This is a genomic window from Streptomyces sp. NPDC002144 (genome assembly GCF_053593695.1).
The window spans coordinates 112,198-337,256 of the sequence record NZ_JBSFDB010000007.1; the positions used below are offsets into that span (position 1 = coordinate 112,198).

Annotated in this window: 209 protein-coding genes, 1 tRNA gene, 6 pseudogenes and 1 riboswitch (2 of these 217 only partly in view); of the genes and pseudogenes, 108 read left to right on the forward strand and 108 right to left on the reverse strand. The window is 71.0% G+C overall.

The features are described 5' to 3' along the window. On the reverse strand, positions 1-755 hold the 5' portion of the coding sequence (locus tag ACWCQ1_RS12855) for an endonuclease/exonuclease/phosphatase family protein (protein WP_358592539.1). 34 nt of this gene lie to the left of the window's left edge; 755 of the gene's 789 nt are visible here — the first part of the coding sequence; its start codon is at positions 753-755; its stop codon lies beyond the left edge, outside the window. A gap of 112 nt (positions 756-867) precedes the next feature. Between ACWCQ1_RS12855 and ACWCQ1_RS12860 the strand changes: the two genes are divergently transcribed. From ACWCQ1_RS12860 to ACWCQ1_RS12870, 3 genes and pseudogenes are all read left to right on the forward strand, one after another. Beyond that, positions 868-1,263: a nitroreductase/quinone reductase family protein gene (locus tag ACWCQ1_RS12860; protein WP_358592538.1), complete on the forward strand. Its 396-nt coding sequence runs from the start codon at positions 868-870 to the stop codon at positions 1,261-1,263. Continuing rightward, on the forward strand, positions 1,260-1,472 hold the full coding sequence (locus ACWCQ1_RS12865) for a hypothetical protein (RefSeq protein WP_358592536.1): 213 nt from the start codon (positions 1,260-1,262) through the stop codon (positions 1,470-1,472). Before ACWCQ1_RS12860 ends, ACWCQ1_RS12865 begins: the two co-directional genes overlap by 4 nt. A 24-nt stretch (positions 1,473-1,496) precedes the next feature. Next, positions 1,497-1,694, forward strand: a pseudogene (locus ACWCQ1_RS12870) (hypothetical protein); the annotation flags it as partial. A 12-nt stretch (positions 1,695-1,706) separates the two neighbouring features. Here ACWCQ1_RS12870 and ACWCQ1_RS12875 read toward each other — a convergent pair. The 6 genes from ACWCQ1_RS12875 to ACWCQ1_RS12900 form a co-directional block, all read right to left on the reverse strand. Further along, positions 1,707-3,161 carry an aldehyde dehydrogenase family protein gene (locus tag ACWCQ1_RS12875; protein WP_451026460.1) on the reverse strand — a complete coding sequence of 485 codons (1,455 nt, stop codon included), beginning with the start codon at positions 3,159-3,161 and terminating at the stop codon, positions 1,707-1,709. Further along, the gene (locus ACWCQ1_RS12880; RefSeq protein WP_358592532.1) at positions 3,158-4,888 is read right to left on the reverse strand and encodes an N-acyl-D-amino-acid deacylase family protein; all 1,731 of its coding nucleotides are present in this window, start codon (positions 4,886-4,888) and stop codon (positions 3,158-3,160) included. Before ACWCQ1_RS12880 ends, ACWCQ1_RS12875 begins: the two co-directional genes overlap by 4 nt. A gap of 121 nt (positions 4,889-5,009) precedes the next feature. Next, positions 5,010-6,128 (reverse strand): LLM class flavin-dependent oxidoreductase, encoded by a 1,119-nt coding sequence (locus ACWCQ1_RS12885; protein ID WP_133049551.1) that lies wholly within the window; start codon positions 6,126-6,128, stop codon positions 5,010-5,012. An 87-nt stretch (positions 6,129-6,215) separates the two neighbouring features. Further along, the gene (locus ACWCQ1_RS12890; protein ID WP_358592529.1) at positions 6,216-6,986 is read right to left on the reverse strand and encodes an SDR family NAD(P)-dependent oxidoreductase; all 771 of its coding nucleotides are present in this window, start codon (positions 6,984-6,986) and stop codon (positions 6,216-6,218) included. Between the two features lie 11 nt (positions 6,987-6,997). Then, positions 6,998-7,921, reverse strand: a complete 924-nt coding sequence (locus tag ACWCQ1_RS12895; RefSeq protein WP_358592527.1) for an LLM class F420-dependent oxidoreductase — start codon at positions 7,919-7,921, stop codon at positions 6,998-7,000. Next, positions 7,918-9,144, reverse strand: a complete 1,227-nt coding sequence (locus ACWCQ1_RS12900) for an amidohydrolase family protein (RefSeq protein WP_451026461.1) — start codon at positions 9,142-9,144, stop codon at positions 7,918-7,920. Before ACWCQ1_RS12900 ends, ACWCQ1_RS12895 begins: the two co-directional genes overlap by 4 nt. 191 nt (positions 9,145-9,335) lie before the next feature. Between ACWCQ1_RS12900 and ACWCQ1_RS12905 the strand changes: the two genes are divergently transcribed. Next, positions 9,336-12,287 (forward strand): BTAD domain-containing putative transcriptional regulator, encoded by a 2,952-nt coding sequence (locus ACWCQ1_RS12905; protein ID WP_451026462.1) that lies wholly within the window; start codon positions 9,336-9,338, stop codon positions 12,285-12,287. 338 nt (positions 12,288-12,625) lie between these two features. Continuing rightward, entirely contained in the window at positions 12,626-12,796 is a 171-nt protein-coding gene (locus ACWCQ1_RS12910) for a hypothetical protein (protein WP_165955182.1), read from the forward strand. Positions 12,797-12,868: 72 nt separating this feature from the next. Here the strand turns inward: ACWCQ1_RS12910 and ACWCQ1_RS12915 are convergent, their stop codons facing one another. Genes ACWCQ1_RS12915 through ACWCQ1_RS12925 form a run of 3 tightly spaced genes read right to left on the reverse strand, consistent with a single transcriptional unit; the run spans position 12,869 to position 15,080 of the window. Continuing rightward, positions 12,869-13,240 (reverse strand): fic family toxin-antitoxin system, toxin component, encoded by a 372-nt coding sequence (locus tag ACWCQ1_RS12915; protein ID WP_358592520.1) that lies wholly within the window; start codon positions 13,238-13,240, stop codon positions 12,869-12,871. After that, the gene (locus ACWCQ1_RS12920; RefSeq protein WP_208781740.1) at positions 13,237-13,455 is read right to left on the reverse strand and encodes a hypothetical protein; all 219 of its coding nucleotides are present in this window, start codon (positions 13,453-13,455) and stop codon (positions 13,237-13,239) included. The genes ACWCQ1_RS12915 and ACWCQ1_RS12920 overlap by 4 nt, the downstream gene beginning before the upstream one ends. A 32-nt stretch (positions 13,456-13,487) precedes the next feature. Then, complete coding sequence (locus ACWCQ1_RS12925) at positions 13,488-15,080, reverse strand: FadD3 family acyl-CoA ligase (RefSeq protein WP_358592518.1); 1,593 nt, start codon at positions 15,078-15,080, stop codon at positions 13,488-13,490. A 92-nt stretch (positions 15,081-15,172) separates the two neighbouring features. Here ACWCQ1_RS12925 and ACWCQ1_RS12930 point away from each other — a divergent pair, with 92 nt between their 5' ends. The 3 genes from ACWCQ1_RS12930 to ACWCQ1_RS12940 are packed head-to-tail and all read left to right on the forward strand — an operon-like array spanning position 15,173 to position 17,518. After that, entirely contained in the window at positions 15,173-16,321 is a 1,149-nt protein-coding gene (locus tag ACWCQ1_RS12930) for a lipid-transfer protein (RefSeq protein WP_133049558.1), read from the forward strand. Position 16,322: 1 nt separating this feature from the next. Then, positions 16,323-16,739 (forward strand): Zn-ribbon domain-containing OB-fold protein, encoded by a 417-nt coding sequence (locus ACWCQ1_RS12935; RefSeq protein WP_358592516.1) that lies wholly within the window; start codon positions 16,323-16,325, stop codon positions 16,737-16,739. Beyond that, a complete protein-coding gene (locus ACWCQ1_RS12940) occupies positions 16,736-17,518 on the forward strand; it encodes an enoyl-CoA hydratase/isomerase family protein (RefSeq protein ID WP_358592514.1) in 783 nt (260 codons plus the stop codon). Before ACWCQ1_RS12935 ends, ACWCQ1_RS12940 begins: the two co-directional genes overlap by 4 nt. Before the next feature lie 114 nt (positions 17,519-17,632). Here the strand turns inward: ACWCQ1_RS12940 and ACWCQ1_RS12945 are convergent, their stop codons facing one another. Beyond that, positions 17,633-19,978 (reverse strand): outer membrane protein assembly factor BamB family protein, encoded by a 2,346-nt coding sequence (locus ACWCQ1_RS12945; RefSeq protein ID WP_451026463.1) that lies wholly within the window; start codon positions 19,976-19,978, stop codon positions 17,633-17,635. A gap of 182 nt (positions 19,979-20,160) precedes the next feature. After that, positions 20,161-20,892: a VOC family protein gene (locus tag ACWCQ1_RS12950; protein ID WP_133049562.1), complete on the reverse strand. Its 732-nt coding sequence runs from the start codon at positions 20,890-20,892 to the stop codon at positions 20,161-20,163. 123 nt (positions 20,893-21,015) lie between these two features. Here ACWCQ1_RS12950 and ACWCQ1_RS12955 point away from each other — a divergent pair, with 123 nt between their 5' ends. Together ACWCQ1_RS12955 and ACWCQ1_RS12960 are read left to right on the forward strand one after the other, a co-directional pair. Beyond that, entirely contained in the window at positions 21,016-21,663 is a 648-nt protein-coding gene (locus ACWCQ1_RS12955; protein ID WP_165955184.1) for a TetR family transcriptional regulator, read from the forward strand. Between the two features lie 184 nt (positions 21,664-21,847). Further along, positions 21,848-22,135 carry a hypothetical protein gene (locus tag ACWCQ1_RS12960; RefSeq protein ID WP_451026464.1) on the forward strand — a complete coding sequence of 96 codons (288 nt, stop codon included), beginning with the start codon at positions 21,848-21,850 and terminating at the stop codon, positions 22,133-22,135. Here ACWCQ1_RS12960 and ACWCQ1_RS12965 read toward each other — a convergent pair. Next, complete coding sequence (locus ACWCQ1_RS12965; RefSeq protein ID WP_358592510.1) at positions 22,129-22,605, reverse strand: nitroreductase/quinone reductase family protein; 477 nt, start codon at positions 22,603-22,605, stop codon at positions 22,129-22,131. The two genes, ACWCQ1_RS12960 and ACWCQ1_RS12965, sit on opposite strands and share 7 nt — an antisense overlap. Continuing rightward, entirely contained in the window at positions 22,602-23,786 is a 1,185-nt protein-coding gene (locus ACWCQ1_RS12970) for an acyl-CoA dehydrogenase family protein (protein WP_451026465.1), read from the reverse strand. Before ACWCQ1_RS12970 ends, ACWCQ1_RS12965 begins: the two co-directional genes overlap by 4 nt. Positions 23,787-23,862: 76 nt before the next feature. Here ACWCQ1_RS12970 and ACWCQ1_RS12975 point away from each other — a divergent pair, with 76 nt between their 5' ends. From ACWCQ1_RS12975 to ACWCQ1_RS12985, 3 genes are all read left to right on the forward strand, one after another. Next, on the forward strand, positions 23,863-25,035 hold the full coding sequence (locus tag ACWCQ1_RS12975) for a thiolase C-terminal domain-containing protein (RefSeq protein WP_358592506.1): 1,173 nt from the start codon (positions 23,863-23,865) through the stop codon (positions 25,033-25,035). Positions 25,036-25,126: 91 nt separating this feature from the next. Further along, entirely contained in the window at positions 25,127-25,555 is a 429-nt protein-coding gene (locus ACWCQ1_RS12980) for a pyridoxamine 5'-phosphate oxidase family protein (RefSeq protein WP_133049566.1), read from the forward strand. 3 nt (positions 25,556-25,558) lie between these two features. Next, the gene (locus tag ACWCQ1_RS12985) at positions 25,559-26,224 is read left to right on the forward strand and encodes a pyridoxine/pyridoxamine 5'-phosphate oxidase (RefSeq protein WP_133049567.1); all 666 of its coding nucleotides are present in this window, start codon (positions 25,559-25,561) and stop codon (positions 26,222-26,224) included. 31 nt (positions 26,225-26,255) lie between these two features. On the opposite strand, the gene ACWCQ1_RS12990 is transcribed toward ACWCQ1_RS12985, so the two are convergent. From ACWCQ1_RS12990 to ACWCQ1_RS13010, 5 genes are read right to left on the reverse strand one after another with little or no spacing between them, the layout of a single operon-like run. Continuing rightward, complete coding sequence (locus ACWCQ1_RS12990) at positions 26,256-27,131, reverse strand: GNAT family N-acetyltransferase (RefSeq protein ID WP_451026466.1); 876 nt, start codon at positions 27,129-27,131, stop codon at positions 26,256-26,258. 56 nt (positions 27,132-27,187) lie between these two features. Next, the gene (locus ACWCQ1_RS12995) at positions 27,188-27,592 is read right to left on the reverse strand and encodes a type II toxin-antitoxin system VapC family toxin (RefSeq protein WP_358592501.1); all 405 of its coding nucleotides are present in this window, start codon (positions 27,590-27,592) and stop codon (positions 27,188-27,190) included. Further along, positions 27,585-27,860 carry a type II toxin-antitoxin system Phd/YefM family antitoxin gene (locus ACWCQ1_RS13000; RefSeq protein ID WP_133049570.1) on the reverse strand — a complete coding sequence of 92 codons (276 nt, stop codon included), beginning with the start codon at positions 27,858-27,860 and terminating at the stop codon, positions 27,585-27,587. The genes ACWCQ1_RS12995 and ACWCQ1_RS13000 overlap by 8 nt, the downstream gene beginning before the upstream one ends. A gap of 49 nt (positions 27,861-27,909) precedes the next feature. Beyond that, on the reverse strand, positions 27,910-28,515 hold the full coding sequence (locus ACWCQ1_RS13005; protein ID WP_451026467.1) for a GNAT family N-acetyltransferase: 606 nt from the start codon (positions 28,513-28,515) through the stop codon (positions 27,910-27,912). A 23-nt stretch (positions 28,516-28,538) separates the two neighbouring features. Then, positions 28,539-28,928, reverse strand: coding sequence for a Zn-ribbon domain-containing OB-fold protein (locus ACWCQ1_RS13010; protein ID WP_358592496.1), 390 nt, complete (start codon positions 28,926-28,928; stop codon positions 28,539-28,541). A 206-nt stretch (positions 28,929-29,134) separates the two neighbouring features. Here ACWCQ1_RS13010 and ACWCQ1_RS13015 point away from each other — a divergent pair, with 206 nt between their 5' ends. From ACWCQ1_RS13015 to ACWCQ1_RS13035, 5 genes are all read left to right on the forward strand, one after another. Beyond that, the gene (locus ACWCQ1_RS13015) at positions 29,135-30,322 is read left to right on the forward strand and encodes a flavin-containing monooxygenase (protein WP_451026468.1); all 1,188 of its coding nucleotides are present in this window, start codon (positions 29,135-29,137) and stop codon (positions 30,320-30,322) included. Between the two features lie 164 nt (positions 30,323-30,486). After that, positions 30,487-31,998, forward strand: a complete 1,512-nt coding sequence (locus tag ACWCQ1_RS13020; protein WP_451026469.1) for a flavin monoamine oxidase family protein — start codon at positions 30,487-30,489, stop codon at positions 31,996-31,998. Between the two features lie 145 nt (positions 31,999-32,143). Beyond that, complete coding sequence (locus ACWCQ1_RS13025; protein ID WP_358592489.1) at positions 32,144-34,369, forward strand: acetate--CoA ligase family protein; 2,226 nt, start codon at positions 32,144-32,146, stop codon at positions 34,367-34,369. Then, the gene (locus tag ACWCQ1_RS13030; RefSeq protein ID WP_451026470.1) at positions 34,360-35,151 is read left to right on the forward strand and encodes an enoyl-CoA hydratase/isomerase family protein; all 792 of its coding nucleotides are present in this window, start codon (positions 34,360-34,362) and stop codon (positions 35,149-35,151) included. The genes ACWCQ1_RS13025 and ACWCQ1_RS13030 overlap by 10 nt, the downstream gene beginning before the upstream one ends. A gap of 40 nt (positions 35,152-35,191) precedes the next feature. Beyond that, positions 35,192-35,782 (forward strand): flavin reductase family protein, encoded by a 591-nt coding sequence (locus ACWCQ1_RS13035; RefSeq protein ID WP_451026471.1) that lies wholly within the window; start codon positions 35,192-35,194, stop codon positions 35,780-35,782. A gap of 6 nt (positions 35,783-35,788) precedes the next feature. Here the strand turns inward: ACWCQ1_RS13035 and ACWCQ1_RS13040 are convergent, their stop codons facing one another. Continuing rightward, a complete protein-coding gene (locus ACWCQ1_RS13040) occupies positions 35,789-37,111 on the reverse strand; it encodes an MFS transporter (RefSeq protein WP_451026472.1) in 1,323 nt (440 codons plus the stop codon). A gap of 71 nt (positions 37,112-37,182) precedes the next feature. Here ACWCQ1_RS13040 and ACWCQ1_RS13045 point away from each other — a divergent pair, with 71 nt between their 5' ends. Next, positions 37,183-38,166: a GlxA family transcriptional regulator gene (locus ACWCQ1_RS13045; protein WP_358592484.1), complete on the forward strand. Its 984-nt coding sequence runs from the start codon at positions 37,183-37,185 to the stop codon at positions 38,164-38,166. 13 nt (positions 38,167-38,179) lie between these two features. On the opposite strand, the gene ACWCQ1_RS13050 is transcribed toward ACWCQ1_RS13045, so the two are convergent. The 3 genes from ACWCQ1_RS13050 to ACWCQ1_RS13060 all read right to left on the reverse strand — a co-directional run bounded on the left by ACWCQ1_RS13050 (position 38,180) and on the right by ACWCQ1_RS13060 (position 41,396). Next, positions 38,180-39,229 (reverse strand): Zn-dependent alcohol dehydrogenase, encoded by a 1,050-nt coding sequence (locus tag ACWCQ1_RS13050; protein WP_358592482.1) that lies wholly within the window; start codon positions 39,227-39,229, stop codon positions 38,180-38,182. Then, positions 39,229-40,377: an acyl-CoA dehydrogenase family protein gene (locus ACWCQ1_RS13055; protein ID WP_133045571.1), complete on the reverse strand. Its 1,149-nt coding sequence runs from the start codon at positions 40,375-40,377 to the stop codon at positions 39,229-39,231. The genes ACWCQ1_RS13050 and ACWCQ1_RS13055 overlap by 1 nt, the downstream gene beginning before the upstream one ends. Positions 40,378-40,484: 107 nt before the next feature. Continuing rightward, positions 40,485-41,396 (reverse strand): SDR family NAD(P)-dependent oxidoreductase, encoded by a 912-nt coding sequence (locus ACWCQ1_RS13060; protein WP_133045572.1) that lies wholly within the window; start codon positions 41,394-41,396, stop codon positions 40,485-40,487. A gap of 84 nt (positions 41,397-41,480) precedes the next feature. Here ACWCQ1_RS13060 and ACWCQ1_RS13065 point away from each other — a divergent pair, with 84 nt between their 5' ends. Next, positions 41,481-42,407: a cyclase family protein gene (locus ACWCQ1_RS13065; protein WP_451026473.1), complete on the forward strand. Its 927-nt coding sequence runs from the start codon at positions 41,481-41,483 to the stop codon at positions 42,405-42,407. A gap of 342 nt (positions 42,408-42,749) precedes the next feature. On the opposite strand, the gene ACWCQ1_RS13070 is transcribed toward ACWCQ1_RS13065, so the two are convergent. From ACWCQ1_RS13070 to ACWCQ1_RS13085, 4 genes are all read right to left on the reverse strand, one after another. Continuing rightward, positions 42,750-43,211: an ATP-binding protein gene (locus ACWCQ1_RS13070; RefSeq protein WP_133045574.1), complete on the reverse strand. Its 462-nt coding sequence runs from the start codon at positions 43,209-43,211 to the stop codon at positions 42,750-42,752. Between the two features lie 496 nt (positions 43,212-43,707). Next, positions 43,708-44,637, reverse strand: a complete 930-nt coding sequence (locus tag ACWCQ1_RS13075; protein WP_451026474.1) for an acyl-CoA dehydrogenase family protein — start codon at positions 44,635-44,637, stop codon at positions 43,708-43,710. Positions 44,638-44,640: 3 nt separating this feature from the next. Beyond that, positions 44,641-45,774 carry an acyl-CoA dehydrogenase family protein gene (locus tag ACWCQ1_RS13080; protein ID WP_133045576.1) on the reverse strand — a complete coding sequence of 378 codons (1,134 nt, stop codon included), beginning with the start codon at positions 45,772-45,774 and terminating at the stop codon, positions 44,641-44,643. Continuing rightward, complete coding sequence (locus tag ACWCQ1_RS13085; protein WP_133045577.1) at positions 45,774-46,967, reverse strand: amidohydrolase family protein; 1,194 nt, start codon at positions 46,965-46,967, stop codon at positions 45,774-45,776. The genes ACWCQ1_RS13080 and ACWCQ1_RS13085 overlap by 1 nt, the downstream gene beginning before the upstream one ends. 87 nt (positions 46,968-47,054) lie before the next feature. On the opposite strand from ACWCQ1_RS13085, the gene ACWCQ1_RS13090 reads away from it, so the two are divergent. Next, positions 47,055-48,587: a class I adenylate-forming enzyme family protein gene (locus ACWCQ1_RS13090; RefSeq protein WP_451026475.1), complete on the forward strand. Its 1,533-nt coding sequence runs from the start codon at positions 47,055-47,057 to the stop codon at positions 48,585-48,587. On the opposite strand, the gene ACWCQ1_RS13095 is transcribed toward ACWCQ1_RS13090, so the two are convergent. Further along, positions 48,571-49,083 carry an EF-hand domain-containing protein gene (locus tag ACWCQ1_RS13095; RefSeq protein WP_451026476.1) on the reverse strand — a complete coding sequence of 171 codons (513 nt, stop codon included), beginning with the start codon at positions 49,081-49,083 and terminating at the stop codon, positions 48,571-48,573. The two genes, ACWCQ1_RS13090 and ACWCQ1_RS13095, sit on opposite strands and share 17 nt — an antisense overlap. Positions 49,084-49,278: 195 nt before the next feature. Further along, entirely contained in the window at positions 49,279-49,659 is a 381-nt protein-coding gene (locus tag ACWCQ1_RS13100; RefSeq protein ID WP_208782330.1) for an STAS domain-containing protein, read from the reverse strand. A gap of 309 nt (positions 49,660-49,968) precedes the next feature. Here ACWCQ1_RS13100 and ACWCQ1_RS13105 point away from each other — a divergent pair, with 309 nt between their 5' ends. Both ACWCQ1_RS13105 and ACWCQ1_RS13110 read left to right on the forward strand, forming a co-directional pair. Beyond that, positions 49,969-50,541: a sigma-70 family RNA polymerase sigma factor gene (locus ACWCQ1_RS13105; RefSeq protein WP_451026477.1), complete on the forward strand. Its 573-nt coding sequence runs from the start codon at positions 49,969-49,971 to the stop codon at positions 50,539-50,541. Next, positions 50,538-51,887: a zf-HC2 domain-containing protein gene (locus ACWCQ1_RS13110; protein ID WP_451026478.1), complete on the forward strand. Its 1,350-nt coding sequence runs from the start codon at positions 50,538-50,540 to the stop codon at positions 51,885-51,887. Before ACWCQ1_RS13105 ends, ACWCQ1_RS13110 begins: the two co-directional genes overlap by 4 nt. Positions 51,888-52,008: 121 nt before the next feature. On the opposite strand, the gene purU is transcribed toward ACWCQ1_RS13110, so the two are convergent. Both purU and ACWCQ1_RS13120 read right to left on the reverse strand, forming a co-directional pair. Beyond that, on the reverse strand, positions 52,009-52,893 hold the full coding sequence (purU, locus tag ACWCQ1_RS13115) for a formyltetrahydrofolate deformylase (RefSeq protein ID WP_133045582.1): 885 nt from the start codon (positions 52,891-52,893) through the stop codon (positions 52,009-52,011). Between the two features lie 46 nt (positions 52,894-52,939). After that, positions 52,940-53,440 carry an SCO4402 family protein gene (locus ACWCQ1_RS13120; protein ID WP_133045583.1) on the reverse strand — a complete coding sequence of 167 codons (501 nt, stop codon included), beginning with the start codon at positions 53,438-53,440 and terminating at the stop codon, positions 52,940-52,942. 117 nt (positions 53,441-53,557) lie between these two features. On the opposite strand from ACWCQ1_RS13120, the gene ACWCQ1_RS13125 reads away from it, so the two are divergent. Further along, positions 53,558-54,865 (forward strand): ABC transporter substrate-binding protein, encoded by a 1,308-nt coding sequence (locus tag ACWCQ1_RS13125; RefSeq protein ID WP_451026479.1) that lies wholly within the window; start codon positions 53,558-53,560, stop codon positions 54,863-54,865. Between the two features lie 16 nt (positions 54,866-54,881). On the opposite strand, the gene ACWCQ1_RS13130 is transcribed toward ACWCQ1_RS13125, so the two are convergent. Together ACWCQ1_RS13130 and ACWCQ1_RS13135 are read right to left on the reverse strand one after the other, a co-directional pair. Next, on the reverse strand, positions 54,882-56,642 hold the full coding sequence (locus ACWCQ1_RS13130) for a hypothetical protein (RefSeq protein WP_451026480.1): 1,761 nt from the start codon (positions 56,640-56,642) through the stop codon (positions 54,882-54,884). A gap of 221 nt (positions 56,643-56,863) precedes the next feature. Next, positions 56,864-58,249 (reverse strand): transcriptional regulator, encoded by a 1,386-nt coding sequence (locus tag ACWCQ1_RS13135; protein WP_133045586.1) that lies wholly within the window; start codon positions 58,247-58,249, stop codon positions 56,864-56,866. A 309-nt stretch (positions 58,250-58,558) separates the two neighbouring features. Between ACWCQ1_RS13135 and ACWCQ1_RS13140 the strand changes: the two genes are divergently transcribed. Genes ACWCQ1_RS13140 through ACWCQ1_RS13150 form a run of 3 tightly spaced genes read left to right on the forward strand, consistent with a single transcriptional unit; the run spans position 58,559 to position 61,604 of the window. Continuing rightward, positions 58,559-59,221 (forward strand): bifunctional DNA primase/polymerase, encoded by a 663-nt coding sequence (locus ACWCQ1_RS13140; protein ID WP_358592895.1) that lies wholly within the window; start codon positions 58,559-58,561, stop codon positions 59,219-59,221. A gap of 20 nt (positions 59,222-59,241) precedes the next feature. After that, positions 59,242-60,015: an ABC transporter ATP-binding protein gene (locus tag ACWCQ1_RS13145; protein ID WP_133045588.1), complete on the forward strand. Its 774-nt coding sequence runs from the start codon at positions 59,242-59,244 to the stop codon at positions 60,013-60,015. Further along, positions 60,012-61,604, forward strand: coding sequence for a transporter (locus ACWCQ1_RS13150; protein WP_358592459.1), 1,593 nt, complete (start codon positions 60,012-60,014; stop codon positions 61,602-61,604). Before ACWCQ1_RS13145 ends, ACWCQ1_RS13150 begins: the two co-directional genes overlap by 4 nt. A 33-nt stretch (positions 61,605-61,637) precedes the next feature. On the opposite strand, the gene ACWCQ1_RS13155 is transcribed toward ACWCQ1_RS13150, so the two are convergent. Beyond that, positions 61,638-62,573 carry an alpha/beta fold hydrolase gene (locus tag ACWCQ1_RS13155; RefSeq protein WP_358592456.1) on the reverse strand — a complete coding sequence of 312 codons (936 nt, stop codon included), beginning with the start codon at positions 62,571-62,573 and terminating at the stop codon, positions 61,638-61,640. Between the two features lie 564 nt (positions 62,574-63,137). Beyond that, positions 63,138-63,830, reverse strand: coding sequence for a metal-dependent transcriptional regulator (locus ACWCQ1_RS13160; protein WP_054216870.1), 693 nt, complete (start codon positions 63,828-63,830; stop codon positions 63,138-63,140). Positions 63,831-64,058: 228 nt separating this feature from the next. On the opposite strand from ACWCQ1_RS13160, the gene ACWCQ1_RS13165 reads away from it, so the two are divergent. Next, a complete protein-coding gene (locus ACWCQ1_RS13165) occupies positions 64,059-64,814 on the forward strand; it encodes an SIS domain-containing protein (RefSeq protein ID WP_133045591.1) in 756 nt (251 codons plus the stop codon). A 72-nt stretch (positions 64,815-64,886) separates the two neighbouring features. On the opposite strand, the gene ACWCQ1_RS13170 is transcribed toward ACWCQ1_RS13165, so the two are convergent. From ACWCQ1_RS13170 to pdxH, 3 genes are all read right to left on the reverse strand, one after another. Further along, positions 64,887-66,293, reverse strand: a complete 1,407-nt coding sequence (locus ACWCQ1_RS13170; RefSeq protein WP_133045592.1) for a PAS domain-containing protein — start codon at positions 66,291-66,293, stop codon at positions 64,887-64,889. 137 nt (positions 66,294-66,430) lie between these two features. Then, positions 66,431-67,264, reverse strand: a complete 834-nt coding sequence (locus ACWCQ1_RS13175; protein ID WP_358592449.1) for a GNAT family N-acetyltransferase — start codon at positions 67,262-67,264, stop codon at positions 66,431-66,433. Positions 67,265-67,592: 328 nt separating this feature from the next. After that, a complete protein-coding gene (pdxH, locus tag ACWCQ1_RS13180; RefSeq protein ID WP_451026481.1) occupies positions 67,593-68,261 on the reverse strand; it encodes a pyridoxamine 5'-phosphate oxidase in 669 nt (222 codons plus the stop codon). A 300-nt stretch (positions 68,262-68,561) separates the two neighbouring features. Here pdxH and ACWCQ1_RS13185 point away from each other — a divergent pair, with 300 nt between their 5' ends. After that, the gene (locus ACWCQ1_RS13185) at positions 68,562-69,662 is read left to right on the forward strand and encodes a citrate synthase 2 (RefSeq protein ID WP_358592446.1); all 1,101 of its coding nucleotides are present in this window, start codon (positions 68,562-68,564) and stop codon (positions 69,660-69,662) included. A 28-nt stretch (positions 69,663-69,690) separates the two neighbouring features. Here ACWCQ1_RS13185 and ACWCQ1_RS13190 read toward each other — a convergent pair whose 3' ends face one another. From ACWCQ1_RS13190 to ACWCQ1_RS13225, 8 genes are read right to left on the reverse strand one after another with little or no spacing between them, the layout of a single operon-like run. Further along, positions 69,691-70,308, reverse strand: coding sequence for a TetR/AcrR family transcriptional regulator (locus ACWCQ1_RS13190; RefSeq protein ID WP_451026482.1), 618 nt, complete (start codon positions 70,306-70,308; stop codon positions 69,691-69,693). After that, positions 70,296-71,030: an enoyl-CoA hydratase family protein gene (locus tag ACWCQ1_RS13195; RefSeq protein WP_451026483.1), complete on the reverse strand. Its 735-nt coding sequence runs from the start codon at positions 71,028-71,030 to the stop codon at positions 70,296-70,298. Before ACWCQ1_RS13195 ends, ACWCQ1_RS13190 begins: the two co-directional genes overlap by 13 nt. After that, entirely contained in the window at positions 71,027-72,604 is a 1,578-nt protein-coding gene (locus tag ACWCQ1_RS13200) for a 4-coumarate--CoA ligase family protein (RefSeq protein WP_451026484.1), read from the reverse strand. The genes ACWCQ1_RS13195 and ACWCQ1_RS13200 overlap by 4 nt, the downstream gene beginning before the upstream one ends. Before the next feature lie 8 nt (positions 72,605-72,612). After that, positions 72,613-73,743: an acyl-CoA dehydrogenase family protein gene (locus ACWCQ1_RS13205; RefSeq protein WP_358592437.1), complete on the reverse strand. Its 1,131-nt coding sequence runs from the start codon at positions 73,741-73,743 to the stop codon at positions 72,613-72,615. 5 nt (positions 73,744-73,748) lie between these two features. Continuing rightward, the gene (locus tag ACWCQ1_RS13210) at positions 73,749-75,596 is read right to left on the reverse strand and encodes an acetyl/propionyl/methylcrotonyl-CoA carboxylase subunit alpha (RefSeq protein WP_451026485.1); all 1,848 of its coding nucleotides are present in this window, start codon (positions 75,594-75,596) and stop codon (positions 73,749-73,751) included. 16 nt (positions 75,597-75,612) lie between these two features. Then, positions 75,613-77,253: an acyl-CoA carboxylase subunit beta gene (locus tag ACWCQ1_RS13215; protein ID WP_451026486.1), complete on the reverse strand. Its 1,641-nt coding sequence runs from the start codon at positions 77,251-77,253 to the stop codon at positions 75,613-75,615. After that, positions 77,208-78,887 carry an acyclic terpene utilization AtuA family protein gene (locus ACWCQ1_RS13220; RefSeq protein WP_358592429.1) on the reverse strand — a complete coding sequence of 560 codons (1,680 nt, stop codon included), beginning with the start codon at positions 78,885-78,887 and terminating at the stop codon, positions 77,208-77,210. Before ACWCQ1_RS13220 ends, ACWCQ1_RS13215 begins: the two co-directional genes overlap by 46 nt. After that, a complete protein-coding gene (locus ACWCQ1_RS13225; protein ID WP_358592427.1) occupies positions 78,884-79,678 on the reverse strand; it encodes a TIGR03084 family metal-binding protein in 795 nt (264 codons plus the stop codon). The genes ACWCQ1_RS13220 and ACWCQ1_RS13225 overlap by 4 nt, the downstream gene beginning before the upstream one ends. A gap of 127 nt (positions 79,679-79,805) precedes the next feature. On the opposite strand from ACWCQ1_RS13225, the gene ACWCQ1_RS13230 reads away from it, so the two are divergent. The 3 genes from ACWCQ1_RS13230 to ACWCQ1_RS13240 are packed head-to-tail and all read left to right on the forward strand — an operon-like array spanning position 79,806 to position 81,606. After that, positions 79,806-80,651: a helix-turn-helix domain-containing protein gene (locus tag ACWCQ1_RS13230; RefSeq protein ID WP_358592425.1), complete on the forward strand. Its 846-nt coding sequence runs from the start codon at positions 79,806-79,808 to the stop codon at positions 80,649-80,651. Then, positions 80,611-80,817, forward strand: coding sequence for a DUF397 domain-containing protein (locus ACWCQ1_RS13235; RefSeq protein WP_358592422.1), 207 nt, complete (start codon positions 80,611-80,613; stop codon positions 80,815-80,817). Before ACWCQ1_RS13230 ends, ACWCQ1_RS13235 begins: the two co-directional genes overlap by 41 nt. A 48-nt stretch (positions 80,818-80,865) precedes the next feature. Continuing rightward, a complete protein-coding gene (locus tag ACWCQ1_RS13240) occupies positions 80,866-81,606 on the forward strand; it encodes a class I SAM-dependent methyltransferase (protein WP_358592419.1) in 741 nt (246 codons plus the stop codon). Positions 81,607-81,609: 3 nt separating this feature from the next. On the opposite strand, the gene ACWCQ1_RS13245 is transcribed toward ACWCQ1_RS13240, so the two are convergent. Further along, positions 81,610-81,954 (reverse strand): hypothetical protein, encoded by a 345-nt coding sequence (locus ACWCQ1_RS13245; protein WP_358592417.1) that lies wholly within the window; start codon positions 81,952-81,954, stop codon positions 81,610-81,612. A 117-nt stretch (positions 81,955-82,071) separates the two neighbouring features. On the opposite strand from ACWCQ1_RS13245, the gene ACWCQ1_RS13250 reads away from it, so the two are divergent. Further along, positions 82,072-82,245: a hypothetical protein gene (locus ACWCQ1_RS13250; RefSeq protein WP_358592415.1), complete on the forward strand. Its 174-nt coding sequence runs from the start codon at positions 82,072-82,074 to the stop codon at positions 82,243-82,245. Positions 82,246-82,276: 31 nt separating this feature from the next. Here ACWCQ1_RS13250 and ACWCQ1_RS13255 read toward each other — a convergent pair whose 3' ends face one another. The 4 genes from ACWCQ1_RS13255 to ACWCQ1_RS13270 form a co-directional block, all read right to left on the reverse strand. Further along, entirely contained in the window at positions 82,277-83,209 is a 933-nt protein-coding gene (locus ACWCQ1_RS13255; protein ID WP_358592413.1) for an EamA family transporter, read from the reverse strand. Positions 83,210-83,322: 113 nt separating this feature from the next. After that, positions 83,323-85,275 carry an ABC transporter ATP-binding protein gene (locus ACWCQ1_RS13260; RefSeq protein WP_451026487.1) on the reverse strand — a complete coding sequence of 651 codons (1,953 nt, stop codon included), beginning with the start codon at positions 85,273-85,275 and terminating at the stop codon, positions 83,323-83,325. Between the two features lie 102 nt (positions 85,276-85,377). Continuing rightward, positions 85,378-85,512 carry a hypothetical protein gene (locus ACWCQ1_RS13265; RefSeq protein WP_451026488.1) on the reverse strand — a complete coding sequence of 45 codons (135 nt, stop codon included), beginning with the start codon at positions 85,510-85,512 and terminating at the stop codon, positions 85,378-85,380. Positions 85,513-85,725: 213 nt separating this feature from the next. Then, on the reverse strand, positions 85,726-88,647 hold the full coding sequence (locus ACWCQ1_RS13270) for an FAD-binding and (Fe-S)-binding domain-containing protein (RefSeq protein WP_451026489.1): 2,922 nt from the start codon (positions 88,645-88,647) through the stop codon (positions 85,726-85,728). 226 nt (positions 88,648-88,873) lie between these two features. Between ACWCQ1_RS13270 and ACWCQ1_RS13275 the strand changes: the two genes are divergently transcribed. The 7 genes from ACWCQ1_RS13275 to ACWCQ1_RS13305 all read left to right on the forward strand — a co-directional run bounded on the left by ACWCQ1_RS13275 (position 88,874) and on the right by ACWCQ1_RS13305 (position 95,731). Further along, positions 88,874-90,589, forward strand: a complete 1,716-nt coding sequence (locus ACWCQ1_RS13275; RefSeq protein ID WP_451026490.1) for an ATP-binding protein — start codon at positions 88,874-88,876, stop codon at positions 90,587-90,589. Further along, the gene (locus ACWCQ1_RS13280; RefSeq protein WP_356763129.1) at positions 90,586-90,993 is read left to right on the forward strand and encodes a roadblock/LC7 domain-containing protein; all 408 of its coding nucleotides are present in this window, start codon (positions 90,586-90,588) and stop codon (positions 90,991-90,993) included. The genes ACWCQ1_RS13275 and ACWCQ1_RS13280 overlap by 4 nt, the downstream gene beginning before the upstream one ends. After that, complete coding sequence (locus ACWCQ1_RS13285; protein ID WP_133045610.1) at positions 90,990-91,337, forward strand: DUF742 domain-containing protein; 348 nt, start codon at positions 90,990-90,992, stop codon at positions 91,335-91,337. The genes ACWCQ1_RS13280 and ACWCQ1_RS13285 overlap by 4 nt, the downstream gene beginning before the upstream one ends. Continuing rightward, positions 91,318-92,568, forward strand: a complete 1,251-nt coding sequence (locus ACWCQ1_RS13290) for a cytochrome P450 (protein WP_451026491.1) — start codon at positions 91,318-91,320, stop codon at positions 92,566-92,568. The genes ACWCQ1_RS13285 and ACWCQ1_RS13290 overlap by 20 nt, the downstream gene beginning before the upstream one ends. A gap of 92 nt (positions 92,569-92,660) precedes the next feature. After that, complete coding sequence (locus tag ACWCQ1_RS13295; protein WP_358592405.1) at positions 92,661-93,911, forward strand: cytochrome P450 family protein; 1,251 nt, start codon at positions 92,661-92,663, stop codon at positions 93,909-93,911. Between the two features lie 106 nt (positions 93,912-94,017). Beyond that, entirely contained in the window at positions 94,018-95,136 is a 1,119-nt protein-coding gene (gene serC / locus ACWCQ1_RS13300) for a phosphoserine transaminase (RefSeq protein WP_358592403.1), read from the forward strand. A gap of 112 nt (positions 95,137-95,248) precedes the next feature. Continuing rightward, a complete protein-coding gene (locus ACWCQ1_RS13305; protein WP_358592400.1) occupies positions 95,249-95,731 on the forward strand; it encodes a hypothetical protein in 483 nt (160 codons plus the stop codon). Between the two features lie 52 nt (positions 95,732-95,783). Here the strand turns inward: ACWCQ1_RS13305 and ACWCQ1_RS13310 are convergent, their stop codons facing one another. Further along, positions 95,784-97,286: a cellulase family glycosylhydrolase gene (locus ACWCQ1_RS13310; protein WP_451026492.1), complete on the reverse strand. Its 1,503-nt coding sequence runs from the start codon at positions 97,284-97,286 to the stop codon at positions 95,784-95,786. A 161-nt stretch (positions 97,287-97,447) separates the two neighbouring features. After that, the gene (locus ACWCQ1_RS13315; protein ID WP_358592396.1) at positions 97,448-98,422 is read right to left on the reverse strand and encodes a WD40 repeat domain-containing protein; all 975 of its coding nucleotides are present in this window, start codon (positions 98,420-98,422) and stop codon (positions 97,448-97,450) included. A 118-nt stretch (positions 98,423-98,540) separates the two neighbouring features. On the opposite strand from ACWCQ1_RS13315, the gene ACWCQ1_RS13320 reads away from it, so the two are divergent. The 4 genes from ACWCQ1_RS13320 to ACWCQ1_RS13335 all read left to right on the forward strand — a co-directional run bounded on the left by ACWCQ1_RS13320 (position 98,541) and on the right by ACWCQ1_RS13335 (position 101,527). After that, positions 98,541-99,215 carry a GDSL-type esterase/lipase family protein gene (locus ACWCQ1_RS13320; protein ID WP_358592394.1) on the forward strand — a complete coding sequence of 225 codons (675 nt, stop codon included), beginning with the start codon at positions 98,541-98,543 and terminating at the stop codon, positions 99,213-99,215. A gap of 88 nt (positions 99,216-99,303) precedes the next feature. Then, positions 99,304-99,834: a Uma2 family endonuclease gene (locus ACWCQ1_RS13325; RefSeq protein WP_358592392.1), complete on the forward strand. Its 531-nt coding sequence runs from the start codon at positions 99,304-99,306 to the stop codon at positions 99,832-99,834. 17 nt (positions 99,835-99,851) lie between these two features. After that, positions 99,852-100,490, forward strand: a complete 639-nt coding sequence (locus tag ACWCQ1_RS13330) for a maltokinase N-terminal cap-like domain-containing protein (RefSeq protein ID WP_358592389.1) — start codon at positions 99,852-99,854, stop codon at positions 100,488-100,490. Positions 100,491-100,534: 44 nt separating this feature from the next. Beyond that, the gene (locus tag ACWCQ1_RS13335; protein WP_358592387.1) at positions 100,535-101,527 is read left to right on the forward strand and encodes an aldo/keto reductase; all 993 of its coding nucleotides are present in this window, start codon (positions 100,535-100,537) and stop codon (positions 101,525-101,527) included. 135 nt (positions 101,528-101,662) lie between these two features. Here ACWCQ1_RS13335 and thpR read toward each other — a convergent pair whose 3' ends face one another. Continuing rightward, the gene (gene thpR, locus ACWCQ1_RS13340) at positions 101,663-102,235 is read right to left on the reverse strand and encodes an RNA 2',3'-cyclic phosphodiesterase (protein WP_451026493.1); all 573 of its coding nucleotides are present in this window, start codon (positions 102,233-102,235) and stop codon (positions 101,663-101,665) included. Positions 102,236-102,339: 104 nt separating this feature from the next. On the opposite strand from thpR, the gene ACWCQ1_RS13345 reads away from it, so the two are divergent. Beyond that, positions 102,340-102,927, forward strand: coding sequence for a Uma2 family endonuclease (locus tag ACWCQ1_RS13345; RefSeq protein WP_451026494.1), 588 nt, complete (start codon positions 102,340-102,342; stop codon positions 102,925-102,927). Between the two features lie 9 nt (positions 102,928-102,936). Here ACWCQ1_RS13345 and ACWCQ1_RS13350 read toward each other — a convergent pair whose 3' ends face one another. Beyond that, a complete protein-coding gene (locus ACWCQ1_RS13350; RefSeq protein ID WP_133045622.1) occupies positions 102,937-104,292 on the reverse strand; it encodes an MFS transporter in 1,356 nt (451 codons plus the stop codon). A gap of 88 nt (positions 104,293-104,380) precedes the next feature. Next, positions 104,381-104,818: a MarR family winged helix-turn-helix transcriptional regulator gene (locus ACWCQ1_RS13355; protein ID WP_133045623.1), complete on the reverse strand. Its 438-nt coding sequence runs from the start codon at positions 104,816-104,818 to the stop codon at positions 104,381-104,383. Between the two features lie 151 nt (positions 104,819-104,969). On the opposite strand from ACWCQ1_RS13355, the gene ACWCQ1_RS13360 reads away from it, so the two are divergent. Then, positions 104,970-105,152 (forward strand): CopG family antitoxin, encoded by a 183-nt coding sequence (locus ACWCQ1_RS13360; protein WP_133045624.1) that lies wholly within the window; start codon positions 104,970-104,972, stop codon positions 105,150-105,152. Here ACWCQ1_RS13360 and ACWCQ1_RS13365 read toward each other — a convergent pair. Then, the gene (locus ACWCQ1_RS13365; RefSeq protein WP_358592379.1) at positions 105,145-106,599 is read right to left on the reverse strand and encodes an NCS2 family permease; all 1,455 of its coding nucleotides are present in this window, start codon (positions 106,597-106,599) and stop codon (positions 105,145-105,147) included. The genes ACWCQ1_RS13360 and ACWCQ1_RS13365 overlap by 8 nt on opposite strands. 112 nt (positions 106,600-106,711) lie before the next feature. Between ACWCQ1_RS13365 and ACWCQ1_RS13370 the strand changes: the two genes are divergently transcribed. Both ACWCQ1_RS13370 and ACWCQ1_RS13375 read left to right on the forward strand, forming a co-directional pair. Beyond that, a complete protein-coding gene (locus ACWCQ1_RS13370) occupies positions 106,712-106,978 on the forward strand; it encodes a DUF2530 domain-containing protein (protein ID WP_133045626.1) in 267 nt (88 codons plus the stop codon). A 121-nt stretch (positions 106,979-107,099) separates the two neighbouring features. Continuing rightward, complete coding sequence (locus tag ACWCQ1_RS13375) at positions 107,100-109,493, forward strand: HAD-IC family P-type ATPase (protein WP_451026495.1); 2,394 nt, start codon at positions 107,100-107,102, stop codon at positions 109,491-109,493. Between the two features lie 12 nt (positions 109,494-109,505). On the opposite strand, the gene ACWCQ1_RS13380 is transcribed toward ACWCQ1_RS13375, so the two are convergent. From ACWCQ1_RS13380 to ACWCQ1_RS13400, 5 genes are all read right to left on the reverse strand, one after another. Next, positions 109,506-110,438, reverse strand: a complete 933-nt coding sequence (locus ACWCQ1_RS13380; RefSeq protein WP_358592375.1) for a hypothetical protein — start codon at positions 110,436-110,438, stop codon at positions 109,506-109,508. A 182-nt stretch (positions 110,439-110,620) separates the two neighbouring features. Continuing rightward, on the reverse strand, positions 110,621-111,541 hold the full coding sequence (locus tag ACWCQ1_RS13385; RefSeq protein ID WP_451026496.1) for a hypothetical protein: 921 nt from the start codon (positions 111,539-111,541) through the stop codon (positions 110,621-110,623). 196 nt (positions 111,542-111,737) lie between these two features. Next, positions 111,738-114,920 (reverse strand): sacsin N-terminal ATP-binding-like domain-containing protein, encoded by a 3,183-nt coding sequence (locus ACWCQ1_RS13390; protein WP_451026497.1) that lies wholly within the window; start codon positions 114,918-114,920, stop codon positions 111,738-111,740. 106 nt (positions 114,921-115,026) lie between these two features. Continuing rightward, positions 115,027-115,566 (reverse strand): hypothetical protein, encoded by a 540-nt coding sequence (locus tag ACWCQ1_RS13395; protein WP_358592367.1) that lies wholly within the window; start codon positions 115,564-115,566, stop codon positions 115,027-115,029. A gap of 21 nt (positions 115,567-115,587) precedes the next feature. Beyond that, positions 115,588-116,514 carry a DUF3027 domain-containing protein gene (locus ACWCQ1_RS13400; RefSeq protein WP_451026498.1) on the reverse strand — a complete coding sequence of 309 codons (927 nt, stop codon included), beginning with the start codon at positions 116,512-116,514 and terminating at the stop codon, positions 115,588-115,590. 279 nt (positions 116,515-116,793) lie between these two features. On the opposite strand from ACWCQ1_RS13400, the gene ACWCQ1_RS13405 reads away from it, so the two are divergent. From ACWCQ1_RS13405 to ACWCQ1_RS13420, 4 genes are all read left to right on the forward strand, one after another. Further along, complete coding sequence (locus ACWCQ1_RS13405) at positions 116,794-118,218, forward strand: MFS transporter (RefSeq protein ID WP_358592365.1); 1,425 nt, start codon at positions 116,794-116,796, stop codon at positions 118,216-118,218. Between the two features lie 61 nt (positions 118,219-118,279). Continuing rightward, positions 118,280-118,792: a DUF2771 domain-containing protein gene (locus ACWCQ1_RS13410; RefSeq protein WP_133045634.1), complete on the forward strand. Its 513-nt coding sequence runs from the start codon at positions 118,280-118,282 to the stop codon at positions 118,790-118,792. After that, positions 118,762-119,463 (forward strand): futalosine hydrolase, encoded by a 702-nt coding sequence (locus ACWCQ1_RS13415; RefSeq protein ID WP_133045635.1) that lies wholly within the window; start codon positions 118,762-118,764, stop codon positions 119,461-119,463. The genes ACWCQ1_RS13410 and ACWCQ1_RS13415 overlap by 31 nt, the downstream gene beginning before the upstream one ends. Next, a complete protein-coding gene (locus ACWCQ1_RS13420) occupies positions 119,453-120,310 on the forward strand; it encodes a 1,4-dihydroxy-6-naphthoate synthase (RefSeq protein ID WP_451026499.1) in 858 nt (285 codons plus the stop codon). The genes ACWCQ1_RS13415 and ACWCQ1_RS13420 overlap by 11 nt, the downstream gene beginning before the upstream one ends. Positions 120,311-120,323: 13 nt before the next feature. Here the strand turns inward: ACWCQ1_RS13420 and ACWCQ1_RS13425 are convergent, their stop codons facing one another. Then, the gene (locus tag ACWCQ1_RS13425) at positions 120,324-120,833 is read right to left on the reverse strand and encodes a hypothetical protein (protein WP_358592361.1); all 510 of its coding nucleotides are present in this window, start codon (positions 120,831-120,833) and stop codon (positions 120,324-120,326) included. Positions 120,834-120,851: 18 nt separating this feature from the next. Then, positions 120,852-121,235: a cold-shock protein gene (locus ACWCQ1_RS13430; RefSeq protein WP_133045637.1), complete on the reverse strand. Its 384-nt coding sequence runs from the start codon at positions 121,233-121,235 to the stop codon at positions 120,852-120,854. A 164-nt stretch (positions 121,236-121,399) separates the two neighbouring features. On the opposite strand from ACWCQ1_RS13430, the gene ACWCQ1_RS13435 reads away from it, so the two are divergent. Next, positions 121,400-121,648: a hypothetical protein gene (locus tag ACWCQ1_RS13435; RefSeq protein WP_133045638.1), complete on the forward strand. Its 249-nt coding sequence runs from the start codon at positions 121,400-121,402 to the stop codon at positions 121,646-121,648. Here ACWCQ1_RS13435 and ACWCQ1_RS13440 read toward each other — a convergent pair. Together ACWCQ1_RS13440 and ACWCQ1_RS13445 are read right to left on the reverse strand one after the other, a co-directional pair. Continuing rightward, positions 121,627-122,268, reverse strand: a complete 642-nt coding sequence (locus tag ACWCQ1_RS13440) for an HAD family hydrolase (protein ID WP_451026500.1) — start codon at positions 122,266-122,268, stop codon at positions 121,627-121,629. The two genes, ACWCQ1_RS13435 and ACWCQ1_RS13440, sit on opposite strands and share 22 nt — an antisense overlap. 69 nt (positions 122,269-122,337) lie before the next feature. Further along, a complete protein-coding gene (locus ACWCQ1_RS13445) occupies positions 122,338-123,324 on the reverse strand; it encodes a hypothetical protein (protein WP_451026501.1) in 987 nt (328 codons plus the stop codon). 164 nt (positions 123,325-123,488) lie between these two features. Between ACWCQ1_RS13445 and ACWCQ1_RS13450 the strand changes: the two genes are divergently transcribed. Both ACWCQ1_RS13450 and ACWCQ1_RS13455 read left to right on the forward strand, forming a co-directional pair. Further along, positions 123,489-126,026, forward strand: coding sequence for a helicase-associated domain-containing protein (locus ACWCQ1_RS13450; protein WP_451026502.1), 2,538 nt, complete (start codon positions 123,489-123,491; stop codon positions 126,024-126,026). Positions 126,027-126,177: 151 nt separating this feature from the next. Beyond that, positions 126,178-127,077 carry a UTP--glucose-1-phosphate uridylyltransferase gene (locus ACWCQ1_RS13455; RefSeq protein ID WP_133045642.1) on the forward strand — a complete coding sequence of 300 codons (900 nt, stop codon included), beginning with the start codon at positions 126,178-126,180 and terminating at the stop codon, positions 127,075-127,077. A 7-nt stretch (positions 127,078-127,084) separates the two neighbouring features. Here the strand turns inward: ACWCQ1_RS13455 and ACWCQ1_RS13460 are convergent, their stop codons facing one another. The 5 genes from ACWCQ1_RS13460 to fxsA form a co-directional block, all read right to left on the reverse strand. Continuing rightward, positions 127,085-128,149 carry an aKG-HExxH-type peptide beta-hydroxylase gene (locus ACWCQ1_RS13460; protein ID WP_451026503.1) on the reverse strand — a complete coding sequence of 355 codons (1,065 nt, stop codon included), beginning with the start codon at positions 128,147-128,149 and terminating at the stop codon, positions 127,085-127,087. Between the two features lie 324 nt (positions 128,150-128,473). After that, positions 128,474-129,682 carry an FxsB family cyclophane-forming radical SAM/SPASM peptide maturase gene (locus ACWCQ1_RS13465; RefSeq protein ID WP_451026504.1) on the reverse strand — a complete coding sequence of 403 codons (1,209 nt, stop codon included), beginning with the start codon at positions 129,680-129,682 and terminating at the stop codon, positions 128,474-128,476. Positions 129,683-129,829: 147 nt separating this feature from the next. After that, the gene (fxsT, locus tag ACWCQ1_RS13470) at positions 129,830-133,840 is read right to left on the reverse strand and encodes an FxSxx-COOH system tetratricopeptide repeat protein (RefSeq protein WP_451026505.1); all 4,011 of its coding nucleotides are present in this window, start codon (positions 133,838-133,840) and stop codon (positions 129,830-129,832) included. Positions 133,841-133,864: 24 nt separating this feature from the next. Further along, positions 133,865-135,100 (reverse strand): FxsC protein, encoded by a 1,236-nt coding sequence (gene fsxC / locus ACWCQ1_RS13475; protein ID WP_451026506.1) that lies wholly within the window; start codon positions 135,098-135,100, stop codon positions 133,865-133,867. 126 nt (positions 135,101-135,226) lie between these two features. Then, positions 135,227-135,409 (reverse strand): FxSxx-COOH cyclophane-containing RiPP peptide, encoded by a 183-nt coding sequence (fxsA, locus tag ACWCQ1_RS13480; protein ID WP_451026507.1) that lies wholly within the window; start codon positions 135,407-135,409, stop codon positions 135,227-135,229. A 193-nt stretch (positions 135,410-135,602) separates the two neighbouring features. Between fxsA and ACWCQ1_RS13485 the strand changes: the two genes are divergently transcribed. Continuing rightward, entirely contained in the window at positions 135,603-137,252 is a 1,650-nt protein-coding gene (locus ACWCQ1_RS13485) for a DNA repair helicase XPB (protein ID WP_133045647.1), read from the forward strand. 20 nt (positions 137,253-137,272) lie between these two features. On the opposite strand, the gene ACWCQ1_RS13490 is transcribed toward ACWCQ1_RS13485, so the two are convergent. Continuing rightward, entirely contained in the window at positions 137,273-137,455 is a 183-nt protein-coding gene (locus ACWCQ1_RS13490; protein WP_207929857.1) for a hypothetical protein, read from the reverse strand. A 308-nt stretch (positions 137,456-137,763) separates the two neighbouring features. On the opposite strand from ACWCQ1_RS13490, the gene ACWCQ1_RS13495 reads away from it, so the two are divergent. Further along, positions 137,764-139,806, forward strand: a complete 2,043-nt coding sequence (locus tag ACWCQ1_RS13495) for a HelD family protein (RefSeq protein ID WP_358592344.1) — start codon at positions 137,764-137,766, stop codon at positions 139,804-139,806. A gap of 16 nt (positions 139,807-139,822) precedes the next feature. Here the strand turns inward: ACWCQ1_RS13495 and ACWCQ1_RS13500 are convergent, their stop codons facing one another. From ACWCQ1_RS13500 to ACWCQ1_RS13510, 3 genes are all read right to left on the reverse strand, one after another. Continuing rightward, a complete protein-coding gene (locus ACWCQ1_RS13500) occupies positions 139,823-140,254 on the reverse strand; it encodes a VOC family protein (protein WP_133045650.1) in 432 nt (143 codons plus the stop codon). A 34-nt stretch (positions 140,255-140,288) separates the two neighbouring features. Next, entirely contained in the window at positions 140,289-141,005 is a 717-nt protein-coding gene (locus ACWCQ1_RS13505; RefSeq protein WP_451026508.1) for a copper homeostasis protein CutC, read from the reverse strand. Positions 141,006-141,104: 99 nt separating this feature from the next. Further along, positions 141,105-141,761, reverse strand: a complete 657-nt coding sequence (locus tag ACWCQ1_RS13510; RefSeq protein ID WP_451026509.1) for a maleylpyruvate isomerase family mycothiol-dependent enzyme — start codon at positions 141,759-141,761, stop codon at positions 141,105-141,107. A 47-nt stretch (positions 141,762-141,808) separates the two neighbouring features. Between ACWCQ1_RS13510 and ACWCQ1_RS13515 the strand changes: the two genes are divergently transcribed. After that, complete coding sequence (locus ACWCQ1_RS13515; RefSeq protein ID WP_451026510.1) at positions 141,809-142,471, forward strand: HD domain-containing protein; 663 nt, start codon at positions 141,809-141,811, stop codon at positions 142,469-142,471. Between the two features lie 9 nt (positions 142,472-142,480). Next, on the forward strand, positions 142,481-143,551 hold the full coding sequence (locus ACWCQ1_RS13520; protein WP_358592334.1) for a GNAT family N-acetyltransferase: 1,071 nt from the start codon (positions 142,481-142,483) through the stop codon (positions 143,549-143,551). Here the strand turns inward: ACWCQ1_RS13520 and ACWCQ1_RS13525 are convergent. Then, a complete protein-coding gene (locus ACWCQ1_RS13525; RefSeq protein ID WP_358592331.1) occupies positions 143,533-143,811 on the reverse strand; it encodes a DUF4031 domain-containing protein in 279 nt (92 codons plus the stop codon). The two genes, ACWCQ1_RS13520 and ACWCQ1_RS13525, sit on opposite strands and share 19 nt — an antisense overlap. After that, positions 143,808-144,206 (reverse strand): hypothetical protein, encoded by a 399-nt coding sequence (locus ACWCQ1_RS13530; RefSeq protein ID WP_133045656.1) that lies wholly within the window; start codon positions 144,204-144,206, stop codon positions 143,808-143,810. Before ACWCQ1_RS13530 ends, ACWCQ1_RS13525 begins: the two co-directional genes overlap by 4 nt. A 55-nt stretch (positions 144,207-144,261) precedes the next feature. Here ACWCQ1_RS13530 and ACWCQ1_RS13535 point away from each other — a divergent pair, with 55 nt between their 5' ends. The 3 genes and pseudogenes from ACWCQ1_RS13535 to ACWCQ1_RS13545 form a co-directional block, all read left to right on the forward strand. Next, a complete protein-coding gene (locus ACWCQ1_RS13535) occupies positions 144,262-145,185 on the forward strand; it encodes a MurR/RpiR family transcriptional regulator (RefSeq protein WP_451026511.1) in 924 nt (307 codons plus the stop codon). 51 nt (positions 145,186-145,236) lie between these two features. After that, complete coding sequence (gene murQ, locus ACWCQ1_RS13540; protein WP_451026512.1) at positions 145,237-146,172, forward strand: N-acetylmuramic acid 6-phosphate etherase; 936 nt, start codon at positions 145,237-145,239, stop codon at positions 146,170-146,172. A 16-nt stretch (positions 146,173-146,188) separates the two neighbouring features. Continuing rightward, positions 146,189-146,347, forward strand: a pseudogene (locus ACWCQ1_RS13545) (PTS transporter subunit EIIB); the annotation flags it as partial. Positions 146,348-146,374: 27 nt separating this feature from the next. On the opposite strand, the gene ACWCQ1_RS13550 reads toward ACWCQ1_RS13545, so the two are convergent. Continuing rightward, positions 146,375-146,977: a class I SAM-dependent methyltransferase gene (locus ACWCQ1_RS13550; RefSeq protein ID WP_451026569.1), complete on the reverse strand. Its 603-nt coding sequence runs from the start codon at positions 146,975-146,977 to the stop codon at positions 146,375-146,377. 106 nt (positions 146,978-147,083) lie between these two features. On the opposite strand from ACWCQ1_RS13550, the gene ACWCQ1_RS13555 reads away from it, so the two are divergent. Continuing rightward, a complete protein-coding gene (locus tag ACWCQ1_RS13555) occupies positions 147,084-147,653 on the forward strand; it encodes a hypothetical protein (RefSeq protein WP_358592324.1) in 570 nt (189 codons plus the stop codon). Here the strand turns inward: ACWCQ1_RS13555 and ACWCQ1_RS13560 are convergent. The 7 genes from ACWCQ1_RS13560 to thrC form a co-directional block, all read right to left on the reverse strand. Then, a complete protein-coding gene (locus ACWCQ1_RS13560; RefSeq protein ID WP_358592321.1) occupies positions 147,650-149,179 on the reverse strand; it encodes a carboxylesterase/lipase family protein in 1,530 nt (509 codons plus the stop codon). The two genes, ACWCQ1_RS13555 and ACWCQ1_RS13560, sit on opposite strands and share 4 nt — an antisense overlap. 88 nt (positions 149,180-149,267) lie before the next feature. Next, positions 149,268-149,861 carry a GNAT family N-acetyltransferase gene (locus tag ACWCQ1_RS13565; protein ID WP_133045661.1) on the reverse strand — a complete coding sequence of 198 codons (594 nt, stop codon included), beginning with the start codon at positions 149,859-149,861 and terminating at the stop codon, positions 149,268-149,270. Between the two features lie 116 nt (positions 149,862-149,977). Continuing rightward, on the reverse strand, positions 149,978-151,096 hold the full coding sequence (locus ACWCQ1_RS13570) for an NADH:flavin oxidoreductase (protein WP_451026513.1): 1,119 nt from the start codon (positions 151,094-151,096) through the stop codon (positions 149,978-149,980). Between the two features lie 186 nt (positions 151,097-151,282). After that, positions 151,283-152,905, reverse strand: a complete 1,623-nt coding sequence (gene groL / locus ACWCQ1_RS13575; protein WP_358592314.1) for a chaperonin GroEL — start codon at positions 152,903-152,905, stop codon at positions 151,283-151,285. A 338-nt stretch (positions 152,906-153,243) separates the two neighbouring features. After that, positions 153,244-153,450, reverse strand: a complete 207-nt coding sequence (locus ACWCQ1_RS13580; protein WP_019057200.1) for a cold-shock protein — start codon at positions 153,448-153,450, stop codon at positions 153,244-153,246. A 442-nt stretch (positions 153,451-153,892) separates the two neighbouring features. Next, positions 153,893-154,168, reverse strand: a complete 276-nt coding sequence (locus ACWCQ1_RS13585; RefSeq protein WP_058924632.1) for a MoaD/ThiS family protein — start codon at positions 154,166-154,168, stop codon at positions 153,893-153,895. A 49-nt stretch (positions 154,169-154,217) separates the two neighbouring features. Further along, complete coding sequence (gene thrC / locus ACWCQ1_RS13590) at positions 154,218-155,504, reverse strand: threonine synthase (protein ID WP_358592309.1); 1,287 nt, start codon at positions 155,502-155,504, stop codon at positions 154,218-154,220. Positions 155,505-155,522: 18 nt separating this feature from the next. Next, positions 155,523-155,677, reverse strand: a riboswitch (SAM riboswitch). A 126-nt stretch (positions 155,678-155,803) separates the two neighbouring features. Between thrC and ACWCQ1_RS13595 the strand changes: the two genes are divergently transcribed. Both ACWCQ1_RS13595 and ACWCQ1_RS13600 read left to right on the forward strand, forming a co-directional pair. Then, entirely contained in the window at positions 155,804-156,748 is a 945-nt protein-coding gene (locus ACWCQ1_RS13595) for a glucosyl-3-phosphoglycerate synthase (protein ID WP_451026514.1), read from the forward strand. Positions 156,749-156,832: 84 nt separating this feature from the next. Continuing rightward, positions 156,833-158,230, forward strand: coding sequence for an alpha,alpha-trehalose-phosphate synthase (UDP-forming) (locus ACWCQ1_RS13600; RefSeq protein WP_451026515.1), 1,398 nt, complete (start codon positions 156,833-156,835; stop codon positions 158,228-158,230). Here ACWCQ1_RS13600 and otsB read toward each other — a convergent pair. From otsB to ACWCQ1_RS13615, 3 genes are all read right to left on the reverse strand, one after another. Then, entirely contained in the window at positions 158,218-159,075 is an 858-nt protein-coding gene (gene otsB / locus ACWCQ1_RS13605; RefSeq protein WP_451026516.1) for a trehalose-phosphatase, read from the reverse strand. The two genes, ACWCQ1_RS13600 and otsB, sit on opposite strands and share 13 nt — an antisense overlap. A gap of 90 nt (positions 159,076-159,165) precedes the next feature. Next, positions 159,166-159,402, reverse strand: a complete 237-nt coding sequence (locus ACWCQ1_RS13610) for a DUF3263 domain-containing protein (protein WP_133045667.1) — start codon at positions 159,400-159,402, stop codon at positions 159,166-159,168. A 50-nt stretch (positions 159,403-159,452) separates the two neighbouring features. Further along, positions 159,453-160,718, reverse strand: a complete 1,266-nt coding sequence (locus ACWCQ1_RS13615; RefSeq protein WP_358592302.1) for an ABC transporter substrate-binding protein — start codon at positions 160,716-160,718, stop codon at positions 159,453-159,455. 110 nt (positions 160,719-160,828) lie between these two features. On the opposite strand from ACWCQ1_RS13615, the gene ACWCQ1_RS13620 reads away from it, so the two are divergent. From ACWCQ1_RS13620 to ACWCQ1_RS13630, 3 genes are all read left to right on the forward strand, one after another. After that, the gene (locus ACWCQ1_RS13620; protein ID WP_451026517.1) at positions 160,829-161,785 is read left to right on the forward strand and encodes an ROK family protein; all 957 of its coding nucleotides are present in this window, start codon (positions 160,829-160,831) and stop codon (positions 161,783-161,785) included. Beyond that, complete coding sequence (gene nagA, locus ACWCQ1_RS13625) at positions 161,785-162,930, forward strand: N-acetylglucosamine-6-phosphate deacetylase (RefSeq protein ID WP_451026518.1); 1,146 nt, start codon at positions 161,785-161,787, stop codon at positions 162,928-162,930. Before ACWCQ1_RS13620 ends, nagA begins: the two co-directional genes overlap by 1 nt. An 87-nt stretch (positions 162,931-163,017) precedes the next feature. Beyond that, the gene (locus ACWCQ1_RS13630) at positions 163,018-163,947 is read left to right on the forward strand and encodes a 1-phosphofructokinase family hexose kinase (RefSeq protein ID WP_358592294.1); all 930 of its coding nucleotides are present in this window, start codon (positions 163,018-163,020) and stop codon (positions 163,945-163,947) included. A gap of 9 nt (positions 163,948-163,956) precedes the next feature. On the opposite strand, the gene ACWCQ1_RS13635 is transcribed toward ACWCQ1_RS13630, so the two are convergent. Together ACWCQ1_RS13635 and cdgB are read right to left on the reverse strand one after the other, a co-directional pair. Beyond that, on the reverse strand, positions 163,957-164,916 hold the full coding sequence (locus ACWCQ1_RS13635; protein WP_133045671.1) for a carbohydrate-binding protein: 960 nt from the start codon (positions 164,914-164,916) through the stop codon (positions 163,957-163,959). A 131-nt stretch (positions 164,917-165,047) separates the two neighbouring features. Continuing rightward, positions 165,048-166,703 carry a diguanylate cyclase CdgB gene (gene cdgB, locus ACWCQ1_RS13640; protein WP_133045672.1) on the reverse strand — a complete coding sequence of 552 codons (1,656 nt, stop codon included), beginning with the start codon at positions 166,701-166,703 and terminating at the stop codon, positions 165,048-165,050. 302 nt (positions 166,704-167,005) lie between these two features. Here cdgB and ACWCQ1_RS13645 point away from each other — a divergent pair, with 302 nt between their 5' ends. Beyond that, on the forward strand, positions 167,006-167,590 hold the full coding sequence (locus tag ACWCQ1_RS13645) for a flavin reductase family protein (RefSeq protein ID WP_133045673.1): 585 nt from the start codon (positions 167,006-167,008) through the stop codon (positions 167,588-167,590). 56 nt (positions 167,591-167,646) lie between these two features. Then, complete coding sequence (locus tag ACWCQ1_RS13650) at positions 167,647-168,117, forward strand: GNAT family N-acetyltransferase (RefSeq protein ID WP_358592288.1); 471 nt, start codon at positions 167,647-167,649, stop codon at positions 168,115-168,117. On the opposite strand, the gene ACWCQ1_RS13655 is transcribed toward ACWCQ1_RS13650, so the two are convergent. After that, complete coding sequence (locus ACWCQ1_RS13655; protein WP_358592285.1) at positions 168,110-169,021, reverse strand: sigma-70 family RNA polymerase sigma factor; 912 nt, start codon at positions 169,019-169,021, stop codon at positions 168,110-168,112. The genes ACWCQ1_RS13650 and ACWCQ1_RS13655 overlap by 8 nt on opposite strands. 122 nt (positions 169,022-169,143) lie before the next feature. After that, positions 169,144-169,575, reverse strand: coding sequence for an alternative ribosome rescue aminoacyl-tRNA hydrolase ArfB (gene arfB, locus ACWCQ1_RS13660; protein WP_133045676.1), 432 nt, complete (start codon positions 169,573-169,575; stop codon positions 169,144-169,146). Between the two features lie 183 nt (positions 169,576-169,758). Between arfB and ACWCQ1_RS13665 the strand changes: the two genes are divergently transcribed. After that, entirely contained in the window at positions 169,759-170,334 is a 576-nt protein-coding gene (locus ACWCQ1_RS13665; RefSeq protein ID WP_133045677.1) for a TerD family protein, read from the forward strand. Positions 170,335-170,395: 61 nt separating this feature from the next. Here the strand turns inward: ACWCQ1_RS13665 and ACWCQ1_RS13670 are convergent, their stop codons facing one another. Beyond that, positions 170,396-170,599 (reverse strand): DUF397 domain-containing protein, encoded by a 204-nt coding sequence (locus ACWCQ1_RS13670; RefSeq protein ID WP_358592282.1) that lies wholly within the window; start codon positions 170,597-170,599, stop codon positions 170,396-170,398. Beyond that, positions 170,596-171,465, reverse strand: a complete 870-nt coding sequence (locus ACWCQ1_RS13675; RefSeq protein ID WP_451026519.1) for a helix-turn-helix domain-containing protein — start codon at positions 171,463-171,465, stop codon at positions 170,596-170,598. Before ACWCQ1_RS13675 ends, ACWCQ1_RS13670 begins: the two co-directional genes overlap by 4 nt. 144 nt (positions 171,466-171,609) lie before the next feature. Here ACWCQ1_RS13675 and ACWCQ1_RS13680 point away from each other — a divergent pair. Beyond that, positions 171,610-172,028 (forward strand): annotated as a pseudogene (locus ACWCQ1_RS13680) (ATP-binding protein). A 175-nt stretch (positions 172,029-172,203) separates the two neighbouring features. Here the strand turns inward: ACWCQ1_RS13680 and ACWCQ1_RS13685 are convergent. Then, positions 172,204-172,338, reverse strand: a complete 135-nt coding sequence (locus tag ACWCQ1_RS13685) for a hypothetical protein (protein ID WP_451026520.1) — start codon at positions 172,336-172,338, stop codon at positions 172,204-172,206. A gap of 504 nt (positions 172,339-172,842) precedes the next feature. Between ACWCQ1_RS13685 and ACWCQ1_RS13690 the strand changes: the two genes are divergently transcribed. The 4 genes from ACWCQ1_RS13690 (at position 172,843) to ACWCQ1_RS13705 (ending at position 175,442) form a co-directional block, all read left to right on the forward strand. Next, positions 172,843-173,721: a helix-turn-helix domain-containing protein gene (locus ACWCQ1_RS13690; RefSeq protein ID WP_451026521.1), complete on the forward strand. Its 879-nt coding sequence runs from the start codon at positions 172,843-172,845 to the stop codon at positions 173,719-173,721. A 62-nt stretch (positions 173,722-173,783) separates the two neighbouring features. Next, positions 173,784-174,131: a hypothetical protein gene (locus ACWCQ1_RS13695; protein ID WP_451026522.1), complete on the forward strand. Its 348-nt coding sequence runs from the start codon at positions 173,784-173,786 to the stop codon at positions 174,129-174,131. Further along, a complete protein-coding gene (locus ACWCQ1_RS13700; RefSeq protein ID WP_451026523.1) occupies positions 174,128-174,385 on the forward strand; it encodes a hypothetical protein in 258 nt (85 codons plus the stop codon). The genes ACWCQ1_RS13695 and ACWCQ1_RS13700 overlap by 4 nt, the downstream gene beginning before the upstream one ends. 85 nt (positions 174,386-174,470) lie before the next feature. After that, entirely contained in the window at positions 174,471-175,442 is a 972-nt protein-coding gene (locus ACWCQ1_RS13705) for a GNAT family N-acetyltransferase (protein ID WP_451026524.1), read from the forward strand. Between the two features lie 23 nt (positions 175,443-175,465). On the opposite strand, the gene ACWCQ1_RS13710 is transcribed toward ACWCQ1_RS13705, so the two are convergent. Continuing rightward, the gene (locus ACWCQ1_RS13710; protein WP_451026525.1) at positions 175,466-176,866 is read right to left on the reverse strand and encodes a M1 family metallopeptidase; all 1,401 of its coding nucleotides are present in this window, start codon (positions 176,864-176,866) and stop codon (positions 175,466-175,468) included. A 37-nt stretch (positions 176,867-176,903) separates the two neighbouring features. Here ACWCQ1_RS13710 and ACWCQ1_RS13715 point away from each other — a divergent pair, with 37 nt between their 5' ends. Next, on the forward strand, positions 176,904-177,404 hold the full coding sequence (locus tag ACWCQ1_RS13715) for a hypothetical protein (protein ID WP_133045684.1): 501 nt from the start codon (positions 176,904-176,906) through the stop codon (positions 177,402-177,404). On the opposite strand, the gene ACWCQ1_RS13720 is transcribed toward ACWCQ1_RS13715, so the two are convergent. Then, entirely contained in the window at positions 177,401-178,039 is a 639-nt protein-coding gene (locus ACWCQ1_RS13720; RefSeq protein ID WP_133045685.1) for a hypothetical protein, read from the reverse strand. The two genes, ACWCQ1_RS13715 and ACWCQ1_RS13720, sit on opposite strands and share 4 nt — an antisense overlap. A 2-nt stretch (positions 178,040-178,041) precedes the next feature. Continuing rightward, the gene (locus ACWCQ1_RS13725; protein ID WP_133045686.1) at positions 178,042-178,737 is read right to left on the reverse strand and encodes a pentapeptide repeat-containing protein; all 696 of its coding nucleotides are present in this window, start codon (positions 178,735-178,737) and stop codon (positions 178,042-178,044) included. A gap of 187 nt (positions 178,738-178,924) precedes the next feature. Between ACWCQ1_RS13725 and ACWCQ1_RS13730 the strand changes: the two genes are divergently transcribed. The 3 genes from ACWCQ1_RS13730 (at position 178,925) to ACWCQ1_RS13740 (ending at position 182,737) form a co-directional block, all read left to right on the forward strand. Beyond that, a complete protein-coding gene (locus ACWCQ1_RS13730) occupies positions 178,925-180,103 on the forward strand; it encodes an NAD(P)-binding protein (RefSeq protein WP_358592268.1) in 1,179 nt (392 codons plus the stop codon). A 115-nt stretch (positions 180,104-180,218) separates the two neighbouring features. Continuing rightward, the gene (locus ACWCQ1_RS13735) at positions 180,219-181,187 is read left to right on the forward strand and encodes a zinc-binding dehydrogenase (RefSeq protein ID WP_451026526.1); all 969 of its coding nucleotides are present in this window, start codon (positions 180,219-180,221) and stop codon (positions 181,185-181,187) included. A gap of 56 nt (positions 181,188-181,243) precedes the next feature. Then, positions 181,244-182,737, forward strand: coding sequence for an MFS transporter (locus ACWCQ1_RS13740; protein WP_358592264.1), 1,494 nt, complete (start codon positions 181,244-181,246; stop codon positions 182,735-182,737). 90 nt (positions 182,738-182,827) lie between these two features. On the opposite strand, the gene ACWCQ1_RS13745 is transcribed toward ACWCQ1_RS13740, so the two are convergent. From ACWCQ1_RS13745 to ACWCQ1_RS13755, 3 genes are all read right to left on the reverse strand, one after another. Next, complete coding sequence (locus ACWCQ1_RS13745; RefSeq protein ID WP_451026527.1) at positions 182,828-185,497, reverse strand: glycosyl hydrolase; 2,670 nt, start codon at positions 185,495-185,497, stop codon at positions 182,828-182,830. Positions 185,498-185,612: 115 nt separating this feature from the next. Then, complete coding sequence (locus ACWCQ1_RS13750) at positions 185,613-187,019, reverse strand: NAD(P)/FAD-dependent oxidoreductase (protein ID WP_451026528.1); 1,407 nt, start codon at positions 187,017-187,019, stop codon at positions 185,613-185,615. A 10-nt stretch (positions 187,020-187,029) separates the two neighbouring features. Next, complete coding sequence (locus tag ACWCQ1_RS13755) at positions 187,030-187,686, reverse strand: rhomboid-like protein (RefSeq protein ID WP_207929859.1); 657 nt, start codon at positions 187,684-187,686, stop codon at positions 187,030-187,032. Here ACWCQ1_RS13755 and ACWCQ1_RS13760 point away from each other — a divergent pair. Together ACWCQ1_RS13760 and ACWCQ1_RS13765 are read left to right on the forward strand one after the other, a co-directional pair. Further along, a complete protein-coding gene (locus ACWCQ1_RS13760) occupies positions 187,685-188,608 on the forward strand; it encodes an aminoglycoside phosphotransferase family protein (protein WP_451026529.1) in 924 nt (307 codons plus the stop codon). The genes ACWCQ1_RS13755 and ACWCQ1_RS13760 overlap by 2 nt on opposite strands. Positions 188,609-188,652: 44 nt before the next feature. Continuing rightward, positions 188,653-189,156 carry an N-acetyltransferase family protein gene (locus ACWCQ1_RS13765; RefSeq protein ID WP_451026530.1) on the forward strand — a complete coding sequence of 168 codons (504 nt, stop codon included), beginning with the start codon at positions 188,653-188,655 and terminating at the stop codon, positions 189,154-189,156. Between the two features lie 21 nt (positions 189,157-189,177). Here the strand turns inward: ACWCQ1_RS13765 and ACWCQ1_RS13770 are convergent. From ACWCQ1_RS13770 to ACWCQ1_RS13780, 3 genes are all read right to left on the reverse strand, one after another. Further along, positions 189,178-189,242 (reverse strand) — tRNA-Thr (locus ACWCQ1_RS13770). Positions 189,243-189,331: 89 nt separating this feature from the next. Next, the gene (locus tag ACWCQ1_RS13775; protein ID WP_451026531.1) at positions 189,332-189,676 is read right to left on the reverse strand and encodes a transposase family protein; all 345 of its coding nucleotides are present in this window, start codon (positions 189,674-189,676) and stop codon (positions 189,332-189,334) included. Between the two features lie 264 nt (positions 189,677-189,940). Further along, complete coding sequence (locus tag ACWCQ1_RS13780) at positions 189,941-193,339, reverse strand: DNRLRE domain-containing protein (RefSeq protein WP_451026532.1); 3,399 nt, start codon at positions 193,337-193,339, stop codon at positions 189,941-189,943. A gap of 507 nt (positions 193,340-193,846) precedes the next feature. On the opposite strand from ACWCQ1_RS13780, the gene ACWCQ1_RS13785 reads away from it, so the two are divergent. Continuing rightward, the gene (locus tag ACWCQ1_RS13785; protein WP_451026533.1) at positions 193,847-200,599 is read left to right on the forward strand and encodes an RHS repeat domain-containing protein; all 6,753 of its coding nucleotides are present in this window, start codon (positions 193,847-193,849) and stop codon (positions 200,597-200,599) included. A 23-nt stretch (positions 200,600-200,622) separates the two neighbouring features. Further along, positions 200,623-201,444 carry a hypothetical protein gene (locus ACWCQ1_RS13790; RefSeq protein ID WP_451026534.1) on the forward strand — a complete coding sequence of 274 codons (822 nt, stop codon included), beginning with the start codon at positions 200,623-200,625 and terminating at the stop codon, positions 201,442-201,444. Between the two features lie 99 nt (positions 201,445-201,543). Here the strand turns inward: ACWCQ1_RS13790 and ACWCQ1_RS13795 are convergent. After that, positions 201,544-201,729: pseudogene (locus ACWCQ1_RS13795) on the reverse strand (transposase); the annotation flags it as partial. Between the two features lies 1 nt (position 201,730). Between ACWCQ1_RS13795 and ACWCQ1_RS13800 the strand changes: the two are divergent. From ACWCQ1_RS13800 to ACWCQ1_RS13810, 3 genes and pseudogenes are all read left to right on the forward strand, one after another. Beyond that, positions 201,731-201,930: pseudogene (locus tag ACWCQ1_RS13800) on the forward strand (DUF3631 domain-containing protein); the annotation flags it as partial. A 134-nt stretch (positions 201,931-202,064) separates the two neighbouring features. Beyond that, the gene (locus ACWCQ1_RS13805; RefSeq protein ID WP_451026535.1) at positions 202,065-202,265 is read left to right on the forward strand and encodes a helix-turn-helix domain-containing protein; all 201 of its coding nucleotides are present in this window, start codon (positions 202,065-202,067) and stop codon (positions 202,263-202,265) included. A 68-nt stretch (positions 202,266-202,333) separates the two neighbouring features. Next, positions 202,334-203,715 (forward strand): annotated as a pseudogene (locus ACWCQ1_RS13810) (tyrosine-type recombinase/integrase). A gap of 417 nt (positions 203,716-204,132) precedes the next feature. Here ACWCQ1_RS13810 and ACWCQ1_RS13815 read toward each other — a convergent pair. Beyond that, positions 204,133-204,369, reverse strand: a complete 237-nt coding sequence (locus ACWCQ1_RS13815; protein WP_451026536.1) for a hypothetical protein — start codon at positions 204,367-204,369, stop codon at positions 204,133-204,135. Positions 204,370-204,488: 119 nt separating this feature from the next. Here ACWCQ1_RS13815 and ACWCQ1_RS13820 point away from each other — a divergent pair, with 119 nt between their 5' ends. The 3 genes from ACWCQ1_RS13820 to ACWCQ1_RS13830 all read left to right on the forward strand — a co-directional run bounded on the left by ACWCQ1_RS13820 (position 204,489) and on the right by ACWCQ1_RS13830 (position 209,211). Further along, positions 204,489-208,070: an NACHT domain-containing protein gene (locus ACWCQ1_RS13820; RefSeq protein WP_451026537.1), complete on the forward strand. Its 3,582-nt coding sequence runs from the start codon at positions 204,489-204,491 to the stop codon at positions 208,068-208,070. Between the two features lie 111 nt (positions 208,071-208,181). Continuing rightward, positions 208,182-208,643: a GntR family transcriptional regulator gene (locus ACWCQ1_RS13825; protein ID WP_451026538.1), complete on the forward strand. Its 462-nt coding sequence runs from the start codon at positions 208,182-208,184 to the stop codon at positions 208,641-208,643. A gap of 1 nt (position 208,644) precedes the next feature. Then, positions 208,645-209,211 (forward strand): HD domain-containing protein, encoded by a 567-nt coding sequence (locus tag ACWCQ1_RS13830; RefSeq protein ID WP_451026539.1) that lies wholly within the window; start codon positions 208,645-208,647, stop codon positions 209,209-209,211. Here ACWCQ1_RS13830 and ACWCQ1_RS13835 read toward each other — a convergent pair. Then, complete coding sequence (locus ACWCQ1_RS13835; protein ID WP_451026540.1) at positions 209,199-209,672, reverse strand: NUDIX domain-containing protein; 474 nt, start codon at positions 209,670-209,672, stop codon at positions 209,199-209,201. The genes ACWCQ1_RS13830 and ACWCQ1_RS13835 overlap by 13 nt on opposite strands. Positions 209,673-209,674: 2 nt before the next feature. Further along, a complete protein-coding gene (locus ACWCQ1_RS13840; RefSeq protein ID WP_451026541.1) occupies positions 209,675-210,391 on the reverse strand; it encodes an XRE family transcriptional regulator in 717 nt (238 codons plus the stop codon). A gap of 859 nt (positions 210,392-211,250) precedes the next feature. On the opposite strand from ACWCQ1_RS13840, the gene ACWCQ1_RS13845 reads away from it, so the two are divergent. The 18 genes from ACWCQ1_RS13845 to ACWCQ1_RS13930 form a co-directional block, all read left to right on the forward strand. After that, the gene (locus tag ACWCQ1_RS13845; protein WP_451026542.1) at positions 211,251-211,433 is read left to right on the forward strand and encodes a hypothetical protein; all 183 of its coding nucleotides are present in this window, start codon (positions 211,251-211,253) and stop codon (positions 211,431-211,433) included. 389 nt (positions 211,434-211,822) lie between these two features. After that, the gene (locus ACWCQ1_RS13850; RefSeq protein ID WP_451026543.1) at positions 211,823-212,014 is read left to right on the forward strand and encodes a hypothetical protein; all 192 of its coding nucleotides are present in this window, start codon (positions 211,823-211,825) and stop codon (positions 212,012-212,014) included. A gap of 179 nt (positions 212,015-212,193) precedes the next feature. Beyond that, positions 212,194-212,484 carry a hypothetical protein gene (locus ACWCQ1_RS13855; protein WP_451026544.1) on the forward strand — a complete coding sequence of 97 codons (291 nt, stop codon included), beginning with the start codon at positions 212,194-212,196 and terminating at the stop codon, positions 212,482-212,484. Further along, complete coding sequence (locus tag ACWCQ1_RS13860) at positions 212,481-213,104, forward strand: hypothetical protein (protein WP_451026545.1); 624 nt, start codon at positions 212,481-212,483, stop codon at positions 213,102-213,104. Before ACWCQ1_RS13855 ends, ACWCQ1_RS13860 begins: the two co-directional genes overlap by 4 nt. Continuing rightward, positions 213,101-213,430, forward strand: a complete 330-nt coding sequence (locus ACWCQ1_RS13865) for a hypothetical protein (RefSeq protein WP_451026546.1) — start codon at positions 213,101-213,103, stop codon at positions 213,428-213,430. The genes ACWCQ1_RS13860 and ACWCQ1_RS13865 overlap by 4 nt, the downstream gene beginning before the upstream one ends. Continuing rightward, complete coding sequence (locus tag ACWCQ1_RS13870; RefSeq protein WP_451026547.1) at positions 213,430-213,813, forward strand: RRQRL motif-containing zinc-binding protein; 384 nt, start codon at positions 213,430-213,432, stop codon at positions 213,811-213,813. The genes ACWCQ1_RS13865 and ACWCQ1_RS13870 overlap by 1 nt, the downstream gene beginning before the upstream one ends. A 4-nt stretch (positions 213,814-213,817) precedes the next feature. Further along, positions 213,818-214,834: a hypothetical protein gene (locus ACWCQ1_RS13875; protein ID WP_451026548.1), complete on the forward strand. Its 1,017-nt coding sequence runs from the start codon at positions 213,818-213,820 to the stop codon at positions 214,832-214,834. A gap of 196 nt (positions 214,835-215,030) precedes the next feature. Beyond that, complete coding sequence (locus tag ACWCQ1_RS13880) at positions 215,031-216,707, forward strand: FtsK/SpoIIIE domain-containing protein (RefSeq protein ID WP_451026549.1); 1,677 nt, start codon at positions 215,031-215,033, stop codon at positions 216,705-216,707. Positions 216,708-216,897: 190 nt separating this feature from the next. Continuing rightward, positions 216,898-217,890: a C40 family peptidase gene (locus ACWCQ1_RS13885; RefSeq protein ID WP_451026550.1), complete on the forward strand. Its 993-nt coding sequence runs from the start codon at positions 216,898-216,900 to the stop codon at positions 217,888-217,890. Positions 217,891-217,893: 3 nt separating this feature from the next. Further along, positions 217,894-218,169 (forward strand): hypothetical protein, encoded by a 276-nt coding sequence (locus tag ACWCQ1_RS13890; protein WP_451026551.1) that lies wholly within the window; start codon positions 217,894-217,896, stop codon positions 218,167-218,169. Between the two features lie 6 nt (positions 218,170-218,175). After that, positions 218,176-219,423 (forward strand): hypothetical protein, encoded by a 1,248-nt coding sequence (locus tag ACWCQ1_RS13895; RefSeq protein ID WP_451026552.1) that lies wholly within the window; start codon positions 218,176-218,178, stop codon positions 219,421-219,423. Between the two features lie 101 nt (positions 219,424-219,524). Further along, the gene (locus tag ACWCQ1_RS13900; protein ID WP_451026553.1) at positions 219,525-220,598 is read left to right on the forward strand and encodes a hypothetical protein; all 1,074 of its coding nucleotides are present in this window, start codon (positions 219,525-219,527) and stop codon (positions 220,596-220,598) included. Beyond that, the gene (locus ACWCQ1_RS13905; protein ID WP_451026554.1) at positions 220,595-222,757 is read left to right on the forward strand and encodes a hypothetical protein; all 2,163 of its coding nucleotides are present in this window, start codon (positions 220,595-220,597) and stop codon (positions 222,755-222,757) included. The genes ACWCQ1_RS13900 and ACWCQ1_RS13905 overlap by 4 nt, the downstream gene beginning before the upstream one ends. Positions 222,758-222,925: 168 nt before the next feature. Beyond that, positions 222,926-223,147, forward strand: coding sequence for a hypothetical protein (locus tag ACWCQ1_RS13910; RefSeq protein ID WP_451026555.1), 222 nt, complete (start codon positions 222,926-222,928; stop codon positions 223,145-223,147). A gap of 18 nt (positions 223,148-223,165) precedes the next feature. Further along, a complete protein-coding gene (locus ACWCQ1_RS13915; protein ID WP_451026556.1) occupies positions 223,166-223,339 on the forward strand; it encodes a hypothetical protein in 174 nt (57 codons plus the stop codon). Further along, the gene (locus ACWCQ1_RS13920) at positions 223,336-224,265 is read left to right on the forward strand and encodes a hypothetical protein (protein WP_451026557.1); all 930 of its coding nucleotides are present in this window, start codon (positions 223,336-223,338) and stop codon (positions 224,263-224,265) included. The genes ACWCQ1_RS13915 and ACWCQ1_RS13920 overlap by 4 nt, the downstream gene beginning before the upstream one ends. Positions 224,266-224,267: 2 nt before the next feature. Further along, positions 224,268-224,714, forward strand: coding sequence for a single-stranded DNA-binding protein (ssb, locus tag ACWCQ1_RS13925; protein ID WP_451026558.1), 447 nt, complete (start codon positions 224,268-224,270; stop codon positions 224,712-224,714). A gap of 85 nt (positions 224,715-224,799) precedes the next feature. Continuing rightward, on the forward strand, positions 224,800-225,059 hold the 5' portion of the coding sequence (locus tag ACWCQ1_RS13930; protein ID WP_451026559.1) for a DNA cytosine methyltransferase. 1,180 nt of this gene lie beyond the right edge of the window; the window shows 260 of its 1,440 coding nt (coding positions 1-260); its start codon is at positions 224,800-224,802; the stop codon falls past the right edge of the window.

Sequence of the window (225,059 nt, forward strand, 5' to 3'; positions counted from 1 at the left end):
ACCACCGCCGCGTGATCGGAAGGCCACACCCCGTCGACCGGGCCGTCGCCCGCCCGCCACGCCCTTCTCACCGTGCCGAGGCCGGCCGGGTCCGCCGGGGCGCCGACGTGGATGTAGTCGATGCGGGCGCCGGGGCCGCGGTCCGGGTGCAGGGTCGTTGCGGGGGCGGACGCGTCGGCGTGGTCCCAGGCGTCGGCGAAGGCATCCGCGCCGCGGAACAGGCGGATCTCGTCGGAGTCGGGGCCGGCGTTGAAGTCGCCCGTGACGACGGGCGGGTGGTCGGTGCCGCCCCGGTGCGCGGCGACGAACCCGGTGAGGGCGGTGACCTGGCGGCAGCGGATCGCCGAGGCGCTCGGACGGGAGGTCAAGTGAGCCGTGAAGAAGGGGAGGTGCGGGCCGGGGGTGGCTATGCGCGCATAGAGGGCGACGCGGCCGTCGTCCACGTCCTCGGGGGCCGGCATACGGAGCGCGTCCCGCTCCACCACCGGCCAGCGGCTCAGCACGGCGTTGCCGATCTCGACGCCCGGCTCGCCGATGCGCCGCTGCCAGCGGTCGGAGGCGGGTGAGGGGGCCCAGGTCCAGTGCATGCCGAGTTCGTCGGCGAGCCATCCGGCGAGGTTGTCGTCACCGACGGCCCACACCTCCTGCAGGCCCACGACGTCGGGGCACAGGTCGCGCAGGACGGTCAGGATGGCCTTCTGCCGCTCGGCCCAGGGTCCGAAGCGCCACCACAGGTTCCAGGTCACGATGCGCATGGGGGGCCACCGTCTCTCGTAGCGGACCTGTTCGGGGGTCCGGCGGCTGTTCGAGTTCGAGTGAGAGACATTGAAGAGCATCGGCAGCACGACGAGACGGAGATCCGCGCACATGACCCGTGACCACGAGACCAAGTACCGGCGTGCCACCGCGTTCCAGCGCCGCCTCAATCCGATCATGCGCCGTCTGCCGCTCCAGACGCTACTCGAGACGACCGGTCGCACCTCCGGTCTCCCCCGCCGCACCCCCGTGGGCGGCCGGCGGGTCGGGGACGCGTTCTGGATCGTGTCGGAGTTCGGGGAGCGCGCTCAGTACATCCGCAACATCAAGGCCGATCCGAGGGTGCGCGTCCGCATCCGGGGCCGCTGGCACACCGGCACGGCCCACCTCCTCCCCGACGACGACCCCGTAGCCCGCCTGCGCACCCTCCGCTCCCTGAACAGCGTGGCGGTACGGGCGATCGGGGCGGGGTTGCTGACGGTGCGGGTTGATCTGGACCGGGAATGACCGCATCGCCCTGGAGGGCCACCTACGTGAACTCGAAGAACAACACTCGAGCCGACGCGGCTCGCATCGTGCGCCGACAGCATCTCGCCCAGGAACTGAAGCGGTCAGCGCGACTGCGCGAAGAAGCCGGGATCACGACAACGGCCGGCGACGCGGACGAGAGCGAGGAGAAGGTTCTGGAGCGCTGGAGCCGAGTGGCGCGCCGGTGAAGCACCGGGACCGCTCCCTGGCGCAAGGAGGTCGCCGCCGTCGTGGCGATCGACGTCCTGCGGAAGTACCAGCAGTGGGATGAGCGCGAGATCAATCGCATGATCGAGGAGCGCATGGCGAATGCCTCGCCCGGCATCCCGATCGAGGACGTCCTGCGGGAGACGTTGGCACGGGATGACGGAGCACGGTTGAGTGAGCACCAAACCGTCTGTGACACCTGAGCCGAGCTCGGCTCACCCCGGCCAGACGATCGACTGCACCTCCCCGTACGCGTGCAGGGCGTACGAGCCCACGTCGCGGCCGACCCCGCTTCTCTTGAAGCCGCCGAACGGGGCCTCCATGTTGCGGCCGACCGTGTTGACGCCCACTCCCCCCGCCCGCAGCCGCCGAGCCACCCGGAACGCCCTCGCCACGTCTCCCGACCAGACGTAGTCGATGAGCCCGTAGTCGCTGTCGTTGGCCAGGGCGACGCCCTCGTCCTCCTCGTCGAAGGGGATGACGACGACCACCGGGCCGAAGACCTCCTCCCGGGCCACCCGCATGTCGTTCGTGCAGTCGGCGAGGAGGGTCGGGGAGACGTGGAAACCGCGGTCCAGCGGCGGGCGTTCGCCTCCCGCCACCACCACCGCGCCCTCCTTGCGGCCCAGTTCGACGTACGACTCCACCCGGTCCCGGTGGGCCGCGGTGATCACAGGGCCGACCACCGTGTCCGGCTCCCTCGGGTCGCCCACCTTCAACCGGCCCGCGTAAGTCGCCAGTTGGTCCACGAGACGGTCGTACACCCCGCGCTGCGCCAGCACCCGCGTCGGTGCCGTGCAGATCTGGCCGCTGTAGAAGGAGAAGGTCGTGCCGATCCCGGCGACCGCCGAGGCGACGTCCGCGTCGTCGAAGACGACCGCCGCGCCCTTCCCGCCCAGCTCCATCAGCTGCCGTTTCATGTCCCGCCCGCACACCTCCGCGATGCGCTGCCCGACGGCCGTGGACCCGGTGAAGCTCACCATGTCCACGTCGGGGGAGGCGACGGCCTCCTCACCGACGGACGCCGACCGCCCGGAGACGACGTTGACCACACCCGCCGGCGCGCCCGCCGCCTCCAGCGCCTCCGCCATCCGGTACACCGACAGGGGGTCCTGCGGGGCGGGCTTCACCACCACCGTGTTGCCCATGGCCAGGGCGGGCGCGACCTTCCCGGCCGGGTTGGCCCACGGGTTGTTGTACGACGTGATGCAGGTGACCACCCCCACCGGCTGCCGCACGGCCAGCGCACCGAACACACCCGCGCGCCCCATCGGCCCGGCCTCGTTGATCTGCGGCGGGATCGCCCACTCGGCCGGCTCCACGCGCGCGTACCGCCGGAACCGGGCCATGCCCACCCCGACCTGCATCGCCCGGGCCGTCCCGGTGGTCGCCCCGGTCTCCGCCTGCGCCAGTTCGGCGTACGGCACGAAGCGGCTGCCGATGATGTCCGCGGCCCGGCCGAGGATCGCCGCGCGTTCCTCCGGCGAGGTCCTCGACCACGGCCCGAAGGCCTCGCGGGCCGCGGCGCAGGCCGCGTGCACCTGATCCCGCGAGGCCTCCGGAGCCCACCCGACGGTCTCCTCCGTCGCCGGGTCGACGACGGCGTAGTACCCGCCGTCCGGCTCGACCCAGCGTCCCCCGACGAACAGCCGCTGTTCACCGCCGTTCAACGGGTGCTCACCGTCCTCGTGTCCCGCCCGGAGCGCAGCACCTTCCCCGGTACGGCACCGCTCACCACGTCGTCCCGGATCGCCTCGACCCCGTTGACCCACACGGCCCGCACCCCGAGGGCCTTGGCGTCGAGCCGCGGACTGTCACCCGGCAGGTCGTGCACCAGGGTGGCCGAGGCCGCGCCGATCCGTTCCGGGTCGAAGAGCACGAGGTCCGCATGGAAGCCCTCCGCCACCCGGCCCCGCTCGCGCAGGCCGAAGAGCCGCGCCGGGTCGTCCGTCAGCATCTTCACCGCCTGTTCAAGACCCACCAGCTTGCGCCCGCGCAGACAGTCGCCGAGGAAGCGAGTGGTGTACGGCGCCCCGCACATCCGGTCCAGATGCGCCCCGGCGTCGGACCCGCCCAGCATCACGTCCTCGTGCTGCCAGGTCTCGGCGCGCAGGGCCCAGGACGCCGGGTCGTTGTCGGTCGGCATGGGCCACAGGACCGTACGCAGCTCGTCGGCCGCGCAGATCTCCACCAGGCACTGGAACGGGTCCTGCCCCCGCTCCGCCGCGATGTCCCGCACCACCCGGCCGGTCAGCCCGCGGTTCGCCTCGCTGTAGGTGTCGCCGATGACGTACCGCCCGAAGTCCGCGAGCCGCCGGAAGACGCCCGCCTCCTTGGACTCGGCGCGCCGCAGCATCTCGGCACGCACGGCCGGGTCCTTCAGCCGCGCGATGCGCTCCGGCACCGGCAGCCCAAGGATCGGGCCCCACCCCGGTATCAGGTTCAGCGCGCAGAAGGTGCCCAGCGACATGTTCATGGGCGTGAGGATCGGCATGGTCAGCGCGACGACCCGGCCGCCGGCCTTCCGCGCCTGCTCGCTCGCCTGCAGCTGCCGGGGCACGCGCTCGGGGACGGACGCGTCGATGGTCAGCACGTTCCAGTTCAGCGGCCGCCCGGCCGCGGCGCTCATCTCCGCGAACAGTTCGATCTCGGCGTCGCTGAACTGGTCCAGGCACCCGGCGACGATCGCCTCGATCTGCGTCCCCTCGTGCTCCCCCACGGCCCGCGACAGCGCCAGCAGCTCCGCCGGCTTCGCGTGCCGGGAGGCCACGGGCTTTCCGTCCCCGTCGGAGTGGGTCGAGGACTGTGTGGTGGAGAACCCCCAGGCCCCCGCGTCCATGGCCTCGTGCAACAGCCGCACGATCTCACCCAGTTGCTCCTCACTGGGCTGCCCCCCGATGGCGTCCGGCCCCATGACATGCCGCCGCAGGGCGCAATGCCCCACCATGAACCCGGCGTTGACGGCGATCCGCCCTTCGAGGGCGTCCAGGTAGTCACCGAAGGAGCTCCAGTTCCACGGCGCCCCTTCCTCCAAGGCCACCAGCGACATCCCCTCGACCTTGGACATCATCCGCCGCGTGTAGTCGGCGTCGTCGGGCCGGGCGGGATTCAGGGGCGCCAGGGTGAAGCCGCAGTTCCCGGCGGCGACAGTGGTGACACCGTGATTGAGCGAGGGCGTCGCGTACGGATCCCAGAACAGCTGGGCGTCGTAGTGGGTGTGCGGATCGACGAACCCGGGCGCGAGCACCAGCCCGGATGCGTCCTCGGTGGTCCGTGCCTCCTCGGTGACCTCACCGATGACAGCGACACGCCCGTCCCGTACACCGACGTCGGCCCTGAAACCGGGCGCACCCGTCCCGTCCACGACGGTCGCACCCTTGATGACGTGATCAAGCATGGGGGCTCCCTTTTCACTTGCGGGGACATGTCCGACCTAAAGGGGCGCGGGGCTGTATCGATTTGCGGCTCCGCCGCGCGAGCGCGACCAGCCCCCACACACCCGCAGCCGCCGTACAACCTCAGACAGCCCCCCGGAACCGCGTCGTCCGATGAACAGGATCCGTGTCGATCTTCGGAATCACGTGCTCCCCGATCAACCGAATCGTCTGCAACGTCTCCTCCTTCGGCACCCCCACCGGCAGCCCGAAGCTCAACTGGTCCGCCCCCGCCTGCTCCCACCGCTTGCACTGCGTGAGCACCTCGTCCGGGTCGCCGCAGATCAGCAGCTCCTCCTCGATCAGCAGCTCCACGAACTCCGGCGTGTACTCCGGCAGCGTCTCCGGCCACACCGGGAATCCTTCGGGACGGGGGAACGTGTCGTGGTACCGGAACACCAGCGAGGGCAGATAGTGCAGCCCCCCGTGCACCGCGATGTCGATCGCCTCCGCGTGCGTCGGCGCGCAGATCGCCGTCGTCGTCACCATCACGTTGTCGTTGACGAAGTCCCCGACCGGCTCCGCGTTCACGATCGCCGTCTTGTACTGCTCCAGCACCCACTCCATGTCGGACACCTTCTGGATGCTGAACCCCAGCACCCCGAGCCCCTTCTTCGCGGCCATCGCGTACGACGGCGGCGACCCGGCCGCGTACCACATCGCCGGGTGGGACTTGCCGTACGGCTTCGGCAGGACCTTGCGCGGCGGCAGCTGCCAGAACTTGCCCTGGAAGCCGACGTACTCGTCCTGCAGCCACATCTTGGGGAACTCGGCGATGGTCTCTTCCCAGATCTCCTTGGTGTAGTTCATGTCGGTCACCCCGGGGATGAACCCGAGGATCTCGTGCGAGCCGGCCCCGCGGCCGGACCCGAACTCGAAGCGGCCCTCGCTGAGGTGGTCCATCATGGCGACCTTCTCGGCCACCTTCACCGGGTGGTTGACCTGCGCCAGCGGGTTGAAGATGCCGGATCCCAGATGGATGCGTTCCGTCGCGTGCGCCAGGTAGCCCAGGAACACGTCGTTGGCGGAGAGGTGCGAGTACTCCTCCAGGAAGTGGTGTTCCGACGCCCACGCGTACTTGAAGCCCGACTTGTCCGCCTGGATGACGTACTCGGTCTCCTCCATCAGCGCCTTGTGCTCGGCGAGCGGATCGGTCTCGGCGCGTTTACCCACGTATCCCTGTACAAAGAGGCCGAATTCCACGGCGGTTCACCGTCCCAAGTCAGGTGAGTCTGCTGAGTCCTACGACTTTCTGACGTACCGTCAGAAAGGTCAATAGTTGACGGCTCGTCAGATGATGCTGACCCCCGCCAGCCAGCCGCCGTCGATGACGAAGGGCTGACCCGTGATGTACGAGGAGTCGTCCGACGTCAGGAACAGCGCCAGCCGCGCCACCTCGTCCGGCTTCCCGATCCGCCCGAGGGGCACGAGCTTGCGGTACAGCTCGTCCAGGGCCCGGCTCGTCTCCTCCGCGTCCGCCTCCGGGTCCAGCTGGGCCGGATTCGACATCGCGGTGTCGATCGCGCCGGGGCACATCGCGTTGACGCGGATGCGGCGGTCGGCGAGTTCCAGGGCGGCGACGCGGGTGAGGCCGAGGATGGCGTGCTTGGTGGCGGCGTACGTGCCGACGGCCGCCATGCCCGTCACGGCCGTGTAGGAGGCGGTGTTGACGATCGTGCCGCCGTCCTCCATGACCGGCGCCATGTTCTTGATCCCCAGGAAGCAGCCGACCTGGTTGACCCGCACGACCTGCATGAACTCCTCCAGCGGCGTGTCGACCAGGGAGTTGAAGCGCAGGATGCCGGCGTTGTTGACCAGCCCGTCCACCCGGCCGTACGTCTCCTTGGCGGTCCGGGCCGCCGCCCGCCAGTCCGCCTCCTCGCCCACGTCGAGGTGGACGTACCGGGCGCCGATCTCCCGTGCCAGCGCCTCGCCCTGCTCGTCGAGGACGTCGGCGACGACCACCTCCGCGCCCTCCGCCCGGAACAGCCGGGCCTCCTGCTCCCCCTGTCCCCGCGCCGCCCCGGTGACGACGACGACACGTCCGTCCAGCTTGCCCATGCGGTAACTCCCTAGAGGTGTGGGGCCACGTCGGCGCCGAAGGCCGCCATCTGGTCGGTGAGTTCGGTGCGGCTCCGGCAGCGGAACCGGACCTGGATCTGGTGCACGCCCATCGCGCGGTAGGCGCGCAGGGACTCGGCGAGAGCGTCCGGGGGGCCGGTCAGGGTGCGGCGGCCGACTTCCCAGGCGGGCGCGCCGACGTACAGGGGCTCGGTGATGGCTCCGATGGTCAACGCACCCGCGATTCCCGCCTCTTCGCGCAGTCGCCGCAGCCGGGCGATCTGCTCGGGGAGGCGGTCACGCGGGTCGCCCTGCGGGAGCCAGCCGTCGCCCTTGAGCGCGGCCCTGCGGACGGCGGCGGGGGACGATCCGCCGACCCAGATCGGCACGTGCTCCTGCGCCGGCCGGGGCTTCTGCCCCAGTCCCTCGAAGTCGTAGAGCTTGCCGTGGTGTTCGGGGAACTCCTCGGGGCCGAGGGCCGCGCGCAGGGCGTCGATCGACTCGTCGAGCACGGCCCCGCGGTGCTCGAAGTCGACGCCCAGCGCCGCGAACTCCTCCGGGACGTGCCCGGCCCCGACCCCGAGGATCAGGCGCCCCCCGCCGAGGTGGTCGAGCGTGGCGTACTGCTTGGCGGTCAGGAGGGGGTGCCGCAGGCCCACGATCGCCACATGGCTGAGCAGGCGGACGCGTTCCGTCGCGCCCGCCAGGAAGGCGAGGGTGGCGACGGGGTCGTACCAGACCGTGCTCATCGCGGAGGCGAGACGGCGCGGGATGGCCACGTGGTCGCAGCTCGCGATGTAGGCGAAGCCCGCCCGCTCGGCCGCGCGGGCGATGGCGATCAGATCGGCGGGGCCGGCCGTGGCCTCCCAGGGCTCGGCGTAGATCGTGCTCTGGGACTGGACGGGCAGTTGGATCCCGTACGCCAGGGCGCTCATGGCCGCCAGAGCCCTTCGGGGGTCAGCCCCAGCAGGTCGATGGCGTTGCCTCGGACGATCCGCTCCACCACGTCCGGGTCCAGGTGGCCCATCTGCGCCTCGCCGACCTCGCGGGACTTGGGCCAGGTGGAGTCGGAGTGCGGGTAGTCGGTCTCGTACAGGACGTTGCCGAGGCCGATCGAGTCGAGGTTCTTGAGGCCGAAGGCGTCGTCGAAGAAGCAGCCGTAGACGTGCTCGGCGAACAGCTCGGACGGCGGCCGGTGCACCTTGTCGGCGACCCCGCCCCAGCCGCGGTTCTCCTCCCAGACCACGTCCGCGCGCTCCAGGATGTACGGGATCCAGCCGATCTGGCCCTCGGCGTACATGACCTTGAGGTTCGGGAAGCGCTCGAACTTGCCGCTCATCAGCCAGTCGACCATCGAGAAGCAGCAGTTGGCGAAGGTGATCGTCGAACCGACGGCCGGCGGGGCGTCCTTGGAGGTGGAGGGCATACGGCTGCTGGAGCCGATGTGCATGGCGACGACCGTGCCGGTCTCGTCGCAGGCGGCGAGGAAGGGGTCCCAGTCGTCGGAGTGGACGGAGGGCAGTCCGAGGTGCGGGGGTATCTCGGAGAAGGCGACCGCGCGGACCCCGCGGGCCGCGTTGCGGCGGACCTCGGCGGCGGCGAGCTCGGCGTCCCAGAGGGGGATGAGGGTCAGCGGTATGAGGCGGCCCCGGGCCTTGGGCCCGCACCACTCCTCCACCATCCAGTCGTTGTACGCGCGCACGCACAGCAGCCCCAGCTCGTGGTCCGCGGCCTCGGTGAAGGTCTGGCCGCAAAAACGCGGGAAGGTCGGGAAGCAGACGGCGGACTGGACGTGGTTGACGTCCATGTCGGCCAGCCGCTGGGGGACGTCGTACGACCCCGGGCGCATCTGCTCGTACGTGATGACCTCGAGCTTGATCTCGTCCCTGCTGTAGCCGACGGCGGTGTCCAGGCGGGTCAGCGGGCGCTGGAGGTCCTCGTACAGCCACCAGTCGCCGATCGGGCCGTCGTCGCCGGGGGCGCCCATCACGGGCTTGAAGCGGCCGCCGAGGAAGCTGATCTCCTTCAGCGGGGCGCGCACGATGCGGGGGCCGACGTCCAGGTACTTCTTCGGGAGCCGGTCCTGCCAGACGTCCGGCGGTTCCACGGTGTGGTCGTCGACGGAGATGATCTGAGGGAGCGTCAGTTCGGAGTCCATGGCGCTCACGGTAGCGCCGATCTGACGACCCGTCAGCTCCCTGTGCCGGAGGTCGCCGGGTGGGGAGAAGAGGTGAGGGCTTGGTGAGATCCCGCGTGCCGGGCTGTGACGGAGCTCTCCACAGCTGACGCATCCGCCGGGAACAAGGCAAACTGACGGGGTTGCTCACAGGGGTCTAGGGGGACACGGCGATGGACGATGTACCGCGGGTGCCGGAGCAGAGGCGCCCCGGCCCGGCTGAGCCGACGGCACTGCGCTTCGGCGTGCTCGGCCCGGTGCGTGCCCGGCGCGGCGACGAGGCCCTGAACACCGGCTCACCGCAACAGCGCGCCCTGCTGGCCGCCCTGCTGCTGCGCGAGGGCCGTACGGCCACCGCCGCCGAGCTGATCGACGCCCTGTGGGGCGAGGAGCCGCCCTCCCAGGCGCTGGCGGCGCTGCGCACGTACGCCTCCCGGCTGCGCAAGGTGCTGGATGCGGGGGTCCTGGTCAGCGAGTCGGGCGGGTACGCGGTGCGCGGGCTCGGCGAGGGCGCGCTGGACCTGGCCGTCGCCCAGGACCTGGCGGCCGAGGCGGAGAAGGCGCGGGCCGCCGGGGATCTGTGCCACGCGCGCGAGGTGCTGAGCCGGGCGCTCGCCCTGTGGGACGGGGAGACGCTGGCGGGGGTGCCGGGGCCGTACGCCGAGGCGCAGCGCGTGCGCCTGGAGGAGTGGCGGCTGCAACTGCTGGAATCCCGGCTGGACATGGACCTGGAGCAGGGCTGCCACGCGGAGGCGGTCTCCGAGCTGACGGCGCTGACGGCGGCGCATCCGCTCCGGGAGCGCCCGCGGGAGCTGCTGATGCTCGCCCTGTACCGCAGCGGACGGCAGGCGGAGGCGCTCGCCGTGTACGCCGACACCCGCCGGCTGCTCGCCGAGGAACTGGGCGTCGACCCCCGCCCGGGCCTCAGCGAACTCCAGCAGCGGATCCTGCGGGCGGACCCGGGGCTCGCGGAGCCCTCCGCCCCGCAGGCCGAGCCCGCCGCCGTCCCCGTACGCCCCGCCCAACTCCCGGCCACCGTCCCGGACTTCACCGGCCGTGCGGCCTTCGTGACGGAGCTCGGCGAGGTGCTGGCCTCGGCGGAGGGCCGCGTGATGGCGGTCTCGGCGCTGGCCGGCATCGGAGGTGTCGGCAAGACGACCCTCGCCGTGCACGTGGCCCACCAGGCGCGGGCCGCCTTCCCGGACGGACAGCTGTACGTCGACCTGCAGGGCGCCGGCCCCCGGTCGGCCGAACCGGAGACGGTCCTCGGATCCTTCCTGCGCGCGCTCGGCACGGCGGACTCGGCGATCCCGGACTCCCTGGACGAGCGCGCGGCGCTGTACCGGTCGGTGCTGGACGGGCGCCGGGTGCTGGTCCTGCTGGACAACGCCCGGGACGCCGCGCAGGTGCGGCCGCTGCTGCCGGGCACCGAGGGCTGCGCGGCCCTGGTGACCTCCCGGGTGCGGATGGTCGACCTCGCCGGCGCCCATCTCGTCGACCTGGACGTGATGTCCCCCGAGGAGGCGCTGGCGCTCTTCACGAAGATCGTCGGCGCGGAGCGGGTGGCCGCGGAGCGCGAGGCCGCGCTGGACGTGGTGGCCGCGTGCGGGTTCCTGCCGCTGGCGATCCGGATCGCGGCCTCCCGGCTGGCGGCCCGCCGCACCTGGACCGTCTCGGTACTGGCCGCCAAGCTGGGCGACGAGCGCCGGCGCCTGGACGAGCTGCAGGCCGGCGACCTCGCGGTCAAGGCCACCTTCGAGCTGGGCTACGGCCAGCTCGAGCCGGCCCAGCAGCGGGCGTTTAGGCTGCTGGGCCTCGCGGACGGCCCGGACATCTCGCTCGCCGCGGCGGCGGCGGTGCTGGACCTCCCGGTCGAGGAGACCGAGGACCTTCTGGAGTCCCTGGTCGACACTTCGCTGCTGGAGTCGGCGGCGCCCGGCCGCTACCGGTACCACGATCTCGTACGGCTCTACGCGCGTGCGTGCGCCGAGCGGGACGAGTGGCCGCCGAGCGAGCGGGCGGCGGCGCTGTCGCGGCTGCTGGACTTCTACCTGGCCACCGTCGGCGGGGTCTATCTCATCGAACGGCCCGGGGACCGCCTGGTCGACCACCTCGCGACACCGGAGTACCCGGGGCTGACCTTCTCCGACCGGCACGCGGCGCAGGACTGGCTGTACGCGGAGGCGGTCTCCCTGCTGGCCTGTGTACGGCAGTCCGCGCACCCGGGGATGATCGGGCACGCCGTCGACGTGCTGTGGGCGGCGGTCGACCTGGCCGAGTCGGGGACCAACTCCAAGGAGTACGAGGCGGTCGCGTCGGCGCTGCGCGAGGCGGCGCGGGAGGCCGGGGACCCGCGCGCGGAGGCCCGGGCGCTGATCTCGCTGGCCTACGCGCACAGCATCACCGGCCGGTTCGACCTGGCCGACGAGGAGGCCGGCCGGGCCCGGGAGCTGACCGGGGGCGGGACCGGTGATCCGCTGGCCGGCTGCTGGTCGTACAACATCCTCGGCGCGATCGCGTTGTACCAGAGCCGGCACGACGACGGCGAGCGGTACTTCAGGCGGGCGATCGAGGATTTCCGCTCGGTGGGCGACCGTTCGGGCGAGGCTAGCGCCCTGTGCAACCTCTCGCGGACCTATCTGGCCACCGGCCGCACGGACGAGGCCGTGGCGCTGGCCCGGCAGGGCACCGCGATGTACGACGGCATGGGCCACGCGCTGAAGGGGGCCAACGGGCGGTACGCGCTGGGGCTCGCGCTGACCCGGAGCGGGAAGCTGGCGGAGGCGACCCGGTGCCTGCAGCTGGCGCTGGAGGTGTTCCGGGAGAGCAGGCAGCGGCTGTGGGAGGGGATGACCCTCTTCCGGCTCGCCGAGCTGGACCTCGCGGCCCGGCGGCCCGCGCAGGCGGCGGCGGACGCGGAGACCGCGCTGACGCTGCTGCGGGGCATCGGCGGGGAGTGGCGGCGGGGCAACGTCCTGACGGTGCTGGGGCGCGCCCTCAACGGGGTCGGTCAGCTGGACCGGGCGCAGGTGTGCTGGCGGGAGGCGCTGGAGATCTTCGAGGCGCTGGGGGCGCCGGAGGCGGACGAGGTCCGGGCCCTGCTGACGCCGGCGTCGGTCGCCTGAGCGGGCGTTCATCGTTCGTTTATCGCCCTCGTGCAGTCTTGCTCGTGCCGGGCCGTCGCGTCGGGGGGCAGACGGAACGGCACGGGGGCGGGCCTTCAGGGCCTGTCCGGCAATTCCCGTCGTCCGCCCGGAGGGCGGGCCGCGCGGTGTCACGGGGGAGGCGCCACGTGGGCGGTTCGGCAACGCGGCGAGCGAGCGTGCCAGGCACCGCGCGGCAGACGGGAATGCCGGACAGGCCTAAGGTGAACCGGCCTCAGGATCCGTCCGGCGGCCCTCGGGGGAGCTGCCGGGCGGATCTCGTCCATCCACCGCACGAGCCTTTTTCAGGGGAGCACCAGATGAGCGACGAGAACACCACCGACAACATCCACGTCACCGACGAGCCGGCCGGCGCCGAGGTGACCCCGGCCAACATCCACGTCACGGACGAGCCGCTCACGGCGGCCACCGCGAAGGACTCGGGCACGGTCAAGCCGGACAACATCCACGTCACCGACGAGAAGGCCTGACGACCACCACCCCGACGGGGAACGGCCGCGGCAGCCCGGAGGGGAGCTGCCGCGGCCGAGTCGTTCCCGTCGTCACACGGTCCACTCCTTGAGGACGGCCGCCACACTGCGCACCGTGCTCTCCTGCCGCTTGAGCTCCCGAGTCAGCGCGGAAACCCGCTGCTGATCGAGCTTGACCGGGACCCCGGCGGCGGTCAGATACGCATGAGCGACGGCAACGGCCACCCGCAGGTTCGAACGCTCCAGCCAGCGCATACGCCCCAGCGAATGCACCAGGGCCGCCGCCTTCGCATGCACCCCCTGGTAGACCTCCTGCCCGACCAGCACCGCCCGATGACGCTCGACCGCGGCCACGGGAACGCCGTAGTCGTCGATGGCAGGGTCCTCCTGACCCGCCCGCTGCGCGACCTCCAGGATCCAGGCGAGGTCCACGTTGAGATTCACAGCCCGGTTTCCCCCTCGATCTCATCGATGAGATCGCCGTACTCGTCGAGCACTTCCTGCGCGGCGGCCATGAACACGGCGCGCAGGTGCTCGTTGTCGTCCCGGATGAGCTGCTCGACATACTCGTTGACGGGTATCCGCCTCGTGGCTGCGGCCTGTCGGGCCATCTCCGCCGTCTCGTCGTCCATGCGGATGTTGATCTGTGTCTTGGCCATGCCGGGATGGTATCAACAGATACCAACCCGCGCTATCCGGTGATACCAGCCCTGCGCAACTTCCCCTTCACCACCTTCCCGCTCGCGTTCCGCGGCAGCTCCCCCACGAACTCCACCGCCCTCGGCACCTTGTAGTTCGCCATCTCGCGCCGGGCCCAGGCGATCAGGTCGTCGGCGGTGAGGACGGACCCCGGGCGGCGGACCACGTACGCCTTGCCGACCTCGCCCAGCCTCGGGTCCGGGACGCCGATGACGGCCACGTCCGCCACGTCGGGGTGCAGGCCGAGCAGTTGCTCTATCTCCGCCGGGTACGCGTTGAAGCCGCCGACGATGAACATGTCCTTGATGCGGTCGGTGATACGGAGGTTGCCGGCCGGGTCGAGCACGCCGACGTCACCGGTGCGCAGCCAGCCGTCCTCCGTCAGGACCTCCGCGGTCGCGGCCTCGTCCTCGTAGTAGCCGCGCATCACGTTGAAGCCCCGGACCAGGACCTCCCCGGGCTCCCCGACCGGCGCCTCGACCCGCACCTCCGTCCCTGGTATCGCCCGACCCGACGTCGACGCGATCACCGTCGGCTCGTCGCCCCGGCGGCACATCGTGACGATGCCGCTCGCCTCGGACAGACCGTAGGCGGTCAGGACGGTGCCGACGCCGAGTTCGCCGCGCAGGCGCTCCACCAGCCGCAGCGGCACGACCGCCGCGCCCGTCACCACCAGCCGCAGGGCGGACAGGTCGTGGGCGTCCCGGGCGGGGTGGTCCAGGAGCGACTGGTGCAGGGTCGGCGGGCCCGGCAGGACCGAGACGCGTTCCGCCGCGATGTTGGCGAGGGCCGTGTCCACGTTGAACACCGGCTGCGGGATCATCGTCGCGCCCCGCATCAGGCACGCGATCACCCCCGCCTTGTAGCCGAAGGTGTGGAAGAAGGGGTTCACGATGAGGTAGCGGTCGCCCCGCTCCAGCCCCGCGAGGTCGCTCCAGATCTCGTAGCCCCGCAGCGTCTGCGCGTGGGTGATGACCGCGCCCTTGGGGCGGCCCGTCGTCCCGGACGTGAAGATGATGTCGGAGGGCATGGACGGGGACAGCAGCGCGGAGCGTGCCCGTACCTCCGGCTCTCCCACGCCCTCCCCGCTAGCCAGGAAGTCCTTCCAGGTGCGGAAGTCGGCCGGGGCGTCCTCCGAGAGCACCACGACCTGTTCCAGGTCGGGGAGTCCGGGCAGCGGGCCTGACCCCGGCCCCTCTCCCGCCGCGCGGCGCAGCGAGGCCACGTACGACGTGCCCAGGAACGTCCCGGTCACGAACAGCAGCCGCGCCCCGCTGCGCCGCAGCACGTCCGCCGCCTCGCCGCCCTTGAACCGGGTGTTCAGCGGCACCAGCACCGCGCCCGCCGACACCGCGCCCAGCGCGGCGACCATCCAGTCCAGGGAGTTGGGCGCCCAGATCCCCACCCGGTCGCCGACCGCGATCCCGTTCGCCATGCAGGCGGCGGCCGCCCGCTCCACGCGGGCGCCCAACTCCGCGTACGACACCCGGACCCGCCCGTCCACCACCGCCTCGACGTCCGCGTACCGCTCGGCGGCCGAGCGGACCAGGCCCGGGATCGTCCCCCACTCCACGTCACCGCGCACAACAGCCCCCTACCAGTAGCTGACTGACCGTCAGATTAGCTGTAACCTGACGCCCTGTCAGCTCAGGGGACAGCAGGCGGAGGTGCACCAGCATGGGCGGAGTCAAGGACGCCACCGCGATCGTCGGCATAGGACAGACACCGTTCGCCAAGCATCTCGAGGACGACGAGAGAACCCTCGCCTGCCGTGCCGTCCTCGCCGCCCTCGACGACGCCGGGATCGCGCCCGGCGAGGTCGACGCGCTCGCCTCGTACACCATGGAGGAGACGGACGAGGTGGAGCTGGCCAAGGCCGTCGGCCTCGGGGACCTGACCTTCTTCAGCAAGGTGGGCTACGGGGGCGGTGGTTCGTGCGCCACCGTCGCGCATCTCGCCGCGGCCATCGCCTCCGGCCAGGCGACCGTCGGGGTCGCCTGGCGCTCCCGCAAGCGCGGCTCCGGCCCTCGCCCCTGGACCAACACCACCGTCCAGCTGCCCACCCCGGCCCAGTGGACCCGCCCCTTCGGCCTGCTCCGGCCCGCCGACGAGATAGCCATGCTCACCCGCCGCTACATGCACGAGTACGGCGCCACCCGGGACCATCTGTTCAACGTCGCGCTCGCCTGCCGCAACCGGGCGAACCAGAATCCCGCCGCCGTGATGTACGAACGGCCCCTGACCCGCGAGATGTACATGACCGCCCGCTGGATCAGCGAGCCCCTGTGCCTCTTCGACAACTGCCTGGAGACGGACGGGGCGTTGGCCTGCGTGGTCGTCAGCGCCGAACGCGCCCGGGACTGCCGGCAGACCCCCGTGTACGTCCACTCCGCCGCGCAGGGGCTGCCCGCCCAGCACCACGGCATGGTCAACTACTGGAACGACGACCCGCTCACCGGCCCCGCCTGGGCCGCCGCCCGACACCTGTGGAAACACGCCGACTTCACCCCGCAGGACGTCGACGTCGCCCAGATCTACGACGCGTTCACCGCGCTGATCCCGCTGTCTCTGGAGGGCTACGGCTTCTGCGGGCGCGGCGAGGGCGGGGCGTTCACCGAGCAGGGCGCCCTGGAGATCGGCGGGCGCCTCCCGCTCAACACGAGCGGCGGCGGGCTCAGCGAGGCCTACGTCCACGGCTTCAACCTCATCAACGAGGGCGTACGGCAGCTGCGCGGCACCAGCACCGCCCAGGTCCCGGACGCCGCCACCTGCCTGGTCACCGCCGGTGAGGGAGTCCCGACGTCCGCACTGCTGCTGAGGAGTTGAGATGCTGACCCCCGTCACCGACGCCGACGGCGCCCCCTTCTGGGGCTACGCCCGCCAGGGCGAACTGCGCGTCCAGGCCTGCGCCGACTGCGGCGAGCCGCGCTTCCCGCCCCGGCCCTGCTGCCCGCACTGCCAGTCCTTCGCCGCCGAGTGGCACCGGATGGAGGGCCACGGCCGCATCTGGTCCTACGTCCTCCCGCACCCGCCGCTCCTGCCCGACTACGCCGAGCAGGCCCCGTACAACGTGGTCGTCGTCGAACTCGCCGACGCCCCGCGCATCCGGCTGGTCGGCAACGTGGTCGCCGAGGCCGGCGCGCGCCTGGACTCGGTGGCGCCGGAGCGCATCCGGATCGGGGCGAGGGTGCAGGTCGTCTTCACCGACGACGGTCTGCCGCAGTGGGTCCTGGAGCGGCCATGACGACGACCCGGGCCATCACCGTCGCCGTCGACAAGGACACCGGCGTCGCGACCGTCACCCTCGACCGGCCCGACCGCCTCAACGCCATCGATCTGACCATGCGCGACGAACTCCGGCAGACCTGGAGGGAGTTGCGGTTCGACGACGCCGTACGCGCGGTCGTCCTCACGGGGGCGGGCGAGCGGGCCTTCTGCACCGGCCTGGACCGCGACGCCGTCGTCCCGCAGCCCGGCTCGCCCTTCATGGCGGACGATCCGCTGCTGCGGGTGGGTCCCAAGTCGAACGACCTGTGGAAACCGGTCGTCGCCGCCGTACGCGGCATGGCCTGCGGGGGCGCCTTCTACCTGCTCGGCGAGGCGGACTTCGTCGTCGCCGACCCCACGGCCGCCTTCTTCGACCCGCACACCACCTACGGCATGGTCAGCGCCTACGAGTCGGTGCTGCTGGCCCAGCGGATGCCGTACGGGGAGGTCGCGCGGATGATGCTGATGGGCACGGCGGAACGGATCTCGGCGAGGCGCGCCCATGAGATCGGCCTGGTCTCCGAACTCACCGAGCCCGGCGGGGCGTTGGCGGCGGCCACTCAGTGCGCGGCCGTCATCGCCGGGTATCCGCCGGAGGGCGTCCAGGGCACCGTGCGGGCGCTGTGGGCGGCCCGGGAGGGCGCCGTGGCCGCCGGGTTCGCGCAGGCCGCCCATCTGGTCGCGCTCGGGAATCTGCCGGGCGAACGCCAGGCGGAGCTGTTCGCGCGGCGGGGCGGCACCCACCGGACCCGTTGAGCCGATCGGGTCACCGCATGGCGGTCACCGCTCAGCGGGCGTAGCGTCGGCACGGACGGCCGCCGTCCACACCCTTCCGTGCAGCTGGTACGACGGCCGTCCCCCCGCTCGGTCTCAGGTGGTGCGTGCGGTGCCGGTGCCCTTCTCGGCGTCCAGGGCGTACACGCAGCGGTCCTTGCTGCACGCGTACACGACCCCGTCCCTGACCACCGGCGCCCCGGTGATCTCGCCGCCGGTCGCCAGCTTCCAGCGCAGCCGCCCGTCGTCGGCCTTCAGGGTGTACAGGAGGTGGTCGGTGGAGCCGAAGTGGATACGGCCCTCCGCCACGGCCGGCGCCCCCACGATGTCGCCGCCCGCCTGGAAGCGCCACTTGGGCGTGCCCGTGACCGCGTCCAGGGTGTAGAGACCCTTGCCGCTGCCGACGTGGACATGGCCCGCGGCCACCAGGACCGGGTCGACGGACGCCCGGGACTCGGTGGCGATGCGCCAGCGGTCGCGGCCGTCGGTGGCGTCGAGGGCGTAGACCGTGCCGAGGTAGTCGGCGAGGTAGATGCCGCCGCCGGTGACGGCCGGGCCCGGCGCGAAGGTGGGCGGGGAGAGGAACACCGCCGGTGCCTCGAAGTGCCACCTGACGTGGCCGCCGGCGACGTCGAGGGCCAGCACCCGGGTGCCGGCGGAGACGTAGACGTAGCCGTCCGGGGCGTGCGTCAGCCGGATCGGCACACCGCCGCAGGAGGCGGCGTCGCCGATCGGGTAGGACCAGCGCTCGTCACCCGTACGGGCGTCCAGGGCGCGCAGCCGGGCGTCCTGCCAGACGTACACCGTGCCCTCGTGCACGGCGGGCCCGGCCTCCGGCGACTCGAAGTCGGTCTGGGCGCCGGTGAGCTCCCACAGCTTCCGCCCGTTCGCGGCCTCCCAGGCCTGGACGCCGCCGCCGCGGGTGCCGGTGACGACCGTGCCCCGGTCGGCGTGCAGGGAGTACACCCAGGAGTCGGTGTTCAGCCGCCACAGGTCGGCGCCCTCACGGCAGTCCAGGGCGAACAGCGTGGGCCCGTCGGAGGCGTGGATACGGCCGTCGGCGACCGCCATGGACCAGGCCACGTCCCGGGTCTTGAAGCGCCGCCGCCCGGTGGCCACGTCCAGGGCGTGCACCTCGAAGGAGGTCACGTAGACGAGGTCGCCGAAGACGGAGGGGGTGCCCCACACGTCGTTGGACATGCGGAAGCGCCACGGGCGCCAGCCGGCGGCCTCCGGCGCGGGCGCGGGGGGCGCCGGCATGGCAGGGTCTGCGCCGTTGACGCCGGGGCGGGGCTTGGCCCAGGAGGCGGCCAGGGCGGCCTCCGGCGGGGGCGCCTTCACGGCGGCGGCGCGCACGTCGGCGACCCGGGGGCCGGGGCCGATGGGCACCTGGGCGCCGGCGAGGCGGACCGGGCCGGTGTCGGGGGCCCCGACGGGCACCGGGGGCGCCGTGGGCATCACGGGGTCGTGCGAGGGCGGGGGCGGCAGGGGCGGGCGGCCCCCTCCGCTGCGGGCGCCGCCCTGCTGGCCGGGCTTGGCCGCCGGACGGCCGTTGCGGCGCGCCTCGATCAGGCTCACCGCCCGCTCGGGCAGCCACGCCGAGGCCGTACCGCTGTCGTCGGAGCCGGAGCCGAAGAGGTGGGGGGCCAGGTTGGCCTGGAGGTCGGCCGGGTTGGGGCGGGCCGTGGCCTCCATCTGCATGCAGGACTCGATCAGCGGGCGCAGCTCGTCCGGCAGGCCCTCCAGGTCCGGGCCCTCCCGGAGCAGCATGAAGACCGTCTCGACCGGGTTGGCGCCGTGGAAGGGCGGGTGGCCGGTGGCGGCGAAGACCAGCATCGAGCCGAGCGAGAAGACGTCGCTCGCGCCCGTGACCGACCGCGAGTCCTTGGCCTGCTCGGGGGACATGTAGGCGGGGGTGCCGACGGCCACGTTCGTCATGGTCAGACGGGTGTTCGAGACGCCGGAGGCGATACCGAAGTCGATCACCCGGGGGCCGTCCTCGACCACGAGCACGTTCGAGGGCTTGAGGTCGCGGTGGACCAGCCCGGCGCCGTGGATCGACTGCAGCGCCTCCGCCACGCCCGCCGCGAGCCAGCGCACGGCCTGGGCCGGGAGCGGCCCGCACTCGTTCACTATCTCCTCGAGCGAGGGCGCGGGCACGTACGCGGTGGCCAGCCACGGCACCGCCGCACGCGGGTCGGCGTCGACGACGGCCGCCGTGTAGAAGCCGGAGACGGCCCGGGCCGCCTCCACCTCGCGGGTGAAACGGACGCGGAAGAGCTGGTCCTCGGCCAGTTCGGTCCGGACCGTCTTGATCGCCACGCGCCGGCCGGACGCCGAGCGCGCGAGATAGACCAGCCCCATGCCGCCGGCACCCAGCCGTCCCAGCACCTCGAACGGCCCGATCCGCCGCGGATCGTGCTGCGTCAGCTGATCCACCACTTGCCTGCCACCTCCCCGTACAAGCCGCGCCACCCACATATGTACGCGACCGAAGTGCAGCGTCTCACCACCGCACCGCCATGGCGGCACGCACCCCGATTCTTCCTGGCCGGAGCACCGGTTGCGAACCCGGGCCCGAATCGGGGTGTCTCCCCGCAAACCGGGGCGTTTCACCGCATGACTCAGGGCTCGGGCCGCTCCAGTACGGCGAACGACGCCCCTTGATTGTCTGTGACGACCGCCACCTTTCCGTACGACGTCTCGAATGGTGGTGCCTGAATACGGCCATCGAGCCGGCTCACCGTCCCGAGGACCGCCTCGCAGTCCTCGACGGCGAAGTGGACGAGGAAATGGGGCGGCATCTCGGCCGGAAAGACCTCGGAGACCGGCGCGCGGCCGAAGTCGGGCCTGGCGTCCGGTCCGAACAGGGCGTCGTGGAAGAGCTCGCCGTAGAAGGTGTTGGCGGCCTCGGTGTCACGGGCGTACAGCTCGGCCCAGCCGAAGGTGCCCGGCTCGTGCCGCTTGCCGAAGCCGGGGTGGGAGCCGGGCTCCCACAGGCCGAAAACGGCTCCCTCGGTGTCGGTGACCAGTGCGGTCGTCCCCAGGTCGCCGAGCGGAACGGGCGCGGTGACGACCTGTCCGCCGGCCGCCCAGACCCGGTCGGCCAGGGACTCCGCGTCCGGGGTGGCGAAGTAGACGGTCCACACGGTGGGCAGCCGCCCGTCCGTCTTGCGGGCGAGCGCGGCGACCGGCTCGCCGTCCTTGCGCGCCCAGACGGATCCCCCGTACGCGTCCTCGAAGTCCCACCCGAAGAGCTCACCGTAGAACCGCTTGCCCGCCTCGACGTCGGGAAGCTGCGCGTCCACCCAGCAGGGGACGCCCTCTCCGTACGCGGATGCCCTGTTTTCGGCCATACCGCCAAACTAACGGCGCCTCGCGCACCCCGCAGGACCAGGCACACCTGTCCCCGCACCCCCATGCACCCCATTTGCAGTCGGCCGAATCGCGCTCCGATCACCCCTCGGTAAGCTGACGGCATGACAGGACAAGTGCGTACCGTCGACGGCCGTGTGGCGGGTCGGCGTGGGCAGGCGACCCGGCAGAAGCTGCTCGACTGCCTCAGCGAGATGCTCAGCTCCTCCCCGTACCGGGACGTCAAAGTCATCGATGTCGCCCGGAAGGCGGGCACTTCGCCCGCCACCTTCTACCAGTACTTCCCGGACGTCGAGGGCGCCGTCCTGGAGATCGCCGAGCAAATGGCCACCGAGGGCGGGCAGTTGACCGCGCTGCTCGAGGGCCGTTCATGGGTCGGCAAGGCCGGCTGGCAGACCGCGCAGGAACTCGTGGACGGGTTCCTGGAGTTCTGGCGGAAGAACGACGCGATCCTGCGCGTGGTCGATCTCGGGGCCGCCGAGGGCGACAAACGCTTCTACAAGATCCGCATGAAGATCCTGAACTCGGTCAACAACTCCCTGGCGGACTCCGTCGCCGAGTTGCAGTCCAAGGGCAGGGTCGACAAGGACGTGAACCCGGCCGCGGTCGCCGGTTCGCTGGTCGCGATGCTCGCGGCGGTGGCCTCGCACCAGAAGGGCTTCCAGACCTGGGGCGTCAAACAGGCCGAACTCAAGCCGAACCTCGCGCTGTTGGTGCACCTGGGCGTGACGGGCAGGAAACCGACGAAGTAACCCGCACCCCCTTACCAGGCCCCCCAAGTCCTGTCTGGCAGGCGGTGGTTCACGGAAAACTCCCGTGAACCACCGCCTGCTCCGCTGTCCGGGCGCCGCCCGGCTCCTGAGCTCGTACCCGGTGAACATCGCCCGGCCGGATTACGTACATACAGGGAGGTACTCCGCGAAAGGGGACGTGATCATGAATCTCCTCAAGCGAGCGGTCGTCGTCGTGGCCTCGGTCGCCCTGGTCACCGGCGTCGCGGGGATCGCCGCCGGGCCCGCCTTCGCGACGGGTCAGCCCAACCAGTCCTGCCAGGCCGAGCCCGCGAGCCCCGGCCACGCATCGAGCGCCCCCGGTTCCGCGTTCAACGAGGACCCGGGTGGTGTCGCCGGTGGCAAGTACGCCGGTTCCCAGCCCCAGAACTCCAAGAACCCGACCTCGGTCTCCCAGTACGACGTGGCCTGCACCCAGGTCTCGAATCACTGATCACGACGGGTGATCCGAAAGACCCGGATCTCCCTCTCGACCCGCGCCTGGTAGGTGGCGTACGGCGGCCAGAAGGCCAGCAGTGTCTTCCAGGCCGCCGTCCGCTCCTCGCCCTCCAGCAGATGGGCCCGGACGGGGATGTCCGCGCCCTTCCAGCTGACCTCGGCGTCCGGGTGGGCGAGCAGGTTGTGGGTCCAGGCCGGGTGGTCCGTGCGGCCGAAGTTCGAGCCGATCAGAAGCCAGCTGCGGCCGCCCTCCTCCGGCATGCACGCGAGCGGCGTACGGCGCCGCTGCCCGCTCCTCGCCCCGGTCGACGTCAGGATCACCCCCGGCAGCATCTGCGCGCTCAGCAGCACCTTCCCCCGGGTGAGCCGGTGGACGGCGCGGTCAAGCGCCGGAATCACATGCGGGGCGACCTTCGCGAAACCCCGCGTCGACGACACCCGCTGCACGACACGTTCGCCGATCACACCGCCACCTCCCGGCCCTCGAAGAGCCGCGCCGTCTGTGCGGCACGCGCCCGCAACCGATGCACCGGCCCGAAGAGCAGTTCGTCGCCCGATGCGCGCTTGAAGTACAGATGCGCCTGGTGTTCCCAGGTGAAACCGATGCCCCCGTGCAGCTGGATACCCTCGGCGGACGCCACCCGCAGGGCCTCCAGGGCCTGCGCGAGCGCCAGCCCGCCGGCCCGCTCCCCCTTCGCGGTCGCCCAGGCCGCGTAGTAGGCCGCCGACCGCGCCGCCTGCACCTGCACGTACACGTCCGCCAGCCGGTGCTTGACCGCCTGGAAGGAGCCGATCGCCCGCCCGAACTGCTCCCGCTGTCCGACGTACTCCACCGTCAGCTCCAGCGCCCGGTCCGCGGCCCCGACGGCCTCGCAGGCCAGCACGGCGGCGACGGTGTCCCCGAGCGCGGCGAGGGCGCCCAGTACGTCGGCGCCTTCCTCCCCCAGCAACTCGGCCTCGACCTCCCGCAGCTGGACGCGAGCCTGCGGCCGGGTGCCGTCCAGCGCGGTCTGCCGCACCCGCACCACCCCCTGCGCCTCCCCCGGCACCAGGAAGAGCAGCGTCCGGGAGCGGGCGTACCCCCCGGTGTGCGCGGCGACGAGCAGCACCCCCGCGCTGTGCCCGTCGAGCACCTGTTCGGCCTGCCCGTACAGCCGCCACCCCTCACCCGCCCGTCTGGCCTGCACTCCCCCGGCCCGTCCGCCGCCGGCCCACTCCCCGCCGTTGTCGCCGGTCAGGGCGAGGGCGGTGGCGAGGGCGGTGCCGGGCACGGCGAGGGCGGCGGTGAGGGCGCCGGAGGCCAGACGGGGCAGCAGCGAGGCGCGCTGGGCGTCCGAACCCAGGGCGAGGATCAGCGGCACGGCGAGGACGGCGGTGGCGAGCAGCGGCGAGGGGGCCAGGGCCCGTCCCGTCTCCTCGCAGGCCAGGGCAAGCTCGGTCGCCGAACAGCCGACACCGCCGTACGCCTCGGGCAGGGCGAGCCCCGGCAGGCCGAGCTGGTCGGCGAGCGCGGTCCACAGGACGGGGTCGTGCCCTTCGGGGGTGTCGAGGGCGGCCCGCAGCTCCCGCGGGCCGCAGCGCTTGGTGAGCAGTTCGCGCAGGGTACGGCGGATCTCGTCCTGTTCGGCGGTGAAGCGGGCGTCCATGGCTCTTCCCTCCGGATCTGACGGGCCGTCATATTAGGAGTCCGGGAACGATATGCCCAGGGGAAGGTGGCCTCTCATGACGCGCGGGAGCCGGAAAGTGGCCGTGGTCGGGGTGTCCCTCTCCGACTGCGGCCGCGTCGACGACGCGACCCCGTACGCCCTGCACGCGCAGGCGGCCCGCCGCGCCCTCGCGGACGCGGGCCTCGGCCGCGAGGCCGTCGACGGCTTCGCCTCGGCCGGTCTCGGCACGCTCGCCCCCGTCGAGGTCGCCGAGTACCTCGGCCTGCGCCCCACCTGGGTCGACTCCACCTCGGTCGGCGGCTCCACCTGGGAGGTCATGGCCGCCCACGCGGCGGACGCGATAGCGGCCGGCCACGCGAACGCGGTGCTCCTGGTCTACGGCTCCACGGCCCGCGCCGACATCAGGGCCGGCCGGCGCACCGGCGACCTCTCCTTCGGCGCGCGCGGCCCGCTGCAGTTCGAGGTGCCCTACGGCCACACCCTGATCGCCAAGTACGCGATGGCGGCCCGCCGTCACATGATCGAACACGGCACGACCATCGAGCAGTTGGCGGAGGTGGCGGTGCAGGCACGGGCGAACGCCGCCCTGAACCCGGACGCGATGTTCCGCGACCCGGTCACGGTGGACGACGTCCTGTCCGGTCCGATGATCGCCGACCCGTTCACCAAGCTGCACTGCTGCATCCGCTCCGACGGCGGCGCGGCGGTGCTGCTGGCCGCCGAGGAGTACGTACGGGACTGCCGTACCGCCCCCGTCTGGGTGCTCGGCACCGGGGAGCACGTCTCGCACGCGGCGATGTCCGAGTGGCCGGACTTCACGGTGTCCCCGGCCGCGGTGAGCGGGCGGCTGGCCTTCGAACGGGCCGGGGTGCGGCCGGCGGAGATGGACTTCGCGCAGATCTACGACGCGTTCACGTACATGACGCTGGTGACCCTGGAGGACCTCGGGTTCTGCGGGAAGGGCGAGGGCGGGGCGTTCGTGGAGAAGGGGCGGCTGCGGGTCGAGGGCGGGGAGCTGCCGGTGAACACGGACGGGGGCGGGCTGTCGGCCCAACACCCCGGGATGCGAGGGCTGTTCCTGCTGGTGGAGGCGGTACGGCAGCTGCGCGGGGAGGCGGGCGCCCGGCAAGTGCGCGCGAGAGACGGTGGGTTGCCGCGGCTGGGGGTGGCGTCCGGGACCGGCGGGTGGTTCTGCTCCTCCGGGACGGTGGTGCTCGGGCGGGAGTGAACCGCGGTCACTTCGCGACCGCGGTCGTACGCTGCAACGGGAGCCCCTTCCCGGCCCGCAGCGTACCGCCCAGTCACCGGAGGAGACCCGTATGGCCCTGACCCGTGAAGAGCGCGCACAGTTCCTGGCCGAGCCCCACATCGCCGCCCTCGCGGTGGACGCGGGCGAGGGACGCGCGCCGCTCACGCTGCCGATCTGGTACCAGTACGACGAAGCCGACGGGACCGTGTGGATCCTGACCGGGCTCACCTCCCGCAAGAACGAGCTGATCCAGGCCGCGGGCCGGTTCTCCCTGATGATCGACCGGCTGGAGCCCACCATCAGGTACGTGTCGGTGGAGGGCCCGGTGATCGAGACCGCGCCCGGCACGATCGAGCGGCTGCGGGAGATGAGCGCGCGGTATCTGCCGGCCGAGAAGGTGGACGAGTACGTCGACTTCGCCTGGAAGAACCACGGCGAGCAGGTGTTCCTGCGGATGCGGCCCGAACGGTGGCTGTCCTCGGACCTCGGTACCGTCTGAGGCATGGGAACGGATCTTCACGAGATGCTGAGGTCGCTGCGGGTGTGGGACCCGGCGGTCACCGAACTGCGCCCCTTCGACCCCGCGGCCGCCCCCGCCGACCCGCTCGACCTGTTCACCGCGTGGTTCGCGGAGGCGGTCGCGGCCGGGCAGCGCGAGCCGCACACCATGTCCCTCGCGACGGCCGACGCGGACGGGCGGCCCGACGTACGGATCGTGATGCTGCACGGCGCGGACGCCGGGGGCTGGACCTTCGCGACGCATGCGAGCAGCCGCAAGGGCCGGCAGCTGGCACAGCGCCCGCAGGCGGCCCTCTGCTTCTACTGGGCCGCCCTCGGCCGCCAGGTGCGGCTGCGCGGGACCGTCACCGCCGCGCCGGCCGCCGCGTCCCAGGGCGATCTGCACGCCCGCTCCACCGGCGCCCTCGCCGCCGCGCTCACCGGCCGGCAGAGCGAGGTCCTGGGCTCCCTCGAGGAGTTGGCGCAGGTCTCCCAGGCCGCCTGGGAACGGGCCCAGCGGGAACCGGACGCACCCGTACCGACCTGGACGCTGTACCGACTGCGCCCCGAAGAGGCGGAGTTCTTCCAGGGCGACGGACAACGCCGGCATGTACGGCTGAACTACCGCCGGGAGGACGCGGGTTGGAAGCGCGAGCTGCTCTGGCCGTGACACCACGTCCTCAGCGCGCGACACCACGCCCTCAGGCCGTGACGTCGTGCCCGTCGAAGTCGTACAGGTCGAAATCGGCCACCGGCCGGTAACCGATGCGCTGGTAAAGGGCGTTGCTGGTCGGGTTGGCCAGGTCCGTGAAGAGCAGGACCTCGTCGGCGCCCGACGCACGCGCCGCCCGGCTGACCTCGGCGGTGACCGCGCCCGCGTAGCCCCGGCCGCGCAGGTCCGCCGGTGTGTAGACGGGCGCCACCCGCACCTGCCCGGCGACCATCGGGGTGGCGCCGGCCATGGAGAGCGGGGTGCCGTCGGCGTCCTCCCAGAACGTGACGCCGCCGTAGGAGATGCGCGCGTCGGCCCAGCCCTCAGCGCGCTGCCCGGCGCCCTCGCCGACTGCCGCCGTGAACTCGCCGTACCAGCGCACCAGTTCCTCCCGGTCCGCCTCCCCCGCGACCCGCGCCCGGCCCTTCGGCACCGGGCCCGGCGCGGTCAGGGCGTCGAGCCGGTACAGCCGCTGGCGCTGACGCACCGCCGCCCTCGCGCCCGTGCGCCGCTCCCAGGCCCGCGCCAGCTCGGCGACGGAGGCCCGCTCGCCGGAGACGCCGGGCAGCGGACGGCCGTCGGCGGCCAGGTGGGCGGCGAGGGTGCCGGCCTCCTCGGGGGTGAGGGAGGTGACGTTGAGGCGGTGAGGAGGCGTACGGAAGTACGCCGCCCGGACCGTCCCCTGCCGCTCCAGCACTCCGAAGTACGGCGCCTCGTCCCCGTAGACCCCCGTCCCCCGGGTCCGCAGCTGCTCGGTCACGGTCAGCGCAAGGGTGTGCGGGGCGGGCCGGGAGCGCAGGAAGTCCCCGGCACGGGAGAGGAAGACGCCCAGGTCGTCGATGCGGTACCAGTCATCGGATCCCATACCTCATGCTGCCGCGCGCTCCCCCTGGGACGCCTCCGAATTACGGGGCGTCGCGCTCACACGGCGACGATGAGCACTGACGCCTCCAGCCCCTTGAAGTCCCGCGCGTTCCGCGTGTAGAGCGGCAGCCCTCTCGCCGAGGCGATGGCTGCGATCATCAGGTCCATACGGTGTGGGCGGGGATCCCTGTCGGCCGCGATGGTCAGCGCGACCAACGTTCCGTACCGTGCCGCCGCCTCACCGTCGAAGGGCAGAGGGTCGAAATCAGCAACCGCAGCTCCCAGCTTCTCCATTCGAGCTGCCCGAGAGGCCGGATCCCTGGCCATCGCCACACCCTGCTGCAGTTCGGCGAACGTCACCGCCGTCAGTTCGGGAATCGTGGGAAGGCTCTCCGGACCGAGCAGACCCAGATCGATGTAGGCGCACGTGTCGAGGACCCCGCGGGACGGACGATCAGCCACGCTCGCGCTCCCACGGGTCGGCGTCCGCCCTTTCCTCGTCCCCGAAGAACTCGTCCACCTCCGCGCGCATCTCCGCATGGTCCACGCGAGGAAGCAACCGGTGCCGCGCCACCAGCTCTTCGGCGGTCAGCCTGCGCCGCCGTGCCAGTGGACGCAATTCGGCGACCTCTATGCCGTTCCGAGTGATGTGGTAGGTCTCGCCGGCCTCCACCGCGTCCATGACAGCGGCGGAGTTGTTCCGGAGTTCGCGCTGCGTGATGGTCTTCATACTCAAATGTAGCCCAGCGTGTCCCAGTGTGCTACGCACACCGAAATGCTCAGACCTCCAACCACGGCTCCGGATCCGTGGCCAGGCGGGCGTGCAGGTGGGCGTCTCGGAAGGCGTCCTGGCGGTCTGCTTCGAACATCTGGCCGCGCATGGTGCCCTCGTAGCGGAAGCCGCAGCGTTCGGCGACCTTGCAGGAGATCTCGTGGCCGACGGCGTGGCCCAGTTCCAGGCGGTGCAGCCGGAGGTCGGTGTGGGCCCAGTGCGCGGCGAGGGCGAGGGCGCGGGTGGCGACGCCCCGGCCGCGGGCCTCGGGGAGGACCCAGTAGCCGATGCGGGCGTGGCTGAGGAGGGTGTGGATGTCGTTGACGCTGATGTGGCCCAGCCTCGTACCGTCTCCCGCGTCCTCGACGCAGAACGCCACTCCCGTCCCCGTCCGCGCGTCCTCCGTCCTCGCTGCGATCGAGGCGCGGGCGACGGCGAGGTCGGCGACCGGCGTGAGCGGTGTGTTCCAGCGCAGGAACTCCGGGTCCGCGCAGCCCCGGAAGAAGGTCTCGACGTCGGCGTCGGAGTCCGCGTCCCACGGGCGCAGGCGCAGTCCCTGTCCGAGCACTTCGATGGATTCGAGGGCGAGGGTGGGTTCGTGTATGCCGGTCATGCGCCCATTCAAACGCGCCCGCCTCAGCCACGCGGCCGGAATACCGGCACCCCCTCCCGGAACACGGCCTCCAGCTCCATCCCGGCCCGCAGCCGCTCCGCCGCGCACTCCACGACCTCCGTCATCATCCGCGGCCCCTCCGCGAGGTCGACGACGGCGGCGACGTACGGGGTGCGCTCACCGAAGGGCGGCAGGTCGTTGCGGTGGACCACGGACCAGGTGTAGAGCGCGGCCCGGCCGCTCGCCGGCTCCCAGGTCACGTCCTCGCTCCAGCAGTGCGGGCAGAACTCCCGCGGGTAGTGGTGCGCCCGCCCGCACGCCCCGCACCGCCGGACCAGCAGCCGCCCCTCGGCCGCCGCGTCCCAGTACGTCCGCGTGAAGGCGTCGGCCTCCGGGAGATCGTGACGCGTCATGTATCTGACGGTACGTCAGGTGTGGCGATCCCGGAACCCGGGATCGCACGGTTGCCGGCCGGGGGCCGGGCCGATCGCCGTACGACCACAACCAGGTGTCCTACGCCACAAGCCCCACCCACTCCTCCTACAGGCGTGATCAATCCGCAACCAATTCCGGTCTTGACCGAGACCCATCAAGCTGGTGCGTGATTACGCTCGCGCTCATGGCCGACTCCACACCCTCCCCGAGCCCTTCGGACCGTCCCGTCTACGTCGTCGGCGGTGGACCCGCGGGGCTCTCCGTCGCGTACGCGCTGCGGGCCAAGGGGATCCGTGCGGTGGTGCTGGAGAAGTCGGACCAGGTGGGCGCGGCCTGGCGGCGCCACTACGACCGGCTGCACCTGCACACCACCCGCCGGCTGTCCGCCCTTCCCGGACTGCCGATACCGCGCCGTTTCGGCCGCTGGGTCGCCCGGGACGACGTCGTGCGCTACCTGGAGAAGTACGCCGAGGTGCACGAGCTGGAGATCGTCACCGGTGTCGAGGTGTCCCGGGTCGAGCCCACCCCCGACGGCACGGGCTGGCTGCTGCACGCCACCGGCGGCCGCGAGCTGACCGGCGCCGCCGTGGTCGTGGCGACCGGGTACAACCACACGCCGTACGTGCCCGAGTGGCCCGGACTCGGCCAGTACACCGGCGACTTCGTGCACGCCGGCGACTACCGCAACCCCGAGCCGTACGCCGGCCGGGACGTCCTGGTGGTGGGCGTCGGCAACACCGGCGCGGAGATCGCCGTGGACCTGGTCGAGGGCGGCGCCTCGCGGGTGCGGCTGTCCGTGCGCACGACCCCGCACATCGTCCGCCGCTCCACCGCGGGCTGGGCCGCCCAGTACACGGGCGTCCTGGTGCGGCGGCTGCCGGTCGGGCTCGTGGACCGGCTGGCCCGGCCGATGGCGAGGCTCAGCGTGCCGGACCTGTCCGCGCAGGGGCTGCCCCGCCCGGACACCGGGCTCTACAGCCGCGCCAAGGAGGGCGCCATCCCCGTGCAGGACGTCGGTCTGATCGACGCCGTGCGCAAGGGGAAGGTCGAGGTCGTGGCCGCCGTCGACGGCTTCGAGGGCGGCAAGGTGGTCCTCGCCGACGGCACCCTCGTCTCCCCGGAGGCCGTGGTCGCCGCCACGGGGTACGTCCGCGCGCTGGAGGACCTGGTCGGTCACCTCGGCGTACTGGACGAGCGGGGCAGACCGGTGGCGCACGGCGCCCGCGCCCCGCAGCAGGCGCCCGGCCTGCACTTCACCGGGTTCACCACACCCATCAGCGGCACCCTGCGCGAGGTGGCGATGGACGCCGAGAAGATCGCGAAGGCGATCGTGCGGGCCGGCGGGGACTCGTTGTCCCGGCTGCCCGGCTGATGCCCTCCTGACCTGCACAACCCTCAACTTCCCTCATCCATATACGCGTTACTCGTGCGTCAGATGTGGCGGAAGCGTTGAAGCGTGCCGTCTCCAGGGGCCAGAATGTGAACACTGCTCAGCTTTCGGCTCCACATTCTCTCCCCACTCTCTCCATACGGAGGATGCACGTGGCACGCGAAAGACAGCCCCACCCCCGCGCCCTGACGCGGCGCTCCCTGCTCGGCGGTGCCGCCGCGGCGGCGGGCGCCGTCACCCTCACCGGCACCGCCGCCACAACCGCGTCGGCGGCGACCAGCCGTGACGTCGACGTGGCGATCGTCGGCGGCGGCCTCGCCGGACTGACCGCGGCCCGTGACCTGGTGGCAGGAGGCAAGACGGTCGCCGTCCTGGAGGCCCGGGACCGCGTCGGCGGCCGGGTCGTCAACCTCAAGCTCGCCAATGGCGGGTTCACCGAGGGCGGCGGCGAGTTCATCGGCCCCACCCAGAACCGCATCAAGGCCCTCGCCGACTCCCTGGGCGTGGCGACCTTCACGACCTACAACACCGGCAAGAACCTCCTCTACAAGGACGGCACCCGGACCCCGTACGCCACCGACGGCCTTCTCGGCTCGGTCCCGCCGATCGACGTGGCCGGGCTCGCCAACGCGGCGATCGTGCAGGCCTCGCTGGACGACATGGCCAAGAAGGTGCCGGTGGACGCGCCCTGGACGGCCGCCAAGGCGGCCGAGTGGGACAAGCAGACCTTCGAGACCTGGCTGAACGCCAACGCGGTCATCCCCTCGGCCAAGTTCCTGCTGGACGTGGCCTGTACGTCGATCTTCTCGGCGCAGCCGAGCGAACTCTCCCTGCTCTACGTGCTGTTCTACATCGCCGCCGCCGGCGACGAGAACAACGCCGGCACCCTGGAACGCCTCACCGACACCGCGAACGGCGCCCAGGAGTCCCGCTTCGTCGGCGGCTCCCAGCAGGTCCCGATCAAGCTGGCCGCGACCCTCGGCGACCGGGTGGTGCTGAGCGCTCCGGTGCGCTCGATCGCGCAGTCCGGCGCCAAGTACGTCGTCACGGCCGACGGGATCACGGTGACGGCGAAGAAGGTCGTCGTCGCCGTACCGCCCCCGCTGGCGGCCCGCATCACCTACGACCCCCTGCTCCCCGCCGCCCGGGACCAGCTCAGCCAGCGGCTGCCGATGGGCTCGATCGGCAAGGCGATCGCGGTCTACGACACCCCCTTCTGGCGCGCGGACGGCCTCAACGGCCAGGTCGTCAGCGACTCCGGCGTGGTCCGCTCGACCTTCGACAACTCCCCGCCGGACGCCTCCTACGGCGCCCTGATGGGCTTCATCGAGGCCGACGAGATGCGGGCGTACGACGCCTCGAGCGTCGACGAGGTCAAGGCGGCCGTCCTGAAGGACTACGTCAACTACTTCGGCGACAAGGCCAAGTCGCCGACCTCCTTCGTCCTGCAGCGGTGGAACAACGAGGGCTTCTCCCGCGGCGGCCCGGTCGCCTACGCCCCGCCCGGTGTCCTGACCGACTACGGCACCTCCCTGCGCAAGCCGGTCGGCGGCATCCACTGGGCGGGCACGGAGACGTCCACGTACTGGAACGGCTACATGGACGGAGCCGTGCGGTCGGGCGAGCGGGTGGCCAAGGAGGTGCTGGCGGAGCTCTGAGCCGGTTGATCGGTGCGGGTTCACCCGCTGTTGATCGGTTGCTGGTTCACCAACTTTGGGTGCACGCCCATTCCTGACACTGCGTCAGTTCAGTAATCTGACAGAGCGTCAGTTATTTGGCTGTCTCAGAGGAGCGGGCGGACCGATGCTTGGATCAACCCACGGCACCCTCACCACCGACTCCCGCCGGGCCCGGGTCATCGCCTGCGGCGAGCAACCCGGGCCCGCCGTCCACGGCAGGCCCGCCGAGGTCGACGAGCTGGACGTCGGCGGGCGACCGCTGTACGCCGGCGTCCCCGACCTGGACCGGTTCTTCCGCCCCGAGTCCGTCGCCGTCATCGGCGCCTCGGACACCGAGGGGCGGCCCAACACCGGCATCACCCGGCAACTGGTGGCCTGGGCCGAGCGGGTCGGCGCCCGGCTGCACCCGGTCCACCCGAACCGCGAGTCCGTCTTCGGCATACCCTGCTCCCCGTCCGTGGCCGACCTGCCCGAACAGGTCGACCTGGCGGTGCTACTGGTCGCCGACCCGCTTCCGGTGGTCGAGGAACTCGCCGAGGCGAAAGTGAAGTTCGCGGTGGTCTTCGCCTCGGGGTTCGCCGAGACGGGCAGCGAGGGCGCGGCCGCGCAGGAGCGCCTGGCGCTCGCCGTGCGGCGCTCGGGGATGCGGCTGCTCGGGCCCAACACCAACCTCAACGCCTTCGAGCGGTTCCGCGACGACCTCGACGGACCGGCGATCGCCCTGATCACCCAGTCGGGACACCAGGGCCGACCCGTCTTCTCCCTCCAGGAGCTCGGCATCCGGCTCTCCCACTGGGCGCCCACCGGCAACGAGGCCGACCTGGAGACCGCCGACTTCCTCTCCTACTTCGCCGAGCGGCCCGAGGTCGGCGCCATCGCCTGCTACGTCGAGGGCCTCAAGGACGGCCGTTCCTTCCTGCTCGCCGCCGACCGCGCCGCCCGGCGCAAGGTACCGGTCGTCGCGGTGAAGGTGGGCCGCACCGAGACCGGCGCCCGTACGGCCGCCTCGCACACCGGCAAGCTGACCGGCGCGGACACGGTGGTGGACGCGGCGATGCGGCAGTTCGGCGTGATCCGGGTGGACGGCCTGGACGAACTCCAGGACACCGCCGCCCTGCTGGCCCGGGCGAAGCCGCCGCGGGCGGACGGGGTCGTCGTCTACTCCATCTCGGGCGGCACCGGAGCGCACTTCGCAGACCTGGCGACGGAGGCGGGGCTGTCGCTGCCGGAGCTGTCCGCGGCCAAACAGACCGAGCTGCACCAGTGGATACCCGAGTACCTCAGCGTGGCCAACCCCGTCGACAACGGCGGGCACCCGGTCGGCGACGAACGCGGCCGGAAGATCATCGACGCGATCCTCGACGACCCGGCGGTCGGCGTGCTGATCTGTCCCATCACGGGCCCCTTCCCGCCGCTCAGCGACAAGCTCGTCCAGGACCTGGTGGACGCGGCCGAGCGGACGGACAAGCTGGTGTGCGTGGTGTGGGGGTCCCCGGTCGGCACCGAACCGGCGTACCGCGAGGTCCTGCTCGGCTCCTCGCGCGTCGCGACCTTCCGCACGGTCGCCAACTGCATCACCGCCGTCCGCGCCTACCTCGACCACCACCGCTTCGTCGCCCACTACCGCTCCCCCTTCGACGAGGCCCCGCGCACCACCTCGCCCTCCTTCCGCAAGGCGCAGGCGCTGATGCGCCCCGGCCAGCAGCTCAGCGAGCACGCGGCGAAGCAGCTGCTGCGGGCGTACGGCATCCGTGTACCGCGCGAGCAGCTGGTGACCAGCGCGGCGGCGGCCGTCCGCGCGGCCGGGCTGGTGGGCTACCCCGTGGTGATGAAGGCGTCCGGCGCGCAGATCGCCCACAAGACCGAGCTGGGCCTGGTGAAGGTGGGCCTGACCTCCGCCAGCCAGGTCCGGGACGCCTACCGCGAGCTGACGGACATCGCCCGCTACGAGGGCGTCTCGCTGGACGGTGTCCTGGTCTGCCAGATGGTCGAGCGGGGCGTGGAGATGGTCGTCGGCGTCACCCACGACGAGCTCTTCGGACCGACCGTGACCGTCGGGCTCGGCGGGGTGCTGGTGGAGGTGCTGCACGACGTCGCCGTACGCGTGCCGCCCTTCGGTGAGGACCAGGCGCACGCCATGCTGGCCGACCTGCGGGGGCGGGCGCTGCTGGAGGGGGTCCGGGGGCGGCCGCCGGCGGACGTGGACGCGCTCGTGGAGGTCGTCCTGCGGGTGCAGCGCATGGCGATGGAGCTCGGGGACGAGCTGGCGGAGCTCGACATCAACCCGCTGATGGTGCTGCCCCGGGGGCAGGGCGCGGTGGCGCTGGACGCGCTGGCGGTGTGCCGGTGACCGGGATCCTGCACACGACCGACGGCCGGGTCACCCACCTCACCCTCAACCGGCCCGAGGCCCTCAACGCCCTCACCCCCGGCCAACGGGACCTGCTCATCCAGCTGTTGGCGGACGCGTCGGCCGATCCGGACGTCCGGGCGGTGGTGATCACCGGGACCGGGCGCGGCTTCTGCGCGGGCGCGGACCTGCGCGGTGGCGCTGCGGCCGGTGAGCGGGTGGCGGGGGACGTGGCCCGCGTCCTGCGCCTCGGCGCCCAGCGGCTGACCGCCGCCGTCCTCGACTGCGAGAAGCCGGTGATCGCGGCGGTGAACGGCACGGCGGCCGGCCTGGGCGCGCATCTCGCCCTCGCCTGCGACCTCGTACTGGCCGCGGAGTCGGCGAAGTTCATCGAGGTGTTCGTGCGCCGGGGCCTGGTCCCTGACGGCGGCGGGGCGTACCTCCTTCCCCGCCTGATCGGCCCGCAGCGCGCCAAGGAGCTGATGTTCTTCGGCGACGCGCTCTCCGCCACCGACGCCGAACGCCTGGGCCTGGTCAACCGGGTCGTCCCCGACGAGGAGTTGGAGAAGACGGCCCGCGCCTGGGCGGAACGCCTCGCCACCGGCCCCACCCGCGCCCTCGCCCTCACCAAACAGCTCGTCAACGCCTCCCTGGACACCGACCGCGCGACCGCCTTCGCCGCCGAGGCCGCCGCGCAGGAGATCAACATGACGACGCGGGACGCCCAGGAAGGCGTACGGGCCTTCGTGGAGCGCAGAAGCCCCGACTACCAGGGTCGTTGACCTTCCCATCTGACGAACCGTCAGCTTCAATGGAGGGGTGATGGGACACGCAGGAGCGGCCGCGGCCGCCGTCCGATACCTCAGGTCGACCGGGGCCACGATCCCCGTGGAGCCACTGCCGCGCCCTGAGCTGCGGTGCGTCGGCGAGGACGAGCGCGCCCCCGTCGACCAGACCGAGTTCCGCCGCGTTCTGGGCACCTTCGCGACGGGCGTCACCATCGTGACGGCGCCCCCGGAGGCCGGCTTCGCCTGCCAGTCCTTCTCCTCGCTCTCCCTCGACCCGCCCCTGGTCGCCTTCATGGTCGGCCGTACGTCGACGACCTGGCCGCGCATCGCCCACGCCGGCGTCTTCTGCGTCAACGTCCTCGCCGCCGATCAGGGCGACCTGTGCCGCGCCTTCGCGGTGCGCGGCGCCGACAAGTTCGCGGGCGTGCCCCACGACCCGGCCCCGGCCACCGGCTCACCCCGCCTGACCGGCGCGGTCGCATGGATCGACTGCACGATCCACGCGGTCCACACCGGGGGCGACCACCTGATCGTGGTGGGCCGGGTGGAGGCCCTGGGCACCTCCGACACCCAGGACACCCCCCTCCTCTTCCACCGGGGCCGCTTCGGGCGCCTGCAGGACTAAGGGGTCCTAAGCAGCGACCGTCGCGAGCTGCGGCGCCTTCGCCGTCGGCCTCCGCCTGATCACCAACGCCATCAGCGCCGCCGCCGCGCACAGGGCTCCCGAGGCGTACCAGACCATGTCGTAGGAGCCGAAGACGTCACGGGCCACGCCGCCCAGGAAGGCCACGAGGGCGGCGCCCACCTGGTGGGAGGCGAGGACCCAGCCGAAGACGATGGCGCTGTCGTCGCCGTAGTGCTCGCGGCACAGGGCGACGGTGGGCGGGACGGTGGCGACCCAGTCGAGGCCGTAGAAGACGATGAAGAACAGCATCGGGGGGTGGACCGAGGGCGCCAGGAGCATCGGCAGGAACAGGAGGCTGATGCCGCGCAGGGCGTAGTACACCGCGAGAAGGCGACGCGGCTCGAAGCGGTCGGTGAACCAGCCGGAGGCGATCGTGCCGACGACGTCGAACACCCCGATCACCGCGAGCAGCGAGGCCGCCGCCGTCACCGGCATGCCGTGGTCGTGCGCGGCGGGCACGAAGTGGGTCTGGATCAGACCGTTGGTGGAGGCGCCGCAGATCGCGAAGGTGCCGGCCAGCAGCCAGAAGGGGCCGGTGCGGACGGCCGAGGCCAGCACCCGCACCGTGCGGCGGGCGGCGCCCTGCGCGGGCGGCGGCTTCGCCACGAACTCCTTCGCGCCGTACGGCTTCACCCCCACGTCCGCCGGATGGTCCCGCAGCAGCAGCCAGACGAAGGGCACGACCGCCAGGGCCGCGAGGGCGACCGTGACCGCCGCCGGACGCCAGCTGTGGTGCTCGACGATCCACGACAGCACCGGCAGGAAGATCAGCTGGCCGGAGGCGGACGCGGCCGTCAGGATGCCCGTCACCAGGCCCCGCCGCTCGGTGAACCAGCGGTTGGTGACCGTGGCCGCGAAGGCCAGCGCCATCGAGCCCGAGCCCAGGCCGACCAGCAGGCCCCAGCACAGAAGCAGCTGCCAGGCCGAGTTCATCCACACCGTCAGACCCGAACCGAGGGCAATGACCGTCAGGGCCACCGCGACGACCTTGCGGATGCCGAAGCGGTCCATCAGCGCCGCCGCGAAGGGCGCGGTCAGGCCATACAGCGCGAGGTTGATCGATACGGCCGCGCCGATCGTGCCGCGCGACCAGCCGAACTCCTGGTGCAGCGGGTCGATCAGCAGCCCGGGCAGGGAGCGGAAGGCGGCCGCGCCGATGATCGTCACGAAAGTGACGGCGGCGACGAACCAGGCGCGGTGGATGCGGTGGGTCTTTCCGGCGGACGGGGTTTCCTCTACGGCGGCTGCCGCCTCGGTTGTCTGGGTCACGACATACAGCATCCCGGCCGGAACCGGTCGCAACCACTGGCCCAAAGGACAGCATTCGTTAGAATCGGGCCATGGAGTTCCGCCCGCACCGTGTCGTCGTCCTCGCCATGGACGGCCTGCTCCCCTTCGAGCTGGGCATCCCGCACCGCATCTTCGGCCGTCCCAAGGACGCCCTGGGCCGCCACCTCTACGAGGTCCTCACCTGCTCGGTCCGGCCACCCGGCCCGGTGCGCACGGACGCCGACTTCTCGATCCACGTCGAGCACGGCCCGGAGCTGCTCGCCACCGCCGACACGGTGATCGTCCCGGCGTCGTACGAACTCGGCCCGGTCTTCGAGGAGGGCGTCCTCACCGACGAGTTGGCCGCCGCCCTCGCCCACATCCGCCCCGGCACCCGGCTCGCCTCGATCTGCACGGGCGTCTTCGTGCTCGCCGCCGCCGGCTACCTCGACGGCCGCCCCGCGACCACGCACTGGGCGGAGACCGACCAGCTCCAGCGCCTCTTCCCGAAGGTCGACGTCGACCCGAACGTGCTGTTCATCGATGACGGCGACGTCCTGACCTCGGCCGGGGTGGCGGCCGGCATCGACCTGTGCCTGCACATGGTCCGCCGCGACCACGGCACGGCGGTCGCCAACGAGGTGGCCCGCCGCACGGTCGTACCGCCGCACCGCGACGGCGGACAGGCGCAGTACATCCACCGCCCGGTCCCCGAGCCCCAGGTGGCGACCACGACCGGCGCCCGCGCCTGGGCGCTGGGCAGGCTGCACGAGCCGATCCAGCTGCGCGACATGGCCGCCCAGGAAGCGATGTCGGTACGGACCTTCACGCGCCGCTTCCGCGAGGAGGTCGGCGTCAGTCCCGGCCAGTGGCTCACCCAGCAGCGCGTGGAGCGGGCCCGGCAGCTGCTGGAGTCGAGCGATCTGTCGGTGGACCAGGTGGCGCAGGAGGCCGGCTTCGGCACCGCCCAGTCGATGCGCCAGCATCTGCAGGCGGCCCTGGGGGTGACCCCGACCGCGTACCGCCGGACCTTCCGCACCGGCGTCAGAACGTGAGCACCCCGCGCGGTCAGAACGTGAGCACCCCGCGCGCCACCCGCCCCGCCTCCGCGTCGGCCTTCGCCTTCTCGAAGTCCTCGACCGGGTAGGTCTCGGTCACCAGCTCGTCCAGCAGCAGCCGTCCCGCCCGGTACAGCTCGGCGTAGAGGGCGATGTCGCGCTGCGGGCGCGAGGAGCCGTAGCGGCAGCCCAGGATGGACTTGTCGAGGTACATGGCGGAGACGAGGAAGGACGCCTCCGCGGTGGCCGCCGGCACCCCCAGCAGCACCGCCTGCCCGTGCCGGTCGAGCAGGTCGATCGCCTGCCGGATCAGCTCGACCCGCCCCACGCACTCGAAGGCGTGGTCGGCCCCGTCCGGCAGGATCTCCTTCACCCCGTCGGTGGACGTCAGGAAGTCCGTGGCCCCGAACCGCCGTGCCACCTCCTCCTTCGCCGGATTGGCGTCGACGGCGACGATCCTGAGCGCCCCCGCGATCCGCGCCCCCTGGATGACGTTGAGCCCGATCCCGCCGGTCCCGATGACGAGCACCGAGTCCCCCCGGTCCACCCGCGCCCGGTTGAGCACGGCCCCGACCCCGGTCAGCACCCCGCACCCGATGAGCGCGGCGGACGGCAGCGGAATGTCCTTCGGGATCCGCACCGCCTGCACGGCCTTCACCACGGTCCGTTCCGCGAACGCGGAGTTGGAGGCGAACTGGTACAGCTCCCGCCCGCCCTGCGTGAAGGGCCGCCCCGGCCGCCCGATCGCCTTGCGGCACATGGTGGGCCGCCCACGGTCGCACTCGGCGCAGGCGCCGCAGTTGGCGAGCGTGGACAGCGAGACATGGTCCCCCGGCGCCACGTGCGTGACCCCGGCCCCCACGGCCTCCACGACCCCCGCCCCCTCATGCCCCAGCACCACGGGCACGGGGAAGGGGATGGTCCCGTCGACCACGGACAGATCGCTGTGACACAGCCCGGCGGCCGCGATCGCGACCAGCACCTCTCCGGGCCCCGGGTCCCGCACCTCCAGGTCGTCGACGACCTCGACCCGCTTACCGTCGAACACCACACCGCGCATCAGACGACCCCCTTGGGCTCCCTCGGCAGGCCGAGCACCCGCTCGGCGATGATGTTGCGCTGCACCTGGTCCGAGCCGCCGTAGACGGTGTCGGCCCGCGAGAACAGGAACAGGTGCTGATCCGGGTCGAGTCGGTAGGACGCGGAAGGCGACCAGTCCGAGGCGCTGACGGCCGCCCCGGCCCCCCGCACCAGTACCGCCAACTCCCCCAGCCGCTGATGCCAGTTCGCCCACAGCAGCTTCGCCACACTCGGCGCGCCCGCGTCACCGGACCCCCCCAGCGTGCGCAGGGCGTTCCACCGCATGACCCGCAACTCGGCCCACAGCCGCACGATCCGCTCCCGCACCACCGGATCCCCGGCCGCACCACTGCGCAGGGCGCCCCGCACGACCTCCGTCAACTCCTGGGCGAACCCGATCTGTTGGGCCAGGGTCGACACCCCGCGCTCGAACCCCAGCAGACTCATCGCCACCTGCCAGCCCCGCCCCTCACCCCCGACCAGATGCTCCGCCCGCGCGTGGGCCCCGTCGAAGAAGACCTCGTTGAAGTCACTGGTCCCGGTCATCTGCCGGATGGGCCGCACCTCGATCCGCCCCGGCTGGTCCATGGGCACGAGCAGAAAACTCAGCCCGTGATGCCGACGCGAGCCGACTTCCGTCCGGGCGAGCACGAAACACCAGTCCGCCTCATGGGCGAGCGAGGTCCAGATCTTCTGCCCACTGATCCGGAACTCCGCCCCTTCCCGCACGGCGGAGGTCCGCACCCCGGCCAGATCGGACCCGGCCCCGGGTTCGCTGTACCCCTGACACCACAGCTCCTCCCCGGCGGCGATGGGCGGCAGAAACCGTCCCTTCTGCTCCTCACTCCCATGCGCAATGAGGGTGGGCGCGAGCAACTTCTCCCCGATATGCCCGGACCGGGCGGGCGCCCCCGACCGCGCGTACTCCTCGGCCCAGACGACCTGCTGGGTGAGGGTGGCGGTCCGGTTCCCGTAGCCCCCTTCCGACCACCCCAGCCCGATCCAGCCGGCTTTGCCCAGGGTCTTCTCCCAGGTGCGGCGATCATGAGAGGGGTCACTGTGTTCGACGAGCCAGGCCTTCGCTTCCGCCCGGAACGCCTCGTCCCCGGCGGTGAATCCAAAGTCCACGAGGGTCTCCTCTCGACGCCGCCGACTCGACCTACCCAGGGGCGCGGGGAACTGCGCGACAAGCCACCGACAACCCGCACCCGCCAACCCAGAACGCCCCCGAACTATCAGGCGTTCGGCCGAGCCCCATCCCGAGCAGCCCTCTCCATCTCCCGCAACCGCTCAAGCATCGGCATCGGATCCACCCCCACCGACCCCGGCAGAAACTCCGCAATCCGTTCCGGCGTCCAGCCGCCGGAGGCATACGCGGCGCGCAGCTCCCGCGGCTGCGCCCACACCGCGATCTTCGGCCCGGCGACCGTGTACACCTGCCCGGTCACCCCGGCCTCCCGAGCCCGCTCGGACAGCAGATACACGACCAGCGCGGCCACATCCTCCGGCTCCCCGATCTCAGAGAGCTCCATCGGCACATTGGCCGACATCCGCGTACGGGCAACGGGAGCGACCGCGTTCGCGGTCACCCCGTACTTGTTCAGGCCCAGCGCAGCGCTCCGCACCAGCGAGATGATCCCGCCCTTCGCCGCGCTGTAGTTCGCCTGCGAGACGGACCCCTGATGATTGCCGCTGGTGAACCCGATCAGCGTCCCGGCCCGCTGCTTCCGCATGACGGCGGACGCGGCGCGAAAAACGGTGAACGTGCCCTTCAGATGCGTGGCGACCACCGGATCCCACTCCTCCTCGGACATGTTGAACAGCATCCGCTCGCGCAGGATCCCGGCGACGCAGACCACCCCGTCCAGCCGTCCGTACGACGACAGCGCCACCTCCACGACCCGCGCGCCGCCGGCCATCGTGGACACGTCGTCGGCGACCGCGACCGCCTCCCCGCCGGCCGCCTCGATCTCCTTTACGACCGCTTCGGCGACCTCGCTCGTCGGTGACGCGCCGTCCACCGAGACGCCGTAGTCGTTGACCACGACCCGCGCTCCCTCGGCCGCCGCGGCCAGCGCCACCGCCCGGCCGATACCCCGCCCGGCACCGGTCACGGCGACGACCTTGCCTGCCAAGAAGTTCCCCACGCCCGGCCCCTTCCCGCGGTTTCTGACGGACCGTTAGATTTTATGGCGCGTCAGATACCTGGAGACAAGCCCCGGGGAGGGCCGATGTCGTTGCCCGCCGAGTTCCATGAGATCGCCAAGCGCGTGAACAACTGGGGGCGTTGGGGAGCCGACGACGAGTTGGGCACCCTCAACCTGATCACCGACGAGGTCGTCCGTGAGGCCGCCGCGACCGTCCACACCGGCCGCCGCGTCCCGCTCGCCCTGCCCCTGAAGCACGACGGCGTGCAGTCGGGGATGATCCCGGGCCGGGTCAATCCGCTGCACGCGATGGTGCAGATCAACCAGGAGCTGTTCGGCCCGGGCACGGTGGCATGCAGCGACGACACCGTGACGATGGGCCTGCAGGCGGGCACCCACTGGGACGCACTGGCCCATGCCTCGCACTCGGGGAAGCTCTACAACGGCCGCCCCGCCGACACCGTGACCGCGCACGGCGGCGCCGAGTTCGCCGGCATCGACAAGGCGCGGCACGTCGTGTCGCGGGGGGTGCTGCTGGACGTGGCCCGGGCGCGGGGCGTGGACCGGCTGGAGGGCGGGCACGCCGTCACGCCGGAGGACCTGGAGGCGGCCGAGGACCTCGCCGGTACGCGCGTGCGCGCCGGGGACGTCGTGCTCGTACGGACCGGGCAGATCCAGGTGTATCTCGCCGGGGACCGCGACGGGTACGGCTACCCGTCGCCGGGGCTGTCGGTGCGCGCGCCGGAGTGGTTCCACGCGCGCGATGTGGCCGCGGTCGCCAACGACACCCTCACGTTCGAGATCTTCCCGCCCGAGATCGAGGACCTCTGGCTGCCCGTGCACGCGCTCGACCTGGTGGAGATGGGGATGCTGCAGGGCCAGAACTGGAATCTCGAGGAGTTGTCCACAGCCTGTGGAGAAACCGGCCGGTACGCGTTCCTGCTGTCCGCGATGCCCGAGCCCTTCGTCGGCGCGACCGGAACCCCGGTGGCCCCCGTCGCCGTTCTCTAGCGCGGACACCCGCACCCGCACCGGACGGCGGCGCGCACTGCCCGCCCCGAGCACCGCACCGCGCACCGCCGACGCCGATCCACGACCCGCACTCGCCGAGGGCACCCGTGACCGGGGACCTCGCCGTCCCCTCGCGGCGAACCGATGCCCTCAAGCGTGATCAGGCGGACACTTTCCGTCAACAGCCCCAAGGAGATTTGCGCGTTATGCCCGGTTCACAGGTGCCGCGCACAGGGGCACACCCCGGCGCACGGTCGTCGCGGGACGGGGTACGGCGGCCTTCGCCGCACCCGTACACCGACCCCGTGCACCCGCACCCACGCACCGGACGTACCGGTCCGGTCACACCGCCTCGAACGCCAGCCCCTCATAGGCCGACGTACTCCCCGGGTACGCCACGGCGGCCCGCTGGGCCCCGTCGCACCGGTCCAGCTCGCACCAGATGCGCTTGCCCGCGCCGTCGGGGCTCCAGCCCCAGCGGTCGGCGAGCCCGTCGACGAGGGCGAGCCCTCGCCCACCGGTCGCGTCACCGTCCACACAGCGGGGCACCGGCGCCCGGGAACTGGCGTCGGCCACCTCGAGGCGGACGGTGGCCGAACCGGCCCCGCTGCCGGGCAGGGACAGCCGTAGCACGGCGGGCCGGCCGGTGTGCACGACGGCGTTGGTGACGAGTTCGGAGACGAGCAGGATCAGCGTCTCGGCAAGGGAGTCGTCGACCCCGACACCGGGCCCGGCGAGACGCGAACGCGCCCATTTCCGGGCCCGCCCCACCTCTGCGGGGTCGGGCCGGACTTCCATCTGCACCTGAAGCACCTGCACCGCTCACACCATCCGAACCGGCGGACACATGACCTCACGCCACGCACGCACCGCGACGAGGGCCACGATCGTAGCCATTTTCTGCATGGCCAGAACAACAGCCAGAGCAGAGCCCAAGGCAGGGGTCACGGAACGTGAATCCCTTGCACGACAGCATGGTTGACGTACAGTCACCCCAACAAGCGCTTCGGGCATATTCCAGCGGGAAGGAGTACCCGTACGGCATACTGTGCGACGCTCACCAGGAGCAGTCGAACAGGCCTGATCCGGCCTCGCCCCAGGGGCAACACCGGCGTGGCGCGTGCTCGGAACCACTCGCATCCCACAGAAGGTACCGGAGCGCGCAGCCGACTCCGGGCCGTGACGGGTCACGCATAGGACACAACCCGATATCAACGCTCCGTGATTTCGGTATGCCACGATCCGCGACACACATGCGCGTGTCGTCGACGACCCCCAGCCCAGCGCGTCTTTCACACCGTCAGCTCGTCAGCTCCGCCGCGAGCAGTTCCTCACTCTCCGTACCGCCACCCGCACGCTGCGCCCGCACCCAGGCCCGCTTCAGATGCAGATGAACCTCGCTCTCCCAGGTGAAGCCCATACCTCCGTGCACCTGGAGACAGTCCCGGGCGCCTTGTACGGCCGCCTCGTCGGCCAGCAGCCGCGCGGCGGCGATGTCGGCCGCGTCGCCCGTGACGGCGGCCGCGTAGACGGCGGCGCGGGCGACCTCGGCGCGCACCAGGATCTGCGCGCACAGATGCTTCACCGCCTGGAAGGCCCCGATCGGCTGCCCGAACTGCTCACGGGTCCGGGCGTGTTGCACGGCCAGCTCACACACGCGCGTGGCGGTACCCAACTGCTCGGCGGCCGTGAGCAGAACGGCGACAGGATCGGTACGCCCGGGCGCGGGCACCCGGTGCAAGGGCGTCAACGGATCCACGGACCGAAGAGGCACGGCCCCCTCGGCCCCCGCCCGCACGACGTCGGCCTCCTCCATCCACTCCACCAGCCGCCCGTCGACGGCCGCGACAACGGTCTCCCCGGTATCCGCACCGGGCACGACCCCGGCAGCAAGATGCGTGGCGACCAACGGCCCGGGCACGAGCCCCCGCCCGGCTTCCTCGAACGCCAACACGGCTTCAGGCAACCCGAGTCCGGCGCCCCCCTCGGCCTCGGACAACCGCAACGAAAAGAACCCCAGATCTCCAAGATCCCGCCACAACGCACGATCGAGACGGTGCTGGGTATCGCCGGGCCGGGTAGCGCCCCGAAGGGGGGCGGGGCTGTGTCGATTTGCGGCTCCGCCGCGGGGCGCGACCAGCCCCAACCCACCCGCAGACGACCACCGGCCCAGCACCCCCCTCACGGCCCCCCGCAACGCGACCTGCTCCGCGCTCAATTGAAACCGCACCGCTCACCTCCCCTTCGGCAGCCCCAATATCCGCTCGGCCACGATGTTCCGCTGAATCTGCGACGTACCGGCCGCGATCGTGTACGACAACGACGACAACCGATCCAGCACCCAGGGCCGGTCAAGATCCAGCGCCCCCTCCCCCAGCACCTCCGCCGCCGCGTCGTACAGCTCCTGCCGCGCGTGCGAGTACCGCAGCTTGAACACCGAACCCCCCACGCCCGGCACCCCGCCGGAGGCCTCCGCCTCGCTGACGTTCCACTGCGTGAGTCGCCACAGTGCCCGGAACTCCGCGTTCAGCCTCCCGAGCCGCCGTCGCACCACCGGGTCGTCCCAGTGCCCGTTGCGCCGGGCCTCGCCGGCGAGTTCACCCAGCACCCGCCGGCAGGCGACGACCTCGCCCACGAACGCCGTGCCGCGCTCGAAGGACAGCGTGACCATCGTGACCCGCCATCCGTCGTTCTCGTCCCCCACCCGGTTCGCCGCGGGCACCCGCACGTCGTCGAGGAACACCTCGGCGAACTCGGCGGACCCGGCGAGGGTCCGCAGCGGCCGCACGGTGACCCCCGGCGCGTCCATCGGCATGGCCAGCCAGCTGATGCCCCGGTGTTTCGGCGCCTCCGCGTCCGTGCGCACCAACAGCTCGCACCAGTCGGCGACTTCGGCGTGGGACGTCCAGATCTTGGACCCGTTCACCACGTAGTCGTCGCCGTCCCTGCGCGCCCGCGTCCGCAGGGACGCGAGGTCGGAGCCGGCGTCCGGTTCGCTGAAGCCCTGGCACCAGACCTCCTCCCCGCGCAGGATCGGCGGCAGCCACCGCGCCCGCTGCTCGTCCGTGCCCTCGGCGGCGATGGTGGGCCCGGCGTGCAGCAGGCCCACGAAGTTCGCGCCGACGTAGGGCGCGCCGGCCCTCTCGGTCTCCTCCAGGAAGATGAGCCGGACCGTCGGCGAGGCGTCCCAGTGGACGTCGGCGTACCCGGCGTCGTACAGCATCCGCTGCCAGCCGAGGTCGTACGCCCGGCGTGCGGGCCAGTCGTCCGGGGACGGCTTCGCGGGCAGCGTGGGCAGCACCTTCGTGAGCCATTCGCGCAGCCGCGCCCGGAACTCCTCCTCCTCGGGGGTGTACGACAGGTCCATCAGCGGTCGAGGTCCAGGCCCAGCATGCGGATCGCGTTGCCCCGCATCAGCTTGTGGATCGTCTCGTCGTCGAGGCCCTTCACATGGTCGAGGGCGACCTCCTTGGTGTGCGGGAAGGTCGAGTCGACGTGCGGGTAGTCGGTCTCGAAGGTGGCGTTGTCGCGGCCCACCACGTCCAGCGAGGCGACCCCGTGCTTGTCGCGGAAGAAGCAGCAGTAGATCTGTCGGTAGTAGTACGTCGACGGCGGCTCGGGGATGGTGTCGCGCACCCCGCCCCACGCGCGGTGTTCCTCCCAGACGTCGTCGGCGCGTTCCAGGGCGTACGGGATCCAGCCCATCTGCCCTTCGGAGTAGGCGAGTTTGAGCGTCGGGAACTTCACCAGGACGCCGCTGAAGAGGTAGTCCATCATCGAGGCCATCGCGTTGTTGAAGCTCAGCGCGGCCTGCACGGCGGGCGGGGCGTCGGGGGAGGCGGCCGGCATCTGCGAGGACGAGCCGATGTGCATGTTGACGACCGTCCCCGTCTCCTGGCAGACCGCGAAGAACGGGTCCCAGTAGCCGGAGTGGATGGACGGCAGCCCGAGGTAGGTGGGGATCTCGGAGAAGGTCACCGCGCGCACCCCGCGCGCGGCGTTGCGCCGGATCTCCGCGACCGCCAGGTCGACGTCCCACAGGGGGATCAGACACAGCGGGATGAGCCGGCCGCCGCTGTCGCCGCACCACTCCTCGACCATCCAGTCGTTGTAGGCGCGCACGCAGGCCAGCGCGACCTCCTTGTCGTGCGCCTCGGCGAAGGTCTGCCCGCAGAAGCGCGGGAAGGACGGGAAGCAGAGGCTGGCCTCGACGTGGTTGAGGTCCATGTCCGCGAGGCGCGCCTTCGGGTCCCAGCAGCCGCGCCGCATCTGTTCCCGGGTGATGCCCTCCAGGGTCATCTCGTCGCGGTCGAAGCCGACGGCGGCGATGTTGCGCTTGTACGGGAACTTCAGGTCCTCGTAGATCCACCAGTCCGTCGGCGGTCCCTCGGGGTCCATCGTGATCTGGTACTTGCCGCCCACGTAGGCGAGTTCACCGATCCCCGCGGTCAGCGGCTGCGGCCCCCGGTCCCGGTACTTGGCCGGCAGCCACGTGTCGAAGAGGTGCGCGGGCTCGATCACATGGTCGTCGACGCTGATGATGCGGGGCAGTTCGGTCATGGTTCCCCTCCGCCGGACGGTACGTATCTGATGATCCGTCAGATAGCATGTCACCTGACGAGTCGTCAGCCAAGGCAGGGGGCAGACATGACGGAGACCCCGCACACCCTGAGTTCCTCCCGGACCCTGTGGGAGCTGGTGGAGCGCCGCGCCCGGCTCACCCCCGAGCGTCCCGTGCTCCTCCAGGACGACCGCACGCTGACCTTCGGCGATCTGCGCACCCGGGCCGAGCGCGTGGCGGCCGGTCTGTACGACATGGGTGTGCGCCCCGGCACGGTGGTCGCCTGGCAGCTGCCCACCCGGATCGAGACGGCCCTGCTCTCCTTCGCGCTGGCCCGCCTGGGCGCCGTGCAGACGCCGGTCATCCCCTTCTACCGGGACCGCGAAGTCGGCTTCGCGCTACGGGAGTCGAAGGCGGAGTTCTTCGCCGTGCCGGGCACCTGGCGCGGCTTCGACCACACCGAGATGGCCCGGCGGCTCGGCGCCAAGGGCGTCTTCGAGGCGTACGACGACCTGCCGGACGGCGACCCGGACGTACTGCCCCCGCCGCCCGCCGAGGGCACCTCCGTGCGCTGGATCTACTGGACCTCCGGCACCACCTCCGACCCCAAGGGCGTGCTGCACACGGACCGTTCACTGATCGCGGGCGGCTCGTGCCTGGCCCACGCCCTGCGCCTGTCGGCCGCCGACGTGGGCTCGATGGCCTTCCCCTACGCGCACATCGCCGGACCCGACTACACGGTGATGCTGCTGCTGTACGGCTTCCCCGCGGTGATGTTCGAGCAGTTCGCGCTGCCGGACGCGCTGGAGGGCTATCGCCGGCACGGGGTGACGGTGGCGGGCGGGTCCACGGCGTTCTACTCGATGTTCCTCGCCGAGCAGCGCAAACAGCCGGGGCGCAAGGTGATACCCACGCTGCGGCTGCTCGCGGGCGGCGGGGCGCCCAAGCCGCCGGAGGTGTACCACGCCGTCGTACGGGAGATGGGCGTGCAGCTCACCCACGGGTACGGCATGACCGAGGTGCCGATGATCACCATGGGGGCGCCGGACGACACCGTGGAGAACCTCGCGACCACCGAGGGACGGCCGCCGGAGGGGATGGAGATACGGATCGTCGACGGGGAGGTGCGGCTGCGCGGGGAGGCGGTGTGCCAGGGCTATCTGGACCCCGCGCAGACGGCGGAGGCCTTCGACGAGGACGGGTTCCTGCGCACCGGGGACCTGGGGTTCGTGAAGGACAGCGGGCATCTGGTGCTCACCGGGCGGCTGAAGGACGTGATCATCCGCAAGGGCGAGAACATCTCCGCGAAGGAGATCGAGGACCTGCTGGCCGCGCATCCGGCGGTCGGGGACGTCGCCGTGATCGGGCTGCCCGACGCCGAGCGCGGCGAGCGGGTGTGCGCGGTCGTGGAACAGGCGCCCGGCGCCGAGGAGTTGACCCTGGCCGCCATGACGTCATACCTGCGCGCGGAAGGGCTGTCCGTGCACAAGCTGCCAGAGCAGCTGGAAGTGGTGGACGCCCTCCCGCGCAACGAGACGCTGCGGAAGGTGCTCAAGTACAAGCTGCGCGAGCGCTACTCGGGGACGGCGGTCGTCGGGAGCGCTACTCGGGCACCGTGAAGTAGCGGGCGAACGCCGGGACGATCTCGGCCTCTCCCACCTTGCCGTCGCTGTCGGCGTCGAGGCCCGCGGCGGCCGCCTCGGCGACGGCCTGGTCGGCCCCGAGGACCCGCAGCACGCGCGCGGTGTCGGCGACGGTGGCGGCTCCGTCGCCGTCCGTGTCGGCCACGGCGATCGCCGCGTGCAGGAAGGGGCGGGCGATCTCGGCGAACCGCTCCGGGTTGTCCCGCAGCCGCTTCACCGCGCCGGTGACGAACTCCTCGCGCGTGATGCGCTGGTCGCCGTCCCGGTCCGCTATCCCGGCCATGCCCTGCCAGAACGCCTCCGCGCCGGCGTACAGCGCCTGCCCCTTGTCGGAGCGCGCCGCGACGGCGAACTCGGCGAGCAGCGCCTTGGCCGCCGTGCCGAAGTCCTCGCGGTCGATGTAGCCGTTGCCGTCCTGGTCGAAGGTGGCGAACCGGGCGGCGATCCTGCGCTCGTACTCGCTGCTGACCATGTCTCCTCAGGCCGCCTTACTCGCGTCGGGTGCATATATCTGGACGGAGCGTACGACGAGCGGGCCCGCCGGGGCGCGGTGGAGCGGCACTTGTGCCAGGACCGGGTGAATTCCGGGACAACCGTGTGGCAATGACCCGGCGGCATCCCCACGACCCGGTGACATGCCGTGACACCTCGTGACATCCCGTGGCGGCTACGCCGAGAGCGGGCCGGCCTCCTCGGTGACGGCCTCGTCCAGACCGGCGTACACGTCGAACAGGCGACGCACTCCGAGGGCACCCAGGACCCGGTTGACGTGGGAGCCGTCGACCGCGCCCTGCGCCGGGAGTATGAGGCGCAGGTTGCCGTGGCAGGAGCGGAAGAGTCGGCGGGCGGCGATCAGTACTCCGACGCCGCTGGAGTCGCAGAAGAACACCTCGGAGAGGTCCAGGACGAGACTGTGGCGGCCCTCGGCCACCGCGTCGTGCACCCGCTGCCGCAGCACCGGGGACGACACCAGGTCCAGCTCGCCCGACACACGCAGCACGGCCCAGTCGCCCTGCTCGTCGCCGGTCACATGAAACGTCACCACCATGCCCTTCGCTCGCCGGCCCCCCGCAAACGGAAGCCGTTCCTACGCTTCCTTGCAGCGCGGCTGCCCAGCGGCCTTGCCCGCAAACTCCGCAACGGAAACGGAAAGCGATCGAAAGAGGCTTGTTTTAGTCGCCTTCGATCCTGTTCGATCAGTTCTGCACCGGGTAGGCGAACGCCCACTATCACCTGCGGCTCTCTCGGGGGCGCGCATTGCGACAAAGGGGCGTGCGCCGACATGGGTGCCGACTACATTCGAGAAGACGGTGGGCGCACGCTGGGCACAGGCGAGAACACGGGTGAGGGGGGCCGCATGGCGAAGAAGGACGCACCGCCCCGCTGGGACCGCAAGATGCAGCAGCGACTGGCACGCGGTGAGGCGGCCGCGCTCGGCGAGCTCTACGACCGGTTCGCCTCGCTCGTGCACGGCCTCGCCCACCGCGTCCTCGGTGACGAGAGCGCCGCCGACGGCATCACGCGTGACGTCTTCGTCCATGTCTGGGAGCACCCAGAGCGCTACGACCCCAAGGAGGGACCGCTGCGCACCTGGGTCGCCACGCTGACCCACCGCCTCGCCGTGCAGCGGCTGCGCGCCACGGAGACCGCCGCGCTGGCCCAGGGCGCCGGCGGCTCGCCCGAGGAACTGGAACGCAGGGTCCGCCGCGCCTCGGTCGCCGCCCGTGCCGACTACATCGTCACCTCCATGCCCTCTCCGCTGCGCGCCGCGCTGGACCTTGCCTACTTCCAGCGCCGTGACTACCGCCAGACCGCCACCGACCTCGGCGTCACCGAGGACGAGGCCCGCCGCCGCCTCCGCCTGGGCCTCCAACTCCTGTCCACGGCCCACGACACCGGCACCCCGCCCGATTCGGGGGGTGCGGTGTGAGCGACTTCGAGGAGTACGACGACAACGGCGACCCCGAACACCGGAAGCTTTCCGGAAACGGGGAGGAGAAGCAGGAGCAGCAGCAGCCGGGCGACGGGAGCGGCCCTGAGGCGAAACCTGAACCGGGAAGCGGCGGAGCCGCGGAGGGTGCCGCTGCGCCGCGGATACCCATGCCTCGTGCCTCCGTCGAGGACGGGGAGCTGCCGTTGCCCGCGTCGGTCGCGGTGCCGGTCGTGCTGGAGCATCCGGTGTTGAAGTCGCTGCTCGGCGCCTGGGCGCTGGCCGCGTGCTCGGCGGAGGAGACGGCGGCCGTCGAGGAACACCTGGGCGGCTGCGGCACCTGCGCGGACGAGGCACGGCGGCTGCGCGAGGCCGTGGGCCTGCTGCACCCGCCGGAGAGCCTCGACCTGGACCCCGCGCTGCGCACCCGCGTCCTGGCGGGCTGCCTCGGCCGGCGCCCTCCGCGCATCCCGGTGCCCGAGTGGGCGGCGCCGTACGACGCGGAGACGGCCCGGCTCGACGCCCTGCTGCAGGACATAGGCGACGCCGAGTGGCACGCCCCCGTACGGCTGCGGTGGTTCGAGGGCGACGGGGCGGAGAGCCGCCGTACGACGGTCGCCGGGGTCATCGCCCATCTCCTCTCCGTCGACGGGCTCGTCGCGGTCGCGCTCGGCCTGGAGGACCCCCTCGGCGAGATCGTCGCCGAGGGCCCTACCCCGGCGGCGCGCACCGAGGCGTACTGGCGCACCTCGCACTTCCCGCCGACCCGGGGCATCAGGGCGCCGTGGCGCGAGCAGACCCACGACCTCGTCCGCACCGTCTCCTTCACCGGCGGCTCGGGCCCCGCCCGGCTGGCCGTCTCGTACGGCGACTTCGAACTGCCGCTGCACGACGCGATGCTGGACCGCGCGTTCGAGTGCTGGGTGCACGCGGAGGACATCGCCGAGGCGGTCGACTACCCGTACGAGCCGCCGTCCCCGCGTCATCTGCACCGCATGATCGACCTGGCGGCCCGCATGCTGCCCGCGGTGCTGGCGGAACGCCGGCGGTCGGGGCTGGCCGCGGCCGCGGAGGGCCGCCATCTCGGGGTCGCCGGGTCACCCGGCCGCAGCCTGCGCCTGGAGATCGAGGGGTCGGGCGGCGGCGAGTGGCTGATCCCCCTGGACTCCCCGGCGGCGGTCGGCTCGGAGGAGTTCGAGGTCGCGCATGTGGCCCTGGACGGCGTGGAGTTCTGCCGGTTGGCCGCGGGCCATGTGCCTCCGGCGGAGGCGGCGGCGGGTCAGGTGGGTGACCGTCAGGCCATCCGGGACGTTCTGTTCGCGGCGGCGTCGATGAGCCGGATGTAGGGGCTGGTTGCGGGTTCGTCGGCGGCTGCGAGTTCAGCTGAGCTCTTTTAGGGGCGCGGGGAACTGCGCGATCAGCCACGAATCACCCGCAGCCGCCGACGCGACCGAACCCCCCGAACTACTAGGCGAACACAACCGTCCGTCGCCCATTGAGCAGAATCCGCCGCTCCGCATGCCACTTCACGGCCCGCGCCAGCGCCTGGCACTCCACGTCGCGTCCGATCGCCACCAGCTGGTCCGGGGTGACGTCGTGACCCACCCGCTCGACCTCCTGCTCGATGATCGGCCCCTCGTCCAGGTCGGCGGTCACATAGTGCGCCGTCGCCCCGATCAGCTTCACACCCCGCGCATGAGCCTGGTGGTACGGCTTCGCACCCTTGAAGCTCGGCAGGAAGGAGTGATGGATGTTGATGATCCGCCCGCTGAGCTGCTTGCACAGGTCGTCCGACAGCACCTGCATGTAGCGGGCCAGAACCACCAGCTCCACGTCGTTCTCGCGGACGAGCTCCAGCAGCCGCGCCTCCGCGTCCACCTTCGTCTCCCTCGTCACCGGAATGTGGTGGAAGGGAATGTCGTACGACCCCACCAGCTCGGCGAAGTCCGTGTGGTTCGACACCACCGCCGCGATCTCCACCGGCAGCGCCCCGATCCGCGCCCGGAACAGCAGGTCGTTCAGGCAGTGCCCGAACTTGCTGACCATGAGCACGATCCGCATCTTCTCGTCGGCCTCGTTGATCTGCCAGTCCATGTGGAAGGAGTCACCGATCGCCGCGAAGCTCGCCCGCAGCTTGTCCACCGTGACCGGGGCGTCCGCCGAGAAGTGGACGCGCATGAAGAACAGACCCGTGTCGTGGTCGCCGAACTGCTGGCTGTCCTCGATGTTGCAGCCGGTCATGAAGAGATAGCTCGACACGGCGTGCACGATGCCCTTCTTGTCAGGGCAGGAGAGCGTGAGGACGTACTGGTCGGCGGGGGTCGCCTCGGTTCGGGTGGACTGCTCGTTCATGCCCGCCATGGTCCCACGAGCGGGCCGCCGGGCGGACCCGCGTCCGTCACGCGGACCGTGTCATGATCCGCAGCAGCTCCAGGGTGCGCGGCGGCGTGTCCGGGTCCTCCCCGTCGGCCATCGCCATCCGCACGTGCGCGTCCCGCGCCGCCCGCACCGCGTCCGGCCACCCGGCGTTCTCCATGTACACGGAGACCGGGGCGTCCGGGCCGACCTGGTGCATGATCCGCAGCACCCGCAGCACCGCGGTGTCGACGAGGGCCGCCTCCTGCGAGTCGCGGAAGATCGTGCCGACGTATTTCTCGGCGGACCAGTTGTCCAGCCAGGTGTCCTCGACCAGCCGGTACACGGCGTCGGTGACGTCCCCGTACCCGTCGACCCCGGCCAGCCAGACGTTCTGCTGGAACACCGGGTCGGAGAGCATGTGCAGCGCGGAGCGCACATTGCTGCGCCAGCGCCACCACGGCATGTCGTTCAGTGGCATGCCGCCCATGGTGGATGAGCGACGCCCGCGTCGGGAAGGGTTCTCCGTACCTTGCACGGTCACTGATCGTACGTTCTTCTCATCGGGCCCTTCTCCGGCCCCCGTAATTCACCTTCGCGTCACCACTCGATAACCGAGGGTCACCCCCGGGTTACGGATGTGGCGGAAGCGTGTGTGCCCATGACCGGCAGGCGACGCACCCGCAGCACCTTCCTCCCCACACTCAACCGGCCCGTCAGAGCAACCGTCCGCATGGCGGGGGCCCTGGCCATGTGCGCCTCCCTCGCCGCAGGATGCGGGGTCATCCCCGGTGCCACGGGGGGCAGCGAGGGTGACCCGATCACCGTCATGACCTGGGCCCCGCAGGACACCAGCGCCACCAACAAGCCCGGCATGCCCGCCTTCGCCCAGGCCTACGCCCGCTGGATCAACGCCAAGGGCGGTATCAACGGCCGCAAGCTGAAGGTCCTGACCTGCAACGACCGCAACGACAGCGTGGCCGCCGCCAAGTGCGCCCGCGAAGCCGTGAAGTCCGGGGTCGTCGCCGTCGTCGGTTCCTACAGCCAGTTCGGCGACTCCTACCTGCCCGACCTGGAGGGCGCCGGCATCCCGTACATAGGCGGATACGGCGTCACCACCGCCGAGTTCACCAGTCCGCTGTCCTACCCGGTCAACGGCGGCCAGCCCACGCTGCTGGCCGGCCTCGGCAAGGAGCTCGCCACGACCTGCGGCCCCGTGGCGCTGGTACGCGCCGACACCATCGCGGGCGACGAGCTGCCGCCCATGCTCGACGCGGGACTCGCGGCGGGCGGGCACAAGCCGGCCATCGACCAGCGGGCGGCGGAGGACACCACCGAGTACACGCAGCCGGCGGCCGACGCGCTGGACGCCACGACCGGCGGCGCCACGAAGAAGGGGTGCGTCATCCCCTCGCTCGGGGACGGCACCAGCACCTTCATGGACTCCTTCCAGCGGGCCCGCCAGGGCCGTCCCGCGGTGCGCACCGCGGCCACCCTGGACAGCGTCGACCAGACGGCCATCAACGAGTCCGGCGCGCAGAGGGGCCCGTACGAGGGGGCGTACATCACCGGCTGGTACCCGCCGGCCGGCGACCCGCGCTGGGACGCGATGAAGAAGGTGATCAGCGAGCAGGCCTTCGGGGACAACCGGATCGACGCCGCGGACGCCGGGGTGCAGACGACGTGGATCGCCTACACCGTGCTCACCAAGGTCGTCCAGTCACTCGGCGGCGGCGACGTGAGCTCCGACGCGATCCGCCGGGCCCTGGACGACGGGCTGAAGGTCTCCACCGGCGATCTCACGCCGACCCTGCGGTGGGGCACCCAGGGTCCCCTGGCGAGCATCGGTTTCTCCCGTGTCGTCAACACCGACGTCACCCTCCAGGTGGTCAGGCAGGGTCAGCTGGTGGCGGCGCGCAAGGGCTTCCTGGACACGACGAGGGCGCTGCAGGACGCGCAGGTCGACTGACCCGCGCGCCGCTCGCTCACAGCTGGGTCGGCCGCCGCTGGGTCAGGCCGTAGGTCTTCGCGATCGCGTTCCACAGGTCGGCCGCCTCGGCCTTCTGCTGGCTGGCGGTGCCGCTCGCGCGGTTGCCGGCCGCGGTCTGGCCCGTGGTGCGGGCCTGGCCCTTCTTGCAGCCCTTCTTGTTGCCGCCGACCTGGTCGGCCCAGGCCGCGTAGTGGTTGTCGGCCGCCGCGGATGCCTGCCAGGCCCGGGTGAGGGCGGCGGTCAGGTCGGCGTGGTCCGGCAGCTTGTCGACGGACAGGCCGGAGAGGCTGGTGACCAGCTGGGTGCGCTGCTTGGCGGCGTCGCGCAGGTCCGAGGCCGCTCCGTCCAGGTTCCGGCACGCCTTCACGTCGGCGACCGCGCTGATCACCGAGGCCCGGCTGTTGCCGCTGTCGGACAGCAGCTTGTCCAGGGCGACGGCCTGCTGCTTGGCGGGGTCCGCCGCGGACGCCGAGGAGGATCCGCCGGACGCGGGCGCGGTGGCGGAGACGGTCTGGTTCTTGTCCTTGCCGCCGCCACCTCCGCCGAGCATCGCGCCGGCCCCTACGCCGATCACCACGATGCCGATGCCGACGGCCGCGATCAGCGGCACCTTGGACCGGCCACCGCCCCCGCGCGTCTCCTGCGGCGGCGGGTAGGAGGCGGGGGGCTGCTGGCCGTACGACGGCTGGGGCGCCTGCCGGCCGTACGAGGACGCCGGCTGCTGCCCGTACGGCGGCTGGGCGGCGGGGGGCTGCTCGTAGCGGGGCAGGTGCTGGGTGGCCCCGGCGGGGCCGTCACCGCCCGGGCCGCTGCGGAACAGGTTGTCGAACTCGGCGGGCGGCTGCCGGTCCCCGCCGGGCTGGGCACCGTAGGGGGCCTGATCGGTCACGGGCGGCAGATACTGCGTGGGCTGCGCGTCCGGACCGGCGGCGGGCATGGGGCCGGCCCCCGCGGGCGGGAGATACTGCGTGGCCTGCGCGTCCGGACCGGCGGCCGCGTGCGGGGCGTGCCCAGCGAATCCAGCCGCGCCCGTCCCTGCCTGCGGGTCGTACGCCTGCGCGCCGTGCCCCGCGAACCCGGCCGCACCGGCTCCCGTCTGCGGGGCGTGCCCCGGGAACCCGGTCGTCCCGGCTCCCGTCGGCCCACCGACCTCGGGCGGCAGCGCGCCCGGGCCGACCGGCGGGAGGTACTGGGTCGCGGCCTCGTCGCCGCTCGTGGGGACGGGCGGCAGGAACTGGGTGGCGCCCTCGCTGCCGGGCACGGGCGCACCGGCGGGCATGCCGGAACCGGTGACCGGCGGTATGTACTGGGTCGCCCCTTCGTCGGCCGCGGGGGGCAGGGGGGCGCTGAAGCCGCCGGAGCCGGCGGGGGTGCCGTAGCCGTCGTCGGCCGGCGGCAGGGGCTGGGAGGCGGAGGTGGAGGCTGAGGTGGAGGTGGTCCACAGGTCGGGGGCCGCCCAGGAGTCGTCCGGCGGGCTCGGCCAGGACTGGGCCGGGGGCGGCGCCGGGGTCTCGTGCTGGTCGGGGCCCCAGGGCGTGCCCCAGGACTGGCCGCCGGGCGGGGCCGCGGCCGGGGTCTGCGGGGCGGCCGGCTGCGGGGCGGAGGAGCCGCCGTAGGAACCGGTGTGACCGCCCGGTGCCGCGGGCTGGGCGTTCAGCATGCCCGGGAGCAAAGGTTCGCCGCCGTCGGAGGGCAGCACGATGCCTTCGCGCGCTTCGCGCGGCGAGGGCGTCTCGCCCTGTCCACTCTGCGTCACCGGGACTCCTACAAATGGGGGACCTTGTGAATCGTCGGCTCACGCTACCGGGTCCCCCGAGCCGGGTGCCACGCAGCTCAGGCCTCAACCTCCTTACCTGTGACAGCGGTAACAGAATCGCTCTACAGCACGCTCCTTATGTCCACCGCGCACGCGAACCCGCACGGCAACCGGCCGTTTCCCGCAGCTTCACGCACCGGGAACCGGCCGGTCGCCCGCCCTCACGCCGCCGCCTGCAACTCCATCCGCGCCCCGAACTCCCGCACCACCGGCTCCTCCCGGTACGGCTCGAGCCGCTGCTGGAAGTCCTCCAGGTACTCGGCGCCCCGGTTGGAGCGCAGGGTCTCCAGCAACTGGACCGCTTTGAGGCCGGTGTTGCAGGCCTGCTCGATCTCGCGCTGCTGCACCTGCGCGGTGGCCAGCAGCACGTATCCGATGGCCCGCCTGCGCGCCTTCGTCTCCGGCAGCCCGGCCAGCGACTCCTCCGCGCGCCGCGCGGCCGCCTCGGCCTGTCCGAGGTCACGGTGGCAGTGCGCCAACTCGTCGGCCAGATAGGCCTCGTCGAAGTGCGTGATCCACGCCGGGTCGTCCCCGGACTCGGGGTCGGCCGCCTCCAGCGCGCCCACCGCCCGCCCGGACGCCAGCTGGGCCGCCCGCGCGTCGCCCATCAGGGCGTGCCCGCGTGCCTCGGCCGCGTAGAACATCGCCTCCGCGCGCGGGGTCACGCGCCCTCGCGCCCCTTCTTGCGCCGCCCGCGCCAACTGCGAGATCTCCCGCGGGTTTCCGAGCTGCGCGGCGAGATGGCTCATGGAGGCGGCCAGCACATAGCCGCCGTACCCCCGGTCGCCCGCCGCCTGCGCGAGCCGCAGCGCCTGGATGTAGTACCGCTGGGCCAGGCCCGGTTGGCCGGTGTCGACGGCCATGTACCCGGCGAGCTCGGTGAGTCGGGCGACCGCGGCGAACAGGTCACGGCCCACCGCCTCCCGGTACGACCCCGCCAGCAGCCCGGAGACGACGCTGTTGAGGTAGTGCACGACGACCGGGCGCACATGCCCGCTGCCGTACTGGTGGTCCAGGTCCACGAGGGCCTGGGTCATCGCCCGCACGGCCGCCACGTCGGACTGTCCGACGCGCGGGCCCGCCGAGCGCGCCACCTGCGCGTCCGGTGAGGAGATCAGCCAGTCCCGGCTCGGCTCCACCAGCGCGGACGCGGCGACGGACGAGCCGGACAGGAAGTCCCGCCGCCCGACGTCACTGCGCCACAGCTCGCAGACCTGCTCGATGGCTCCCAGTACCGTCGGCGAGAACTGGAGCCCGACGCCCGAGGCGAGGTTCTTGCCGTTGGCCATGCCGATCTCGTCGATCGTGACCGTACGGCCGAGTTTGCGGCCCAGCGCCTCCGCGATGATCGCGGGCGCCCGGCCCCGCGGCTGCTGTCCGCGCAGCCAACGGGCCACGGACGTCTTGTCGTAGCGCAGGTCGAGGCCGTGCTCGGCGCCGCACATGTTGACCCGGCGGGCGAGCCCGGCGTTCGAGCACCCCGCCTCCTGGATGAGCGCCTGCAGCCGTTCGTTCGGCTGCCGCGCGACGAGAGGCCTTGCGGCCATTGGCACTACCCCCTGTGGCTGCGGTGCCTGCCCACGCACCGAGTTGGCGTGTCCTTCCCTACCGGGTCCCTCGCCGTGGGGGGCGAAAAGATCCGGCCGGGAAGATCAATGCCCCGCGGACATACCGAAAATGCGAGGCATGCGAGGATTGCCGGGGTAAAAGCGGATGCCGACCCCGCTACTGGCTACCCAGCTCACACCGGAGTTCCTCCTCTGCGCCCCCACGCGTGCACCCATGCGCCCCGATGCGGAATCGTTGCCCCTCCCCCGCGCATGTGGCATGCGTAACCCCCGGTGATCACTAGAGTTGTGTTCATCGTGGACGAGACCATCGCGGGGCCCGAAGCAGCCCGAATCCCGAAGCAGCGCGGAGAATCGCTGCTGGAGACCGCCGTTCGCTACGCCGAGGAGCGTCACTGGGACGTCTTCCCCGGTACCTGGCTGGAAGCCGTCGACGGGGTGCAGCACTGCTCCTGCGGCGAGGCCGGGTGCGATGCGCCGGGGGCGCATCCCGCACGGGAGGACTGGGCGACGCAGGCGACGGGCAGCGCGACCGTCGCCCGCCGGATGTGGCAGAAGCAGCCGACGGCGTCGATCCTGCTGCCGACGGGGCGGACGTTCGACGCGATCTCCGTCCCGGAGACCGCCGGGTTCCTGGCGCTGGCCCGCATGGAGCGCATGGAGTTGACGCTGGGGCCGGTGACGTTGACGCCGGACCGCCGGATGCACTTCTTCGTGCTGCCGGGTGCGTCGGCGAAGGTTCCCGACCTGGTACGCAAGCTGGGCTGGTCCCCGTCGTCCCTTGATCTGGTGGCGCTGGGCGAGGGGGCGTACGTGGCCGCGCCTCCCACCCGATACGGGTCCCGGGGCGCCGTGCAGTGGGCGTGCCGGCCCACCCCCGCCAACCGGTGGCTGCCGGACGCGGAGGAGCTGATCTCCCCGCTTGCCTATGCGTGCGGTCGGGACCGGTGACCTGACCGTAGGGTTCATGCATGACGTCAGCCGCCGTACGCGTACAGGGTCTCTGGAAACGGTTCGGGCAGCAGGTTGCCGTTGCCGGGATCGATCTTGAGCTGCCCGCGGGGAAGTTCATCGGACTGGTGGGGCCGAACGGGGCCGGCAAGACGACCACCCTCTCCATGGTGACCGGGCTTCTCCGGCCCGATCAGGGGAGTGTCGAGGTCGTCGGGCATGACGTGTGGCGCGATCCGGTGGCCGTCAAGGCGCGGATCGGGGTGCTGCCGGAAGGACTGCGGCTCTTCGAGCGGCTGTCCGGCAGGGAACTGCTCGCCTATTCCGGCCGGTTGCGCGGACTGCCCGGCGCCGAGGTCGACAAGCGGGCCACCCAACTGCTCGACGTGCTCGACCTGGCGGGCGCCCAGCACAAGCTCGTCGTCGACTACTCGACCGGCATGCGCAAGAAGATCGGACTCGCCGCCGCGCTGTTGCACAATCCCGAAGTGCTCTTCCTCGACGAGCCGTTCGAGGGCGTCGACCCGGTGTCCGCGCAGATCATCCGGGGCGTACTGGAGCGGTACACGGCCTCCGGTGCCACCGTCGTCTTCTCCTCCCACGTCATGGAACTCGTCGAGTCCCTGTGCGACTGGGTCGCCGTGATGGCCGCCGGCCGTATCCGCGCCCACGGCCCCCTCGCCGAGGTCCGCGGCGACGCCCCCTCGCTGCAGCAGGCGTTCCTCCAGCTCGTCGGTGCGGGCGGCCGCGACGCCGGTACCGATCTGGACTGGCTGGGCGGCGGCGCGCGATGACGGGCGACATCACCAGGACCGTCGTTCGGCTGAAGCTGTCGCTGCTCAAGAACGGGCTCAGGCAGTCCGGGGGCCGGCGGGCCGCGTACGTCGCGTCCGCCGTCGTCGTGCTGCTGTTCGGGGCGCTGCAGCTGCTCGGGCTGATCGCGCTGCGCGGGCACGCGCACATCGACGCCGTGGTCGTGCTGCTGACGGCCGTGCTGGCGCTGGGCTGGGCGGTGATGCCGCTGTTCTTCCCCGGCGGCGACGAGACGCTCGACCCCACCCGGCTGGTGATGCTGCCGCTGCGGCCCCGGCCGCTGGTGCGGGCGCTGCTCGCGGCCTCGCTGGTCGGCATCGGACCGCTGTTCACGCTGCTCCTGCTGACCGGTTCGACGGTCGCGGTCGCGCACGGAGGTGCGGCCTACGCGGTCGGGGTCGTCGCCGTCGTCCTCGCGCTGCTGGTGTGCGTGGCCCTCGCGCGGGCCGTCGCCGCCGCCAACATCCGCCTGCTGACCAGCCGTAGGGGCCGTGACCTCGCGGTGCTCAGTGGGCTGGTCATCGCGATCGGGGCGCAGCTGGTCAACTTCGGTGCGCAGCGCCTGGGTTCGAGCGGGCTGGCGCAGCTCGCGCCGGTCGGGGACGTGGTGCGGTGGCTGCCGCCCGCGTCGGCGATCGGTGCGGTGCACTCGGTGAGCGAGGGGTCGTACGGCATCGCCGCCGCTCAACTCGCGCTCAGCGTAGGGGCGTTGGTTGCGCTGATCGCCGTGTGGGCGGGGCATCTGACCCGGTTGATGACCTCGCCGGACGGCTCCACCCTGCAGACCGACACCGAGCCCGGCCCGCGGGAGCGGACGTCCGGGGGGCCGGCGCGGCTGCTGCCCGCCGGGCGGACCGGGACGGTCATGGAGCGCAGCCTGCGGTACGTCTGGCGGGACCCCAAGACCAAGGCCGCCTGGGTGACGTCGCTCGCCATCGGCCTCATCGTGCCGGTGTTCAACGCCCTGCAGGGCACCGGCTCCGTCTACTTCGCGTGTTTCGCCGCCGGGATGCTCGGCATCCAGATGTACAACCAGTTCGGGCAGGACACGTCCGCGTTCTGGATGGTGGCGACCACGATCTCCTCCGCGCACGACGCCTACGTCGAGCTGCGCGGGCGGGCGCTGGCGCTGCTGGTGATCACCCTGCCGTACGCCACGCTGGTCACGGTCCTCACGACCGCGATGCTCGACGACTGGCCGCGCCTGCCCGAGGTGCTCGGTCTGTCCTTCGCCCTGCTCGGGGCGATGCTGGCCACCGGCGCGTGGACCTCGGCCCGCTTCCCGTACTCCATCCCGCAGGAGGGGTACAAGAACGTCGCCCCCGGCCAGACCGGCCTCGCCTGGATCTCCATCTTCGGCGGCATGGTCTCGGCGGCCCTGCTGTCCTCCCCGGTCATCGCCGTGACGATCTGGGTCAACGTCGTGGAGGGCGGCGACAGCTGGAGCTGGGTCCTGCTGCCCCTGGGCGCGGCCTACGGGGCGGCGATCACCTGGGCGGGCCTGCGTCTGGCGGCACCGCGCACGGCGGCCCGGCTCCCGGAGATCCTGACGGCGGTGAGCAAGGGGTGAGGATCAGGCGCCGCTGAGCACTCGTGCGGCGGATCAGGGAGTGCTGAGCACGGAGTCCAGGAACGGCTCGATGGCGGCCCGCCAGGCCTCCGGCTGGTCGTAGTGGACCAGGTGGCCGGCGTCGGCGACCTCCGCGTACTCCCCGCGGGGCAGCACCCGCACCATCTCCTGCGCCTCCGCCCGCCCCAGCTCCCCGTCGAGCCCCCGCACCACCAGCGCCGGGCAGCGCACCTGGGTGAGCTCCTCCCAGTGCGCGTCGTACACCCAGGTCTCCCGGGACTTCAGCATCTGCTCGGGTTCGAAGACCGGCCGCCAGCCGTCGGCGGACTCGTGCATCACCTCGGCGTAGAACTCCCCGCGCGCCGGATTCGGCCGCTCCACCCAGGGATCGTCCTCACCGAACCACTTGCGTACGTCCGCCAGTGTGGCGAAGGGGACGGGCCATGCCCGGAACCAGTCCGCCCATTCCCGCTGCGAGGCGGCCCCGAGGGCGGAGGCCCGCATGTCGCAGATGACCAGGCCCCGCACCAGCTCGGGACGCTTCGCCGCGAGCTGCCAGGCCGTCAGCGCGCCCATGGCGTGGCCGATGAGGACGGCGGGGACGAGGCCGAGCTGTTCGAGGGCGGCCTCCGCGTCCTCGACGTATGCCTCACGGGTGAACGCGGCCTGTGGGGGCTTGTCGCTCTGGCCGTGTCCCCGCTGGTCGAGCGCGACGGCCCGGTGCCGCTCGGAGAGCCAGCGGGCGGTGGACGCCCAGTGCGAGGCGCGGCCCATCAGGCCGTGCAGTAACAGCACCCCGGGCGCGCGCTCCTGGTCGGCGGGCGGCGCCGCCCGGTCCGGCGGTCCCGGCTGTCCGGGTACGAGGCCGGGCGGGTCGGTCCCGGCCGGGTCCGTCTTGGGCGGGTCACCGAACTCCCATGCCGCGAGGCGTACGCCGCCCGCCCCGGTCACGTCGATGCGTCGCGCCATGGTCCTGGCACCCCCCTAGCTCCGCTCGGACCGCTCCCGCTCGAGCCGGCCGGTCCTGTGAACCGTGTCCTGCCGTTGCCGTGCACTCACTCCTGAAGCGCAGATTCCGCGTCCCCCGTCACCCGCAGACTATCGAATGCGTATTCGAAAATGCCGTCTCGCCGGACAACACCCCTCGTTCGAGTGACCACCCTCAAGGAATGATCGCCGCCGCCGCGGGGAGATCTTCAGCGGGAGGCGGACCGCTCGGGGAAACCGGTCCGAGGGGAATGACCCTGAGAGCTCGGGGCTCCGGGTCAGCACAGGGGAGGACAGGCCCCGGCGCCACAAGGCGCCGGGGCCATCCACACGTCCGCGGCACATCCCTTTCCCCCCTCGGTCATATGCCTCACGCGACAGCCTGGCACGCGATCCGGCCGAGCGCTCCGATTTCGGCGCACAGATTCCGGGCCGTGACCTCACCCCGCGCTGACCGGCACGACGCCCCTTCCGTCACACCGGTACCGGAAGTCGTCAGCGGCCGCACGCCGTCAGCGGCCAGACACCGTCAGCGGCGTGACGCCGTCAGCGCTTGGCGACGAAGACATGGGAGGCGACGTCCGCCTCCAGCTCCGCGGCCTCGCCGCCGCTGCCCACCAGCACACCGCCCGCCGACTCCGTCACGCTGACCACCGAGCCGGGCTGCACACCCGCGCGCCGCAGCGTGTACATCAGCTGCGCGTCCGTCTGGATCGGCTCGCCGATACGGCGCACCACGACCGTCTTCCCGTCCGACCCCGGGTCCAGGTCCGCCAGCGACACCATGCCCTCGTCCAGGAACGGGTCCGCGCCGTCCTTCTCGCCCAGCTCCTCCAGGCCCGGGATCGGGTTCCCGTACGGCGACTCCGTCGGGTGCCGCAGGAGCTCCAGCACGCGCCGCTCGACGGCCTCGCTCATCACGTGCTCCCAGCGGCACGCCTCCGCGTGCACCTGCTCCCACTCCAGGCCGATCACATCGACCAGCAGACACTCCGCGAGCCGGTGCTTGCGCATCACGCGCGTGGCGAGGCGACGGCCCTCGTCCGTCAGCTCCAGATGCCGGTCGGCTGCCACGGCGACCAGGCCGTCCCGCTCCATCCGCGCCACCGTCTGGCTCACGGTCGGCCCGCTCTGGTCGAGCCGCTCGGCGATCCGGGCACGCATGGGGACCACACCTTCCTCCTCCAGCTCGAGGATGGTGCGGAGATACATCTCCGTGGTGTCGATCAGTCCGGACATACGTGCCCCTCGATGAGATCTGCCGGAAGCACGAGCAGCTTCCCGGCGCGTGCGCTGGCCCTGGAGTCAATTCTGACGCATACCACTGACAACCGTGCCGTGCCGAGGAAACGCGGGCCCCCACGCCCTCGGCCAAGGGTCCTGCGCCATCGTATTGACATGGCAGTGGTCCAGACCGCACGGTGATCCGCGACACAGCCGCCCCCACCCGCCCCGAAAGGGACCCGCATGAGCGACGCCACACTGGCCGACCAGTTCTTCGACGCCGCGATCGAGCTTCTGCGACGGGTCCGGGACGAGGAGGCGGAGGCCGTCACGGCGGCGGGCACACTGCTCGCCGACACCGTCGCCGACGGGGGCCGCCTCTTCGCCTTCGGCGCAGGCCACTCCTCGCTGCCCGCCCAGGACGTCGTCTACCGCGCCGGCGGACTCGCCCTGATGAACCTGCTCGCCGTGCCCGGCGTCGTCGGCGTCGACGTCATGCCGGCCACGCTCGGCTCCGCCCTGGAGCGCGTCGACGGACTCGCGAGCGCCGTCCTGGACACCTCCCCGCTCCGCGCGGGCGACGCGCTGGTCATCATCTCCCTCTCCGGCCGCAACGCACTCCCCGTGGAGATGGCCATGAAAGCCCGCGCCCTGGGGGTGAAGGTCATCGGCCTCACGTCCGTGGCGTACACGACGGAGACGCGCTCCCGCCACGCCTCGGGCACCTACCTCAAGGACCACTGCGACATCGTCCTCGACTCCAAGATCGCCATCGGGGACGCGACCCTCACCCTGGACACCGTCCCGGCCCCCTTCGCCCCCGCCTCCACGGTCGTCACCAGCGCGATCATGCAGGCCGTGATGGCGACGGCAGCGGGACGTCTGGCCGAACGGGGCATCGAGCCCCCGCTGCTGAGGTCGGGCAACGTGGACGGCGGCCACGACTGGAACGGCAGGGTGATGACCGAGTACGCGGACCGCATCTTCTACCGGCGCTAGAGCCGCTTGGTCGTTCGGAGCCGCCTGGTCGTTCGGAGCCGACTGGTCGTTTGGATCCGCCCAGCCCGTCGCCTAGCCCGCGTCCACAACCCCCGCCAGGTCCAGCGCGGCGGCGATCCGGACGGCCACGTCCTCCGCGTACACGGCGTCGGCCCGCTCGAACTGGCTCCGCCCACTCCCCCGCAGAAACGTCACCACTCCCAACGTCCGCCCCCGACTGCGCAACACCGCGCACAACGCGTGCACCACATCCGCGGGCCACTGCCGGGCCACGGCCCACTCCCGCGCCTGCTCACCGCCGGCCGCTCCCACGCTCGCCCGCACCGACCCGGCCCGCTCCACGCACTGCAACGCCGGATGCCCCTGCCCGTACCGCACCGGCAGCCCCGCCTTGCCGGTGAGCAGACTCGGCCCCGGCCCACCGGACGGCGTGGCGGCGACCCGTACCAGCCGGACCGGTCCCTCCGCCGCCGCGTCGGCCACCGCGCCCCCGGCCACCCGGTCGATCAGCGCGTGATCGGCGAACCCGGCGAGCGCGAAGTCCAGATGGACCGTCGCCGCCTCCCGCGGATCCTCGCACTCGGCGGCCGCCCGCGCCGCACGGTGCAACTGGATGGACCTGAACCGCAGCAGCGCCGCCTCCTGCTCGCCCTGCTTGCCCTCGGTCACGTCCTGGAAGAGCCATCCCACCCCGAGCGGCACCGGCTCCTCGGCGAGCGGTGAGGCCAGCCGTACGAACCCGCACCGCCAGCACCGCCGCTGCTCACCCTCCGCCGTGCGCACGCTCACCCAGATCTCGGCGGGCGCGGGCGGCGCGCCCTCCGCCAGGACGTGCGTGAACGCGCTCTCCAGCTCCTCGACACCCTGCGCGAGCAGCTCCCCGAGCGGCCGCCCCAGAGCGGACGTACGCCCGATGCCCAGCGCCCGCGCCGCATGGGCGTTGACCACCGCCGGCCGCAGATCCGCGTCGACGAGCACGACACCCCAGCTGGCGTCCTCGAACAGCGCCTCGCTCAGCGCGATCGACCGCTCCAGATCGATCTGCGTGTGCACCTCGCTGAAGGCGCAGTACACCCCCGCGGGCTTCCCGTCCGGCCCTCGTACGGCGGCCGACTGGGTCCGTACGAGCACCCGCCCGCCGTCCTTGGTCAGCAACGCGAACTCGTGCACCTGCCGCCCGGGGGCCTGCATGGCGGACATCAGCCGCCCCTCGACCTCCTCCGCGTCGGCCTCCCGCACGGCCCAGCCCGCGAATCCGTGCCGGCCCACCGCCTCGGCCGCGGTCCAGCCCAGGATCCGCTCGGCCTCGCGGTTCCAGTGGGTGACGACCCCGTCCGCGTCGAAGGCGCACAGCGCCGCGTCCATGCCGTCGAGCAGCGCGGCGAGCAGATCCGAGCCGTCCGGGCCCACGGGGCCGGCCCGCTCGGGCTCGTCCGGCCCGAGCTCATCGGTGGTCCCACTACGCCGGGAAGCACTCACCTGGACCCCCTGCCAGCTGCGTCCGCAGGTACGGCGCGTCGGTTCGCTCACTCGCAATCATCTAACTGGAACGTGACGCAGCACACACCGAGTTCCCCAAGATTGAGAGAATCGTTGCCCGCCACTCCCCTCCACCATCACCCCTGACCCAGCCGAAGATCAACCCAGAGCTCGCTCTCCCCGTCGAGCACATACCGCTCCACCTCGACGAACCCGCGCCGCTCGGCGAACCGCAGCCCGTCCTCATTGGCCGCCAGCACGCACGTCTCCACGCCTCGCGCGCCCAGCACACGCGCGTGCGTGAGCCCCCTCTCGTACAGCGCGGTCCCGAAGCCGCGCCCCCGGTACTCGGGCAGCACGCGCGCGATGACGGTCGCGACCGCGCCCTCCCCCTCCGGCGGCCGCACGGTGGAGCACCCCACGAGCACGTCCCCCAGATACGCGTTCTCCATCCGATACCGCCCGAGCCGCCCCCGCGCATCGTCCAGGGACATGACGGCGGGCGGCACGACGGTGTTGTGCACGTACCGCCACTCCTCCAGCATGTCCTCCCCGTGCACGGCCTCGATCCGCAGCGTCCTGCGCCGCGCGTACACCTCGACCTCGATCCGCATCCGGGGGTCGGCCAGCCCGCACACCATCATCGTCGCCGCCGGCCGCACCTGACCGAAGACCCGGCGCAGCACGGGCCAGCACGGCTCGAAGTCCTCCCGCTCCGGCAACAGATAACGCACCCGAACGACGTCCTCGAACCCACACCCGGCCCGCCCCAGCGCGTCCCCGATATTGCGCAGACACTGCTCGGCCTGCTCGACGACGTCCTCGGAGATCGTCATGGCCGCGTAGTCGAACCCGGTGGTCCCGGACACATGCACCCAGTCCCCGTCCACCACGGCCCGCGCATACCCGATCCGCTCCTCGAAGGCCGACCCACTGAGAATCGCGCGCCGCTCCGCCTGCTGCTCCGTCATGCGCCGAACGCTATGCGAGCCGCCCCGGATCCTTCTTCCAAAAAAACGGTTGATCGAGAGCCGAGCCGTTCTTAGGGTGTGGAGCACACGAGAAGGGAGGTGGTTCGGCAGATGTATGAATACCGGACGCGTGAGGTGACTGCGGGCTAGCGGCTCGCCACCACACCGAGTGCGGTGCCGGACCAGCACGTGAGCGAAACGTGCAGCCGGCCCAATCCCAAGCAGTCACCCGACCCGCGAGCTCGCCGGTACGTCCGGCCGGCTCCTTCGCTGAGGCGGAGGGACCAGAGCTCGCGGGTCGTCTGCGTTTCGCGGGTGCTGGGGACAGTCAGGGGCTGAGCCGTTCCACGCGCCAGCTTCCGTCCGGCTCCGCCACGTAGCGCAGCCGGTCGTGCAGGCGGTTCTCACGGCCCTGCCAGAACTCCACCGTCTCGGGGGCCACCCGGAAGCCACCCCAGTTCGGGGGCACGGGGACCTGTTCGCCCTCCGGGTAGCGGGCCGCGAGTTCGGTGTAGGAGGCGTCGAGTTCCGCGCGGGAGGGGATCACGCTGGACTGGGCGCTGGACCAGGCGCCGAGCTGGGAGCCGTGCGGGCGGCTGCGGAAGTAGGCGGCGGTCTCGTCGCGGCCGGTGCGGCGGGCGACGCCGCTGACGATGACCTGGCGGGCCATGGGGTGCCAGGGGAAGAGCAGCGAGACGTACGGGTTCTCGGCGAGGTCGCGGCCCTTGCGGGAGTCGTAGTTGGTGTAGAAGACGAAGCCCTTCTCGTCGAACCCCTTCAGCAGCACGGTCCGCGAGCTGGGGCGGCCCTGGGCGTTCGCCGTGGAGACGATCATGGCGTTCGGCTCGAAGAGATGGGCCTCGGTCGCGGCCTGCGCGAACCAGTGCGCGAACTGTTCCACGGGCGTGGCGGCCAGCTCGGACTCGGCGAGGCCCTCGGCCCGGTACTGCTTGCGCATCGCGGCGGGATCGAGGGGGACGGCGTCTCGGTCGGTCACGCGGTCATCTTGCCGTACGCACGAATGCCCCGACGAAGCGCCTCCGCGGCACCGAAGTCGAACCGGAATCGAAGCGAAGTGGCACCGAAGTGGCACTGAGGCGCTCAGCGACGTGGCACTGAGTGCCGTGAACCCTCCCCAAAAATGGCACTCGGAGATATCGTGCTGATGCCGTTCCGGTTGAACGACCAACCGCGCGGGGCATCACCAGGGTGGCCGCCAGGACCGCGAGTCGCACGAGCCGACCGGGGATCCGACGGGCCGGGCCGCCAGAGCCGCACACACACGAGGAGCCGCCTGATGTCCGACTTCGTACCCGGACTCGAGGGAGTCGTCGCGTTCGAGACGGAGATCGCCGAACCGGACAAGGAGGGCGGCGCCCTGCGGTACCGGGGCGTCGACATCGAGGACCTGGTCGGCCACGTCTCGTTCGGCAATGTCTGGGGGCTGCTGGTCGACGGCGCCTTCAATCCCGGTCTGCCGCCCGCCGAGCCGTTCCCGATCCCCGTGCACTCCGGTGACATCCGGGTGGACGTCCAGTCGGCGCTCGCCATGCTCGCGCCGGTGTGGGGCCTCAAACCCCTCCTCGACATCGACGCCGAGGACGCCCGCGAGGACCTGGCCCGGGCCGCCGTCATGGCGTTGTCGTACGTGGCCCAGTCGGCGCGCGGCCAGGGTCTGCCGATGGTGCCGCAGCGGGAGATCGACAAGGCGCAGTCCATCACTGAGCGGTTCATGATCCGCTGGCGGGGCGAGCCGGACCCGAAGCACGTCGCCGCCGTCGACGCCTACTGGACCTCCGCCGCCGAGCACGGCATGAACGCGTCCACGTTCACCGCCCGGGTGATCGCCTCCACCGGCGCCGACGTCGCGGCGGCCCTCTCGGGCGCCGTGGGGGCCATGTCGGGCCCGCTGCACGGTGGTGCGCCCTCCCGGGTGCTGCACATGATCGAGGAGATCGAGCGGACCGGGGACGCGGAGGCGTACGTCCGGCAGGCCCTCGACAACGGCGAGCGGCTCATGGGCTTCGGGCACCGCGTGTACCGCGCCGAGGACCCCCGCGCGCGCGTGCTGCGCCGTACCGCCCGCGAACTGGGCGCGCCGCGCTTCGAGATCGCCGAGGCCCTGGAGAAGGCGGCCCTCGCGGAGCTCCACGCCCGCCGGCCGGACCGGGTGCTGGCGACCAACGTCGAGTTCTGGGCGGCGATCGTCCTGGACTTCGCCGAGGTCCCGTCGCACATGTTCACGTCGATGTTCACGTGCGCGCGTACGGCCGGCTGGTCGGCGCACATCCTGGAGCAGAAGCGGACGGGCCGGCTGGTGCGGCCGTCGGCACGGTACGTGGGCCCGGCGGCCCGCGGACCGCGCGAGATCGAGGGCTACGACAGCATCGCCCACTGAGGGGTGTCCGAGGGGGCGCTGGGAACTCTCAGCCCAGCGCCTCGTCGAGCAGTACCGCCCACTGCCCCACCACCCGCTCCCGTCGCCCGGTGTCGTCCGTCAGGAGGTTGGCGAGGCCGAGGCCTCGGGCCATGTCCAGGAGGCCCTGGACGGTTTCGCGGACGCCGGGGCGGGATTCGTCGGCGTTCAGGAGGTCGATCGCGATGCGGTGGGTCTCGCGGCCGACGTGGGATTCCAGCTCGGTGACGCGGGGGCGGAGCTGGTCCTCGTTGGAGGCGGCGACCCAGAGGTGGAGGGCGGCGCGGAAGAGGGGGCCGGTGTAGAGGTCGACGAGGGCGGCCACGACGGCCCGGCGGTCCGCGGCGCCCTGGGGGAACAGGGCGCGCAGGGCGGTGGAGCGTTCCTCGGCGACGTACTCCACGGCCGCAGTGAACAGGTCCTCGCGGGTGGGGAAGTGGTGCTGGGCGGCGCCCCGGGAGACGCCGGCGCGTTCGGCGACGACGGTGACGGTGGAGCCGGCCCAGCCGTGTTCGGCGAGGCAGGCCACGGCGGCTTCCAGGAGCCGTTGCCGGGTGGCCCGGCTGCGGTCCTGCTTGGGCATGCGCTCGGCTCGTTCCTCGCGCTGGTCGGTGGTCACAGCGCCCATAGCGGATCCCGTCGTTCCAGAAAGGCCGTCATTCCCTCGCGGGCCTGCGGGGAGGCGAAGAGCCGGGCGGAGAGCGCGGTGAGGTCGGCCGTGTCCCGGTCGAAGGTCTCCAGGACCCTGGCCGTGAGCAGTGCCTTCGTCTCGGCCAGTCCTTGGGGCGCGGCCCGGCGCAGGCCGTCGAGGACGGGTTCGAGTACGGCGTCCACGTCGTCCCCGGCGGCCGTGAGCAGGCCGATGCGGGCGGCCTCGGCGGCGTCGAGGCGTTCGCCGGTGAGGTAGTAGCGGGCGATGGCGCGCGGGTCGGTGCGGGGCAGGACCGGCAGTGAGATGACGGCGGGGGCCACGCCGATGCGGACCTCGGTGAAGGCGAACGTGGAGTCGGTGGAGGCGGCCGCGATGTCGCAGGCGGCCAGCAGTCCGAGGCCGCCGGCGCGGACGTGTCCGGTGACCCGGGCGACGACCGGTCTGCGCAGTTCGACGATCTGCCGCAGCAGTCCGACGAGGGCGTCCGGGGGCGGCGGGTCGCGCAGGTCGGCGCCCGCGCAGAAGGTGTTGCCGGTGTGGGTGAGGACGACCGCGCGGACGTCGCTGTCCTTGGCGCAGTCGGTGAGCGCGCCGGCGAGTTCGCCGACCAGGACGGCGGAGAGCGCGTTGCGGTTGGCGGTGGAGTCGAGGCTGAGGGTCTCGACGCCCCGCGCGCGGGTACGTCCGATCAACGTCATGCGCGCTCCCTGGGTTCCCGCAGCTGCCGGCGGAGGATCTTGCCGCTGGCGGCCCGGGGGACGCCGTCGATGAAGGTGACCTGGCGGACGCGCTTGTAGGGGGCGACGCGTTCGGCGACGTACATCATCACCTCGCCCTCCGAGAGGCCGGTGGCGGTGGGCTGGCGGACCACGAAGGCGTGCGGGACCTCGTTGTTGTCGTCGTTGTAGACGCCGATGACGGCGGCGTCGGCGATGCCGGGGTGGGTGAGCAGCAGGGCCTCGAGTTCGGCGGGGGCCACCTGGAAGCCCTTGTACTTGATGAGTTCCTTGACCCGGTCCACGACGAACAGCCAGCCGTCGGCGTCCACATGGCCGACGTCGCCGGTGTGCAGCCAGCCGTCGGTGTCGATCATGGCGGCGGTGGCGTCGGGGCGGCCCAGGTAGCCCTTCATGACCTGGGGGCCTCGGATGAGGATCTCGCCGGACTCGCCGACGCCGAGGTCCTTGTCGGGGTCGTCGAGGGAGACGATCCGCATCTCGGTGCCGGCGATGAGCTTGCCGACGGTGCCGGGCGGGGCGTCCGGCATGGCCTCGCGGGGGACGACGTGGGTGCCGGGGGACAGTTCCGTCATGCCGTACGCCTGGCCGACGGGCGGCAGGCCGAGCCGTCGGGAGCAGGCCGCGGCGAGCTGGGCGTCCAGGGGGGCGGCGGCGCTGAGGATGTACTTCAACGACGACAGGTCGTACTGCTCGACCGCGGGGTGCTTGGCGAGGGCGAGGACGATCGGCGGGGCGACGTACAGGCCGGTGATGCGGTGGTTCTGGATGGCGGCGAGGAAGGTGTCGAGCTCGAAGCGGGGCAGGACGACGACGGTGGCGCCGAGCCGCAGGGGCGCGTTCATGAGGGCGGTCAGGCCGTAGATGTGGAAGAACGGCAGGACGGCGAGGATGCGCTCGCCGGGTCCGGTCGGCATGACGGACTCGAGCTGGGCGAGGTTGGTGGCGATCTGCCGGTGGGTGAGCATCACGCCCTTGGGGATGCCGGTCGTCCCGGAGGAGTAGGGCAGCGCGGCGACGTCCTCGGCGGGGTCGATGTCGACGGCCGGTTCGGGGGCGGCGGAGGCCAGCATGTCGATGAGGGAGCGGTGGCCGGGCGCGCTGTCGCAGACGAAGATCTCCCGTACGCCGCCCGCGAGTTCGGCCGCCCGGCGCGCGGCCTGGAGCAGCGGGGAGACGGTGACGATCCAGCGGGCCGCCGAGTCCCCCAGCTGCTTGGCGAACTCCTCGGGTGTGGCGAGCGGGTGCACGGTGGTGACGGAGGCGCCCGCGCGCGTGGCGGCGTAGAAGGCGGTCGGGAAGGCGATGGTGTTGGGGCTGTGCAGGGCGAGTACGTCGCCCTTGCGGACGCCGGCCTCGGCGAGTCCGGCCGCGACGCGACGGTGGAAGCGGTCGAGTTGTTCGTACGTGAGGGTGGTGCCGTCCGTCCCGTCGATCAGGGCGGGAGCGTCACCGTATTCGGCGGCGCGGCCCAGCACCGCGTCGTGGATGGGCAGGTCGACGGCCGCCACATCGGCGTACTCGCTCCGGAACACGGTTCCTCCTAGTACGACTTGGGCAGGCCCAGGGTCTGGTGGGAGACGTAGTTGAGAATCATCTCCCGGCTCACCGGAGCAATACGAGCCACGCGCGAGGCGGTTATCAACGAGGCGAGCCCGAATTCCCGGGTGAGGCCGTTGCCGCCGAGGGTGTGCACGGCCTGGTCGACCGCCCGCACGCACGCCTCCCCCGCCGCGTACTTCGCCATGTTCGCCGCCTCGCCCGCTCCGACGTCGTCCCCGGCGTCGTAGAGGTGGGCCGCTTTCTGCATCATCAGGCGGGCGAGTTCGAGGTCGATGTGCGCCTGGGCGAGAGGGTGGGCGATCGCCTGGTGGGCGCCGATGGGGGTGTTCCAGACGGCGCGGTCGCGCGCGTACTCGACGGCGCGCCCGAGGGCGTAACGGCCCATGCCGATCGCGAAGGCGGCCGTCATGATCCGCTCGGGGTTGAGGCCGGCGAACAGCTGCAGGAGGCCGGCGTCCTCGTCGCCGACCAGGGCGTCGGCGGGCAGCCGCACGTCGTCCAGGACGAGTTCGAACTGCTTCTCCGCGGCCTGGAGTTCCATGTCGATCTGGCGTCGGGTGAAGCCTTCGGCGTCGCGCGGGACGATGAAGAGGCAGGGCTTGAGGCGGCCGGTGCGGGAGTCCTCGGTGCGGCCGACGATGAGGGTCGCGTCGGCCAGGTCGACGCCGGAGATGAAGACCTTTCGGCCGGTGAGCAGCCAGTCGCCGGTGTCGGGGTCGCGGCGGGCGGTGGTGGTGATGCGGTGGGAGTTGGAGCCGGCGTCGGGTTCGGTGATGCCGAAGGCCATGGTGCGGGTGCCGTCGGCGAGGGCGGGGAGCCAGGCGCGTTTCTGGGCGTCCGTGCCGAAGCGGGCGATGACCGTGCCGCAGATCGCCGGGGAGACGACCATCATCAGCAACGGGCAGCCGGCTGCGCCGAGTTCTTCCAGGACGATGGAGAGTTCGGCGATCCCGCCGCCTCCGCCCCCGTACTCCTCGGGGAGGTTGACGCCGAGGTAGCCGAGTTTGGCCGCCTCGGACCAGAGGTCCTCGCGGACGTAGTCCCGCCCGTGACGCTTGCCGAGGGCGGCGACGGCGGCTCGCAGGGCCTTGTGTTCCTCGGTCTCGATCATGACGCTCACTGCTCCTCCTCCACGACGGCCAGCAGAGCGCCGACCTCCACCTGCCGGCCGGTGGTCACGTGGAGGGCGCTGAGCCTCCCCGTGACGGGTGCCGCGATCTTGTGCTGCATCTTCATCGCCTCCAGCCACAGAAGGGCCTCTCCGGCCCGTACGGCGGCTCCTACGGTCAGTCCCTCGGCCACCTTCACGACCGTTCCCGGCATGGGGGCCAGGAGGGAGCCGGGGGCGTGCTGGGCGGTGGGGTCGGCGAAGCGGGGCAGGGCCCTGAGCGCCGTGGCGTTCACGTACACCTCGTCGCCGTATCTCGACACCGCGAACCTGCGCTGTACGCCGTCCACTTCGAGTACGACCAGGTCGGGGGCGGCGTGCACGACCCGGACCCCGTCCGCCTCGAGGCCGCCCGCGCGCGTGTGACGGTAGTGGACCTCGCGCTCCTCGTCCCCCGCCGCGTACCGTTTGACCTGCGGCTGGGAGGGGACGTTGCGCCAGCCGCCGAAGCGGGAGCCGCCCGAGCGGGCGTCGGCGAGGGCGGCGGCCAGGGGGGCGTGCGGGTCGGGGGCCGGTTCGGTGAGGGCGGCCAGGTGGCGGTCGTAGAAGCCCGTGTTCATGCGGGCCGCCGTGAACTCCTCGTGGCGCAGGGAGCGGATCAGCAGGTCGCGGTTGGTGGTGGGGCCGTGGATCGTGGCGCGTTCCAGGGCGCCGGCGAGTCTGCGGACCGCCTCCGCGCGCGTGGGGGCGTGGGCGACGGCCTTCGCGAGCATCGCGTCGTAGTGGACGCCGATGGTGTCGCCGTCTTCGTAGCCCGTGTCCAGGCGGATGCCGGGGACGGTGAGGCGGTGCAGGGTGCCGGTCTGCGGGGACCAGTCGCGCGCGGGGTCCTCGGCGTAGAGGCGGGCCTCGACGGCGTGGCCACGCGCGCGTGGCGGGTCGCCGTCGAGGGCGTGTCCCTCGGCGACCCGGAGTTGCAGCGCCACCAGGTCGATGCCGAACACGGCCTCGGTGACCGGGTGTTCCACCTGGAGGCGGGTGTTCATCTCCAGGAAGTGGGCCTTGTCGTCGGCGACGAGGAACTCCACCGTGCCCGCGCCGACGTACGAGACGGCGTGCGCGGCGCGCACGGACAGCGCGCGCACCTCCTCTTCGAGCCCCTCGGAGAGCCCGGGCGCGGGCGCCTCCTCGATCACCTTCTGGTGGCGCCGCTGGAGGGAGCAGTCGCGCGTGCCCAGCGCCCACACCGTGCCGTGCGCGTCGGCGAGCACCTGCACCTCGACATGGCGGCCGTTCTCGACGTACGGCTCGACGAACACCTCGCCGTCCCCGAACGCGCTCGCGGCCTCGGCGCGCGCGCCCTCCAGCGCGGCGCCCAGCTCCTCAAGACGGCGCACGACCCGCATCCCACGCCCCCCGCCGCCCGCGGCCGCCTTCACCAGCACCGGCAGGTCGGCCTCGGTCACCTCGGTCAGGGGCGCGAGCCCCATCAGCTCCTTGGCGCGGGTCTTGGACGCCATGGCCTCGATGGCGGACGGGGGCGGCCCGATCCAGACCAGGCCGGCGTCGAGGACCGCCCGCGCGAAGTCGGCGTTCTCGCTCAGGAAGCCGTAACCGGGGTGCACGGCGTCCGCGCCCGCGGCGATCGCCGCCTTCACGATCAGGTCGCCGCGCAGATACGTCTCCGCGGGCGCCGCGCCCGGCAGCCGTACCGCCGTGTCGGCCACGCACGCGTGGAGCGCGTTCTCGTCGGGGTCGGAGTGCACCGCGACCGTCCGGATGCCCAGCTCGCGGCAGGTGCGGAAGATCCGGCAGGCGATCTCGCCCCGGTTGGCGACCAGAACGGAAGTGATCATGGAAGTCACTGGATCCTCACATCCGGAAGACGCCGAAGCCGCCGCGCGCACCCTCGTACGGCGCGGTGTGGATGGCCGACAGACACAGGCCGAGGACGGTGCGGGTGTCGCGCGGGTCGATGACGCCGTCGTCGTACAGCCGCCCCGACAGGAACATCGGCAGCGACTCGGACTCGATCTGCTGCTCCACCATGGCCCGCAGGGCGGCGTCGCCGTCCTCGTCGTACGGCTGCCCCTTCGCGGCCGCCGACTGCCGGGCGACGATCGACAGCACGCCGGCGAGCTGCTGCGGGCCCATGACGGCCGACTTGGCGCTGGGCCAGGCGAACAGGAAGCGGGGATCGTAGGCCCGCCCGCACATGCCGTAGTGCCCGGCGCCGTAGGAGGCGCCCATCAGCACCGACAGATGCGGGACCCGGCTGTTGCTCACCGCGTTGATCATCATCGCGCCGTGCTTGATGATCCCGCCCTGCTCGTACTCCTTGCCGACCATGTAGCCGGTGGTGTTGTGCAGGAACAGCAGCGGGATGTCACGCTGGTTGGCGAGCTGGATGAACTGGGCCGCCTTCTGGGACTCCTCGCTGAAGAGCACCCCCTGGGCGTTCGCCAGGATGCCGACCGGATAGCCGTGCAGGGTCGCCCACCCGGTCGCCAGGCTCGTCCCGTACAGCGGCTTGAACTCGTCGAAGTCGGAGGCGTCGACGATCCGGGCGATGACCTCGCGCGGGTCGAAGGGGGTCTTCAGGTCCCCCGGGACGATGCCCAGCAGCTCATCGGCGGAGTACTTGGGGGGCTCGGCCGGGCCCGGATCGGTGTGCGCCTTGCGGTGGTTGAGACGGGCCACCACCCGCCGTGCCTGCCGCAGCGCGTCGGGTTCGTCGACGGCGAAGTAGTCCGCGAGTCCCGACACGCGTGCGTGCATCTCGGCACCGCCGAGGGACTCGTCGTCGCTCTCCTCACCGGTGGCCATCTTCACCAGGGGCGGCCCGCCGAGGAAGACCTTGGCACGCTCCTTGACCATGATCACGTGGTCGGACATGCCGGGGATGTACGCGCCCCCCGCCGTCGAGTTGCCGAAGACGACCGCGACGGTCGGGATACCGGCCGCCGAAAGCCGCGTCAGATCCCGGAAGATGGCGCCCCCGGGGATGAAGATCTCCTTCTGGGACGGCAGATCGGCGCCGCCCGACTCCACCAGGCTGATGCAGGGCAGACGGTTGGCGAGGGCGATGTCGTTGGCCCGCAGCGCCTTCTTCAGCGACCAGGGATTGCTGGCACCGCCGCGCACGGTCGGGTCGTTGGCGGTGATCAGACACTCCACGCCCTCCACCACCCCGATGCCGGTGACGAGCGAGGCACCCACGGTGTACTCGCTGCCCCAGGCGGCCAGCGGCGACAGCTCCAGGAAGGGCGAGTCCGGGTCGAGCAGCAGCTCGATCCGCTCGCGCGCCAGCAACTTCCCCCGCTTGCGGTGCCGTTGGACGTACTTCTCACCGCCGCCCGCCAGCGCCTTCGCGTGCTCGGCCGTCAGGTCGGCCAGCTTGGCGAGCATGGCCTCGCGGTTGGCCCGGTAGTCCGGACCGGCGGTGTCCAGGCCGGATTCGATGACGGTCACAGCAGGACCTCCGGGATGTCCAGGTGGCGGGCGCGCAGCCATTCGCCGAGCGCCTTGGCCTGCGGGTCGAAGCGGTGCTGGGCGGCGACGCCCTCGCCGAGGATCCCCTCGACCACGAAGTTCAGTGCGCGCAGGTTCGGCAGGACGTGCCGGGTGACGGGCAGGTCGCCGGCTTCGGGGATCAGCTCCCGGAAGCGGTCCACCGTCAGCTCATGGACGAGCCACCGCCAGGCCTCGTCCGTCCGCACCCACACCCCCACGTTGGCGTTCCCGCCCTTGTCCCCACTGCGCGCCCCGGCGAGGAGCCCGAGCGGAGCACGGCGGAGGGGCCCGGCGGGAAGAGGTTCCGGCAGTTCCACGGCCGGTGGATCGTCGAGTACGAGGGTGTCGTGGGCCGGCGCCACCGGCTCCCGGCGCCCGTCGTGGAGGACGGCCACATGGTCGACGGCACCATGGGGGACGTACACATCCTCGAAGACCCCATAGGGCGCGCCCTTTCCGGGTGGCGCCAGCACATGGAACCCCGGGTAGCTGGCCAGCGCCAGCTCGACGGCGGCCCCGCTCAGCGCACGCCCCACCGCCTCCTGGTCCGGGTCCCGCACCACGAGCCGCAGCAGCGCGCTCGCCGTCCCCTCGGTGGACGCGTCGGGCCGGTCGGTACGCGCCAACTCCCAGCGGGCATCGGCGACCTTGCTCACCGCCGGCTCCATCTGCTCCCGTACCAGCGCGGCCTTGGCCTCGATGTCGAGGCCGGTCAGGACGAAGACGACCTCGTTGCGGAAACCGCCGAGCCGGTTGAGGCCGACCTTGAGGGTCGGGGGCGGCGCCTCACCGCGCACCCCGTCGATCCGCACCCGGTCCGGCCCGTCCTGGGTGAGCCGTACGGTGTCCAGCCGGGCGGTGACGTCCGGCCCCGCGTACCGGGCGCCCCCGGTCTCGTACAGCAGTTGCGCGGTGACGGTCCCCACGTCCACGAAGCCACCCGTGCCGGGATGCTTGGTGACGACGGAGCTGCCGTCCTCATGGATCTCGGCGAGGGGAAAACCGGGCCTGCGGACGTCACGACCCCTCTCCGCGAAGAAGGCGTAGTTGCCGCCGGTGGCCTGCGTCCCGCACTCCAGGACATGCCCGGCGACGACGGCCCCCGCGAGCCGGTCGTACTCGCTCTTCTTCCATCCGAAGTGGGCGGCGGCGGGCCCGGTGACCAGCGCGGCGTCCGTCACGCGCCCGGTGACGACGACGTCCGCGCCCTCCCGCAGACAGGCGGCGATCCCGAAACCGCCGAGGTAGGCGTGGGCGGCCAGGCTGCCCGGGTGGGTGGCGGTGAGGTCGTCGCCCTCGACATGGGCGACCCGCACGGGGATGCCGAGCCGGTCCGCCAACTGCCGTACCCGGTCAGCCAGTCCGGCGGGATTGAGCCCGCCCGCATTGGCGACGATTCTCACCCCGCGCGCGTGGGCGAGCCCCAGGCACTCCTCCAGCTGCCGCAGAAAGGTGCGGGCGTATCCGGCGCGGGGATCCTTCAGCCGGTCCCGCCCGAGGATCAGCATGGTCAGCTCGGCCAGATAATCCCCGGTCAGCACGTCCAGCTCGCCGCCCGTGAGCATCTCGCGCATGGCGTCGAAACGGTCGCCGTAGAAGCCGGAGGCGTTGCCGATGCGCAGGGCCGCCGTCATGCGCCCTCCCCCTTGCGCGGGCGCCCGGCACCCGGCGGTCCGGCGAAGGCCTGGGCGATGTCCAGCCAGCGGCCGGCGTCGGGGCCGACGGCTTCGAGGGCCAGGTCGGCGCGGTGGGCGCGCTGGGTGACGAGGAGGCAGAAGTCCAGGGCGGGTCCGGTGACGCGGTCGTCCGCGTCCTCTGGGCCGTAGAGCCACAACTCCCCCGACGGCGCGGTGAGTTCCACGCGGAACTCCTCGAACGGCACGGGCAGCCCGTGCACACCGAAGGCGAAGTCGCGGGTGCGGACGCCGAGGCGGACGATGTGCCGGAGCCGGTCGGTGGGGGTGCGCTTCACGCCGAGGGCGTCGGCCACGTCCATACCGTGGGCCCAGGTCTCCATGAGGCGGGCGGTGGCCATGGAGGCGATGGACATGGGCGGCCCGTACCAGGGGAAACGGGCGCCCTCGGGTGCGGAGCGCAGGGCCGCCTCCAGCGCCTCGCGCCCGGCCCGCCAGTCGGCGAGCAGCTGCTCTGGCGGCTTACCGGCTCCCTCCTCCGCGCCGTTGTCGACGAAGTCGCCGGGTGCGGCCAGTGCCTGCTCGACCTCGCGGGAGAAGGCCTCCCGATCGGTCACCGCCAGCACCGAGGAGTGGTCGGTCCAGGCGAGGTGGGCGATCTGGTGAGCGATGGTCCAGCCTGCTGCGGGAGTCGCGAGCGCCCATTGCTCCGGGCTCAACTCGGCCACGAGCCGGTCGAGTTCCTCGCTCTCCGCACGCAGATCGTCGATGACGGGCGTCGGGTCGGCCATGAGGCGAGCATGGCAGGGGCCCCAGAAACAAGCAAGCGTGCTTGCATTAATTCGCCGGACGGTTTTCCACAACTCCGGGACCTCTGCGCGGTCGTTCGACTACTCTGCGTGATGGAAGGTGGTGGCCGTGCATATCCGCGAACTTGATCCCAGCGCGTCACCCTTGGACTACTACGGCTACGAACTGCGCCGCGTTCGGGAGGCGGCAGGACTGACGCAGAAATCACTCGGGTCGATCGTGTTCTGCACGGGGTCGTTGATCGGCCAGATCGAGACGGCGGGGAAGGTACCGCAACGGGAGTTCTCGGAGCGGGTGGACGCGGCGCTGGGGACGGGCGGGACGTTCTCGAGGTTGGTGGGGCTGGTACTGCGGAGTCAGTTGCCGAGTTGGTTTCAGCCGTATGCGGAGATGGAGGCGAAGGCGGCGTACATCTCCGCGTTCCAGGCCCAGGTCGTCTACGGTCTGCTGCAGACACCGGCGTACGCGAGAGCACTGCTCGGGGTACGCGAGGACGGCGACCTCGATGCCAAGGTGGCAGCGAGACTGGACCGGCAGCGCATCCTGGACCGCGACGAACCCCGGGTGATGTGGGTGGTGTTGAGCGAGGCGGTGCTGCATCAGGAAGTCGGTGGGCGGGAGGTCATGCGGGAACAACTGGCGCATCTGCTGACCATGCAGCAGCGCAAGTGGCTGGACATCCAGGTGCTGCCGTTCGAGACAGGCGCGCACACGGGGCTGATGGGCTCGTTCAACCTCCTGCGCTTCGCGAACGACCCGGAGATCGTCTACACCGAGGACTTCGTCCAGGGGCACATGACGGCCAACCCCGAAGCCTTCAAGGAAGGTTCGGCCCGTTACGATCACCTTCAGGCCGCTGCTCTCTCCCCCAGGGACTCGGCTGCCCTGATCGCCCGCGTGATGGAGGAACGTTATGCGAACCAATCCGAACCCCACGGGCGCGATCTGGCGTAAGTCCTCCTACAGCGGCGACACCGGAGGGGACTGCGTGGAAGTGGCGGCCCTCACCCCCCACATAGCCGTCCGCGACTCCAAGAACCCCTCCGCGGGGGTGCTCACCCTCAGCCCGGCCGCCTTCTCCGCCTTCGTCCACGGGACCGCCGGCAGGCCTCGCGACTGAAGCGAAATTCGCGCGCGCCATCCACCGCCCCCGCAGTACCGTCCCCCGGTGATCGATGAGGACGGTTACTTCGGGGAGTCCGTCGCGGCGGGGTATGACGAGTCGTCGGCGGAGATGTTCGCGGCGGCGCGGCTGGATCCGGCCGTGGACCTGCTGGCGGAGCTTGCCGGGAGCGGGCGGGCGCTCGAACTCGGCATCGGCACGGGACGGGTCGCGCTGCCGCTCGCGCGGCGCGGTGTCGAGGTGCACGGCATCGACATGTCCCGGGCGATGGTGCAGCGGTTGCGGGCGAAGCCGGGGGGACACGCGATCGGCGTGACCATCGGGGACTTCGCGACAGCCAGGGTGGAGGGCAGTTTCTCGCTGGCGTACCTGGTCTTCAACACGATCATGAACCTCACCTCTCAGGACGCCCAGGTCGACTGTTTCCGCAACGTCGCCGAGCACCTGGAACGCGGCGGCCGTTTCGTCGTCGAGGTCGGCGTCCCCGATCTGCGCAGGCTGCCGCCCGGACAGAACGCCGTGCCGTTCCGTGTCGGGGACGGACGTCTCGGGTTCGATCTCTACGACGTCGCCACCCAGTCGATGAGCTCGCACCACGTACGGGTCGACGGGGAGGGCCACGGCTCGTATCTCACCGTCCCCTTCCGCTACGTCTGGCCCTCGGAGCTCGACCTGATGGCCCGGCTGGCCGGGATGCGGCTGCGCGACCGCTGGGAGGGCTGGACCCGCGAGCCCTTCACCAGCGACAGCAGGCAGCATGTGTCGGTCTGGGAGAAGGCCGGCTGACGCTCACACGGTGGCGGCCGCCGTCGCGGCGTGGATCGCGGTCAGCAGCGAGGCGCCCGCGATCATCGTCCATGTCCGGGTGGCGACCCCGATGACGGCATCGCCCACCTGCGCCGCGGCGGCCGCGCACAGGATGAGCGAGCCGGCGGGCCCCGGCCAGGCGAGCGGTGCGACGAGGGCCGCCACGCCCAGGGGCACGCCCCTGGTCGCGTACATCCAGCCGTAGAAGCGTTCGCCGACGGTCGGTGCACCGCTCTCGCTCAGCGCCGCCGGGCGTACCCCTCCCACCAGCGCGAAACCGATACTGGCGACCTCGGCGACCGTGTTGGCCCCGAGGAGAACATTCACGAGGCGTACTCGGTCGACGGTTCGGTGCCGTACCGCGTCCAGACCTCCGCGACGGCGTCGCGGGACAACGGCTGCCCGGACTCGACCATGGCCTTGAGGTCACGGAAGTGCGCGGACGTGGAACAGCTGGTCCGCGGGCTCGCCCCCGTGATCAGCGCCGAGTCGCTGTTCGCCCTGATCGACCTCTGCGGTCTGACCCCCGACGACGCGATCGCCAGCCTCGTGACCACCGCACGGCGGATGACCGCGGCGGCGGTCGCGGCCGTCCCCGCGCAACCCGCCGCCGACTGAGCCGCCGACGGCCGGTCTGGCCGAAGAGACGTCAGGAGACCGCCGCCTCCGGCAGGGAGGTCTTCCCCCGCCCCACCTGCGTCCGCACCGCCCCCATGCTCGCGCCGATGACCAGCGCAATCGCCGCCGCCTGAAGGAGGCTCAGGGTCTGGCCCAGGATGAGGAAACCGGCCGTCGCCGCCAGGGCCGGCTCCAGGCTCATGAGGATCGCGAAGGTGGGCGCGGGCAGGCGGCGCAGGGCCAGGAGCTCCAGGGTGTACGGCAGGACCGAGGACATGATCGCCACCGCGGAGCCCAGCCCGATCGTCACCGGGTCCGCCAGCTTCGTACCGGACTCGGCGATCCCCAGCGGCAGCATCAGCAGCGCCCCCACCCCCATCGCCAGCGCCAGCCCGTCCGCCTGCGGGAAGCGGCGGCCCGTGCGGGCGCTGAAGACGATGTACGCCGCCCACATGGCCCCCGCGCCCAGCGCGAAGGCGACGCCCGCCGGGTCGAGGGCGCCGAAGTCGCCGCCGCCGAGAAGGAACACGCCCGCGAGGGCGAGCGCGGCCCACACGGCGTTGATCAGGCGGCGGGAGGCGAGGACGGAGAGGGCGAGCGGGCCGAGGACCTCCAGGGTGACCGCCGCGCCGAGCGGGATGCGGTCGACGGCCTGGTAGAACAGGCCGTTCATGGCGCCCAGGGTGACACCGAAGGCGAGCACCGTGCCCCAGTCGGTGCGCGAGTGGCCGCGCAGCCGGGGACGGCAGACCAGCAGCAGGACGACGGCCGCGGCGAGCAGGCGGAGGGTCACCACACCCAGCGCGCCCGCCCTCGGCATCAGGTTCACCGCCAGCGCCGCGCCGAACTGCACGGAGATGCCGCCCGACAGCACCAGGCCGATCGGGCCGAGCGAACCCCGGCCGCGCGGGGCCGCGGAGGCGGACGTCGTCGGCGAGGAAGTCGTCGTGCTGGGCGTGGTCACGGGCGGTCCAGGTGATCGGCTCGGGTTCGTTCAGCGTGCTGCACTGCAAGGTCTACGGTAATAGACTCGGTCAGGCGTGTGAACCCGTTTTGCAACTGTCCCGCATGGTGGACTCAGAACCACTCGGTGTACTGGGCGTACTGCGCGTGATCGGCGTACTGGTCCTGGTACGGCGACGCCTGCCACGCCGGCTGCGGCGGGTACTGGGTGTGCTGGGCATACGCGGGCTGCTCGGCATGGCCGTGGTCCAGCGGCAGCCGCAGCTCACCCGTGTCCATCACGGCGTTGTTCTGCGAGCGGTGCAGGCGCGCGTATGCGCCGCCGCGCGCCAGCAGTTCCTCGTGCCGGCCGGTCTCCACGATCCGGCCGCGGTCGACGACCAGGATGCGGTCGGCGTCGGGGGCGAGGTTGAGGTCGTGGGTGATCATGATGGTCGTGCGGCCGGTCATCAGGCGGCGCAGCGGCTTGACCACCCGGCGGGCGGCCATCGCGTCGAGGCCGGTCGTCGGCTCGTCCAGGACGAGGACGGGGGAGTCGCGCAGGATGGCGCGGGCGATGGCGAGGCGCTGGAGCTGGCCGCCGGACAGGCGGGCGGAGTTGGGGTCGACCCGGGTGTCGTAGCCCTCGGGCAGCCGGACGATGAAGTCGTGCGCGTCCGCCGCCCGCGCCGCCTCCTCGATGGCCTGATCGCTGGCGCCGGGGCGGCCGCAGGCGATGTTGGCGCGGACGGTGTCGTGCAGCACGAGCGTCTCCTGCGGGAGCAGGGTGACGTACTCGCGCAGACGGGCGAGCGGGAAGTCGCGCAGGGGGACGCCGTCGAGGAGGAGATCGCCCGCGTCGGGGTCGTAGAAGCGCAGGAGGAGCTTGGAGACGGTGGACTTGCCGGCGCCGCTCGGGCCGGTGACGATCACGAGTTCGCCGGGATGCACCGTGAAGGAGAGGTCCGTGAGGGCCGCGGTGTCGGCGCCCGGGTAGCTGAAGGAGACGCCCCGGACCTCGACCGTGCCGTCCGGACGGCCGGGCTCGGCGTCCCGGCGGGGGTCGGTGACCGAGGGCTCGACGTCGAGGACCTCGATGAGCCGCTCGGCGCCCGCGGTCGCCGCGGTCACGGTGAGACCCAGCTGGGCGAGGCCGCGGACCGGCGGGTAGAGGTAGCCGAGGAAGGCGGCGAAGGCGAGGAGCTGGCCGAGGGTCATCCGGCCGGTGGAGATCTCCCAGGCGCCGATGCCGATCACCGCGAGCACGCACACCGTCTCGATGACGGCCACCAGCTGTTCGTACGCCTCGTTCAGGCGGGTGGAGCGGACCGAGGCGCGGAACCAGGCGTTTGCCTCCTCGCGCAGCCGCCGGCGTTCGGCGTCCCGGCGGTCGTAGGCCTGGGTGAGCACGATGTTGGACAGGGACTCCTCGACGACGGAGGTGATCGCGCCGTCGGCGACCCGGCCCGCGCGGGAGACGTCCTTGATGGAACCGGAGAAGCGGCGGGCCGCCAGCCAGAAGAGCGGGGCCAGCACGAAGGTCGCGGCGGCCAGGTCCCAGCGCAGCCAGAACGCGGCGGCCGCGTAGAAGAGGGCGGAGAAGACGGCGGAGGCGGCGCCGACCAGCCCTGACACGACCATCGTCTCGATCGCCTCGACATCGCTCGTCAGCCGGGACAACAGGTCGCCCTGCCGGTGCCGTTGGAAGAAGTGCGGGGGCAACTGCTGTACGTGGTCGAAGACATGCTCGCGCAGTCTCATCACGAAGCGTTCGGTGACCCAGGCGGCGAGGGAGTTGCCGGCGTACGCGACGACCGCGCCCAGCACCGCCACGCCGAGCCACTTCGCCGCGGGCTCCCAGAACGCGGCCGGCGACCCCTTCTGCAGCGCGTGGTCGGTGAGGTCGCTGAAGACCAGGATCGCCTCGGTCTCGGCGAGCGCGGCGAGCACCGTGCACACCCAGACGAGGACCAGCCAGCGGCGCAGCCCACGGGTCAGCGGCCAGAACCGGCGGAACGCGATGCGGGCCGGAATGGCGGGAGTGCCGTACTCGTACTCCCCGTCATCGCCATCCTCATCCATATCCATTTCACATTCCCTCCGCATTCGGCCGTACTCCGTGGCGAGGAATTTCTGAATTAATCAAGCAGAGAGGACCGACGGAATCCCGCCGGCCCTCTCAGACCTCACTCAGTTCTCGTCGCCGGGGATCGGCTTGGGAACCGGCGGCTTGGGGTGCTTCTTCTTGGGCTTCGGCGGGGGCGGCGGGGGAAGCTGCTTCGACTTGGGCTTCGGGGGCAGCGGGGCGAGCTTCTTGAGGCTCATTTACGACTCCTGGTGTTTCGCAGTTCAGGGATTCGGGAATTCCGCGTCCGGCTCCCGACACCGATGAACCTACACGCCACGCAACTCAAGGAACGGCAAATTCGGCGAGCTGACGGCAAGCAGGCGCTGTGAATACCTTGGAAATTCCTGAGAGCACCCGCCGAACCTGAGAGTTCGCTTATGAACCTGAGAGTGGGCTGATGAACCTGGCGATCACTCGTCGCCCAGCGCCTCCGCCAGCACCTCCGCCAGATGACGCCCCCGCACCCCCGCGAGCTGCTCCAGCTGGGTGCGGCAGGAGAAGCCGTCCGCGAGGACCACCGCCTCCTCGGATGCCTGCCGCACCGCGGGCAGCAACCGCTCCTCCGCACAGGCCGACGACACCTCGAAGTGCCCCTTCTCGAAGCCGAAGTTGCCGGCGAGACCGCAGCAGCCGCCGGTCAGCTCGCCGGTCAGGCCCGCCGCCGCGCGGAGCCGGCGGTCGGGACCGTCGCCGAGGACCGCGTGCTGGTGGCAGTGGGTCTGGCCGGTGACCGGGCGGTCCAGCCGGGGCGGGGTCCAGCCGGGGGCGTACTTCTCCAGGGCCTCCGCGAACGTCAGCACCGAGGCGGCGAGACGGGCGGCGCGCGGGTCGTCGTGCAGCAGCTCGGGCAGATCGGTGCGCAGGGCCGCGGCGCAGCTGGGTTCCAGGACGACGAACGGGATCCGCTCCCCCATACGGGGGTCCGGGAACGGGTCGAGCAGATCGAGGGTGCGGCGCAACACCTTGCGGGCGCGGTCGAGTTGGCCCGTCGAGAGATAGGTCAGCCCACAGCAGGGGCGCTCGCGGCGGACCGGCCGGAAGGCGAGGGTGTACGAGGTGGCGCCGTCCTCCTCCACCGTCTCCCTGACGTTCCTCGGCATCCTCGGGATCGGCACCGGCGTCAGCCCGGCCGCTTCCAGGACGCGCACGGCGGCCTTCCCCACGTCCGGCGACAGGTGCTCGGTGAAGGTGTCGGGCCACAGCAGCACGGGCTTGCCCCCGGACTCCTCCTCGTACTCCAGCCCCACGTCCCGGATCATGCGCCGCACCCGTGCCCTGGCCCGGCGTCCGTACCACCGGGTGAACGTCTCCGACGCGACCCGGGGCAGCTCCCGCTCGGGCGCGATCCCGCCCAGCCGCTTGGCAAGGGCGGCGAGCGGGCCCACAGCGGCCAGGGAGTTGACCAGCCACGCCACCCTTGCCCGCGTCACCCAGCGCAGCCACACCGGCAGCCACCCCATGCTGTAGTGCGCGGCCGGACGGCGTCGGCCCTCGTAGTGGTGGTGGAGGAACTCCGCCTTGTACGTGGCCATGTCGACCTCGACGGGGCAGTCGGAGCGGCAGCCCTTGCAGGACAGGCACAGGTCCAGCGCGTCCCGGACCTCGGTGGACCGCCAGCCGTCGGTGACCAGTTCACCGGCGAGCATCTCGTGCAGCAGCCGGGCACGACCGCGTGTGGAGTGCTCCTCCTCGCCGGTCGCCCGGAAGGACGGGCACATCACGGACGCGCCGGCCGCAGCGGTCGTACGGCACTTGGCGACCCCGACGCAGCGCCGTACCGCCGCCGAGAAGTCGCCGCCGTCCGCCGGGTAGCCGAAGGCCACGTCGACCGGCTCGCGAGGCAGGACGGAGAAGCGGAGGTCGGCGTCCAGGGGCGCGGGGCGGACCAGGACGCCGGGGTTGAGGAGGTCGTCCGGATCCCAGACGCCCTTCGCGCGCTCGAAGAGGCCGACCAGCTCGGGGCCGTACATCCTCGGCAGCAGTTCGGCCCGCGCCAGCCCGTCGCCGTGCTCCCCGGACAGCGAACCGCCGTGTGCCACCACCAGGTCGGCCAGTTCCTCCGAGAAGCGCCGGAAGCGGCCGACGCCCGCCTCGGTGAGCAGGTCGAAGTCGATGCGGACGTGGATGCAGCCGTCACCGAAGTGACCGTACGGAGTGCCGCGCAGCCCATGGGAGGACAGCAGGGAGCGGAAGTCCCGCAGATACGAGCCCAGTCGCGCGGGCGGCACCGCGCAGTCCTCCCACCCGGGCCAGGCCTCGCTGCCGTCCGGCATCCGCGTCGCCGTACCGCTCGCGTCCTCCCGGATCCGCCACAGCGCCCGCTGCTCCGCGAGCCCGACGACGACCAGCGAGTCCACGACGTCGGCGGCCCGCACGATCGCCTCCGCACGCGCGCGTGCCTCCGCCTCCGACTCCCCGCCCGTCTCCACGAACAGCCAGGCGCCGCCCCTCGGCAGACCGGCCGAGGCAGGCACCAGATCGGCCGCCATCCCCTCCACCGTGAGCGGCCCGTACGGCAACAGACCTGCCGCCGCCTCGGCCGCCGCGCTCTCGTCGCCGTACGCCAGCACGGCGAGCGCACGCGCGCGGGGTGCCTCGACCAGCCGTACGACCGCCTCCGTGAGCACCCCCAGGGTGCCCTCGCTGCCGCAGAACGAGCGGGCGACGTCGGCGCCTTTCTCCGGAAGCAGGGCGTCCAGCGCATACCCGGAGATACGGCGCGGCAGCTCCGGGAAGCCGGTCCGCAACCGCGCCAACTCCCCGTCCACCAGCGCCCGCAGCCCCTCCGGAGCCCCCGCCCAACCGGCCCCGAGCGTCAGCCGCTCCCCGCGCACAGTGATGACGTCCAACGCCCGCACACTGTCCGCCGTCGTCCCCCAGGCCACCGAGTGCGAGCCGCAGGAGTTGTTGCCGATCATCCCGCCGAGCGTGCACCGGCTGTGCGTCGACGGATCCGGCCCGAAGCGCAGCCCGTACGCGCCGGCGGCCTCCTGCAGACGGTCCAGCACGAGCCCCGGCTGCACGACGGCCGTACGCGCCTCGGGATCGATCGACACCAGCCGGTTCATGTGCCGGGTGAAGTCCAGCACCACACCCACACCCGTCGTCTGTCCCGCGATCGACGTGCCCCCACCGCGCGCCACGACCGGCACTCCGTGCTCCCGGCAGACCGCCAGCACCGCCGCCACGTCCTCGGCGTCCCGGGGCGCCACCACCCCGAGCGGCACCCGCCGGTAGTTGGACGCGTCCATGGTGACCAGCGCCCGGGACGTGACGTCGAAGCCGACCTCACCCCGGACGGCCGCGCGCAGCCGCGCCTCGAGATCCGTCATGCACCCAGCATGCATCCCACCACTGACAGTGACGACGGCGCCGCCGACCCGGACTTCGGCGGAATCCGTGAACGCCTCCAGAACCTTCCCAATTCGATCACGAACTCCCATATAGTGACCGCCAGTTGAGCATCTGGTGTCGCTACTCGCCCAGGGACACGACCGGAACGACCGGCACGACCAGCACGACCGGAACGACCGAGCACCCCGACCGAGGACCCGATTCATGACCGCCCCCACCGAGCGCCCCACCCTGCGCCGTGTCGCACCCGCCCCGCTGCTCACCGCCCTGCTGGCCGCGCTCGCGGTGGCCGGCGCGGTCGCCCGCGTACGGGAGTCCGAGCGTGTCCCGGTCGCCGTCGGCGCGGGCGCGGGCGCGGTCCTGCTCGTCGTGGCCGTGGCCGTGGCCGCCCACGCGGTCCAGACGGCCCGCCTGACCCGGCGCCGGCTGGAGGCCCTCACCGCGGACACCGGACGCCTGCTGCAGGACAGGATCCGGCAGAGCGCGGAGTTCGACCAGGAGCGGGTACGGCTCACCGAGGAACTCACCCGTGAACGGGCCCGCCTGGCCGCGGAGTACACCCGCGACCGCGCTCGCCTGGCCGCCGAGAACGAACGCCTGGCCGAACAGGCGCACCGCGCCGAGCACGACCGGGCCGCCGCCCTCGCGGCCACCGCCAACGCGGCGGGCCGGATGCAGGCCCTGGCCACCGGCACCTTGGCCGACCTCCGCGCGATGGAGGAACGCCACTCCGACGAGGACGTCCTCGCCGACCTGCTCCACCTCGACCACCGCACCGCACAGGCGGGCCGGCTCGCCGACTCCGTCGCGGTCCTCGCCGGCGCGCGCACCGGCCGCCGCTGGGCCCGCCCGATCCCCATGGAGTCGATCCTCCGCGGCGCGATGGGCCGGATCAGCGGCTACCAACGCGTGCGCGTGCACTCCGCCAGCGAGGCCGCGGTCGCCGGACACGCCGCCGAGGGCGTGATGCACGCACTCGCCGAACTCCTCGACAACGCGGCCAATTTCTCCCCGCCGACCGCCGAGGTGCACGTCTACGTCGAGGAGGTCCCGGCCGGCGTCATCGTGTCCGTCGAGGACAGCGGCCTGGTCATGAGCGAGGTGCAGCTGCGCCGAGCCGAAAAGGCGGTCTCCGGCGACACGGAGGGCCTCGGCGGCCTCTCGGGCACACGCCTGGGCCTCGCGGTGGTGGGCCGCCTGTCCCGCAAGCACGGCCTCAAGATCTCCTACCGCCCCTCCGCCCGCGGCGGCACAGGCGTCCTCCTGCTCGTCCCCCAGGACATCCTCCACACCCCCCCGAACAACCCCACGACCCTCCAGCCGGAGCCCCCACCAGGAATGCCGGCGGACGGAAAGCCATGGCCATCCAGCAGCGAACCCCACCAGCCCACCGCCGCCCCGGACGCCACCCCCACCCCCACCCGCACCCCCTCCCGGGACACCACCTTCCCCGACGGCCTCCCAAGACGCCGCCGAGGCCAGGCCCTGGCCAAGGCCGAACGCGACAGCGCACGCACAACCGCACCGGACCCCGCCGCCCCCGTACCCCTGGACGACCCGCTGACCCGGGCCGCCCGCTTCAGCAGCTTCCGCCGTGCGGTCCGAGGCTCCCTCTCCGACCAGGGAGGCGGCACCGACGACGAACCCGCGGCCGCCCACGCGCGGGAGCGGGTCGTGGCGGTACGGCGCAGCCCGCCGCTTACGCGTCCTGGACCCCCCGAACCCGACCAGCAGACGTCAAATCCATCGGCGGCGGGCTCGCCGTACCGCCACGACCCCGACCCACCACGCACCCCAGGGGCGCGGGGAACTGCGCGAGAAACCCCCACGCACCCGCACCCGCATGCGCACCCGCACCCGGCACCGCACGACCAGCCCCCGAACGAGACTCCGGACCCGAAAGGCCCTCCCACCTCATGACCGGCACGAGCACCGCCGACGAGAAGCTCACCTGGCTCATCGAGGCCCTACTGGAGCGCACCCCCGGCGCGCGACACGCCCTCGTCCTGTCACGGGACGGCCTGAAGCTGTGCCGCACACCGGAGCTGACCGTCGACCAGGCCGACCAGCTCGCGGCGATCGCCGCCGGCATCCAGTCCCTGTCGCACGGCGCCTCCATGGAGTTCGGCGACGGCAGCGGAGGCGTGCGATCGGCGATGACGGAGTTCTACGGCGGCGTCCTGTTCATCGTGGAGGCGGGCGACGGCGCCCATCTGGCCGTGATCACCGCCGAGGACGCGGACGCGGGCCTGGTCGGCCACAACATGAGCGAACTCGTGGAGCAACTGGGCGAACACCTGTCCGCGCGGCCCCGGACCTCATGAGCCGCCCCGGCAGGGACGACTCACCCGACCGTCTGTACACCCTCACCGGAGGCCGCGCCCACTCCGCTCCGGACAGCCCCTTCGACCTGGTGACCCTGGTCATCGCCGAGTCCCACCCGGCCCCCGGCATGCAGTCGGAGCACGCACGGATACTGCAGATCACCCAACGCCCGACCCCCCTGGTGGAGTTGGCCGCCAAGATGAAACTCCCGGTGAGCATCACCAAGATCCTGCTGTCCGACCTCCTCGCGGCGGGCCACGTCAGGGCCCGCCACCCGAACAAGGCCGCGGTCATCGACCCCGACGTCCTGGAACAGGTGCTCCTTGGACTCCGCAACCTCTGACCCCCGCACCACCCCACCAACCACCTCCCTGCCCCCCGTCCCCCTCACAGCCTCCGGATTCCAGACCGAACCGGCCGAGCTGTACCGGCAGATGCGCCGCGAACACGGAGCTGTGACCCCGGTCCTGCTCGACGGCGACGTACCGGCATGGCTGGTGCTCGGCTACCGCGAGTTGCACCAGGTCACCGGCGACCCCATCCTCTTCAGCCGCGACTCCGACCTGTGGAACCAGTGGGACCGCATCCCCGACGACTGGCCCCTGCTCCCGATGATCGGCCGCAGACAGCCGTCGATCCTCTACACCGTCGGCGAACGCCACCGCGAACGCGCCGCGATGATCAGCAGCGCCCTGGAGTCCGCCGACCCCGCCGAACTGCGCGGTTACGCCGAGAGGTTCGCCGACCAGCTGATCGACGCCCTGTGCTCCAAGGGCCGGGCGGACCTCGTCGCGGAGTACGCCATGCTGCTCCCGGTACGGGTCCTGGCCCGGCTCTTCGGCTTCCCGGACGAGCAGGGACCGGGCCTGGTGGCCGCGCTCAACGACATGATCGACGGCCGCGAACGAGCCATCGCCGGCCAGACCCATCTGGCCACGTCCATGGCCCGGTTGGTGGCCCAGCGACGAGCCGCGCCCGCCGACGACGTCGTGTCACGGATGCTCGCCGACCGGGGCGGATTCACCGACGAGGAGATCGTCCAGGACCTCATGGTGATGATGGCGGCGGGCCATCAGCCGACCGCCGACTGGATCGGCAACTCCCTGCGGCTGATGCTGACCGACGACCGGTTCGCGGCCTCCCTGTTCGGCGGCCGCAACAGCGTCGCCGACGCCATGAACGAGGTGCTCTGGGAGGACGCGCCCACGCAGAACGTGGCCGGCCGCTGGGCCTCGCGGGACACCCAGCTCGGCGGCCGCCGCATCCGGGCCGGTGATCTGCTGCTGCTCGGTCTGCAGGGCGCCAACTCCGACCCCCAGGTCCGCACCGACGGCTCCCAACTCACCGGCGGCAACGGCGCGCACTTCTCCTTCGGACACGGCGAGCACCGCTGCCCGTTCCCGGCGCAGGAGGTCGCCGAGGTCATCGCGCGCACGGCCATCGAGGTCGTACTGGATCGCCTGCCCGACATCGACCTGGCCGTCCCACCCCGGTCCCTCACCCGCCGCCCCTCACCCTGGCTACGCGGCCTGACGGGCCTGCCGGTCCACTTCACTCCGGTACCCGTGCTCTGACGCACCCGTACCCGTGCTCTGACGCACCGCGCACACCCACGCCCTGCGTATCCGCACCCCCGCACCCCGCGACCGCCCTGGGAGGCACCCGCATGACGACGACCGGTACCGAAGGCAGCCGTACGCAAGAGACCCGCATCGCGCTGGACCCCTTCGTCGGCGACCTCGACGCGGAGAGCGCGAGGCTCCGCGCGGCGGGGCCGCTGGCCGCCGTGGAACTCCCCGGCGGCGTCCCGGTCTGGGCGGTCACCCACCACGCCGAGGCCAAGCAGCTGCTCACCGACCCGCGTCTGGTGAAGGACATCAACGTCTGGGGCGCCTGGCAGCGCGGCGAGATCCCCCCGGACTGGCCGCTGATCGGCCTCGCCAACCCCGGCCGCTCCATGCTCACCGTGGACGGCGCCGACCACCGCCGTATGCGCACCCTGGTGGCCCAGGCGCTCACCCCGCGCCGGGTGGAGGAGATGCGCGACCGGATCACCGAGCTGACCGAAAACCTCTTAGACGGCCTCGGCGCCGGCCGCACGACTGACGTGGTCGACCTGAAGGCGGCCTTCGCCTACCCCCTGCCCATGTACGTCGTCGCCGACCTCATGGGCATCGACCAAACCCGGCTGCCCCGCCTGAAGGAGCTGTTCGAGAAGTTCTTCTCGACGCAGACCCCGCCCGAGGAGGTCATCGCCACCCTCACCGAACTCGCGGGCATCATGGCGGCCACCGTAGCCGCCAAGCGCGCCGAGCCCGGCGACGACCTCACCTCCGCCCTGATCCTGGCCTCCGAGAACGGCGACCACCTCACCGACGAGGAGATCGTCTCCACGCTGCAGCTGATGGTCGCGGCGGGCCATGAGACGACGATCTCCCTCATCGTCAACGCGGTGCTCAACCTGTCACTCCACCCGGACCAGCGATCCCTGGTGCTGTCCGGGGAGGCCGACTGGTCGCAGGTGATCGAGGAGACCCTGCGCCACTCCACCCCCACTTCCCACGTCCTGATCCGCTTCGCGACCGAGGACGTACGGGTCGGCGACCGGGTGCTGCCGGCGGGCGACGCGCTGATCGTGTCGTACGCCGCCATCGGCCGCGACGAGCAGGCGCACGGCCCGACGGCGGGCGAGTTCGACATCACCCGCGCCTCCGCCAACCGCCACATCTCCTTCGGGCACGGTCCCCACGTCTGCCCGGGCGCCGCCCTCTCCCGCCTCGAGGCCGGCGTGGCCCTCCCGGCCCTGTACGCCCGCTTCCCGGACCTGGACCTGGCGGTCCCGCCCACCGAACTCCGCCGCAAGCCGGTGGTGACCCAGAACGACCTGTTCGCCCTGCCGGTCCGCCTGACCTCGTAGATCTGCGAGAAGTTGGTGCGTTCCGACAAGTCCACGGGCCGGAGGACCCGTCTCATCGAACGGACACGTTTCCGTCCGGTTTCGCCGAAGAGATACCCTCCGGCTCGTGGCTGAGATCCAGATTCCCGCTGACATCAAGCCCGCCGACGGTCGATTCGGCGCGGGCCCCTCCAAGGTGCGGACGGACGCGCTGGACGCGCTGGCCGCCACCGGTACCTCCCTCCTCGGCACCTCCCACCGCCAGGCTCCGGTGAAGAACCTGGTCGGCAAGGTGCGCGAGGGGATCTCCCAGCTGTTCTCGCTCCCGGACGGCTACGAGGTCGTCCTCGGCAACGGCGGCTCGACGGCGTTCTGGGACATCGCGACCCACGGACTGATCGAGAACAAGTCCCAGCACCTCACCTTCGGCGAGTTCAGCTCGAAGTTCGCCAAGGCGTCCAAGCTGGCCCCGTGGCTGGCCGAGCCGACCGTGATCGCCAGCGACCCGGGTACCCACCCGGAGCCGGTCGCCGAGGCGGGCGTCGACGTCTACGCCTTCACGCACAACGAGACCTCCACCGGTGTCGCCATGCCCATTCAGCGCGTGGCCGGCGCCGACGAGGGCGCCCTGGTCCTGGTCGACGCCACCTCCGGCGCCGGCGGCCTGCCGGTGGACGTCAGCGAGACGGACGTCTACTACTTCGCCCCGCAGAAGTCCTTCGCCTCCGACGGCGGCCTGTGGATCGGCGTCTTCTCCCCGGCCGCGATCGAGCGCGCCGAGCGGATCCACGCCTCCGGCCGTCACGTCCCGGAGTTCTTCAGCCTGCCGACGGCGATCGACAACTCCCGCAAGAACCAGACGTACAACACCCCGGCGCTCGCCACTCTCTTCCTGCTCAACCAGCAGCTGGAGTGGATCAACGGTCAGGGCGGTCTGGACTGGGCGGTGCGGCGCACGGCCACCTCCGCGCGCACGCTGTACGGCTGGGCGGAGGACGTGAAGTTCGCGACCCCGTTCGTCGCCGACCCGGCGAAGCGCTCCCAGGTCATCGGCACGATCGACTTCGCGGACGAGATCGACGCGGCCGCCATCGCCAAGGTGCTGCGCGCCAACGGCATCGTCGACACCGAGCCCTACCGCAAGCTGGGCCGCAACCAGCTGCGCGTCGCGATGTTCCCGGCGATCGATCCGGCGGACGTCGAGGCCCTCACGAAGTGCGTCGACTACGTGATCGAAAAGCTGTAACCGAGAAGCAGTGGTCGAAAAGCTGCAACTCCCTGGTCAACTCCCCCAGGGGCGCAGCTTGTTGCAGGGCCCTGTCGGTGACAGGGCCCTCGCTGTTGGGTACGGCCGTGGCATGAACAGACCGATACCGGGCACCGTCGAGGTAGCCGTGCGCCACATCCTCAGCGACAAGGTCACGGGCTTCCTCGTCCGCACCCGACACATCACCTGGAAGGACAGCGTCTTCCGGGTACGCCGCCCGCAGTCGGGCAAGCAGTCCGTCGAGCTCACCTGCCCCGTCTGCGACGCGTCCCTGCTCGCCGAGGTCCGCACCGAGGCACGCACCCTCAGGACCCGCACCATCCTGCTCGTCCTGTTCGTGGTCTGCGTGATCGTCTTCTTCGCGGCCTTCGCCTACGCCGTCCACGAGGGCGGCAGGACACTGCCCGAAGGCCAGTCGCTGCCGATCCTGTTCCCCGTCAGCATCGTCGCGATCGCCGTCTCGTTCGTGGCCGCCCCCGTCCTCTTCCTCCAAGGCCGCGCCTACAACGGCGTCAGCCTCCTCGACGCCCCCAGACCACGCCGCCTCCACGGGCTCAGGCCGGTGCGGAACTGACCGTCGCAAACGCCGTCGCGGGCGCCCGGCGAGCGTGCCGGGCGCCCCTTGCTCAGGCCGCCGTACAGCTCACGCTCGGCGCCCCACCCCCACCCGGCGCGCCGCCGAACCCGAAGCTCACCGAACTCCCCGGCGGCACACTCCCGTTGTGAGCGGCGTTCACAGCGGTCACCGTCGCCCCGCTCTGGGTGTACGACGCGTTCCACATGGACGTGACCTGCTGGGAACCGCTCCAGGTCCAGGTCACTTTCCATGAACTGATCGCCTTGGCACCGGTGTTGGTCACCTTCACCTCCGCGTTGAACCCGCCGCCCCAGTCACTGCTGACGGAGTAGGCGGCCGAGCAGGAGGCCGTGCTCCCGCCACCGCCGCCGCTTCCCCCGCCCGTGCCCGGAAACAGCGGCGCCTTGATGCTCGCCAGGTACCCGTCCTTCACGGTGTCGACCGTCTGCCAGTCGTCCTTCAGGATCCCGCCCGTGTCACCGGAGTTGGGATTCCACGACCAGAAGGTCCACGAGATGCTGTCCGCTCCGTAGGTGGACGTCGGTCGCAGGTAACTCACCAGCGCCGCCAGCCACTTCTGGTCCGTCGTCGAGGCGAGCGTCGTGCCGAACTCACCCACCCACACGGGCGCGATGTTCTGCTTGAAGAGGTAACCCCAGTACTTGTCCCAGACCCCCGGCATGTTGGCGGGGAAGGAAGGATCACTGAACCAGGACTGCTGGGCGACGCTGGTGGCGTAGTCGTGGGCCGAGTACACGACCCGGTTCGCGACGTTCAGCCGTACCGGGTACTGGGCCACCCCCATCAGGTTGCCGCCCCACCAGCCGGAGACCCCGTTGTACGTCTGCACGCCCTCGACGAAGACCAGCAGGTCCGGGTTGACGGACAGCACGGCGTTCCCGGCCCGCTCCGCGGCCAGCCGCCAGTCGACCGTCGTGTCGCCGCAGCCCCAACAGGCCGGATCGTGCGGCTCGTTGTGCAGGTCGATGCCGATGACGGTGTCCTGGCCCCGGTAACGGGCCGCGAGGGCCTTCAGGTCGGCGATCCACGTCGACTCCGGGACGGACGAGGTGTACCAGAGCGCCGACTGCCCTGCCGAGTCGGGCCGGTGCCGGTCGAGGATCACCTTGAGGCCGTCCTGGCCGGCGTACGCCACGATCCGGTCCATGACCTGAAGGGAGTCGAGCCCCTGCAGGTCGGCGTTCTTCCCGCCGCTGAAGTCGATGCTGTTGGGGACGGTCCCGCTCTTCAGGGTCTCGTCGCTGTAGGGCAGCCGGATGGTGTTGTACCCCAGCGACCTCATCTGGTCGATCATGGACTTGTAGTCGCGGGACCACAGGCCGTGGACGACGTGGTTGCCGGTCTCGAAGCCGAACCAGTTGATGCCGGCGATCCGGACGGGCTGCCCGGCGGCGTCGAGGATCTGCCGGCCGCTGGTGTGCCAGTAGCCGGCCCCGGGTGCGTCGGCCGCGTCCGCCGTGTGGACGCCGGCCAGCGGCAGCACCAGCGCCGCGGCGACGGCGCACAGCACTCTTCGCAGCTTGCGGAACATGCCTGGTTCCTTTCGGGTGGGCGCGGACCCGGAACCGGTGGGAGCGCTCCCACGTTCCGCGCACCACCCAGCAAACCGATAGGTCATGCTCGCGTCAATAGAAAGGGCGGCGCGGCCCGCACGCCGGAACCCCGCGCACCCTGGGAATGGTCAGACAGGCCCTAGCGACGCCGGCCCAGTCGCCGGATCCCGAACACGGCCGCCGCCGCGACCACCACGGCGAGCGCGCCGATCTTGACGTTGCCGCCGATGCCCCCGCCGCTCGACCCGGACGCGTCCGAACTCCCGCCCGCGGCCGGTGACTTGGAGTCGTCGCCCGGTACGTCCTCGGCCTGCACGGGGCTGTCCTCGCCCTCGCTGCCGTACAGGAGCTTGGTGCCGTCCGGGGAGTAGCTGACGGACTCGCCCTGGCCCTGCAACGGCACGTCCAGCCGGCCCTCGCGCTTGATCTTCCCGCCGTTCCAGGCGTAGTAGATCCCGCCGAAGTAGCCGCGCACGGCGAGCTGTCTGCCGTTCGGGGAGATGGCCGCGTCGGTGGCCCACAGGTCGACGGGGGCGACGGGCCGGAAGATGTTGCTGCCCGAGGAGGAGAGCTTGGCGGGGCCTTCGTAGAGATGCCCGCCGTTCTCGTTCTTGTCGATGATGTACGCGCGGCCGGTCTTCGGGTCGACGACCAGCGACTCGGCGTTGCGCGCCCCGTCCGAGTACTTCACCACGTACTGCGTGGCCTTGATCGTCTGGTCGACGAGCTTCTTCGGCTCGGGCAGCCGGTAGATCCACACGTACGGCCATTTGCCGCCGAGGTTGTCCCCGATGTCACCGACGTAGATCTGATTGTCCGGGCCGATGGAGATGGCCTCGACGTCACGCGGCCGGCCGACCCCGCTGAGGGTGATCCGGGCGACCGTCCTGCCGGTCGCGCTGTCGACGGCGTAGATGTACGGCCCGTCGCTGCTGTCGTTGTGGGTCCAGTAGATGCCGGGGTGGAGATGGGAGGCGGCGAGCCCGCTGGACTCCTTGATGCGCGGGTCCGTGATGGTGAACCCCTTGTCCCCCTTGCCGTCGGCGGCGGAGGCGGGCACGGCGAAGACGCCCACGAGCAGGACCCCGGCGAGAAGAGCGAACGGTCGGCGCATGTCCCCAAGCCTGCCATCCCGGGGGCCGGTTCACCGGGCACGCCCCTCGCGCCCACCGTGGCGGGCCTCACACCCCGACCGTCCGCTTGCTCCCACCCTGATCGTCCATCATGAGCGGATGCTTAGGTTCATGCCGGTCGGCGACTCCATGACGATCGGGAGCGCGGGCGAACACACCTGGCGGTACCGCATGTGGCAGCACCTGCGCGAGACGTACGACGGCCCGTTCGCCCTGGTCGGTCCGCGCGAGACGCTGCACGACAAGGCGACGGACGCGCCGACGTCGTACGAGTACGCGGACCCCGACTTCCCGCGCGCCCATCTGGCCGGCTGGGGTGAGGGCTGGGTGCACATGGCTCCGCTGATCGGCGAGGCGGTCCGTACGCACCGGGCGGATGTGCTGCTGGTCTCGCTCGGCCTGATCGACCTGGGCTTCTACACGAACGCGGTGCAGACGGCGGACAACGTGCGGGCCTTCGTCGAGGAGGCGAGGTCGGCCGGCCCCCGGGTCCGGATGGCCGTCCTGCCGGTGATCCCGAACATCCGCGCGACCGCCGACGAGCCGTTCGCGGCTCAGGTGACCCTCTTCAACGAGCTGCTGGCCAAGACCCTCGCGGACCTGGACGAGCCCCGCTCCCCCCTCCTCCTGGTCTCGCCCCCGTCCTCGTACGACATCCACCTCGACACCTACGACGGCACCCACCCGAACGCGAGCGGCGAACACAAGATCGCGGCGGCCTTCGCCGACGCCATGCACCAGGCGTGGGACATCGGAGACCCCTACGCGGAGTAGCGCCGACCGGGACCGTGACGCGGTCACCGTGCGTATCGTTGTACTGCGTGGCTGTACTCGTCCATGGGGCAGCCGGAGGAGCGCCACGATGACCGTCCTTGAAGACAGGATCGAGATGGCCGACGACAGCGGTGAGCTGACTCTGGACGAACTGTTCGAGTCGCTTGAGCGGACCACCCCCGAGGGCTACAAGGTCGAGATCGTCGAGGGGACCGTCTTCATGTCACCGCAGCGGAATGCGCATTGGCAGATCATCCGGAGGATCGTCCGGGCACTTGAAGACCTTTTCGGCATGCACGCCAAGATCGCCTCGGATGTGCGCATCGACTTCCCCGGCGTGCTCAACGGGCTGGCTCCGGATGTGGCCAAGCTGCGGGACAAGGCCGTACAGACGCCTCAAGGGGGCTGGTACTACGGCCCCAAGAAGTCCACGTACGCCCTTGCCGAGATCCCCGTCTATCTCATCGTCGATCCGTACCAGGGCAAGTGCCACGTCTACACCCAGCCCAAGAACGGCGAGTACCTCACCGAGCTGTCCGTCACGTTCGGAACGGACGTCGACATGACCACCACCCCCCTCGGCCTCACCCTGAAAACGGATGAGTTCCCCCGGGACTGACTGACAGAATCCGGTCCATGGCGATCATCCACAACACCACCGTCAAGCCCACCAAGCTGGAACTGCTCACCGACTGGCTGCCGACCCGGCCGTGGTACGTGGGAAACGGGACTCCGGAGCTGAGCAGGGCCGGCGGGTTCCGGCTGGACGATCCGGAGGGTGAGGTCGGGATCGAGTTCATGGTGGTCGTCGACGGCTCCGGCCCCGAGCCGACCGCCTACCACGTGCCCCTCACCTACCGCGGCGCCCCTCTCCCCGGCGCCGAGGACGCCCTCGTCGGCACCATGGAGCACGGCGTCCTGGGCCCCCGCTGGGCCTACGACGGCTGTCACGACCCGGTGCTGTACGCCCAGCTCCTCGCGCTGATCGAGGGCCGCGTCCAGGCCCAGGCCCAGAGCGTCACCGACACCCCCGACCACGAGGTCACCCGCTCCTTCACGGGCGCCGGCCTCCCCTCCCCCGACTGGCCCGTCCCCGTCACCGACCACCAGGACGGCACCACCCTCGGCGAAGCCCTCCACCTCCGCCGGATCCTGCGCCCCACCGCCCCGGACACCGCCCCCGAGAAAGCCACCGGTCATGTCATCGGCGCCTGGCAGTCCCCGGACGGCACCCGCGCCCGGGACGTGTTCGCGTTCCTGAAGCCGGTCTCCTGAAGAACCTTGCCTAGAGCGCACTCCACGCCGTTGGCTAGGTGGTCATGAAGTACACGCAGCTCGGACGCACGGGACTCAAGGTCAGCCGACTCGTCCTCGGCACGATGAACTTCGGACCGCAGACGGACGAGGCCGACAGCCACGCGATCATGGACGCGGCGCTGGACGCCGGCATCAACTTCTTCGACACGGCGAACGTGTACGGCTGGGGCGAGAACAAGGGCCGTACCGAATCGATCATCGGCAACTGGTTCGCCAAGGGCGGCGAGCGGCGCGACAAGGTCGTCCTCGCCACCAAGGTGTACGGCAACATGGCCGCCGACGGCGAGTCGTGGCCCAACCACGACAAGCTCTCCGCCGTCAACATCCGGCGGGCGGTGGACGCGAGCCTCAAGCGGCTCCAGACGGACTACATCGACGTCTACCAGTTCCACCACGTCGACCGTGCCACCCCCTTCGAGGAGATCTGGCAGGCGATCGACACCCTGGTCACCCAGGGCAAGATCCTCTACGTCGGGTCCTCGAACTTCCCCGGCTACAAGATCGCCCAGGCCAACGAGATCGCCGCCCGGCGCGGCGGCACCATCGGCCTCGTCAGCGAGCAGTGCCTCTACAACCTCGCCGAGCGCCGCGCCGAGATGGAGGTCATCCCGGCCGCGCAGGAGTACGGGCTCGGGGTCATCCCCTGGTCGCCGCTGCACGGCGGTCTGCTGGGCGGTGTGATCAAGAAGGAGGTCGAGGGCGGACGCCGGGCGAGCGGCCGGGCCGCGGACTCCCTCGCCAACACCACCATCCGCGCGCAGATCCAGGCGTACGAGGACCTGCTGGACAAGCACGGCGTCGAGCCGGGTGAGGCCGCTCTCGCCTGGCTGCTCACCCGCCCCGGGGTGACCGGCCCGATCGTCGGCCCGCGCACGGCCGAACAGCTGGCGTCGGCGATCACCGCCGTCGAACTGGAACTGAGCGAGGAGCTGCTGGCCGGTCTCGACGAGATCTTCCCCGGCCCGGGCCCCTCCCCGGAGGCCTTCGCCTGGTAGGCGGCACGGCGGTGTGACGGCGGCGGTCGGCTCGGCTACTTCCCGAGCGCCGCCGCCAACGCCACCACCACGAACAACAGCACGAGCACACCGGCCATGATCCGGTTCCGGGTCTTCGGGTCCACGTACCCGAGCCTAACCGGCCCCTCCGAGCGCCCAGCGGGCGACCGCCTCGTAACGGGGCTGCTCGCCCGGGACGCCGGAGGTCGGCAGGTTGCTGCGCACCAGCACGAGTTCGGAGACCGTCCAGGTGCGGCTCGTGAAGTCCGACAGGGCCGTCAGATACGGCCGTACGTCCCTCGCGTCCCGGCCCCGCGCGACCGTCAGATGAGGCTTGTAGCGCCGGTGCTCCCCCATGTCGACTCCGGCCTTGCGCCCGGCCGCCTCCGCCCGGTCCGCCAGCAGCCGCAGCTCCTGTGTCTGGCCCTCGGCCCCCGCCCACAGCACGCGCCCGTGCCCGAACTGCCCGCCGCCCCGCAGCGCCAGCGCGAAGGCGGCCGACCGCCGGGCCGCCCTCTCCAGCCGATCCGACAGATCCGGTACGACGTCGTCGTCGACCTCGCCGTAGAAGGCCAGGGTGAAGTGCCACCCCGGCCGCCCGGTCCAGCGCAGGCCTTCCCCGCCCGGCAGCTTCCGCAACTCGTCCACCGCTGCGGCCAGTTCACCTGTGACGATCTCGGGGGGCAGCACGGCGGCGAAGAGTCTCATGGGGCCAGTCTCGCCGCCATGTCCCTGCGTGACCCGGTCACCGTACGTATCGTTGTACTGCGCGGCTGTCCGTGACCGAGCGGCAGCCGGGGAGGAGCGCGACCGTGACCGTTCTTGAAGACAGGATCGAGATGGCCGAGGAGCGCGGCGAGCTGACTCTGGACGTCTTGTTCGAACACCTCGAGAAGATGCCCATCCCCGAGGGAACGAAGATCGAGATCGTCGGGGGAAACATCTTCATGTCACCGCAGCGGCAGAACCACTGGGAGATCATCTTCGGCATCGCGAAGCAGCTGGACGCAAAGTACTCGCAGAAGCGTCTGGCCTCGGACGTGCGGATCGACTTCCCCGGGCATCTGAACGGTTTCGCCTGTGACCTGGCGGCCATGGCCGAACGGTCGGTGAGGGACGGCAAGGGCCGCTGGTGCTATCAGGACGTCGAGTTCGTCGTCGAGGTCGTCTCCAAGGACACGGCGGGCAACGACTACGGCCCGAAGAAGGACGTCTACGCCGCTGCCGAGGTGCCGGTGTACCTGATCGTGGACCCGTACACCGGCGAGTGGCACCTGCACACCCTGCCCAAGGACGGCAAGTACCACAGCGACGTCAGCTTCCCCTTCGGTGAGGACGTCGACCTGACCGGCACCCCGGTCGGCCTGGTCCTCAAGACCGACGAGTTCCCCCGCGACTGACCCCGCGTCTCACGCAGCCGCCGCCAGTTCCTCGCGCGGCACGAACCGGACGACCGGGTGGCCCCGGTGCCAGCCGAGGGTGAGGCGGAGGTTGCCGACGCGGGCCAGGACCAGGCCGACGACGAGCGCCGCGCCCGCCGCGATCGCGCCGCCGACCGCCAGACCCGCCCGGACGCCGTAGGCGTCGGTGATCCAGCCGGCGATGGGCGCGCCGATCGGGGTGCCGCCCATGAACACCATCATGTAGAGCGACATCACCCGGCCGCGCATGGCCGGATCGGTGCCCATCTGGACCGTGGTGTTGGCGGTGACGTTGACCGTCATGCCGAACATGCCGATCGGCACCATGATCAGGGCGAAGAGCCACAGCGAGGGCGCCGCGGCCGCCACCAGCTCCAGCGCGCCGAAGGCCACCGCCGCGGCGATCATCACCCGCATCCGGGCGGTGCCGCGCCGGGCCGCGAGCAGGGCGCCGACCAGGGAGCCGACCGCCATCAGCGTGTTGAAGGCGCTGTAGGAACCGGCTCCGGCGTGGAAGACGTCGTCCGCGAAGGCCGACAGGTACACCGGGAAGTTGAAGCCGAAGGTGCCGATGAACCCGATCAGGACGATGGTCCAGATCAGGTCGGGGCGCCCGGCCACGTACCGCAGGCCCTCCCGCAGCTGGCCCTTCCCGCGCGGGGCGCGCCGGACGGGGTGCAGCTCGCGGGCCCGCATCAGCAGCAGGCCCGCGATCGGCGCGGCGAACGACAGCCCGTTGAAGAGGAACGCCCAGCCGGTGCCCACGCCGGTGATCATCACGCCGGCGACGGCGGGGCCGACGAGGCGCGCGGACTGGAAGTTGGCGGAGTTCAGGCTGACCGCGTTCTGCAGCTGGTCCGGGCCGACCATCTCGGAGACGAAGGACTGCCGGGCCGGGTTGTCGACGACCGTGGCGAGACCGACGGCGAACGCGGCGAGGTAGACGTGCCAGACCTGGACATGGCCGGAGAGCGTGAGCAGCGCCAGCGCGATCCCGGTCAGGGCCATCGCGGACTGGGTGAACAGCAGCGCGGGGCGCTTGGGCAGCCGGTCGACGAGGACACCGCCGTAGAGACCGAAGAGCAGCATCGGCAGGAACTGCAGGGCGGTGGTCACGCCGACGGCGGTCGCGGAGCCGGTGAGGCTGAGGACCAGCCAGTCCTGGGCGATGCGCTGCATCCAGGTGCCGATGTTCGAGACGACCTGGCCGGCGAAGAAGAGCCGGTAGTTGCGGATCTTCAGCGAGCTGAACATCGAGGACTTACGGGGGGATGCGGGGGCGGGCGGGGAGGTGTGGGGGGTGGTCGGTGCGGGGGCGGATTCTGCTCCGGGTCCCGTACTCAAAGGGTTCACCTCCTCTTTCATTGCTCGTTCGCCTCCGGGGAGCTCCAGGCGCTCCCCTCCGGCTCACTCGCGTGCGACGTACTGCTGCTTACAGATGTGCGAGCTTCTCCAGCACGGGGGCGGCGGCGCGCAGTTTGGCCCACTCGTCCTCGTCCAGGCCCTCGACGAGGCCCGCCAGGAACGCGTTCCGCTTGGCGCGGCTCTCCACGAGCATGGCCTCGGCCTGCTCGGTCTTGGTGACGACCTTCTGGCGCCGGTCCTCGGGGTGCGGCTCCAGCCGGACCAGTCCCTTGGCCTCCAGCAGCGCGACGATGCGGGTCATCGACGGCGGCTGCACGTGCTCCTTGCGGGCGAGCTCGCCCGGCGTGGCACTGCCGCAGTTCGACAGGGTGCCCAGCACCGACATCTCGGTGGGGCTCAGCGACTCGTCGACGCGCTGGTGCTTGAGTCGACGGGACAGCCGCATGACGGCGGAGCGAAGGGCGTTCACGGCGGCAGCGTCGTCGCCATGGGTGAGGTCCGGCATCTCTTTAGCGTAACTCATTACTCTCGCTAAACAAGCTGGCGCGCAGGCCGATTCCCGTGACCCTGGCCACTGAAACGAGAGCTTCACCCGTACGAGTGAGACGACGCCGGAAAGTGACCGCTCGACGGAACCCGCCAGCGACCCTCGTCCCATGGGGACAGAAGTGCTCAGCCTGCGAATAGACCGGGAGCTGCTGGAGCGGCTCAGGGACCACGCGTCCAAAAGGGGAATGAGCGTCCAGGACTATGTCGTCCGGACGCTCATTCGTGATGACTTCGACGAGCGGTTCCAGACCGCCGTCGACGAGACCGAGAGGTTCTACGGGGTCACGTGAGCCCGAGGGCCGGCATCAGGTAGTAGAAGCCGAACACCGCCGCGACGACGTACATCGGCACCGGGACCTCCCGGCCCCGGCCGGCCGCCAGCCGCAGGACGGCGAAGGTGATGAAGCCCATGCCGATGCCGTTGGTGATCGAGTAGGTGAAGGGCATCATCACCATCGTCACGAAGGCCGGGATCGCGAGCGTGTAGTCGGCCCAGTCGATCTCCTTGACCGATCCGGCGAGGATCAGGAAGCCGACCGCGAGCAGCGCCGGGGTGGCCGCCTGGGAGGGGACCATGGTGGCGACGGGGGTCAGGAACAGCGCCACGGCGAACAGCGCGCCGGTGACGACGTTCGCGAAGCCGGTACGGGCCCCTTCGCCGACGCCGGCCGTGGACTCCACGAAGCAGGTGGTGGCCGAGGAGGAGCTGGCACCGCCGGCGGCGACCGCGATGCCGTCCACGAACAGCACCTTGTTGATGCCGGGCATCTCGCCGTTGGCGTTGGTCAGCTTGGCCTCGTCGCTGACACCCATGATCGTGCCCATCGCGTCGAAGAAGCACGACAGCAGGACGGTGAAGACGAACAGCACGCCGGTCAGCACACCCACGTGGGAGAACCCGCCGAAGAGGCTGACCTTGCCGATCAGGCCGAAGTCCGGGGTGGCGACCGGGTTTCCGGGCCACTTCGGGGTGGTCAGGCCCCAGGACGGGACGTTCGCGACCGCGTCGATGATCACCGCGAGGACGGTCATCGTGACGATGGAGATCAGGATCGCGCCGGAGACCTTGCGGACGATCAGCGCGAGGGTCAGCAGCGCGCCCAGGATGAAGACCAGCACCGGCCAGCCGTTGAGGTGACCGTCGGCGCCGAGCTGGAGCGGGACGGTGGTCTGGGCGGCGTCCGGGATACGGGTGACGAAACCGGAGTCGACGAGCCCGATCAGCATGATGAACAGGCCGATACCGATGGAGATCGCCTTGCGCAGGCTGTAGGGCACGGCGTTCATCACGCGCTCGCGCAGTCCGGTGGCGACGAGCAGCATCACCACGAAACCGGCGAGGACGACCATGCCCATCGCGTCCGGCCAGGACATCCGGGGCGCGAGCTGGAGCGCGACGACCGAGTTCACGCCGAGGCCGGCCGCGAGCGCGATCGGCACGTTGCCGATGACGCCCATCAGCAGCGTGGTGAACGCCGCCGTCACGGTCGTGGCCGTCACCAGCTGGCCGCCCGCCAGGTGGTGCCCGTACATGTCCTTCGCGCTGCCCAGGATGATCGGGTTGAGCACGATGATGTAGGCCATCGCGAAGAAGGTGGCGAAGCCGCCACGGATCTCCCGGGGAAGCGTGCTGCCCCGCTCGGAGATCTTGAAGTAGCGGTCGAGCGCACCGGACGCGGGCAGGGCCCCGGGCTGGTCGGGGGGTGCGGGGACCTTGGTGGGGGCCGAGCTGGACATTGGAGGTTCCTACGAGCAGATACGGACAGACGGAAACCGTTTCAGTATGAACATATGAACACTGGGATGCTATCTCCGCGCGTAGACCTGATCACCTCGTAAGCTGGGCCCCATGGCGAAGTGGACCCCGCAGCACGAGGCGCCGGAGCCCCTGGAGGGCCCCGTCGTCGCCACCATCACCGGCGGCACGATCCTCTGGTTCGTCCTCTTCCTGGTGCAGCTGCCGTTCTACGGCTGGTTCGACGACCACGGGCACACCTGGTGGCTGTGGACCTGCCTCACCGGAGGGGTCCTCGGGCTGTACGGCGTCTGGTTCGTCCGGAAGCGGGACGCGGCGATCAAGCGCTCGGCGGCACCGAAGGCGGAGCCGGCCGACTAGGCCCTGCGGAAGAGACCGGCGGCCGGGCCCTACAACCACCGCACGAGTCGGCTCCTCCCGTGGTCGGATCTTTCGGTCGCTCGGCGGGTGAAGGCCCAAAACCGCACGTACCGTCGAATGCATGGCACACATCGACGCGGGCGCCGAACTCGATCCTGTGCACCCCGTACCCCTGCCGGTGGCGACCCGCGGACTGACCGCGGCCGAGGTCGCCGAGCGGGTGGCGCGCGGGCAGGTCAACGACGTACCGGTGCGCAGCAGCCGGTCGATGGGCGAGATCGTCCGGGCGAACGTCTTCACCCGGTTCAACGCGATCATCGGTGTGCTCTGGCTGATCATGCTGTTCGTCGCGCCCTTCCAGGACAGCCTGTTCGGGTACGTGATCCTCGCCAACACCGGGATCGGGATCATCCAGGAGTGGCGGGCCAAGCGGACCCTGGACTCGCTCGCGGTGATCGGGGAGGCCCGGCCGACGGTACGGCGGGACGGGGTGGCCGGCGAGGTCGGCACGGCGCAGATCGTGCTGGACGACCTGATCGAGATCGGACCCGGCGACAAGGCCGTGGTCGACGGGGTGTGCGTCGAGGCCGACGGGCTGGAGATCGACGAGTCGCTGCTGACCGGTGAGGCCGACCCGGTGGTCAAGCGGCCCGGCGACCGCATCATGTCCGGCAGTTTCGTCGTCGCCGGCGGTGGCGCGTTCCAGGCGACCAAGGTGGGCCGCGAGGCCTACGCCGCCCAACTCGCCGAGGAGGCCTCGCGCTTCACCCTGGTCCACTCCGAACTGCGCTCCGGCATCTCCACCATCCTCAAGTACGTCACGTGGATGATGATCCCGACCGCGATCGGCCTGGTGATCAGCCAGCTGTTCGTCAAACAGCACGGCCTCAAGGACTCGATCGCGCGCACGGTCGGCGGCATCGTCCCGATGGTCCCCGAGGGCCTGGTCCTGCTGACCTCCGTGGCCTTCGCGATAGGCGTGATCCGCCTTGGCCGGAAACAGTGCCTGGTGCAGGAACTCCCCGCCATCGAGGGCCTCGCCCGCATCGACACCGTGTGCCTCGACAAGACCGGCACCCTCACCGAGGGCGGCATGGACGTCACCGAGCTCAGGCCGCTGCAGGGCGCGGACGAGTCGTACGTCCGCAAGGTGCTCGGCGCCCTCGGCGAGGCGGACCCGCGGCCCAACGCCTCCCTCCAGGCGATCATCGACGCCTACCCGGACGTCGAGGACTGGCGCTGCACCGGGGCACTGCCCTTTTCCTCCGCCCGCAAGTACAGCGGCGCCACCTTCGACGAGGGCGACGGCGAGAGGAGCACCTGGCTGCTGGGGGCGCCGGACGTCCTGCTCGGCGCGGACGATCCCGCCCTCCTGGAGACCGAACGCCTCAACGAACAGGGCCTACGGGTCCTGCTGCTGGCCCGCTCCTCCCGCGGACTGGACGACGCCGAGCCGGCCCGGGGCGCCCGCCCCACCGCCCTGGTCGTGCTGGAGCAGCGGCTGCGCCCGGACGCGGCCGACACCCTGCGCTACTTCACCGAGCAGGACGTCCACGCCAAGGTCATCTCCGGTGACAACGCGGTGTCGGTGGGCGCGGTGGCGGCGAAGCTGGGCCTGACCGGCACGACGGTGGACGCCCGCCGCCTCCCCTCCGAGCGGGAGGAGATGGCGAAGGCCCTGGACGACGGCACGGTCTTCGGCCGGGTCACCCCGCAGCAGAAGCGCGAGATGGTGGGGGCGCTGAAGTCCCGGGGGCACACGGTCGCGATGACCGGGGACGGCGTGAACGACGTACTGGCCCTGAAGGACGCGGACATCGGCGTCTCGATGGGCTCGGGCTCGGAGGCCACCCGGGCGGTGGCGCAGATCGTCCTGCTCAACAACAGCTTCGCGACGCTGCCGTCGGTGGTTGCGGAGGGCCGCAGGGTGATCGGCAACATCACCCGGGTGGCGACCCTCTTCCTCGTGAAGACGGTCTACTCGGTCCTGCTGGCCGTCATGGTGGTCTGCTGGCGGGTCGAGTACCCCTTCCTCCCCCGCCACCTGACCCTGCTGTCCACGCTGACCATCGGCGTCCCGGCCTTCTTCCTCGCCCTGGCCCCCAACAAGGAGCGGGCGAAACCGCACTTCGTGCGCAGGGTCATGCGGTACTCGATCCCGGGCGGGGTGGTGGCGGCGGTGGCCACCTTCGTCACGTACCTGATCGCCCGTCACCACTACACGGGTGCGGGCCAGTTGGACGCGGAGACGAGCGCGGCGACCCTGACCCTCTTCCTGATCTCCCTGTGGGTCCTGGCGATCATCGCCCGTCCCTACACCTGGTGGCGCGTGGCCCTGGTCGCCGCGATGGGCGTGGCCTTCCTGTTCGTCCTGATCGTGCCCTCGTTCCAGCACTTCTTCGCACTGAAGCTGGTGGGCGTGACGATGCCGTGGATCGCGGTGGGCATCGCGGTGGTGGCGGCGGCCGCCCTGGAGGTGCTGTGGAGGTGGGTGGACCGCCGCTTCCCCGTCTAGTACCGGTGCCGCTTACCTGACGTCGACGAAGTCACCCGTGGCGTTGACCGCCGGGGTGGTCACGGTGCCCGCGAACACGTACCGGAAGTAACCGTCGACGGTGGCCTTGGTGGTGGTCTTCAGGGTGCCCGTCGAACTCGTGGTGATGGTCTTGAGGGTGGTGTAGGTGCTGGAGCCCTTCTTACGGAACTGCAGCTTCACCTTCTGGCCGGCGTAACCGGCGTACTTGTTGGTGTCCCAGTTCGCCCGGGACAGCTTGCCGGTGACGGTGATGGTCTTGCCCTTCTTCACCGGCTCCGGGGCGGCGTCGACCGTCAGCTTGGACAGGCGCTGCAGGTTGGGCGAGGCGAAGGGGCTCTGGTCGGCCAGGCCGACCTTGGTGATGTCGAAGTCGCTGCTGGACGGGTTCTGGCCGTTGAGCGCGATGGCCAGCACACCGGACTTCACCGCGCCCGCGGCGGAGTTCGCGAGGTCGATGTCGGACTCGTCGTCCGCCGGGTACAGGTCGATGACGCCCTTGCACGTGGCGACGGTCGACGAGGTGGCGGTGCAGGTGGCCGGGTCGTCACCGAAGAACTGGGTTTCGCCCTTGAAGACGTACGCGCCGGTCGCGAAGTCCGACGCGGTGATGTCGACGTCGGCGCCGTGCTTCATGGTGTACGTGAACGGGACCTTCACGTGGCCGGTGGCGCCGACCACGATCGCCTTGCCACCGTTGATCTTGACGGCGGAGAAGGTGGCGTCCAGCGGGTAGGGCTGGGGGTCGGTGTCGGCCGCGGCGGTGCTGAACGCCGTCCTGCCGGAGGCGGCGACGGCGGCCTCACGGACCTTCGCGACATCGGCCCGGTACGAGGAGCCGGCGCCGGCGGCGTGCGCGGCCGGCAGGGCGAAGGCGGAGATGGCCAGGGCGCCGGAGACGGCGGCCACAGTGGCACGTATGCGCATGTGTTCCCCATGTGGAGAAAGAGATCGTAGGAGCCTGTTGGCTCGAACGATCAGATCCGTGACGGTCGGGGGAAGTTGTACGTCCGCGGCGGATTTTGGGCGGGGATTACGAAGAGCTTGCACAACACGGGGACACGGCGGCCCGGGGTCCCCGTCCGGCGCCGCCGTGTCCCTGCGAGGTCCTACTTCACGTCGACGAAGTCACCCGTGGCGCTGACCGCCGGGGTCGTCGTGGTGCCCGCGAAGGAGTAGCGGAAGTAACCGTCGACCGTGGCCTTCGTAGTGGTCTTCAGGTTGCCGGTGGAGTTGGTCTTGATGGTCTTCAGCGTGGTGTAGGTGCTGGAGCCCTTCTTGCGGAACTGCAGCTTCACCGGCTGGTTGGTGTAGCCGTGGTAGTGGCCGTCCTCCCAGTTGGCGCGGGAGAGCTTGCCGGTGACGGTGATGGTCTTGCCCTTCTTCACCGGCTCCGGAGCGGCGTTGACCGTGAGGGTGGAGCGGCGCTGGAACTTGGTGGCCGTGACGTTGTCCTGCGTCGCGACACCGACGTTGTCCAGGTTCGGGTTGTCCGGGTCCTCACCGTTGAACGCGACCGCGAAGGCGCCGGCCTTCCAGTTGCCGGCGTCCGTGTTCAGCAGCCACGCCGGGTCGATCTCGATGGTGGCGGTGCAGTTGGCGGCGGTGGCCGAGGTGTCGGTGCACTTCGCGTTCGTGCTGTCGATCCACTCGTCCTCGTTCGCGAAGTCCGCGCCGCGGTACAGCTCGACGGCCGAGAAGAAGTCGGCGGCGTGGATGTCGACGTCCGCGCCGTGGGTCAGCGTGAAGGAGACCGGCGACTTCACGACGGCGGTGGTGCCGATGACGATGTTCTTGCCCTTGTTGACCTTCACGTTGGAGAAGGTGGCGTCCAGGGCGTACGGCGTACCGGTGTCGGCGGCGGCGGAGCTGAAGGCGGCCTTGCCGGAAGTGGCGGAGTGGGCGGCCTTGTTGGCCGCGGCGACACCCGCGGGAACCTTCGGTCCGTCGGCGGCGAGAGCGGCCGGCGCGACGAAGGCGGAAAGGGCCATGGCGCCGGTGACGGCGGCCACGGTGGCACGAATACGCATGCGTTCCCCATGTGGGAGAGGGGCCCCGACGGTGACGTCCCCCGTCCCGTCAGGGGCCCGAAGTGATCAGGGAGTCTGTTGACTCACGTGATGTGACCACCAAGGGGTGGGAATGGTTGTACGGAGGTGAACAACGTGTGCGGAAATTTTTAAGATCATGGTTCAACCCCCGCACACCGCCGCCTGGTTCGTCCGCTCAGTCGAACCAGCGGTCCCGCGCCAGTTCCTCCGTCCGCGACGGGTCCTCCAGGAGGGCCGCCACCTCGAAGCGCCGCGGCCACTGGCCCGCCGCCCAGGCGAGGCCTGCCGCCACGCCCTCCAGGGTGGCCGCGTGGAGGGTGCCGTCGGTGGTGAGGCGCCAGTCCAGTTCGGTGCCGTCGACGACGAGTTCGTCGTGTTCGATGTACGTCGCCGGGGTGCGGGGGCCCAGCAGGACCCGTACCGAGTCCGGTACGTCGTGTTCCGTGCCCTCCGAGTCCACCGAGCCCGGCACCGACTCGCTCAGGCGCCGCACCTGGAAGAGTTCGGCCAGTTCGGCGGCGCGGGAGGGGCGGACCGGGAGCAGGGGGACGCCCTCGGTGAAGGGCAGCAGGTCCGGGGAGTCGACGACCACCGCGTCGGAGGCGTCCACGACCGTCACCCGGCCGTCCACCACGGCTCGCAGCTCGTCGGGGAGGGTCACCCGGTCGGGGTCCAGGTCCGCCAACGCGCCGTACAGCGCGTGCAGTTGGGCCGCGGTGACCCGGCGGTCCGGGTCGGCGAGGCGGTCCAGCAGCTCCGCGGCGCCGCCCGGTTCGTCCAGGAGCGCCGAGACGGACGTCCGTACGCCCAGCGCCCGCAGCACCTGCTCGTCCTCGAAGCCCGTCGCGTCCGCCTCGTCGTACAGGCCGCGCAGCAGCGGGTCTCCGCCGGACGCCAGCAGGCCCGCCGGGCGGCGGCCGTCCAGCACGGGGTGACCGCGCAGCCACCACGCCGTGTACGGCCGTACGACCTCGTGCGTGCCGTCGGGGAGCAGGACGCGGACCGGCTGGGTGAGCGCGTCGCGCAGGGGCGGCCGGGAGAGCAGGGCCAGGGCCTGGGGCCACTTGTCGTCGTCCACCAGGTCCAGGTCCCGTACGGCGATCAGCTCGGTGGCGACGGGCGGTACCGGGGTGTCCGGGAAGCGGTCGAGGACGTCCTCGACCCACACGTCCACGGCGTCCAGCAGACCCGCGTCGTCCGGCTCGGCGAAGTCGCCTTCGCGCGGCTCCAGTTCGTCGGGGTCGAGGACCACGTCGGTGGCCCGGACGAGGGCGAAGTCGGCCAGCACGCCACAGGCGGCGAGCGGTTCCTGGCCCCACTTGTCGGCCAGTTCGGCGTCCACCGTGGCGAGTTCGCCCTCGCGGATCACCTGGTGGAAGGGGCTGCCGGGGAAGACCAGTTCGCCGGCCGGGGCCAACTCCCCGTCCTCGTCGGGAAGGGCGAGGGCGCCGAGCCACGGCTCGTCCCCTGGCTCAAGGCCGGCGTCCCGCACCAGCCCGAGCACGGTGTCCGCCAACTCCTCGGCGTCCGGCGTGTCCTGCTCCCAGTCCAGCCCGCCCTCGTCGTCCAGGGAGGCGGCGACGGCCGCCCGGACCTGGGGCGTGGTGAGCACCGCGCGGGGCGTCGCGGGCAGCGCGCCCAGCTTCTCCAGCAGCGGGTGCGCCGCGTCCGGGTGGGCGACCTTCAGACCGAGCCGGGCCAGCACCTCCGGGTCGGTCCGGGACGCGTCGGCGGTGGGCAGCAGCACCTGGCGGGGGCCGATGGTCGTACGGCCGTCGGCGAGCGGCACGGGCAGTCCGGACAGCCGGTCCGGGTCGACCCCGGCGAGGCTGTCGTAGAGCCGGCGCCACCAGCCGGGCTCCTTCTCCAGCCCGGCGAGCCGGTCCACGGCGTCCGTCAGCGGCACCCGGGCGACACCCAACGTCCGCAGCTCCGCCCGCCGTTCGAGCCCGGCGGGCAGCAGGGTGGGCAGCACCTCGGCCAGCACCCGCACGGTGTCGGCCCCGGCGCCCTCGACGATCTCGGCGTCCCGGGGGCGCAGGGAACCGGGGAGGTCGAGGCCGGGCGCCTGGTCCTCGCCGGGCTCGGCGGTCCGGGGCCGCAGGGCGCCGGACGGGTCGGTGTCGTCCTCGGCGGAGACCAGCGCCGGGGGCAGGAAGGACGTCCGCGGGAGCCGCTCCAGGATGGCCGCGCGCAGGGCGCCGTCCAGCTCGCCCTTGCCGAGCGGGCCGGGGACGAGGCCGATGATGCCCTCGGTCACCGGCCGCCAGGAGGCGAGGAGTTCGGTGTAGGAGTCGGCGGCGCGCTGGACGAGGAAGTCGGTCAGCGGGCCGGGCGCGGCGTGGCGGCGGGTGGTGTCGAGGGGGAAGGAGGCGATGAGGAGGGCGGGAACGCCGAGGGGCTCGTCGCTCGGGGTCGGCGCGTGGACGACGGGGCTGGTGCGCGGGCGGACCGGGCTGCCGTCCGCGTCGGCGGGTACCGCCCAGGTGACCGCCCAGTGGGGACGCAGCCGCTCCTCCACCGGCCGGTCGACGAGAAGGTCCGGGGTGAGGGTGCCGTGCGCGGAGACGGTGCGCCAGCGTGTCGTACCGCCCCGCGAGTCCTCCACGACCGTGAAGGGCCCGTCGGTGCCGCGCCGCAATGTGCGGACGGTGTCCGTCTCGACGACGACCTCCGCCAGGCCGGGAAGGGCGAGGAGGAGCGCGTCGTCCACGGCGTCGAGCAGCCGCTCCGCGAGGTCGGCGGCGGCGGGGTCGCGCAACGGCAGGATGACGACCGTGTCGTACGAGTGGGGGGCCGAGCCCTCGGCGGCGAACGGGAGCCGCAGCAGCGGTACGTGCCCGTCCCGGCGCCGGATCTCGTCGCCGAGCCCGGGGCTGTGCCGTGCGGTGTCGGCGGCCAGTTCGCGCGCCTCGGCCAGTGACCAGCGCACACCGCCGTGCCGGCCGACGACCGCGGGCTCGTCGGTGACGGCGAGGACGGCCGCGAAGCCGACACCGAACCGGCCCACGGCGCCCTGCCCGGTGTCCCGCTTGGCGGAGGCCCGGAGGGTGGCGAGGGACTCGACGCCGGCCGCGTCGAGCGGGGCGCCGGTGTTGGCGGCGACGAGGACGCCGTCGCGCAGCGTCAGCCGGAGCCGGCCGGGCACCCCGGCGCGGGCCGCCGCGTCGGCCGCGTTCTGGGCGAGCTCGACGACGAGACGGTCCCGGTAGCCGCCGAGGACGAGGTCCTCCTCGGCGTTGGCGTCCTCACGGAAACGGGCGGGACTGGTGGCCCAGGCGTCGAGCACACCGCGGCGCAGACGGGCGGTGCCGAAGGGGTCCGCCCCCTCGGGGGCCGGCCGCACGAACTTGCTCACGTTCACTCTCCTCGTCGACGTGAGCACGAAGGTACCGCCGTACGGCCCGGCTCCGCGCCGGGGGCCGGTCGGCCGGTGACCCCGCCGGAGCCCGGAGTCCCCCTGGTCAACCGGACGTCGGCGGACACGGGCCGAGATCCAGGTCGAGCGATGGGGTGTCGGCGCTGTCGAGGGTGACGGTGGCGGAGGCGGGCGGCGGGGCCAGGATCAGCGGCCATGCCTCGCCGGAACGAAGGTCGGCCATGATCTGCTCGGGCGTCGCCCCGGCCGGTGCCGACAGCACGGCCGTCACCTCGAGTGCCTGCTCGTACCGGCCCCCGGCGACAGGAGCGCTCACCCGCAGCAGCCGGACCGCCTCCGGCCGGACGAGCGGGCGCTCCGGGAATCCGGCCCGGTCGATCCCCAGCGCCTCCAGTACGGCCCGGTGGACGACGATCTCGACGGTCAGGACGTCACCGTCCATCCGCCGCTCGGCCCAGCCGTCCGTCCGCACGAGCAGGAAGGTGCCGTCGCCCTCGTACGCGTGGGAGAAGAGCGCGGCGACAGCCCGTTCCTCCGCGGTCCCCGCCGGATCCACCACCACGGCGACCACGACCGCTTCCGGGGCCTCCGGGTCCATTCCGCCGCGCAGCCAGAGCCTTGCCATCGGTGAGTGCCCGCGCGGGGGCTAGGAGTGCCCCAGCTCCGCCGTGTCCTCGTCGGGGACGATCGGGACCGAGCCCGAGTCCGGTGCCGGGCGCAGCGGGAAGGGGTCGACCCGGGTCTCGTCGATCACCGGAGGTGCCGGCTGGGGCGGCTTGGGCATGACGGCCGCCTCCGAGTGGCCCCCGCAGCCGTACGCCAGGGACACCACATGGCCGTCCGCCGGGGAGAACTCGTTGGCGCAGACGCCGAAGGCCTGGCCCAGGGAGCCGCCGATCGGCTGGAGGAAGCCGCAGCTGACGCAGGTCGCGGGGGCCGCCTGCGCCATGGGCGTCTTGGCGCCGTACGACTCCTCCCAGCGGTCCGCGGCGATGTGCAGGCCGTAGCGGGACAGCACCCGGGCCCGGCGCATGCCCAGTTCCTCCGCGACGGCTGCGATGGAGCCCCGGGTCGGGGCGGCGGGCAGGTTCGCGGGGGTACCGGCCGTGACCTCCGCGTCCTCCGCCTCGACCAGCTCGGCCATCTCCTCCGAGACGGCGGCGTTCGGCATCGGCTCGTCCTCACCGGCGTAGCCCGGCTCCAGACGGAGGTCCTCCGCGTCGGTGGGGAGCAGGTCGCCGGGGCCCATGTCGCCGGGGCGCAGGCGTTCGCTCCACGGCACCCACTCCGGGGCGAGGAGGGCGTCCGGGCCCGGGAGGAGCACCACCTCGTCCAGGGTCACGATCTTCGCGCGGGACGCGCGGGCGACCGTCACGGCCCAGCGCCAGCCCCGGTACCCGAGTTCCTTGCACTCGAAGAAGTGCGTGACAACGCGGTCGCCCTCGCTCTGCACGCCCGCATGCTCTCCGACCACACCGGGCGCGGCGGCCTCCTCGGCTGCGGAGCGGGCGAGGTCGACGGCCTCGGCACACAGGCGGTCGGGGGTGCGGCTTCGCGTTGTCGCTGCGCTCACAGGTATCGCTTCTCTCCTACGCCGTCACTCGGGTGCGCCGCCCCTGAAGGCGGCGGGTGCGGACGGAGCGGACCGGAGGACCGCGTCGACGTTCGCGCCCGCTCGCGCGGGGCGCACCTCTCCATCCATTCTGATGGATGGCTGAGATACGCACGCTACCTTCTCGCGTGCTCCCGGCCTACACCGACGGGTCGGAAAAGGTCCTCGGCTGCGAACCAGTCGGCCTCATACGCGCGGTAACCGCACTACCCGGGGCGTTCTGGGGGCACTATGAACGTCGTGGCAGCCGCAAGGACGCCCCAGGGAGCCACCAAGGTCGGTGGGATCCGGGGCAGCAGACGTGATGGCGGTTCGGGCCGGTTCGTCGGGTCCGTCCGCGCCGTCGGCCGTGCCCTGCACTTCCCGGTCACCGGAACCGCCCGCGGGATCAGAAGGGCCACGCACGCGCACGGCGCCGGCGAGTCCGGCCTCGGCAAGCTGATCGAGCTCCACGCGGTCAACGGCGCCGGCGACCTGATGATCACCATCGCCCTCGCCTCCACCGTCTTCTTCTCCGTGCCGACCGACGAGGCACGCGGCCGCGTCGCGCTCTACCTCGCCATCACCATGGCCCCGTTCACGGTGCTCGCCCCCGTCATCGGGCCGCTCCTCGACCGGCTCCCGCACGGCCGCCGCGCCGCGATGGCCGCTTCGATGCTCGCCCGCGCCCTGCTCGCGCTGATCATCGCGGGCGCCGTCACCACCGGCAGCCTGGAGCTGTATCCGGCGGCCCTCGGCGTGCTGGTCGCGTCGAAGGCGTACGGCGTGGTCCGAAGCGCCGTCGTACCCCGGCTGCTGCCGCCCCACTTCTCCCTGGTGAAGGCCAACTCACGGGTCACCCTCGGCGGGCTGCTCGCCACCGGGGTCGCCGCGCCGATCGGGGCCGGCCTGCACGCGATCGGGCCGCGCTGGCCGCTGTACGGCGCCTTCCTGATCTACATCTGGGGCATGTTCCTGTCCTTCACCCTGGCCCCGAAGGTCGACTCGGCCAAGGGCGAGGACGTGGCGCTGCTCGCCGCCGACGAGGCCCATCTGCACGGCCCGCACCGCAAGACGGCCAAACGCCCGGGACTGCGGACCGTGGGCACCGCGGTCACCCACGCCCTCGGCGCGAACGCCGCCCTGCGCTGGCTGTCCGGATTCCTCACGTTCTTCCTCGCGTTCCTCCTGCGCGAGCACCCCCTGACCGGCGAGAGCGCCGCCGTCTCGCTCGGCCTGGTCGCCGTCTCGGCGGGAGCGGGCAACGCGCTCGGTACCGCGGTCGGGGCCTGGCTGCGCTCCCGGGCGCCGGAGATCATCATCGTGACGGTCCTGGCGATCGTGCTGGGCGCGGCGATCACGGCCGCGATCTTCTTCGGCGCGTTCCTGGTGGCGTGTCTCACGGCGACCACCGGGTTCTGTCTGGCGCTGGCCAAGCTGTCGCTGGACGCGCTGATCCAGCGGGACGTGCCGGAACTGGTGCGCACCTCGGCGTTCGCCCGCTCGGAGACGATGCTGCAGATGGCCTGGGTCCTGGGCGGCGCGATCGGCATCGTCATGCCGCTGAACGGCACGGCGGGGCTGTGCCTGGCCGCCGCGGTGCTCGCCCTCGGCTGGGTGACGACGTCCCGGGCGCTGATCGGCTCGGCCCGGCACGGGGGCGCGGCCAAGCCCCGCGTGGCGTAACACACAGCCACACCGGCCCCCGCGTAAAGAGCGTGCAGGACACGCCCTATAGCCTTCTGGCATGACCTCGATGCCACGCGGCGGAGCCGCAGATGTCTACGCCGCTGTGCGACGGCGCCGCGCCGTCGCCGTCGTCGGCGCCGTTTCCGCCGGACTGCTCGTCCTGTCGGCCTGCGACAAGCCGACCCCGCGTTCCACGATCACCGTCGGCCGCTCCTCCGTCAGCGAGGAGGCCACGTGCGGTGGTGAGGGCAAGTCCCTGCAGACCGCGGACCTCACGAAGTGCCTGAAGGACACGGACATCCAGTCCATCAAGGTCGACCCCGACGACACGGTCCGCCTCGGCGTCGACCCGGCCATCGCCGACAAGCGCTGGACGATCCTGATGAACGGCCAGCCGCTCACCGAGGACAGCGACAAGACGTACCGCACCATCCCGGGCAGCGTCTTCTTCAACGCCCAGTACGGCGCGCAGGGCAACTCCACGCTGGTCTCCATCAAGGCCGGCGACGGCAAGAAGAGCAGCAACACGGTGACCGGTCTGTGGTCCTTCAAGCTGAAGAAGGCGGACTGACCACGTCCTCGGTACGGGTCCTCGTGGCCACCGCGGTCCCGGCCGAACGGGACGCGGTGGCCCGGGCGTTCACCGGCGAGGCCCTGACGGTGACCGCCGTCGGCGTGGGCCCCGCGCTCGCGGCCGCCGCCACCGCCACCGCCCTCACCTCGGCCGCCCTCGAAGGCGCCCCCTACGACCTGGTCGTATCGGCCGGCATCGGCGGTGGCTTCCAGCCGGAGGCGCCGCTCGGCTCACTCGTCGTCGCCGACGAGATCACCGTGGCCGATCTGGGCGCCGAGACCGCCGACGGATTCGTCCCCGTCACGGAACTCGGCTTCGGGACCGTCAGCCACCGTCCGCCGGAATCACTCGTACGAGACATCGCGCACGCGACCGGCGCGCGCACCGGAGCCGTACTCACCGTCTCCACGGTGACCGGCACCGCCGAGCGCGCCGCCGAGCTGCGGGCCCGGCATCCACGTGCCCTCGCCGAGGGCATGGAGGGCTTCGGGGTGGCGGAGGCGGCCGCGCTCCACCGTCTCCCCGTTCTGGAGATCCGCGCGGTCTCCAACCCCGTCGGGCCGCGCGACCGCGCCGCCTGGCGCATCGGTGACGCCCTCACGGCCCTGGCCGAGGGCTTCGGGAAGCTCGCGCCCGTCCTGGAGAGTTGGAAACAGCATGACCAGTGAGCCGGTACAGCCCCTGCGGATCGCGTATTCGCCCTGCCCGAACGACACGTTCGTCTTCGACGCCCTCGCCCACGGCCGCGTCCCCGGCGCCCCCGCGCTGGACGTGACCTTCGCGGACATCGACATCACCAACGGCATGGCCGAGCGCGGCGAGTTCGACGTGCTGAAGGTGTCGTACGCCGTGCTGCCGTACGTCCTCGACGAGTACGCCCTGCTGCCGTCCGGGGGTGCGCTGGGCCGGGGCTGCGGGCCGCTGGTGCTCACGCGGGAGGCCGGGATGGACCTCGCGGGCCGTACGGTCGCCGTCCCGTCCGAGAAGTCGACGGCCTATCTGCTGTTCCGGCTGTGGGCGGCCGACACGGTGCCTGCCGGGGTCGGCGAGATCGTCGTCATGCCGTTCCACGAGATCATGCCGGCCGTGCGGGACGGGAAGGTCGACGCGGGGCTCGTCATCCACGAGGCACGGTTCACCTACCAGAACTACGGGCTGCACAAGCTTGCGGACATGGGTGAGCACTGGGAGACCACGACCGGGCTGCCGATTCCGCTGGGGGCGATCATCGCGAAGCGGTCGCTGGGTACCGGGACGCTGACGGGACTGGCCGAGGCGATCCGTACGTCCGTGCAGGCGGCCTGGGACGAACCCGAGGTGTCCCGGCCCTATGTCATGGAGCACGCGCAGGAGATGGACCCCGCGGTCGCCGACCAGCACATCGGGCTGTACGTCAACGAGTTCACCGCGGATCTGGGCGAGGACGGGTACGCGGCGGTCCGGGGGCTGTTGACGCGGGCGGCGGCGGAGGGGCTCGTGCCGGCGCTGGGGCCGGAGGCGCTGGCGTTTCCCTGAGCCGCCGGTCGGGTCAGCCGTGCCGGTCGGCCGGCTCGGGGTCGCCCTCGCCCAGCGGGACGCGCGGCGGCCACTGGGCCAGCGAGAGCATCCCCCGGACCTTCAGGATGAGGTAGACGGCCAGGGGCAGCTCCACGCACACCGCGAGCGCCGCCGACAGCCACACACCCGGGGTCCCGAGGGCGAGCGACACGTCGAACCACGCGTCGCAGACCAGCAGGGCCGCCGTCGTCGTGGCCGCGACGAGGACGGCCCGGTGCCGCCGCCAGCCGAGCAGGGCGGTGCACGCCATCGACACCACCAGCAGGACGTCGAACCCCACCCAGGCCGTACGCCACTGACGGACCGCGTATCCGGTCGGCAGCGTGAACCACAGCAGGACGGTCCAGGGGACGAGGCCGACGGCGGACACGGTGAGCAGTTCCAGAGTGTGCCGGCGCTGTCGCCGGATCCGCTCCAGCAGTTCGGCGGACGGGGCCCGGGTGGGGGCCCCGCCGCCGGGCTGGGTGCTTATGTCGCTCACGTCGGCCGTTCCGCGGGATTACACGTCGAGCTGGTCGGCGACCGCGCGCAGCAGCCCGGCGATTTTCTTGCCCGCGGTCTTCTCGGGGTAACGGCCCCTCTCGAGCATCGGTGTGATGTTCTCGAGCAGGGTCGTCAAATCCTGGACGATCGAGGCCAGTTCGTCCGGCTTCTTACGGGTCGCGGCCGCCACCGAGGGCGTCGGGTCGAGAATGGTGACCGAAAGGGCCTGGTCACCGCGCTGTCCGGCGACCACCCCGAACTCAACTCGCTGTCCCGGCTTGAGTGTGTCTACTCCGGCGGGGAGGACCGAGGAATGGACGAAGACGTCACCGCCGTCGTCCCGGGAGAGAAAGCCGAAGCCCTTCTCGCTGTTGAACCACTTGACCTTGCCGGTGGGCACGTCTGTCCTCGTCCTCGTACTCGTCGGAAAACTGCTTCGGAAACGGCTCTTGATAGCACTTGGGCGGGTCGTCACGGACCCGCCGGTACCAAGGCTAATGGTCTTCAGGCCGGTGACAAGACGTCGCCGGGTTGTTCCTTCGCGCTGGGAACTACCCTGGTCCGGTGCGTGACAAAACCCAAACGAATTCCGCCGGGCCCGGTGACCGACTGATCCGTGCCGGTGCCATCGTGTTCTTCCTCGGTGCCGTGGCCACACTCGTCACAGTGGCTCCGCTGTTCCTGCACGCGAAGCCATTTCCCACCTACATGTTCGGACTGAGCATGCTCATGGGAGTCGGCTTCCTGATCGCCGCCGCCGGAGTGCTGCGGTCGATCGCGGCCGGCCGCCGTCAGGCGCGCGCGGGACGGTAGCCGACCAGCCAGCCCGGGAACTCGGTGAGGTCCCCGAGAACCACGTCCGCCCCCGCCGCCGTCAGCTCCTCGACAGTGCACGGCCCGGTCGCCACGGCCACCGACAGGGCGTCGGCCTTGCGCGCGCCGCGCACATCGCCGATGTGGTCGCCGACGTACACGGCCGCCCCGTGCTCGCGCAGGGCTTCGGCCTTCCGCTCGGCCCACAGGTCGCCGACGACCTCGTCCGGGTGGATGCCCAGGTGCTCCAGGTGCAGCTTGGCGTTGGGCTCGTACTTCGCGGTCACCACGATCGCCCGCCCGCCGGCCGCGCGTACGGCGTCGATCGCCTCCCGCGCCCCGGTCATCGCGGGGGTCGGGGTGATGGCGATGGCCGGGTACATCGAGCGGTACAGGTCGCCCATGGCCGTGATCTCGTCCTCGGGGAACCAGTTGATCAGCTCCTCCGCGAGCGGCGGTCCGAGCCGCGTGACCGCGAGGTCGGCGTCGATGTAGGTCCCCGTCCGCTCGGACAGCGCCTGGTAGCAGGCGCGGATGCCGGGCCGGGAGTCGATGAGGGTCATGTCGAGGTCGAAGCCGACGGTCAGGGCGGAGGCGGAGGTGAGGGCCATATGGGCCATTGTGCCCAGCCCGAGGGGCGGGGAGACGCCGGGCCGATGTGACGTACACCTACCTCCTTCGGCGCCCGGCTACATCTTCCGCTGGGAGCGCCAGACCACGAACAGCGCCGACAGCACGGCCGCGCCCCGCACCACCCACGGCCAGGTCTGGGCGATCGCGTCGTTCATGTGGCCCTGGGCGATGGGATCGCCCCAGCGGCCCTGGTTGCGGCCCCACAGCCAGACGATGCCGGCCGCGACCGCCACCGACGGCATCCCGATGACCGCCCACTTCGACTCGTTCTGCGTCAGGCGCCGGGAGGCGTAGGCGATGAGCCAGCCGAGCAGCAGGGCGAACCAGTTCCCGAGGATCGCGCCGACGACGAGCAGACCGGCGGCGATCAGGAGCAGGGGGTTGCTCCAGCGGGAGACGGGGAGGGAGAGACGGCGGCGCCGGGCGCGGGGAGCCTCGGGTACGGCCTCCTCCTCCGCCTCCACCGCCTTCTCCGTGGCGGGCACGGCGGGCGCGGCCGGCTCGGGCGTCCTCGGCCGGGGCGGCTTGACCAGGCTGGGGATCTCCACGCCGCCCACGAATCCCGGCACGCTCTCGCCGAGTGGCGTGCTGTCCACCCGCCACCAGTCCGGCTCACCGGCGGAGGCGGGGTCGTCGGAGGGCGCGGGCCGTGCGGGCCGCTCTGCCTGTGCCGGCTGCTCGGCCCGTGCGGGCTGCTCCGGCCGCGGACCCGGTACGGCGCGGCGCCGCAGGCTCCTGGGCAGCCGGCCGGTGTCCTCGGGCTCGTCGTCGCGCTGCACGGGCAGGTGGGTGGGGGTGGCCGGGGGTGCGTCCTGGGCGCCGCCGGCCGCGTCCACGACCTCGTCCGGGGTGCCGAGCCGGGAGATGATCCGGCGGACGGCCGCGGGACTGTCGGCGGTGCCCCCGGCGCGGCGCCGGTCGATCTCGTTCCGCAGCTCCGACACCAGGCGCATGCGCGTGGCGGACGGCAACTGCCGCTGCTGCGCCACGTCGCCGACACGGCTCAGATACTCGTAGACGACCTGGTCGCTCTCGATCCCCACGAAGTCCCCTCCGGGGCGGCTGCGTTGGATGGCCCGCGGTACGAAGGTATCGCAGGTCAGCATCGAACAGCCCGTCCGGCGTCCGAGGACGGGGCCCTTCGGGCCGACGGGGGTCCGGGGGCGGAGCCTCCAGGGACGCCCGCGCACCCGGTACCGTGAGTCGGATGAGCACCCCGGCCCCGCGTTCACTCGCAGAGGCACTCCGAGCGAGGGACGACGTCTCCCTCGCGGCACTGCTGCGCGCTCGCCCCGATCTCATCACCCCCGTCCCCACCGACCTCACCCAGCTCGCCACCCGGGCCGGTACCCGGGCCAGCGTGGTGCGGGCGCTGGAGCGGCTGGACCGGTTCGCGCTGCAGACGGCGGAGGCGCTGGCGGTCGCGGCGGACCCGGCGTCGTACGGGGAGCTGCTGGGGCTGATGACCGGCGACGAGGGCGATCCGGTGGTCGCCGCGGCTCTTCCGCGTGCCCTCGCCACCCTGCGGGAGCAGGCGCTGGTCTGGGGCGACGACGAGCGGCTGCGGCTGGTGCGCACGGCCCGTGAGCTGCTCGCGCCGTCCCCGCAGCACCCGTCCCCGACCGGGCTCGGGCCGACCGTGCAGGAGGCCACGGCGGGCATGTCGCCGGGCCGTGTGCAGGAGATCGTGACGGCGGCCGGGCTGCCCTCGACGCACGACTCGGTGTCGGCGGTGGCCTCGCTCACCGCGCTGTTCGGTGACCGCGAGCGGATGGCCGCGCTGCTCGCCGGGCTGCCGCAGGAGTCGCGGGAGGTGCTCGCCCGGCTGGTGTGGGGGCCGCCGTACGGGCAGGTCACCCCGGAACCCGCGGCGCATCTGCGGCAGTTGCTGGACCGCGGGCTGCTGCTGCCGACGGCGCCCGGCACGGTCGTACTGCCCCGGGAGGTGGCCCTGCATCTGCGCGGCGGACGGGCGCACCGCGCGCTGGAGCCGCTGCCGCCAGCCCTGGAGCCCGCGGCCACGCACCGTCCACAGGTTGTGGACACCACGGCGGCCGGACAGGCGTACACCGCGCTGGCGACGGTCGAGGAGCTGCTGAAGGACTGGGACGAGGGCGGGCCCGCCGTGCTGCGGGCCGGCGGGCTGAGCGTGCGCGACCTGAAGCGGACCGCGGTCGCGCTGGACGTGGCCGAGCCGGTCGCCGCCTTCTGGGTCGAACTCGCCTATGCGGCGGGCCTGCTGGCGTCCGACGGGGAGGCGGACGAGCGGTTCGCGGCGACCCCGGCGTACGACGAGTGGCTGGAGCAGCCCGCGGGCGTGCGCTGGGCGCGGCTCGCGGAGACGTGGCTGAGGGCGACCCGGACCGCGGGGCTGGTCGGCGGGCGGGACGCGAAGGACCGTACGTTGTCGGCGCTCGGGCCCGGCCTCGACCGGTCGGCCGCGCCGGAGGTACGGCACCGGGTGCTGACGCTGCTGGCCGGGTTGCCGGAGGGCACCGCGCCGTCCGCCGAGTCCGTGCTGGACCGGCTGCGCTGGGAGCGGCCCCTGCGCGGGCCCCAGCAGGACGACGACCTGCGCGCCCGGCTGGCCCGCTGGACGCTGTCGGAGGCGGAGATGCTGGGCGTGACGGGCCGGGGCGCGCTGTCGGCTCATGGGCGGGCGCTGCTGGGGGCGCCCGCGCCCGCGTCCTCGACGCCCGCGAAGAAGGCGGCCGGGGCGGAGTCCGGGGGTCCCGGCGACAAGCTCCCCGTCCATCACACGCCCGTCGCCGTGGAACCCCTCTCCCCCGTCGAGCAGGCCACCGCCTCCGCCGCGGCCGCCCGGCTGCTCGCGCCGCTGCTGCCCGAGCCGCTGGACCATGTGCTGCTGCAGGCCGACCTGACGGCGGTGGCGCCGGGGCCGTTGCAGCGACCGCTCGCCGACATGCTGGGGGTGCTGGCGGACGTGGAGTCGAAGGGCGGGGCGACCGTCTACCGGTTCACGCCGGGGTCGGTGCGGCGGGCCCTCGACGCCGGGCGGTCCGCCTCCGACCTGCAGGCCTTCCTCGCGGCGCACTCCCGGACACCGGTTCCGCAGCCGCTCGCGTACCTGATCGACGACGTGGCCCGCCGGCACGGGCATCTGCGGGTGGGCGCGGCCTCGGCGTACGTGCGCTGCGACGACGACGCCCTGCTGAACGAGATCATGGCCGACAAGCGGGCCGCCGGACTGCGCCTGCGCCGCCTCGCGCCCACCGTGCTGGCCACCCAGGCCGACCCGGCGACCCTGCTGGAGGGGCTGCGCGCGATGGGTTTCGCGCCGGCCGCCGAGTCCGCCGAGGGCGACGTCCTGATCACCCGCGCCGACGCCCACCGCACCCCGCCGCGCACCGCGCCCGAGCCGGTCCCGGACGGCCCGCCGACGCCGGACGCGACGCTGCTGTCGGCGGCGATCCGCGCGATCAGGGCCGGTGACGTGGCCTCCACGGCCCCGCGCAAACAGCCCCCCTCGGCCGCGGCGGGCGGCGGCGCCCTGCCGCGGACCAGCTCCGCGGAGACCCTGGCCACCATGCAGGCCGCCGTCCTGACCGGGGAGGCGCTGTGGATCGGGTACGTCAACGCGGAGGGCGCCGCCAGCCAGCGCGTCATCGCCCCGATCCGGGTCGAGGGCGGGTTCGTGACGGCGTACGACCACACGGCGGACGAGGTGCGGACGTACCCGCTGCACCGGGTGACGGGAGTGGCGGAACTGGCCGAGGAGGCGTGACGCGGGCCTCTTCGCCACGGCTCCACCGGCATGTCCGGAACTGTTCACCCGGGGCTTCCGGCCCGGGCTCGCGGGCAGCGTTTCCTGAACGGGACAGGAACCGCGTCCGGATTTCCGACGACGGGACCGGCTCTTCGACGAAAGGGGCCCCATGGCCACGACGATCCGCCGCGCAGTCATCCCCGCAGCCGGGCTGGGGTCCCGTCTGCTGCCGCTGACCAAGGCCATCCCGAAGGAGATGCTGCCGGTCGGGGACAAGCCCGTCGTCGAGCACACCGTGCGGGAGCTGGTGGCGTCCGGCATCACGGACATCACGATCGTCGTCTCGGGCGGAAAGGGCCTGATCCAGGACCACTTCCGGCCGAATCCCGCCCTCGTCGCCCAGCTGCGCGCCGGCGGCAAGACCGCCTACGCGGACGCGGTGGAGGAGGTCGGCGAGCTGTCCCGGCTCGGCCACATCACCTACCTCGACCAGCACGGCCCGTACGGCAACGGCACTCCCGTGCTGAACGCGGCCCGCAACGCCGGTGACGAGCCGATCCTGGTGCTGTGGCCGGACGACGTCTTCGTGGCCGACGTCCCCCGCGCCCAGCAGCTGATCCGCGCCTTCGAGGCGACCAGCTGCCCGGTGCTCGCCCTGATGCCGATGGACCCGTCCGACTCGCAGCGCTACGGCGTGCCCCGGGTCCGGGAGGATCTCGGCGAGGGACTGCTGCGCATCAGCAGCCTGGTGGAGAAGCCCAAGCCCGAGGACGCGCCCTCCGCCTACGCGGCGATCGGCGGCTATGTCATCACCCCGGGCATCGTCGAGGAACTCCGCAAGCAGACCAAGGCCTGGTACGAGCACCGCACCGGCGAGATCTACCTCACCGACGCCATCAACGCCTACGCCGCCACGAAGGCGGTGTACGGCCAGGTGATCCAGGGCCGCTGGTACGACACCGGCAACCCGCTCGCCTATCTCACCGCCCAGTTCGCGGCCGCTCTGGCGGACCCGGAGTACGGCCCGCATCTGCGCCGGCTGGCGGAGCTGACGGAGGAGCGGGGCTGAGCCTCGCTCAGGCGTCGGCGCGGTCGAGGGCGCGGCCCATCTCCTCGGTGAAGCGGCGGCCCGCGGGCAGGAGTTCGCCGCTGTCGAGGAGGGTGCCGACGGCGGCGCGGGTGTGGCCGTGCCAGGTGGTTTGCTCCCGGTCGGCCCGGGGGTCGGGCGGGGCGGTGGTGTGCTCGGTGTGCCAGAAGTCGCAGACGCCCAGGTGGGCGTAGGTGCCGGTGAAGAGCGCGTCCAGGGGGCGCGGGTCGGGACGCCAGGGGGCCCGGTAGCGGGCGGGCGAGGGCGGGCCGTACAGCGGGACCAGGTCGAGCAGGGCGGCGAGCTGGACGTGCAGGAACTCGTGGACCAGGGTCAGCGCGAAGAGCACCGGGTCGCCGGGCGGGGAGAGGGCGACGGCGCCGTAGGCCCGGCGGGCCGCCGAGCTCACCGAGGTGCCGCCGGGGGCGGGGTGGAGTGGCACCAGGGTGGACAGACAGGCGGCGACGGCCCGGGCGTGCCAGGGGTGGCGGCGGACCAGCACCCGCCAGGCGCCGTCCAGTGACCGCTGCCAGCCCTCCGTCTCGCCCGCGCTCTGCACACCGGCCGGCTCATGGCCGTGCACGGCGCGGAAGGGGCCCCGGTCGGCGAGCCGCAGGCGCAGCACGGCGCCGTCGCACTCGGCGGCCAGCAGACGGGGTCCCGACAGCGCGGCCGGCCCTCCGTCGACGAGTTCGCCGAACCAGGCGAGGTCGGGGCGGTGGCCGTGCGCGCACTCGGCGAGCGCGCGGGCCAGTCCTTCGTCGAGGTAGGGATGCAGCATGGCCTCCCGCCACCGCCCCGGCTCCTCCCGCTGCATGCGCGCCAGCCGCCGGTACACCCCCTGGAAGCCGGCGTCGTCGGGCAGCGCCCGGCGCACGGCCACGGCCAGCAGGGTCCGCTTGCTGAGCTGCCCGCGCCGCAACACCTCCACGCCCCCGACCCCGCCCCGGGCCCGGGCGAGGGCGTCGAACAGGTCCGGGTCCAGGTCGAGCGGAACGAGGGGCCCGGCGGCGGACGGCACGTCGGGCGTGGGAACGGCGGGCGGAACAGGCACGACGGGCTCGCTCCTCACGGACGGGACGGACACGGGCGGGGCGGACACGGGCGGGACGGACACGCGCGCCGCGCACATGGGCGCCACAGACACGCGCGCCACGCACACAGGCGGCGCGGACACAGGCGGGACGGACACGCGCGCCGCGCACATGGGCGCCACGCACACGCGCGCCACGAACCCGGGCGCCACGAACACGCCCGCCACGCACATGGGCGCCACCGAAACAAGCGGCACGGACACGCGCGCCACGGAGACAGGCGGCACAGACACGCGCGCCACGGGCACAGGCGGCGCGGGCGCGGGCGGTTGCGGGTGGTGGGGTCATCTCGGGGCCGGTCGGGTTGCCGCTCCCAGGGCGGTGAGGTCCCGGTGGAGGCGGGTGGTCATGTGGTCGATCAGGGCGGCCAGGTCGGGGCAGTACACGGACGGCGCCGCGAACGGGGTCGGTGTGGCACCCGGGCGGTAGCGGTGGGCGTACAGGCCTCCGCCGCAGACCGCCGAACGCGGGCAGGCCGCGCAGACGGGGGCCAGCCCGGCCCGGCCCCGCTGCCGGGCCCGGAAGGCCTCGTGGCGGGCGGCGTCGGTGAAGCTGTGCGTGAAGACGTCCAGGCCGGTGGCCGGGGCGCCGTCGTAGGCGACCTTCAGGGAGTCGGCCTGTTCGATGGTCCCGTCGGTCTCGACCACGACCAGATCGACCGGGGCGAGTCCGACCGCCTCGCTGCGGGCGGTGCCGCCAAGCAGCAGGGCCGCGATCTCCTCGAAGAGCCGGATCCCGGTCTCCCGGCGGGGCGCGCCGTACCAGCGGTCGAAGACGGCTCGGAGCCAGCGCGCGTACGGCACCGGCTCCCCCGGCTCCGCTCCGGGCGCCGTCGGGGGCACGACGGTGCGGCCGGCCAGTCCGGGCGGCGGGGTGTGCCAGGTGCCGTGCGGCAGCAGCAGGTCCAGCCGCGGCGGGGCGAACTCGAGCAGGGCCTCGTAGGTCTCCACCGGGTCGGCGGCCAGGTCGACGGTGCACAGCAGCCCGGCGTACAGCGGGCGGTACGGACCCTCGGCGAGGAGCCGCAGGGCCCGGGCGACCCCCGCGTGGCTGCCCCGCCCGTCGGGACGCCGCCGGTGCCGGTCGTGGGTGGCGGCGGTGCCGTCGAGGCTGACCCCGATCCGCACCCCGTGCCGGGCCAGCACCGGCAGCAGCGCCGGGTCCTCGACGAGCCGCAGTCCGTTGGTCTGCAGGGTGAGCCGCAGGTCCGCCACCCCGTCCAGGGCGTCGGCGAGCACACCGAGCAGCGCGTCCAGCCGGGCCGCGCCCACCAGCAGCGGCTCTCCGCCGTGCAGGACGACATGGACCTCGCCCAGACCGTGGTCCCGGGCGTGCTCGGCGATGAGGGCCGCCGTGCGCCGCACGGTGCGGGGGTCCATGACCCGGGGGCGCTCGCGCCAGCTCTGGTCCGCCGACTCGTACACGTAGCAGTAGTCGCACGCGAGGTTGCAGCGGCTGTGGATCTTCAGCAGGAACTGCCGGAAGGGGACCATGGGCCAGCCTCGCTGGATCGCACCGGTGCCCGTGCCGCTCCCGCCTGCGGCCGGGGCGGCCCGGGAAATGAGAGGGCGTGGCGGGTGGCCGCATCCTACAGCCCGTCAGCCGGCGGGCACGCCGGGTGGCGGACGCGGCCGGCCCGCTCAGATGGTCGGCGGTTCGATGTCGGAGTTCAGCCGGGTCCCGGCGGCGATCGCCAGCGTCGTCGGGTGCTGCGCCCCCAGGGTGCGTCTCGCCCGCTCCAGGGCGTCCTGGTGCAGACGGTCCGCCTCCGCCGTACGGCCGAGGGAGCGCAGGGTGAGCGAGAGGTTGGAGGTGGCGGCGACGACGTCGTAGTGGTCGGCGCCGAGGGACGGGAACAGTCCCTCGCGGGCCCGACTCTCCTGCTCCGCGGCCTCCTCGGCGCGGCCGGCGGCCACGAGGTCGTTGGCATGGTTGACGACACAGCTGTAGACGTAGGGGTGAGACTCCCCGAGAACCTCGACCAGCTGTCCCATGGTGCGTCTGGAGGACGCCAGCGCCTCGTCGGTGCGGCCCAGCGTCCTCAGGTACACCGCCATGTTGCTGGCGCAGACCAGGGTGACCGGGTGTTCCTCGCCCAGGTAGTCCTTGTAGCGGCCGAGCGCCTTCTCGGCCAGCTCCAGCGCCCGGGCCGTGTCCCCGAGCGCGGCCAGGTCACTGGCCAGGTTGCAGGCGGCGGCGAGGGTGTCGTAGTGGTCGCGGCCGTGGGTGTCGCGGTAGCGCTCGTAGATGTCCTGGTCGATGTCCCGGGCTTCGGCGTAGCGGCCGTCCCGGCGCAGGGCGACGGCCAGGTTCTTGCGGGCCCGCAGGGTGTCGCTGTGTCCGTCACCGAGGACCTCGTGGTAGAGCCGGGTGGTCGTCTCCAACAGCTCCAGCGCCGCCCGGAGTTGACCGGTCTCCCGCAGGTCGCGGGCGTAGTTGTTGGCGTAGTTGAGAGTGGGCGGTTTGTTGGCGCCCTGGTTCTCCCGCTGCCGTTCGTAGGCCGTGCGGTGCAGGTCCAGGGCGGCCCGGCGGTCGCCCGCAAGATACTCGGACATCCCCAGGTTGTTGGTGTACATCAGGGTCCGCCGATCGTCCTCGCCGAACTCGTGGAACGCCATCCGGTGGGTGCTCCGGTCCAGTTCGCGGGCCTCCTGGTAGCGGCCGAGGGCGCGCAGATCAGCACCGACGTTGCCGGCTGCGGCGAGGGTGGCCGGGTAGTCCTCCCCCTTGGTCACGGTGAACCGCCGCAGGACGTCCGAGTTCGTTTCGTACGCTTCCTGGAACCGCCCCTGTGAGCGTTGTACGTTGCCGAGCTGGGTGCGCAGCAGCAGGGTCTGGGTGTCGTCGGGGCCGGCGTCCGGGAAGTCCGGCCGCTTCCAGCGTTCCAGGGTCCGTACGGCCAGGTCGTGGGCGGTGCCGTAGAGGCTGCGGCGCCACAGGTAGCGCACCGAGTCGATGATCAGCCGGCGGACCTCGGGGTCGGGGTCGGCGGCGGCGCGCGAGGGCTCCAGATGGGGCAGGAGTTCGTCGAACTCGGGCCAGTCCGCGGTGGCGTCCGGATCGCGGGGCTTGGCGTCCACCAGCGCCGTGTGCACCACCCTGCGCAGTTCCTTCCAGCGCTGGGGGCCGACGCCGTCCCGGACGACGGCCTGGACCAGCCGGTGCACGGTCAGGGTCTCGCTGCCCTGGTCGAAGCCGGCCAGCCCGAAGCGGTTGAGGGCCCGCAGCAACTTGGCGACGGACACGTCGAGTTCGGCGGCGTCGATGGTGAGGGCCCGGGTGACGGCCCGGCTGTAGAGGAGCCGCATCGGGATCGGGTCGGGGCCGAAGAAGGAGCAGATCTCCAGCATCTCGACGGCGGCCTGGTTGCTCTCGCGCAACTCCTCCACCGAGATCTGCCAGGTGCGGGCGGCGGAGTTGGGGTACTCCCGGGGCGGCAGGGGGGTGTGTTCGAGGATGTCCGTGGGGCGGTCGCGCAGCCGGGTGAGGTAGATGGAGACCGGCATGCTGCTCTGGCTCAGCCAGACCGCCGCCTGTCCCACCGCGAGCGGCAGGTCGCCGAGTTCGTGGGCGATCTGCTCGGCGTCCTCGGCGGCCAGCCGCGGGTTGGACCTGAGCAGCACCTCGATGCTCTCCGCGCGGGTGAAGACCTCGACCTCGGCCCGGCCCACGCTGTTGACCCAGGCCCGGTCCCGCGAGGTGATCAGCACATGCCCGCCGGGCGGCCCCTCCGGGATGAGCCCGTCGAGTTCGGTGGGGCTGCCGGCGTTGTCGTACACCAGCAGCCAGCGGCCGTACGGCCGTCCCTGGGCGAGGGCGCGCAGCACGGCCTCGGCGGTGCTGCCCACGTCCTCGCCGCGCTCCAGGCCGAGATCGGGGGCGAGGTCGGCCAGCGCGGAGCGGATCAGGCCGGGCTGGGCGGCGTTCATCCACCAGACCACGTCATAGGCGGCCCGGTAGCGGTGGGCGTACTCCAGGGCGGTCTGGGTCTTGCCCATACCGCCGAGTCCGTACAGCGCCTGGCTGGTCACGGCGGCGGTGGTGCCGGCGGTGAAGTGGTCGCGCAGGCGCTCCAGGAGCGGACCGCGCCCGACGAAGCCGAGATGGCGGGAGGGCAGTCGAAGGGCCGCCGGTATCGTGCCGGGGAAGATCGGCAGGGCCGTGCCCAGGGCCGGCGTTGAGCCGTCGGAGGCACGGCGGCCCGGCGGTGGCCCGAGGGCGGTGAGGAGCTGGTCGAAGGCCTCGGCGGCACCGCTGCGGCTGAGGTCGGCGACGACGCTGGGGAAGTACGCCTCCGTGGCGGCCGGGTCGAGGTCCTGGAGACGGACGGCGACCAGGCCGGGGCCGGCGGCCGTCTCGTGTCCGGCGAGCTGGACGCGGACCGCGGCGGCCCGCGACTGAGAGGCGTACTCCGGCGACAGCAGGGCCAGCACCCGGCCCTGTCCGCCCAGGGTGCCGGCCACCTCGGGCGGAACCGCGCCGTCGGGGCCGACCGTGCTGTGCAGGGACACCTGGTAGCCGACCGACTCCAGGGCCTCCGCGGCCCACTCCGCCCACATCCGGCCCAGCGGCGCGTAGCTGACGTAGATCTGGGTGGGCAGGGCCTTCGGGGCGCGAAGATAGGCGGTGCGCAGTTCGGCACGTCGGTCGTCCGGCAGCGGGGTGAACCGGGGCACCCGGCCCTCCGAGATCCACTCGGTGAGCCGCTCGAACGCAAGGAGCAGAGTGCGCTCCTGGTGGGGCCGGTCGCCGACGGTGGCCGGGATCTCCTCGTAGGCGTAGAACGCCTTGTACGGCACCTCGATCTCGCCCCAGTAGCGGATGCGGTCCTCCTGCGGCAGCCAGTCCAGGAAGGGGTCGAACTCGGTGCGGCAGAGGTCCCGCCCGGCCTCCAGCCGTTCGGTCTCGGCCTCCTCGACGCGCATGGGGACCGGGAGCACCTTGATGGGACGGGGCGCGGAGCTCTTGACGGTGGCCGCCGCCTCCAGGCCGCCACGGATGTTCTGGGCGCTCATGGTGAAGCAGTCGACGAGGATGTCGGGCAGCAGGACCGTGCAGATCCCGCTCGTGTCGCTCACACCTGTCCTGCTGTCGATGAGCACGTAGTCGTAGGTCGCGATCATCCGTTCCCGCAGCGCCTGCAGGAAGTGGCCGCCGCCGCGCTGGTTGTAGAAGGTGTGCCAGTTGAAGCTGGTGACGGCGGCGGAGTAGGCGGCCGACTGCCGTCCGGCGGGCAGGAAGTCCAGGCGGCCGCCGGAGGGCTGCTCCAGCATCAGTCCCACGATGTACGGCGCCGGGTCCGCGGCGTCGCGCAGCCAGTCCTCCGTCCCGGCCGCCGCCCCGGCCTGTGACCCGGAACCGCCGCCGACGCCCGCGCGCACCGGGGGCTCCGGGCGGCTGATCACGGTGCGCACATAGGACTGCACCATGTTGATCAGGCCGTTGGAGGAGCGCAGTTCGGGGTCGACCAGCAGGGGGTGGAGGTAGCGGTGCAGACCGGGTGCCTCGAGGTCCCAGTCCACCAGCAGCACCCGGTGACCCGCGCTGGCGAGGATCCAGCCCACGTTGGCCAGCGCCATGGTGCGACCGGTGCCGCCCTTGTACGAGTAGAAGGTGACGATCTTGCCCGGTCCGTCTGGCCTACTGGTCATCGTCGTCGAGTCCTTGGTCGCGGGTCATTGGGGGTCTGCCGGGGGCTCGGACCAGGGCAGCGGCGGCGGGGGCGGGCCCTCGGGGAGCCGGAAGGGGGTGGTGCTCTCCATCTCCATCAGCCGGTTCTGGGCCACCGCCAGCATCACGGCGAGCCGGCCGTCGAACTCGTCCTCGGCGACCTTCACCCGGAACAGCGGGTCGTTCGGGTCGTTGTGCCGGCGCCAGTTGCGCCACAGCACCCGGCTCAGGTCCTGCCAGATGGCCTCGTCACCGGTCTCCTCGTCGGCGGCGTGGCAGGGCACCAGGACCCCGGTGGCGGGGCGGTTCTGGGCGTCGTAGTCGGCGAGGGCGTCCCGGTAGGTCCCGGTGCGGACCGCCCACGGGTCGACCAGCAGGATGCTGGTCTGGTTGTTCTCCAGGGTCTCGTCGAGGCGGCCGCTCAGCCCGTCGTCGACGACCTCGATGTTGCTGGTGTACCCCTCCTCCACGATCACCTTCTGCGCCCGGTGGGCGACCGTCGGGGTCTTCGGCGGGTGGTACGGCGTCCACTCCCGGGGCGAACGCCCGTAGTACTCCGGCCGGTTGCGTCCTGCCGGCAGCGGGTCGGCGACTCCGGCGGCCAGGAAGACCTGCACGTGCCCGGTGCCCGGCGCGGCGGAGCGCTGCCCGGCCACCGGGAACAGGCCGTGCACGTCTTTGATGTCGAGGCCGGGCGTGTGCGGCAGCCGGAACCGGTCCGCGGCGAGCCGCACGCGGGCGGCGACCCTCTCGACGACCGTGCGGTACGCCTGGCCCAGCGGGTCGGACTTCAGCAGGTGCAGCAGACCGTGCGTGAGGTACTCGTCGCCCATGCCGGCCTCGTTGTACTGCAGGGCGGCCACCTCGTCGGGCAGCTCCCCCTCCACCGGCATCCACATGACCGGGACCAGGGCCGGGACGTTGGGTATGTCGGTCTCCTGGCGGTACCGCTCGAGCCGCTCGTAGAACGCCGTCCACTCCTTGCCGCAGTACTCGCTGCTCAGGTACGAGGGCGAGTACAAGGCGACGAAGGCACGGCAGTGGCCGACCGCCCCGCCCAGCACCCGGGACCAGTTCGCGCCAAGCCCCAGCCGCTCGACGTCCCGGAAGGGCGGCTGCGCCGAGGGGTCCGCGCCGATCCGGCGGAGCTCCTTCGCGAGATCGTCGTAGAACCGCTTCACGAACTCGTCGCGATCGTCCTTCCGCGCATAGCTGAGGAAGAAGTACGGCTCCTGAACCAAGTCGCCCCCCGATACCTCCCTGGCCGACCTGACGGTGTGACACCTCCATGCCGGAGCATCCGGGTCATACCCACGCCGGTGGCGCCTCAAGCCGTCGGTACGGCCCGCGGCGGAGCGGCGGCCCGGTCAGATCGAGGACTCGAAGGCGGCGTACGGCACGCCGGCCGGGTTGACGGCCTCGTCGACCACGCGTCGCAGCATCGCGCCCAGCACGGTGTCGGGGAGCTCGTCGAGCAACCCGTCCAGCGTGTCCATGCCCAGGTCGGTGACATCGAGCAGGCAGGAGTCGATCCGGGTGCTGGCGTCCATCGGCTTCCTTCACACGCACACATGCATGCGACGGCGAACCGTGGCACGCGATACGTGCCGAACCCTATGGGATTCGGTTTGCGGGCACCACAACCCGCGCACCCTCCGCTTACGCTCACGGCCCGGCTCCGGGGCCGATGCGGCACACTGGACGTTTGGCCGGTGAGGTCGGCCGCAGGGAAAGGGTGCCCGCGTGAATGGTCCGCTGATCGTCCAGTCCGACAAGACACTGCTGCTCGAGGTCGACCACGAGCAGGCCGACGAGTGCCGTCGGGCCATCGCCGCGTTCGCGGAGCTGGAGCGGGCGCCGGAGCACATCCACACCTACCGGGTGACCCCGCTGGGCCTGTGGAACGCGCGCGCGGCCGGGCACGACGCCGAGCAGGTGGTCGACGCGCTGGTGCAGTACAGCCGGTATCCGGTGCCGCACGCCCTGCTCGTGGATGTCGCCGAGACGATGGACCGCTACGGCCGGCTCACGCTCAGCAAGGATCCCGCGCACGGGCTGGTGCTGACGACCACCGACCGGCCGGTGCTGGAGGAGGTGCTGCGGTCCAAGCGGATCGCGCCGCTGGTCGGCGCCCGCATCGACCCGGACACCGTCGCCGTGCACCCCTCCGAGCGCGGACAGATCAAGCAGACCCTGCTGAAGCTGGGCTGGCCGGCCGAGGACCTCGCCGGGTACGTGGACGGCGAGGCGCACCCGATCGGGCTCGCCGAGGACGGCTGGGCCCTCAGGCCGTACCAGAAGCAGGCCGTGGAGAACTTCTGGCACGGCGGGAGCGGCGTCGTCGTGCTGCCGTGCGGGGCCGGCAAGACGCTGGTCGGCGCGGGCGCGATGGCGCAGGCGCAGTCGACGACGCTCATCCTCGTCACCAACACCGTCTCGGCCCGGCAGTGGAAGCACGAGCTGGTGAAGCGGACCTCGCTGACCGAGGACGAGATCGGTGAGTACAGCGGGACGCGCAAGGAGATCCGGCCGGTCACCATCGCGACGTACCAGGTGCTGACGACGAAGCGGAAGGGGATCTATCCCCATCTGGAGCTCTTCGACTCCCGGGACTGGGGTCTGATCGTCTACGACGAGGTGCATCTGCTGCCCGCGCCGGTGTTCAAGTTCACCGCGGATCTGCAGGCGCGGCGGCGGCTGGGGCTGACGGCGACCCTGGTGCGTGAGGACGGCCGGGAGTCGGACGTGTTCTCGCTGATCGGCCCCAAGCGGTTCGACGCTCCGTGGAAGGAGATCGAGGCCCAGGGGTACATCGCTCCGGCCGACTGCGTGGAGGTACGGGTCAACCTCACCGACTCCGAGCGGCTGGCGTACGCCACGGCCGAGCAGGAGGAGAAGTACCGCTTCTGTGCGACGACCGCGACCAAGCGGAAGGTGACGGAGGCGCTGGTGCGCCGGTTCGCCGGTCAGCAGATCCTCGTCATCGGCCAGTACATCGACCAGCTCGACGAGCTGGGCGAGCACCTGAACGCGCCCGTGATCAAGGGCGAGACCTCCAACGCGCAGCGCGAGAGGCTCTTCGACGCGTTCCGGGAGGGCGAGATCAGCGTGCTCGTCGTTTCAAAGGTGGCGAACTTCTCGATCGACCTGCCGGAGGCGACGGTCGCCATCCAGGTGTCGGGGACCTTCGGATCCCGGCAGGAGGAGGCGCAGCGGCTCGGCCGGGTCCTGCGTCCCAAGGCCGACGGACACCAGGCGCACTTCTACTCGGTCGTCGCCCGCGACACCATCGACCAGGATTTCGCCGCCCACCGCCAGCGCTTCCTGGCGGAACAGGGCTACGCATACCGAATCGTGGACGCGGACGAACTCCTGCAGCCCGAGGAGGGCTGACCGTCACCGCGGATCGTGCGTCACTTGCGGCGTACGCCCGCTTCCTCGCCGTATTCGCCGAGGATGACGACGTCGAAGGCGGCGCCCGCGAAGACGCGGATCGCGCGCAGGGCGCTGCCCAGGCGGTGGGTGGGGTGGGCTCCGGAGAGCGGGGTCGCACCGGACGGGCGACCGGGGGCTGGGTTGATGGTCGCTGCACTCATGTCTCCATGGTGGCTCTTCGTGCATAAAGGGGGCATCGGCCCAAGGTCCCCATTCGCTGTGCTACCTGGGTACGCCTTGCGGGTGAGGCATCCGCCGGGGGATGGAGGGGTGATCCCCTAGGGGGCCGAGGGCCCGAGGGGTACGGCGGCTTCCGGCGCCGGAAATTCATTGGCGGCGGCGCGCACCGCTCACCTAGAATCTCCGCTCTTGCCCGCCTCCCTCGACGGAGCGCCGCCGCCCGGACGGAAACCGGTCGGCACATCGCAGCAGCAGTCACCCGGCCCGCGGCACCTTCGGAGGCACCCCCTTGTCCACGTCCGTCGACGACCCCCTCTCCCGCGAACGCGCCCACCTCGCCGACTCCCGCGCCGCGTTGCGTGCCATGCGCGAGGACGTCGAGTCGCTGGACATCCGCGACGTCACCGCGAACTGGGTCAACGCCGAGGTCCTGGCCCGCCAGATCGACGAGCGGATCAAGGCGCTGGCCGACCTCAGCGACACCCCGCTGTTCTTCGGCCGCCTCGACTACCTGCACTCCCCCGGCGCCGAGCAGGCCGAGGGGGCGGACGGGGAACGCTTCTACATCGGGCGCCGGCACGTGCACGACCACGACGGCGACCCCATGGTCATCGACTGGCGGGCGCCGGTCTCGCAGCCGTTCTACCGGGCGTCCAAGAAGGACCCGATGGACATCGCGCTGCGCCGCCGCTTCGGCTACACGCGCGGCGACATCACGGCCTACGAGGATGAGCACCTCTCCGACCCCGCCGAGGCGGCCCGCACCAGCAAGCTGCTCCAGCAGGAGATCGAGCGTCCGCGCGTGGGCCCGATGCGGGACATCGTCGCCACCATCCAGCCCGAACAGGACGAGATCGTCCGCAGCGGGCTCGGCGGGACGGTCTGCGTCCAGGGAGGCCCCGGGACCGGGAAGACGGCGGTCGGCCTGCACCGGGTCGCCTATCTCCTCTACGCCCACCGGGAGCGGCTCGCCCGCACCGGCACGCTCGTCATCGGGCCGAACCGCTCCTTCCTGCACTACATCGAGCAAGTGCTGCCCGCCCTGGGCGAGTTGACCGTCCAGCAGGCGACCGTGGACGACCTGGTGGCACACGTCGAGATCACGGGCCGCGACGACGCGGCGGCCGCGGTCGTCAAGGGCGACGCGAGGATGGCGGAGGTGCTGCGGCGGGCCGTCTACGCGCACGTGACCATGCCCACCGAGCCGGTCGTCGTCGTGCGCGGCGCACGCCGCTGGCGCGTCCCGGCGTACGAACTCGAGGACATCGTGCGGGAGTTGCTGGAGCGCGGCATCCGTTACGGCGCCGCCCGCGAGGCCCTGCCGCAGCGCATCGCGCACGCCGTGCTGGTGCAGATGGAGCGGTCGGGCGAGGCGCCGGACGACCGGGTGCAGGACGCGGTGGCGCGCAACACGGCGGTGAAGACGGCCGTGAAGGAGATCTGGCCGCCGGTCGACCCGGCGAAACTGGTCCTGCGCCTGCTCGCGGACGCGGACTTCCTCGCCGCACACGCGGAGGGGATCCTCACCGAGGAGGAGCAGAAGAAGATCCTGTGGGAGAAGCCCGCGCGGTCGGTGAAATCCGCCAAGTGGTCGGCGGCGGACGCGGTGTTGATCGACGAGGCCACGGACGTCGTCCAGCGCACGCACTCCCTCGGGCACGTGGTCCTGGACGAGGCGCAGGACCTCTCCCCCATGCAGTACCGGGCCGTCGGCCGCCGCTGCACCACCGGCTCGGCGACCGTCCTCGGCGACCTCGCGCAGGGCACGACCCCGTGGGCGACGCGGAGCTGGGACGAGGCCCTCACCCACCTCGGCAAGTCCGACGGCGTGATCGAGGAGCTGACCGCCGGTTTCCGCGTCCCGACGGACGTCATCACCTACGCCTCCCGTCTCCTCCCGCACATCGCCCCCGGCCTCACCCCGGTCGCCTCGGTCCGCGAGAACCCGGGTTTCTTCGCGCTGCGGGAGATCACCGGTACGGCCGAAGTCGTCGCCGCCTGCGAGGAGTTGCTCGCCCACGAGGGCTCCACGGGCCTGATCGCCGCGGACGCCCGGGTACCGGCGCTGGCCGAAGCGCTGACGGCCGCGGGCATCGGCCATCTGGCCCCCGGCGAGGAGACCACGGCCGAGACCCGTCTCACCCTGGTCCCGGCCTCCCTCGCGAAGGGCCTGGAGTACGACTACGTGGTCCTCGACGAGCCGCGGGCGGTGGTGGACGGCGAGCCGGACGAGCGCACGGGTCTGCGCCGCCTGTACGTGGCCCTCACCCGGGCGGTGTCCGGGCTGATCGTCACCCACGCGGCGCCCCTGCCGGCCCAGCTGGCCGGCTGAGGCCGCCGGGGCCGGGTCAGGGAGCGGCCGCGGCGACGCAGAACTCGTTGCCCTCCGGGTCGGCCATCACGACGTGGTGGCCGTCGACCTCCGTGAGCACTTCGCCGCCCGCCTCGACCAGACGCCAGGCCTCCGCCCGGATCCGCGCCCACCGTTCCTCGGCACCGCCGTGTCCCGGCACCCTGATGTCGATGTGGAGCCGGTTCTTCGCCGTCTTGGGCTCGGGCACCCTCAGAAGGGACAGACGGGGGCCGACGCCGTCGGGATCGCACAGCCACGCGGCGTCGTCCTCGTCGTCCTCGGGCAGGTCGAACTGGGCGAGCCACTCCTCGCGGGTCGCGAAGGGCGGGGGCGGCGGCTCGTCGACATAGCCCAGGGCGGTCTTCCAGAACGCGGCGAGGAGCTGGGCGTCCGCGCAGTCAAGCGTCAGATCGATTCTGGCTGCCATGACAGGACCGTACTGCGCGCCTCTGACACAGCGGCTACGGACGCGCGAGCTCCGCGTCCCTGGGCAGGTCCACCGAGCTGCGCCACTCCCGCACCGCCCGCGCCGACACCGGCGCCTCCCAGCCGCCCGGTCGCGCCGCCCCGCCGATGTGGAAGGCGTCGACGCCGGCGGCCAGCAACCGCGGCAGATGCTCCAGGCGCAGGCCTCCGCCGACCATGACCCGCTGCTCGTATCCGGGCTCGCCCTGCCGGGCCGCCTCGGCGAGGAGGGTGGGCAGGCCGTCGTCCACCCCGGTGGGCGAGCCGGCCGTCAGATAGGTGTCCAGTCCCGGCAGCCCGTCCAGCTGCTTGCGCAGGGCGTCCCGGTCGGCGGCGCGGTCGATCGCCCGGTGGAAGGTCCACGGGCAGCCGTCCAGCTCGCCCACGACCCGCTCGACCGCGCCCAGGTCGACACCCCCGTCCGCGTCCAGGAACCCGAGGACGAACTCCTCGGCGCCCGCGTCCCGCATCTGGCGTGCTGTCCGGGCCACCCGGCCGGCGTCCCCCGCCGCGAAGCCGTCCGTCAGTCGGAGCATCACCCGCAGCGAGATGTCGACGGCGGAGCGGATCGCTGTGACGGTGGCGGCCGACGGGGTGAGGCCGTCGGCCGCCATGTCGGTGACCAGTTCGAGGCGGTCCGCGCCTCCGGCCTGGGCGGCGACCGCGTCCTCGACGTCGAGGGCGATCACCTCCAGGACTGCACGCTTGCTCATGGGACCCCATTCTTCGGTTGGGCGGGTGGCACGACCCTCACACAGGTCTAGTCCAATTCAAAGACTACGCCCCTGCCCCCGCCCGCACGACGACGCCTCTCAGCCGAAGATGTTCAGCTCGCCCGCCTCCACCCCGGCCAGCTCGAAGTCCAGCCCCTCGACCGGACGCCCCGCGTACAGCCGTACGAGGGTGGCGGCGTCCCCGATGAACCGCGCCGGCGTCCGCTCACCGCTCGCCTCGCCGAGCCGCAGCGGCTCGTCGAGGTCGGCGTGCAGCGGGACGTGGGCCTTCTCCCGGGTGACGCGGGCGAGGAGGGCGAGGGCGTCCGGAAGGCCGGGGCCCCCGTACGCGCCGGGCTCGCCGAGCACGTCCCGTACGTCCCCCGCGTGCACCCACTCCCCGAGCGCCACCATGTCCAGCACCCCGCCGGCCTTGGCGATCACCGGCCCCGCCTCGGTCATCCCGCGCTCCAGCTCGTCGACGACCTGCTGGTTCGTCCAGTCGGCGCGCTCGGCGATGTCCCGGTCGTTCGACTCGGGCGAGAAGACGCCCTTCTCGAAGCGGGTCTCCACCACCCGGCTCAGCGCGGAGGAACAGTGCGCGAGCACGTCCCGCACGCTCCAGCCGGGACACGCGGGCGTGGGCAGGGCGAAGTCGGCGTCGGGACGGGAGCGGAGCAGCGGTATCAGGGCGTCCCGTTCGAGGATCAGCAGGCGTCCGGGCAGGTCGGGGTCGCGTACCTCAGCAGAAGTCATGACCTCCACGCTAGGGGTGGGGGCGCCGGTCACGGGAGAATGGCCGCATGGCCGATCTCGACGCCCTGCGCAGCCACTGGACCCACGCCCTGGAGGGAGCCCGCGGTGCGTCCGCGGGTCCCGACCCCGCGCCGTACGCCGACAACCTGCTGGCCCGCTGGCAGGAGCCGCAGCGGCGGTACCACACGCTCGCCCACCTCACCGCGGTTCTGGACCACATCGACGTACTGGAGAAGTACGCGGACGACCCGGACGTGGTGCGGCTCGCGGCGTGGTTCCACGACGCCGTCTACCTGCCCGACCGCTCCGAGAACGAGGAACGCTCCGCCCGGCTGGCCGAGCGCGCGCTGCCGGAGGCAGGGGTGCCGGAGGAGAAGACGGCGGAGGTCGCCCGCCTGGTCCGGCTCACCGTCACCCACGATCCCGCCGACGACGACCGCGACGGGCAGGTGCTGTGCGACGCCGATCTCGCGGTCCTCGCCTCGCCCCCGTCCGCGTACGCCGCCTACACGACCGCCGTCCGGGAGGAGTACCACTTCGTGCCGAATGACGCCTTCCGCGAGGGACGTTCGCAGATCCTGCGTCAACTCCTCGATCTGCCGAGGCTGTTCCGCACACCGTACGGGCAGGCGGAGTGGGAGGCGACGGCCCGCTACAACCTCGCCGCCGAGCTGGAAATGCTGTCGCTCGGCGAGGGCGGCGAGTCGTAGCCTGCGGGCATGCGAAACGTGGGCGGGGAGTACGTGACCGAGGCCGTCGCCGGCTGTGTGGAGACGCTGCGGCCGGCCGTGGCGCGCGACTGGACGCAGCTGCGGGCCGCCGGGCTCGAGTGGAGCGTGCACGAGACGGCGTTCCACATCGCGGAGGACCTCGTCGCCTACGCCGCCAACCTCGCCGGACTCGCCCAGGACGACTACGTCCCCTTCGAGATCAGGCTCGACGACGGCACCGACAACTCAGGCCTGCTGCACGTCATCGAGGCCACCGGTGCCCTGCTCTCCGCCGCCGTGCGCACCGCGCCCCGGGAGGCCCGCGCCTTCCACCCGTACCCCTTCCGCAGCGCGGGCCGCGAGGGGTTCGCGGCGATGGGCATCGCGGAGGTGCTCCTGCACACGCACGACATCGCGGGCGCCCTGGGTCTGCCGTACGAACCCGCGCAGCACCTTCCGGAGTTCGTCCTGACCCGGATCTTCCCGCACGTGCAGCCCGGCCCCACCCCCTGGGAGACCCTGCTGTGGGCCACCGGCCGCGGTGAGCTGCCCGGCCGTGCGCGGCTCACCGAGTGGCGCTGGAACAACAACCTCGTCCACACCACCGAGCGCCTCACCCTCCAGGGCATCACGCCCGCCGCCGCCCGGGATCTGGTCATGGGCGGCGACGGCGGGTTCCTGTGGCTGGAGGGCGGCCCCTTCGAAGGCACCCGGGAGGCCGCGAGCTTCCTGCTCAAGGCGTACGAAGGGGGCCTGCACCGCCCGGAGTTCGGCGTCTTCGCCCTCGTCCGCAAGGAGGACGGCCAGGCGATCGGCGGCATGGGCTTCCACGGCGTACCCGACGAGGACGGACGCGTGGAGATCGGCTACGACCTGGTCGAGGGCGCCCGCGGCAACGGCTACGCGACCGAGGCCCTGGAGGCGCTCAGGGCCTGGGCGTTCGCCCGCGAGGACGTCACCTCCCTGTTCGCCACCGTCGACCGCGACAACATGCCGTCCCAGGCGGTCGTCACCCGCGCCGGCTTCCGCAGGGTCAGCGAGGACGAGGACGGCCTCCTCGCCTACGAACTCCCGCGCTGAACCCGCCCCTTGCGCCGCCGCAGCCCGGCACCGCACAGCAGTCGCACCACCTCGCGACTGCTGACCTCCACCGCGCCCGCCGCCACCACCTCCGCGTACCGGTGGGAGGGGATGTCGTAGTGGTCGCGTTCGAAGGCACGGCGGGGGACGCCCAGCGCGTCCGCGAACAGCCGTAGTTCGTCGTAGGAGACGTCGCTGATGAGGTGCGACCACATGCGGCCGTGGCCGGGCCAGTTCGGCGGGTCGATGTAGAGCGTCACGACGGGCGCGTCCCGCCGGGCGCCGAGCCCAGTGCGCCCACCGCCGCGACCTTCACGCCCGCCTTGTGGCAGACCCAGTGCGGATCGGGTCCCAACTCCGGCTCCACCTCCAGCGCGTGCGGGTCGCCGGAGCCGCAGACCGGGCACAGCGGCCAGCGGCCGTGCGTCTCCAGCAGGGCGTCCTGGACGTCCTGCGCGACCAGCCCGGCGACATAGGGCGCGCCCTCCGGCCACTGCTCCACCCACCAGCGCCGCTGGACGACGGACTCCTCGACCATGGAGACCACGTCCGGCGCGGCCACCTCGCCCGCGGCGAGGTCGCTGAGCACGAGGGCGCGTGCCGCGTGCAACGCCTGCTCCAGGGGGCTGACGGGGGTGCCCGAGGGATCATCCATGCCTCCATTGTGCGCACTCTTGACCGCGACCCCGGGCCGAAAATATCTTTCAGGAGTGACCCATGACGTGAAGGAAATTTTCGCCGCCCGGGGCGCGGGGACATCCGCCCCGCCCGCCCCCGCCGCGCTCGCCGCGAAGGTGCGCACCCTCGCCCCCTCCATGACCCGCTCCATGCAGCGCGTCGCCGAGGCGGTCGCGAGCGACCCGGCGGGCTGCGCGGCCCTCACGGTCACCGGACTCGCCGAACTCACCGGCACGAGCGAGGCGACGGTCGTCCGCACCGCCCGGCTGCTCGGCTATCCCGGGTACCGGGATCTGCGCCTCGCCCTCGCGGGGCTCGCCGCCCAGCAGCAGTCGGGGCGAGCGCCCGCCATCACCACCGACATAGCGGTCGACGACCCGATCGCGGACGTGGTCGCCAAACTCGCCTACGACGAGCAGCAGACGCTCGCCGACACGGCGGCCGGGCTGGACACCGTGCAGTTGGGGGCGGCGGTGGCTGCCGCGACGGCGGCCCGCCGGATCGACGTCTACGGGGTGGGGGCCTCGGGGCTCGTCGCGCAGGACCTGGTGCAGAAGCTGCTGCGGATCGGGCTGATAGCCCACGCGCACAGCGATCCGCACCTCGCGGTGACCAACGCCGTGCAGCTGCGCGGAGGTGACGTGGCCATCGCGATCACGCACTCCGGCTCCACGGGGGACGTCATCGAGCCACTGCGCGTGGCCTTCGAGCACGGGGCGACGACGGTGGCGATCACCGGGCGCCCCGACGGGCCGGTCGCCCAGTACGCCGACCACGTGCTGACCACGTCCACCGCCCGGGAGAGCGAGCTGCGGCCGGCGGCGATGTCCTCCCGGACCAGTCAACTGCTGGTCGTGGACTGTCTGTTCGTGGGGGTGGCGCAGCGCACTTACGAGACGGCGGCGCCCGCGCTGGCCTCCTCCTACGAGGCGCTCGCCCACCGGCACCGGCGGTAGCCCCTCCCGACTTCAGCTCAGGAACTCGCACTTCACGAAAGAGCCGCCCCCATGACCTCCACCTCCAACCCACGTGATCTCCGCGCCGAGTTGGAATCGCTGACCACCGAGGCCTTCCGTCCGGATCTCGCCGACATCGACCGGCTGCCCACCCTCGACATCGCCCGGCTGATGAACGGAGAGGACACGAGCGTCCCCGCGGCCGTGGCCGAGCGGCTGCCCGAGATCGCCGCCGCCATCGACGCGATCGCCGAGCGGATGGGCCGGGGCGGGCGGCTGGTCTACGCCGGGGCCGGGACCGCCGGGCGGCTCGGCGTGCTGGACGCCTCCGAGTGCCCACCGACCTTCAACACCCGGCCCGAGCAGGTCGTGGGGCTCGTCGCCGGCGGACCGGCCGCGATGGTCACGTCCGTGGAGGGCGCCGAGGACTCCGCCGAACTCGCCCGCACCGACCTGGACACCCTCGCCCTCACCCCGGCCGACACCGTCGTCGGCGTCTCCGCGTCCGGGCGCACGCCCTACGCGATCGCCGCCGTGGAGCACGCGCGTGCCCTGGGCGCGCTCACCGTGGGCCTGGCCTGCAACGCCGACAGCGCGCTCGCGGCGGCCGCCGAGCACGGCATCGAGGTCGTCGTCGGCCCGGAGCTGCTGACCGGCTCCACCCGTCTGAAGGCCGGCACGGCGCAGAAGCTGGTGCTGAACATGCTGTCGACGATCACGATGATCCGGCTCGGCAAGACGTACGGGAACCTGATGGTCGACGTCCGCGCCTCCAACGACAAGCTGCGGGCCCGTTCTCGCCGTATCGTCGCCCTCGCCACCGGCGCCGCGGACGACGAGATCGAGCGGGCCCTCGCGGCCTCCGACGGCGAGGTGAAGAACGCGATCCTCACCGTGCTGACCGGTGTCGACGGCCCGACGGCTGCCCGCCTTCTGGAGGAGTCCGGCGGCCATCTGCGTGCCGCGCTGGCGGCGGCACCCCGCTGACCAGCACGCTCGGGGAGTGCCGACCTCACAGGACCACCTCGCCGCCGCCCTCCTCCCCCTCGTCGGCGGCCCCGCGAACGTCACCTCCGTCGCCCACTGCATGACCCGGCTGCGCCCCGGTCTCACCGACCAGTCGCACGTCGACGAGGAGGCACTGCGGGCCGTACCGGGGGTGCCGACGCACCCGCCGCGGCCGTGACGCTCATCCGCGCCAGAGAAGCGAATAGCGCCAGAACAACCGCCGCCGAAGCCGGACGCCGGGGAGGATACGGCCTGCCTCTCGGGCGATCTCGGTGAAGGTGACAGCGGCGGGGCGGGTGATGGCGGTCATGGAGGCGGGCCGGGGAGCGGGACGGCCGCCGTTCTTCACCCAACCGACGAGCAGGTTGAGAGGAACGGAGACGAGACCGGGGAGATGATCGGCAAGGGCCTCCTCCCGAGCGAGCCCGACGACCACGAGTGTGCCCCCGGGCGCGAGGTGCCGCCGGAAGCGGGTGAGGGTCTCCGCGAGCGGGAGATGGTGAAGGACGGCGACGCAGGTGATGACGTCGTAGGGGCCGGGGGGAATCCCGACGGAGGCGTCGGCGACGGTGAACGTGACGGCGTCGCCCGGCTCGCTCAGCTCCCGCGCCCTGGCGACGATCGCCGGATCCGAGTCGATGCCGTACACCTCCGCCGCCCTCCTCGCCAGCAGCCGCGCCAGATCGCCGCTACCGCATCCGACGTCCAGGGCACGGCCGAAGCGGCGGGGCAGTTGGCGCAGCAGCCAGGGGTGGTAGTGGGCGTTGTGGTCCCAGGGGTGCATGGCGTTGAACCGGGCGAGGGCGTCGAGGACGCGGGGTGGGAAGATCTTCACGGCCCGAAGTCAACAGGACCACCACCCCCCCTCCGGCTGAAGCAGACTGATACGCATGAACCACGCCCAGCTCACCGCCCTAGGTCGTGCTCTTCGTGTTCTCGGCGAGCATGGGGAGGCACTCGGTGCCGACACGCCCGATGCCAAGCTGCACGAGGTCAAGGCCGACCTCCGGCGTGCTCTGGATCTGCTCGACGAGAGCGTGGCCGGTGCCGCGCCCGCCACCCGGTGCCCCGAGCACCCCACCGGCCCCGTCGACGAGAGCGCGCCCGACCTCTGCCTGCTCTGCGAGACCCGGCGCCGGGCGGCCCGCCGCGCCGAGTTCAACGGCGGCCCCCTGCCCCAGACGCCGACCGAGACCGTCCCCTCCCGCTACGGCGTCAGCGCCGACCGCCCCCAGCCCCAGCAGCGCTGGCTGCCGGAGGCGTGGAACGGGCAGGCGTGGCAGCTGTGCGGCACCCCGAGGCGGGACCGGCGCGAGGCCGAGCTGTATCTCGCCGCCCAGCGTCGCGGGCCGCGCCCCGCCATGGCGTACCGGCTCGTGCACGAGTTCACCGACTACGAGGTGCTGCGGGTGTGGGGCACCCCGGTGCACGTCGACATCGAGCCGCTGGGGAACCTCTAGGGGCGCAGCAGGGGGAGCGCTCCGAACTCGTACCCTTCCCAGAGCCGTCGTGACGTCTCCTCGGGGTAGGCCCGCACCTCCGGTTTGACGTCGAGGACCTGGACCGGACGGCCCTCGTCCTCGTACGCCGGCCAGCCCGGGTCGCCGGTCCGCGCGAACGCCGTCCACGCCTGCCGGAACCGCGCCGACAGCTCCTCCGCCTCGGCCGGAACCCCGCTCCCCGCGAACAGCAGGGCCCCCAGGTCCGCCTCGAACGTGCCGAACAGCAACGGGATGTCCAGCCCGTGGCAGGCGCCGAGCACACCCCCGGCACCCGGCGCCGGCCACGTCAGCTCGTACATGTGCGCCCGTCCCCCGCCCGCGACCTGCGCCTGGGCCAGCCGCAGGCTCGGCATCCCGAACAGCCAGTCCGTGTGCACCCGTTCGAACAGCTCGACGGGCGTCGCGTCCGGGAAGGCGGCACGGTACGACCGCTCGCCCTCCGCCCCTCCCGGCGCGAAGGTCCGCAGCGCCCAACTCGCCTGTTCCTCACCGATCTTGTCGAGCATCCCGCCCATGACGAGGAACAGCCGGTACTCGTCCCGGTTGTGCCCGACGAGCAGCTCCACGTCCCGTGCCGCGCCGTCCGCCAGCGCCCGCCACGGAGTCGTGGGCAGCACCTCCCCGTCCACCACCGGCGAGAAGGGCGTCAGCGTCGGCGCCACCTGCCCCCAACGCCCCTGGTACGCCCGCATCCTGGCCCCCAACGCCTCACCCGGGACGGTGAGTTGCCGGGGATCGAGGGTCGCCAGATCGGCGACGGTCGGTCGCAGACCCGCCTCCGCCGCGATCTCCGAGGCGATGTCCCGGGCCAGTTCGGCGGAGAAGTACGTCCCCGGCACACTCTGCGCGACCGCCCGCCGGAACAGCCCCCGCGCCCTCGGCATCGCCAGCAGCGCCGCCACGGACCCGGCCCCCGCCGACTCCCCGAAGACGGTGACCTGCCCGGGGTCACCGCCGAACGCCGTGATGTTGTCCCGCACCCACTCCAGCGCGGCGACCTGGTCGAGCAGCCCCCGGTTGGCGGGCGCCCCCTCGATCTGCGCGAACCCCTCGACGCCGACACGGTAGTTGAGGGTGACGACGACCAGGTCGCCGTCGACTGCGATGCGCCGGGCGTCGTAGCCGGGGCTGCCGGCGTGGCCGAGCTTGTAGGCGCCGCCGTAGATCCACACCATGACCGGGCGGCGGGCGGCGGGGTCCGCCTCCGGCGTCCAGACGTTCACGGTCAGCCAGTCGTCGCCCTCGGGCACGTCGAGCACGGCCGTACGCCCCTGGAACCCGGACTCCTGCGGGGGCGGCGGACCGAAGGCGTACGCCTCACGCGTCCCCTCCCACGCCCGCACGGGGCGCGGCGCACCGAACCGGCCCTCCCCCACCGGCGGTTCGGCGAACGGGATCCCCCGGAAGACCGTCAGCCCGCCCTCCTCCCGTCCGCGCACGGCACCGGCCACGGTGCTCACGACCAGACCCTCGGCTGTCGTCATCGTCGGCTCCTCACACAGGGGACGGGCAACACGGCTCGGCCACCCACTCAAACCCAAGGAGCTTGCTTGAATCAACCAACGCGCACCATCAGGCCGCCCCCGGCCTCCACATCGTCGTCACCACCTGGCCGCCGGGGAGGGTGATTCGGTCCCGGGCGGTGAAGCCGACGCTCTCGTACCGCTTGAGATTGGCGGGATTGGTCGACTCCAGGTAGGCGGGCGCGCCCAACTCGTCGATGCGGGCGAGGCTTTCGGACAGCAGGCCCATCCCGAGGCCCTTGCCCCGGTGATCGGTGTGGGTGCCGAGGATGGTGAGGTAGAAGAACGGCTCGGCCGGGTGCGCCTCCTCGAACAGCTCCCCGACCTCCATGATCCCCCGGGCGGTGACGGGGTCGGTGGCCTCGGCCAACCGCCCCTCCAGACCATCCACTTCGTCCTGCGTCAGCTCGACACCGCCCGGCGGGATCCACAGGGCGGCGGCCTCGACGTCGGGGGTCACCAGGGTCCAGGGGTAGCGCAGGGCGGAGGTGGCGTAGATCCGCCACATCACCGCCGCCTGCTCCGCCCGCCGCCCCTCGTCGGGGAAGGCCGGGCCCCACACGGGGTCATGGAGGAAGGCGGAGGTGAAGGCGGCGACGATGCCGTCGACGTCGGAGGGCGTGGCGGAGCGGGCGAAGGTCATGCGGTCATCCTGTACCCGTGCGGGGGCGCGATCCCAGGTCCGCTGTTCAAGGTCCCAGGCTCCGGGTCCCTGTTTCTGGTCCCAGGGACGCCCGCCCCACCGGATCGCCCCCGGCGTCAGCTCAGCGAGCGCAGCGCCGTCGCCTCGTAGGGGCGGAGCTCCTCGAAGCGGCCGGCCAGCACCTTCGCCGCCCACTCGGGGTCCTGAAGCAGCGCCCGGCCGACGGCGACCAGGTCGTACTCCTCGCGCTCCAGGCTGTCCAGCAGGTCGTCGATGCCGCGGACCGGCGAGCCCTCGCCCGCGAAGCCGCGGAGGAAGTCCCCGTCGAGACCGACCGAGCCCACCGTGATCGCCGGCTTGCCGGTCAGCTTCTTCGTCCACCCGGCCAGGTTGAGGTCGGCGCCCTCGAACTCGGGCAGCCAGTAACGGCGCGTGGACGCGTGGAACGCGTCGACCCCGGCCGCGGCCAGCGGCGCGAGCACCGCCTCCAGCTCCTCCGGCGTCTCGGCGAGCCGAGCGTCGTAGTTGTCCGACTTCCACTGCGAGTACCGGAAGATGACCGGGAACTCCGGCGAGACCGTCTCCCGTACGGCCGCGACGATCTCCGCCGCGAACTTCGTACGGGCGACCCGGTCACCGCCGTACGCGTCGCCACGCCGGTTCGTGCCCGCCCACAGGAACTGGTCGATCAGGTAGCCGTGCGCGCCGTGCAGCTCCACGCCGTCGAACCCGATGCGCTCCGCCGCGGCCGCGCCCTCGGCGAACGCGCCGATGACGTCGTCGATGTCGCGCTGGGTCATCGCGGCGCCCTTGCCCTCGGTGCCGTCGAGGCGGATGCCGGACGGACCGACGGCGGGCGCGTCGGCGTACGGCGCCTGACCCTGCTCGCGCACCATGCCGATGTGCCACAGCTGCGGCACGATCGTGCCGCCCGCCGCGTGCACCGCCTCGGCGACCTTCTGCCAGCCCGCGAGCTGCTCCTCACCGTGGAAGCGCGGGACGCGGTCGCTCTGCCCGGCCGACCGGTGGCCGACGTAGGTGCCTTCGGTGACGATCAGACCGACCCCGGCGGCGGCCCGGCGGGAGTAGTACGACGCGACGTCCTCGCCGGGGACTCCGCCCGGGGAGAACTGGCGGGTCATCGGCGCCATCACGATGCGGTTGGGGAGGGTCAGGCCGTTGATCGCGGTGGGCCGGGACAGGATCTCGGCGGCGCGGGAGGTGGTGGCGGTCACGCGGGGAAACTCCTCGGTATGTGCATACGCATACGGGCTGTTCAAGCGTCAACCGCCCCACGTGTCACGGCATTTCCGGCTGCCCTGTGACCCCGGACACGCCGAAGGGCGGCACCCCCTGCCGGAGCAGGAAGTGCCGCCCTCCGTAAGGACGTTGATCAACCGGGACCGAGGCCCCGAGGTCGATCAGAAGTCCATGTCACCGCCCGGCATGCCGCCACCGGCGGGCGCGGCGGCCTTCTCCGGCTTGTCGGCGATGACGGCCTCGGTGGTGAGGAAGAGCGCGGCGATGGAGGCGGCGTTCTGCAGGGCAGAGCGGGTCACCTTCGCCGGGTCGATGATGCCTTCCTTGACCAGGTCGACGTACTCGCCGGTCGCGGCGTTGAGGCCGTGACCCGGGGTGAGGTTGCGGACCTTCTCCACCACGACGCCGCCCTCGAGGCCGGCGTTGACGGCGATCTGCTTCAGCGGCGCCTCGAGCGCGATGCGCACGGCGTTGGCGCCGGTCGCCTCGTCACCCTCGAGCTCCAGCTTCTCGAAGACCTGGGAGGCCTGCAGCAGGGCCACGCCACCACCGGCGACGATGCCCTCCTCGACGGCGGCCTTCGCGTTGCGGACGGCGTCCTCGATGCGGTGCTTGCGCTCCTTGAGCTCCACCTCGGTGGCGGCACCGGCCTTGATGACCGCGACACCGCCGGCGAGCTTCGCCAGGCGCTCCTGCAGCTTCTCGCGGTCGTAGTCCGAGTCGCTGTTCTCGATCTCGGCGCGGATCTGGTTCACGCGGCCCGCGACCTGGTCGCTGGCGCCGGCACCGTCGACGATGGTGGTCTCGTCCTTGGTGATGACCACCTTGCGGGCCTTGCCCAGCAGGTCGAGGGTGGCGTTCTCCAGCTTGAGGCCGACCTCCTCGGAGATGACCTCGCCGCCCGTGAGGATGGCGATGTCGCCGAGCATGGCCTTGCGGCGGTCGCCGAAGCCCGGGGCCTTGACGGCGACGGACTTGAAGGTGCCGCGGATCTTGTTGACGACCAGGGTCGACAGGGCCTCGCCCTCGACGTCCTCGGCGATGATCAGCAGCGGCTTGCCCGACTGCATGACCTTCTCGAGCAGCGGGAGCAGGTCCTTGACGGAGCCGATCTTGGAGTTGGCGATCAGGATGTACGGGTCGTCGAGCGATGCCTCCATCCGCTCCATGTCGGTGGCGAAGTACGCCGAGATGTAGCCCTTGTCGAAGCGCATACCCTCGGTGAGCTCCAGCTCCAGACCGAAGGTCTGGGACTCCTCGACGGTGATGACGCCTTCCTTGCCGACCTTGTCCATGGCCTCGGCGATCAGCTCGCCGATCTGGGTGTCGGCGGCGGAGATGGAGGCCGTGGAGGCGATCTGCTCCTTGGTCTCGACGTCCTTCGCCTGCTCGAGCAGGGCACCGGAGACGGCCTCGACGGCCTTCTCGATACCGCGCTTGAGGGCCATCGGGTTGGCGCCGGCGGCTACGTTGCGCAGGCCCTCCTTGACCAGGGCCTGGGCGAGCACGGTCGCGGTGGTCGTACCGTCACCGGCGACGTCGTCCGTCTTCTTGGCGACTTCCTTGACCAGCTCGGCGCCGATCTTCTCGTACGGGTCCTCGAGCTCGATCTCCTTGGCGATGGAGACACCATCGTTGGTGATCGTGGGGGCGCCCCACTTCTTCTCGAGGACGACGTTGCGGCCCTTGGGGCCGAGCGTCACCTTCACGGCGTCCGCGAGCTGGTTCATGCCGCGCTCGAGGCCGCGCCGCGCCTCCTCGTCGAACGCGATGATCTTGGCCATGTGAAGTGGTCCCTCCAGGACTGGGGGTGATTCCTTCGGACCGCGCCCGCGCCCGCGACGGACGGCTCGCCGACCCGTGGGTTCCTTGCCCCACCCGGCCTGCGGGCCTCACCGACCCGGTCCTTCTTTGTCACTCTCACCTTCAGAGTGCTAACGCCAATGATTAGCACTCGCCCCTGCCGAGTGCAAGCGCCTCCCGGGTACTGGGCAGGTCTCGCAGGGGATCCGGGGCCACCTGACGCAGACATGCCGAAGGGCCCGTACCCATGACTCCCCATGGGGTACGAGCCCTTCGAAGAAAACAGAAGAACGACGCTGCGATCTACCCGGCGCGTGCTTCAGCTGGTCGCGAGTCGGACCATGTCCGCCTGCGGCCCCTTCTGACCCTGCGAGATCTCGAAATCGACCCGCTGGCCCTCTTCCAGGGTGCGGTACCCGTCCATCTGGATGGCGCTGTAGTGGACGAAAACATCCGCACCACCGTCGACCGCGATGAAGCCGTACCCCTTCTCCGCGTTGAACCACTTGACGGTGCCCTGAGCCATGCCTAACTCCCCTATTACTGGCCCTTGCACAGACCCGCACTTCGCGGGTCCGGGTCAGACCTCACCCCCCACGGTTTGGGGGCGTGCGCCGGAACGCGTCGACCGCGGCTGAATGTATCTGTCCAACTGCCGTCTGCAACAGGTCAATCGGACGAGAATTCTGGACGTCAGGGGTCCGGAATGTAGTGAGAATTCGCCCGAATTCAGGGCAAGTCGGGCCCCATAAAGGGCGCATAAGGCGCAAAAGACGTGCACACTTTGGCTACTTCTCATCGCATCCGGAGGCGGTACTCATATGCGTTCGGCATGCGAGAGGCAGCAGGTTCCCCAACTGTACCGTGCTCAACCATGCAGAATTGCCCCCTCCGTTTCTCTCACGGAGGAGGCAATTCGATGAACACTCGGTAATCACTGTTACCGACGGTAATGGTCGGTCATCCGGTCAGCCGCCGGCGACCGCGGGAATGATCGAGACGCCCGCACCGTCCGGGGTGGCCGTCTCCAGCCCCTGCTCGAACCGCACGTCGTCGTCGTTGACGTACACGTTGACGAACCGCCGCAGCTTGCCCTGGTCGTCGAGGACCCGCGCGGCGATCCCCGTGTGGTTCTTCTCCAGATCGGCGATGACCTCGGCCAGGGTCGCGCCTTCGGCGCTCACCTCGGCCTGACCGCCGGTGTAGGTGCGCAGGATGGTGGGGATGCGGACGTTGACGCTCATGCTGATGACCTCCGGTCGGATGACGGGCTTGGGACTTTCGCAACAGGCCCTAGGCGAGCCCAGCTTCCCGGAAGGACTCCAGGTTCGGGCGAATCGTCGCGGTGAGCCCCGTGCCGGCCACCGCGTCCAAGGTCTTCAGCCCATCGCCGGTGTTGAGGACGACGGTGGTGAGGCCCGGATCCAGCACACCGTCCTCGATCAGCTTCTTCGTCACGCCGACGGTCACCCCACCGGCGGTCTCCGCGAAGATCCCCTCGGTCCGCGCGAGCAACTTGATCGCGTCGACGATCTGCTCGTCGTTCACGTCCTCCACCGCGCCGCCGGTGCGGCGCGCGATGTCCAGGACGTACGGGCCGTCCGCCGGGTTGCCGATGGCCAGCGACTTGGCGATGGTGTTCGGCTTCTGCGGCCGGACCACGTCGTGCCCCGCCTTGTACGCGACGGAGACCGGGCTGCACCCCTCGGCCTGCGCGCCGAAGATCTTGTACGGCTTGTCCTCGACGAGCCCGAGCCTGATCAGCTCCTGCAGCCCCTTGTCGATCTTCGTCAGCTGCGATCCGGAGGCGATCGGCACCACCAGCTGGTCGGGCAGCTTCCAGCCGAGCTGCTCGCAGATCTCGTACGCCAGGGTCTTGGAGCCCTCCGCGTAGTACGGCCGCAGGTTGACGTTGACGAAGCCCCAGCCCTCGCCGGCCGGGTCGCCGATCAGCTCGGAGCAGAAGCGGTTCACGTCGTCGTAGTTGCCCTCGATGCCGACGAGCTCACCGCCGTAGACCGCGGCCATGACGACCTTGCCCTGCTCCAGGTCGTGCGGGATGAACACGCAGGAGCGGAAGCCGGCCCGGGCGGCGGCGGCGCCGACCGCGCCCGCGAGGTTGCCGGTGGAGGAGCAGGAGAGGGTGGTGAAGCCGAAGGCGCGCGCGGCCTCCAGGGCCTGGGCGACGACACGGTCCTTGAAGGAGTGCGTCGGGTTGCCGGAGTCGTCCTTGACGTACAGGCCGCCGGTCACACCCAGCTCGCGCGCGAGGTTGTCGGCCTTGACGAGCTTGGTCCAGCCGGGGTTGATGTTCGGCTTGGTCGCCACGTCCGCCGGGACGGGCAGCAGCGGCGCGTAACGCCAGATGTTCGAAGGTCCCGCTTCGATCCGCTTGCGGAGTTCCTCGGTGTCGTAGGCCGAGAAGTCGTACGCGATCTCGAGCGGGCCGAAACACTCCTCGCAGGCGAAGACCGGGCCGAGCGGTACCCGGTGGCCGCATTCGCGGCAGCTCAGCGCCGCGGCGGGACCGAGGTCGACGGCCCGGGAGTCGGTGGTGCTTGCAACAGTCTGCGCAGCCATGTGAGGCGAGGCCCTTTCTCCTCATCTTCCTCACGACGCATCTCGCCGTGAGACGGATTTGGCACCTTCCCTAGCCGGGAGCCTCGCGGAATGATCAACGTTGATCTACGAGACCGGCTGGAGGGTTGCCGGGGCTTCATCGGGCCGTGTCCCTCTGCCCCTCTGGATGAGCGGTATTCGGTTGTACGTTCAATGACCTCGGACATGCGATGGTCATCGACGTTGTTCAAGACTGTAACCGAAGGCCAGGACAGTTGAGAGAGTCGTCCGAACCGCGAGACAAGTGAGGAGCCGCCTACGTGCTGGAAGAAGTCGAGCGCTGGCTGAGCACCCGCTCCTGGTCCGTCACCGACCGACCGCTCCACCAGATCCTGGCCGCCAAGCAGCGCACGGGCCGGACGGTGTCCGTCGTGCTGCCCGCGCTGAACGAGGAGGAGACGGTCGGCGACATCGTCGCGATCATCCGTCACGACCTGATGCAGCAGGTCCCCCTGGTCGACGAGATCGTCGTCGTCGACTCCGGCTCCACCGACCGCACGTCGGCGGTCGCCGCGTCGGCCGGCGCGCGGGTCGTCCACCGCGACGAGATCCTGCCCCGCCTCCCGGCCGTCCCCGGCAAGGGCGAGGTGCTGTGGCGCTCGCTGCTGGTCACCACCGGGGACATCGTCTGCTTCATCGACGCCGACCTGAAGGAGTTCTCCTCCGACTTCGTCTCCGGCATCGTCGGCCCGCTGCTCACCGACCCGGGGATCGACCTGGTCAAGGGCATGTACGACCGCCCGCTCGCCGGCGCGACCGGCCAGGGCGGCCGGGTCACCGAACTCATGGCCCGCCCGCTGCTCAACATGCACTGGCCGCAACTGGCCGGTTTCGTCCAGCCGCTCGGCGGCGAGTACGCGGCCCGGCGCAGCCTGCTGGAACAGCTGCCCTTCCCCGTCGGCTACGGCGTGGAGCTCGGCATGCTGGTCGACGCCCTGCACCTGGTCGGCCTCGACGCCCTCGCCCAGGTCGACGTCGGCGTCCGCAAGCACCGGCACCAGGACGGACAGGCCCTGGGCCGCATGGCCGCGGCCATCTACCGCACGGCCCAGCTCCGGCTCGCCCGCGGCCACCTCATCCGTCCCTCCCTCACCCAGTTCGAGCGGGGCGAGGACGGCTTCGAGCCGCGCACCTATTCGGTGGACACCGAGGAGCGGCCACCCATGGCGGAGATCGCGGAGTACGCGGAGCGCAAGGTCGCGTAACCCCGCGGAGCGGGCCGTATACGGGGCGAGGCCGTGAACCGGCCATACGTTTGAGTGTTTCCGGGCCGGGCTAGGTTGAGGCGTATGGCTTCCACGCACGGCGCTCATCAGGTGCTGGTCGCGTCCAACCGCGGCCCGGTCTCGTACGAGGTACAGGAGGACGGCTCGCTGGCCGCCAAACGGGGCGGCGGCGGGCTGGTCTCCGGTCTGTCGGCGATCGGGCCCGACGCGGGCGCCCTGTGGGTGTGCTCCGCGCTGTCCGACGGCGACCGGGAGGCGGTACGGCAGGGCGTCGGCGAGGAGGGCGTGCGCATGCTCGCCGTCCCGGCCGACGTGCACGCCGACGCGTACAACGGCATCGCCAACTCGGTGCTCTGGTTCGTCCACCACATGCTGTACCAGACCCCGCTGGAGCCGGTCTTCGACGCGGAGTTCCGGCGGCAGTGGGCGTCGTACGAGACGTACAACCGGGCGTTCGCCGAGGCGCTGGCCGAGGAGGCGGCCGAGGGCGCCGCGGTGCTGGTGCAGGACTACCACCTGACGCTGGTGCCGGGGATGCTGCGTGAGCTGCGCCCGGACCTCAGGATCGGTCACTTCTCGCACACGCCGTGGGCGCCGGTGGACTACTTCCGGATGCTGCCGGACGACATCGCCGAGCAGGTGCTGCGCGGCATGCTCGGCGCCGACCGTCTCGGTTTCCTGACCCGGCGCTGGGCGGACGCCTTCACGGCGTGCTGTACGGAACTGGTGGGCGGGCTCGGGAACACCGAGGTCGGCGTGCACGGGCTCGGGGCGGACGCGGACTTCCTGCGCCGGCGCTCGCACGAGGCCGACGTCGGCGAGCGGATGGCGGCCCTGCGGGAGGAGATCGGGGCCGGGCGGAAGACGATCGTGCGGGTCGACCGGACCGAGCTGTCGAAGAACATCGTGCGCGGGCTGCTGGCGTACCGGCAGCTGCTCGACGACCACCCGGAGTGGCGGGAGCGGGTCGTGCACGTGGCCTTCGCCTACCCCTCGCGGCAGGACCTCGCCGTGTACCGCGACTACACCGCCGCGGTGCAGCGGCTCGCGGAGGAGATCAACTCCCGGTACGGGACGCCCGGTTGGACCCCCGTCGCGCTGCACGTGAAGGACGACTTCGCGCGCTCGCTGGCCGCCTACCGCCTGGCCGACGTGGCCCTCGTCAACCCCATCCGCGACGGCATGAACCTGGTCGCCAAGGAGGTTCCGGTCGTCTCCGACGACGGCTGCGTCCTGGTGCTGTCCCGCGAGGCCGGCGCCTACGCCGAGCTGGGCGAGGACGCGATCACGGTGAACCCGTACGACGTGATCGGCACGGCGGAGGCGCTGCACACGGCGCTGACCCTGCCGCCGGAGGAGCTGGCCGAGCGCAGCAAGCGGCTGGTGGCGGCCGCCACCGCGCTGCCGCCGGCGCAGTGGTTCCTGGACCAGCTGAACGCGCTGGTGGATCAGCCGAGTTGAACCGCGAGGGCGGACAGGAGGCGTACGACCCCTGCCGGGCCGTCGACCACCAGGTCCGCCCTCTCCCTCAGCTCCGTGACCTCGTCGCTCCCGCTGCACACCAGCAGTCCGGGCATCCCGTCGGAGCGCAGCTTCTCCACCGCCCCGAAGGCCGGGAGGTCGCCCAGGTCGTCGCCGCCGTAGAGGACGGCCTCGGCGGAGATCTCCCGGACGTACTCACTCAGGGCCACGCCCTTGTCCATGCCCGGGGGCCGGAGTTCCAGGACCAGCCGGCCGGGCTCCACGATCAGGCCGTGCCGTGCCGCGAGGTCGCCCAGCGGCCCGCGCAACGCCTCGAACGCCGCCTGCGGGTCACTCGCCCGGCGGGTGTGCACGGCCAGCGCGCGGCCCTTCTCCTCGATCCAGGTGCCCCGCGCCTGCCCCGCGCCGGCCCGGTCGAGGAACCCGGGCAGTTCGGCGCGGACGGCGGCGACCCCGGGGTGCGGCGGCGGGGCCGTGACCTCGCCGCTCACCGCGTCCCAGCGCTCGGCGCCGTAGTGGCCGAGGACGACCAGGTGCTCGAGGCCCGGCACGCCCGCGAAGCCGCCGTGCCGTACGGCGACCTCCGCCGGGCGCCCGGTGACGACCGCGACCGCGGCCACCTTCGGGGCGAGCCGCGCCAGCGCGGGAACGGCGTCGGGGTGGGCACGGGCCTGTTCGGGGTCCGCGACGATCGGGGCGAGCGTCCCGTCGAAGTCAAGGCCGATCACGGCCTTCCCGGGATCAGCGAGAATCGCACCGAGCCCGTCCCGCCCGGCCGGGGTGACAGGCGTCGGCAGGGGATCCGTGTCCGTGTGGGTGCCCATACGGGGACCCTAACCGGGATGGGGCGAGACATGCGCGGCCGGCGGGTGCGGGAGAACGGTCGCTGGGGTCGGCTGGGGGTGCGGAAACCCTCAGCGTTCCGAGCGCCGCTGCTCGCGCACCCTTCTCAGTCTGTTCACCGTCACCGGGTCGTGGGCCAGGGCGCGCTCGTCGTCCAGGAGGGCGTTGAGCAGCTGGTAGTAGCGGACCGGGGCGAGCCCCAGCTCCTCCCGTATCGCCCGCTCCTTCGCGCCGGGGCCCGTGAAACCCCGGCGCTCCAGGGCGAGGACGGCCCGCTCCCGCTCCCCCAGCTGCTCTTCCCGGTCCATGCGACGAACCGTAGCGCCCGCCACTGACAGCCACCCCCGGCCGGCGGTGCCTAGTCGGAGCTCTCCGCCCTGGTCGCCGTGGACTGCAGCTGACCGAGGACGGCCGCCGGGCTGCCGTTCGGGGCGACCGCCTGGCCTATGCGCTGTTTGACCGCCGCGCTGACCGCCGCCCAGGACGTCTTGCCGACCGGCGGCAGCTCGGACTGCGGAAGCTCGTCCAGGAACGGCTTGAGCGCGGCGTCCCGCCGGTCGCCGCTCATCGCGTCGGACGCGGAGTTGGTGACCGGCAGCAGGTCGTACTCGCGGGAGAAGGCGAGGACGTTCTTCTCGCTGTAGACGAAGTCCAGGAAGTCACCGACCTGCTCGGCGTGGCCGTTCTTCTTGAAGGCCATCATCCAGTCGGCCACACCCATCGCGGTCGTGCTCGGCCCGTCGGCGCCGGGCATCGGCACCATGCCGAACTTCACGCCCTTCTTCGCGGCGATCTTCATCAGCGAGGGGTGCCCGTTGAGCATGCCGACCTCCCCCTTCGCGAAGGCCGCGAACGCGTCGGCCCGGTTGAGCTTGCCCGGCGCGACCGGACCGGTCAGCCCCTTGCCGACCAGGTCGTCCTTGAGCCAGTTGAGGGTGGCGACGTTCTCCGCCGAGTCGATGCCGTACGTGCCGACGGTGTCGGTGTAGCCGCCCCCGCCGCTGAGCATCCACTGCATGGTCTCGGCCTGCGCCTCCTCCGGCCCGAGCGGCAGCGCGTACGGGTACGTCACGCCCCGCGCCTTGAGCACCTCGGCGTCGGCGGCGAGTTGCTTCCAGGTCTTCGGCGCGCTGAGCCCGGCGTTCTTGAAGAGGGTCTTGTTGTAGAACAGCAGCCGGGTGGAGGCCGCGAACGGCATCCCGTACTGCACGCTGTTGACCTGCCCGGCGGTGGCCAGCTGGGAGGCGAAGTCGGCCTGCGTGCTGATGGAGAGCAGGTCGTCCGCCGAGTAGAGCAGGCCCTTGTCGGCGTAGTCGGCGTACGCGCCGATCTGCGCCAGGTCGGGCGCCTTGCCGTCGTCGACCATCTCCTTGACCTTGCGGTCGACGTCGTTCCAGGAGTAGACGGTGACATCGATCTTCACACCGGCGTGCTTCGCCTCGTACTCCTCGACCAGCCGGTCCCAGTACTTCTGCGAGCTGTTGGCGGCGGAGTCGCCGTAGTCCGCCGCGACCAGTCTCAGGGTCACGTCTCCCGAACCGCCGGTGACACCGCAGCCGCTCAGGGCCGCCGTCATGCCCAGCGCGGCGACCGCCGCCGCCGTTCCCGTCCTGCGTCGCTGCACTGCTATGCCACGCCCCAACTGTCTCGCCGTTCAATATGTGGACCGTTTTAAGGTCTACACCACGTAAGTGGACTAGACCTCTCGTGGGTCAGCGGGTCACACTACATCCCGTGAGACATGTCATCGCCCTCGATGTGGGCGGAACCGGGATGAAGGCCGCGCTCGTCGGCGCCGGCGGCGAGCTGCTGCACCAGGCCCGCCGGGCGACCGGACGCGAACGCGGCCCGGACGCCGTGGTCGAGGGCATCCTCGACTTCGCCGCCGAGCTGCGCGCCCACGGCGCCGACCGCTTCGGCGAACCCGCCACCGCGGCCGGCGTGGCCGTCCCGGGCATCGTCGACGAGCCGCGGGGCGTGGCCGCGTACTCGGCCAACCTCGGCTGGCGGGACGTACCCCTGCGCGACCTGCTGTCCCGGCGGCTCGGCGTGCCCGTCGCCCTCGGCCACGACGTGCGCACCGGCGGGCTCGCGGAGGGCCGGATCGGCGCGGGCCGGGGCGCGGACCGCTTCCTCTTCGTCCCCCTCGGCACCGGCATCGCGGGCGCCATCGGCATCGCGGGCCGGGTGGAGGCGGGCGCGCACGGCTTCGCGGGCGAGATCGGTCACATCGTCGTACGGCCCGGGGGCGCCCCCTGTCCGTGCGGTCAGGTCGGCTGCCTGGAGCGGTACGCCTCCGCGGCGGCCGTCAGCGAGGCCTGGGCCGCCGCCAGCGGTGACCCCGGCGCGGACGCCGCCGACTGCGCGAAGGCCGTCGCGTCCGGCGATCCGAACGCCGTCCGCGTCTGGCAGGAGGCGGTCGACGCGCTCGCCGACGGCCTGGTCACGGCCCTCACCCTGCTGGACCCGCGCACGCTGATCATCGGCGGCGGGCTCGCGGAGGCGGGGGAAACCCTGTTCACACCACTGCGGGAGGCGGTCGGGCGCCGGGTGACCTTCCAGAAGCTGCCGTCGATCGTCCCCGCGGCGCTGGGGGACGCGGCGGGCTGTCTCGGTGCCGGGCTGCTGGCCTGGGATCTCCTCGACACAACCGACCGCACCACAACCGACCGCACGGAGGTAACCACCTGATGGGTTCTACCAAGGTTCTCGCCGGTGCCCGGGTGGTGCTGCCCACGGGGGTCGTCCAGGACGGCCGTGTCGTCGTCGAGGACACGCGGATCGCGGCCACGGCTGCGGAGAACGCCGAGGTCGTCGACGTCTCGGGCCACTGGCTGGTGCCGGGGTTCGTCGACATCCACAACCATGGCGGGGGTGGGGCGTCCTTCACCTCGGGCACGGTCGACGAGGTGCTGCACGGCATCCACACCCACCGGCTGCACGGCACGACCACCCTCGTGGCCTCGACGGTCACCGGCGACATGGACTTCCTCGCCCAGCGGGCCGGGCTGCTGAGCGAGCTCGCCGAGCAGGGTGACGTCGCCGGCATCCACTTCGAGGGGCCCTTCATCTCGCCCTGCCGCAAGGGCGCCCACTCCGAGGAGCTGCTGCGCGACCCCGACCCCGCGGCGGTCCGCAAGCTGGTCGACGCCGCGCGCGGCAAGGCGAAGATGGTCACCCTCGCGACCGAACTGCCCGGCGGCATCGACTCCGTACGGCTGCTCGCCGAGCAGGGGGTGATCGCGGCGATCGGTCACACGGACGCCACGTACGAGCAGACCGTGGAGGCGATCGACGCGGGGGCGACGGTCGCGACGCACCTGTTCAACGCGATGCCGCAGATCGGGCACCGTGCCCCGGGCCCGATCACCGCCCTTCTGGAGGACGAGCGGATCACGGTCGAGCTCATCGACGACGGGACCCATCTGCATCCGGCCTCGCTCCAGTTGGCCTTCCACCACGCCGGCGCGGGCCGGGTCGCCTTCATCACGGACGCGATGGACGCGGCCGGTTTCGGCGACGGGCGCTACATGCTCGGCCCCCTGGAGGTCGAGGTCAGCGAAGGCGTGGCGCGGCTCGTGGAGGGCGGCTCCATCGCCGGGTCGACGCTCACGCTGGACCGTGCGTTCAAGCGGGCGGTCACGGTCGACGGGCTGTCCGTCGAGGACGTGGTGGCCGCGATCTCGGCGAACCCGGCCCGGCTGCTCGGCATGGACGACCGGATCGGTTCGCTGGAGGCCGGCAAGGACGCCGACCTGGTGGTTCTTGACCATCAATTCGACCTCAAGGGCGTGATGCGCCGGGGTGAATGGGTGGTCGATCCGCAACTGGGGTGATGTGTCCGGCTGTTGAGAGCGACGGTCGTCCTGTGAAAATAGGACGACCACGTTCTGCATGTCTTTCTCCGGGGGAGGTCGGCCCAGGTGATCCTCACGGTCACGCTGAACACCGCTCTCGACATCACGTACCGCGTCCGGGCGCTGCGTCCGCACTCCTCGCACCGGGTGACCGACGTGACGGAACGCCCCGGCGGCAAGGGCCTGAACGTGGCCCGGGTGCTGGCGGCCCTCGGCCATGAGGTGACGGTCACCGGTTTCACGGGCGGTGCGACCGGCCGCACGGTGCGGGAACAACTGACGGCCACGCCCGCACTGGTGGACGCCCTCGTCCCGGTCGCCGGCCCGACCCGGCGCACGATCGCCGTCGTCGACACGACCTCCGGTGACACGACCCAGCTCAACGAACCGGGCCCGACGGTCACACCCGCCGAGTGGTCGGCCTTCCAGGACGTGTACGAGGACCTGCTGTCCTCCATGTCGGCGGTGGCCCTGTGCGGCAGCCTGCCGCCGGGGGTGCCGGTGGGGGCGTACGCCGTCCTGGTCCGTCTGGCCCGGGCGGCGGGCGTTCCGGTGCTCCTCGACACGAGCGGCGAGCCCCTGCGGCGGGGGGTGGCCGCCCGCCCCGACCTGATCAAACCGAACGCCGACGAACTGGCCGAACTCACCGGCTCCCACGAACCGCTGCGCGCCACGCAGGACGCCCGCCGACGAGGAGCGACGGCGGTCGTCACCTCACTCGGCTCGGACGGCCTCCTCGCGGCCACCCCCGAGGGCCGCTGGCGAGCCACCCCACCGACCCACCTCCACGGCAACCCGACAGGCGCGGGCGACTCCGCGGTGGCGGGCCTCCTGTCCGGCCTGGTCGAACAACTCCCTTGGCCGGCCCGCCTGTCCCGAGCGGTCGCCCTGTCAGCGGCGACGGTACTGGCCCCCGTGGCCGGCGAGTTCGACCGCGCGGCCTACGAGGAACTGGTGGGGCGGGTCGCGGTGACGGGCGAGGTCACCGCGGCCTGATCCCGGCCGCTAGTTCTTGACCTGGCCCGCCTTCAGCCACAACTGGTCGAGCAGGACGTTGCACTTGTCGCCGGCCTGGCAGGAGAGCGTGATCGTGTTGGTGCCCTGCTTGAGGGAGGGCCAGGCGTAGGTCTTGGTCCAGCCGTGCGCGAAGTCGCCGTCCTTGGCGTGCGCGAAGTTGCCCAGGTTCAGCTTGCTTCCGAAGGTCTTGCCGTTGACGCTGAGCGTCATCGACTGGTCCTCGCCGGCCGCGCTGAAGTATGCGAAGACGGTGTAGACACCCGCCTTGGGGATGCCGTCGATCGTCCATGTGGCCGACGCGCCCTGGTTGTTCAGGTTGGTGACATAGCTGCCGCCGTCCGACTTCGCGCCCTCGACGTCCGACGCGACCGTCGCGCCACCCCCCAGCTGGAGGTCCTTGGCGTCGGTCTTGGGAAGGTCCGCTGCCGCGCTGGCGCTGGCCGACCGGCTCGGCTGGGCGCTCTGGGACGTGGACGTCGTCGGCGTGGAGCCGCCGCTCGCCTTGTTGTCCGAGTCGTCCCCGCCCATGATCGCCACGCCGATGCCGATGACCACCGCGGCGACCACCGCTATCGCGCCGATCAGCAGCCCCTTGGTGTTGGGACCACCGCTGCGGCCACCGCCCCCGCCCCGGGACGCCGGCTGCTGCGGGGCCGTCGGGGTGCCGCCGCCGGGGAAGGTCTCGGGAGCCGCGTAGTGGGCGCTCGGCTGGCCGTACGCACCCTGCTGCTGCGGCACCTGACCGTACGCGGCGGTCTGCTGCTGCGTCGGAGCCGGCTGGCCGTACTGCCGCTGGCCGACCGCGCGCGTCCGGTTGACCGAGCCCGGGTAGCCGTAGCCACCGCCACCGGACGGCGGCTGGGCGCCATTGGCCTGCCCATCGGCGTAGAGGTAGCCGAACGGGTCGTCGTCCTCGGGCGTGCTGGCGCCGTTGTGGCCGGACGTCATCCCTTGGTGCTCCTAGCGGGTGCGGGTCGGTGCGATACGTGGGGTCAGGATGGCGAGCCTACCCGCTCTCCATGCCCCAAACGGGTGACTCGGATCGCATCGTCCCGCGGATGTGCCCCCTGACCTGGGGATCATCCCGCTCGTCTGTGCTGTTTGGGACGAGATCGTTTCTCTACGTACATCCGCTCGTCGGCTGACTTCAACACTTCGTCCGCGGTCATGCCGCAGTGTGCCCATCCGATGCCGAAGCTGGCGCCCACCCGCATGGCCCGCCCGTCGACCCGGATGGGCTGGATGATCTCGTTGCGCAGCCGTACGGCGAGGTCCTGGGCGTCGGCCCGGCCGAGCCCGTCGGCGAGCACCACGAACTCGTCGCCGCCGAGACGCGCCACGGTGTCACCGTCGCGCACCCCCCGGGACAGCCGCCGGGCGACCTCGATGAGCACCGCGTCGCCCGCGTTGTGCCCGAACCGGTCGTTGATCGACTTGAAGCCGTCGAGGTCGCAGAAGAGCACCGCGAGCCCCTTGGTGCCGTCGTCGCGCTCGCCCTCGGGGGCGACGGTGTGCACATGGTGGTCGTAGCCGTCGAACATCTCGGCACCGCCCGGCCGGAAGTCGAAGCCGTGGCCGTTGGCGTCGAAGGCCGGGTGGCCGTAGGCCGCGTCCAGGGACTCCAGGGCGCCCGGGTGGGCGGCCCGCTGACAGAGCCGGGAGGACAGGCGCGAGCGGAGCTCGGCGGAGTTCGGCAGGCCGGTGAGGGAGTCATGGGAGGCGCGGTGGGCGAGATGCAGCTCGCGGCGCTTGCGCTCCTCTATGTCCTCGACGTGGGTGAGCAGGAAGCGGGGGCCGTCGGCGGCGTCCGCGACGACGGAGTTGCGCAGGGAGACCCAGACGTAGGTGCCGTCCCGGCGGCCGAGGCGCAGCTCCGCGCGCCCGCCCTCGGCGGAGGTCCGCAGCAGGGTGCCTATGTCCTCGGGGTGGACGAGGTCGGAGAAGGAGTAACGGCGCATTGCGGAGGCGGGGCGGCCGAGCAGCCGGCACAGGGCGTCGTTGGTGCGCAGTATTCGCCCGTGCTGGTCGCCGCCCATCTCGGCGATGGCCATGCCCGAGGGGGCGTACTCGAAGGCCTGCCGGAAGCTCTCCTCGCTCGCCCTGAGGGCCTGCTGCTCCCTTTCGAGCCTGACCAGTGCACGCTGCATGTTGGCGCGCAGCCGGGCGTTGCTGATCGCTATCGCGGCCTGGAACGCGTACATCTGGAGCGCTTCGCGTCCCCATGCGCCCGGCCGGCGGCCGTTGCGCGGGCGGTCCACGGACAGCACGCCGATCAGCTCACCGCAGGAGCCGCCCGGCACGCCGGGTGTGTACATGGGCGCGAACAGCCGGTCGGCGGGGTGCCACTCGTCCTCGAAGCGGGGCGCGGGCCCGTCGGTGTACCACTGCGGGACGTCGTCGTCGTCGAGGACCCAGCCCTCGGTGTGCGGTATGAAGACCAGGTCGCCCCAGTGCTCACCCATGGTCAGGCGGCGCTCCCAGGATTCGCGGGAGCCGACCCGGCCGGTGATCAGCGCCTCGGCCGCGGCGTTGCCGGCGAAGGCGGCGACGACGAGGTCGCCGTCGGGGCGGACCAGGTTGACGCACGCCAGCTCGTAACCGAGGCCGTTGACCACACCGTCGGCGACGGTCTGCAGTGTGTCCGCCAGGCTGCGGGCCGTGTTCATATCGGCCATGACCTGGTGCAGTTGTCGCAGAGTCGCAAGACGGACGTAGGGCTCCGACTCGGTCTCCATACTCGCCCTCCCCCCGAGACCTCGCAGCGAATCAAGGGTTCTCATCGGCGTATCGTTCTGGCAGCTTCCCCGCCACTGAATCACAGCGCGCTGCCCACTCGGTACACAGGGTCAACAATTCCCGCCTCTTGTGACTCAAGTCACAGCGAAAGATGAACAATTGAGTGGGGTTTCTGCGTTTTTCCTGTGCGTTTACTGGACGCGAACTTTGGTTATGTGGCGAACTCCGCCGCTGGTCCTAGGTCCGGCCTCGGCCCGACGCCCGATGCGGCCGGCGGCGACGGGAGATTAGCGTTTCGAGCGTGCCGAACACATCCCTTGCCACGTCCCCGATCACTGTCCCGTCGCCCGCCGGGCATGCTGAGGGGGTGAGCAACGACGAGTTCCGCGCCGCCATGTCCCGGCTGGCCGCGGGCGTGGTCCTGGTGACCGCGCAGGAGCCGCCGCTGGACCCCGACGACCCGTCGGCGCCGGCCGGCGAGGACGTCGGCATGACGGCGACGGCCTTCCTGTCGGTCTCCCTCGACCCGCCCCTGGTGCTGGTCAGCCTGCGCACCGGTGCCCGCATGGACGACCTGCTCGACGAACAGCCCCTGTGGGGGGTCTCGGTCCTCTCCGAGAGCCAGCGCCACATCGCCGGCCGCTTCGCCATGAAGGGCCGCATCAGCGACCGGCTGCTCTTCGAGGACATCCCGTACGTCCGCGGCAAGGCGACCGGGGCGCCCCTGGTGGGCGGCGCCCTGGCGACCCTGGAGTGCCGCACCGAGCAGCGGGTGATCGCCGGCGACCACACCCTGGTGATCGGCCGCGTCCTGACGGCGGACGTACCGAGCGCGGACGGGGGGCCGCTGACGTACTTCCGGGGGCGCTACCGGCAGTTGGGCTGACCCGCGGCACGCAAAATCCGTGGCACGCGCGCGTGGCCCGCTCCTAGGGTGCGCGCATGACGACGACCGGCCCCCTCCTCGAAGAGATCACCACCACCAACCTGGAGGCCGCCCTCGCCGTCCGCGTCCGGCCCGACCAGGAACACGCGGTCGCGCCCGTCGCCCACTCCCTCGCCGAGGCCTACGTCCGTCCCCCGGACGTCGCCTGGCCCCGGCTGATCGTCGACGGTGACCGGGCCGTCGGCTTCCTGATGGCCTTCTTCGACATCGACTGGAACCAGGACGGCACGCTCTTCCGCTCGGGCCTGTGGCGGCTGAACATCGCGGCCGGTGAACAGGGGCGCGGGTACGGGCGGTTCGCGGTCGCGTCGGTGGCCGAGGAGATCCGCCGCCGGGGCGGGAAACAGTGCTATGTCACATGGCACCCCGGCCCCGACGGCCCGGAGGGCTTCTACCTGGGCCTCGGCTTCCGCACCACGGGCGAGACGAGCGGCGGCCAGACCGTCGGTGTGCTGGACCTCACCTAGGACCCTCTTCCGCGAGCTCGACGTCCTGCTCCGCCACGCGCGAGCGGTCCGTCACGATGTCGATCACCGCGATCCGGTCCCGTACGAACGTGAAGGCGAGCGTACGGTCCAGCTGCCCCTCCACGTACACCGCGAGGCCCGTACGGCCGCCGACCACGGCAGGGCGGGCCAAGTAGCCGAAGTGCCGGAAGCTGGAGGCGCCCTTGGCCACCGCGGCCGCGCCGGTGGTCACACCCACCTCGGTGCGGGCGACGACGTCGGGGTCCAGCAGCTCCACCAGCGCCTCGAAGTTACCCTCCCGCGCGGCCGCCAGAAAGGCGTTCACGACCCTCCGCTGCCGTACCCGGTCGGCGTCCGGAGCCTGCGCGCCCTGCACCCGCCGACGCGCCCGGCTGGCCAGCTGCCGCGCCGCCACGGGGCTGCGCCCGACGATGTCCGCGACCTCCTCGTAGGACACCGCGAACAGGTCGTGCAGCACGAACGCCAGCCGCTCCGCGGGCGTCAGCGTCTCCAGGACGACCAGCAGCGCGACGCCCACGGAGTCGGCGAGCAGCGCGTCCCGCTCGGGGTCGGCGGCCGAGACCTCCGCCACGCGCGCGTGCGTCTCCAGCGGCTCCTCCGCGCGGGACTTGCGCGAGCGCAGCATGTCCAGGCAGACCCGGCCCACCACGGTCGTCAGCCAGCCGCCGAGGTTGTCCACCCGCCCGGCGTCGGTACGGCTCAGCCGGAACCAGGCCTCCTGCACGGCGTCGTCGGCTTCGGCGGCCGACCCGAGCATGCGGTAGGCGACGGCCCGAAGATGACTTCGGTGTGATTCGAAGCGCCGGGCGAGGAATTCATTCCCGGCCGCATTACCGGCCTCCGCATTACCGGCCGCCCCCGCGGGAAATTCGCTGGCGTCCATACTCGTCACTCCTCACACCCCGGTCCCTTGTCGACGACATGACGGACGGAGGGGCCTGGATGTGACAGAGGACGTTCTACGAATGCGCCAAGCACCCTTGCACGCTTCTCCCGCCCGGGGCCCTACCCCCAGTTCCGGCCGGACCGCCCCCGCTTGGTCTCGGACCGCTGCTTCTTCTCCCGCAGGCGCCGCTCGTTGATCCCGCGGGGAATCCGGGTGGGCCGGCGCGGCTTCGGCGGCGGCGCGGTGGCCTCGGCGAGCAGGGCGGCCAGCCGTACGGCGGCGGTCTCACGGTTGCGCCACTGCGAGCGATGCTCGGACGCGCGTACGACGACCACGCCGCCGTCGACCAGCCGGCCGGCCAGCCGCTCCAGCGCCCGCGCCTTCCACACCTCGGGCAGCGCCTCCGTGTTGGCCAGGTCGAAGCGCAGCTCCACCTGGGAGTCACTGGTGTTGACGTGCTGGCCTCCCGGCCCCGACGACCGCGAGAAACGCCACATGAGCTCGGCCTCGGGGAGCGAGACGGAGCCGCGGATGAGGTAGGGACCGGACATGTCCCCATGGTCGCGCGTCTGACCGGCACACGTCACGCGATTAACGTTCACCCGAAGTTCGGTAAAGAAAGTAAAGGGAGCTGGAACCTTCCGTACCCCTCGTGGCGTTCATACGGGTAGCTGTAGCTTCAAGCCCGTACGCGGTACCGCGCCGTACGCACACGAGGGAAAGGACTCCCAACCATGGCTGTAAGCCTGTCCAAGGGTGGCAACGTCTCGCTCACCAAGGAGGCTCCGGGCCTGACCGCCGTCACCGTGGGCCTCGGCTGGGACGTCCGCACCACCACCGGCACGGACTTCGACCTCGATGCCTCCGCGATCGCTGTCAACGCGCAGGGCAAGGTCTACTCGGACGCCCACTTCGTCTTCTTCAACAACAAGCAGACCCCGGACAACACCATCGTCCACACCGGCGACAACCGCACGGGTGAGGGCGAGGGCGACGACGAGGCGATCAACGTCAACCTGGCGGCCCTGCCGGCCGACATCGACAAGATCGTCTTCCCGGTCTCCATCTACGACGCGGAGACCCGCTCGCAGAACTTCGGCCAGGTCCGCAACGCCTACATCCGCATCGTCAACCAGGCCGGCGGCGCCGAGATCGCCCGCTACGACCTCTCCGAGGACGCGGCCACGGAGACGGCGATGGTCTTCGGCGAGCTGTACCGCAACGGCGCGGAGTGGAAGTTCCGCGCGGTCGGCCAGGGCTACGCGTCCGGCCTGGTCGGCATCGCCCAGGACTTCGGCGTCAACGTCTGACGCACGCTGCGCTGAGCGGGAGCCCCTTGGCTGCGGTTCGCCGCGGCCGGGGGCTCCGGCGTCATGCCTGGGACACGAAGGCGGTCCAGGTGGTGGGGGTGAAGGTCAGGCGGGGGCCCGTGGTGTTCTGCTTGGAGTCGCGGACGTGGATGGCGACGGGGGTGCTGGCGACCTCGACGCAGGAGTCGCCTTCGCTGCTGCTGCTGTAGCTGCTCTTGAACCACGCCGGCTCGGAGGGCTCCCCGGCCGAGGCGTTGCGGATCATGTCTCCCCCAGCAGTTGTTCGATGAAGGCGGCCGACTCACGCGGGGTGAACGCCTGAGCCCGGATGATGCCATACCGCAGTTCAAGGATACGGAGCTGCTTGGCATCCGTGACCGGCCGGCCGTTCGAGACCGCCGGTGAACGTCCCACTGCGGACCCGTCCTCGAACTTCAACACCTCGATGCCGCCCGCCAGCCCGGCATGCTCCTCGCGGTCCATGGGCATCACCTGCAGCTCGACGTTGCGCAACTGACCGATCTCCAGGAGGTGTTCGAGTTGACGGCGCAGCACCGGCCTCCCCCCGAGTGGACGTCGTAGCGTCCACTCCTCCAGGACGAAGCTGAGTTCGGGGGCCGGGTCCCTCTCGAACACGGCCTTGCGGGCCACGCGAGCGGCGATGAAGCGCTCCACCTCGTCCTCGATATACGCGGGCCGCCGCATGAGCAGCAACGCGCGTGCGTACTCCGGCGTCTGCAACAACCCGTGGATGTTCAGGGGGTCGTACAGCTGGGACTCGACCGCCTTCTCCTCCAGCTTCCCCAGCTCCCGCACCTTCTTCGGGTACCGGACCTTCTTCACGTCCTCCCAGGTCGCCGAGATCAGCCCACCCGCGCCCAGCACCTCGTCGGCCCTGTCCAGATACTCCTGTCGGGGAATCCGCTTGCCGCCCTCGATCTTGTAGACGAGATCCTCGCCGTACCCCACCGCCGTCCCGAAGTCGGCGGCCCGCATGCCGACGGCCTCCCGCCGCAGCTTGATCTGCCGGCCGACCGTGGCGATGACGGCGACACCCCACTCGTCGTCCGGGTCCACCTCCCAACCCGGCTCGTCCGCTTCGGTCTTGAGCCGCCCCGTGTCCACCGACATACCGCACCCCTCCGCCACGTCGCCGCCTCCCGACGCCCTACCCCTACAACCGCCGCGGACAGCCCGGACACCAGCGGACAAGCTCCGGACAGTCACCGTACGCAACGGCGTTGTCACTGTTCACGGTAGGCGCACGTGGCCACGCTGAGTGACGTGAATCAGCAAACCGCCACCCCCATCCGCAGTTTCAGCGTCCTGCTCTCCCCCACCCCACGCGGAGCGCGCCTGGCCCGGCTGCTGGCAACGGAGCAACTGCGCGCCTGGGGACTCCCGTTGGACCCGGCGGCGCTGATCGTCGCCGAACTCGCCAACAACGCCGCGACCCACGGCCGCGTACCCGGCCGGAACTTCCAGCTCCTGCTCTACGTCGTCGGCGCCACCCTACGTATCGAGGTCACGGACACCCGGGGCGACCGCCTGCCCCGCCCACAAGCACTCGCTCCCGATGGCGAGTCCGGCCGGGGCCTGCTCCTCGTGGACGCTCTCGCCGACCGCTGGGAGTGACCCGGGACCGACCGCCCCGCAAAACGGTCTGGGCGGAGTGCGCTGCGCACCATGCGTGAACGAATTGTCACAGCGTGTGTGTTCAGCGAGTAAGATCGAACCGTGACGCACCCCACGGGTGCGTCCTCCCTTCACTCCGGGCCCCACCTCTTCGGGGCCCGGCCCGACGAGAGCGGTCCCGGGACCGTGCAGTGGCCGCCTCACGTCGAAGGGAGGACGCCCCCTGATGGGCGGTCACGAGGAGCAGAAACCGACCATCGCCATGCGGCTGATCCGACTCCTGCCGGAGCGGGCGGCGAAGTGCGCGAGGAGGTGGCTGCTCTGGTGGCTCAGCAGGTAGCCGGATATCCCCATACGGCGTGGGGACATCCGACAGGCTCCTGTTGAGCCGGGCCCCCGTTCGGAGTTCGCGCTCCGGCGGGGGCCCACCTGCATCGGTGGCTCAGAAGGTAGCCGGATATCCCCACGGATCCTGGGGACATCCGGCACGCTCTTGCTGAGCTGGGGCCTCCGCCTGGACAACCGGTCCGGGTGGGGGCCCTCCTTGTGCCCAAGTACAGCACAGGGGACGCCACGGCGGCACCCGGAACCACCGAAGCCCGACCCCCCGCACTCCGGTCTGACCTGCGCTCCCTATGAACCACCCACTGGCGATAAAGCACCCCACCAAACCCCACCCCTCCCTCCCGCCGGGCAAACTCACTCCCGCGAGTGAATATGCCCAACTCGGCTGGATTTCGGACCGGTTGCCTGCCTTACGCTCACCGCAGCAAGACCGCACGCCACGACACAACCCCAGACATGCGACGGCCCCCGCCGGGACTGGCATCCCAATGCGAGGGCCTGACCACCGAGGAAGAAGGACGCTTCCCGATGGATACGGAAAACCCTAGCGCGCCCTCGCGCGCCCAGTCCCGCATCCCGGGCAAAAACCACCCCCACGCGCGACCGCACTCCGGCGTCGTCCACGACAACGCCCGCCACACCGAGAACTTCACGGTGATCGGCAACCACCTCGCCCAGCACCCTGAACTGTCACTCCTCGCCATCGGGCTGGCGACCTACATCCAGTCGGTGCGCCAGGGCACCGCCATCGACATCAAGACCCTCGCCGACCGCTTCCCCGAGGGCCCCACCCGTATCGCCGCCGCCCTGAAAGAACTCGAAGCACACGGCTACCTCCGCCGCACCCGCGAACGCACCCCCACCGGCCGCATCGTCACCCGCACGGTCTCCTGCAACCGTCCAGGACACCGCACGGCCCCCGCCGCCACCACCAACAGGCCCGCCCTCCGTACGACGGCCGCCGCCCCGGACAAACCACCTCCCCGCAAGAAGCGCCTCCCTGCCGTACCCCAACCCGCATGCACCGCCCCCGCCCTCCTCCAGACGGCCCTCGACGTCCTTGCCGGCCTACGCCGCCGCGACCCCCGCCTCTTCCTCTCCGCCACCGACGCCGAGCACCTCGCCCCGGGCGTCGCCGCCTGGCTGGAACGCGACATCACCCCCATCGCCGTACGCCACGCCCTCACCGAGAACCTCCCGAACGAACCCCTGATCCGCCCCGCCGCCTTCCTCGCCCACCGCCTGACCGCCCAGCTACCACCCCTGCCACCACCCCGGCCCCCGGCCGCACCCATCCCGGAACCCATCCACCCCTTCCAGACCTGCGACGGCTGCGACCGCGTCTTCCGCTCGCCCTCCCCCGGGTGCTGCCGCGGCTGCCGATCCGACCTCCCGGAAGCCGTGTGAACATGCGAGCCCTCGCCCAGTCCGGCCCGGATACCCTGGCAGGGGTACTCCTGGAGGGCATCATGAGCACACTGGCCGACCACGGGGGCGAGCTGATCCCCCGCCCCGAGCAGACCCCTGACGCTCTGCGCGCGGCCCTCGCCGTCGTCGCTCCTGCCCGCCTGGAGGAGATGCAGGCCACGAAGGACGAGGCGTTCGCCAAAGCCGTGGAGTGGGAGTCACTGAGCCCCGTGCAGAGCTGGGTCCTCCTTTGGTCCCGCGACATCGAGATTGCCCGCCGTCCCGATCTGGCCGCTCGTTTCGAGCGCGCGCAGAGCACGTTGGAGGACGAGGATCCCGGCGTCGCAAGGGAGGCTCTGAGGGAGTTGACCGCCGTGCTCGACGAAGCCATGAAGGCAGTGCGCGGTTGAGCTGGAAGTGGGAGTACGCCTTCGGAGCGGAGGAGGCCGCCCGCACCGCGCCCGCCGAATTTCTCGCCCAGGTGGAGAGCATGGCGGACGAACTGGTCAGAGCCGCCGAGGCTCTCCACATCCACGGCCGGGCCCACCAACGCCATGACCCAAAGGGCGGCGATGTCACCGTCCCGGGTGGAATGTTCACGTATCAGGTCGTCGTGCGCAGCGAGCGCGTCTACGTCGTCCAGATCACGCACTTGGGGTTCTGAGCCGAGCTCGCGAGCCCCCGACCGCCCCCGTTACCCGGTGTCGCCGGCCGACGTCTCGGACGACCGCGCCCGCTAATGTCCTGCCATGCTCCTCGAACCGCTCTCGCCCAAGGACGGTGCCCTTCCCGCCGAGCTGCTCACCGAACTCGCCGCCCTCTACACCTCCAACCGCGAGTTCCACGCCCTCAGCGGTGACTTTCCCGACCCGGACGACATCCGGCCGGAGCAGGTCGCGGTCGCGCTGGCCGACGAGCTGGTGAATCCGGACGTCGACGTGCTGCTCGCCCGCAGTGAGGGAGTGTTGGTCGGTATCGCCGTCACGCTGGCCCACCACCCCGACCCGGCCGACCCGGACCCGTGGATCGGGCTGCTGATGGTGGACGCCGGGGTCCAACGGCGCGGCTACGGACGGCGGTTGGCGTCGCTCGTCGAGGACCGTTTCCGCGCGGTGGGCCGCACCGCCGTACGGCTCGCCGTTCTCGACGCCAATTCCAAGGGCCTCGCCTTCTGGACCGCCCTCGGTTACGAGGTGATCGGCCATCGGCGGGACCTGCAACACGGCCGTCCCTGCGCCGTGTTGCGCAAGGTGCTGCGCACACCCCGCCGCGCGGCCCGGGTCGCCGTACTCGACCCCGACGGCGCGGTGCTCCTCTTCCGCTACGACAACCCCGAGGTCGGCATCCACTGGGCGCTGCCCGGCGGCGGCCTCGACGGGGACGAGACGCCACGCGAGGGCGCCCTGCGCGAGCTCCGCGAGGAGACGGGCTGGACCGACCTCGAACCGGGCCCCTTCCTCTGCACCTGGGAACACGACTTCACCCGCTTCGACGTGCCCGTCCGCCAGCACGACACCATCTACGTCACCCACGGCCCCCACCGCGACCCCACCGGCCCCCACCTCACCGCGGCCCACGCCCAGGACGGCATCCTGTCCTGGCGCTGGTGGACCCGCCGGGAACTCAAGGAGGAACGCGAGCCGGTATGGCCACCGGGACTGGCCCGACTGCTGGACGGGGTGGATGGGGTGGATGGGATGGACGAGCGGGACGGGGCCTGACCGGCGGGTGTGACGGGCGCCGTTCACGGGTGGGCCGGCTTGCCCTCGCCGTACAGCCACTGCTTCCAGATGGGGGCGAAGTCCTTGTCCGGGGCCGCCTTCTCGACGTACGCCGTGAAGTCCGCCGTGTCCGCGTTGCCGTGGCGGTGGGCGACGGCCCAGCCCTGGATGATGTCGTAGAAGGTGTCGTCGCCGACCGTCTGGCGGATCTTGTGCAGGACCATCGCGCCGCGTTCGTAGACCGGGGCGTCGGAGATGTGGGCGGCGCCGCTCGGCTCGGCGGGCGGGAAGGACCACAGACCGGGGTGGTCGTCCTCGCCGTGGGCGTAGAGCGCGTCGAAGGTCTGCTGGGCGGTGTCGCCGTCGTGGTCCTCGTCCCACAGCCACTCGGCGTAGGTCGCGAAGCCCTCATTCAGCCACATGTCCCGCCAGCTCTTCGGCGTCACGGAGTCGCCGTACCACTGGTGGGCCAGTTCGTGGACGAGCGTGCCGGTGTCGGGGGCGGAGGGGAACACCGGCCGGTTCTGCGTCTCCAGGGCGTAGCCGACGTCCTTCGCGTCGTCGACGATCGCGCCGGTGGAGGAGAAGGGGTACGGGCCGAAGTTGTACTCCTCCCACTCGATGATCTCGGGCAGCTGCGCGAGCACCTCGCGGCTCGCCTTCGCCTGTGTCGGGTCCACGGCGACGTACACGGGCAGCCGGTCCTTGCCGATCGTGGAGCGGCTGATGTCGTAGTGGCCGACGGCGACCGTGGCGAGGTAGCTCGCCATCGGTTCGGGCGTGTGCCAGGTGAAGGTCGTACGGTCCCCGGTGGTCGTCTCGCCGGTCAACTCCCCGTTGGACACGGCCCGCAGACCCTTCGGCACGGTCACCGCGATGTCGTACGCCGCCTTGTCGGACGGGTGGTTGTTGCCGGGGAACCACGCCATCGCGCCCGTCGGCTCGCCGAGGGCCAGGGCGCCGTCCGTGGTGGGCAGCCAGCCCTCCTGGGAGCCGTCGGGGTCGGTGACGGCCTGCGGGGTGCCGGAGTAGCGGACGGTGACGCGGAAGGTCTCCCCGTCGTCCAGGTCGTCGTGCGGGCGGACGGTGAGCTCCTGGCCGGCCCGGTTGAAGCGGGCGCTGCGGCCCTCGACGGTGACCTCCTGGACGTCCAGGCCCTTGAGGTCCAGGTCGAACGCTGAGAGGTTCTGGGTGGCGCGGGCCGTGAGGGTCGCGGTGCCGGTCAGCCGGCCGGCGCCGTGCGGGTCGTAGGCGAGCCGCAGGTCGTAGTGGCCGACGTCGTATCCGCCGTTGCCCGCCTTCGGGAAGTACGGGTCGTGCACACCCGGGACGCCGGGGGTGCCGTGGACCCCGCCCGAGCACGCGGTCAGGGCGAGGGCGAGAGCGAGAAGGGCGCTGGGGACGATACGTACGGATCGGGGCACCCCAGTGATCCTAAGGCGGCGTGACACCATCTCGTACGTGCTCGACATCGGCTACGCCCTCTCCAACCGCTTCCCCGATCCGCCGCAGACGGACTACCGGCGTGCGGACGTCCACGCCCTGCGCCACGACCTGTTCTGCGGGGACGTCTATCTCGCCGACACCGACAAGGACCGGGAACTGTCCACAGCCTGGGGATGGGTGCCGGTGCTGGACTTCGCGTGGGCGCTGTGCGACATCGTCGAGCGGCTCGACCGGGACCCGGCGGGCTCCCGGGCGTCCCGGCCCCAGCACGCCGAGCTGGACTTCACCGAGTCCACCGACCGCATGCTCTTCGAGCGCCGCTTCGGCTGGGTGGACATCGAGGCCGACTGGATGCCGGCCGAGGAACCCCCGCTGACCTTCTCCCACTCCGAACTGCGCCGTGAGGCACGGGACTTCCTGCACGACCTGATCGCCGACCTGGTCGACCTGCACGACGACCTCGGCGAGAACCCGGCGATCTGGACCCTGCAGGCCCGCTTCCCGAGGATCTCCTAGCCGATCGGCAGCAGCTCCTCCGCCGTCGTCTCGTGCGGCAGCCCGCCCAGTGACAGATAGCGGTAGCCCGTGCTCAGCCGGCACGCGTTCAGGCCCAGGCACAGCATCGCGTCGTAGTGCTGGGTGTTGGCGAAGACGTACCGCCCGTCCTCGCCGTCCCCCGGGTCGAGGGGGGTGCCCCGCAGCACGGACTCCAGCGCCTCCCGGTCCACCGGGCCGAAGGCCAGCGGGACGAAGGCCTCCGGATCGGCGCCGACCGGCTCGGCGTGTCCCCCGCCACCGTCGGGATCGTCGTCGGCGACCGGGTTCTCCTCCTCGCCGGTCTCCGTCTCGCCGGTCTCCGTGTCACCGAAATACCCCGGCCACGAGTCGTACTCGTGCCTCAGCCGCCCGTCCTCGTACACCCGCATGACCAGTACGTCCGAGTCGAAGACGTACGCCCCCAGGGCCGGCACCCCCAGCAGCCCGCTCAGCGGGCCCGCCACGTCGAGCGCGTCCGTCTCCGGGTCCGGGTACACGACGGTGTGTCCCGGCCCGACCGGCAGCGCGTACCCCCGGATGCCCGCCCCGCCGAGCAGCGGCACCACCTCGTCACACGGCCGCGCCACCACCACGTTGCCGTAGAAACTGCCCACGTTCAGCCCTCCACCCGAATCCCCATCTGTGCCGCCAGCACCGGCGCCAGATCCATCAGTTGGGACGGACTGATCACCGCCCCCGCCAAGCGCTCCACCCCGGCCGAGATCCCCAGCTCGGCCGCCGCTCTCAGATCGACGTCCTTCAGCTCCACTCCCGTGAGGTCGGCGCCCTTGAGGACGCAGTCCACGAACTCCACGCGCTCGAGCCTGGCACCCCCGAAGTCCGGCTCGACCAGCACGCAGCTCTCGAAGACGACGTCCTTGAGCCGGGCCGCGCGCAGGTTCAGATAGTCGATCTTGCCGCCCCGGACCACCACCCGCTCCAGCACGGCGCCGTGCATCTGCGTCCCGCCGAGGCGCGCGTCGACCACCTCCACGTCCCGCAGCGTCGCCTCCGCGAGGTCCGTCCCCACGCCCCGCAGCCCCGTCAGCACGGAGTCCAGGACGCGCGCGTGATGCAGCCGTGTCTCGTCCACCGCGCACCCGGTCAGCGCGCAGTCCATGAAGCGGGCGCCCCCACCGTCCTGCCCGGCCAGGTCCGCCTCCCGGAACTCCAGTCCGTCGTAGTCCCCGTCCGGCTCCAGCTCCCCCTCCGCGAAGGGCTCCAGCGGGGGCAGCCGGATCTCCGGTCGGCGCGCCCCCTTCACCGCCGTACCGCCGGCCCCGCCGGTGCCACCCGCCGCTCGTCTCACCATGCCCCCATGCTGCACCCCGCCACTGACAACCGCCCTGACCTGCAAGAACCACCCCTCATGTCACATTCCGGGCCCGCGGACCGTCGTAGTCGCAGGAAAACGAGAAGCGTCGCAACGCGAGTCCCCAACGAAGAAGACGCAGAAAGGCGCCCCTTCCCTGACTCCGACCCGAGGGAGAGTCCGAACGATGCACCGCCCCCGAACCACGCACCGCCTCACCGTCATCGGCGGCGGCTTCGCCGGACTGACCGCGGCGATCACCGCCGCCGAGGCGGGCGCCAAGGTGACCGTCCACGAAGCCCATCACACCCTCGGCGGCCGGGCGCGGACCGCCGAGGGGCCGTACCGCACGAACGAGGGGCCGCACGCCCTCTACAGCGGCGGCCCGCACTGGACTTGGCTCAGGCAGCGGGACCTGATCGGCCCGCTCGCCCCGATCCCTCCGCTGGAGGCGGCCCGGCTGCGGCTGCGGCACCACGGCGCACTGCGCCGCACCCCGCCGTTCGCCATGCTCAAGCTGCTGCGCCCGGGGCTCCCGCAGGCGCCCGTCGACGTCGACTTCCTCTCCTGGGCGACCGGGGTCGCGGGTGAGGAGGGCGCGCGAGCCGCCGCGAACTACGCGGCCGTGGCGGTGTTCCACCACGATCCCGGTTCGCTGTCCGCCGCGTTCGTGCAGGAGCGGCTGCGGCGGGCCACCAAGCTGCCGCCCGAGGCGCACTACCCGCGCGGCGGCTGGGCGAGCGTGATCGACCGGATGGCCGCGCGGGCCTGGAACCTCGGGGTGCGGATGGAGACCCTGTCCCGCGTCGACTCCCTGCCGACCGGTGGGCCCGTCGTGGTCGCCACCTCCCTCGACGCCGCCCGGCGCCTGCTCGGCGACGACTCGCTGACCTGGACCGGCGGGCGTACCGCCCTGATCGACCTGGCGGTACGGACGCGGCGCGGGGACGCGTTCGCCGTGTCCGACCTGGACTCGCCCGGCTGGATCGAACGGTTCACGGCCCAGGACCGCTCGCTCGCCCCCGCGGGCGAGCAGCTGATCCAGGGGCAGATTCCCATCGGTCCGCGCGAGGGCCGGGCGGACGGCATCGCCCGCGCCGAGCACCTTCTCGACCTGGCCTTCGAGGGCTGGCGCGGGCGCGTCACCTGGCGGCGCGAGGCGGTGGCGTACGGCCGTACCGGTGCCGTCGACCTGCCCGGCACCAGCTGGCGGGACCGGCCGGCCGTCGACCGCGGCGACGGTGTCTATCTGGCCGGCGACCAGGTCGCCGCCCCCGGCGTGCTCTCGGAGGTGTCCTTCAACAGCGCCCTCACCGCGGTGTCCCTGGCCCTCGGCCACCACCGTCTTGACCTCAAGCGCGCTTGAGGTCGAAGAGTGGGCGCACGAACCAGTGACCGGACCCGCCGACGACCGGAATGCGGCCGGCGACCGGGCCCGCCGCCTCGCGACCGGCCCGCCGACAACCGATGGGGGATTCGCCATGCGCGCCATCCGACTGCACGCCTTCGGCCCCGCCGAGAACCTCACCTACGAGGAGGCCGAGGACCCGGTGCCGGGCCCCGGGCAGGTCCGTGTCGCCGTCGAGGCGGCGGGGGTGCACCTGCTCGACACCGCCCTGCGTGAGGGCGCGCGGGGACCGCTGCCCGCACCGCCCGCCCTTCCCACGATCCCCGGCCGGGAGGTCGCCGGTGTCGTCGAGTCCCTCGGCGAGGGCGTCGCCGAGCTGTGGCTGGGCAGGCGGGTCGTCGCCCACCTGGGGTTCGCGCCGGGCGGCTACGCCGAACTCGCCGTCACCGACGTCGACCGGGTGCACGAGATCCCGGAAAACCTGGACTTCGCCGAGGCCGTCGCGATGATCGGCACGGGTCGTACGGCCATGGGGATCGTGCAGTTCGCCGAGCTGGGCCCGGACGCCGTGGCCGTGATCCCCGCGGCGGCCGGCGGCATCGGCACGCTGCTCGTGCAGTACGCGAAGAACGCCGGCGCCACGGTGATCGGCCTCGCGGGCGGCCCGGAGAAGGCGGCCCGCGCCGAGGCGGGCGGCGCCGATCTCGCCGTCGACTACCGGGACCCGGAGTGGCCCGGGAAGGTTCGGGCCCATCTCGGCGGCCGTTTCGCCACCGTCGTCTTCGACGGCGTGGGGGGCGAGATCGCCCGGGAAGCCGTCGCTCTGCTCGGGCCCGGCGGCAAGCACATCGTCTTCGGCTGGTCCTCCGGGGGCGTCCGCGACGGCTCGCCCTACCTCGTCGAGGGCGTGTCCGAACAGGTCCTCGGCCCGGTCATGACGAAGAACGCCTCCATACGGACCCTCGAACTCCGCGCCCTCGCCGAGGCCGCAGCGGGCCGGCTGACCCCCGCGGTCCAGCGCTTCCCGCTCGCCGACGCGGCGGCCGCGCACCACGCACTGCAGACCCGCCGGACAACCGGAAAGGTGGTACTGGAGCCATGACCAGCCGTAAGCCGCTCCCAGATGCGATACGTCCCGATGCATGGTCTTCTGACCAGGTGGCCGTCACCCGAACAGGCGAACCCGTGGGCGCCGACCCCCGCCGCTGGTGGGGCCTGGTCGTCATCGCGCTCGCGCAGCTCATGGTGGTCCTGGACGCGACCATCGTGAACATCGCGCTGCCGTCCGCGCAGCGCGACCTGGGCATGTCCGACGGCAACAGGCAATGGGTCATCACCGCCTACACGCTCGCCTTCGGCGGCCTCCTCCTGCTCGGCGGCCGGATCGCCGACCTCGTCGGCCGCAAGCGGACCTTCATCATCGGGCTGATCGGCTTCGCCGCCGCCTCCGCGCTCGGCGGCGCCGCCACCGGTTCGGGCATGCTCTTCGGCGCCCGCGCGCTGCAGGGCGCCTTCGCCGCGGTGCTCGCCCCCTCCGCGCTGTCACTGCTGACCACGACCTTCACCGACCCCAAGGAACGCGGCAAGGCCTTCGGCATCTACGGCGCCCTGGCCGGCAGCGGCTCGGCGATCGGGTTCATCGTCGGCGGTCTGCTCACCGAGTACCTGAACTGGCGCTGGTGCCTGTACGTCAACATCCCCATCGCGGCCGTCGCCGTCTTCGGCGCGTTCGCGCTGCTGCACGACCGTCCCGGCCACGCCGGCGCCCGGCTCGACGTGCCGGGTGTGCTGCTGGGCTGCGGCGGGCTGGTCGCGATCGTGTACGGCTTCAGCGAGGCCCAGCCGCGCGGCTGGACCGACCCGTTGGTGCTGACGCTGTTCGCGCTGGGCCTCGTCCTGCTCGTGGCCTTCGTGTGGTGGCAGAACCGGGCACCCATGCCGCTGCTCCCGCTGCACATCGTCAAGGACCGCAACCGCGCGGGCTGCTTCCTGACCATGGGGCTCGCCACGATCGGGATGTTCGGCCTGTTCCTGTTCATGACGTACTACCTGCAGGTCGTGCTCGCCTTCTCACCGGTGAGGACGGGTCTGGCGTTCCTGCCACTGACGGCCGCGATCATCATCGGCTCCACGCAGATCTCCGCGCGGCTGATGAACCACGTCCCGCCGCGCACGCTCATGGTGCCCGGCATGGTCCTCGCCGCGGGCGGCATGCTGCTGCTCACCCGGATGACGGTCGACTCCTCCTACGCCACCGAGATCCTGCCCGCCCTGATCCTCATGGGGCTCGGCATGGGCCTGACCTTCATGCCGGTCTTCGCCACCGCCACCGCGGGTGTCGCCCCGCAGGACTCCGGCGTGACCTCGGCGACCGTCAACACCTCGCAGCAGGTGGGCGGTTCGATCGGTACGGCGCTGCTGAACACCATCGCCACCAGCAGCGGCGCCACCTACGTCGCCGCGCATCTCCACAACCCCGCCCAGCGGGCCCAGGTCGTCAAGGAGGGCGTCGTGCACGGCTACACGATCGCCATCTGGTGGGCCGTCGGCATCATGCTGCTGGCCGGGCTGGTTGCGGGGCTGATGGTGACGGCGAAGGCCCCGAAGCACGGGGCGCGGGCCGAGACGCCGGTGCCGGAACCGGTGGCGTGACGGCGGGGGCACACAAGCGGGGAGGGGCCGCTCGGACCGCGGGCCCCTCCCCTTCCTGTCCCCTTGTCTCAGCCGTTCACCGCGGGGCGTTCACCGCAGGCGCCGTACGTCGATCGCCCAGATCCCGCGGCCGTGCGTGGCCGCGTACAGGCGTCCGTCCGGGCCGGTGCGCAGCTGCATGACCGCCGTGGTCGGCAGGTTGTCGCCGGCCACCCGCCAGCCCTTCGAGCCCGGCGTCCGCACCAGCACCCCGAGGTCCGTGCCCAGGGCGATCGTGCCGCCCTTCAGCAGCGCGACGGAGTTGGCCGGTACGTCCGGCAGGTTCCCGGAGACGTCCTTCCAGGTCGCTCCGCCGTCCCGGGTCTCGAAGAGGTGGCCGACGCCCGCGCCGGGGCCCTCGGTCCACTTCCGCGAGAAGCCGTTGACGGCGAGCAGGACGTGGTCGGAGTTCTTCGGGTCGATCGCCAGACCGGAGAGGTAGCGGTTGGGGACCGTGCCGTCGACGGGCAGGTTCAGCTGGTGCCAGCCGGTGCCGTCGGCGTTGCCCACCGCGATGCCGCGGGTGAAGCCCTGGTTGTTGCAAGGCCCGCACCAGGCGGCGTACACCTTGCCACCGGAGGAGGCGACCGCCGTGGCGGTGTGCCCCGCGCCGAGGTCGTAGGCGTTGATCCACTCGCTGCCGCTGCGGATCGCGTACCCCTTGGTGTTGATCCACACGTGCCGGCCGCCGGCGACCCAGGTGTCCGGGTTCTTGATGTCGGCGTTCAGCGGGGCGATGAAGCGGGCCTCGCTGGTGGCGTTGTCGGGCGGGGCGACCGAGTAGGTCGTCGCCTTCGACGGGTCGGTCACCCAACTGCCGTCGTTGACCGCGCAGTTGTTGGTGACGGACACGGCGAGGTAGACGTACTCCTGGGCGATGTTGCACCCGTTGGCGGGGTCGGTGATCGTGTCGCCGCCGTCGCCGCCGAAGTTGGAGCCCATCACCCGGTCGCCGGGCCGCAGTTGCGACTGCCCGTTGTCCTGGAGCCCGCCGGTGATCGCGAGGCCCTTGCGGGACGGGTCGACGCCGACGCCGACCGAGTAGTACTGCAGGACGTCCATCGTGCCGTCGTTCAGGGACCGCCAGTCGGTGGCGTGACCGGAGGCGTCCGCGCTGCCGTCGAGCGGGCGGCGGAAGGCTCCGCCGTCGTCGCCGACGATGACGTACGGGGCCTTGCCGTCGCTGCCGATCGCGACCGAGTGCTGGTCGGCGTGGACGGTCTGGTGGCAGTCACCGGTCTGCTTGCCCGGGTCGATGGACCAGCAGGGGAAACCGAAGTTCCAGTACGGGCCCGGGACGCTCCAGCTCTTGCCGCCGTCCTTGGTCTCGAAGACCTCCTCCAGACCGGCGTACACATGGTCCGGGTTCTTCGGGTCGACGGTGAGGAACTGGTTGTACCAGGCCTGGATGCCGGGCTGGTATCCGGCGCCGGTGAGCGCCGAACCCGAGTCGCGCAGTTGCTGGTAGGTGGCGATGCGGGTCCAGGGGCCGGTCGGCGAGCCGGACTTGGAGACGAAGATGCCCTCCAGCCCGCTGTCCGGGTTCTCCGCGGTCTGCTCCGGCGACTGGTCGATGGCGTAGTACCGCGACCCGTCCGCGCTGCGCGCGAAGGTCACGTTGCCGACGTCCTCCGCGTTGCTCGGCAGGTCCCCGAGCCCGGTCAGCCGCTGCCAGCTCCCGCCGGACTTCGCGTAGAAGCCGTTGTAGTCGTCGCCGCCGCGCCAGCCGACCGCGAGCACGACCTTGTTCGGGTTCTTCGGATCGACGGCGATGTCACTGGTGATGTTCTTGTACGGGGCGCCTGGATCGCTCGCCTTGGCGTGACCCGGCAGATAGTCCGGGTTGGGGGCGAACTCCAGCTTCCAGTGGCCCTTGAGCGTCCTGGTGCTGTGGCTCCACACGCCCTCGGTGGTCGCCGCCCACACCTTGTCCCCGGCGAACCGCAGCGCGTTGATCGACTTCGACTCCAGCTCGTCACCGCCGACCCGGTCCCGCTGGCCGAATCGCCCGTGCCGGGGGTCGTCCAGGACGTAGACGCCGGTGCCCAGGAAGGAGGTCGCGCTGGTGTTGGCCTCACCGGTGGCGTACCAGAGCCGTCCCCGGCCGTCCAGCTCCAGGTCTCCGGTGGACAGGGCGGGCAGCCCGTCGGAGATGTTCGTCCAGTGACCGCCGCCCGAACGCGACCGGAAGACACCGCCGTTGGCCGACCCGGCGTACACATACCCGTGGTTGTCGGCCGCGAGCCCGGTCACCCGCCCGGTCACCTTCCCGGCCCCGCCACTGGAGTTGGAGTTGATGTCCCGGTAGCGCGGATCGTCGGAGTCGTAGGGCAGCCGGGTCAGATCGCTCCAACTGCCCTTGGTGTGCGGCAGATCCGCCAGAGCGCCGTACGCCGCCCCGTACGCCCCCGGCGCCACGATCCCCGGCGAGGTGCGCGCCTCCGCGTACTGGTCGGCCTGCTCGGCCTCCTCCTGCGCCTCACCCCCGTCATCGTCGTCCTTGGCCTCCGCGAAAGCCGACAGGCCCTTCTGCTGCTGATGCAGAAGGGCCTGCTGCCGCAGTTCCCGGACCCCGAACGGCACCCCGCCACCCGACGACGCCTGGGCCTGCGTGACCGTCAGCCCCAGCGCCGCGGACGTCGCGAGCACCGCCCATACCCGTCTTCTTCGCCAGCCGATGGCCGCCATGAAAATGCCCTCCCCTGGGAGCGTGGCGTACATGTCACAAAGCTGTGGACCAGCTTTGGGGAGAAGAGAGGTGCGGGAGGTGGTGGAGACGGCAATGAGACGGCAAAAACAAGCCATTTGGCGTACTGGACGGTTTACCGACGGCCCGTCAGTGCCGACCCGCCACCCGGTCCGCGAGGCGGGCCAGTTTTGAGGAGTCGGGGGTGTGGGTGGTCAGTTCGCGGCGGTCGGCGGCTCGGTAGGTGGCGTACATGCCGTGGACGCCCAGCCAGCGGAAGGGCTCGGGTTCCCATTTGCGGACCTTGTGGCCGACCCAGGGCAGTTCGGTGAGGTCGGTCCGGCCGGCCTGGCCGGAGTCCAACTGGACCAGGTCGCGCAGGGTGCGGGCGGCGAGGTTGGTGGTGGCGACGCCCGAGCCGACGTAACCGCCCGCCCAGCCGAGGCCCGTCGAGCGGTCCAGGGTGACCGTCGCGCACCAGTCCCGCGGTACGCCGAGGACACCGGACCAGGCGTGCTCGATCCGCACACCGGCGAGGGAGGGGAAGAAGCCGACGAGGATGTCGCGCAGCGCCTCGATCGTCGTCTCCTGGGTGCGGCCGTCGTTGTCGGTGCGGGATCCGAAGCGGTACGGCGCCCCGCGACCGCCCAGCGCGATCCGGCCGTCGGCGGTGCGCTGCGCGTACATGTAGGCGTGCGCCATGTCGCCGAGCGTCTCGCGCCCCGCCCAGCCCACGGTCTCCCACTGCTCCTCGGTCAGCGGCCGGGTCGCGATCATCGAGGAGTTCATCGGCAGCCAGGTGCGCCGCTGCCCCTTGAGGTTCGCGGTGAAGCCCTCGGTGCAGCGCAGGACATAGGGCGCGCGCACGGTGCCGTACGGCGTGACCGCGTGCCGGGGGCGGATCTCCGTCACCGGCGTCGACTCGTGAATGGTGACACCGAGCGCCTCGACGGCCGCCGCGAGCCCCTTCACCAGCTTCACCGGATGCAGCCGCGCCCCGTGCGGGGTCCAGGTCGAACCGACGGCCCCCGCGACGCGGATCCGCTCGGCGGTCTCCTCGGCGCCGTACAGCTCACGGTCCTTCTCGCCGTACGACAACTCGTGCGCGTGGAAGTCCCTCAGCCGCGCCAACTGCGCGGGCGTACGCGCCACTTCGAGGACACCGCCCTTGTGCAGATCGGCGTCGATGCCCTCTTCCCCGGCGACCCGGACGACCTCGTCGACGGTGTCGTTCATGGCCTTCTGCAGGCGTACGGCGGCCTCGTGCCCGTGCAGCTTCGCGTACCGGTCGCGGCCCGCGATCCCGTTGTAGAGCCAGCCGCCGTTGCGCCCCGAGGCGCCGTAACCGCAGAACCTCTGCTCCAGGACGGTGATCCGCAGGAAGGGCGCCGCCTTCTTCAGGTAGTACGCGGTCCACAGTCCCGTGTATCCGCCGCCGACGATCACGACATCCGCCGACGCGTCAGCGGACAGCGGCCCGCGCAGCGCCGGAAGACCGTCGTCCGCGTACCAGAAGGAGATTCCACCGTTGACGACATCGCTTGCCGTAGGGCTCATGACCAGGACGTTAGCCCCTGAGAGCAGCCCATGTCTCCTTCGGATTCAGTGGTTCTCCGCGCCCTCTGGTGAGCGGATAACAGGCAAGCCCGATCAGCACGGAGGTGAAGTGGCCGAGGTCGGTGAAGGTCGGTGTGGAGGCCAGCGGAAGCCCGTAGACGACGAACACGACGGCCAGATATCCGTACCGCCACGGCACCGCGATCCGGTACGCGAGCACCGCGACCACCCCCGCCAGCGCGTAACTCACCCCGATGTCCAGGGTGTCGGCCGCCGACTGCGGCGCCATCCCGTCCCGGATCGCCCGCAGCAGCGCGCCCTCGCTGATCAGCGTCGCCAGCACATGCGCCGCCACGCACACCATCAGCCAGCGCGCCGTCCCCAGCCAGCGCTCGGCCTGCGCGTGGAAGACCGTGTAGAGGACCACGTACGGCAGCCAGTGCCCGCTGTCGATCCACATCGCGCTCTGCAGCAGCACCCGCCCCGGGTCGTTCGACAGCTCATGGATGTTGGTGGACCGCTGCCGCAGGAAGTCCTGCTCGAACTCCGGCGACATATGGTGCAGCGCGACGGTCGTCACGAAGAGAATGCTCAGCCAGACATACGTGCCGGGGGCGCTGCAGACGTACCTCCACACCCTGTAGCCGAGGCCCCGGTCGATTCGCATGAGGCGATTCACGCATGTGACTAACCTCGGGCGGGTGATCGACATTCCGGACGGACTGATCGCCCAGTACGAGCGGTACGGCGGGGAGGCGGGGCGTGCCTTCGTCGCGGGGCTGCCGGAGCGGGCCGAGCGGTTCCTGGAGCACTGGGGGCTGCAGCTGGACGGGCCGTCGATGTACGGGCGGTGCGCGCTGGTGCTGCCCGTGCTGCGGACCGACGGCACCCGGGCCGTGCTCAAGCTCCAGGACGTCGACGAGGAGACCGTCGGGGAGCCGGTCGCGCTGCGCGCCTGGGACGGCGACGGGGCCGCCCGGCTGCTGGAGTGCGACGGCTCGACGGGCACGCTGCTGCTGGAACGGCTCGACGCGGGGCGCCTGCTGAACGACCTGGCGGACACCCGCGCGGCGACCCTGGTGGTCGCCGGGCTGCTGGCCCGGCTGACGGCCGTCCCGGCCCCGGCCGCCCTGCGCCGCCTCGGCGACCTCGCGCCCCGGCTCCTTGACCGCGCCTCGGCGGTCCTGCCCCGGGTGCCCGACCCGGCCGAGCGGCGGCTGCTCGCGGACTGCGCGGCGGCGGTGCGCGAGGTCGCGGGCGAGCCCGGCGACCGGCTCCTGCACTGGGACCTGCACTTCGAGAACGTCCTCGGCGCCGACCGCGCCCCCTGGCTGGCCATCGACCCCAAGCCCCTCGCCGGCGACCCCGGCTTCGACCTCTTCCCGGCCCTGTGGAACCGCTTCGACGCGGACGAGGTGCGCTGGCGCTTCGACGCCATGACGGCCACCCTGTCCCTGGACCGCCCCCGGGCCCGCGCCTGGACCCTGGCCCGGGTCCTGCAGAACTCGGTCTGGCAACTGGAGGAGTCCCGCACCCCACTCCCCGAGCACCTGACCATCGCCCGCCGCCTGCGGGATCACCCCGCATAGTCGGAGCCCTCCATCCGCGCGCCCCCGCGAGTTAGCCTCGCCGCATGATCCGTGCCGCGACGCCCACCGACGTACCCGTCATCCGCGAGCTCATCCAGGAACTGGCCATCTACGAGAAGGTCCCCCACGAGGCCAGGGCCACCGATGCCCAGCTCCATGACGCCCTCTTCGGCGAGCGGCCCGCCGCGTACGCCCACATGGCCGTCGACGACACCACCGGCGACCCCGTCGGCTTCGCCCTGTGGTTCCTGAACTTCTCCACCTGGCGCGGAGTCCACGGCATCTACCTGGAGGACCTCTACGTCCGCCCCACCGCCCGCGGCACCGGCCACGGCAAGGCCCTCCTCGCCGAACTCGCCCGCATCTGCGTCGAACGCGGCTACCAGCGCCTGGAGTGGGCCGTCCTCAACTGGAACATCCCGTCCATCGGCTTCTACGAAGCCCTCGGCGCCCGCCGCCAGGACGAGTGGTCGGTCTACCGCCTGACGGACGACGCCCTCACGGCACTCGGCACGGCCCCCGACCCGAAGAAGCCCAGGCCGGAGTAGGTCCCGCCCGAGCCTTCACGGCGCCCCCTGTCGGATTCGAACCGACGACCTACGCATTACAAGTTGTCCGATCTTGGTCCGGGGGCGTCCGTGGATGTCCGGGAAGAAGGCGTCATGCCTGCCCGATCGGGTCCCCGGGGCGGGCGTCCCCACCGGCATGGCGGCGTCCTCACGTTCAAGAAGCCGGACAGCTGGCACATCCACCAGCAGTGTGCCGTAGACGTCCGCGTACAAGGCGAAGTCGTCCGTCACAGAACAGCCGCAGCACCACCAGCCTGATCAACACTGGCCAGCCCCCGACAGCGACATCAGCCAGCGTCCGGCTGTAGCGACTGTGCACCCGCGCCGACCTGTGACCGCAGTCCGGACACGCCACCCTCAACTCGCAGGTACGGGCCGCCACATGCACTGTGCCGGCCTCCGCCCAGACCCGCTCCACCCGCACCGCTTTCAGGTGCGGAGCCACCACTCGCCGACGTCCCGCCACCCGTGACGGAGCGTCACCGGCGCACTGTGGCACACCCCCGCTTCACGAAAACCTTGCCAGGGCCACGTTCGCTTGTACGCCGACATTCCCCTCTGCACACTCCTGCGTTCGCCCTTGAAAAGAATGAGGAGCCCCCTGGAAGCGCGACCGAGCACTTCTTCCTGGCGCTGTCGCCCGCAGGTTGAAGCGTGCAGTCGCGGCGGGAGCGATCCAGCCGATCCAGGCCGGACTCGGTTATGGGCCGTCCCGGCGGGACGGCCGCGGGTGGTCGCTGTAGACCACCCGCGGCAGCCTGGATCAGCCGATCGTCTGCACCGTGGCCCAGTTGCCCGTGCCGATGACGGCCACGGGGGCGGCGTGCGTCGTACGGCCGCCGGGATAGAAGCGGACCCCTCCGTCGGCCATGAAGGCCCAGAAGTCGGGGATCTTGTCCATGTTCACGTCCCCGCCACCGACGAACAGCTTGACGCTGCTGCGGTTCCAGCCGCTGCTGCCGTACACGTCGTCGAGGCCGTTGGCCGAATCCGCGGCGGAGGCGATGGACGAGAGGTCGACTCCGCCTGCCGCGGCCTTGACACCGGTGCGTAGCAGCAGCCGTCCGCTGACGTCAGTGCGGTAGAGCAGGTCGGCCACGCCGTCACCGCTGATGTCGCGCACCATCACGATGTCCCGGTCGGCCCAGGCGCTGGAGGCAAGCCGGGTCGCCGTCTGGTAGGAGGCGCCGTTGTAGCCGGTGAAGGCCCAGAGTTCGCCGTTGGTGAGGACGAACAGGTCGGGTTTGGAGTCGTTGCCGACGACGTCGCCCGCGGCGGTGATCTGTGTGTAGGCGGCCGGGTCGGGAGCGTTGGAGGGCAGGGCGATCTGCTGGCGCTTGTCGGTGTCGACTGCGCCGTAGCCGTCTCCTGGATACAGCCATAGTTTGCCCTCCCGGCGAACGATCAGATCCTCGATGCCGTCGCCGGGGTAGGCGTCGCCGAGATGGGTGATCAGGGCGCCCTTCCAGTCGCCGTCCGGGGCGGCGACGTATGCGGGGTCGTCGGGATCGTCGGGATCCCGGTCGGGGTTGGCGCGGTAGGCCGCGGGCATGGACGCGTAGAGGTCGCCCGTGCCCTTGGTCAGGTCGGTGGTGGCTTCGGACGGGAACAGCCGCAGGTTGCTGTCGCCGTTGACGGCGAAGACGTCGGGGAGCTTGTCCCCGGTGAAGTCACCGGCGGCGTCGGCCGTGTCCTTGGGTTCGACGTAGAAGAAGTACTTTGCGGGCTGTGACGGATTGCCGGCGCTGTCGAGGGCGCGCACGTAGAGGACGTTGGGGCCGGCCTGTGGCGGTTTGACGTCCGTGGCGGTGACCGTCAGCGAGTCGGTCGTCTTGCGGTCCTTGTGCAGGTCGTAGGAGCCGTTGAACCCGTATTCGAAGCGGACGGCGTCACTGGAGCTCTTGAATGTAAAGGTGCCGCCGGTGCCGAACTTCTTCTCGCTCCACTGGTTGTCGCCGCTGTCGTCGGTGTCGCCGTCGTTGTTGGCATCAGCCTTGGGGAAGTCCGTCGAGCCGACCGTAGGTGAGCTCGGCGGCTTGCTGTCATACGTGAACCGGCACGGGACGGTGCCCTTGGGGGCGTTGGTGGAGGCCGTTCCTCGTTTGTCGATGGCGCGGGCCTGCCATGAGTAGGTCTTGCCGTTGAGGAACTTCCCCGACGAGACCTCGTCGGTGTGCACCCGTGCTTTGGAGCCGCCTTCCGCGCCGACCGGGACGTCGACGCTGGCCACCATGTGGTCGGAGTCGCCCGTGGGCCACACATCGAAGTGGATCTTGGAGAGGTTGCCGTCCGGATCACTGGCGCTGGCCCAGAAGGCGACCGCGGTCTTGCCGACATTGACGTACTTGCCGTCCTTGTCCGCCGTCGTGTCGCAGTAGAGCTCGGGGTCCATGTCCAGATTGGTGGGTTCCTTGGGCGGACGGTTGTAGTCGAGGTCGACGTACGGGCTGTTCGATCCGTCGGCCTGGAATTTCTTCCAAGCGAACTGGTCGCTCTCGTAGCGCGCCCGCAGGCCCAGAGTGAGGGTGTCCCAGCCTCCGTCCACCGCCAATTTGGCGGCGTCCTTGACGTCGAAGGTCACGTAGTCGTCGGGGCAGCGGGAGGATCGGTAGCCGTGGGCCGTGTCCTTCGAGTCGAGCCTCTCGTGCCAGGCGGGCTGGTTGGACCATGTGGTGTCATCGCTGATGGCTCCGGTCCGGTACACGTCGACGGTGCGGCCGTCGCACGACCAGGAGTAGGTCTCCAGGGCGTACAGGGTCGCGCTGTAGACCTTGGCGCCCTTCAGCTTCGCATCCCAGTCGATCGTGAAGAAGGACCGGGATGTGCCCCAGGTGTCCGACTCGTAGCCGACGCGTGCCTCGTGGGTGCCGGAATTGAAGCCCTTGCCGTTGTAGAAATTCGCCTTGGGGTAGTTGTCGTAGGCGGTGGTCCAGTCGTTGGTGTGCTTCTTGACAGAGGGGTCGATGAACACGGGGTAGACCGTGTCGTCGCCGGTCAGCAGCTGCTGGTTCGGAATAAGGGTCCAGACACCCCCGTCGAGTGAGGCGCCGACCAGCTTGCCGTGGGAGGTGGGCTGGGGGCCGTTGAGACCGGGCAGGTCGAGCGTGGCCGCCGACCCGCTGTGGGAGGGGGCGGGGGACGATTCGGCGGGTACCGAAGGTGAAGGGCTGCTCGGGGCCGAGGACAGCGCGGGGTCGGGTGCCTCGTCCGTGGCCGGAGGACGGCTCTCGGGCGAGGGGTCCCGCTCGTCGTTGCTCGCCGGGGGCGGGGTCGGCGACTCCGTTCCCGCTTCGGACGGCGAGGCGGTGTCCGATGGCTCCTCATCTGAGGCTTCCTCGGTCGGCGACTGGTTGGCGGTCGGCTCCGGGGGAGCGTCGTCCGAGCCGACCGCGCCGTCGGTGACCGCGGGGCGGCCCGCAGAGTCCCACATCAGCGGTGTCGGGGAGACGGTGACGACTTTGCCCGCATCGTCCTCGCCGCGGACGATACGAGAGTTGGGGTCGAGACGGAACGTCAGGTCGGGCGAGGAGAGGCCGTATGCGATGCGGGCGAGGCGGGGATCTGCGGCCGCTTGCCGGTTCTTGACAACCAGCAGCTGGGCAAAGCCCAGGTCGTCGGCTGTCAGGACCAGGTCGACGCCCGGGATGATCTCGGGGTACAAGGCGCGCGGGCCGTCGATGATCGGCTCGGGCACGTCACCGGGCCAGGTGAGAACGACGTCGTGGCCGCCGGTCGTCAGGGTGACCAGGGGATTTCCTGACACCTCGTCCACCTGAGTGGCGCTCAGCATCGGGCGCTGGACGCGGGATCGCGAGGCCCGGCCCTGACTGTCGCCCGGGCTTCCTGCGGAGAAGACCACGCGCGCGTTGGTGGCCTTCGGTGCCCAACCGCCCTTCACACGGGCCAGGGTGGTGTCGATGTCCCGCCATGTGCCGCCCGCTTTCGCGCGGATCGGGCTGGAGTGGATGCGCTCGTGCAGTTTCCCGTCGGGCGTGGCCCAGGTGGTGGTGTACGCCGTCCGCAGTGCCGTGGCCTCGACGTGCTTGCCGGTCTTCACCGCCCGCGCCATGGCGCCGGCTTCCCCCACCGGCCGGGCCGCAGCGCCGGCACGGGTGCGTGGGGCATCCATGCCGCCGCCGGGCTGAGTGCCCGTCAGGCTCATGTACGCCAAGCCACCTACGAGCACGGCACTTACCGCCGCGACAGCGGTGGCGCGGCGCCCTGGTCTCCGGCGCCATCTCCCCGACATGAAGAACTCCCCCCTCTGCGCGGGCCGTTCCGGTGTCTCCGGCGACGGGCAGCGCTCACGCATGGGAGCAGATGATGACCTACGCGCCCGCGGACGTCACGAGTGGTCTTCCGATGGGCGACTCGTGCGAAGCGGTCAACCGCGTGGATTTGTGCTGTGAGTCTGCCGTGTGGGCGCATTTGTCATGTGACGATCAACACTTGCCGTCATGGGATCTGGCAATCCTCCTCAGGACTCCCACAGAATCCTCGCAACCTGATCGACTTGTTTTCGTGGTGCGGCTGCGCATCGCGGTGGCGCAACTGACCGGCGCCTGGGGGGACTTCGATGTTTGGGCAGCCCGTTTTCGGGTGGAGAACACTCGCGCGCCGTTCGACCAGGCGGCGACTGGAAACCGGGATCGGTACCGTCGTCGGCGCGGTGCTGCTCGTCACGCTGCTGCCCAGCCAGGCGTTCGCGATTCCCCCCGCCCCCGACCGCAGCGGTGTGCCGCTGGAGAAACTCCAACAGGACCAGGTCACCGAGGGCACGAACGAGAATGTGGCTCTGACAGGGCGAGTGTTCCGCGTCCCCGCCCGTTCCGAGGATGCGCCCGACGACACGGTCGCCGCCCCCGCCGGCGGTTCGGGTCAGGTGGACTTCTCGTCCGCGCTCACCACAGCCGCCTACTCCGCGACCACGGAGTCACCCACCACTGCCGACGCCGCCCCGGCCGCGCCCCGGCAGGCAGGCCAGTTGCCGGTCGCCCTGGGTCAGGCCGCGGGGGCGCCGCAGCCCACCGGCACCTGGCAGGTCCAGCTCTACGACCGGACGGACCCGCTGACCGAGGGCATCGACGGCGCGCTGATGGTCGTCACCGCTCCCTCGACGGGGGCCGTGCCGGTCGACGTCCGCCTGGACTACAGAGCCTTCCAGAACCTTTACGGTGCGGACTGGGCATCCCGCCTCGAGTTCGTTCAGCTCCCCGAGTGCTACCTGACCGATCCCGCCAACGAGGACTGCAACACTCCTCGAGAGCTGGAGTCCGTCAACGACACCGATGCCAAGACTGTTTCCGCGGTAATCGACACCGCGGCCGACGGCACAGTGAGCCAGACGTCCGCCCGCACACACCCGAGTACTGAGAGCCGCGCGGGAGTGGCGCAGGCATCGTACGCGGACTTCACCGCGGCCACCGGAGGTGACAAGGCCGTGGTGGGCGTGCGCGATTCTGGAAGCGGCGAGGCCGGCAGCTTCAAAGCCACCCCCCTCTCCCCGTCCGGAAAGTGGGCGGGCGGCGGCTCGTCCGGAGCCTTCAGCTACTCCTATCCGCTCCAGGTGCCGCCGACTCCGGCTGGCCCCAAGCCCGCCGTCGCGTTCGAGTACAGCTCGCAGGCAGTGGACGGCAAGACGGCCGTCACCTCGCCGCAGGCGTCCTGGATCGGCGAGGGCTGGAACTACGACCCCGGGCACATCGAGCGGCGCTACCGCAGCTGCCAGGACGACCGCAAGGCGAACGCGGACGGCACTGCGAACAACGCGACGCACAAGACGTCCGACCTGTGCTGGGTGTCGTACAACGCGGTGATGTCGCTGGGCGGCAGGACGACCGAACTGGTCCGCGTAGGCTCCACGAACATCTACCGGCCCCAAACGGACGACGGCACCCGCGTGGAGCTGAAGACCGGCGCCGACAACGGAGACGACAACGGCGAGTACTGGGTCGTCACCACGCCCGACGGCACCCGCTACTACTACGGCCTGAACAAGATCGGCGGCGGCCACGACGACAGCCGCTCGGTCTTCACCGTGCCCGTCTTCGGCAACCACCCCAAGGAGCCCTGCAACAAAAGCGCCTTCGCCGACTCCCGCTGCCCGCAGGCTTGGCACTGGGGCCTGGACAAGGTGGTCGACACCAAGGGCAACACGATGATCGTCAATTGGAAGCAGGAGTCGAACTACTACGCGGCCGACAACAAGCTCACCAAGCTGGTCGAGTACGTCCGCGGCGGCTACCCCCTGTCCATTGAATACGGTCTGCGCCCGGACAAGCTCACCAGCCCCTCCGCGAAGATCGTCTTCGAGGCCAAGGAGCGCTGCCTGAAGAGTGAGACCGCCTGCGACCCCGCCAATTTCGACAAGACCAAGGACCCTGCCGCCTACCAGCCCTGGTGGGACAGCCCGGGCAACCTCAACTGCCTGCAGACCTCGAAGAAGTGCGCCACCTTCCCCTCCTTCTGGACGCGGAGGCGCTTGGACGCCGTCACCACACAGGCCGCTCGTCCCGGCGTCATCGGACTGGCCGCAGTCGACCGCTACGAACTCGACCAGTCCTTCCCGCGCGACTGGTACGACACCTCCCCCAGCCTGTGGCTGAACTCGATCACGCACTGGGCCTACTCACCCGGTGACACCAAGGGCAAGAAGATGCCCCCGGTCACATTCTCCGCGTACACCGTGGACTCGACCGACCCCCTGGGTGACTACCTCGCCGACAAGCACCTGCCCAACCTCGTGCCCCGAGCCAACGGCACCAAGCGACCTGGCTTCACGCGGCCGCGCATCGGCACCGTCACCACCGAGGCGGGGGCCGAGATCAACGTCACCTACGACGGCGGCTGCAAGGCCGAGCCCGACATCGCCCCACAGAACAACCACGGCACCTGCTTCCCGGTGCGCTGGTCCCCGGACGGCGAAGAGGACAAGCCCGCACTCGCCTGGTTCAACAAGTACGTCGTCGCCAAGGTCGTCGAGCACGACAAGGTGTCCACCAACGGACGCGACATCACCACGTCCTACAGCTACGACAACGCGGCGTGGGCGAAGGACGACGACGAGTTCTCCAAGCCCGAGCTACGCACCTACAGCGTCTGGCTCGGCTACCAGAAGGTCACCGCGTTCAAGGGCGACGCGGCCTCCGGCCCCGACGCCGCACAGACCCAGTCGAAGTCCATCACCCGCTACTTCCGCGGCGCAGGCGGCGCCCTCAAGGACTCGACCGGAACCTACGAACTTGCCGAAGACCGCCCGGAGTTCGCCGGGATGCCCGCGGAGACGCTCACCTATGCCAGCAGCGCCGGCGGCGCCAAGGTGCTCAAGAGGACGCTGACCTTCCCGGACTCCAAGCAGACCGCCTCCCGTGACCGTGACGGCGGCCTGGACCCGCTGAAGGCCCACCGCGTCTGGACCCGGCGTGCCGATTCCATCCAAAACATCGGTTCCAGCTGGCGCTCCGTCCGCACCGAGACCGAGGTCGATCCGGACTACGGACTCCCCGTCAAGACCGAGACCTCGGTGGTCAAGCCTGAGGGCACGGCCGAGAAACACAGCGACTACACCTGCGCCAAGTCGGAGTACGTCAACAACAACGACCCCGAGCACGGCGTCTACCTGATCGGCCTGCCCAAGGAAACGCGTACCACGGCGACCCCGTGCAGCCAGGTCGACTCCACTCCGGCGAGCCAGCTGATCTCCGCCACCCGCAACGCCTACGACTCCAAGGAATTGGGCGCTCTCCCGACCGAGGGCCTGCCCACCACCCGGTGGACGAACGACGGCAAGGGCACCGGCTGGATCCGCGACACCCGCATCACCTACGACTCCCTCGGCCGGATCCACACCTCCACCGACGCCGACGATCAGGTCACCACCACCGACTACACGCCCGCCGACGGCGGACCCGTCACCTCCATCAAGGTCACGAAGCCCCTGCAGGCACGAGTCACCCAGACCCTGGACCCCGGTCGCGGCACGGTTCTCACCAGCACCGACGCCAACAACCGGGTGACACGCAGCGAATTCGACGCCTTCGGGCGGCTGGCCAAGGGTTGGCTGCCGGCCCGTTCCTCCGGGAGCCAGAGCCCGAACGTCCAGATCTCCTACCAGATGGCGTCCGGTGAGCAGCCGACCGCAGTGACCGTCCAGTCACTGCGCGACGACGACGGCTACGACACCCAGGTCACGCTATATGACGGGCTGCTGCGGACCATCCAGACCCAGAGCCCTGCCACCGGCCCGGGCCGGATCATCACCGGCACCAAGTACAACGACCACGGCCTGGTCTCCGAGCAACAGGACTCATACCTTGCGGGGGGCGCCCCCCAGACCCGGCAGTTCAAGCCCAAGAGCGAGCTGGCCATCCCGCGCTCCAGTACCACGGCCTATGACGGCCTGGAGCGCCCGGTCAAGGCCACCACGGTGCAAAGCGGCAACCCGGTCTACTCCAGCACGATCGAGTACGGCGACGACTACACCCTCACCAAACCTGCCGGAGGCGCGCAGCCGCCCACCAAGACCTGGACCGATGCCCTCGGCCGCGTCGCCCGCATCCAGCACTACACCAAGTCCGACCTGTCGCAGTGGCGGGACACCACCTACGACTACGACCCCCGGGGCAACCTCCTCACCGCCACCGACGAGCCCGGCAACGTCTGGACCTACCACTACGACGCCCGCGGCCGCCTGATGGACCAGACGGACCCCGACACCGGGACGTCCTCGTTCGACTACGACGACCTCGACCGTCGCACCATGGCCAAGGATGCCAACCAGAAGGCCGTCTACACCGAGTACGACGCCCTCGGCCGGACCAGGGCAACCCGTGAGGGCAGCCCGGACGCCGCCCCCACCCGTGAGTGGACCTACGACACGCTGCCCGGCGCGCTAGGGCAGCTCGTCTCCTCCGTCCGCCACGACGCCAGCGGCGACTACACCACCAGGATCACCGGCTACACCACCGACTACCGGCCCACCGGCCGCGAGGTGACGATCCCCGACAATAGCCTCACCAAGGGGCTGGCCAAGACGTACACCTACGCTTACACCTACACCGCGACCGGTAAGCCCTTCACAGCTACCCTCCCGGAGACCGCGGGCGGCCTTGGCAAGGAGACGGTTTACACCCGGTACAACCGGTACGGCCTGCCGGTGTCCCTCTCCGGCCTGTCCTGGTACACCGCGGACATCAGCTACTCGCCCTACGGCGAAGCGCTGCAGACGGTGAGCGGGCCGCAGCCGTACCGGGTGTGGACGACGAACTTCATCGACGACCACACCGGCCGCCTGCAGCGCACCGTCTGGGACCGCGAGACCGACGGGCCGAACCGTGTGGCCGACACCTACTACTCGTACGACACCGCCGGCAACGTCACCTCCGTCGCATCCCAGACCCAGACGGCCACCGCCAAGGCCTGGGACACCCAGTGCTTCACCTACGACCAACTGGGCGAGCTGGTGCACGCCTGGACTTCGACCCTGACGCCGGACGGAAACTTCAAGGGGTGCAAGGCCGCCAACGGCACTACCTGGGGCTACGCCTCTACGGGTCAGCGCTCCGCCGGGCCCATCGCCAACGCCCCCGACTCTCAGTCGGACGCCACCGCCCCGGACGACGCGCTCAAGGCATCCCTGGGGAACGCGGCACCGGACACGACCACGGTCGCGACCGGCAGCGCCGCGACCTATTGGGACTCCTACACCTTCGACGCGATCGGCAACCGCGCAACCCAGGTGCAGCACGCTACCGGCACGGGTCTGAACACCGCCCAGGACATCACCCGCACCTACGGCTACGGCAAGCAGAACACCGTCGGCGGCACACCCGCCGTCCTCCAGCCGCACACCCTGACGCAGACCATCGCCGTGCAGGGCAGCGGCACCTCGACCACACAGGACTACGCCTACGACGCCGCCGGCAATACCACGGACCGGCCCGGCCTGGACCTGCACTGGACCGCGGAGGAGAAGCTCGCCACCGCCACCACCAGCGGCTCCACCACCCGGTATGTGTACGACGCCGACGGCAACCGCCTGCTCCAGCACTCGGACTCCGGCACGACGCTCTACCTCGGCGAGACCGAGATCACCACCGACGCGAACGGCAGCGCGGTCAACGCCGCCCGTTCCTACGCCCTGGCAGGGGCGCCCGCGGTCGTCCGTACCACCAACGGATCCAGCACGGCTCACAAGCTCAGCGTCCTGCTCCACGACCGCCTCGGCAGTGCCACCACTGCAGTCGAATTGGCCAAAGACCAGACGGTCACCCGTCGCGCCTTCAAACCTTATGGCGAGATCCGCGGCACCAAGCCGACCAGCTGGCCCAACCAGCACTCCTACCTCGGAGTCGGCATCGACGACACCAACACCGGTCTGACCCACCTCGGCGCCCGCGAGTACGACCAGTCCACTGGCCGCTTCATCTCCGCCGATCCGGTGATCGCCATCACCGACCCGCTCCAGATGAACGGCTACGCCTACAGCAGCAACAACCCCGTCACCAAGAGCGACCCAACAGGCCTGTGTCCCAAGGACATCTGCGACGGCTACGGTCAGAACACCGCCGCGACACCCTTCCAGCCGACGGGCGGTGGCGGCAACGGACAGGGGTCAGGCGACAGCAACACCGTGGTGCGCAACGGCGGTGTCACCAACCTGCCGACCAGCTGTGCCGTCGCACAGTCCAACGCCCATGACGCTGCCGTGTGCGCCAGCGGGTTCTCGGCCAAGAAATGGGCTGATGATCACCACATCGACGGATATGTCACGGTCGATATCGGCATTGGAGGAAGCATCGCCAACAAGATCCCGGGCGCCAAAGCGGACGGGTCCGGGAAGGTCGGATACGCCGACGTCATCCTCTGGACGAAGGAGCGGGTCTACATCTGGGAGGTCAAGCCGAGCGCCAGTGAAAACCCGGATCCGAAGAACAAGAAGGCCGTCGATGCGCACAACTACGCGTTCAAGAAGGGGCCGGAGCAGCTCGGCCGATACGTCGACAAGTTGCAGGACGTCCTCGACGACGCGGGCGACGACAGGGAAGTACTGAAGGGCCCGGCCATCAGCTCCGCAGTCTTCTTCTACGGGGCCAAGGGCAACCGGGGCAGGGTGTGGTCCAAGGACAGCTACTCGGGAATGCGCTACTACGGCACCGACCGAGACGACAAGAAGAAGGCGACGCCCAGCCCCAGCCCCGGTCCCGACATGACGGCGGCGCCGAGGGCCACCGCGGAACCGTCCGCACAGCCCACGCCTTCCGCCACGGGCTTCTACAGTACGGCGCCGCCCGGGGAGCGTTCATGGATGGGCAGTGACGTCGGCATGGTGGTCAGCGCGTTCTCGGGCATCTTCATCGTGGGAGCACCATACGAAGCGGCTGTCGGCGGTGGGGCCGTCGTACTCTACGAGCTGGCCGCCTGAGCGCCGTCGTATTAAGGATCGGCATGGACTTGCATATCTGCGCGTCGCTGGACGCTGCGACCGTCGGCGGGACCGGCAACGCCGCCGCCTACTGGTTCGGGGAAGCCTTGGCCAGCCTCGCGCCCACCCTGCGGCAGCGCGAGGAAGCAGGCGAGCAGGTATGGTCCCTGGCCTCGACGCAGCAAGACGAGGGCAGCCGGGAGCAGGAGTTCGCTCCGATCGCAAAGAACTGGCCGCGCATGAGGCATGCACTGCGGGACGGGCCGGAAACCGCCGATGTGCTGTTCTTCCTCGTCGGCGGAGATGGTCCGGCATGCCACATCAACGCCAGCAGCATTTCCGTGCGGCGACCCAACATGGAGCTGTCGATCAAGCTCGATGCCGCTGCATGCGACCTGGGCGCCGATGCCGGATCGCGGATCGTGGACTTCCTCGCCACGAGCCTGAACGACGTGAATCCGGCCTTCGGCCGCGTCGATGCCACGGGACCGTGGGACGACCACACGAACCTCGACGCGGTGCTTCGCCGGCGTGTCCGCAGATCGGTCAACGAGGCGAGGAGCTTGCTGCGGGGCTATTCCTGGATCACCGTCTGCCCCGAGGAGCTGAGCCGGCGACTGGGCGGCCCCCCCGCTCTCATGGCGAGCGGGGCCTTCTCTCGGGTCCTCCCGCTGGCGGCGGGCGGCGTTGTGCTGCAGGCCACCGAGAGGCTCGCCGACTTCACAGACGACGCCCTGCGCAAGGTCTTCACGACGCTGGCCCCGGTTCTGCCTCCGGGAACACCACGGTACGACCCGGCCTTCCCGAAAGTCCGCTACGTGGCTCAAGACGCCAGCGCCGTGTGAGCTGCCAGCTCGGTCCCATCAGAGTGCGCGGCCGGTGACAAAGGCAGGGCAGGGGCGGATCGGGTGAGCGGAATACGCCGACTCGACGATCACGGTTTATCAGGCATACCCGCAGGAGATCGCGGAATCGGCGTTGAGGGCCTTTCGGGGCCGGTTGTTGAGCCGATCTTCCACGGCTCGAAGATAGTCAAGGGTGTGGACGGGCAGGTCGGTGCGCTTGGGGAGGTACTGCCGCAGGAGCCCGTTGGTGTTCTCATTCGTGCCACGCTGCCAAGGAGTGGCGGGGTGGGTCACCGCGAACAATGAGCCAATCCGGCCCCGGCCCATTCGCACTGCCCAGGGCGTACCCAGCGGCTACTACACGGAAGATATCGCGGATGCGTGGCTGCGCTACTGCCCCCGCCCCCGGAGAAATCCGCTACCTCCGCTACGCCGCAGGTCAGCGAGGGTGAATCCGTAGCGGAAGAGCTTCCCGGAATCCGCTACATCCCGCCCATTCGCTACACGCAACACGCCCCTGACCTGCGCCGTAGCGGAGGTAGCGGATCCCCAGAGGGACCGCGCGAAAGTTGCGGCGGCCCTTCCCGCCCTTCTTGGATTTTGCCCGAGGAGATCCCGGTATGACCACGGCGACCCCGAGCGCCGCACATCTACGCTACACAGCGGAGGAAGTCGCTGTAGTACTCCGCATCGGCCGCTCCACGGTTTACGAGCTCATGGCCGAAGGGGCCCTCAAGTACGTCAAGCGTGGCCGCTCGCGCCGCATCCGCCGATGCGACCTGGAGGCGTTCGTGAACAGCCTCGAACCGACGTCCAACTGAACCAACAACCCCAGTGAGGCGGCCCCGGAGAGAATCCGGGGCCGCCTTTCGCATGTGGAGGAGCGCAATTGAGCCCCCGCAAACCGAACATGGAATCGTCCATCTACTTCGGCAAAGACGGCTGGTGGCACGGTCGCGTCACGATGGGCGTCAAGGACGACGTCAGCCCGGACCGTCGCCACCGCAGGGCCCGGACCGAGGCTGAGATCAAGCGCAAGGTAAGGGAGTTGGAGGAGCTCCGCGACAAGGGACGCGCGCCCAAGGCCGGCCGTACGCCGACCGTAGAGGCGTGGATGACCACCTACCTCACCAACATCGCCGCCTTGAAGCTCAAGCCCCGTTCTTTGGACGACTACTGGTCCAAGACCAGGAACGACATCATCCCGGGCATCGGCAAACACCGGCTCGACAAACTCCAGCCAGAGCACTTGGAACGGATGTACCGCGTCATGCTCGACGAGGGGCACGCGCCGTCTCACGTGCTGAAAGTGCACCGCATCCTGTCGCACGCTCTGAAGATTGCGCACCGCCGCCGTCTGATCGTCGAAAACATCGCCACGCTGGTCGACCCGCCCACCGTCGACGAGACCGAGGCGAATCCTTTCACGACCGAGAAAGCCAAGGCGTTCCTGGAGGCCGCCGCCAAACGGCCCACCTTCATGCGCTGGTGCGTCGGGGTCGGCATGGGCTTCCGGCAGGGCGAGACCCTGGGCTTGCGGTGGCCGTACGTCGACTTCGGGAACGAGCTGTTCCGCCCGGAGTGGCAGCTCCAGCGCCTCACGTGGCGGCACGGCTGCCAGGACCCGCACGCGTGCGGCGCGAAGTTCCACCGTTTCAGGACCTGCGCGCCGAACTGCCAGACAAGGGATACAAGCGCGGGTGCCCGGCGCCTTGCCCCGAGGACTGCACGCAGCACGCGCGAGCCTGCCCCGATCGGAAGGGGGGCGGTCTGGTCTTCACGCGTCCCAAGACCAAGAAGAGCAGGAACGCCGTGCCGATTCCGCCGCCGTTCATCCCGTACCTGCTCGAGCACAAAGCGCAGCAGGAGGAGACGAGTGCGGCGGCCGGAGACGCGTGGGAGGAACACACGCTGGTCTTCACCCGCCCAGACGGTCGGCCCCTCGACCCTCGCCAGGACTGGGGAGAGTTCAAGGAGCTGCTGGCGGAAGCCGGGATCGATGACCGTCGGCTGTACGACGGGAGCCGTCACACCGCCGGCACGATCCTGAACGAACTGGGCGTGGACATGCCCACGATCATGGAAATTCTTCGGCATACCCAGATCAGCCAGACCCGGCGATACGTGAAGGGGCGATCGCACCTCTCGAAGGACGCGATGCGCCGGATGGGAGACACCTTCATGCCCCGCCAGGAACCCGCAACTGAGACCAGAACTGAGACCGAGGACACCCGAGCGGCACGCGCGCGGCGCCGCCGACGTATCCGCTGAACGAAAAAAGCCCAGCTCAGACGCTATCTGGGCTGGGCTCAGGGAGAGCCCCCTGTCGGATTCGAACCGACGACCTACGCATTACAAGTTGTCCGATCTTGGTCCGAGAGCATCCGTGGACGTCCCAGCGGCTGCCGTCATGCCAGGCCAGAGGGGTTCCCGAACGTCAACGGACAGTGGCGGACGGCCTGGGATGGGGCTGCAATCGAGACCGTAATTGAGACCATGTCCCGCCCAGCCGCCCAACGTCAGAAACCCATCCGAGTCGCCACCACGGCCAGCGATCCAGATGCCAGCTAGCAATAGGGACACAACATCAGTCCTACTTCGATTGGCATCAGCATGGCCGGCAGTGCTGCAACAACCACAGCGATGGCTACTCGCAGCTCAATGAGCCCACCCCCCCGATCCACCTCGTTACGCATCCGACGTGCCCTCGCCTGCGGCTTCCAATGAGGCGTAGGCCGTGATGATGTCTGCTCGCAGCTCTGGCTTCACAGTGTGCAGCACCACCCGCAACCTTGCAGTGCGCCACCGTTCCCGCACCACAGCCTTGCGGTACTGGAGCCACACCTTGAGGGCGCCAACGGTGACTGCTGCCATGGCAAGCAGCAATCGGCCGTCAGAGAGCGCCGTCATGACCTCTGATCCCATCTCAGTCAGACCTCCATACTTGAGTCCCCATCAGGACCTTGGTCGGAAGCCTCGCGCAGTCGCCGAGTTTCCCTCTACCGTGGAGAAACTCATAGAAACCGGCATGGTTGGAGGCGCCTGTGCCCGGAGGTCGCCCGTCACGCAGTGGCCACGACGGCTACCCCGAACTAGCGGAGCTAGCGACCTGGTTCAAGGAGGCGATCACCAACTGCGGCTACAGCAGCGTCAACGCGTTCGTGCAGCAGAACACGTTGGACAAGAACAAGGTGTACGAGGTTGCCCGCGGGACAGTGCTGCTGTCACTCGACTCAATGAAGGGCTTGGCTCGACTCCTCAAGCGAGATCCAGCAGAAGTCGAACCGCTCTGGATGCGTGCTCGTGAAGCCATGGATCTGCGTGTCATGGCAGATGATAAAGACGGAAAACCGCGAGTGGTAAATTGGGCAGAGATCCCTAGGCCCGAGCTTGCCTTGCGGAATGTGCTAGACGCACTCGCATATGTTACGGAGCAACTTCCCTATCGACTGCTCGGCATTAATCCGCCGTCCCTGTCAACGGTATACGTCCGACAACGCCTACGCGAAAGCTCCCACCTCGTAAGCGGGGAGGCGCTGCCGAAAGAGCGAGACCGATCCGAGGATCGCACGGACCGAAACGTGCAGGGCAGCGCCGACATTCCCGTAACCATATCGGAAGCCTTGAACCGCAGTGAGCATTTGTTCATCACGGGGGAACCGGGGGCTGGCAAGTCCACACTCGGGCACCAATTGATCTCTCGTCTAGCCAAGATCTGGCTGCGTCAAGAAAGTGCGACAAATCCGCCCCTGGCTGAGCCTGTGGTGCCGTTGCGAGTGGCGGCACGCTTTCTCGTAGGTGACGGAGCATGGAGCACGGTTCTCTCAGATGCTACCCGGCGTGCCTTGGGGCCGTATCTTGTCACGGAGCCCACTCAACAACTATTCGCTGGCCGGACTCATGGAGTGCGCTGGCTTATCGTGGTAGACGGCCTCGATGAAATTTTGGACCGCCCTACGCGCGCCTCGATCATCAGAGCTCTTGGGCAACATGCGCGAGTTAACGGAGAATACCGCTTCGTCATCACGAGTCGCCCTCTCCCGGACGAAGAGCTAGCACCCCTGTACGCCGCAAACATCAGCGTATGCCGCATCGAACCCTTCGAGCCGGAAGAGTTGAAGCTTTTCGCTGAACGCTGGTTCCTTAGCCAAGATCCAATTACGGCAGAACAGAAGGCAACTCAATTCCTAGAACAAGTCTCCGACGGAAGACTCAAAGATTTGGTGCGAAACCCGCTTCTCGCCTCTATTGCTGCCGTCGTCAACACGCTCGAGCCTGGACGCCCTCTCCCCGCGAACCGAATTGACCTGTACCAGCGTTTCTATGAATACCTAGTCACTGACGAGGAGGCAAGCGGGCGAGCCACCCCCAAAGAGTTGCGCCGATTGGAAGAGACACACCCCGCGCGCTATAGAGTGGCAGAGTGGATACACTCCCAGCGCACTTCCATAATTGACGCAATGGCTAAAGAGCGACTCACAACAGATACACCACTCACGGAAGTCGCTTGCAATTGGGTACGAACCAACAAGCCTCCAGATTTGGTTCTCCCGCCCGGCTGGGAAGCAGATGCTGATCGACTCCTGATAGACACGGGGATGTTAGTCTATGAAAGCTCCGGCCTGCGATTCTTGCATCACACATTTGCCGAGTTTCTGGCAGCACGGACATACGCCCGATCCATCCCATCCGACTTCCCGGAGAAAAAGGAATGGTTCAAACGCGGCCTCAGAGAGGCTGAGCAAAACTTCGTTATCCTAACCTTTGCCCTCTGGGGGAAATCTCCTGGAAACGATGTCGGTATAATTCTACGAAGCCTGCTTGACGGGGGTTACGGTCAGATACGTTTGGCAGGCCGCCTACTTGCCGAACTTGGCGACAGCGACGATCTATCAGCGCGGCTCGTCGTGGACAGGCTGACGGAACTTGCTCTGGGGAACGCGCTCGACGGGGGTGAGGATCACGATTTCGTTGACAATCCTCGCCGGATCCGACTGGCAAACATGCTCTCCAAGAGTGACCAAGTTTTCGATGTAATTGCTCTTTTGAGTGGAAACGAGCACGCCTCGCGAAATTTGCGCAACATCGCAGGTAGACGTGAATTGTCATTTCAAATTCGAGTCTTGGCTGTGGCAGCGCTTGAGAAGGTTGAATCTAAGAAGGAAGCACTTGAGCTTCTACGGTCGCTATCACTAGAGTCCAGCCATCCCTTGAACCGCATGGTTTACGCTTTCGGCTTTCTTGAGCTGGATCCAAGTAAGACATACGCAGAGGTGCGTGACGATCTGGTCGCGGTGAAAGATCATCCACAGGCCAACCATGATATTCGGATGAATATCGCGGAAACCGCGGTAGACAAGGGGGGAGACAAAGAACTAGCAACAGAGATTTGCTGGTCGGTGCTGTCCGCATCGGACGCTGATTTTGAGGATATTCGATCGGCCATCAAGCTCCTACTGAGCCAATCAAGCGACGAGGTCGACACCTACCTCGAAGCAATCATCGAACAGATACTGAAGCTAGAGCCTCTTGCGAGGGCGGAGTCAGCTCGCGAAATTCTAAATGCTGGCCATATCGCGCATGCCAAAATCATCGCTCATAGCGTTTTGAATGACATGGGAGCCCCGGGCCACGTCCTCACGCAAGTAGCTGAGATCTTGCTTCAGGACGCGCCAAACGATGTGGTCGAGGAACTGATAAGGGTGCTCCGTGAACGACCTGACTGGTCGTCCGAACGAGCTGACCTACTGGATGCACTACTCGACGCAGGTTGGACCGAGTTTGTTATCACCGAGGCTATCGCTATTATAGAGGCTTCCGACTCCAGACCATATGCAGTAGGTGCAGCGGCAAGCGCTTGGCTCGCGGCCGTAAAACCTGAAGGAGCTACTGAGTTGATGGGCATGCTACGGAGCCGGCCCTACCTTGACCCTTGGACGCGGGCGAACACATCGCGCGCGCTTGCAGATGCAGGATATATTGTTGAGGCAGCCGATATCGCCTATCCCATCTTCCTGGATCCACAGTCAGATAGTTACGACCTTCGGTCGGCTGCCCACGTCGCCCTACAGGAGGGCGCTCCCTCCGTCGACGATATAATCATTTCACTCAAAGAGCGTAGCGTCGGGGGTGCCAAAGAAAGCGGCCGCATGATTCAGGTATGTGCGCTACTAGAAAAGCCGGACGAGATCACAATTCCAGCCCTTCAGTTGATAGGCACCCCGGGAATTGAGCGCAAGATTTTTGAATCAGCGCTTGACGCTCTAATCTCGACGATCGGTACATCAATAGCTGAAAGAATCGTCGAGTCGCTGGCGAGTCAAACGAATCCTGCCTATCGATTCACTGGCGCTGACCGTCTCGCTAATGCTGGTGCACTAAAGGCGGCAGTGACAATTTGGCGCGACTTGATCACCGTCGATACGCTATCGACAGCAGACTCCTACACGGTACTGACTCGCCTAATAAATACCGGACACCGAGAAGAAGCCATAGGAACACTGAAGATTGCACTAGAAAATAGCCTAGGGCAATATAACCGTGGGCGCATTCGCAGGCTTCTTGCCTGGGCAGTCCTAGCTGACCCCAGCGACACCGCCTCTTTTATGCTTGATGATGTCGTGTAGGGATCGAATGGAAATCATCAGCCGTGGCGCAAACCTGGGATCGCATGCCTCTCTGCGATCGTCGAACGGTATGCAAGGCTTGAGCTCGACATCAAGTAGAGAGGAGAGCCGGTGTCGCAGCAGCCCAGTCCCCGGGGAACCTTCCGGAAGATTGCCGACTCTGTGAAGGTACTGATCGAGGGCAACCCGGAGATGACAGAGCTGCCGTCCCTGGCTGACATCATGCGCGAACACGGCGTCTCACGTGGCGTTGCCATCCGCGCTTACGGGGTACTGCGCAGGGAAGGCTTGGCTGAACCTGCGCCGGGCGAGCGGTGGCGTGTTGTGCGTGCGGGTGATCGAGTCGACCGGCGTCCTCTCGATCAGCGGATTGCAGACATCATCACGGCTGATGGGCTCAAGGTGGGGGAAGCGTTCCCGAGCGCTTCAGCGCTCGCCGAGCGGTTCGGGGTCTCCCGTCCCACGGTGACCAAGGCTCTGGAGAAGCTGGAGGCCGCCGGCGTGCTGGCGGGGGGAGGACAGGGCAGGGTGCGGACAGTCCGCGCCGTGCCGACGCGAGAGGAGCGTTCGTAGCTTGCCGACGTTGACGGAGTGGGCCTATCCCCTGGCTGAGTCCCTGCTCGCCGAGCCGCTGCCGCGGCGGTGGAAGCACTGCCTCGGGGTCGCTGAGAGGGCACGCACGATCGCCCTCGTTCTTGGCCAGGACGCGGATCTGTTGGAGGCCGCGGCGGTACTGCACGACATCGGTTATGCGCCGGACCTGGCCAAGACGGGCTTTCACCCGCTGGACGGCGCCCGCTACCTCCGGGATGTGGCCAACGCTGACGAACGTGTCATCAATCTGGTCGCTCATCACTCCTGTTCCTGGCTGGAGGCAGATGCGCGTGGCCTGCGCGAGGAACTGGAGAGCGAGTTCCCCCGCGAGAGCGCGCACCTAAATGACGCACTCTGCTACTGCGACATGAACACCACGCCGGACGGCATGCCCACGAACCCGATCGACCGGATCAACGAGATCGCCGGACGCTACGGGCCCGACAGCCTGATCGGAAAGTTCATCCGACGCGCGGAGCCCGAAATCCACGAGTGTACTTCCCGCGTCCTCGAACGCGTCGCCACCGCCAAGCGTCAGCCGATGTAGGGAGCGGTGCGCGTTCGGTCCATGGCGTGCTCGATACGGAGCCGCATCGTGGGATGGACGTCCAGCTCTCGCAGGTCCGTTGGGTCAACCCAACGGACCTGCGTCGTCTCATTGCTCGTACGCAGCTCGCCGCCGACAGGACGGGCGCGGAAGCAGATGCTGAATTGCTGCCGGACTTCGCCATCGTCGTACTGCATGACGTGCCCGGGGTCTGTGTAGATCCCGGAGATGTCGATGACTTCGGCCTTGATGCCCGTCTCTTCCCAGACCTCACGGACGACCGTGTCACTGATGGACTCGCCCACGTCGTGGCCACCGCCGGGTAGTGCCCAGCGTCCGTTGTCGGATCGCTGGATCATGAGCACCTGTCCCGCATCGTTCTGGACGAACGCCACAACCGAGGGAACGACCGAGTTCGCCGGCGGGGCGTCCGGGTCGTGCAAGTAGTCGATGCGTCCCATGGTCACGCTCCCGTGATGTCGCGTTCGGTTACTGGCCTGGCGCCTTCCCAGGTCTGTTGAACGCTATTGGCAAAGGTGTCGAACAGACCACCGCCGGGGAGCCGCCGCAGGTGGAACACAGGCGCCATGTAGGCGCCGATGCCGTACACGTGCGTGTTGGCCAACATCTCGTCATCCGCGCGATAGATCGAGTTGTAGAGCACCGTGTCGTGCAGGCGGAAGGTGATCTCAGGGTGACTGGTGAAGAGTGGGCGGTAGTTGACCAAAGCGTTGCGGATCTTGCCGTCCATGATGCGGTGACCTTCGTCGATGCCGCGGCGGATGACGGCTTCACACTCTGGATCACCCATGAGCACTCGGATGCGCACGCCGCTCTCCGCCTTCTTCTTCAGCGTTGAGAAGAAGAGAGGGTCCTCTGCCAGGTAGATACCGGCGTACACAAGGATGTCTATGCACTCCGTGGCGCGCTCGCACATCTCGCGCCAGAGGTCTGACGGCACCGTATGGCGATGCGGGTAGGCGGTCACGATCTCGGCCTTCGTCAGGTCCGCTGCGCTCTCGGCATTGCGATCGTCGTCCCAGAGCGTCGTCACGTCGACCTTGAGGGCTGCTGCCGTTGCGTACTGATGCCGCCGGTATGGCGCCTTCCCTTGCGTGATCCAGCGCTCAACGGTCTTGGGGTTGACCTTGATCTCCTCAGCGAGGCTCTGAATGGTCATGCCTCGCGCCAACAGGGCTGATCGCAACCGCTCGTTAGACATCTGCCCCCTCCGTTGGACATCTAGGGAGCTCTTGACGGTAGCGAGATCAACCAGAGCTGTCTACGTGTGGGGTGACCAACTCCCCTGACCTGGGGCGATTCTGATTGTGCGCCAGGAAGTCCTGGCGCAGACAACCAAGGGTTCCGTGGCGGTACTTGACGGACCCCTATGCAGTACCTGTAAAACAGGTACTGCAAGACAACGCCTTCCGATCCGTTGTTTGAGAACTGAAGAGTGATCGTGCGGGGCTGACGCGAGAGCGGCGGTCACGGCAGGTGCCTAGGGCGAGGGCCCGGGTGGCAAACCGCCGTGATGGACGACGTTCTCCCCCTACGCGCCTGGCAGGCGCCACCCAGTCTCGGGTGTGGGGAAGTGCAGCGGGGCCCCAACGCACGTGGCGGCAAGAGTGAGACCGCCCCCGCGGCGACCGGGTGATGTCGTCGGCGGCACGCCAACCTGCACCCATCTCGTGCAGGCCGCCTGCTGGCGTCAGAGCAGTGACGATGACGCACCCGACTGTCCGGCTCGGGACCGGTACTCCGCAGCAACGGAGCGCCGGTGAAGCCGTGTTCCTGCTACCCGCAGGGAGGTCGGCATGGGCCGACGACATACCCGGGCGCCGCCGTAACGGACCGGCCGGCAGCGCCTGAACACCTTTCCCGGTCCGCCTCTCCTGGCATCGCAGCCACCTTGCGCTGCGGCCGGTTGCCTCTCCTCGCCCGTCCGGCCCGCACCTGGGTGCGCTGGCCGTACGGGCGGGGCGGGGGGAGCCGGACAGTCCGGCCCGAAGCAACTTCCCGATCCCGAAGGGACGCCCATGTTCAAGCGCGACGCATCGACCGGTGAGGAAATCGGATACCGGGTCACCACTCCCTACGACACCACGTTCGTGACCGGACAGCACGACCACCTCTACCGCGACAACCCCGGCTACACCGTCGAGGAAGTACGGGGCGAGTCGAAGCCGAACGGCTTTGTCGTCACCCGAACCATCAACTGACCCGCTTCTTTGGCAGTCACGCGGCGAGAACGCCCCGACGGTCGCAGGCCGGGTTCGACTCCCGGCCGGGGCGCGACGGCGGACCCGCTACGGGCCAGCCGTGGCTGTTCGCACACCGCGAGCGGCCGGTACTCAGAGCGGTCCCCCGGGTCGCACCCCGGGGGACCGCGGCCAGGCACCTGATGTGGAGGCACCTGTGGTCACCAGTCTGACAGACCAGCAGCGACAGGATCTGTCGAAGAAGAACGCGGAGCAGAACAAGCGCTCCGAGGACAACGCCCGTGTGCGGGGCGGCCGTTGATGGCCGGGGGCGAGCACGAGAAGACGAAGGAGCCGCTGCCGCAGCGTCCGCGCGGCCCGCACCCGTATCTCACCGGGGAGGGCGTGTGATGGCCCATCCCGACGTGAACCCGGGCGTGGAACGCACGGTCTTGGAGCGTTTCCCGGCGAGTCATCCGCGCGGCTCGTGGCCGGCCGAAGAGTTCGCCGCCGACCGTCGCCGTGAGGGAACCGAGGCACGGGTCGTGATGGACCTGACCTCGGATTCCTTCCTCGTCATCTCGGAGCACGGAACGAGGTGACCAGTCACTGACCCAACCGCCCCGGAACAGGCGCGATGCTGCCGGATCGAATCCGGCCCGGGGCACTCCGGCCCGCCGCCACAGACGGCGCCGGCCGCACGTCCCGGACAAGCCGCCGCCCTGTGGGCGCTCTGGCGACTTCCGGCACTTCCCCTATCCCTTCGACATGGGAGTTCCCCATGCGCAATTACGTGGGCGGCCACCGCGCCGACACGCCACAGGACTTCGCCGAACTCGCCCTGGGCACGCCGGTCGACCTCTGGCTCGGGGTCGAGGGCGAAAGCGACGAGGAACGCGCAGCCCGGTTGGATGCGGCCCGTGACATCCTCGCCGACCCCGAGTTCTGCACGCTGCCCGACGACCTGATCCGCCTGGCCGCGCAGGTCGTCGAGGACCGCCCGGACCTGTTCAACGTCCTGCCGCTGACCCGTCCAGCCCGCCGCTCGACGCGTCGGGGGGTTGCGGCATGAGTGTGCCCGCGCCGTCCGCGCTTGCTGCCGAGTCGGAGAAGCTGGTGGACCATCGGGGCGCCCCGCGCGGCTCGTCCGACATGCCGCTGTCGTATGAGGCGATACGGCTGGGATTGGCCTTCCACGAGGCCGGACACGCGGTCCTGGCCCTGGCGTACGGCATGCGTGTGCTGACCAGTGAAGTCATCGCCTGGACCGAGAACGACGGGCGGCCCCGGGTGACCGGCCTGACCACCACCGACGTGCTGGTGGACGGCGTGCACCCGTGGAGGTTCGCCGCACAGTGCGCCGCCGGCACGATCGCGCAGGTGCAGTACCTGCTCACCCACGGACTGTGGACCCCGCGCACCGCCCTCGAGTGCGCCGCCGTCCACGACCGTGAGCAGGCCATCGACGTTCTGGCCGAGTGGGGCTACCGGCTCGGCCGCGACCAGGCGCCCGCCGACGGCAAGTCGTGGGCGATGGTCCGGGGCATGGCCCGCCGCAAGGTCACGCACTTGTGGCCGCAGATCCGCACCGTGGCCCACGCCCTCAACGACCGCACCGTCCTGAGCGGCGACGACATCGCCACCCTCACCGGCCTGCCCAACCCGCTGCTCAACGAAGGAGCCGCGGCATGAGCGAGCGTCTCAAGTTGGACGATCTGTCGGTGCCGCTGCGGGCGCTGCGCCTGCTGGCCACGGACTTCGGGCACCTGCCGGCGCCGTCCGTGGCCGTGTCCACCATCTACCCGGACCGGCTGAAGCTCACGTTCTACGACGACCTCTCGGGCTTCGAGGCATGGCGCGACGCCCTGGGCATCGCACCGGACGCCGTGGACTACCGCGAGCAAAGTGATGGACGCACACGCGTGTTGAGGGCCGCAGTGGACCACGCGGGCGCCGGTGTGGACCTGGTCGGCTACGGCGACGTCACCATCGCAGCACGGTCCGGGGCGGCTCGCTGATGTCCGCCGCGTGGGGCAAGTGCTACGACCCGACCGGCGCCCGCTACGGCATCCCCACCTACCCCTGGAAGCTCGCACCCGACGGGTTCGCCACCCGTCGCCAACTCCGAGCCCGCGGCTTACGGCCGGGCGGGCAGGAGATCGCAGCGCAGGTGATGCGGGTCAACCGGCGCGCCGGAGGCGTGCGGGTCAGCTACCTGTACCGCATCGACCACGCCAAGCCGGTGCGGCCGATGACGTCGCGCAAGTGGGGCGCGCTCGCCCTGGCCATGCACGCCCGGCGCACCTGCCCGAAGTGCGGTGTCACCTACAGCTACTGCCTGCCGAGATCGCTCGGCATGTGCCTGCTGTGCGCCTACCCCGACCACCACGACAGGAAGTGATCACATGAAGAAGGAATGGAAGGAAGCCGCCCGCCGGGCGGCGCACTGGAGTTTGCCGGTCGCGCTGACCGGCCTGTCGCTGGGCTGGACCGTGTACGCGGTGGGGGAGATCCTCGCCCACCAGGCCCCTGCGGCGCTCGCGTACACCGTGGCCGGGATCTACGACGCGGTGTGGCTGTACGCGCTGGCCATGGAGACAGCGCACCGCCGCCAGGGGTCGTCCGGGCGACTGCCCGCCTCTCTGGGCTGGCTGTTCCTGGTCACCTCGGTCGGCGTGCTGGTCACGCACGGCCTGCTGTACGCCACGGCGGTCGTCGCCGTGATCGGCGCGATGGTGCCGGCCGCCGCCAAGGCCACTCTCGTCATGGCCGTCGAGCGGGAGGCCACCCGCATCTCCCCCGCGGCACAGCAGCAGATCGACGCGGTGCGCAGCGCGACGCGGGATCAGGTCGCGATCGGCCGTGCGGTCACCCGGGCCAAGGCCGACCGGCACACCACGGCCGCCGCCCTGGAACGCCAGGAGCACGCCGCCCTCGGCAAGGCGCACAAGGTGCGCCACAAGGCGGCGGAGAAGCTGAGCGAGGTCACTGCCGAGCACCCGGCGACCGACGTCTCGCAGGAGATCCCGTCGCTCTTCTCGGACGAGGACCTGGTCCGCGTGTTGGGACAGTGGACACAGCAGGGTGTGTCCCCGGCCGTGTCCCCTGTGTCCCCGCAGGTCAGCCCCGTGTCCCCGGCACCGGAACTGCCCGCGCCGCAGGGCGAGGGACACACCCCGCTGGACTGGCCGGCGCTCGCCGCGGTGGCGGCCGTCGCCGGCGTCGAGACCCCCGAGCCGGGCGAGCCGCTGAGCGAGGAACAGCTCACGGTCGTGCTGCGCTGGCTGCGCCACTCCGAGAATCCTCCGCTGTCCTACCGCAAGGCCCTGGCCGCCTACCGCGCGGCCGGGTTCGTCGCGAAGGAGGAGCGGGTGCGCAAGGCGTACGCCGCGCTGATCGACGCCGAAGACGCACAGCCGTAACCCCACCTCCGGCACACACCAATGACGGCCAGCCCACGGCTATTGGGCTGGCCGTCGTTGCGACTGCCGGAAGCAGTCGAGCACCAGTGAAGCAGACCCGGTGAGCCCCGGCGAGCGGCACCTTCGCAGACCCGGCGCAGACCCGGCGAGCAGCACAGAAAGGCCGTCGATACGTGAACGCACAGAACGGAGGAGCGTGGCAAGGAAACAACAGCCCGGCAAGGGCGAGGACATGTACGCGCAGGCGGCGGGCGCCATCGGCGGTCTGGCCATCGCGTTCGGTTTCCTGGGCGCCATCAAGGACAAGCTGGGCCTGTCCTGGCCGGCCACCGTCCTGCTGACCGCAGGGGCGTTGGTCGCCCTCGGCTACCTGGCGTGGCGGATCCGTTGGGGCCTCCCACGCTTGTGGGCGCGACAGCCAGGCGCTTCCGCCGTACCCCAGCAGGCGGCCCTGAAGCAGGAATCTCCCACGCAGGCCGTCGCGGCCGTGGCATCCGGTGCGCCCGTGGGCGCGGCACCGGTGGCCGTTGAGGCATCCCCCGGCGGGGATGCGCATCATCCGCAACTCTCCATGGTGCTCAGCCGGGTGGGGGCCATCAGCCGGGATGAGCACATCCGGGCCGGTGACGTCACGATCGAGGATCTGCCCGGCATCGGCACCGTCTACGACTTCCTGGTGCCGGAGGGCCGTACGCACGACGACGTGGCGAAACGGCTCGGTCCGATCGCGTCGATGTTCGGCGTCACCCGGCTGCACCTGAAGCTGGAGACGAGCCGGAAGAGCGAGCGCCATGTACGCCTTCTGGTGCTGAGCGAACCCCCGTTCAGCAGCCCGTTCCCGTCCCCGACCCGGCAGGAGATCCAGACGTTCGCGGGGGTTCCCCTCGGACACGAGGTCACCGGCCGGCTCGCCGGGGTGCCCACCTTCGACAAGGCGTCCCTGCTGGTCGCCGGCATGACGCAGATGGGCAAGACGACCCTGGTCAACGGGCTCATCACCTGCCTGCTGATCGCCTACGGCGAGTTCGACCTGTATCTCCTCGACGGCAAGCTGTGCGGGCTGACGAAGTTCGAAAAACTCGCCGTCCGTTACGAGGCGTCCGACGATCCGGCCGTCCTGGAGAGCATGCTCGATGAGCTGCTCGTCCGTGTGGACGACCGATACACGCAGCTACAGGACGCCATCCGCAACCGGCAGCCCGCGCCGGTCTTCAAGCCGGTGTTCTTCGTCATCGACGAGGCCGCCGACTTCTACACCGACAACGGCACCAAGGAATCGAAGGAACAGGTCCGCCGGGTGACCGACAAGTCCCGTTCCCTCGTGGCGAAGTCCCTGGAATCCGGGATTTCCACGGTGATGCTGACCCAACGCCCGGCCAAGGATGCCATTCCGGTGAAGGTGCGGGATCAGTTCCTGTACCGGATGTGCCTGTACGTGGCCTCGGAGGGCAGTGCAAAGGTTGCTCTCGGGGATTCGTACTTCGATACGGTCGCCCCGATTCACCCGGCGCTGCTGGACCCGGAAATCAAGGGCCAGGCCGTGTTGTTCGCGAACGGATCGTCCACCCTGATCCGGGGCTTCAATTTCGCGGATGAGTTCATCTGGGGTGTGGTCGATGAGGTCCACGCCCGGCGTGAAGCGGCGATCCCGGATTCTCCTCTGAAGCAGGCCATCGACATCATGCGCACTGACGGTGTCGAGTTCATGGCAACGGCCGAACTCGCCCCGGCTCTCGGGATCACAGAAAAAGATCCGGCAGAGCGCGGAAAGCAACTGAGCCGTCTTCTCGGTGTCCCCGCCGACAAGGGCACGAAGGGCGTGCGGGGCTACCGACTGGCCGATCTGACCGCCGCCGCACTGTCCGGTTCGTGACCGCCACCTGCCACCGCCACACCACCGCCACGGCACCGCCACCCGGCCTGTCCGGGTGGCGGTCGGCCCCGCCCGGGTGGCGGTCGGCCCCGCCCGGGTGGCGGTGGCCGGGCGGTCGTCTGGCGGTGCCGGGTGGCGGTGCTGACCAGCGAGAACGATCAACAACCCCAGGAAGGAGGGAGGAGGCTTGTTGCGTGCCTCTACCGCCGTCACCGTCGGCGTGGGAGCGACCGCGGCCGTTCTGGTGGCTGCGCTCGTCCAGGGCGCCGGCGACGACCCCGTATCCACGGCGCTCAGCCTGAGTGTGCCGAGCCAGTACAAGGCCCTGATCGAGGACGCGGGACATACCTGCTCCGAGGTCACCCCGAACCTGCTCGCCGCTCTTTTGACCCAGGAATCCGGGTTCAATCCGAAAGCACAGTCCCCGGTCGGGGCGGAAGGCATCGCACAGTTCATGCCGTCGACCTGGCAGGCCCACGGGATCGACGGAAACGGCGACGGTAAACGCGACGTGTGGGATCCCGCCGACGCGATTCCTTCGGCAGCCGCCTACCTGTGCGGCATAGCCAAGGACGTCAAGAGCGTTCCCGGCAATCCGCAGAGCAACATGCTCGCCGCCTACAACGCCGGAAGCGGCGCCGTCCGCAAATACGGCGGCGTACCCCCGTACAAGGAGACACAGAATTACGTCCAGTCCATTCAGGCACTCGCCGACCAGCCGTCCGGCGGGAAAACCGCGACCACGACGCAGGCCGGAACCGCGATCGATGCGGCAAAAGCAGTGATCGGCCAGCCGTATTCGTGGGGCGGCGGAAACGCACACGGTCCCAGCACGGGAACCTGCTGCTCTCCCAATGGCCGTTCCGGTACCGGCATTTCCGGGTTCGACTGCTCCGGGCTCACGCTCTACGCCTACGCCAAGGCCGGGATCTCCCTGCCCCGCACGGCGGCCGAGCAGTACGCGGCCTCCGAGCCGGTCACGCCCGGCGATGTCCGGCCCGGGGATCTCGTCTTCTACGGCTCCACCTTGTCGAGCATCCATCACGTCGGCCTCTACATCGGCGGCGGCTGGATTCTCGACGCCCCTCGCCCCGGCGCACAGGTCCGCTACGACCCCATGGACGTCATGCCCGACCTGATCGCCGTAGCCCGACCCACCTCCAACTCCCACAAGGAGATCTGATCCATGTCCAAGTTCACCGTCCTGGCCAAGCCCGTCGACATGTCCGGCGGGTTTAAGGACTTCTTCGACACCATCGGCCTGACCGGCGGCGGCCTGGTCACGAAGGGCATTCCCGCCGTCATCGCGATCATCGCTCTCCTCATGCTGCTCAAGACGCCCAACGACCCCAAGGGGGCGCTGCGCAAGGGCAGCATGGCGCTCGGCACGCTGGTCGTCGCCATCGTGCTCGCCCTGTACGGGGACACTCTGTTCTCCACCGTCACCCAGGCCAAGGGCTGATGCCGCATGAGTGACCCGTGCGACGCCCTCAAGGGGCCCGGCAAGGCGTACTGCGAGCGAGAACCAGGCTCCAACGGCCCCCCCGGCACCGGCACCGGGGGCGCCTCCGACCACGTCCGCGCCCTCGCCGACAGCCTGATCAAGAAGATCAACGGTCTGATCGCGCCGGAGCACGGATGGGCGCCGGCGAAGTCCGACAGCACGCTGTACGCGCCGTTTCTGTGGCTCGGTCAGCACCTGGCCATCGCCATCTTCGTGTGCATCGTGGTGGTGTGCGCCCTGACCGCCTGGCAGGGCGCACCGCGTCTCAAGCAGATGGGCGCATCGACCGGTTGGACTCTGGTGGCCGTCGCCGGCATGGCGTCGGTCCCCGGGGCCGTCCTGTTGCTGAACAAGGCCGTGAGCAGTGCGTTCACGGCCGCGTTCAGCAGCAACGAGTCCACCCTGTTCGGCGCGATCAGCGACGACATGCAGCACGGCGCCGACTCCGGTAACCCGCTCGCCGTCCTGATCATCTTCTCTGCTCTGGTGGTCGCGCTCGCCTTTGCGGCGCTGGTGTTCATGACCCGCCAGCTCGGCATCCTGGCGTTCGTGTGCATAGCCCCGCTGGTGCTGGCCTCGCTGGCCCGCGGGGGCGACACAACGGCCGTCAAGACGTGGGCGATGCGGCTGCTGGGCTTGATGTTCGCCCCGTTCGCGCTGCTGCTGGTCTCCCCGTTCGTCGAACTCGCCAAGGGCTCGCTGGTGGTGGACGCCATCCTGCTGGTCGCCGCGGACGCCCTGATGCTGCGGATGATCTTCCACGGGGTGCCGTACTTCGGTCCCCGGGTGGCCCGCGCCGCCCGCTCCTACGTGGAAGCCAGGACTCCCAGCCCGCTGGCACACGCCGTGGTGCGGGCGGGTGTCCCCGACTTCTACGAGCGGGAGAACACGCCGCGCGGTCCCCGCACGGTGAACACACCTGGCCGTGCTATGTCGCAGGACCGCGGGGTGCTGTTCGCCGCCTACGGCCTGAGCAGGTCCGACCGGTCCGGGCGGCTGACCACCGCATCGGCCGTCGCCAAGGAACAGCGCGACAAGAGCGAGAGCGCCGCCCGGCGGGAGCAGCTGTGGGAGATCCGCAGGCAGCACCGGGTCAACCAGCCGCAGACCGCGGCGCAGCCAGACTCTGCCCCCGTCTCCACCCCCGCTCCGAGCCCGCAGAGTCCGGCGGTGACTGCGCCGTCGGCCTCCGGCCAGCCGAACACCCCGTAGAGCCGCCTCCTGGGCCGGCGTCCGCTGCGCTGCCGTCCGGCAGCGGAGCGGACGCCGGGCCAGTGCTGCTCGCCTTCACAGTCTTCAGGAGGTTGTCTCTCGTGTACTCCCTGACGCCCGGTTACCGCATCCCCGCCCTGCAGCGCGGACTCAGCCGCGCCGAAAGCCTCCTGACGAAGGTGAATGCCGGGCTCGGGAGCGCCGCACTGATGTCCGCGATGATCACCCCGCCGCCGGGGTGGACGTTCGGCGCCGTGGGCGCCACAGCCGCCATGCTCAACCTCGCCCCGGGCCCGCGCTCGATCGCCCGCTGGGCCACGGTCGGCTACCGGCACCTGCGCGAACGCAGCACCCCGGACACGATCGCCGCCCATCCCGGCGAAACCGCGACGTGGGCGCTGTACCCGCAGCACGGCACCATGCAGGACCCGCAGCGCCGGGGCGCCTTCCATGACGCGTTCGCCCGCGCTCTCACCTTCGCCGGCGGGCAGGCCCGCACCGCGGGCGTCCAGATCCACGTCACCCACCACACCACCAGCGACGACTACACCGACCACACCCAGACCGTCACCGTCCACGTCCCCAAAGGGCTGATCGCCCACCCCGCCCGGGTGCTCGACAGCCTGCACGGCGAGTTCGCCGCCCTGGGAACGCTCGCCCCGCTCGCTCCGGATCCGCTGCCCGCCGTGACCGGCCGCGGCTCCGGCTGGGCCGCTCTGGACGACGGCCGGTTCGTGGCGACCGCGCGGATCACCGCCTGGCCGGAGGAGAGTGACGGCGACCTCATGCCGAATCTCCTGCTCGCTCCGGGCACCGACCGCTCGCTCGCCGTGCTCTACCGGCCGCTGCCGGTGGGCATCTCCCGCCGGTCGGCGAAGTGGCAGCGCGCCGCTTCCGAGGCGTTCACCACCGACAAGGTCAAGCAGGATGCCCACGACATCGCCAGCGGGACGACGCACGGCGCGCTCGTCCAGGGCGCCACCCTCGTCGACCTCGACGCCTACCTCACCGTGTTCGGCGACAGCCCCGAGAGCGTCACCGAAGCCCGCTGGCAAGCCTCCCTGACGGCCGACCGGCACCGCATCCGACTGGACTGGCTGCCCGGCCAGCAGCACCGCGCGCACGTGATGACCACCCCGCACGGAGCCTCCACACGGAAAGGGGCGATCCTGTGATCCGTCTGCCCACCACCCACGCCGCGATCACCGCCCCGCTGGTCGCCTCCAACACCCGCTTTCCCGGCATCCCGGTCGGCCGCTCCCTGCTCGACGGGAGGGCCTTCCGCCTCTCCCCCGTCCAGACGTCGGCGGCGCTGCTGCCGTCGACCAACTCCCTCGCCCTGGGCGGTCTCGGCTCCGGCAAGAGCACCACGGCGAAGGCGCGGATCCGCCGCGAGATCCTCGAGCACGGGCACCAGGCCGTGGTCATCGACTCCTTCGGCGAGGACAACTCAGGTGAGTGGGCGCCGCTGGTGCGCTCCCTGGGCGGGCGGGTCATCGAGGCGGGCACCTTCACCCTCAACCCGGTCAGCACGCTCTTCCCGCCCGAAGTACGCGAACAGCTCGTGCGCTCCCTGATCCTGGCCGTGGAGCCGGGCGCGCTCACCCACCAGGCCACCCACGCTCTCCAGCACGCCCTCAACCACCCCAAGGCCACCTCGCTCAACGGCCTGGTCGACGCCCTGATCAGCCCGGAGGACGGCCGTTGGCCGGCCGCCAAGCTGACCGAGTGGGGCGAGGGCGCCGCCATCGGTCTGTCCCGCTACACCGAAGGCTCCCTGCGGGGCCTGTTCGACGGCCCGGAGGCGAGCCTGCCGGAGACGGACCTGCCGGTCCTGTCCTTCGACTTCTCCCACTTGGACCGCAACTCCCCGGCGATCCCCTCCCTGATGGCCGCGGTCAGCTGCTGGGCCGAGCACGTGTGGCTGCGCCAGTCCACCGCGGTGCACCGGCACCTGGTGCTGGAGGAGGCGTGGCAGATCCTGCTCTCCCCGGCCACCTCGGAGCTGATCCAGCGGCTGCTGAAGAACTCCCGCAAGGCCGGGCTGTCGCTGGACGTGCTGATGCACACCCTGTCCGACCTGGGGGAGGGCAGGGCTCGGGACCTGGCCCGGCTGTGCGAGATCGCCCACGTCGGACGGCTCAACCCGGAAGAGGCCGCCCTCGTCGGCGCCCTGCTCGGCCTGCCCGCCTGGGCCATCGAGCGGATCCCGAGCCTGGATCCGGGGCAGGCGGTGTGGAAGGTCGGCCCCGGCTACGTCGACATCGTCCAGACGGTGCTCAGTGACGAGGAAGCCGCGCTCACCGACACCTCGGCACGCCGCCGCATGGCCCAACACGCCCTGGCCGTCGAACAGGACACCACCGCCCCGGAGATGCCGGTCGCCGGACCGATCGCGGACACCGACGTCAGCGTCGACCCGAGCGACGATCTGTACGCGCCATTCGCTGCGGCCGACGACACGTGGGACTGGGAGACGCTGCCGCCCAACGTCATCGGACCGGAACGCTTCGATCTGGCCCGGCACGAACGCGTCATCCAGGCCGCGCTCGACGGCCGGTTCAGCGAAGCCGCTGAGCTGACCGTCATTCTTGAACGCGAGGACATCACCACCCACGGCCTCAACTCCCACCAGGCGCTTGCCTGGTGGGAGACCCGGGCGCAGGTGGCGGATCTGGCCGGTGACCCCGCACAGGCGGCGCAACTGCGCGCTACCGTCGCCCGCATGGGCAACGACGACGGCGCATGGTTCGAGAAGACCGACAGCACGTCTCCGGCCTGGCACAGCGTGCCCCAACCACCCACTCCCGCCACGACACCGGACGACGGACAGCCCAACCGGTCGCGGCGGCGCACCTGGCCCTACGTCGCGGCGATCGCGACGCTGTCCATCGCGGCGGCCTGCGTGTGGACAAGCGCTCAGAACGAACACCACGCCCACGAGCGCCAGCAGAAAGCCGCCCACTACAAGGGCCGCGCCGGCGCTGCGCTCACCCTCGACGGCGTCAAGGCCACCATCGTGGCGCAGTGGAACACCGACCGGGATCACGTGGTGCTCGATCTGAGTTCGCTGTTCGACCGGAACGCGCGCTACCTGCGGATCGACGCATCCGGCAAGAGCGCCAGCAGCGTTAGGGAAAACGGCTGGTTCCCCAAGGACCCAGAGATCCTGCTGCCGGTGACGGATCCCCTCGCCGACGTAACCGTGCACGTCGCGGTCGGCGGACGCACCTGGAAGGAAGGCTCCCGCGCCGCCTCCCGGACCGTCCGGCTGTCCCCGGACGGGACCGCCTACGACGCAGAGAGCGGCGACAGGCTCCCTTCCGACCTCTGACCCAGCACTGCCACTGAGGGCCCGCACCCCGCGAGGGTTCGGGCCCTCTCGCATGCCCGCTTCCGGACGCTCCGTCCAGTCCTCGCCCCCGCCCGCCCGGCGCGGGGGCGAGGGCTGAACAGGCCGCCCGGCCCGCCCCACACCGCCCGAGAGACAAGGAGATCTGTTGTGGCGAACTTCAACGGCAGCGGCGGGACCGACTTCCCGTGGCGGCGCTTCCTGTACCCGTTCGCCATCGCCGGCGCGGTCGTCGTCGGCGTCTGGGGACTGGTCGCCGCCCTGGTCTGGCTGCTGCACGCCGTCGCCCACACCGCGACCGTCATCGCCGGCGCCGCCGGACCCATCGGCGTCGGCGGCATCACCCTCAAGCTCTTCCGCTCCGACCGCTGACCTGCCCAAGGGAGCTTCATGTTCGAGATCCGTGTCATCTGCGAGCGGGACGACGCCGACCGCGTCAGCCAGACCCTGGCCGCCGCCTTCGACACCGGCCCCGTCCGCCAGTACCCCACCCGCGACCACAAGCGCACCCGCCTGTACGTCACCGCCGACCACCGACCGACCCCGCAGGAGGACGACGAATGAGCGCACCGTGCGCCACGGTTTCCGGCCGCACCTACAAGCGCACCCGGGTACGCGGCTTCGCCGACTGGGCACCGCGCCCGCACGTGCTCGCCCTGGTCGACCAGGTGCGGGCCGTGCTGGAGGAGAACCGCGCCTATCTGCCCATGACCGCCCGGCAGGTCTTCTACCGGCTGGTGGGCGCCCACCACTACGACAAGACCGAGCAGGCCTACGCCCGGCTGCTGGAAACCCTCAACAGGGCCCGGCGCGCCCGCCTGATCCCCATGCACGCCATCCGCGACGACGGCGGCACCGCGGTCGGGGCCGGTGGCTGGGACAGCCCGGCACAGTTCTGGCGCTCGGTCCGCCGCACCGCCCAGGACTACACCCACGCCCTCGACGACGGACAGCCCGTCGCCGTGGAGCTGTGGGTGGAGGCCGCGGGCATGGTGCCCATGGTGGCCCGTGTCGCCGCCGAGTTCGGCGTGACCACCTACAGCTCCGGCGGCTTTGACTCGGTCACCGTCAAGTACGAAGCCGCACAGCGCATTTCCTGGCGTGAGGTGCCCACCACGGTGCTGCACCTCGGGGACCACGACCCCAGCGGGCTGTCCATCCTGGATTCCGCCGCTGCGGACATCTCCGCCTTCGCCGACGACATGGGCGCCCCCGCGCCGACGTTTTCCCGGGTTGCCGTGACCGCCGAGCAGATCGCCCGTTACCGGCTGCCGTCCGCCCCGCAGAAGGCCACCGACCGGCGCGGCGAGCACATGCGGCACACCGTGCAAGCCGAGGCCATGAGCCCCACCGAACTGACCGCCGAAGTCCGCGCCGCCCTACGGGCAGTCGTCGACCTCGACGCCCTCGACGCCGCCCGCCGGCGCGGCGAGCGCGAACGCGCCGAAATCCTGCACCACCTGGCCAACCTCGACACCGAAAGCGAGTGACCATGTCGTTCGGAGAAACCCCCGTCACCCTCGTCGGCAACCTCACCGACGACCCCGAGCTGAAGTTCACCGACGGCGGCGCCGCGCTCGCGAAGTTCACCATCGCCGTCACCCCGCGCACCTTCGACCGCACCTCGAATCAGTGGAAGGACGGCACCACCGCCTTCTACCGCTGCGCCGCCTGGCGCACCCTCGCCGAACACGTCGCCGACAGCCTCAAGAAGGGCTCCCGCGTCGTCGCCTCGGGACGGATGCGGCAGCACGACTGGACCAACGAGCAGGGCGAGAAGCGCTCCATGCTCGCCGTCGAGGTCGACGACATCGGCGCCTCCATCCGCTTCACCACCGTCACCATCAACGCCAAGCGCACCACCAACGGCCCCGCTGATAGCGACCCGTGGAACACCGCGGGCAGCCCGGCCGAGCAGGGCACCGAACCGCCGTTCTAGATCCGCCCGGGGCGGGCGTCCTCTCGCCAAGACGTCGCGCCCGCCCCGGTCCTCCAGCCACTTCCAGCAGAAACCGGAGCACACGTTGCTGACCCTGACCGATCTGTTCTGCGGCGCCGGAGGCTCGTCCACCGGCGCCATCACCGTGCCGGGCGTGAGTGTGCGGATGGCCGCCAACCACGCCCGGCACGCCATCGACACCCACCAGGCCAACCACCCCGACACCGACCACGACTGCGCCGACCTCTCCCAGGTCGAACCCCGCCGCTACCCCTCCACCGACATCCTGTGGGCCTCCCCGGAGTGCACCAACCACTCCATCGCCAAGGGCCGCCGCCGCGGCCA

Excerpts from the sequence above, each read along its gene's own strand:
- ACWCQ1_RS13760 (WP_451026529.1), top strand. The coding sequence starts at position 187,685 with ATGAGGCGATTCACGCATGTGACTAACCTCGGGCGGGTGATCGACATT.
- ACWCQ1_RS13580 (WP_019057200.1), bottom strand. The coding sequence starts at position 153,450 with ATGGCTCAGGGCACCGTCAAGTGGTTCAACGCGGAGAAGGGGTACGGC.
- ACWCQ1_RS13135 (WP_133045586.1), bottom strand. The coding sequence starts at position 58,249 with ATGGCCGCAAGGCCTCTCGTCGCGCGGCAGCCGAACGAACGGCTGCAG.
- ACWCQ1_RS13090 (WP_451026475.1), top strand. The coding sequence starts at position 47,055 with ATGACGGAGACCCCGCACACCCTGAGTTCCTCCCGGACCCTGTGGGAG.
- ACWCQ1_RS13210 (WP_451026485.1), bottom strand. The coding sequence starts at position 75,596 with ATGATCACTTCCGTTCTGGTCGCCAACCGGGGCGAGATCGCCTGCCGG.
- ACWCQ1_RS13235 (WP_358592422.1), top strand. The coding sequence starts at position 80,611 with ATGCGAACCAATCCGAACCCCACGGGCGCGATCTGGCGTAAGTCCTCC.
- ACWCQ1_RS13805 (WP_451026535.1), top strand. The coding sequence starts at position 202,065 with ATGACCACGGCGACCCCGAGCGCCGCACATCTACGCTACACAGCGGAG.
- ACWCQ1_RS12935 (WP_358592516.1), top strand. The coding sequence starts at position 16,323 with ATGCTGACCCCCGTCACCGACGCCGACGGCGCCCCCTTCTGGGGCTAC.
- ACWCQ1_RS13215 (WP_451026486.1), bottom strand. The coding sequence starts at position 77,253 with ATGGCTGCGCGCCCGCCACCTGGACATCCCGGAGGTCCTGCTGTGACC.
- ACWCQ1_RS13520 (WP_358592334.1), top strand. The coding sequence starts at position 142,481 with ATGCGAAACGTGGGCGGGGAGTACGTGACCGAGGCCGTCGCCGGCTGT.
- ACWCQ1_RS13765 (WP_451026530.1), top strand. The coding sequence starts at position 188,653 with ATGATCCGTGCCGCGACGCCCACCGACGTACCCGTCATCCGCGAGCTC.
- ACWCQ1_RS12990 (WP_451026466.1), bottom strand. The coding sequence starts at position 27,131 with ATGGGATCCGATGACTGGTACCGCATCGACGACCTGGGCGTCTTCCTC.
- ACWCQ1_RS13440 (WP_451026500.1), bottom strand. The coding sequence starts at position 122,268 with ATGGCCCATATGGCCCTCACCTCCGCCTCCGCCCTGACCGTCGGCTTC.
- ACWCQ1_RS13020 (WP_451026469.1), top strand. The coding sequence starts at position 30,487 with ATGCACGTGGCACGCGAAAGACAGCCCCACCCCCGCGCCCTGACGCGG.
- ACWCQ1_RS12900 (WP_451026461.1), bottom strand. The coding sequence starts at position 9,144 with ATGGACTCCGAACTGACGCTCCCTCAGATCATCTCCGTCGACGACCAC.
- purU (WP_133045582.1), bottom strand. The coding sequence starts at position 52,893 with ATGAACGAGCAGTCCACCCGAACCGAGGCGACCCCCGCCGACCAGTAC.
- ACWCQ1_RS13375 (WP_451026495.1), top strand. The coding sequence starts at position 107,100 with ATGGCACACATCGACGCGGGCGCCGAACTCGATCCTGTGCACCCCGTA.
- ACWCQ1_RS13005 (WP_451026467.1), bottom strand. The coding sequence starts at position 28,515 with ATGACCGGCATACACGAACCCACCCTCGCCCTCGAATCCATCGAAGTG.
- ACWCQ1_RS13635 (WP_133045671.1), bottom strand. The coding sequence starts at position 164,916 with ATGACGTCCGGCCACAACGGCGCCAGCACGCCCGAGGACGACGACCCG.
- ACWCQ1_RS12970 (WP_451026465.1), bottom strand. The coding sequence starts at position 23,786 with ATGGACGCCCGCTTCACCGCCGAACAGGACGAGATCCGCCGTACCCTG.
- ACWCQ1_RS12940 (WP_358592514.1), top strand. The coding sequence starts at position 16,736 with ATGACGACGACCCGGGCCATCACCGTCGCCGTCGACAAGGACACCGGC.
- ACWCQ1_RS12890 (WP_358592529.1), bottom strand. The coding sequence starts at position 6,986 with ATGGGCAAGCTGGACGGACGTGTCGTCGTCGTCACCGGGGCGGCGCGG.
- ACWCQ1_RS13420 (WP_451026499.1), top strand. The coding sequence starts at position 119,453 with ATGACCAGTGAGCCGGTACAGCCCCTGCGGATCGCGTATTCGCCCTGC.
- ACWCQ1_RS13665 (WP_133045677.1), top strand. The coding sequence starts at position 169,759 with ATGGCTGTAAGCCTGTCCAAGGGTGGCAACGTCTCGCTCACCAAGGAG.
- ACWCQ1_RS13735 (WP_451026526.1), top strand. The coding sequence starts at position 180,219 with ATGCGCGCCATCCGACTGCACGCCTTCGGCCCCGCCGAGAACCTCACC.
- ACWCQ1_RS13410 (WP_133045634.1), top strand. The coding sequence starts at position 118,280 with ATGACCTCGATGCCACGCGGCGGAGCCGCAGATGTCTACGCCGCTGTG.
- ACWCQ1_RS13895 (WP_451026552.1), top strand. The coding sequence starts at position 218,176 with ATGAGTGACCCGTGCGACGCCCTCAAGGGGCCCGGCAAGGCGTACTGC.
- ACWCQ1_RS13260 (WP_451026487.1), bottom strand. The coding sequence starts at position 85,275 with ATGGATATGGATGAGGATGGCGATGACGGGGAGTACGAGTACGGCACT.
- ACWCQ1_RS12985 (WP_133049567.1), top strand. The coding sequence starts at position 25,559 with ATGGGAACGGATCTTCACGAGATGCTGAGGTCGCTGCGGGTGTGGGAC.
- ACWCQ1_RS13670 (WP_358592282.1), bottom strand. The coding sequence starts at position 170,599 with ATGATCCGCAACGCCTCGGCCGGGGAGCCCTCCGAGCCGGCGTGGTTC.
- ACWCQ1_RS13045 (WP_358592484.1), top strand. The coding sequence starts at position 37,183 with ATGGAGTTCCGCCCGCACCGTGTCGTCGTCCTCGCCATGGACGGCCTG.
- ACWCQ1_RS13165 (WP_133045591.1), top strand. The coding sequence starts at position 64,059 with ATGAGCGACGCCACACTGGCCGACCAGTTCTTCGACGCCGCGATCGAG.
- ACWCQ1_RS13530 (WP_133045656.1), bottom strand. The coding sequence starts at position 144,206 with ATGGATGATCCCTCGGGCACCCCCGTCAGCCCCCTGGAGCAGGCGTTG.
- ACWCQ1_RS13355 (WP_133045623.1), bottom strand. The coding sequence starts at position 104,818 with ATGCCGGACCTCACCCATGGCGACGACGCTGCCGCCGTGAACGCCCTT.
- ACWCQ1_RS13490 (WP_207929857.1), bottom strand. The coding sequence starts at position 137,455 with ATGAGTGCAGCGACCATCAACCCAGCCCCCGGTCGCCCGTCCGGTGCG.
- ACWCQ1_RS13500 (WP_133045650.1), bottom strand. The coding sequence starts at position 140,254 with ATGGCAGCCAGAATCGATCTGACGCTTGACTGCGCGGACGCCCAGCTC.
- ACWCQ1_RS13270 (WP_451026489.1), bottom strand. The coding sequence starts at position 88,647 with ATGACGGATCTCGAGGCGCGGCTGCGCGCGGCCGTCCGGGGTGAGGTC.
- ACWCQ1_RS12980 (WP_133049566.1), top strand. The coding sequence starts at position 25,127 with ATGGCCCTGACCCGTGAAGAGCGCGCACAGTTCCTGGCCGAGCCCCAC.
- ACWCQ1_RS13320 (WP_358592394.1), top strand. The coding sequence starts at position 98,541 with ATGCTTAGGTTCATGCCGGTCGGCGACTCCATGACGATCGGGAGCGCG.
- ACWCQ1_RS13155 (WP_358592456.1), bottom strand. The coding sequence starts at position 62,573 with ATGGCGCGACGCATCGACGTGACCGGGGCGGGCGGCGTACGCCTCGCG.
- ACWCQ1_RS13010 (WP_358592496.1), bottom strand. The coding sequence starts at position 28,928 with ATGACGCGTCACGATCTCCCGGAGGCCGACGCCTTCACGCGGACGTAC.
- ACWCQ1_RS13220 (WP_358592429.1), bottom strand. The coding sequence starts at position 78,887 with ATGACGGCGGCCCTGCGCATCGGCAACGCCTCCGGCTTCTACGGCGAC.
- ACWCQ1_RS13865 (WP_451026546.1), top strand. The coding sequence starts at position 213,101 with ATGAGCGAGCGTCTCAAGTTGGACGATCTGTCGGTGCCGCTGCGGGCG.
- ACWCQ1_RS13835 (WP_451026540.1), bottom strand. The coding sequence starts at position 209,672 with ATGGGACGCATCGACTACTTGCACGACCCGGACGCCCCGCCGGCGAAC.
- ACWCQ1_RS13515 (WP_451026510.1), top strand. The coding sequence starts at position 141,809 with ATGGCCGATCTCGACGCCCTGCGCAGCCACTGGACCCACGCCCTGGAG.
- ACWCQ1_RS13145 (WP_133045588.1), top strand. The coding sequence starts at position 59,242 with ATGACGTCAGCCGCCGTACGCGTACAGGGTCTCTGGAAACGGTTCGGG.
- fxsT (WP_451026505.1), bottom strand. The coding sequence starts at position 133,840 with ATGACCAGTAGGCCAGACGGACCGGGCAAGATCGTCACCTTCTACTCG.
- groL (WP_358592314.1), bottom strand. The coding sequence starts at position 152,905 with ATGGCCAAGATCATCGCGTTCGACGAGGAGGCGCGGCGCGGCCTCGAG.
- thrC (WP_358592309.1), bottom strand. The coding sequence starts at position 155,504 with ATGGCTGCGCAGACTGTTGCAAGCACCACCGACTCCCGGGCCGTCGAC.
- ACWCQ1_RS13330 (WP_358592389.1), top strand. The coding sequence starts at position 99,852 with ATGGCGATCATCCACAACACCACCGTCAAGCCCACCAAGCTGGAACTG.
- ACWCQ1_RS13360 (WP_133045624.1), top strand. The coding sequence starts at position 104,970 with ATGGGGACAGAAGTGCTCAGCCTGCGAATAGACCGGGAGCTGCTGGAG.
- ACWCQ1_RS13315 (WP_358592396.1), bottom strand. The coding sequence starts at position 98,422 with ATGCGCCGACCGTTCGCTCTTCTCGCCGGGGTCCTGCTCGTGGGCGTC.
- ACWCQ1_RS13730 (WP_358592268.1), top strand. The coding sequence starts at position 178,925 with ATGCACCGCCCCCGAACCACGCACCGCCTCACCGTCATCGGCGGCGGC.
- ssb (WP_451026558.1), top strand. The coding sequence starts at position 224,268 with ATGTCGTTCGGAGAAACCCCCGTCACCCTCGTCGGCAACCTCACCGAC.
- ACWCQ1_RS13550 (WP_451026569.1), bottom strand. The coding sequence starts at position 146,977 with ATGCACCCCTGGGACCACAACGCCCACTACCACCCCTGGCTGCTGCGC.
- ACWCQ1_RS12955 (WP_165955184.1), top strand. The coding sequence starts at position 21,016 with ATGACAGGACAAGTGCGTACCGTCGACGGCCGTGTGGCGGGTCGGCGT.
- ACWCQ1_RS13365 (WP_358592379.1), bottom strand. The coding sequence starts at position 106,599 with ATGTCCAGCTCGGCCCCCACCAAGGTCCCCGCACCCCCCGACCAGCCC.
- ACWCQ1_RS13915 (WP_451026556.1), top strand. The coding sequence starts at position 223,166 with ATGTTCGAGATCCGTGTCATCTGCGAGCGGGACGACGCCGACCGCGTC.
- ACWCQ1_RS13015 (WP_451026468.1), top strand. The coding sequence starts at position 29,135 with ATGGCCGACTCCACACCCTCCCCGAGCCCTTCGGACCGTCCCGTCTAC.
- ACWCQ1_RS13100 (WP_208782330.1), bottom strand. The coding sequence starts at position 49,659 with ATGGTGGTGACGTTTCATGTGACCGGCGACGAGCAGGGCGACTGGGCC.
- ACWCQ1_RS12920 (WP_208781740.1), bottom strand. The coding sequence starts at position 13,455 with ATGGCCAAGACACAGATCAACATCCGCATGGACGACGAGACGGCGGAG.
- ACWCQ1_RS13840 (WP_451026541.1), bottom strand. The coding sequence starts at position 210,391 with ATGACCATTCAGAGCCTCGCTGAGGAGATCAAGGTCAACCCCAAGACC.
- ACWCQ1_RS13450 (WP_451026502.1), top strand. The coding sequence starts at position 123,489 with ATGAGCACCCCGGCCCCGCGTTCACTCGCAGAGGCACTCCGAGCGAGG.
- ACWCQ1_RS13755 (WP_207929859.1), bottom strand. The coding sequence starts at position 187,686 with ATGCGAATCGACCGGGGCCTCGGCTACAGGGTGTGGAGGTACGTCTGC.
- ACWCQ1_RS12930 (WP_133049558.1), top strand. The coding sequence starts at position 15,173 with ATGGGCGGAGTCAAGGACGCCACCGCGATCGTCGGCATAGGACAGACA.
- ACWCQ1_RS13285 (WP_133045610.1), top strand. The coding sequence starts at position 90,990 with ATGAGCCGCCCCGGCAGGGACGACTCACCCGACCGTCTGTACACCCTC.
- ACWCQ1_RS12960 (WP_451026464.1), top strand. The coding sequence starts at position 21,848 with ATGAATCTCCTCAAGCGAGCGGTCGTCGTCGTGGCCTCGGTCGCCCTG.
- ACWCQ1_RS13465 (WP_451026504.1), bottom strand. The coding sequence starts at position 129,682 with ATGGTCCCCTTCCGGCAGTTCCTGCTGAAGATCCACAGCCGCTGCAAC.
- ACWCQ1_RS13510 (WP_451026509.1), bottom strand. The coding sequence starts at position 141,761 with ATGACTTCTGCTGAGGTACGCGACCCCGACCTGCCCGGACGCCTGCTG.
- ACWCQ1_RS13195 (WP_451026483.1), bottom strand. The coding sequence starts at position 71,030 with ATGACGTTGATCGGACGTACCCGCGCGCGGGGCGTCGAGACCCTCAGC.
- ACWCQ1_RS13325 (WP_358592392.1), top strand. The coding sequence starts at position 99,304 with ATGACCGTCCTTGAAGACAGGATCGAGATGGCCGACGACAGCGGTGAG.
- ACWCQ1_RS12910 (WP_165955182.1), top strand. The coding sequence starts at position 12,626 with ATGAGCGACGAGAACACCACCGACAACATCCACGTCACCGACGAGCCG.
- ACWCQ1_RS13585 (WP_058924632.1), bottom strand. The coding sequence starts at position 154,168 with ATGAGCGTCAACGTCCGCATCCCCACCATCCTGCGCACCTACACCGGC.
- ACWCQ1_RS13920 (WP_451026557.1), top strand. The coding sequence starts at position 223,336 with ATGAGCGCACCGTGCGCCACGGTTTCCGGCCGCACCTACAAGCGCACC.
- ACWCQ1_RS13085 (WP_133045577.1), bottom strand. The coding sequence starts at position 46,967 with ATGACCGAACTGCCCCGCATCATCAGCGTCGACGACCATGTGATCGAG.
- ACWCQ1_RS13185 (WP_358592446.1), top strand. The coding sequence starts at position 68,562 with ATGTCCGACTTCGTACCCGGACTCGAGGGAGTCGTCGCGTTCGAGACG.
- ACWCQ1_RS13565 (WP_133045661.1), bottom strand. The coding sequence starts at position 149,861 with ATGACCTTCGCCCGCTCCGCCACGCCCTCCGACGTCGACGGCATCGTC.
- ACWCQ1_RS13705 (WP_451026524.1), top strand. The coding sequence starts at position 174,471 with ATGCTCCTCGAACCGCTCTCGCCCAAGGACGGTGCCCTTCCCGCCGAG.
- ACWCQ1_RS13380 (WP_358592375.1), bottom strand. The coding sequence starts at position 110,438 with ATGCGCATACGTGCCACTGTGGCCGCCGTCTCCGGCGCCCTGGCCATC.
- ACWCQ1_RS13095 (WP_451026476.1), bottom strand. The coding sequence starts at position 49,083 with ATGGTCAGCAGCGAGTACGAGCGCAGGATCGCCGCCCGGTTCGCCACC.
- ACWCQ1_RS13685 (WP_451026520.1), bottom strand. The coding sequence starts at position 172,338 with ATGTCCCCACGCCGTATGGGGATATCCGGCTACCTGCTGAGCCACCAG.
- ACWCQ1_RS13385 (WP_451026496.1), bottom strand. The coding sequence starts at position 111,541 with ATGCGTATTCGTGCCACCGTGGCCGCCGTCACCGGCGCCATGGCCCTT.
- ACWCQ1_RS13650 (WP_358592288.1), top strand. The coding sequence starts at position 167,647 with ATGACGACGACCGGCCCCCTCCTCGAAGAGATCACCACCACCAACCTG.
- ACWCQ1_RS13305 (WP_358592400.1), top strand. The coding sequence starts at position 95,249 with ATGAACAGACCGATACCGGGCACCGTCGAGGTAGCCGTGCGCCACATC.
- ACWCQ1_RS13690 (WP_451026521.1), top strand. The coding sequence starts at position 172,843 with ATGGATACGGAAAACCCTAGCGCGCCCTCGCGCGCCCAGTCCCGCATC.
- ACWCQ1_RS13815 (WP_451026536.1), bottom strand. The coding sequence starts at position 204,369 with ATGGGATCAGAGGTCATGACGGCGCTCTCTGACGGCCGATTGCTGCTT.
- ACWCQ1_RS13695 (WP_451026522.1), top strand. The coding sequence starts at position 173,784 with ATGAGCACACTGGCCGACCACGGGGGCGAGCTGATCCCCCGCCCCGAG.
- ACWCQ1_RS13065 (WP_451026473.1), top strand. The coding sequence starts at position 41,481 with ATGTCGTTGCCCGCCGAGTTCCATGAGATCGCCAAGCGCGTGAACAAC.
- ACWCQ1_RS13610 (WP_133045667.1), bottom strand. The coding sequence starts at position 159,402 with ATGGACCGGGAAGAGCAGCTGGGGGAGCGGGAGCGGGCCGTCCTCGCC.
- ACWCQ1_RS13310 (WP_451026492.1), bottom strand. The coding sequence starts at position 97,286 with ATGTTCCGCAAGCTGCGAAGAGTGCTGTGCGCCGTCGCCGCGGCGCTG.
- ACWCQ1_RS12880 (WP_358592532.1), bottom strand. The coding sequence starts at position 4,888 with ATGCTTGATCACGTCATCAAGGGTGCGACCGTCGTGGACGGGACGGGT.
- ACWCQ1_RS13750 (WP_451026528.1), bottom strand. The coding sequence starts at position 187,019 with ATGAGCCCTACGGCAAGCGATGTCGTCAACGGTGGAATCTCCTTCTGG.
- nagA (WP_451026518.1), top strand. The coding sequence starts at position 161,785 with ATGGGTTCTACCAAGGTTCTCGCCGGTGCCCGGGTGGTGCTGCCCACG.
- ACWCQ1_RS13225 (WP_358592427.1), bottom strand. The coding sequence starts at position 79,678 with ATGGCCGACCCGACGCCCGTCATCGACGATCTGCGTGCGGAGAGCGAG.
- ACWCQ1_RS13275 (WP_451026490.1), top strand. The coding sequence starts at position 88,874 with ATGACCGCCCCCACCGAGCGCCCCACCCTGCGCCGTGTCGCACCCGCC.
- ACWCQ1_RS13850 (WP_451026543.1), top strand. The coding sequence starts at position 211,823 with ATGGCCCATCCCGACGTGAACCCGGGCGTGGAACGCACGGTCTTGGAG.
- ACWCQ1_RS13105 (WP_451026477.1), top strand. The coding sequence starts at position 49,969 with ATGGCGAAGAAGGACGCACCGCCCCGCTGGGACCGCAAGATGCAGCAG.
- ACWCQ1_RS13745 (WP_451026527.1), bottom strand. The coding sequence starts at position 185,497 with ATGTACGCCACGCTCCCAGGGGAGGGCATTTTCATGGCGGCCATCGGC.
- ACWCQ1_RS13875 (WP_451026548.1), top strand. The coding sequence starts at position 213,818 with ATGAAGAAGGAATGGAAGGAAGCCGCCCGCCGGGCGGCGCACTGGAGT.
- ACWCQ1_RS13190 (WP_451026482.1), bottom strand. The coding sequence starts at position 70,308 with ATGGGCGCTGTGACCACCGACCAGCGCGAGGAACGAGCCGAGCGCATG.
- ACWCQ1_RS12975 (WP_358592506.1), top strand. The coding sequence starts at position 23,863 with ATGACGCGCGGGAGCCGGAAAGTGGCCGTGGTCGGGGTGTCCCTCTCC.
- ACWCQ1_RS13035 (WP_451026471.1), top strand. The coding sequence starts at position 35,192 with ATGGGACACGCAGGAGCGGCCGCGGCCGCCGTCCGATACCTCAGGTCG.
- ACWCQ1_RS13845 (WP_451026542.1), top strand. The coding sequence starts at position 211,251 with ATGTTCAAGCGCGACGCATCGACCGGTGAGGAAATCGGATACCGGGTC.
- ACWCQ1_RS13150 (WP_358592459.1), top strand. The coding sequence starts at position 60,012 with ATGACGGGCGACATCACCAGGACCGTCGTTCGGCTGAAGCTGTCGCTG.
- ACWCQ1_RS13870 (WP_451026547.1), top strand. The coding sequence starts at position 213,430 with ATGTCCGCCGCGTGGGGCAAGTGCTACGACCCGACCGGCGCCCGCTAC.
- ACWCQ1_RS13175 (WP_358592449.1), bottom strand. The coding sequence starts at position 67,264 with ATGACGGAGCAGCAGGCGGAGCGGCGCGCGATTCTCAGTGGGTCGGCC.
- ACWCQ1_RS13505 (WP_451026508.1), bottom strand. The coding sequence starts at position 141,005 with ATGAGCAAGCGTGCAGTCCTGGAGGTGATCGCCCTCGACGTCGAGGAC.
- ACWCQ1_RS13790 (WP_451026534.1), top strand. The coding sequence starts at position 200,623 with ATGGACTTGCATATCTGCGCGTCGCTGGACGCTGCGACCGTCGGCGGG.
- ACWCQ1_RS12895 (WP_358592527.1), bottom strand. The coding sequence starts at position 7,921 with ATGAGCGCCCTGGCGTACGGGATCCAACTGCCCGTCCAGTCCCAGAGC.
- ACWCQ1_RS13125 (WP_451026479.1), top strand. The coding sequence starts at position 53,558 with ATGACCGGCAGGCGACGCACCCGCAGCACCTTCCTCCCCACACTCAAC.
- ACWCQ1_RS13725 (WP_133045686.1), bottom strand. The coding sequence starts at position 178,737 with ATGGTGAGACGAGCGGCGGGTGGCACCGGCGGGGCCGGCGGTACGGCG.
- ACWCQ1_RS13655 (WP_358592285.1), bottom strand. The coding sequence starts at position 169,021 with ATGGACGCCAGCGAATTTCCCGCGGGGGCGGCCGGTAATGCGGAGGCC.
- cdgB (WP_133045672.1), bottom strand. The coding sequence starts at position 166,703 with ATGGAGACCGAGTCGGAGCCCTACGTCCGTCTTGCGACTCTGCGACAA.
- ACWCQ1_RS12860 (WP_358592538.1), top strand. The coding sequence starts at position 868 with ATGACCCGTGACCACGAGACCAAGTACCGGCGTGCCACCGCGTTCCAG.
- ACWCQ1_RS13265 (WP_451026488.1), bottom strand. The coding sequence starts at position 85,512 with ATGAGCCTCAAGAAGCTCGCCCCGCTGCCCCCGAAGCCCAAGTCGAAG.
- ACWCQ1_RS13335 (WP_358592387.1), top strand. The coding sequence starts at position 100,535 with ATGAAGTACACGCAGCTCGGACGCACGGGACTCAAGGTCAGCCGACTC.
- ACWCQ1_RS12905 (WP_451026462.1), top strand. The coding sequence starts at position 9,336 with ATGGACGATGTACCGCGGGTGCCGGAGCAGAGGCGCCCCGGCCCGGCT.
- ACWCQ1_RS13050 (WP_358592482.1), bottom strand. The coding sequence starts at position 39,229 with ATGCGCGGTGTGGTGTTCGACGGTAAGCGGGTCGAGGTCGTCGACGAC.
- ACWCQ1_RS13205 (WP_358592437.1), bottom strand. The coding sequence starts at position 73,743 with ATGATCGAGACCGAGGAACACAAGGCCCTGCGAGCCGCCGTCGCCGCC.
- ACWCQ1_RS13560 (WP_358592321.1), bottom strand. The coding sequence starts at position 149,179 with ATGACGACAGCCGAGGGTCTGGTCGTGAGCACCGTGGCCGGTGCCGTG.
- ACWCQ1_RS13280 (WP_356763129.1), top strand. The coding sequence starts at position 90,586 with ATGACCGGCACGAGCACCGCCGACGAGAAGCTCACCTGGCTCATCGAG.
- ACWCQ1_RS13080 (WP_133045576.1), bottom strand. The coding sequence starts at position 45,774 with ATGGACCTGTCGTACACCCCCGAGGAGGAGGAGTTCCGGGCGCGGCTG.
- fxsA (WP_451026507.1), bottom strand. The coding sequence starts at position 135,409 with ATGGACGCCAGCACCCGGATCGACTCCTGCCTGCTCGATGTCACCGAC.
- ACWCQ1_RS12865 (WP_358592536.1), top strand. The coding sequence starts at position 1,260 with ATGACCGCATCGCCCTGGAGGGCCACCTACGTGAACTCGAAGAACAAC.
- thpR (WP_451026493.1), bottom strand. The coding sequence starts at position 102,235 with ATGAGACTCTTCGCCGCCGTGCTGCCCCCCGAGATCGTCACAGGTGAA.
- ACWCQ1_RS13025 (WP_358592489.1), top strand. The coding sequence starts at position 32,144 with ATGCTTGGATCAACCCACGGCACCCTCACCACCGACTCCCGCCGGGCC.
- ACWCQ1_RS13160 (WP_054216870.1), bottom strand. The coding sequence starts at position 63,830 with ATGTCCGGACTGATCGACACCACGGAGATGTATCTCCGCACCATCCTC.
- otsB (WP_451026516.1), bottom strand. The coding sequence starts at position 159,075 with ATGGGCACCCACACGGACACGGATCCCCTGCCGACGCCTGTCACCCCG.
- ACWCQ1_RS13600 (WP_451026515.1), top strand. The coding sequence starts at position 156,833 with ATGGCTTCCACGCACGGCGCTCATCAGGTGCTGGTCGCGTCCAACCGC.
- murQ (WP_451026512.1), top strand. The coding sequence starts at position 145,237 with ATGACCTCCACCTCCAACCCACGTGATCTCCGCGCCGAGTTGGAATCG.
- ACWCQ1_RS13890 (WP_451026551.1), top strand. The coding sequence starts at position 217,894 with ATGTCCAAGTTCACCGTCCTGGCCAAGCCCGTCGACATGTCCGGCGGG.
- arfB (WP_133045676.1), bottom strand. The coding sequence starts at position 169,575 with ATGTCCGGTCCCTACCTCATCCGCGGCTCCGTCTCGCTCCCCGAGGCC.
- ACWCQ1_RS13455 (WP_133045642.1), top strand. The coding sequence starts at position 126,178 with ATGGCCACGACGATCCGCCGCGCAGTCATCCCCGCAGCCGGGCTGGGG.
- ACWCQ1_RS13370 (WP_133045626.1), top strand. The coding sequence starts at position 106,712 with ATGGCGAAGTGGACCCCGCAGCACGAGGCGCCGGAGCCCCTGGAGGGC.
- ACWCQ1_RS12950 (WP_133049562.1), bottom strand. The coding sequence starts at position 20,892 with ATGGCCGAAAACAGGGCATCCGCGTACGGAGAGGGCGTCCCCTGCTGG.
- ACWCQ1_RS13855 (WP_451026544.1), top strand. The coding sequence starts at position 212,194 with ATGCGCAATTACGTGGGCGGCCACCGCGCCGACACGCCACAGGACTTC.
- ACWCQ1_RS13860 (WP_451026545.1), top strand. The coding sequence starts at position 212,481 with ATGAGTGTGCCCGCGCCGTCCGCGCTTGCTGCCGAGTCGGAGAAGCTG.
- ACWCQ1_RS13295 (WP_358592405.1), top strand. The coding sequence starts at position 92,661 with ATGACGACGACCGGTACCGAAGGCAGCCGTACGCAAGAGACCCGCATC.
- ACWCQ1_RS13395 (WP_358592367.1), bottom strand. The coding sequence starts at position 115,566 with ATGGCAAGGCTCTGGCTGCGCGGCGGAATGGACCCGGAGGCCCCGGAA.
- ACWCQ1_RS13555 (WP_358592324.1), top strand. The coding sequence starts at position 147,084 with ATGAACCACGCCCAGCTCACCGCCCTAGGTCGTGCTCTTCGTGTTCTC.
- ACWCQ1_RS13780 (WP_451026532.1), bottom strand. The coding sequence starts at position 193,339 with ATGAGCCTGACGGGCACTCAGCCCGGCGGCGGCATGGATGCCCCACGC.
- ACWCQ1_RS13000 (WP_133049570.1), bottom strand. The coding sequence starts at position 27,860 with ATGAAGACCATCACGCAGCGCGAACTCCGGAACAACTCCGCCGCTGTC.
- ACWCQ1_RS13675 (WP_451026519.1), bottom strand. The coding sequence starts at position 171,465 with ATGTCGGTGGACACGGGGCGGCTCAAGACCGAAGCGGACGAGCCGGGT.